General features: G+C 67.0%; 229 protein-coding genes and 2 pseudogenes (2 of these 231 cut by a window edge). 136 read left to right on the top strand and 95 right to left on the bottom strand.

All coding sequences use genetic code 11. The annotated features are described in order from the left end of the window. The 14 genes from rplB to QN239_RS26760 form a co-directional block, all read left to right on the top strand. A protein-coding gene (rplB, locus tag QN239_RS26825; protein ID WP_090359890.1) for a 50S ribosomal protein L2 crosses the window boundary here: on the top strand, window positions 1-674 show its 3' portion. The gene continues 166 nt to the left of window position 1, outside the view; only the last 674 of its 840 coding nucleotides appear in the window; the start codon falls outside the window, past its left edge; it ends in the stop codon at window positions 672-674. Between the two features lie 12 nt (window positions 675-686). Further along, entirely contained in the window at window positions 687-968 is a 282-nt protein-coding gene (rpsS, locus tag QN239_RS26820) for a 30S ribosomal protein S19 (protein WP_010908582.1), read from the top strand. Then, window positions 968-1,456: a 50S ribosomal protein L22 gene (rplV, locus tag QN239_RS26815; RefSeq protein ID WP_499014949.1), complete on the top strand. Its 489-nt coding sequence runs from the start codon at window positions 968-970 to the stop codon at window positions 1,454-1,456. Before rpsS ends, rplV begins: the two co-directional genes overlap by 1 nt. After that, window positions 1,456-2,286, top strand: coding sequence for a 30S ribosomal protein S3 (gene rpsC / locus QN239_RS26810; RefSeq protein WP_090359888.1), 831 nt, complete (start codon window positions 1,456-1,458; stop codon window positions 2,284-2,286). Before rplV ends, rpsC begins: the two co-directional genes overlap by 1 nt. Before the next feature lie 2 nt (window positions 2,287-2,288). Further along, window positions 2,289-2,705 carry a 50S ribosomal protein L16 gene (gene rplP, locus QN239_RS26805; RefSeq protein WP_090359885.1) on the top strand — a complete coding sequence of 139 codons (417 nt, stop codon included), beginning with the start codon at window positions 2,289-2,291 and terminating at the stop codon, window positions 2,703-2,705. Continuing rightward, window positions 2,705-2,938 (top strand): 50S ribosomal protein L29, encoded by a 234-nt coding sequence (gene rpmC, locus QN239_RS26800; RefSeq protein WP_090359883.1) that lies wholly within the window; start codon window positions 2,705-2,707, stop codon window positions 2,936-2,938. The genes rplP and rpmC overlap by 1 nt, the downstream gene beginning before the upstream one ends. 1 nt (window position 2,939) lies before the next feature. Next, window positions 2,940-3,248: a 30S ribosomal protein S17 gene (gene rpsQ, locus QN239_RS26795; RefSeq protein WP_090359880.1), complete on the top strand. Its 309-nt coding sequence runs from the start codon at window positions 2,940-2,942 to the stop codon at window positions 3,246-3,248. A 469-nt stretch (window positions 3,249-3,717) separates the two neighbouring features. Beyond that, window positions 3,718-5,661 carry a hypothetical protein gene (locus QN239_RS26790; protein WP_499014947.1) on the top strand — a complete coding sequence of 648 codons (1,944 nt, stop codon included), beginning with the start codon at window positions 3,718-3,720 and terminating at the stop codon, window positions 5,659-5,661. Window position 5,662: 1 nt separating this feature from the next. Then, window positions 5,663-7,183, top strand: coding sequence for a hypothetical protein (locus QN239_RS26785; RefSeq protein ID WP_499014945.1), 1,521 nt, complete (start codon window positions 5,663-5,665; stop codon window positions 7,181-7,183). A gap of 8 nt (window positions 7,184-7,191) precedes the next feature. Then, entirely contained in the window at window positions 7,192-8,661 is a 1,470-nt protein-coding gene (locus QN239_RS26780; protein WP_499016980.1) for a glycosyltransferase, read from the top strand. 50 nt (window positions 8,662-8,711) lie between these two features. Beyond that, window positions 8,712-10,343 (top strand): ArnT family glycosyltransferase, encoded by a 1,632-nt coding sequence (locus tag QN239_RS26775; protein ID WP_499016979.1) that lies wholly within the window; start codon window positions 8,712-8,714, stop codon window positions 10,341-10,343. Between the two features lie 135 nt (window positions 10,344-10,478). Continuing rightward, on the top strand, window positions 10,479-12,830 hold the full coding sequence (locus QN239_RS26770; RefSeq protein ID WP_499014943.1) for an arylsulfatase: 2,352 nt from the start codon (window positions 10,479-10,481) through the stop codon (window positions 12,828-12,830). Between the two features lie 116 nt (window positions 12,831-12,946). Then, on the top strand, window positions 12,947-13,657 hold the full coding sequence (locus tag QN239_RS26765) for a hypothetical protein (protein ID WP_499014940.1): 711 nt from the start codon (window positions 12,947-12,949) through the stop codon (window positions 13,655-13,657). Further along, complete coding sequence (locus QN239_RS26760) at window positions 13,654-14,508, top strand: formylglycine-generating enzyme family protein (protein WP_090359867.1); 855 nt, start codon at window positions 13,654-13,656, stop codon at window positions 14,506-14,508. Before QN239_RS26765 ends, QN239_RS26760 begins: the two co-directional genes overlap by 4 nt. A gap of 39 nt (window positions 14,509-14,547) precedes the next feature. Here QN239_RS26760 and QN239_RS26755 read toward each other — a convergent pair whose 3' ends face one another. Then, complete coding sequence (locus QN239_RS26755; RefSeq protein ID WP_499014937.1) at window positions 14,548-16,122, bottom strand: hypothetical protein; 1,575 nt, start codon at window positions 16,120-16,122, stop codon at window positions 14,548-14,550. Between the two features lie 369 nt (window positions 16,123-16,491). On the opposite strand from QN239_RS26755, the gene QN239_RS26750 reads away from it, so the two are divergent. Beyond that, the gene (locus QN239_RS26750; protein WP_499014934.1) at window positions 16,492-17,886 is read left to right on the top strand and encodes an MFS transporter; all 1,395 of its coding nucleotides are present in this window, start codon (window positions 16,492-16,494) and stop codon (window positions 17,884-17,886) included. Between the two features lie 11 nt (window positions 17,887-17,897). Here the strand turns inward: QN239_RS26750 and QN239_RS26745 are convergent, their stop codons facing one another. Then, window positions 17,898-19,568 (bottom strand): PucR family transcriptional regulator, encoded by a 1,671-nt coding sequence (locus QN239_RS26745; RefSeq protein ID WP_499014933.1) that lies wholly within the window; start codon window positions 19,566-19,568, stop codon window positions 17,898-17,900. 220 nt (window positions 19,569-19,788) lie between these two features. On the opposite strand from QN239_RS26745, the gene QN239_RS26740 reads away from it, so the two are divergent. The 18 genes from QN239_RS26740 to rplO all read left to right on the top strand — a co-directional run bounded on the left by QN239_RS26740 (window position 19,789) and on the right by rplO (window position 31,091). Continuing rightward, on the top strand, window positions 19,789-20,241 hold the full coding sequence (locus tag QN239_RS26740) for a GlcG/HbpS family heme-binding protein (protein WP_090359859.1): 453 nt from the start codon (window positions 19,789-19,791) through the stop codon (window positions 20,239-20,241). Between the two features lie 193 nt (window positions 20,242-20,434). After that, window positions 20,435-21,154, top strand: coding sequence for an iron-containing redox enzyme family protein (locus QN239_RS26735; protein WP_090360518.1), 720 nt, complete (start codon window positions 20,435-20,437; stop codon window positions 21,152-21,154). A 64-nt stretch (window positions 21,155-21,218) separates the two neighbouring features. Further along, window positions 21,219-21,569 carry a Rieske (2Fe-2S) protein gene (locus tag QN239_RS26730; RefSeq protein ID WP_090359856.1) on the top strand — a complete coding sequence of 117 codons (351 nt, stop codon included), beginning with the start codon at window positions 21,219-21,221 and terminating at the stop codon, window positions 21,567-21,569. After that, complete coding sequence (locus tag QN239_RS26725) at window positions 21,566-22,810, top strand: NAD(P)/FAD-dependent oxidoreductase (RefSeq protein ID WP_499014932.1); 1,245 nt, start codon at window positions 21,566-21,568, stop codon at window positions 22,808-22,810. Before QN239_RS26730 ends, QN239_RS26725 begins: the two co-directional genes overlap by 4 nt. Continuing rightward, window positions 22,807-24,252 carry an aldehyde dehydrogenase family protein gene (locus QN239_RS26720; protein WP_499014931.1) on the top strand — a complete coding sequence of 482 codons (1,446 nt, stop codon included), beginning with the start codon at window positions 22,807-22,809 and terminating at the stop codon, window positions 24,250-24,252. Before QN239_RS26725 ends, QN239_RS26720 begins: the two co-directional genes overlap by 4 nt. Before the next feature lie 53 nt (window positions 24,253-24,305). Further along, window positions 24,306-24,662 (top strand): Rieske (2Fe-2S) protein, encoded by a 357-nt coding sequence (locus QN239_RS26715; protein ID WP_499014930.1) that lies wholly within the window; start codon window positions 24,306-24,308, stop codon window positions 24,660-24,662. Then, the gene (locus tag QN239_RS26710) at window positions 24,662-26,266 is read left to right on the top strand and encodes a gamma-glutamyltransferase family protein (RefSeq protein ID WP_499014928.1); all 1,605 of its coding nucleotides are present in this window, start codon (window positions 24,662-24,664) and stop codon (window positions 26,264-26,266) included. The genes QN239_RS26715 and QN239_RS26710 overlap by 1 nt, the downstream gene beginning before the upstream one ends. Next, a complete protein-coding gene (locus QN239_RS26705) occupies window positions 26,256-26,681 on the top strand; it encodes a RidA family protein (RefSeq protein ID WP_499014926.1) in 426 nt (141 codons plus the stop codon). Before QN239_RS26710 ends, QN239_RS26705 begins: the two co-directional genes overlap by 11 nt. A 176-nt stretch (window positions 26,682-26,857) precedes the next feature. Next, window positions 26,858-27,226 (top strand): 50S ribosomal protein L14, encoded by a 369-nt coding sequence (gene rplN, locus QN239_RS26700; protein WP_018601827.1) that lies wholly within the window; start codon window positions 26,858-26,860, stop codon window positions 27,224-27,226. Beyond that, a complete protein-coding gene (gene rplX, locus QN239_RS26695; protein ID WP_090359845.1) occupies window positions 27,227-27,544 on the top strand; it encodes a 50S ribosomal protein L24 in 318 nt (105 codons plus the stop codon). Between the two features lies 1 nt (window position 27,545). Beyond that, window positions 27,546-28,118 (top strand): 50S ribosomal protein L5, encoded by a 573-nt coding sequence (rplE, locus tag QN239_RS26690; RefSeq protein WP_090359843.1) that lies wholly within the window; start codon window positions 27,546-27,548, stop codon window positions 28,116-28,118. A gap of 3 nt (window positions 28,119-28,121) precedes the next feature. Beyond that, a complete protein-coding gene (locus QN239_RS26685; RefSeq protein ID WP_083736047.1) occupies window positions 28,122-28,307 on the top strand; it encodes a type Z 30S ribosomal protein S14 in 186 nt (61 codons plus the stop codon). A gap of 101 nt (window positions 28,308-28,408) precedes the next feature. Continuing rightward, window positions 28,409-28,807, top strand: a complete 399-nt coding sequence (gene rpsH, locus QN239_RS26680; protein ID WP_090359841.1) for a 30S ribosomal protein S8 — start codon at window positions 28,409-28,411, stop codon at window positions 28,805-28,807. Between the two features lie 11 nt (window positions 28,808-28,818). Continuing rightward, entirely contained in the window at window positions 28,819-29,358 is a 540-nt protein-coding gene (gene rplF, locus QN239_RS26675; protein ID WP_090359839.1) for a 50S ribosomal protein L6, read from the top strand. 3 nt (window positions 29,359-29,361) lie between these two features. Continuing rightward, window positions 29,362-29,769 carry a 50S ribosomal protein L18 gene (gene rplR, locus QN239_RS26670; protein WP_090359836.1) on the top strand — a complete coding sequence of 136 codons (408 nt, stop codon included), beginning with the start codon at window positions 29,362-29,364 and terminating at the stop codon, window positions 29,767-29,769. A 25-nt stretch (window positions 29,770-29,794) separates the two neighbouring features. After that, window positions 29,795-30,460 (top strand): 30S ribosomal protein S5, encoded by a 666-nt coding sequence (gene rpsE, locus QN239_RS26665; protein ID WP_499014922.1) that lies wholly within the window; start codon window positions 29,795-29,797, stop codon window positions 30,458-30,460. A gap of 2 nt (window positions 30,461-30,462) precedes the next feature. Next, a complete protein-coding gene (gene rpmD / locus QN239_RS26660) occupies window positions 30,463-30,642 on the top strand; it encodes a 50S ribosomal protein L30 (protein ID WP_499014920.1) in 180 nt (59 codons plus the stop codon). Window positions 30,643-30,647: 5 nt separating this feature from the next. Then, window positions 30,648-31,091, top strand: coding sequence for a 50S ribosomal protein L15 (rplO, locus tag QN239_RS26655; protein WP_499014918.1), 444 nt, complete (start codon window positions 30,648-30,650; stop codon window positions 31,089-31,091). A gap of 55 nt (window positions 31,092-31,146) precedes the next feature. On the opposite strand, the gene QN239_RS26650 is transcribed toward rplO, so the two are convergent. Beyond that, complete coding sequence (locus QN239_RS26650; RefSeq protein ID WP_499014916.1) at window positions 31,147-31,761, bottom strand: TetR/AcrR family transcriptional regulator; 615 nt, start codon at window positions 31,759-31,761, stop codon at window positions 31,147-31,149. Window positions 31,762-31,888: 127 nt separating this feature from the next. Continuing rightward, window positions 31,889-32,818 (bottom strand): LLM class flavin-dependent oxidoreductase, encoded by a 930-nt coding sequence (locus QN239_RS26645; protein ID WP_499014915.1) that lies wholly within the window; start codon window positions 32,816-32,818, stop codon window positions 31,889-31,891. A gap of 63 nt (window positions 32,819-32,881) precedes the next feature. Between QN239_RS26645 and sppA the strand changes: the two genes are divergently transcribed. Then, window positions 32,882-34,642, top strand: coding sequence for a signal peptide peptidase SppA (sppA, locus tag QN239_RS26640; RefSeq protein WP_499014913.1), 1,761 nt, complete (start codon window positions 32,882-32,884; stop codon window positions 34,640-34,642). Here sppA and QN239_RS26635 read toward each other — a convergent pair. The 7 genes from QN239_RS26635 to QN239_RS26605 all read right to left on the bottom strand — a co-directional run bounded on the left by QN239_RS26635 (window position 34,630) and on the right by QN239_RS26605 (window position 41,439). Then, complete coding sequence (locus tag QN239_RS26635; protein WP_499014911.1) at window positions 34,630-35,559, bottom strand: class I SAM-dependent methyltransferase; 930 nt, start codon at window positions 35,557-35,559, stop codon at window positions 34,630-34,632. The genes sppA and QN239_RS26635 overlap by 13 nt on opposite strands. Window positions 35,560-35,569: 10 nt before the next feature. Next, window positions 35,570-36,475, bottom strand: coding sequence for a class I SAM-dependent methyltransferase (locus tag QN239_RS26630; RefSeq protein WP_499014909.1), 906 nt, complete (start codon window positions 36,473-36,475; stop codon window positions 35,570-35,572). After that, window positions 36,475-37,389, bottom strand: a complete 915-nt coding sequence (locus QN239_RS26625; RefSeq protein ID WP_499014908.1) for a class I SAM-dependent methyltransferase — start codon at window positions 37,387-37,389, stop codon at window positions 36,475-36,477. The genes QN239_RS26630 and QN239_RS26625 overlap by 1 nt, the downstream gene beginning before the upstream one ends. A 145-nt stretch (window positions 37,390-37,534) precedes the next feature. Then, window positions 37,535-38,917 (bottom strand): hypothetical protein, encoded by a 1,383-nt coding sequence (locus tag QN239_RS26620; RefSeq protein ID WP_499014907.1) that lies wholly within the window; start codon window positions 38,915-38,917, stop codon window positions 37,535-37,537. 441 nt (window positions 38,918-39,358) lie between these two features. After that, window positions 39,359-39,985: a hypothetical protein gene (locus QN239_RS26615; protein ID WP_499014906.1), complete on the bottom strand. Its 627-nt coding sequence runs from the start codon at window positions 39,983-39,985 to the stop codon at window positions 39,359-39,361. A gap of 70 nt (window positions 39,986-40,055) precedes the next feature. Beyond that, on the bottom strand, window positions 40,056-40,718 hold the full coding sequence (locus QN239_RS26610; protein ID WP_499014904.1) for an MspA family porin: 663 nt from the start codon (window positions 40,716-40,718) through the stop codon (window positions 40,056-40,058). A 28-nt stretch (window positions 40,719-40,746) separates the two neighbouring features. Next, window positions 40,747-41,439, bottom strand: a complete 693-nt coding sequence (locus tag QN239_RS26605; protein WP_499014903.1) for an MspA family porin — start codon at window positions 41,437-41,439, stop codon at window positions 40,747-40,749. Window positions 41,440-41,838: 399 nt separating this feature from the next. Here QN239_RS26605 and QN239_RS26600 point away from each other — a divergent pair, with 399 nt between their 5' ends. The 12 genes from QN239_RS26600 (at window position 41,839) to QN239_RS26545 (ending at window position 52,376) form a co-directional block, all read left to right on the top strand. Further along, window positions 41,839-42,342, top strand: coding sequence for an Rv2240c family protein (locus QN239_RS26600; protein WP_499014902.1), 504 nt, complete (start codon window positions 41,839-41,841; stop codon window positions 42,340-42,342). A gap of 4 nt (window positions 42,343-42,346) precedes the next feature. After that, a complete protein-coding gene (locus tag QN239_RS26595; RefSeq protein ID WP_499014901.1) occupies window positions 42,347-43,030 on the top strand; it encodes a sensor domain-containing protein in 684 nt (227 codons plus the stop codon). A gap of 190 nt (window positions 43,031-43,220) precedes the next feature. Then, the gene (gene secY, locus QN239_RS26590) at window positions 43,221-44,546 is read left to right on the top strand and encodes a preprotein translocase subunit SecY (RefSeq protein ID WP_090359813.1); all 1,326 of its coding nucleotides are present in this window, start codon (window positions 43,221-43,223) and stop codon (window positions 44,544-44,546) included. Continuing rightward, window positions 44,543-45,088 (top strand): adenylate kinase, encoded by a 546-nt coding sequence (locus QN239_RS26585; RefSeq protein ID WP_090359810.1) that lies wholly within the window; start codon window positions 44,543-44,545, stop codon window positions 45,086-45,088. Before secY ends, QN239_RS26585 begins: the two co-directional genes overlap by 4 nt. Before the next feature lie 11 nt (window positions 45,089-45,099). Then, window positions 45,100-45,900 carry a type I methionyl aminopeptidase gene (gene map, locus QN239_RS26580; RefSeq protein WP_499014898.1) on the top strand — a complete coding sequence of 267 codons (801 nt, stop codon included), beginning with the start codon at window positions 45,100-45,102 and terminating at the stop codon, window positions 45,898-45,900. A gap of 198 nt (window positions 45,901-46,098) precedes the next feature. Beyond that, window positions 46,099-46,629 carry a sigma-70 family RNA polymerase sigma factor gene (locus QN239_RS26575; protein WP_090359805.1) on the top strand — a complete coding sequence of 177 codons (531 nt, stop codon included), beginning with the start codon at window positions 46,099-46,101 and terminating at the stop codon, window positions 46,627-46,629. Further along, on the top strand, window positions 46,626-47,354 hold the full coding sequence (locus QN239_RS26570) for an anti-sigma factor family protein (protein WP_499014896.1): 729 nt from the start codon (window positions 46,626-46,628) through the stop codon (window positions 47,352-47,354). Before QN239_RS26575 ends, QN239_RS26570 begins: the two co-directional genes overlap by 4 nt. A gap of 70 nt (window positions 47,355-47,424) precedes the next feature. Further along, window positions 47,425-49,101, top strand: a complete 1,677-nt coding sequence (locus QN239_RS26565) for a thiamine pyrophosphate-binding protein (RefSeq protein WP_499014895.1) — start codon at window positions 47,425-47,427, stop codon at window positions 49,099-49,101. Window positions 49,102-49,105: 4 nt separating this feature from the next. Next, window positions 49,106-49,753, top strand: coding sequence for an SRPBCC family protein (locus QN239_RS26560; RefSeq protein ID WP_187099245.1), 648 nt, complete (start codon window positions 49,106-49,108; stop codon window positions 49,751-49,753). A 10-nt stretch (window positions 49,754-49,763) separates the two neighbouring features. Further along, on the top strand, window positions 49,764-50,783 hold the full coding sequence (locus QN239_RS26555; protein WP_499014894.1) for a 3-oxoacyl-ACP synthase III family protein: 1,020 nt from the start codon (window positions 49,764-49,766) through the stop codon (window positions 50,781-50,783). Beyond that, on the top strand, window positions 50,780-51,898 hold the full coding sequence (locus tag QN239_RS26550) for a pyridoxal phosphate-dependent aminotransferase (protein WP_499014893.1): 1,119 nt from the start codon (window positions 50,780-50,782) through the stop codon (window positions 51,896-51,898). The genes QN239_RS26555 and QN239_RS26550 overlap by 4 nt, the downstream gene beginning before the upstream one ends. Next, the gene (locus QN239_RS26545) at window positions 51,873-52,376 is read left to right on the top strand and encodes a MarR family transcriptional regulator (protein WP_167156923.1); all 504 of its coding nucleotides are present in this window, start codon (window positions 51,873-51,875) and stop codon (window positions 52,374-52,376) included. Before QN239_RS26550 ends, QN239_RS26545 begins: the two co-directional genes overlap by 26 nt. Before the next feature lie 5 nt (window positions 52,377-52,381). Here QN239_RS26545 and QN239_RS26540 read toward each other — a convergent pair whose 3' ends face one another. After that, window positions 52,382-53,608, bottom strand: coding sequence for a GAF domain-containing sensor histidine kinase (locus tag QN239_RS26540; protein WP_499014891.1), 1,227 nt, complete (start codon window positions 53,606-53,608; stop codon window positions 52,382-52,384). Continuing rightward, window positions 53,605-54,291 carry a response regulator gene (locus QN239_RS26535; RefSeq protein ID WP_499014889.1) on the bottom strand — a complete coding sequence of 229 codons (687 nt, stop codon included), beginning with the start codon at window positions 54,289-54,291 and terminating at the stop codon, window positions 53,605-53,607. Before QN239_RS26535 ends, QN239_RS26540 begins: the two co-directional genes overlap by 4 nt. A gap of 83 nt (window positions 54,292-54,374) precedes the next feature. Here QN239_RS26535 and QN239_RS26530 point away from each other — a divergent pair, with 83 nt between their 5' ends. Continuing rightward, window positions 54,375-55,142 (top strand): HAD family hydrolase, encoded by a 768-nt coding sequence (locus QN239_RS26530; protein ID WP_499014887.1) that lies wholly within the window; start codon window positions 54,375-54,377, stop codon window positions 55,140-55,142. Between the two features lie 55 nt (window positions 55,143-55,197). On the opposite strand, the gene mmsB is transcribed toward QN239_RS26530, so the two are convergent. The 3 genes from mmsB to QN239_RS26515 are packed head-to-tail and all read right to left on the bottom strand — an operon-like array spanning window position 55,198 to window position 58,763. Then, the gene (gene mmsB / locus QN239_RS26525) at window positions 55,198-56,070 is read right to left on the bottom strand and encodes a 3-hydroxyisobutyrate dehydrogenase (RefSeq protein WP_499014886.1); all 873 of its coding nucleotides are present in this window, start codon (window positions 56,068-56,070) and stop codon (window positions 55,198-55,200) included. 11 nt (window positions 56,071-56,081) lie between these two features. Next, window positions 56,082-57,236 (bottom strand): acyl-CoA dehydrogenase family protein, encoded by a 1,155-nt coding sequence (locus QN239_RS26520; protein WP_499014885.1) that lies wholly within the window; start codon window positions 57,234-57,236, stop codon window positions 56,082-56,084. 6 nt (window positions 57,237-57,242) lie between these two features. Then, window positions 57,243-58,763: a CoA-acylating methylmalonate-semialdehyde dehydrogenase gene (locus QN239_RS26515; protein WP_499014883.1), complete on the bottom strand. Its 1,521-nt coding sequence runs from the start codon at window positions 58,761-58,763 to the stop codon at window positions 57,243-57,245. A gap of 191 nt (window positions 58,764-58,954) precedes the next feature. Between QN239_RS26515 and QN239_RS26510 the strand changes: the two genes are divergently transcribed. Further along, a complete protein-coding gene (locus QN239_RS26510) occupies window positions 58,955-59,431 on the top strand; it encodes an OsmC family protein (protein WP_499014881.1) in 477 nt (158 codons plus the stop codon). A gap of 382 nt (window positions 59,432-59,813) precedes the next feature. Further along, entirely contained in the window at window positions 59,814-61,550 is a 1,737-nt protein-coding gene (locus QN239_RS26505; RefSeq protein ID WP_499014879.1) for a cellulase family glycosylhydrolase, read from the top strand. A gap of 57 nt (window positions 61,551-61,607) precedes the next feature. Here QN239_RS26505 and QN239_RS26500 read toward each other — a convergent pair whose 3' ends face one another. The 4 genes from QN239_RS26500 to QN239_RS26485 are packed head-to-tail and all read right to left on the bottom strand — an operon-like array spanning window position 61,608 to window position 66,604. After that, a complete protein-coding gene (locus QN239_RS26500; protein ID WP_499014877.1) occupies window positions 61,608-62,453 on the bottom strand; it encodes an LLM class F420-dependent oxidoreductase in 846 nt (281 codons plus the stop codon). Window positions 62,454-62,467: 14 nt separating this feature from the next. Next, window positions 62,468-63,346: an LLM class F420-dependent oxidoreductase gene (locus tag QN239_RS26495; protein WP_499014876.1), complete on the bottom strand. Its 879-nt coding sequence runs from the start codon at window positions 63,344-63,346 to the stop codon at window positions 62,468-62,470. Between the two features lie 59 nt (window positions 63,347-63,405). Beyond that, the gene (locus QN239_RS26490) at window positions 63,406-64,872 is read right to left on the bottom strand and encodes an ATP-binding protein (protein ID WP_090360470.1); all 1,467 of its coding nucleotides are present in this window, start codon (window positions 64,870-64,872) and stop codon (window positions 63,406-63,408) included. Window positions 64,873-64,912: 40 nt separating this feature from the next. After that, the gene (locus tag QN239_RS26485; RefSeq protein WP_499014875.1) at window positions 64,913-66,604 is read right to left on the bottom strand and encodes an NAD(P)/FAD-dependent oxidoreductase; all 1,692 of its coding nucleotides are present in this window, start codon (window positions 66,602-66,604) and stop codon (window positions 64,913-64,915) included. 275 nt (window positions 66,605-66,879) lie between these two features. On the opposite strand from QN239_RS26485, the gene infA reads away from it, so the two are divergent. The 8 genes from infA (at window position 66,880) to truA (ending at window position 71,701) form a co-directional block, all read left to right on the top strand. Then, window positions 66,880-67,101, top strand: a complete 222-nt coding sequence (gene infA / locus QN239_RS26480; RefSeq protein WP_003418601.1) for a translation initiation factor IF-1 — start codon at window positions 66,880-66,882, stop codon at window positions 67,099-67,101. A gap of 81 nt (window positions 67,102-67,182) precedes the next feature. Then, on the top strand, window positions 67,183-67,296 hold the full coding sequence (rpmJ, locus tag QN239_RS26475) for a 50S ribosomal protein L36 (RefSeq protein ID WP_003879483.1): 114 nt from the start codon (window positions 67,183-67,185) through the stop codon (window positions 67,294-67,296). 173 nt (window positions 67,297-67,469) lie between these two features. Beyond that, a complete protein-coding gene (gene rpsM, locus QN239_RS26470) occupies window positions 67,470-67,844 on the top strand; it encodes a 30S ribosomal protein S13 (RefSeq protein WP_090359768.1) in 375 nt (124 codons plus the stop codon). A 6-nt stretch (window positions 67,845-67,850) separates the two neighbouring features. Beyond that, window positions 67,851-68,264, top strand: coding sequence for a 30S ribosomal protein S11 (rpsK, locus tag QN239_RS26465; RefSeq protein WP_078020665.1), 414 nt, complete (start codon window positions 67,851-67,853; stop codon window positions 68,262-68,264). 17 nt (window positions 68,265-68,281) lie between these two features. Next, window positions 68,282-68,887 (top strand): 30S ribosomal protein S4, encoded by a 606-nt coding sequence (rpsD, locus tag QN239_RS26460; protein WP_167156946.1) that lies wholly within the window; start codon window positions 68,282-68,284, stop codon window positions 68,885-68,887. Window positions 68,888-68,993: 106 nt separating this feature from the next. After that, window positions 68,994-70,046, top strand: coding sequence for a DNA-directed RNA polymerase subunit alpha (locus tag QN239_RS26455; RefSeq protein ID WP_090359763.1), 1,053 nt, complete (start codon window positions 68,994-68,996; stop codon window positions 70,044-70,046). 88 nt (window positions 70,047-70,134) lie between these two features. After that, a complete protein-coding gene (gene rplQ, locus QN239_RS26450; RefSeq protein WP_499014872.1) occupies window positions 70,135-70,707 on the top strand; it encodes a 50S ribosomal protein L17 in 573 nt (190 codons plus the stop codon). Beyond that, complete coding sequence (truA, locus tag QN239_RS26445) at window positions 70,694-71,701, top strand: tRNA pseudouridine(38-40) synthase TruA (RefSeq protein ID WP_499014870.1); 1,008 nt, start codon at window positions 70,694-70,696, stop codon at window positions 71,699-71,701. The genes rplQ and truA overlap by 14 nt, the downstream gene beginning before the upstream one ends. Window positions 71,702-71,710: 9 nt before the next feature. Here the strand turns inward: truA and QN239_RS26440 are convergent, their stop codons facing one another. From QN239_RS26440 to QN239_RS26415, 6 genes are all read right to left on the bottom strand, one after another. Next, the gene (locus QN239_RS26440; RefSeq protein WP_499014868.1) at window positions 71,711-72,379 is read right to left on the bottom strand and encodes a cutinase family protein; all 669 of its coding nucleotides are present in this window, start codon (window positions 72,377-72,379) and stop codon (window positions 71,711-71,713) included. Between the two features lie 101 nt (window positions 72,380-72,480). Further along, complete coding sequence (locus QN239_RS26435; protein WP_499016978.1) at window positions 72,481-73,137, bottom strand: cutinase family protein; 657 nt, start codon at window positions 73,135-73,137, stop codon at window positions 72,481-72,483. A 104-nt stretch (window positions 73,138-73,241) separates the two neighbouring features. Beyond that, the gene (locus QN239_RS26430; RefSeq protein ID WP_090359754.1) at window positions 73,242-73,499 is read right to left on the bottom strand and encodes a hypothetical protein; all 258 of its coding nucleotides are present in this window, start codon (window positions 73,497-73,499) and stop codon (window positions 73,242-73,244) included. A 119-nt stretch (window positions 73,500-73,618) separates the two neighbouring features. Further along, window positions 73,619-74,281, bottom strand: a complete 663-nt coding sequence (locus tag QN239_RS26425) for a cutinase family protein (protein ID WP_499014866.1) — start codon at window positions 74,279-74,281, stop codon at window positions 73,619-73,621. A gap of 24 nt (window positions 74,282-74,305) precedes the next feature. Beyond that, window positions 74,306-74,983 carry a cutinase family protein gene (locus QN239_RS26420; RefSeq protein WP_499016977.1) on the bottom strand — a complete coding sequence of 226 codons (678 nt, stop codon included), beginning with the start codon at window positions 74,981-74,983 and terminating at the stop codon, window positions 74,306-74,308. A gap of 15 nt (window positions 74,984-74,998) precedes the next feature. Further along, entirely contained in the window at window positions 74,999-76,012 is a 1,014-nt protein-coding gene (locus tag QN239_RS26415) for an EamA family transporter (RefSeq protein ID WP_499014865.1), read from the bottom strand. 74 nt (window positions 76,013-76,086) lie between these two features. Here QN239_RS26415 and QN239_RS26410 point away from each other — a divergent pair, with 74 nt between their 5' ends. Then, a complete protein-coding gene (locus QN239_RS26410; RefSeq protein ID WP_499014863.1) occupies window positions 76,087-76,644 on the top strand; it encodes a CGNR zinc finger domain-containing protein in 558 nt (185 codons plus the stop codon). Here QN239_RS26410 and QN239_RS26405 read toward each other — a convergent pair. From QN239_RS26405 to QN239_RS26365, 9 genes are all read right to left on the bottom strand, one after another. Further along, on the bottom strand, window positions 76,611-77,390 hold the full coding sequence (locus QN239_RS26405) for a hypothetical protein (RefSeq protein ID WP_499014861.1): 780 nt from the start codon (window positions 77,388-77,390) through the stop codon (window positions 76,611-76,613). The genes QN239_RS26410 and QN239_RS26405 overlap by 34 nt on opposite strands. Further along, window positions 77,387-79,630 (bottom strand): FAD-dependent oxidoreductase, encoded by a 2,244-nt coding sequence (locus QN239_RS26400; protein ID WP_499014859.1) that lies wholly within the window; start codon window positions 79,628-79,630, stop codon window positions 77,387-77,389. Before QN239_RS26400 ends, QN239_RS26405 begins: the two co-directional genes overlap by 4 nt. Continuing rightward, on the bottom strand, window positions 79,630-80,031 hold the full coding sequence (locus QN239_RS26395) for an SCP-2 sterol transfer family protein (protein WP_499014858.1): 402 nt from the start codon (window positions 80,029-80,031) through the stop codon (window positions 79,630-79,632). Before QN239_RS26395 ends, QN239_RS26400 begins: the two co-directional genes overlap by 1 nt. Beyond that, complete coding sequence (locus tag QN239_RS26390) at window positions 80,024-81,046, bottom strand: hypothetical protein (protein WP_499014856.1); 1,023 nt, start codon at window positions 81,044-81,046, stop codon at window positions 80,024-80,026. Before QN239_RS26390 ends, QN239_RS26395 begins: the two co-directional genes overlap by 8 nt. Next, a complete protein-coding gene (locus QN239_RS26385; RefSeq protein WP_499014855.1) occupies window positions 81,043-81,309 on the bottom strand; it encodes a hypothetical protein in 267 nt (88 codons plus the stop codon). Before QN239_RS26385 ends, QN239_RS26390 begins: the two co-directional genes overlap by 4 nt. Then, window positions 81,306-81,764: a hypothetical protein gene (locus tag QN239_RS26380; RefSeq protein ID WP_499014853.1), complete on the bottom strand. Its 459-nt coding sequence runs from the start codon at window positions 81,762-81,764 to the stop codon at window positions 81,306-81,308. Before QN239_RS26380 ends, QN239_RS26385 begins: the two co-directional genes overlap by 4 nt. Next, the gene (locus QN239_RS26375) at window positions 81,761-82,918 is read right to left on the bottom strand and encodes a polyprenyl synthetase family protein (protein ID WP_499014851.1); all 1,158 of its coding nucleotides are present in this window, start codon (window positions 82,916-82,918) and stop codon (window positions 81,761-81,763) included. Before QN239_RS26375 ends, QN239_RS26380 begins: the two co-directional genes overlap by 4 nt. Before the next feature lie 11 nt (window positions 82,919-82,929). Then, complete coding sequence (locus QN239_RS26370) at window positions 82,930-83,709, bottom strand: hypothetical protein (RefSeq protein ID WP_499014850.1); 780 nt, start codon at window positions 83,707-83,709, stop codon at window positions 82,930-82,932. Window positions 83,710-83,778: 69 nt separating this feature from the next. Further along, window positions 83,779-88,077, bottom strand: coding sequence for an AAA family ATPase (locus QN239_RS26365; RefSeq protein ID WP_499016975.1), 4,299 nt, complete (start codon window positions 88,075-88,077; stop codon window positions 83,779-83,781). Between the two features lie 297 nt (window positions 88,078-88,374). Between QN239_RS26365 and eccB the strand changes: the two genes are divergently transcribed. Next, on the top strand, window positions 88,375-89,760 hold the full coding sequence (gene eccB, locus QN239_RS26360; RefSeq protein WP_499014848.1) for a type VII secretion protein EccB: 1,386 nt from the start codon (window positions 88,375-88,377) through the stop codon (window positions 89,758-89,760). Here the strand turns inward: eccB and mycP are convergent. Both mycP and eccD read right to left on the bottom strand, forming a co-directional pair. Then, on the bottom strand, window positions 89,689-91,047 hold the full coding sequence (mycP, locus tag QN239_RS26355) for a type VII secretion-associated serine protease mycosin (RefSeq protein ID WP_499016974.1): 1,359 nt from the start codon (window positions 91,045-91,047) through the stop codon (window positions 89,689-89,691). The genes eccB and mycP overlap by 72 nt on opposite strands. Further along, entirely contained in the window at window positions 91,044-92,363 is a 1,320-nt protein-coding gene (gene eccD / locus QN239_RS26350; protein ID WP_499014846.1) for a type VII secretion integral membrane protein EccD, read from the bottom strand. The genes mycP and eccD overlap by 4 nt, the downstream gene beginning before the upstream one ends. A gap of 97 nt (window positions 92,364-92,460) precedes the next feature. On the opposite strand from eccD, the gene eccCb reads away from it, so the two are divergent. The 8 genes from eccCb (at window position 92,461) to glpK (ending at window position 103,096) form a co-directional block, all read left to right on the top strand. After that, a complete protein-coding gene (gene eccCb, locus QN239_RS26345; protein ID WP_499014844.1) occupies window positions 92,461-96,069 on the top strand; it encodes a type VII secretion protein EccCb in 3,609 nt (1,202 codons plus the stop codon). After that, the gene (locus tag QN239_RS26340) at window positions 96,051-97,193 is read left to right on the top strand and encodes a type VII secretion-associated protein (RefSeq protein WP_499014842.1); all 1,143 of its coding nucleotides are present in this window, start codon (window positions 96,051-96,053) and stop codon (window positions 97,191-97,193) included. Before eccCb ends, QN239_RS26340 begins: the two co-directional genes overlap by 19 nt. 75 nt (window positions 97,194-97,268) lie before the next feature. Then, window positions 97,269-97,577, top strand: coding sequence for a WXG100 family type VII secretion target (locus QN239_RS26335; RefSeq protein ID WP_499014841.1), 309 nt, complete (start codon window positions 97,269-97,271; stop codon window positions 97,575-97,577). A gap of 9 nt (window positions 97,578-97,586) precedes the next feature. Then, complete coding sequence (locus QN239_RS26330) at window positions 97,587-97,883, top strand: WXG100 family type VII secretion target (protein WP_499014839.1); 297 nt, start codon at window positions 97,587-97,589, stop codon at window positions 97,881-97,883. A gap of 316 nt (window positions 97,884-98,199) precedes the next feature. Next, the gene (locus QN239_RS26325) at window positions 98,200-99,441 is read left to right on the top strand and encodes a helix-turn-helix domain-containing protein (protein WP_170847331.1); all 1,242 of its coding nucleotides are present in this window, start codon (window positions 98,200-98,202) and stop codon (window positions 99,439-99,441) included. 100 nt (window positions 99,442-99,541) lie between these two features. Then, a complete protein-coding gene (gene adh / locus QN239_RS26320) occupies window positions 99,542-101,065 on the top strand; it encodes an aldehyde dehydrogenase (RefSeq protein ID WP_499016973.1) in 1,524 nt (507 codons plus the stop codon). Window positions 101,066-101,086: 21 nt separating this feature from the next. Further along, window positions 101,087-101,527: a DUF779 domain-containing protein gene (locus tag QN239_RS26315; protein ID WP_499014837.1), complete on the top strand. Its 441-nt coding sequence runs from the start codon at window positions 101,087-101,089 to the stop codon at window positions 101,525-101,527. A 51-nt stretch (window positions 101,528-101,578) separates the two neighbouring features. Next, on the top strand, window positions 101,579-103,096 hold the full coding sequence (glpK, locus tag QN239_RS26310) for a glycerol kinase GlpK (protein ID WP_187098354.1): 1,518 nt from the start codon (window positions 101,579-101,581) through the stop codon (window positions 103,094-103,096). A gap of 45 nt (window positions 103,097-103,141) precedes the next feature. Here glpK and QN239_RS26305 read toward each other — a convergent pair whose 3' ends face one another. Beyond that, the gene (locus tag QN239_RS26305; protein ID WP_167156994.1) at window positions 103,142-103,540 is read right to left on the bottom strand and encodes a GlcG/HbpS family heme-binding protein; all 399 of its coding nucleotides are present in this window, start codon (window positions 103,538-103,540) and stop codon (window positions 103,142-103,144) included. Window positions 103,541-103,819: 279 nt separating this feature from the next. Between QN239_RS26305 and QN239_RS26300 the strand changes: the two genes are divergently transcribed. Beyond that, window positions 103,820-104,533 carry an MIP/aquaporin family protein gene (locus QN239_RS26300; RefSeq protein WP_499014835.1) on the top strand — a complete coding sequence of 238 codons (714 nt, stop codon included), beginning with the start codon at window positions 103,820-103,822 and terminating at the stop codon, window positions 104,531-104,533. Here QN239_RS26300 and QN239_RS26295 read toward each other — a convergent pair. From QN239_RS26295 to QN239_RS26280, 4 genes are all read right to left on the bottom strand, one after another. Beyond that, window positions 104,519-105,004, bottom strand: a complete 486-nt coding sequence (locus QN239_RS26295; protein ID WP_499014833.1) for a phosphoglycerate mutase family protein — start codon at window positions 105,002-105,004, stop codon at window positions 104,519-104,521. The two genes, QN239_RS26300 and QN239_RS26295, sit on opposite strands and share 15 nt — an antisense overlap. Further along, window positions 105,001-106,155, bottom strand: coding sequence for a uroporphyrinogen-III C-methyltransferase (cobA, locus tag QN239_RS26290; protein ID WP_499014832.1), 1,155 nt, complete (start codon window positions 106,153-106,155; stop codon window positions 105,001-105,003). Before cobA ends, QN239_RS26295 begins: the two co-directional genes overlap by 4 nt. Continuing rightward, a complete protein-coding gene (locus QN239_RS26285) occupies window positions 106,148-106,747 on the bottom strand; it encodes a LuxR C-terminal-related transcriptional regulator (protein WP_499014830.1) in 600 nt (199 codons plus the stop codon). Before QN239_RS26285 ends, cobA begins: the two co-directional genes overlap by 8 nt. Window positions 106,748-106,954: 207 nt before the next feature. Further along, on the bottom strand, window positions 106,955-107,713 hold the full coding sequence (locus QN239_RS26280) for a (2Fe-2S)-binding protein (protein ID WP_499014829.1): 759 nt from the start codon (window positions 107,711-107,713) through the stop codon (window positions 106,955-106,957). Between the two features lie 273 nt (window positions 107,714-107,986). Between QN239_RS26280 and QN239_RS26275 the strand changes: the two genes are divergently transcribed. From QN239_RS26275 to QN239_RS26215, 13 genes are all read left to right on the top strand, one after another. Then, the gene (locus tag QN239_RS26275; protein ID WP_090363103.1) at window positions 107,987-108,415 is read left to right on the top strand and encodes a diol dehydratase small subunit; all 429 of its coding nucleotides are present in this window, start codon (window positions 107,987-107,989) and stop codon (window positions 108,413-108,415) included. Between the two features lie 10 nt (window positions 108,416-108,425). After that, the gene (locus QN239_RS26270; RefSeq protein WP_499014826.1) at window positions 108,426-110,144 is read left to right on the top strand and encodes a propanediol/glycerol family dehydratase large subunit; all 1,719 of its coding nucleotides are present in this window, start codon (window positions 108,426-108,428) and stop codon (window positions 110,142-110,144) included. A 2-nt stretch (window positions 110,145-110,146) separates the two neighbouring features. Continuing rightward, the gene (locus tag QN239_RS26265) at window positions 110,147-110,731 is read left to right on the top strand and encodes a propanediol/glycerol family dehydratase medium subunit (RefSeq protein ID WP_328587182.1); all 585 of its coding nucleotides are present in this window, start codon (window positions 110,147-110,149) and stop codon (window positions 110,729-110,731) included. Window positions 110,732-110,780: 49 nt separating this feature from the next. Further along, entirely contained in the window at window positions 110,781-112,628 is a 1,848-nt protein-coding gene (locus QN239_RS26260) for a diol dehydratase reactivase subunit alpha (protein WP_499014824.1), read from the top strand. Further along, window positions 112,621-112,980: a glycerol dehydratase reactivase beta/small subunit family protein gene (locus QN239_RS26255; RefSeq protein WP_499014822.1), complete on the top strand. Its 360-nt coding sequence runs from the start codon at window positions 112,621-112,623 to the stop codon at window positions 112,978-112,980. The genes QN239_RS26260 and QN239_RS26255 overlap by 8 nt, the downstream gene beginning before the upstream one ends. Beyond that, window positions 112,977-113,420, top strand: coding sequence for a hypothetical protein (locus tag QN239_RS26250; protein ID WP_499014820.1), 444 nt, complete (start codon window positions 112,977-112,979; stop codon window positions 113,418-113,420). The genes QN239_RS26255 and QN239_RS26250 overlap by 4 nt, the downstream gene beginning before the upstream one ends. 32 nt (window positions 113,421-113,452) lie before the next feature. Beyond that, window positions 113,453-115,336, top strand: a complete 1,884-nt coding sequence (locus QN239_RS26245; RefSeq protein ID WP_499014818.1) for a propionyl-CoA synthetase — start codon at window positions 113,453-113,455, stop codon at window positions 115,334-115,336. Between the two features lie 187 nt (window positions 115,337-115,523). After that, window positions 115,524-115,967, top strand: a complete 444-nt coding sequence (gene rplM, locus QN239_RS26240) for a 50S ribosomal protein L13 (protein ID WP_090363113.1) — start codon at window positions 115,524-115,526, stop codon at window positions 115,965-115,967. Continuing rightward, window positions 115,964-116,494: a 30S ribosomal protein S9 gene (gene rpsI / locus QN239_RS26235; protein WP_167157017.1), complete on the top strand. Its 531-nt coding sequence runs from the start codon at window positions 115,964-115,966 to the stop codon at window positions 116,492-116,494. The genes rplM and rpsI overlap by 4 nt, the downstream gene beginning before the upstream one ends. A gap of 101 nt (window positions 116,495-116,595) precedes the next feature. After that, on the top strand, window positions 116,596-117,930 hold the full coding sequence (glmM, locus tag QN239_RS26230; protein WP_090363116.1) for a phosphoglucosamine mutase: 1,335 nt from the start codon (window positions 116,596-116,598) through the stop codon (window positions 117,928-117,930). Window positions 117,931-117,982: 52 nt separating this feature from the next. Next, window positions 117,983-118,288 (top strand): type VII secretion target, encoded by a 306-nt coding sequence (locus tag QN239_RS26225; RefSeq protein WP_090363117.1) that lies wholly within the window; start codon window positions 117,983-117,985, stop codon window positions 118,286-118,288. After that, entirely contained in the window at window positions 118,285-119,523 is a 1,239-nt protein-coding gene (locus QN239_RS26220) for a hypothetical protein (protein ID WP_499014814.1), read from the top strand. Before QN239_RS26225 ends, QN239_RS26220 begins: the two co-directional genes overlap by 4 nt. Before the next feature lie 139 nt (window positions 119,524-119,662). Then, window positions 119,663-120,298: a TetR/AcrR family transcriptional regulator gene (locus QN239_RS26215; RefSeq protein ID WP_499014813.1), complete on the top strand. Its 636-nt coding sequence runs from the start codon at window positions 119,663-119,665 to the stop codon at window positions 120,296-120,298. 87 nt (window positions 120,299-120,385) lie between these two features. Here the strand turns inward: QN239_RS26215 and QN239_RS26210 are convergent, their stop codons facing one another. From QN239_RS26210 to QN239_RS26200, 3 genes are all read right to left on the bottom strand, one after another. After that, window positions 120,386-121,735, bottom strand: a complete 1,350-nt coding sequence (locus QN239_RS26210) for a DEAD/DEAH box helicase (RefSeq protein WP_499014811.1) — start codon at window positions 121,733-121,735, stop codon at window positions 120,386-120,388. 218 nt (window positions 121,736-121,953) lie between these two features. Next, the gene (locus tag QN239_RS26205) at window positions 121,954-122,994 is read right to left on the bottom strand and encodes an LLM class F420-dependent oxidoreductase (RefSeq protein WP_499014809.1); all 1,041 of its coding nucleotides are present in this window, start codon (window positions 122,992-122,994) and stop codon (window positions 121,954-121,956) included. 50 nt (window positions 122,995-123,044) lie between these two features. Next, a complete protein-coding gene (locus QN239_RS26200) occupies window positions 123,045-123,887 on the bottom strand; it encodes a dienelactone hydrolase family protein (protein ID WP_499014807.1) in 843 nt (280 codons plus the stop codon). A gap of 101 nt (window positions 123,888-123,988) precedes the next feature. On the opposite strand from QN239_RS26200, the gene glmS reads away from it, so the two are divergent. Together glmS and QN239_RS26190 are read left to right on the top strand one after the other, a co-directional pair. Beyond that, on the top strand, window positions 123,989-125,857 hold the full coding sequence (glmS, locus tag QN239_RS26195; protein ID WP_499014805.1) for a glutamine--fructose-6-phosphate transaminase (isomerizing): 1,869 nt from the start codon (window positions 123,989-123,991) through the stop codon (window positions 125,855-125,857). Between the two features lie 13 nt (window positions 125,858-125,870). Then, window positions 125,871-126,770: an alpha/beta fold hydrolase gene (locus QN239_RS26190; RefSeq protein WP_499014804.1), complete on the top strand. Its 900-nt coding sequence runs from the start codon at window positions 125,871-125,873 to the stop codon at window positions 126,768-126,770. 18 nt (window positions 126,771-126,788) lie between these two features. Here QN239_RS26190 and QN239_RS26185 read toward each other — a convergent pair whose 3' ends face one another. Both QN239_RS26185 and QN239_RS26180 read right to left on the bottom strand, forming a co-directional pair. Further along, entirely contained in the window at window positions 126,789-127,547 is a 759-nt protein-coding gene (locus tag QN239_RS26185; RefSeq protein WP_499014802.1) for a DeoR/GlpR family DNA-binding transcription regulator, read from the bottom strand. A 61-nt stretch (window positions 127,548-127,608) separates the two neighbouring features. After that, window positions 127,609-129,591 (bottom strand): PTS mannitol transporter subunit IICBA, encoded by a 1,983-nt coding sequence (locus QN239_RS26180; RefSeq protein ID WP_499014800.1) that lies wholly within the window; start codon window positions 129,589-129,591, stop codon window positions 127,609-127,611. A 191-nt stretch (window positions 129,592-129,782) separates the two neighbouring features. On the opposite strand from QN239_RS26180, the gene QN239_RS26175 reads away from it, so the two are divergent. Further along, complete coding sequence (locus QN239_RS26175) at window positions 129,783-130,871, top strand: zinc-dependent dehydrogenase (RefSeq protein ID WP_499014798.1); 1,089 nt, start codon at window positions 129,783-129,785, stop codon at window positions 130,869-130,871. 44 nt (window positions 130,872-130,915) lie between these two features. Here QN239_RS26175 and QN239_RS26170 read toward each other — a convergent pair whose 3' ends face one another. Then, entirely contained in the window at window positions 130,916-131,290 is a 375-nt protein-coding gene (locus tag QN239_RS26170) for a hypothetical protein (protein ID WP_499014796.1), read from the bottom strand. Between the two features lie 158 nt (window positions 131,291-131,448). Between QN239_RS26170 and QN239_RS26165 the strand changes: the two genes are divergently transcribed. The 9 genes from QN239_RS26165 (at window position 131,449) to QN239_RS26125 (ending at window position 139,635) form a co-directional block, all read left to right on the top strand. Next, window positions 131,449-132,858: an NAD(P)H-hydrate dehydratase gene (locus QN239_RS26165; RefSeq protein WP_499014794.1), complete on the top strand. Its 1,410-nt coding sequence runs from the start codon at window positions 131,449-131,451 to the stop codon at window positions 132,856-132,858. 12 nt (window positions 132,859-132,870) lie between these two features. Next, complete coding sequence (gad, locus tag QN239_RS26160; RefSeq protein ID WP_499014793.1) at window positions 132,871-134,265, top strand: glutamate decarboxylase; 1,395 nt, start codon at window positions 132,871-132,873, stop codon at window positions 134,263-134,265. 94 nt (window positions 134,266-134,359) lie between these two features. Next, complete coding sequence (gene alr, locus QN239_RS26155; RefSeq protein ID WP_499014790.1) at window positions 134,360-135,505, top strand: alanine racemase; 1,146 nt, start codon at window positions 134,360-134,362, stop codon at window positions 135,503-135,505. Window positions 135,506-135,510: 5 nt separating this feature from the next. Then, window positions 135,511-136,629 (top strand): alpha/beta fold hydrolase, encoded by a 1,119-nt coding sequence (locus QN239_RS26150; RefSeq protein WP_499014788.1) that lies wholly within the window; start codon window positions 135,511-135,513, stop codon window positions 136,627-136,629. Further along, entirely contained in the window at window positions 136,622-137,086 is a 465-nt protein-coding gene (gene tsaE / locus QN239_RS26145) for a tRNA (adenosine(37)-N6)-threonylcarbamoyltransferase complex ATPase subunit type 1 TsaE (protein ID WP_499014787.1), read from the top strand. The genes QN239_RS26150 and tsaE overlap by 8 nt, the downstream gene beginning before the upstream one ends. Continuing rightward, the gene (gene tsaB / locus QN239_RS26140) at window positions 137,083-137,715 is read left to right on the top strand and encodes a tRNA (adenosine(37)-N6)-threonylcarbamoyltransferase complex dimerization subunit type 1 TsaB (protein ID WP_499014786.1); all 633 of its coding nucleotides are present in this window, start codon (window positions 137,083-137,085) and stop codon (window positions 137,713-137,715) included. The genes tsaE and tsaB overlap by 4 nt, the downstream gene beginning before the upstream one ends. Next, window positions 137,712-138,161 (top strand): ribosomal protein S18-alanine N-acetyltransferase, encoded by a 450-nt coding sequence (gene rimI, locus QN239_RS26135; RefSeq protein WP_499014784.1) that lies wholly within the window; start codon window positions 137,712-137,714, stop codon window positions 138,159-138,161. The genes tsaB and rimI overlap by 4 nt, the downstream gene beginning before the upstream one ends. Further along, on the top strand, window positions 138,158-139,177 hold the full coding sequence (tsaD, locus tag QN239_RS26130; protein ID WP_167157113.1) for a tRNA (adenosine(37)-N6)-threonylcarbamoyltransferase complex transferase subunit TsaD: 1,020 nt from the start codon (window positions 138,158-138,160) through the stop codon (window positions 139,175-139,177). Before rimI ends, tsaD begins: the two co-directional genes overlap by 4 nt. Continuing rightward, a complete protein-coding gene (locus QN239_RS26125; protein ID WP_499014782.1) occupies window positions 139,174-139,635 on the top strand; it encodes a nuclear transport factor 2 family protein in 462 nt (153 codons plus the stop codon). Before tsaD ends, QN239_RS26125 begins: the two co-directional genes overlap by 4 nt. 123 nt (window positions 139,636-139,758) lie before the next feature. On the opposite strand, the gene QN239_RS26120 is transcribed toward QN239_RS26125, so the two are convergent. From QN239_RS26120 to QN239_RS26105, 4 genes are all read right to left on the bottom strand, one after another. Next, window positions 139,759-140,304, bottom strand: a complete 546-nt coding sequence (locus QN239_RS26120; protein WP_499014780.1) for a hypothetical protein — start codon at window positions 140,302-140,304, stop codon at window positions 139,759-139,761. Window positions 140,305-140,354: 50 nt separating this feature from the next. Further along, window positions 140,355-141,755: an NAD(+)--arginine ADP-ribosyltransferase gene (locus tag QN239_RS26115; protein WP_499014778.1), complete on the bottom strand. Its 1,401-nt coding sequence runs from the start codon at window positions 141,753-141,755 to the stop codon at window positions 140,355-140,357. 249 nt (window positions 141,756-142,004) lie between these two features. Then, a complete protein-coding gene (locus QN239_RS26110) occupies window positions 142,005-142,295 on the bottom strand; it encodes a WXG100 family type VII secretion target (RefSeq protein WP_499014776.1) in 291 nt (96 codons plus the stop codon). Window position 142,296: 1 nt separating this feature from the next. Next, window positions 142,297-142,611, bottom strand: a complete 315-nt coding sequence (locus QN239_RS26105) for a WXG100 family type VII secretion target (RefSeq protein WP_499014775.1) — start codon at window positions 142,609-142,611, stop codon at window positions 142,297-142,299. Between the two features lie 221 nt (window positions 142,612-142,832). Between QN239_RS26105 and groES the strand changes: the two genes are divergently transcribed. The 3 genes from groES to QN239_RS26090 all read left to right on the top strand — a co-directional run bounded on the left by groES (window position 142,833) and on the right by QN239_RS26090 (window position 145,478). Beyond that, entirely contained in the window at window positions 142,833-143,135 is a 303-nt protein-coding gene (gene groES / locus QN239_RS26100) for a co-chaperone GroES (RefSeq protein WP_036421278.1), read from the top strand. Window positions 143,136-143,216: 81 nt separating this feature from the next. Then, a complete protein-coding gene (groL, locus tag QN239_RS26095) occupies window positions 143,217-144,836 on the top strand; it encodes a chaperonin GroEL (RefSeq protein WP_499014773.1) in 1,620 nt (539 codons plus the stop codon). A 180-nt stretch (window positions 144,837-145,016) separates the two neighbouring features. After that, complete coding sequence (locus QN239_RS26090) at window positions 145,017-145,478, top strand: cupin domain-containing protein (protein ID WP_499016972.1); 462 nt, start codon at window positions 145,017-145,019, stop codon at window positions 145,476-145,478. A 13-nt stretch (window positions 145,479-145,491) separates the two neighbouring features. Here QN239_RS26090 and QN239_RS26085 read toward each other — a convergent pair whose 3' ends face one another. The 4 genes from QN239_RS26085 to QN239_RS26070 form a co-directional block, all read right to left on the bottom strand. Continuing rightward, complete coding sequence (locus QN239_RS26085; RefSeq protein WP_499014772.1) at window positions 145,492-146,001, bottom strand: hypothetical protein; 510 nt, start codon at window positions 145,999-146,001, stop codon at window positions 145,492-145,494. 72 nt (window positions 146,002-146,073) lie between these two features. After that, window positions 146,074-147,378 (bottom strand): carboxylesterase family protein, encoded by a 1,305-nt coding sequence (locus tag QN239_RS26080; protein WP_499014771.1) that lies wholly within the window; start codon window positions 147,376-147,378, stop codon window positions 146,074-146,076. A 59-nt stretch (window positions 147,379-147,437) separates the two neighbouring features. Then, window positions 147,438-147,608, bottom strand: a complete 171-nt coding sequence (locus QN239_RS26075; RefSeq protein WP_167157136.1) for a hypothetical protein — start codon at window positions 147,606-147,608, stop codon at window positions 147,438-147,440. Between the two features lie 110 nt (window positions 147,609-147,718). Next, entirely contained in the window at window positions 147,719-147,928 is a 210-nt protein-coding gene (locus QN239_RS26070; protein ID WP_139170178.1) for a hypothetical protein, read from the bottom strand. 180 nt (window positions 147,929-148,108) lie between these two features. Here QN239_RS26070 and QN239_RS26065 point away from each other — a divergent pair, with 180 nt between their 5' ends. After that, window positions 148,109-148,831, top strand: a complete 723-nt coding sequence (locus QN239_RS26065) for a cutinase family protein (RefSeq protein ID WP_499014770.1) — start codon at window positions 148,109-148,111, stop codon at window positions 148,829-148,831. A 72-nt stretch (window positions 148,832-148,903) separates the two neighbouring features. On the opposite strand, the gene QN239_RS26060 is transcribed toward QN239_RS26065, so the two are convergent. Next, window positions 148,904-150,208 carry a S1C family serine protease gene (locus QN239_RS26060; protein WP_499014768.1) on the bottom strand — a complete coding sequence of 435 codons (1,305 nt, stop codon included), beginning with the start codon at window positions 150,206-150,208 and terminating at the stop codon, window positions 148,904-148,906. Window positions 150,209-150,409: 201 nt separating this feature from the next. On the opposite strand from QN239_RS26060, the gene QN239_RS26055 reads away from it, so the two are divergent. Further along, window positions 150,410-150,808 carry a VOC family protein gene (locus QN239_RS26055; RefSeq protein WP_090363158.1) on the top strand — a complete coding sequence of 133 codons (399 nt, stop codon included), beginning with the start codon at window positions 150,410-150,412 and terminating at the stop codon, window positions 150,806-150,808. Between the two features lie 5 nt (window positions 150,809-150,813). Here the strand turns inward: QN239_RS26055 and QN239_RS26050 are convergent, their stop codons facing one another. Both QN239_RS26050 and QN239_RS26045 read right to left on the bottom strand, forming a co-directional pair. Continuing rightward, window positions 150,814-151,257, bottom strand: a complete 444-nt coding sequence (locus QN239_RS26050) for an OsmC family protein (protein ID WP_167157142.1) — start codon at window positions 151,255-151,257, stop codon at window positions 150,814-150,816. Window positions 151,258-151,400: 143 nt separating this feature from the next. Then, a complete protein-coding gene (locus QN239_RS26045; protein ID WP_090363162.1) occupies window positions 151,401-151,691 on the bottom strand; it encodes a WhiB family transcriptional regulator in 291 nt (96 codons plus the stop codon). 400 nt (window positions 151,692-152,091) lie between these two features. Between QN239_RS26045 and QN239_RS26040 the strand changes: the two genes are divergently transcribed. The 3 genes from QN239_RS26040 to QN239_RS26030 all read left to right on the top strand — a co-directional run bounded on the left by QN239_RS26040 (window position 152,092) and on the right by QN239_RS26030 (window position 154,826). Then, window positions 152,092-152,883, top strand: coding sequence for a tetratricopeptide repeat protein (locus QN239_RS26040; RefSeq protein WP_499014765.1), 792 nt, complete (start codon window positions 152,092-152,094; stop codon window positions 152,881-152,883). A gap of 91 nt (window positions 152,884-152,974) precedes the next feature. Then, window positions 152,975-153,553, top strand: a complete 579-nt coding sequence (locus QN239_RS26035) for a sigma-70 family RNA polymerase sigma factor (protein ID WP_167157146.1) — start codon at window positions 152,975-152,977, stop codon at window positions 153,551-153,553. Beyond that, window positions 153,546-154,826, top strand: a complete 1,281-nt coding sequence (locus QN239_RS26030) for an anti-sigma-D factor RsdA (RefSeq protein WP_499014763.1) — start codon at window positions 153,546-153,548, stop codon at window positions 154,824-154,826. The genes QN239_RS26035 and QN239_RS26030 overlap by 8 nt, the downstream gene beginning before the upstream one ends. A 27-nt stretch (window positions 154,827-154,853) precedes the next feature. Here the strand turns inward: QN239_RS26030 and QN239_RS26025 are convergent, their stop codons facing one another. Next, window positions 154,854-155,258 (bottom strand): DUF5319 domain-containing protein, encoded by a 405-nt coding sequence (locus QN239_RS26025; RefSeq protein WP_090363168.1) that lies wholly within the window; start codon window positions 155,256-155,258, stop codon window positions 154,854-154,856. Between the two features lie 168 nt (window positions 155,259-155,426). On the opposite strand from QN239_RS26025, the gene guaB reads away from it, so the two are divergent. From guaB to QN239_RS26010, 3 genes are all read left to right on the top strand, one after another. Continuing rightward, complete coding sequence (gene guaB / locus QN239_RS26020) at window positions 155,427-156,971, top strand: IMP dehydrogenase (protein ID WP_090363169.1); 1,545 nt, start codon at window positions 155,427-155,429, stop codon at window positions 156,969-156,971. A gap of 20 nt (window positions 156,972-156,991) precedes the next feature. Further along, complete coding sequence (locus tag QN239_RS26015; protein ID WP_499014760.1) at window positions 156,992-158,128, top strand: GuaB3 family IMP dehydrogenase-related protein; 1,137 nt, start codon at window positions 156,992-156,994, stop codon at window positions 158,126-158,128. An 82-nt stretch (window positions 158,129-158,210) separates the two neighbouring features. After that, window positions 158,211-159,947, top strand: coding sequence for a GMC oxidoreductase (locus QN239_RS26010; protein ID WP_267290468.1), 1,737 nt, complete (start codon window positions 158,211-158,213; stop codon window positions 159,945-159,947). On the opposite strand, the gene QN239_RS26005 is transcribed toward QN239_RS26010, so the two are convergent. Continuing rightward, on the bottom strand, window positions 159,931-160,569 hold the full coding sequence (locus tag QN239_RS26005) for a TetR/AcrR family transcriptional regulator (protein WP_167157152.1): 639 nt from the start codon (window positions 160,567-160,569) through the stop codon (window positions 159,931-159,933). The two genes, QN239_RS26010 and QN239_RS26005, sit on opposite strands and share 17 nt — an antisense overlap. A gap of 58 nt (window positions 160,570-160,627) precedes the next feature. On the opposite strand from QN239_RS26005, the gene QN239_RS26000 reads away from it, so the two are divergent. Both QN239_RS26000 and QN239_RS25995 read left to right on the top strand, forming a co-directional pair. Then, entirely contained in the window at window positions 160,628-161,329 is a 702-nt protein-coding gene (locus QN239_RS26000) for a P-loop NTPase family protein (RefSeq protein ID WP_499014758.1), read from the top strand. Between the two features lie 101 nt (window positions 161,330-161,430). After that, the gene (locus tag QN239_RS25995; protein ID WP_499016970.1) at window positions 161,431-163,386 is read left to right on the top strand and encodes a YhgE/Pip family protein; all 1,956 of its coding nucleotides are present in this window, start codon (window positions 161,431-161,433) and stop codon (window positions 163,384-163,386) included. On the opposite strand, the gene QN239_RS25990 is transcribed toward QN239_RS25995, so the two are convergent. The 3 genes from QN239_RS25990 to QN239_RS25980 all read right to left on the bottom strand — a co-directional run bounded on the left by QN239_RS25990 (window position 163,376) and on the right by QN239_RS25980 (window position 167,449). Then, entirely contained in the window at window positions 163,376-165,745 is a 2,370-nt protein-coding gene (locus QN239_RS25990) for a glycoside hydrolase family 65 protein (RefSeq protein WP_499014757.1), read from the bottom strand. The two genes, QN239_RS25995 and QN239_RS25990, sit on opposite strands and share 11 nt — an antisense overlap. Next, on the bottom strand, window positions 165,742-166,488 hold the full coding sequence (locus QN239_RS25985) for a beta-phosphoglucomutase family hydrolase (RefSeq protein WP_499014755.1): 747 nt from the start codon (window positions 166,486-166,488) through the stop codon (window positions 165,742-165,744). The genes QN239_RS25990 and QN239_RS25985 overlap by 4 nt, the downstream gene beginning before the upstream one ends. A gap of 85 nt (window positions 166,489-166,573) precedes the next feature. After that, complete coding sequence (locus tag QN239_RS25980) at window positions 166,574-167,449, bottom strand: TauD/TfdA dioxygenase family protein (RefSeq protein WP_499014753.1); 876 nt, start codon at window positions 167,447-167,449, stop codon at window positions 166,574-166,576. A gap of 69 nt (window positions 167,450-167,518) precedes the next feature. Here QN239_RS25980 and QN239_RS25975 point away from each other — a divergent pair, with 69 nt between their 5' ends. After that, window positions 167,519-168,067, top strand: coding sequence for a TetR/AcrR family transcriptional regulator (locus QN239_RS25975; protein WP_499014751.1), 549 nt, complete (start codon window positions 167,519-167,521; stop codon window positions 168,065-168,067). On the opposite strand, the gene QN239_RS25970 is transcribed toward QN239_RS25975, so the two are convergent. Next, the gene (locus tag QN239_RS25970) at window positions 168,068-169,522 is read right to left on the bottom strand and encodes a catalase (RefSeq protein WP_499014749.1); all 1,455 of its coding nucleotides are present in this window, start codon (window positions 169,520-169,522) and stop codon (window positions 168,068-168,070) included. Between the two features lie 141 nt (window positions 169,523-169,663). Between QN239_RS25970 and guaA the strand changes: the two genes are divergently transcribed. The 6 genes from guaA (at window position 169,664) to QN239_RS25940 (ending at window position 176,115) form a co-directional block, all read left to right on the top strand. Continuing rightward, window positions 169,664-171,250, top strand: coding sequence for a glutamine-hydrolyzing GMP synthase (guaA, locus tag QN239_RS25965; RefSeq protein ID WP_499014748.1), 1,587 nt, complete (start codon window positions 169,664-169,666; stop codon window positions 171,248-171,250). A gap of 17 nt (window positions 171,251-171,267) precedes the next feature. After that, window positions 171,268-171,936: a TetR/AcrR family transcriptional regulator gene (locus tag QN239_RS25960; protein ID WP_499014746.1), complete on the top strand. Its 669-nt coding sequence runs from the start codon at window positions 171,268-171,270 to the stop codon at window positions 171,934-171,936. 135 nt (window positions 171,937-172,071) lie between these two features. Then, window positions 172,072-172,917 (top strand): ABC transporter substrate-binding protein, encoded by an 846-nt coding sequence (locus QN239_RS25955; protein ID WP_499014744.1) that lies wholly within the window; start codon window positions 172,072-172,074, stop codon window positions 172,915-172,917. A 10-nt stretch (window positions 172,918-172,927) separates the two neighbouring features. Continuing rightward, window positions 172,928-173,719 (top strand): amino acid ABC transporter permease, encoded by a 792-nt coding sequence (locus QN239_RS25950; RefSeq protein ID WP_499014742.1) that lies wholly within the window; start codon window positions 172,928-172,930, stop codon window positions 173,717-173,719. Window positions 173,720-173,722: 3 nt separating this feature from the next. Continuing rightward, a complete protein-coding gene (locus QN239_RS25945) occupies window positions 173,723-174,520 on the top strand; it encodes an amino acid ABC transporter ATP-binding protein (protein WP_499014740.1) in 798 nt (265 codons plus the stop codon). Window positions 174,521-174,534: 14 nt separating this feature from the next. Beyond that, window positions 174,535-176,115, top strand: coding sequence for a gamma-glutamyltransferase family protein (locus QN239_RS25940; RefSeq protein ID WP_499014739.1), 1,581 nt, complete (start codon window positions 174,535-174,537; stop codon window positions 176,113-176,115). A 13-nt stretch (window positions 176,116-176,128) separates the two neighbouring features. Here QN239_RS25940 and QN239_RS25935 read toward each other — a convergent pair whose 3' ends face one another. The 5 genes from QN239_RS25935 to QN239_RS25915 form a co-directional block, all read right to left on the bottom strand. Beyond that, window positions 176,129-177,043 carry a MerR family transcriptional regulator gene (locus QN239_RS25935; protein ID WP_499014737.1) on the bottom strand — a complete coding sequence of 305 codons (915 nt, stop codon included), beginning with the start codon at window positions 177,041-177,043 and terminating at the stop codon, window positions 176,129-176,131. An 80-nt stretch (window positions 177,044-177,123) separates the two neighbouring features. Next, window positions 177,124-178,128: an alpha/beta hydrolase gene (locus QN239_RS25930; protein ID WP_499014735.1), complete on the bottom strand. Its 1,005-nt coding sequence runs from the start codon at window positions 178,126-178,128 to the stop codon at window positions 177,124-177,126. A gap of 105 nt (window positions 178,129-178,233) precedes the next feature. Then, the gene (locus tag QN239_RS25925) at window positions 178,234-180,183 is read right to left on the bottom strand and encodes a zinc ribbon domain-containing protein (RefSeq protein ID WP_499014733.1); all 1,950 of its coding nucleotides are present in this window, start codon (window positions 180,181-180,183) and stop codon (window positions 178,234-178,236) included. Beyond that, on the bottom strand, window positions 180,183-181,793 hold the full coding sequence (locus QN239_RS25920) for a S53 family peptidase (RefSeq protein ID WP_499014732.1): 1,611 nt from the start codon (window positions 181,791-181,793) through the stop codon (window positions 180,183-180,185). Before QN239_RS25920 ends, QN239_RS25925 begins: the two co-directional genes overlap by 1 nt. Window positions 181,794-181,860: 67 nt before the next feature. Next, window positions 181,861-182,121 (bottom strand): hypothetical protein, encoded by a 261-nt coding sequence (locus tag QN239_RS25915; protein ID WP_187098427.1) that lies wholly within the window; start codon window positions 182,119-182,121, stop codon window positions 181,861-181,863. 336 nt (window positions 182,122-182,457) lie between these two features. On the opposite strand from QN239_RS25915, the gene imuA' reads away from it, so the two are divergent. After that, entirely contained in the window at window positions 182,458-183,159 is a 702-nt protein-coding gene (gene imuA' / locus QN239_RS25910) for a DnaE2-dependent mutagenesis accessory factor ImuA' (protein WP_499014730.1), read from the top strand. Beyond that, window positions 183,152-184,735 (top strand): DNA polymerase Y family protein, encoded by a 1,584-nt coding sequence (locus QN239_RS25905; protein ID WP_499014729.1) that lies wholly within the window; start codon window positions 183,152-183,154, stop codon window positions 184,733-184,735. The genes imuA' and QN239_RS25905 overlap by 8 nt, the downstream gene beginning before the upstream one ends. Window positions 184,736-184,759: 24 nt before the next feature. On the opposite strand, the gene QN239_RS25900 is transcribed toward QN239_RS25905, so the two are convergent. Together QN239_RS25900 and QN239_RS25895 are read right to left on the bottom strand one after the other, a co-directional pair. Further along, on the bottom strand, window positions 184,760-185,809 hold the full coding sequence (locus QN239_RS25900; protein WP_499014727.1) for a nucleoside hydrolase: 1,050 nt from the start codon (window positions 185,807-185,809) through the stop codon (window positions 184,760-184,762). Window positions 185,810-185,833: 24 nt separating this feature from the next. Continuing rightward, window positions 185,834-187,846, bottom strand: a complete 2,013-nt coding sequence (locus QN239_RS25895; RefSeq protein ID WP_499014726.1) for an SDR family oxidoreductase — start codon at window positions 187,844-187,846, stop codon at window positions 185,834-185,836. Between the two features lie 653 nt (window positions 187,847-188,499). Between QN239_RS25895 and QN239_RS25890 the strand changes: the two genes are divergently transcribed. The 5 genes from QN239_RS25890 (at window position 188,500) to QN239_RS25870 (ending at window position 193,204) form a co-directional block, all read left to right on the top strand. Then, complete coding sequence (locus QN239_RS25890; protein WP_499014724.1) at window positions 188,500-189,198, top strand: hypothetical protein; 699 nt, start codon at window positions 188,500-188,502, stop codon at window positions 189,196-189,198. 212 nt (window positions 189,199-189,410) lie between these two features. After that, on the top strand, window positions 189,411-190,088 hold the full coding sequence (locus tag QN239_RS25885) for a Crp/Fnr family transcriptional regulator (protein WP_499014722.1): 678 nt from the start codon (window positions 189,411-189,413) through the stop codon (window positions 190,086-190,088). Between the two features lie 3 nt (window positions 190,089-190,091). Continuing rightward, complete coding sequence (whiA, locus tag QN239_RS25880) at window positions 190,092-191,075, top strand: DNA-binding protein WhiA (RefSeq protein WP_499014720.1); 984 nt, start codon at window positions 190,092-190,094, stop codon at window positions 191,073-191,075. Between the two features lie 345 nt (window positions 191,076-191,420). Next, window positions 191,421-192,293, top strand: a complete 873-nt coding sequence (locus tag QN239_RS25875; RefSeq protein WP_499014718.1) for a MaoC family dehydratase — start codon at window positions 191,421-191,423, stop codon at window positions 192,291-192,293. Next, a complete protein-coding gene (locus QN239_RS25870) occupies window positions 192,290-193,204 on the top strand; it encodes a universal stress protein (RefSeq protein ID WP_499014716.1) in 915 nt (304 codons plus the stop codon). The genes QN239_RS25875 and QN239_RS25870 overlap by 4 nt, the downstream gene beginning before the upstream one ends. A 2-nt stretch (window positions 193,205-193,206) precedes the next feature. Here the strand turns inward: QN239_RS25870 and QN239_RS25865 are convergent. After that, window positions 193,207-193,443, bottom strand: a pseudogene (locus QN239_RS25865) (hypothetical protein); the annotation flags it as partial. A gap of 126 nt (window positions 193,444-193,569) precedes the next feature. Between QN239_RS25865 and QN239_RS25860 the strand changes: the two are divergent. Both QN239_RS25860 and QN239_RS25855 read left to right on the top strand, forming a co-directional pair. Next, a pseudogene (locus QN239_RS25860) lies at window positions 193,570-193,851 on the top strand (transposase); the annotation flags it as partial. A gap of 87 nt (window positions 193,852-193,938) precedes the next feature. After that, window positions 193,939-195,183: a transposase gene (locus QN239_RS25855; RefSeq protein ID WP_499016568.1), complete on the top strand. Its 1,245-nt coding sequence runs from the start codon at window positions 193,939-193,941 to the stop codon at window positions 195,181-195,183. Between the two features lie 44 nt (window positions 195,184-195,227). On the opposite strand, the gene QN239_RS25850 is transcribed toward QN239_RS25855, so the two are convergent. Next, complete coding sequence (locus QN239_RS25850) at window positions 195,228-196,253, bottom strand: HNH endonuclease signature motif containing protein (RefSeq protein ID WP_499014714.1); 1,026 nt, start codon at window positions 196,251-196,253, stop codon at window positions 195,228-195,230. Between the two features lie 102 nt (window positions 196,254-196,355). Here QN239_RS25850 and QN239_RS25845 point away from each other — a divergent pair, with 102 nt between their 5' ends. Further along, window positions 196,356-199,667 carry an error-prone DNA polymerase gene (locus QN239_RS25845; protein WP_499014713.1) on the top strand — a complete coding sequence of 1,104 codons (3,312 nt, stop codon included), beginning with the start codon at window positions 196,356-196,358 and terminating at the stop codon, window positions 199,665-199,667. Window positions 199,668-199,822: 155 nt separating this feature from the next. Continuing rightward, window positions 199,823-200,044, top strand: a complete 222-nt coding sequence (locus tag QN239_RS25840) for a hypothetical protein (protein WP_499014711.1) — start codon at window positions 199,823-199,825, stop codon at window positions 200,042-200,044. Between the two features lie 48 nt (window positions 200,045-200,092). Here QN239_RS25840 and QN239_RS25835 read toward each other — a convergent pair whose 3' ends face one another. Then, window positions 200,093-200,506: a TIGR03667 family PPOX class F420-dependent oxidoreductase gene (locus QN239_RS25835; protein WP_499014709.1), complete on the bottom strand. Its 414-nt coding sequence runs from the start codon at window positions 200,504-200,506 to the stop codon at window positions 200,093-200,095. Between the two features lie 23 nt (window positions 200,507-200,529). On the opposite strand from QN239_RS25835, the gene QN239_RS25830 reads away from it, so the two are divergent. After that, window positions 200,530-201,171: a nitroreductase family protein gene (locus QN239_RS25830; RefSeq protein ID WP_499014708.1), complete on the top strand. Its 642-nt coding sequence runs from the start codon at window positions 200,530-200,532 to the stop codon at window positions 201,169-201,171. 3 nt (window positions 201,172-201,174) lie between these two features. On the opposite strand, the gene QN239_RS25825 is transcribed toward QN239_RS25830, so the two are convergent. Beyond that, on the bottom strand, window positions 201,175-201,639 hold the full coding sequence (locus tag QN239_RS25825) for a tRNA (cytidine(34)-2'-O)-methyltransferase (RefSeq protein ID WP_499014706.1): 465 nt from the start codon (window positions 201,637-201,639) through the stop codon (window positions 201,175-201,177). Between the two features lie 19 nt (window positions 201,640-201,658). Between QN239_RS25825 and QN239_RS25820 the strand changes: the two genes are divergently transcribed. After that, the gene (locus QN239_RS25820) at window positions 201,659-203,188 is read left to right on the top strand and encodes a recombinase family protein (protein ID WP_499014704.1); all 1,530 of its coding nucleotides are present in this window, start codon (window positions 201,659-201,661) and stop codon (window positions 203,186-203,188) included. Here QN239_RS25820 and QN239_RS25815 read toward each other — a convergent pair. From QN239_RS25815 to QN239_RS25800, 4 genes are all read right to left on the bottom strand, one after another. Beyond that, window positions 203,172-203,705 carry a hypothetical protein gene (locus QN239_RS25815; protein ID WP_499014702.1) on the bottom strand — a complete coding sequence of 178 codons (534 nt, stop codon included), beginning with the start codon at window positions 203,703-203,705 and terminating at the stop codon, window positions 203,172-203,174. The genes QN239_RS25820 and QN239_RS25815 overlap by 17 nt on opposite strands. 61 nt (window positions 203,706-203,766) lie before the next feature. Next, entirely contained in the window at window positions 203,767-203,988 is a 222-nt protein-coding gene (locus QN239_RS25810; RefSeq protein WP_499014700.1) for a hypothetical protein, read from the bottom strand. A 113-nt stretch (window positions 203,989-204,101) separates the two neighbouring features. Continuing rightward, on the bottom strand, window positions 204,102-204,473 hold the full coding sequence (locus tag QN239_RS25805; protein ID WP_499014699.1) for a Gp19/Gp15/Gp42 family protein: 372 nt from the start codon (window positions 204,471-204,473) through the stop codon (window positions 204,102-204,104). A 337-nt stretch (window positions 204,474-204,810) separates the two neighbouring features. After that, complete coding sequence (locus QN239_RS25800) at window positions 204,811-205,104, bottom strand: hypothetical protein (RefSeq protein ID WP_499014697.1); 294 nt, start codon at window positions 205,102-205,104, stop codon at window positions 204,811-204,813. Window positions 205,105-205,272: 168 nt separating this feature from the next. Between QN239_RS25800 and QN239_RS25795 the strand changes: the two genes are divergently transcribed. After that, window positions 205,273-205,542 carry a hypothetical protein gene (locus tag QN239_RS25795; RefSeq protein WP_499014695.1) on the top strand — a complete coding sequence of 90 codons (270 nt, stop codon included), beginning with the start codon at window positions 205,273-205,275 and terminating at the stop codon, window positions 205,540-205,542. A 44-nt stretch (window positions 205,543-205,586) separates the two neighbouring features. Here QN239_RS25795 and QN239_RS25790 read toward each other — a convergent pair whose 3' ends face one another. The 10 genes from QN239_RS25790 to QN239_RS25745 all read right to left on the bottom strand — a co-directional run bounded on the left by QN239_RS25790 (window position 205,587) and on the right by QN239_RS25745 (window position 212,809). Beyond that, window positions 205,587-205,949: a hypothetical protein gene (locus QN239_RS25790; protein ID WP_499014694.1), complete on the bottom strand. Its 363-nt coding sequence runs from the start codon at window positions 205,947-205,949 to the stop codon at window positions 205,587-205,589. After that, on the bottom strand, window positions 205,946-206,227 hold the full coding sequence (locus QN239_RS25785; protein WP_499014692.1) for a hypothetical protein: 282 nt from the start codon (window positions 206,225-206,227) through the stop codon (window positions 205,946-205,948). Before QN239_RS25785 ends, QN239_RS25790 begins: the two co-directional genes overlap by 4 nt. Window positions 206,228-206,338: 111 nt before the next feature. Continuing rightward, complete coding sequence (locus QN239_RS25780) at window positions 206,339-207,160, bottom strand: phage major capsid protein (RefSeq protein ID WP_499014691.1); 822 nt, start codon at window positions 207,158-207,160, stop codon at window positions 206,339-206,341. Between the two features lie 129 nt (window positions 207,161-207,289). Continuing rightward, window positions 207,290-207,793, bottom strand: a complete 504-nt coding sequence (locus QN239_RS25775; RefSeq protein WP_499014689.1) for a hypothetical protein — start codon at window positions 207,791-207,793, stop codon at window positions 207,290-207,292. A gap of 2 nt (window positions 207,794-207,795) precedes the next feature. Beyond that, the gene (locus tag QN239_RS25770; RefSeq protein WP_499014687.1) at window positions 207,796-208,008 is read right to left on the bottom strand and encodes a hypothetical protein; all 213 of its coding nucleotides are present in this window, start codon (window positions 208,006-208,008) and stop codon (window positions 207,796-207,798) included. Window positions 208,009-208,075: 67 nt separating this feature from the next. Continuing rightward, the gene (locus QN239_RS25765; protein ID WP_499014686.1) at window positions 208,076-209,956 is read right to left on the bottom strand and encodes a phage tail protein; all 1,881 of its coding nucleotides are present in this window, start codon (window positions 209,954-209,956) and stop codon (window positions 208,076-208,078) included. Then, the gene (locus QN239_RS25760) at window positions 209,862-210,278 is read right to left on the bottom strand and encodes a hypothetical protein (protein WP_499014685.1); all 417 of its coding nucleotides are present in this window, start codon (window positions 210,276-210,278) and stop codon (window positions 209,862-209,864) included. Before QN239_RS25760 ends, QN239_RS25765 begins: the two co-directional genes overlap by 95 nt. Window positions 210,279-210,584: 306 nt before the next feature. Next, the gene (locus QN239_RS25755; protein ID WP_499016969.1) at window positions 210,585-211,307 is read right to left on the bottom strand and encodes a helix-turn-helix domain-containing protein; all 723 of its coding nucleotides are present in this window, start codon (window positions 211,305-211,307) and stop codon (window positions 210,585-210,587) included. Between the two features lie 1,092 nt (window positions 211,308-212,399). Continuing rightward, window positions 212,400-212,558: a hypothetical protein gene (locus QN239_RS25750; protein ID WP_499014683.1), complete on the bottom strand. Its 159-nt coding sequence runs from the start codon at window positions 212,556-212,558 to the stop codon at window positions 212,400-212,402. Between the two features lie 20 nt (window positions 212,559-212,578). Beyond that, window positions 212,579-212,809, bottom strand: a complete 231-nt coding sequence (locus QN239_RS25745; protein ID WP_499014682.1) for a hypothetical protein — start codon at window positions 212,807-212,809, stop codon at window positions 212,579-212,581. 277 nt (window positions 212,810-213,086) lie between these two features. Here QN239_RS25745 and QN239_RS25740 point away from each other — a divergent pair, with 277 nt between their 5' ends. From QN239_RS25740 to QN239_RS25720, 5 genes are read left to right on the top strand one after another with little or no spacing between them, the layout of a single operon-like run. Then, window positions 213,087-215,696, top strand: coding sequence for a HAMP domain-containing sensor histidine kinase (locus QN239_RS25740; protein ID WP_499014680.1), 2,610 nt, complete (start codon window positions 213,087-213,089; stop codon window positions 215,694-215,696). After that, complete coding sequence (locus tag QN239_RS25735; protein WP_499014678.1) at window positions 215,693-216,094, top strand: roadblock/LC7 domain-containing protein; 402 nt, start codon at window positions 215,693-215,695, stop codon at window positions 216,092-216,094. The genes QN239_RS25740 and QN239_RS25735 overlap by 4 nt, the downstream gene beginning before the upstream one ends. 9 nt (window positions 216,095-216,103) lie before the next feature. Then, entirely contained in the window at window positions 216,104-216,472 is a 369-nt protein-coding gene (locus tag QN239_RS25730) for a DUF742 domain-containing protein (protein ID WP_187098500.1), read from the top strand. After that, window positions 216,453-217,055 carry a GTP-binding protein gene (locus tag QN239_RS25725; protein WP_499014676.1) on the top strand — a complete coding sequence of 201 codons (603 nt, stop codon included), beginning with the start codon at window positions 216,453-216,455 and terminating at the stop codon, window positions 217,053-217,055. The genes QN239_RS25730 and QN239_RS25725 overlap by 20 nt, the downstream gene beginning before the upstream one ends. Continuing rightward, window positions 217,052-217,615: a pentapeptide repeat-containing protein gene (locus QN239_RS25720; protein WP_499014675.1), complete on the top strand. Its 564-nt coding sequence runs from the start codon at window positions 217,052-217,054 to the stop codon at window positions 217,613-217,615. The genes QN239_RS25725 and QN239_RS25720 overlap by 4 nt, the downstream gene beginning before the upstream one ends. Window positions 217,616-217,679: 64 nt before the next feature. Here QN239_RS25720 and QN239_RS25715 read toward each other — a convergent pair whose 3' ends face one another. Together QN239_RS25715 and QN239_RS25710 are read right to left on the bottom strand one after the other, a co-directional pair. Further along, entirely contained in the window at window positions 217,680-220,322 is a 2,643-nt protein-coding gene (locus tag QN239_RS25715) for an FHA domain-containing protein (protein WP_499014673.1), read from the bottom strand. A gap of 76 nt (window positions 220,323-220,398) precedes the next feature. Continuing rightward, window positions 220,399-221,622, bottom strand: coding sequence for an NADH:flavin oxidoreductase (locus QN239_RS25710; RefSeq protein ID WP_499014671.1), 1,224 nt, complete (start codon window positions 221,620-221,622; stop codon window positions 220,399-220,401). Between the two features lie 38 nt (window positions 221,623-221,660). Between QN239_RS25710 and QN239_RS25705 the strand changes: the two genes are divergently transcribed. From QN239_RS25705 to QN239_RS25690, 4 genes are read left to right on the top strand one after another with little or no spacing between them, the layout of a single operon-like run. Then, entirely contained in the window at window positions 221,661-222,509 is an 849-nt protein-coding gene (locus QN239_RS25705) for a bifunctional methylenetetrahydrofolate dehydrogenase/methenyltetrahydrofolate cyclohydrolase (RefSeq protein WP_499014669.1), read from the top strand. Further along, on the top strand, window positions 222,506-222,799 hold the full coding sequence (locus tag QN239_RS25700) for a DUF3017 domain-containing protein (protein WP_187098505.1): 294 nt from the start codon (window positions 222,506-222,508) through the stop codon (window positions 222,797-222,799). Before QN239_RS25705 ends, QN239_RS25700 begins: the two co-directional genes overlap by 4 nt. 57 nt (window positions 222,800-222,856) lie before the next feature. Then, a complete protein-coding gene (locus QN239_RS25695; protein WP_499014667.1) occupies window positions 222,857-223,477 on the top strand; it encodes a TetR/AcrR family transcriptional regulator in 621 nt (206 codons plus the stop codon). After that, complete coding sequence (locus tag QN239_RS25690; RefSeq protein ID WP_499014665.1) at window positions 223,470-225,014, top strand: FAD-dependent monooxygenase; 1,545 nt, start codon at window positions 223,470-223,472, stop codon at window positions 225,012-225,014. The genes QN239_RS25695 and QN239_RS25690 overlap by 8 nt, the downstream gene beginning before the upstream one ends. Here QN239_RS25690 and QN239_RS25685 read toward each other — a convergent pair. The 3 genes in view from QN239_RS25685 to QN239_RS25675 are tightly spaced (each overlapping or abutting the next) and all read right to left on the bottom strand, a layout consistent with a single transcriptional unit that may run on beyond the window. Then, window positions 224,978-225,709, bottom strand: coding sequence for a class I SAM-dependent methyltransferase (locus QN239_RS25685; protein ID WP_187098508.1), 732 nt, complete (start codon window positions 225,707-225,709; stop codon window positions 224,978-224,980). The genes QN239_RS25690 and QN239_RS25685 overlap by 37 nt on opposite strands. Next, window positions 225,706-226,830, bottom strand: a complete 1,125-nt coding sequence (metX, locus tag QN239_RS25680) for a homoserine O-acetyltransferase MetX (RefSeq protein ID WP_499014663.1) — start codon at window positions 226,828-226,830, stop codon at window positions 225,706-225,708. Before metX ends, QN239_RS25685 begins: the two co-directional genes overlap by 4 nt. Beyond that, window positions 226,827-227,125, bottom strand: partial view of a bifunctional o-acetylhomoserine/o-acetylserine sulfhydrylase gene (locus QN239_RS25675; RefSeq protein WP_499014662.1) — the 3' portion only. The gene runs 1,054 nt beyond the window's last position; the window shows 299 of its 1,353 coding nt (coding positions 1,055-1,353); its start codon lies off the right edge, out of view; it ends in the stop codon at window positions 226,827-226,829. The genes metX and QN239_RS25675 overlap by 4 nt, the downstream gene beginning before the upstream one ends.

Raw genomic sequence — 227,125 nt, 5'->3', positions numbered from 1 at the left:
GCGGCCACAAGCGCGCCTACCGCGTCATCGACTTCCGTCGCCATGACAAGGACGGCGTCAACGCCAAGGTCGCTCACATCGAGTACGACCCGAACCGCACCGCGAACATCGCGCTGCTCCACTTCCTCGACGGCGAGAAGCGCTACATCATCGCGCCGCAGGGTCTGAAGCAGGGCGATGTCATCGAGCAGGGCCCCAACGCCGATATCAAGCCGGGTAACAACCTGCCGCTGCGCAACATCCCGGCCGGTACCGTCATCCACGCTGTGGAGCTGCGGCCCGGCGGCGGTGCCAAGCTGGCCCGCTCGGCCGGCGTCAGCATCCAGCTGCTGGGCAAGGAAGGCACCTACGCGTCGCTGCGTATGCCGTCCGGTGAAATCCGTCGCGTCGACGTGCGCTGCCGCGCCACCGTCGGCGAGGTGGGCAACGCCGAGCAGGCCAACATCAACTGGGGCAAGGCCGGCCGCATGCGGTGGAAGGGCAAGCGCCCGACTGTCCGTGGTGTCGTGATGAACCCGGTCGACCACCCGCATGGTGGTGGTGAGGGTAAGACGTCCGGTGGTCGTCACCCGGTGAGCCCCTGGGGCAAGCCCGAGGGCCGCACCCGCAAGCCCAACAAGGCGAGCGACAAACTCATCGTCCGACGCCGGCGCACCGGCAAGAATAAGCGCTAGGAGTAGCCAGCGATGCCACGCAGCCTGAAGAAGGGCCCGTTCGTCGACGACCATCTGCTCAAGAAGGTCGACGTCCAGAACGAGAAGAACACCAAGCAGGTCATCAAGACCTGGTCGCGCCGGTCCACCATCATCCCGGACTTCATCGGTCACACCTTCGCCGTCCACGACGGTCGCAAGCACGTGCCGGTGTTCGTCACCGAGGCGATGGTCGGGCACAAGCTGGGCGAGTTCGCGCCCACCCGTACGTTCAAGGGTCACATCAAGGATGACCGGAAGGCGAAGCGCCGGTAATGAGTACTCCGTTGAAAACAGGCACGGATTATCCGTCCGCGACGGCGGTGGCACGTTTCGTGCACATGTCGCCGACCAAGGCACGCCGGGTCATCGACCTGGTTCGCGGCAAGTCCGTGGCCGAGGCGCTCGACATCCTGCGCTGGGCTCCCCAGGAGGCCAGCGAGACGGTCGCCAAGGTGATCGCCAGTGCGGCCGCCAATGCGCAGAACAACAATGGGCTGGACCCGGCGACCCTGGTGGTCGCCACCATTCACGCCGACGGTGGCCCGACCGCCAAGCGCATCCGTCCGCGCGCCCAGGGGCGTGCGTTCCGGATCCGTAAGCGCACCAGCCACATCACCGTGATCGTGGAGAGCCGTCCGCCGCGGAACGGCAGCGAGAAGGGTTCTGCCGGTTCCACAGCGCGCAGCCGTCGTGCCCAGGGCAGCAAGGCCGCTTCGACCAAAACCAAGGCTTCCGCAGAAGCGAAGGAGGGCTCGGAGTAGTGGGCCAGAAGATCAATCCGCACGGCTTCCGCCTCGGTATCACCACCGATTGGAAGTCCCGGTGGTACGCCGACAAGCAGTACTCGGATTACGTGAAGGAAGACGTCGCGATCCGTCGTCTGCTGGCCACCGGCCTCGAGCGCGCCGGCATCGCCGACGTGGAGATCGAGCGCACCCGGGACCGGGTTCGCGTTGACATCCACACCGCGCGTCCGGGCATCGTGATCGGCCGCCGCGGCACGGAGGCCGACCGCATCCGCACCGACCTGGAGAAGCTCACCAAGAAGCAGGTGCAGCTGAACATCCTCGAGGTGAAGAACCCCGAGTCGGTGGCACAGCTGGTGGCCCAGGGTGTCGCCGAGCAGCTGAGCAACCGTGTGGCGTTCCGCCGCGCGATGCGCAAGGCGATCCAGTCGGCGATGCGGCAGCCCAACGTCAAGGGCATCCGGGTGCAGTGCTCGGGCCGCCTCGGCGGTGCTGAGATGAGCCGCTCGGAGTTCTACCGCGAAGGTCGCGTCCCGCTGCACACGCTGCGCGCGGATATCGACTACGGCCTCTACGAGGCGAAGACCACCTTCGGCCGCATCGGTGTGAAGGTCTGGATCTACAAGGGTGACATCGTCGGTGGCAAGCGCGAGCTGACCGCCGCCGCGCCCGCCGCAGACCGTCCGCGCCGGGATCGTCCGTCGGGTACTCGTCCGCGCCGCAGCGGTGCATCGGGTACCACGGCGACGAGCACCGACGCCGGACGCGCCGCGAGCGGTGACGACACAGCCGCGCCGACCGCTGACGCTGCTGTCGAGGCAACCGCCGAGAGCACGGAGAACTAATCATGTTGATTCCCCGCAGGGTCAAGCACCGCAAGCAGCACCACCCGGAGCAGCGTGGCATCGCCAGCGGCGGCACCTCGGTCAGCTTCGGCGACTATGGCATCCAGGCACTGGAGCACGCCTACATCACCAACCGGCAGATCGAGTCCGCTCGTATCGCCATCAACCGGCACATCAAGCGTGGCGGCAAGGTGTGGATCAACATCTTCCCGGACCGCCCGCTGACCAAGAAGCCCGCCGAAACCCGCATGGGTTCGGGTAAGGGTTCGCCGGAGTGGTGGGTGGCCAACGTCAAGCCCGGCCGCGTGCTGTTCGAGATCAGCTTCCCGGACGAGAAGATCGCCAAGGAAGCGCTCACCCGCGCAATCCACAAGCTGCCGATCAAGGCACGCATCGTGACACGAGAGGAGCAGTTCTGATGGCAGTGGGAATTTCGCCCGGCGAACTGCGTGAGCTGACCGACGAAGAGCTCACCACTCGTGTGCGCGAGTCGAAGGAAGAGCTGTTCAACCTGCGCTTCCAGATGGCGACCGGACAGCTCGCCAACAACCGGCGGCTGCGTGTCGTCCGCCAGGAGATCGCACGGGTCTACACCGTGCTGCGTGAACGTGAATTGGGTCTGGCCTCCGGACCCGTTGGTGAGGATTCGTAAAATGGCAGAGAAGACTGCGAAAGAAGCAGGCCCCAACCACACGCCGGCCACCGAGACGACGCGTGGCCGTCGTAAGACGGCCATCGGTTACGTGGTCAGCGACAAGATGCAGAAGACCATCGTGGTCGAGCTGGAATCTCGCAAGAGCCACCCGCTCTACGGCAAGATCATCCGGACCACCACGAAGGTCAAGGCGCACGACGAGAACGGCGTAGCCGGTGTCGGCGACCGCGTCTCGCTGATGGAGACCCGACCGTTGTCGGCCACCAAGCGGTGGCGGCTGGTCGAGGTGCTCGAGCGCGCCAAGTAAGACCGCATGAGTGAAAACCCCCGCCTGATGGCGGGGGTTTTTGCGTAGGTGGGGGCGGGTACTTTCGCGGTTTCTGCGCCAGGGTCGTGATCGCCGACGGGTGAGCGCCCTGGTGCGGAAAGCGGCGTCACTCGTGACGACTCGACTGACTGCCCGTGCCCGACACGCTGATCCTGTTGCCGCGGTTGCCGATCGACGGGGATGTCGCCGGCAGTCGGTGACGCTGTGGAATGGGACGTTGCTGTCTCGATCGTTATGGGGCGAAAACCACTCGGCCTACCGGTGAGAGTGCTTGCTGGGCAATCTTTCTGCCAAATCGGATGAATTGGTTTGGTTATTTCTTTGATCATCTCGTCAATTCGCCGATGTGGCTTTTGGCGTGTGGCTTTCCCGCGATGGCGGAAATCGGCGGATAACAATTTCGCCACTCGTCTACTACCTGCAGGCGTAACGAATATGGTTTGCCCTGATGGTCGAGAGATTGCGGTCGGTAATCGCGGTACTGATTGTCGTCGTGGCGACGCTGATGGTGCCGGGTGTGCAGGTGGCACACGCAGCTCCGGATCAGCCGTGGTTGGCAGATTCGCCCACGCTCGCCCTGGCCACTCTGGGTCTTGATCCCGATCTGTTGCTGTACGGCCAAGTGGGCACCGCGACCCTGACGGTCCCGGTTCCGGCCGGGATGGTGCCGTCGACGTTGAACCTCACGGCGCAGTTGCCGGTGAACGTGCGCAGCGCGACGATCACGGTCAGCCAGGACAACCGGGTGATCGCTCAGGCCGATATACCGGCGCAGCGTGGGCCCGTCGTCATCCCCCTGGCCGGGGTGCAGGTGGTCGACAACGCGATATCGCTGCTGGTGCGCAGCTACCTGCTGCCGCTCGACGGGTACTGCCTCGATCCCACCAATCCGTTACGACTGACCGACGTCTCGCTGAGTTACGCCGGGCGGGAGCAGGTTCCGGACGTGGTGGCGGACTTCCTGCCGCCGATCCTGCGGAAACTGGTGATCTATACCGGCCGGCGGCCGTCCCAAACCGAAGCGAACGCCGTCGTGCAATTGGCCACCGCGATCACCGCGCACTACGGAAAGCAGAACCCGACGGTGGAAGTGGCGCCGCTGCCTGCGCCGGCCGCGCAGCCACCCGGTTCGGCAAGCCCGCTCGAGCGCCACATCGTGGTCGCCGAGGGACCCGATGCAGGCGTGTCGCTGTATCCCGGTGGTGGGATGCCCGCCTTGCTCGTCACAGGCCCAGCCGCCGTGCTCACGAATCAGGCAAGACTGCTCACCAGTGGCCTCGCCAAGTACACGGTGGCATCGAAAGCGGTTGTCGGGCCCCTGGATTCCGCTCCACAGTTGCCAGGCAACGAGACCACGATCCGTAAGCTGGGCCAACCGGGCGTGAACGCCGTCGCCCTCAACCCGCAGGTCGGGATCGCGCTGGATCAGACCCGATTGGGGCGGGCGGCCCACAACATCAGAGTGCATCTGCAGGGCTCCTACACACCGCTTCCGAACAGCATCGGTGGGCAATTGGTCGCCACCATCGGCGGAGAGACGGTCGCCAGGTGGCCTGCCGACGCCAGTGGCACGATCGATCGTTGGGTGGATGTCCCCGATCGGCTACTACGGCGGTATACGACACTGGCCGTGCAGGTGAGTATTTCCGGCAACACCGGCCGGTGTGGAGAGTTCCAGCCCATCACGCTGACCATCGACGGGGAGAGCGCGGTGCGCAGCGAGGCGGCGCAGCCGCCCGTGCCGGTCGGATTCCAGTCACTACCGCAGGCTTTGATGCCGCGGGTGTTGATCGGGATCGGCGGCGACCGGTTCGCCGACACCGTACGGGCGGTGCGGATCATGACCGGCTTGCAGCGGCTGAGTGCACTGCCGATCAACACCTCGGTGGTACCCCTGGCAGAGGCCGTCACATCCACGAATCCCGCTGTCCTGATCTCCCCACAGGGGTGGACCGATCCTGCGGTCACGTTGCCCGTCTCGGTGCCGGATGCCGTACCGATGACCGCGAACGTCTACGACGACGACGGCAAGGCGACGACGCTGACACTGGAGCCTGCGCTCAAATTCGCCTCGCTGCAAGTGGTTTACGACGGTCGCCGTACGGTGCTGGTGGCGACGTCGAACGGGGCGCCCGCGCAACTGGACGAGCTGTTGACGTGGTTGGGGGCCGACGAACGCCGGTGGTCCATCGTCGACGGCATCGCCCTGGTCTCGACCGCCGGTCGCCCTCCCGTCACGGTGACTGCCCCACAGCCGACGGCTGAGCCCGCGTCGACCAACACGTCCTCCGGGGTCATCTGGTGGTGGATGGGTGGGGTGGGGCTGGTCCTCGGGTCGGCGTTGACGGTCTGGTTGCGGATCCGGGAGCGGCGCCGCATCAAGGACGGCTGAGATGACCGCAGCCGGCGACACCTCCGAACGGCCCAGATGGACCCCCCGGAATCGGTCGGTGGAGAACCTGCATCCGGTGACGCGGATGATCCTGCGGTGGGGGTTCATCGCGATCCTGACGGTCGTGGCATTCCACCGCACCATCGCGAGTGCGTGGGCGACAACCGCCGGCGGTGGTTTCGGCGGATACGTGTGGATCGTCCCGATCGCGGCGGCGCTGGCGGCCGTCGGGATTGCGCGGCGACACCGCACCGAGCTGCCCATCCACGATCGTCAGACGGACATCATCGTCGCGACGATGGGTCTGGTGATGGCGCTGCTGGTACACGGCGTCCTGCTACAGCGCTACGGCCTGTACTTCCATCTCCTACGGCTGGATCTGGTGGCGATGTGGCTGTTCGTCGTCAGCGCGAGTGTGGCGATGTTCGGTTTGCGGCCTGTCATCCGATTCGGCTGGGCGTGGCTGGTGCTGTTCATGGTGTTCCCGCTCCCGTACTACCTGACCGTGATCCTGTTGGGCGGCAATCGGGTTGCCGCCGGCGTGGGGACGATGATGATCGCCGCGACGGCCACCGCGACGGCTGTCGGGCGACGCGTCAGTCGTGCGATGGTGGGCTCCAATCTGGCTTGGCTGGTCGGTCTGCTGATGCTGGGTTTCATGGCGGTTTTCCTGCCCAATGCAAGTCTGAGGCAGTATCAGTACGTTCCCGCGCTCACGTCCATCTGTGTGGTGGGCTCGTTGATGTTCCTGGCCGCTCGGCGTGGAGAACCGAAGCGGGTACTCGACCGCAAACTGGAACCTCTTGCCGCCCGCCAGATCTGGTCGGCGGTGCCGTTGGTACTCGTCATCGCGGTCCTGCTGTCCCTTGTCCGATTGCCAGAGATCGGTCTCGCCCCTCCGGCTCGGGTCGACAAGATGGATTTCTCGGCGCCGATGAAGGCGCCGCCGGGCTGGCGGATCTTGGAGAGCCAGCGCTATACCTGGGTCGCCCGGTACTACGGCCGCGGCGCGGTGCTCACCAGACAGAAGATGGTCGCGGATCGAGGCAACCCGCACTACGACAAGTTCTCCCGGCCGCGCACCGTGATGGTCGACAGCATCACCACGCTCCGGCCGTTCTCGTTGAATGTCTATCCCACCCGAATGATGTACCGGATCAACGGTATCCGGCTCAGCGGCATTCGCCCGGTAGATCTCGGGTACGGCACCGGGGCCGACCTGTTCTCGGTGGTCGACGACAAGATCCTGGTGAGTTGGGACGGCCTGCAGTGGACATGGACCAACGGGACCGTGGGCCGCCGGGTGCTCGCCATCGCGGTGGACAACCACGAGGACTGGGCACCGTTCCCGCAGCCGACCGGCGGTCTGGTCCCGACGCTGAACTCGATGTTCACGGTGTTGTTCCGCGGGAATTCCGCCACCGCCGACGACGATCCGAACGTCAAGGACGACGATCTGCTCACCGAATTCGGGCACGCGCTGGTGCGCGCCGAATTGGAACCGCTGGGGGTGGATCCGTGACGCTGCAGATGCCGTTCCCGGTCGATATCGGGTTGACCGAGGAGCATCGACGGTTCGCGCTGGACCGGGCGATCAACGGTCTACGCGACGAACATCCGATGCAGTCGGCCTCGCGTGCGGTGTGGGGTTGGCAGAAACCGACGCTACTCACCGCCGTCGGCGTGACGCTGATATTCGCCATCGTGCTTCCGATGCAGACCGCGGTGGCGCTGATCGGGCTGTGCACCTTCGGATATGTACTCACCATGACCGACCGGATTCTGATCTTCCGAGAGGGTCTGGCGTCGAAGCCGATCACCATCACCGATGAGCAAGCCCGTGCCATCCCCGACGAAGACCTTCCGCGTTACACGATTCTGGTGCCTGCCTATAACGAGCCCGAGGTCGTCGGCGATCTGATCGGTGCGATGTCTGCGATTGAGTACCCGGAGCACAAGCTGCAGGTGCTGCTGCTCCTTGAGGAGGACGACGATGTCACCATCACCGCCGCCCGGGCATGCGGTGAATCCGAGGTCATCACGATCCTGCTGGTCCCGCCGGCGGATCCGCGGACCAAGCCCAAAGCGTGCAATTACGGGCTGTGTTTCGCGACCGGCAGCATCGTGACGATCTATGACGCCGAGGACCTGCCGGAACCGCTGCAACTGCGCCGCGTCGTCGCGGCATTTGCTTCGTTGCCGGATGATATCGCCTGTGTCCAAGCGAAATTGGAGTATCATAACGGCCACCAGAACATCCTCACGGGATGGTTCACGGCCGAATACGGACTGTGGTTCGGCTATCTGCTACCCGGGATGATGCGGAGCACATCGCCGATTCCCCTCGGGGGAACCTCCAATCATCTGCGCCGTGAAGTCCTCGACGAGATCGGTGCGTGGGACCCGTTCAATGTCACCGAGGACGCGGACCTCGGTCTGCGTATCGACGCGTCGGGCTATCACACCGCGGTGATCGATTCGGCAACGCAGGAAGAGGCGAACTCGGATCCGATCAACTGGATCAGACAGCGATCCCGTTGGTACAAGGGTTATCTGCAAACCTGGCTCGTGCACATCCGTAATCCACTACAGCTCTATCGGGTGCTTGGGCCGCGCAGCTTTCTGCGGTTCAACCTGGTGCTGGCCGGAACCCCGATCATCGCCGTGCTCAATCTGGTCTTCTGGCTCATCACCGTGCTGTGGTTCTTGGGCCAGCCGGAAGTCGTGGGTGCGGTGTTCCCGCCGCTCGTCTACTTCCCGGCCCTGATCGCGTTGGTGTTCGGTAACGCAGCGACGATCTACATGAACCTCATCGCGTTGCGTGAAGACGATCGCTCGGACCTGCTGCTGGCGGCGCTGACGGTGCCCGCGTTCTGGCTGATGATGAGCATCGCCGCGGCCAAGGGCGTGTACCAGATCATCCGCAATCCGTCCTACTGGGAGAAGACGTTCCACGGCCTCTCGGCCAAACCGAGTGACGGTGGGGACACGACGACGTGACTGCACGGGTGCTCTCTGACCGGAAGTGTAAGTGGCTGGCCTACCTGACGATGTTGGTGGCGTACCTGGCCGTCGGGTATTGGCTGCAGGTGCACAACGGGTTCATCCTCGGAGACGCGCTGTCACGCGTGCAGGCCTCGGAAAGCGTGCTCTACAGTCGTGATCCGCATCTGGCCGCGATCGGGTTCATCTTCACACCTCTCACCGCGATGCTCGAGGTCCCGGTCATGTTGCTGTCGCCGTTCTTCCCGGATCTGACGGCGCGAGGGTTTGCGGGCAGCGTCATGTCCGCGGTGTTCATGGCCGGCGCGGTGGTACAGATCTTCGCCACCGGCAGCGACCGCGGCCTGCCGCGGGCCTATACCCTCACGATCACCGCGCTGTTCGCCCTCAATCCGATGATCATGTTCTACGGATCCAACGGGATGAGCGAGGCGCCCTTCCTCTTCTTTCTGACCTGGGCGGTCCGCCGTCTCATCCTCTGGATGACCGATGACGATGTGCATCATCTGGTGGCAGCGGGCGGTATCGCGTTGGGCTTGGCCTATCTGACTCGTTACGACGCGGTGGGCACCGTGGCGGCCGCCGGCGTGCTCGTGGGGGCGACGACATACCTGCGCGCACGGGAGGCACCGCGCATCCGGCGCGCTCTGCTCGACCTGTTGCTGGTCAGCCTGCCGGGCGCCGCGGCCTTCGTCGGCTGGGCCGCGACCAGTTGGCTGATCACCGGTGACGCCTTCGGTCAGTTCAGCTCCCAATACGGAAACTCGGCGATCTTGAAACAGTCCGGCGGGGCCGCTGCCACCAGTTTCACCGGAGGTCTGGCGTTCGCCGCGGTGTGCATCACCCTGCTGGCACCGACCTTGTTGCCGATCGCACTGTGGGCGGGCGTGGCGCGCAGGCGCGGCCCGCATCGCGGAGTGCTGGCGGTGCCCGTACTGATGTACGGGGCGGTGCTCGCATTCCAGACCTACGCCTTCGCCACGGGGGCGACGTTCCCGTTCATGCGTTTCTACATTGCCGCAATCCCGTTGGCGTCGACGCTGGCGCTGCTCGCGGTGCCGGAGGGCGGACTTGCCGAACCCACACGGCGTGGGCGGCACGCGCCGCCAACCGACACGGCCGCACCGCATAGGTCGAGGGTCGGTTATGTGGCAGTGGCGATGCTGGCCGCGGTGGCGGTGCCGGTCGCCGGCCGGGGGATGATGTCCCCGCACTATGCACCGCAGGAATACGCGCTGGGCACGGTGCTGAGCCCGGACCCCAACTCGGTCAGTCCGCAGAAGGCCGTCGAACGGCGCATCGTCGCGACGTTCTCGACGGAGCGTGAGATCGCGAAGTACCTGGACAGTCTGGATCTGCCGGACAGTTCGGTGATCACCGACACCGTGTACGGGTTCGCGGTCGTCGTGGCCTCCGAGAATCCGCGGATTTTCGTCGTGCCCTCTGACCCGGACTTCGTCGAGTTGCTCAACGACCCGTCCACACACGAGATCAAGTACCTGCTGTCGGTTCCGCCCAGCGGGCGAGGGGCCTCCGATGCCCTGAATCAGCGCTACCCGACGCTGTACGACACCGGATCCGATGTCGCCACGTTGGAACTGGAGATTCCCAACGACGGCGACAGCCAACCGGATTGGCGGCTGTACCGGGTGCGCGATCCGGTGAATCCGATGGCCTGACGGAGGCCGGAACGGCGTGTTCGACGCCTCCGATTGATGGCGGCGTCAATTTTCTCAGGTGCGCCCCACTCCACGGGTGTAGTCTCCGGGCGACCGTCGAGCGAACGGCGGATCCGACGACTGCAAGAGGCTGCCATGGCATCGGAGTTCAAAGGGAAGATTGCTGTCGACATCCGGGATTCGGAGCCGGACTGGAGCCCGTATGCGGCGCCGACGGCACCCGAGGGTGCGCCCAACGTGCTGTATCTGGTGTGGGACGACACCGGCATCGCCACCTGGGATTGCTTCGGCGGGCTGGTGGAAATGCCCGCCATGCGCCGGATCGCGGAGAAGGGGGTCCGGCTGTCGCAGTTCCACACCACGGCCCTGTGCTCGCCGACCCGAGCCTCCCTGCTGACCGGGCGTAACGCCACCACGGTCGGGATGGCCACCGTCGAGGAGTTCACCGACGGTTTTCCCAACTGCAACGGCCGCATCCCGCTGGACACCGCGCTGTTGTCCGAGGTGCTCGCCGAACGCGGTTACAACACCTACGCCGTCGGGAAATGGCACCTGACGCCCTTGGAGGAGTCCAACCTCGCCGCCACCAAACGACACTGGCCACTGGGCCGCGGTTTCGAACGGTTCTACGGCTTCATGGGTGGCGAGACCGACCAGTGGTACCCCGACCTCGTCTACGACAACCACCCGGTAGCGCCGCCGGCGACTCCCGAGGACGGCTATCACCTGTCGAAGGATTTGGCGGACAAGGCAATCGAGTTCATCCGCGATTCCAAGGTGATCGCGCCGGACAAACCGTGGTTCTCCTATCTGTGCCCGGGCGCCGGGCATGCACCCCATCACGTCTTCGCCGAGTGGGCGGACCGGTACGCCGGCAAGTTCGACATGGGCTACGAGCTCTACCGCGAACTGGTGCTGGAGAACCAGAAGGAACTCGGCATCGTCCCGCCGGACACCGAGCTGTCCCCGATCAATCCCTACCTGGACGTCAAGGGCGCAGGCGGTGAGCCGTGGCCGCTGCAGGACACCGTGCGGCCGTGGGAGACGCTCAACGACCAGGAGAAGCGACTGTTCGCCCGGATGGCAGAGGTGTTCGCCGGATTCCTGTCCTACACCGACGCCCAGATCGGCCGGGTCCTGGACTACCTCGAGGAGTCCGGGCAACTCGACAACACGATCATCGTCGTCATCTCCGACAACGGGGCCAGCGGTGAGGGCGGCCCCAACGGTTCGGTCAACGAGAACAAGTTCTTCAACGGCTATATCGACACCGTCGAAGAGAGCATGCGCTTCTACGACCAGCTCGGTGGTCCGGACACCTACAACCACTATCCGATCGGCTGGGCGATGGCGTTCAACACGCCCTACAAGCTGTTCAAGCGCTATGCGTCGCATGAAGGCGGTATCGCGGACACCGCGATCATCAGCTGGCCCAAGGGAATCAAGGCCCACGGTGAGTTTCGGGACAACTACGTCAACGTCTGCGACATCACCCCGACGGTCTACGAACTGCTCGGCATCAGCCCGCCGGGCGAGGTGCGCGGTATCGCACAGAAGCCGCTGGACGGGGTGAGTTTCAAAGCCGCTCTTGATGATCCGACGGCGAGCACCGGCAAACAGACGCAGTTCTACACGATGCTGGGTACGCGCGGGATCTGGCATGACGGGTGGTTCGCCAACGCGGTGCACGCGGCGTCACCGGCCGGCTGGGGTCACTTCGACGAAGACCGTTGGGAGTTGTTCCACATCGAGTCCGATCGCAGCCAATGCCATGACCTCGCCGGTGCGAACCCGGAGAAGTTGGAGGAGCTCAAGGCGCTGTGGTTCGCGGAGGCCGCCAAGTACAACGGGCTCCCGCTGGGTGATCTGAACATCTTGGAGACGCTCGCCAGATGGCGCCCCTCCCTGGCCGTCGATCGCACCAACTTCACCTACTACCCGGACATCGCCGAGGTCGGTGCCGGCGCCGCCGCCGAATTACGCGGACAGTCCTTCTCGGTGCTGGCCGAGGTGACCGTGGATGCCGCTGACGCTGAGGGCGTGTTGTTCAAACACGGTGCCGGACACGGCGGGCATGTGCTGTTCATCCAGGACGGACGACTGCACTACGTCTACAACTTCATGGGCGAGGAGGAGCAGTGGGTCTCGGCCTCGGCGCCGGTACCGCTGGGCAGTCACGTCTTCGGGGTGCGTTATGAGCGCACCGGCACCGTCGAAGGAAGCCACACACCGCTGGGGGACGTCTCGCTGTTCGTCGACGACACCGTGGTGGCGACCGGTGCCGGCATCCGCAGCCACCCCGGTAGTTTCGGCCTCTCGGGCGGCGGTATCGCGGTCGGCCGCAACAGCGGACAGACCGTGTCCAGCGCCTACACGGCGCCGTTCGCCTTCACCGGCGGGACCATCGCCAAGGTGGTGGTGGACATCTCGGGTACGCCATACCGCGACGTGGAACGGGAACTGGCCCGCGCCTTTTCGAAGGACTGAGAACGCCGGCCGGAAGGTTCCGTGGGCGGAGCCTTCCGGCCCGTGGTGGTCGGCATCCCGGATGCGCCGTACCGTGAGGGGAACAAGGAACCGGCTCAAGTGCACGCGAAAGGCTGATGACACATCTCGAAGCAATGACCCGCTCCGCGACGGCGGTGCTGGCGTGTCTGGTGCTCGCCGCCACCGCCGGGTGCGTGCGCACCAGTGCGGGCAACCCGGTCGCCGCGGACACCGGCCGGCCGGGTACCTCGATGACGACGGCAGTGCCGACTTCGCCGACCGGTGCTCCGGATTCGTCGGGCTTCGGCGTCGTCCCCACCAGTCGCGCGCCGATCCCGGCGGACGCGGTGCCGTGCGCTCCCGAGCAGAAGCCGCGGGTCGGCTTCGTCGCCAAGGTGGCCGACCCGGCCGCGCCGGTGATCACGGTGCCGGTTCCCGACGGCTGGTCGATGCAAGGCGGCAGTGGCGATATCGGTGGCTATCTCAAGGGACCGCAGGGGATGGACTCGACGATCTCCATCGCGGCCACGGCGCTGGAGCCGGCGAAAGCCTTCGACGAGTATGCGGACCGGCTGATGGGGGAGGCCGCGGTCAGTTCGATCAGCGTGCTGCCCGCCGAGCTGTGTCAGTACAGCGGTCAGAAGATGCTCGGCGCATGGTCGGACACGCCGCAGAATGCGGTCGAGTTCGTCGACCGGGTGGTGCACATCTGGACCAACGCCGGCAACTATCTGGTGTCGGTGCACACCACAGCTCCGACCGGGACAACCGGATTCGACGCGGCCGCCGAACTGCTCGCCGGAGATTTCGAGATCCTGCTGCCATGACGCCGACCGAAGTCGTGGCCCTGCCCGGCGGGCGGTTCCGGATGGGTGCCGCCGGTTTCTACCCGGAGGAACAGCCGGTCCGGCAGGTCCAGGTCGCACCTTTCGCGATCGAAAGGCACCCCGTGACCACCGCGCAGTACGCCGCATTCGTCGATGCCACCGGCTACCGGACCGTTGCTGAGCGACCGATGGATCCGGCGCTCTATCCCGGCGCGGATCCGGCTGACCTGGTACCCGGGGCCATGGTCTTCCGGCAGACGCCCGGGCCGGTGAATCTGGGGGACTGGCGGCAGTGGTGGGACTGGGCACCCGGGGCGAATTGGCGCCACCCGTTCGGACCGGACCATGCCGAAGCCGCCGCCGATCACCCCGTCGTTCAGGTCGCGTACGCCGACGCGCTGGCCTATGCGGCCTGGGTGGGCCGCCGGTTACCGACCGAGGCCGAGTGGGAGTACGCGGCGCGGGCCGGATCGGAGTCGACCTACGCGTGGGGTGATGACGCGAAGCCGGGCGGAGAGCTGATGGCGAACACCTGGCAGGGCGCCTTCCCGTACCGCAACGACGGCGCGGCCGGCTGGAGGGGCACCTCCCCGGTCGGCACGTTCGCCCCCAACGCCTTCGGGCTGGTCGACATGATCGGCAACGTGTGGGAGTGGACGACCACCGAATTCACCGGGCGGGTCGCCAACGCGTGCTGCCTACCCGCCGACGATCCCGGAGTGAGTCAGGCGCTCAAGGGCGGATCGCATCTGTGCGCGCCGGAGTACTGCCACCGCTATCGCCCTGCGGCCAGGTCGCCGCAGTCCAGGGACACGGCGACAACGCATATCGGGTTCCGCTGCGCGGCGTAGCCGGGGGTCATCCCGCGCCGCCCGACTGGGGCAGCGCCCTCAGAACGCGAGAATCGCGAAGACCGTGCAGAGCACCAAACCGGTGATCACCGGCAGGAAGCACTTCCGCGCCAGGGTGAGGACGGGGACCCGCGCGAAGCCGGCTACCGCCACCAGCGAGGACCATGCGACCAGCGTGCCGCCGCCGGACCAGATATTGCCCATCTGGCCGATTGCTGCCAACGTCGAGGGGTCCATCCCGGCGGCCGTGCCCAACGCACCCGACAGCGAGCCCGTGAGTGGGAGTCCGCTGAACCCGGAACCCTCCAGGCCCGCGATGACACCGACGAACAACACCGTGAACGCGATGAGGAACGCATTCGGCGCGACATGGGACAGGGCGGCGTTGATGAGATCGAACAGTAGCGCCGGTCCCGTTGTGCCCTTGGGCATTCCGAGGATCTGAGCGGAGAAGTCACCGTTGCCGATGAAGAAGAATCCGGCGATCGGCAACACGATGCCCATGGCTTTGAATGCGAACACCAGGCCGTCGACGATGTGGGTCGAGGAACTCTCCAGGAATGCCCTTTTGTTGTTGGTCAGGCAGGCGGCAAACAGCAGCATCGCCGCAATGCCGCCGACGATGCCCGCAGCCTCACCGCCCTGCAGGGGCGGTACCAGGCTGGTGAACTTGCCCAGCAACAGATAGACGATCAGCGTCAGGTAAGCCAGTGGCACAATCGTCGCGAACGCCTTGGCCGACAATGATCTCGACGTTGTTGCCGGGTCGGACTTGGCGGGCGCGAGCACGGTCGTCGCGGTCGCGGCGTGCACTTCGGTGCTACTGCTGCCGCCGGCCGGAACCGGTGCGTCACCACCGAGGCCCGAGCTGTGAGTGCCGACCGATCCCGTATCGCCGGTGCTGTCCGCACTGATCGGGACGCCGAGCTTGTCGGCCTTGTTCTCCCAATCCACCAACAGATCCGGGGACGGCTTCTGCCAGGTCCTGCGCTGGGTGAGGTAGGTGATGGCCAACGCGACGAGACCGACGATCAGCGACAGCACCATGGCCTTGTCGGCGACACTGTCGGTATCTACACCCGCTGCGGTCGCCGAGATTCCCGGGGCGACCTTGATGATGTAGTCCGACGACAGCGCCATGCCCTGGCCTGCGATGGCGATCACCATGCCGACCGACAGTGGACTCATACCGGCGCGTATCGCCACCGGGATGAGCACGGCACCCACCAGTGGTACCGCAGGAGTCGGCCAGAAGAACAGTGAGATGACGTAGGTGACTATGGCCAGGACGACGAAACTGCTTGTGCCCGCACGCATCACCCGCCGGAATGGGGCCACCATCAGCCGGTCGGCGCCCATCTCGCGCAGCGCGCCGAGCATCGCCGTCACGAAGGCGATGATCAGGAAGATATTGAACAGCTCGTGGGCGGCCACCAGGCTGGCATTGAAGATCGACGCGAGTCCGGTCACGATGCTGCCCGAAAACACCCAGGCAGTAAGCAGAGTCGCGACGACCGCCGGCACCACGATGTTCTTCCGCAGCGCCATCGTGATGAGAATGACCACGATTCCGGCCAGATAGATCCAGTGGGCTGCGCTGAGGTGTGTATCCATCGGGGGTCTTTTCACTCACAACTGCTCGTGGGCTGTGCAGTCTGATGGGGGAATGCTCGACTCGTTGCGTGAACGGGTCAACGCACAGAGTGCACAACGCTGTGCGTGCGCCCCTGTGCAACGTGTTCCGACATTGTCATCCTGATGTCGCGGTGTTTCGCCAACGTTAAAAGTCCGCGCTGGGGTGCGGACCGTCACGATGAGGGGCCCAGCACGGCCTGTGCACGATGCCCAACTCGGAGCGGCTTCTCTGTGCGCCTTGGCGTATACGGGCGCCACCTCTGCCGCGGCGTGAGTGAGACAGTGGCTTCGGGGTGCTCATGCACCTCGCCCAGCCACACCACACAGATCGGCCACGGAAGCCCTGCCATGACTGACACAGACAGCCGCGTGCCCGCGGGCACGGCGGTCCCCGACGAGGCCGGCACGCCGTTGGCCCTCGCCGCGCTGCTCTCCGGGACGTTGGTCGGCACGGTGAGTAACAACGTGGTGAACGTGCCCATGCCGGCCATCCTCGCCGAATTCGACGCACCGCTGGGCAGCGGCGTATTCGTGGTGGTCGGCTTCCTGATGACGTTCACCGCGACGATGCCGCTGGTCGGCTGGATCGGCGACCGGTTCGGCAGGCGGCGGGTCTACTGCGCCTCGATGGTCGCCACCGCGGTGTGCGCCCTCGGCGCCGCGACCGCTCCGTCGCTGGAACTGCTGATCCTGTGGCGCTGTGTGGGCGGTGCGGCGGCCTCCGCCCTCGGGCCGGCGGTGCTCGGTCTGCTGACCTGGCTGTTCGCCGGGGAGCGGCGGGGCAGAGCGGTGGGGCTGTGGGCCTCGGTGAACGGCATCGGCCAGGCCATCGGACCCACCATGGGCGGCTTCGTCGCTGACGGCTGGGGGTGGAGATGGGTGTTCGTGCCGCTCGTGCCGGTCGCGCTGGCCGGTCTGATCGGCACCCTGCTCCACATCCCGCGTCATCCCGGCACCACGATGCGTTTCGACACCATCGGCGCGACTTCACTGACCCTCGGGTCGGGGCTGCTGATCCTCGGCGTCGCGCTCGTCCCGCAGCAAGGTCTTTCGGCGGTCGTTGCCCTCGCGGTGATGGTGGCCGTAGCGGTCCTGATCTTTTTCGTCCGGCATTGCCTGCGGGTGCCGGAGCCGTTCGTCGATGTCCGGCTCGTGGCTGAGGCCCGGTTCGTGCGCAGCACCCTGGGCGCGTTCGCGTTCATGTTCAGCCTCGGAGCCACGCTGCTCGCGGTGCCCCTCTACCTCGTCGGCAGCGGCCGGACCGGGTCGCTGGCCGGCGCGGTGCTGCTGGCGATCCCGGCTTCGATGGTGATCCTGGGCCCGCTGGTCGGGCGCTACCTGGACCGGGTCGGGGCCCGCCGGGTCTTACGCACCGGGTTGGCGCTGCTGATCCTCGGCCAGGCCCTGCTCTGTGCGGCCGTCGGCACGCATCTGGTCGAAAAACGTTGGGGGTTGGCCGGCTTCGTGGGGGTTCTGGTCCTGATCGGCATCGGAACGGCATTCGTGCAGACGCCGGCGGCCACCGGCGCCACCCGCTCTCCTGCCGGGGCGCAGGGCACCGGACTCGGATTGTTCAACCTGGTGCGCTTCGGTGGCTCGGCGATGGGCGCGGCGTGGGTGGCGATCGCCCTGGGCCTGGGCGCCACCATCGGTTTCATGCTCGCGTTCGCGATGGTCTCCGTTGTTGCCGCGCTCGGACTGCTGGGCTCGTTCGTCGGGCCCGATCCGATGCCCGAGCGATAGCGCCGCCTCGGTCAGTGGAAGCTGGCCTCCCGGTCGACAGCGGCGTGCACCTCGCTGAGCAGGTCCAGCCGGATCGCCAGCCAGACGGTGAACTGGTTGTCGGGCAACCGGATATCGAGACCGATCGCCCGCGACACCCGATCCAACTTGGTGAGCATGGTGTTGCGGTGCACATTGAGCACCCGGGCGGTGGCGTTGACGTTCCCGCCGTGTGCCAGGTAGCCGGTCAGGAACTCGCGCAGATCGGGAGTGGCCCGCAGGGGGCCCAGGATGTCGTTGACCAGTGCCTTGCTCTGTTCGGTCTCGGCGATCTCGGCGAGCACCGTGAAACTCCGCAGATCCTGATAGGACACCGCGCCGGTGAGCCCCAGCCTGCGTGCGATACCCAGCGCGATGCGGGCTTCGCGGTAGGTGGCCGAGACGGCTTGTGCACCACCGGCCGGTCTGCTGTAGGACACGGCGACCGCAGCGCCGCGGCGGTTCTCCAGTTCGGCTGCCATCGCCTCGGCGTAGTGAACCATCTCGCGGTGTCGCGCGGCGTCATCGCCGCCACGGAGTGAGCGCACCACCACCAGGACGTCACCCAGCACGGTGACATAGGAGCGGACGGCGGGATCGGGTGCCACGTTGGCGGCATACCGGGCCAGCCGGACCATGCTCGCCGCGGGATTGTCCACCCCATGGGGAATCGCGCCCGGCGCGACGAAAACGCCGAACTGCGAATCGATGTCGATGTCGTGGTACTCCGCCCGTGCGCGCATATCGTGCTCGCTGGAGAAGTGGCCGTGGACCAGGGCCTGGACGAAATCACCGCGGGCGCGTTCCTCGGCCTCATCGACGCTGTGCTGTCGCAACATCTCCGAACCGATGATCGCGGTCGCCTGCTCGGTGACGACGATGTGCCGTGCCAGATCGTGGGCACCCGGTGCGGAATTCGGGACCAGGACGAGGACCCAGCCTTCGAAGGCCTTGCCGAGCCGGATGGCCGTGGAGATGGCGGTCCAGGTGTTGCCGTGCGGGTCCGCGAGGTGCTCGACACGGGTGTCGTGATGACCCGAGAGCCGGGCGGCGGCCGGCAGGTCGACCGTCAACCTCGGCACGATGACCTCGGTGAGAACCCCCGCCGCCTCGGCGGCCAAGCCGTTGTGGGCCACGATCTGGCCACGGGCGTCCAGTGCGACCGCGGGGTTACGGGCGAGGTTGGACACCTCGCGGATCAATATCTGCAGCCCGGCCCCACGGTGAAAAAGTCCCGCCAAGGAGGTGTGCACGTGTGTGGCGTACCGCATCACGTGCACTTCCCGGCTCAGCGCCCGCTCCGCCAACAGCCGGTTCAGGGCGGTGAACCCGACCGGAAAAGCCATCTCGATCACCACCAGCCCGGCAGGCAGGGCCGCCGGGAAATCGGCGGGGACCGCACCGTCGACCAGCAGGGTGGTGGCGCCGCGGGCGGCGAGCGCGGCCAGGGCGCCGGCGGTGCCGAGCAGCGCTTCCGGACGCGCGTAGACCGCGACGCCGTCGAGTGGCTCGTGGCCGGACAACACCTCGGAAAGCGGCAGAACCCAATGCAACTCGCTACCGAGGTGATCGTGCCCGGCCATCACCCGGGCACCCGACATGAGCGATTCATCGAGCAGTCCGGCGACCGTCATCCGGTCACCGTGCGGGTGCTCTGCTGGCATGTCCTCACCTGCTCTGTGCGGCGCGTTCGTCGTCGCGGTGGCGGATCGAACCACCACGATCACACTGTCGACTGCCCACAGACTATGTGCAGTTTGACCATGATGCGGCCGACAAAGCGGACATTGTGACCAAGGCGGGCGCCCGCTTGCGCCGGTAGACATGCACCAGGCGAACAGCCCGAATCGGTCATCACCGACAAACTTCAGGAGGTCAGCAGATATGCACCAGATCTACCGGATCACTCTCGACGACGCCCTGCCCCTGCTCGCCGCCGGCCGGGCCAAGGCAGAAGAGATCGGGGTCAAGCAGACGCTGTGCATCTGCGATGACGGCGGCAATGTCCTTGCCCTGCATCGCCTTCCAGGGGCCCGGTTGACCGGGGTGGACATCTCCATCGCCAAGGCGTTCACCGCGGCGGGCCACGAGCGGGCCACTCACCTGTTCAACGAGGCGCCCGACGGCCCGGCACTGCCGGGTAACGAGGCCTTCGGTATCAGCCACATGCTGCCGGGTAAGTTCGCGGTCTTCGTGGGCGGATTTCCGCTCGTCTTCAACGGCCAGATCATCGGTGGCGTCGGGATCAGCGGTGGTAACGGCGCACAGGACAAGGCGGTCGGCGCGGCGATCCTGGCCGAGTTCGAGGCGCTGACCGCGGCCGTCGTCAGCCGTTGAGGGTGTGCACGATGACTCGTGACGTCGCTCCTGCGGGGTGAAGTTGTCCATGTCGCAACGCCGGTCTGCTGGCTAACGTCGTTGGTGCAGAGCCGACTTCGCACTGTCGCATCGTCTCGCAGCCACATCCATTGCGAAACATCCTTTTCTGCCGATGATTTCGCGAAATCAACTGATCGAAGGGATCGATTCCATGACCGAACTACTGGGCCGTGAGGAGTTCCGCGCAGAACTCGAGAACGCCATCAAGGGTCGCGAGGCCAAGAACGCATCGTTCTCCAAGGCGTGGGCCGAGGGTCGGCTGGAGCGCCACCATTTCGCCCGCTGGGCCGAGAACCACTTCCACTACGTCGGACCGTTCGCCGATTACCTGGCCAACATCTACGCCAACACCCCCGACGAGTTCACCGGCGCCAAAGACTTCACGTTGCAGAACATGTACGAAGAGGAACTCGCCGACATCCGGCACACCGACCTGCTGATCAAGTTCGGCGAGGCGTGCGGCACCACCAAGGAACGCATCGAGGACCCCAACAACATGAACGCCATCACCCGTGGCCTGCAGTCCTGGTGCTACGCGGTGTCGCAGCGTGAGCACTTCGTGGTGGCGACGGCTGCGCTGGTGGTGGGGCTGGAATCTCAGGTGCCCAGCATCTACACCAAGCAGATCGTGCCGCTGCGAGAGGTCTACAAGTTCACCGAGGACGAGATCGAGTTCTTCGATCTGCACATCACCTCCGACGTGGTGCACGGCGAACGCGGCTACCAGATCGTGCTGGACCACGCCGACACCCCGCAGCTGCAGCAGCGTTGCCTGCAGATGGTGCGGTGGGGAGCCGAGATGCGGTTCTCCTACACCAAGGGTCTGTATGACACCTACGTCGCACCCGAGCTGGAGCCGGTCGCGGTCTGAGTGATTTCGGCGCGCCCACGTCCGCTGCGCGAGCGTGGGCGCGCCGAAATCGGACAGGAGAATCATGGAATGGACCGCGGTCGCCACCGCGCGCGAACTGGGCAGACGCCGCAAGCTGCGGGTCGAGGTCGGTGGTATCGCCGTCGCCCTGTTCCAGACTGAGGGCAAGGTGTATGCCTTCGCCGATCTCTGTGTGCACCAGGATCGTTCGCTGTTCAAGGGCACACTGCTGCACGGCAAGGTGATCTGCCCGGGCCATCAGTGGCAGTTCGACCTGGAGACCGGCTACGAAGCCGACCAGGACCTCTGTCAGCCCACCTACCCGGTGCGCGTCGATGACGATGGCACCGTCTACGTCAACCTCGCGCCGGAAAGCCGCGTGCCGGCCCGAACCGAAGAGGAGGCGCGGATATGACACCGCGCACCATCGTCACCGTCGGCGCCGGACAAGCAGCCGCCGTCGCCGCCCGCAACCTGCGCAGGCAGGGGTTCGACGGCCGCATCATGCTCATCGGTGACGAACCACACGCGCCCTATCAGCGCCCGCCGCTGTCCAAGGAGTTCCTGGCAGGCACCGACACCGAGGCCGCCCTCTGGATTCTGCGCCCCAGCTGGATCGCCGACAACGACGTGGAGATCGTCACCGGAACGAGTGTGCTGCGGGTGGAGCCGGCGTCACGGACCGTTGCGGTGGACAGCGGGGCCGATATCGAAGCCGACGCAGTGCTTTTCGCCACCGGAGGAACTCCGAGAACGCTGACCGTGCCCGGCCCGCGGCCCGATCTCGTGAACTACCTGCGCACGCTCGACGACGCCCTGCGGCTGGCCCCGGTGCTGGTGCCGGGGCGGCGGCTGGCCATCATCGGCGCGGGCTTCATCGGCCTGGAGATCGCGGCCACTGCGGCCGCCGCGGGTGTGTCGGTCACCGTGTTCGAATCGGTACCGGTGCCGCTGGCCCGCATCCTCGGATCCGCCATGGGCGAGGCCGTCTGCCGGCTGCACCGCGACCACGGCGTGGACCTGCGCACCGGGGTGCGGTTGGCCGGCATCCGGACCACCGCCGACGGTGTGCTCATCGACATCACCGGTGCGGCAGAACCTTTCGAGGCCGACGCCGTCGTGATCGGTATCGGCATCACGCCGAACACGACCGCCGCCGAGGCGTCCGGGCTGGGTGTCGACGACGGTATCGTGGTGGACGCGTCGGGCCGCACCAGCATCCCGGGCGTCTTCGCGGCCGGCGACGTGGCACGCCGGTACTCCGAGCGGGCGGGCCGCCACGTTCGCCTGGAGCATTTCGACAATGCCAGCAGGCAGGGTGTCGCGGTGTCGAACGCGATGCTCGGCCGCGACATGCCCTCGGATGACGCGCCGTGGTTCTGGTCGGACCAGCACGGGCACAACCTCCAATTCATCGGTGCGGCAACCGGAGATCCGGTGATCCGCGGTGATATCGGTGCACGGGACTTCACCGGCTTCTACCTCGAAGGCGCCACCGTGCGGGGCGCCTTCGCCGTCGACCGTGGAGAGGACATCATGGCCGCGCGGGAGCTGCTGGGCCGCGAGGTCGAGGTGGCTGCCCTGCGCGACGAGAGCACCGATCTGTGGGACCTCGCCTACGCAGACGTCGACGAAGAATCGCAGGTACAGCAATGACCTCAGGACTCAACTTCATCGGCGGCGCCTGGGTGCCCGCTCAGTCCGGAAACACCTTCACCCGGACCAATCCGGCCGACCCGACCGATCTCATCGGAACCTTCCCCGCCTCGGGGCCCGCCGATGTCGCCAACGCCGTCGATGGGTTGGCGAAGGCCGCGCCGGAGTGGGCCGCCAGTGCACCCGAGCGACGCGCGGCGATCCTGGAATCGGCTGCGGCAGAGCTGGAGAGGCGCGGCCCTGAACTGATCGCCGAGCTGGTCCGGGAGGAGGGCAAGACCCTCGCCGAAGCGACTATGGAAGTCGGCCGCACACCGGCGAATCTGCGGTTCTACGCCGCCGAGGCGACCCGCAGCGGGGGAGTGACGCTGCCCGCGGCCGGTGGCACCCTGGTGTACACGCTGCGCGAACCGGTCGGGGTCGTCGGTGCGATCACACCCTGGAACTTCCCGCTGAACATTCCCTCCCGCAAGCTCGGACCGGCCCTGGCGGTCGGAAACCCGGTGCTGTTCAAGCCTTCCGAGCTCACTCCACTCATGGGTCAGCGTCTCGTCGAGGCACTGCTGGCCGGCGGGCTGCCGCCCTCGGTGATCGCGCTCGTCCAGGGCGACGGGGTGGCCGGGGCCGCGGTGGCCGCTGACGAACGCATCGCGGCGGTCACGTTCACCGGTTCCACGGAAGTCGGCCGCGCCATCCACGGCCGGGTCGGACCGCACCGGCGGGTTCAGCTGGAGATGGGTGGCAAGAATCCGGTGCTCGTCGCCGACGATGCCGACCTGGACCGCGCGGCGGCGCTGATCGTCAAGGGCGCCTTCGGGTTGTCCGGTCAGGCCTGCACCGGCACCAGCCGGGTGATCGCCACCGATGCGGTACACGACGAACTGGTCGAGCGCGTCGTCCGGCGCACCAACGCCCTGGTGGTCGGCCCGGGCGCGGTTGACGGTGTGGACATGGGCGCACTGGCGAGCGCGCAACAACTCGACAAGTTCGCGCACTATGTGGCGGTCGGGGTGGCCGAAGGTGCACGGCTGCGGTGCGGGGGCACCACCGTGGATGTGGCGGCCAGTCCAGGTGGCCATTTCGTGCGGCCCGCCGTGTTCACCGATACCGAGCCCACGATGCGCATCGTCACCGAAGAGGTGTTCGGCCCGCTGTTGGCCTTCCAGCGGGCGGGGTCACTGAACGAGGCGATCGAGCTGGCCAACGCTACCGAGTTCGGGCTGTCGGCGGCGATCGTCACCTCGGACCTGCTCACCGCGCAGCGGTTCGTGCGTGAGTCGCGGACCGGTCTGGTCAAGATCAACCAGCCGACCACCGGGATGGCGATGAACGCACCGTTCGGCGGCTACAAGGCCTCGTCCACCGCGACGTTCAAGGAACAGGCCGGGGCTTCGATGATGGAGTTCTATCTCGCCGAGAAGACCGTCTACCTCAACACCTGACGCGCAGTGACCTGAGACCACAGCCTGAGACCACAGAAAGACGGAGAACAACAATGGATTTCGTTCGGGTAGCACGATCCGGGCAGGTGCCCGAGGGAATCGTGCGGCGGTTCTATTCCGGCGATCACGAGTTCGCGGTGGCACGGCTCAAGGGCAAGGCATACGCCACCTCGAACTACTGCACACACCTGGACTGCCTGCTGTCCTCCGGCAAACTGCGCGATGACGGTATTGGCTGCTCCTGTCACGGCAGCGCCTTCGATCTGGAGACCGGTGAACCGATCAGCCCGCCGGCCACCGAACCCATCAAGACCTTTCCGTGCGAGGAACGGGACGGTGAGATCTTCGTCGGCGTGGAGCCGGGCGAGATGCCTGCCGGCCCGACCCGCCGGGCCCGCCGGGGCGCCTGATGAGCGCGGCGCGACGCCCGCCGACGCTGTCGGCGGCCGGCATGGTCAGCAGCAGCCACCCGGCCGCCAGTCTGGCCGGTGCCCGGGTGCTGGCCGACGGTGGTAACGCCATCGACGCCACGCTGGCGATGGCCGGACTGACCTGGCTGACCCTGCCCGGCCAGTGCGGTATCGGCGGCGACGCCTTCGCCGTGGTGCGGGAACCCGACGGGCGGGTGTGGACCGTCAACGGATCCGGCTTCGGCCCCGATGGCGGAACCGCGGATTTCTATGCGGCGCTCGGTCTCAGCGCGATACCCATGGATGGCCCGCTGGCCGTCGCCGTGCCCGGCGCACTCGCCGCGCTGCGGGCACTCCACGGCGGCGGCGCCACGCGGTCGCTGCCGGAACTGTGGGAACCCGCCGCCCGCATCGCCGAGAACGGGCTGCCCTGCTCGGAGCGCACCGCCGGCGATGTCCGCTCGGCTGCCCAGGCGGTTGCGGCAGACCCCGGACTCTCGGATATCTATGCGCCGCAAGGTGTTCCGGTGGCCGTCGGCCGCCGCCTCCCGCAGCCGGCACTGGCGGCAACCATCCGAACGCTGGCACACAACCCCGGCAGCTTCTACACCGGCGAGTTCGCGGAGCGGGCCGTGGCCGCGCTCCACGCCGGTGGTGCGCCGTTCAGCGGCGACGAATGGGCCGTGGGGGCGCGGGTGACTCCCGAGCCGGCGCTTACCGGACGCTACGCCGGTGCGTTGCTGCACCAGACCCCATTGCCGACACCCGGGTGGATGGTGGTGCAGCAGGCAGCACTGTGCGACGGGGTGCTCGGTGCGACGGAGTGGCTGTCCGCGGCCGCGATCGACCGGCTGGCCCGCGCCGCCCGACTGTCCTTCGCCGACCGATTTGCGTTGTGCGGCAGCGATAACCATCGCGACGGGGTCGACTACATCCGCACGGCAGAACGTCTGGACGCGCAACGCCGCGATCTCGACGGCCGCACCGAAGTGCGTGGCCGTATCGAGGTCGCGGCGGGGGACACCACCTCGACGGTGGCGGTCGATGCCGACGGGCGCGCGGTGAGCTTCATCCACTCGCTGGCGTTCACCTTCGGCGCGAAGTTCACCGTGCCCGGCACCGGCGTGGTGCTCAATAACCGGCTGGGCCGGGGCGCCTACCTTATACCAGGACATCCCAACGAGGTGAAACCGCGCCGAAAACCGCTGCACACGCTCAACGCGTGGATCGTCACCGACGATGCGGGCGCCCTCAAACATGTCGGCAACACCCCGGGCGGCGACGGCCAGGTGCAATGGAACATGCAGTTGATCTCCCATGTGCTGGACCACGGGCGCAATCCCGCGGAGGCGGTGGCCGCCCCACGGTTCACGGTGTTTCCCGGCTCGGACGCCGACATCATCGGCGCCCCTGAGGAGCTGCGTCTGGAACCCGGCGTGCCGGCCGGGGTGCGCGACCAATTGAGCGCGCTGGGACATCGCGTGGTCGTCCAGCCGCGGTGGGGAGCGGGCGGCAGCGCGCAACTGATCTCGGTGGACGACCGTGGTGTGCTCAGCGGAGCCGCCGATCCCCGCCAGGAAGGCGTGGCACTCGGTGTCGACTGAGCGCGTGGCGCCGCTGCCACAGGGCGACTATGTACCCGCGGTCCTGCACGACCGGGTCATCCACACCGCGGGTATGACGCCACGACGGGACGGTGCGCTGCTCTACACCGGCATCGTCGGTGACACCGTCTCTCCCGAGGATGCGCGTGCCGCGGCCGGGCACGCAGCGGGCAATGCACTGGCCGCCGTACGCTCGGTGCTGCCCGAGCGCGCCGGGATACGTTGTCTGAAGATGACCGTCTTCATCGCCTGCGCGCCGACATTCACCCAGCTCAGCGCGGTTGCTGACGGCGCGTCAGCCGTGCTGGCCGCGGAACTGGGTGCCGGTGCACTGCCGGCGCGCAGCGCTGTCGGCGTCGCGTCTCTGCCGTCCGGAGCGCCCGTCGAGGTGGAACTGACCGCTGCCGTGGTGTGACGGCGCAGCCCCGGCTGAGCTGGGATTTGGCGCTGAGCAGCGCGTCCCCTAGACTCTAGGGGTTGCCGCGGGCAGACCTCGGTCATATTCCTATGACCCTGCGTGCCCTGCGGAAACAAGACCGCGCATGACCAGGTCGGTATCTGGCGTGCACACAACCCAGGTCAGGAGATCGAGTGATTCAGCAGGAATCGCGGCTGAAGGTCGCCGACAACACGGGTGCCAAGGAGATCTTGTGCATCCGCGTGCTCGGTGGCTCGTCGCGGCGCTATGCCGGTATCGGCGACATCATCGTGGCGACCGTCAAGGACGCCATCCCCGGCGGCAACGTCAAACGTGGTGACGTCGTCAAGGCCGTCGTGGTGCGCACCGTCAAGGAGCGTCGCCGCGCCGACGGCAGCTACATCAAGTTCGACGAGAACGCCGCCGTCATCATCAAGAACGACAACGACCCCCGTGGCACCCGCATCTTCGGGCCGGTCGGTCGTGAGCTGCGTGAGAAGAAGTTCATGAAGATCGTTTCGCTTGCCCCGGAGGTGTTGTAAATGAAGGTGCACAAGGGCGACACCGTGCTCGTCATCTCCGGTAAGGACAAGGGCGCCAAGGGCAAGGTCCTCGAGGCCTACCCGACCCGCGACAAGGTTCTCGTCGAGGGTGTCAACCGGATCAAGAAGCACACCGCTCAGTCGCAGAACGAGCGTGGCGCGTCCTCGGGCGGCATCGTCACGCAGGAGGCGGCAATCCACGTCTCCAACGTGATGGTCGTCGACTCCGACGGCAACCCGACCCGGATCGGCTACCGCGTCGACGAGGAGTCCGGCAAGAAGATCCGCGTCTCCAAGCGCAATGGCAAGGACATCTGACATGACCACCGTAGAAAACACCGCCAAGGTGCAGCCGCGGCTGAAGCAGCGCTACCGCGAGGAAATCAAGGACGCGCTCAACAAAGAGTTCAACTACGCCAACGTGATGCAGATCCCGGGCGTGGTGAAGGTCGTCGTGAACATGGGTGTCGGTGACGCCGCCCGCGACGCCAAGCTGATCAACGGCGCGGTCAACGACCTCGCCCTGATCACCGGCCAGAAGCCGGAGATCCGCAAGGCCCGCAAGTCGATCGCACAGTTCAAGCTGCGCGAGGGTATGCCCATCGGCGCCCGCGTCACGCTGCGCGGCGACCGGATGTGGGAGTTCCTCGACCGTCTCGTGTCGATCGCGCTGCCCCGTATCCGCGACTTCCGCGGCCTGAGCCCCAAGCAGTTCGACGGCAACGGCAACTACACCTTCGGGCTCGCCGAGCAGTCGGTGTTCCACGAGATCGACGTGGACTCCATCGACCGCCCCCGTGGCATGGACATCACCGTGGTCACCACGGCGACCAACGACGATGAAGGACGAGTGCTGCTGCGGGCCCTCGGCTTCCCGTTCAAGGAGAACTGAGCAATGGCAAAGAAGGCTCTGGTCAACAAGGCCAACAAGAAGCCGAAGTTCGCGGTGCGTGGCTACACCCGGTGCAACCGCTGCGGCCGTCCGCACGCGGTGTACCGCAAGTTCGGCCTGTGCCGAATCTGCTTGCGCGAGATGGCACATGCGGGCGAACTGCCCGGTGTGCAGAAGTCCAGCTGGTAACCAGCATTCATTCGATTTCAAAACACGGAAGGCCCCATGAAGATTGACACAGTGTCGATCGACTACGTGGGAACCGCCGCGAGGAAGGTGAACCGGCTGTCATGACGATGACCGATCCCATCGCAGACTTCTTGACGCGTCTGCGTAACGCCAATTCGGCGTACCACGACGAGGTGACGCTGCCTCACTCGAAGATCAAGGCCAATATCGCCGAGATCCTCAAGAGTGAGGGCTACATCTCAGATTTCCGCACCGAGGATGCCCGCGTCGGCAAGGCCCTGGTCGTGCAGCTCAAGTACGGCCCCAGCCGTGAGCGCAGCATCGCCGGCCTGCGTCGGGTGAGCAAGCCCGGCCTGCGGGTCTACGCGAAGTCCACCAATCTGCCTCGGGTGCTCGGCGGCCTGGGCGTGGCGATCATCTCCACGTCCTCGGGTCTGCTCACCGATCGCCAGGCATCTCGACAAGGCGTGGGCGGCGAAGTCCTCGCTTACGTCTGGTAGGGGAAGAGAACATGTCGCGTATTGGAAAACAGCCGGTTCCGGTTCCCGCCGGAGTCGACGTGGCCATCGAGGGCCAGAACGTGTCGGTCAAGGGGCCCAAGGGCACCCTGACCCTCGACATCGCGGAGCCGATCGTGGTGTCCCGCAATGACGATGGTGCCATCGTCGTGACCCGCCCCAACGACGAGCGGCGCAACCGCTCGCTGCACGGGCTGTCGCGCACGCTGGTCGCCAACCTGGTCACCGGTGTGACCGAGGGCTACACCACCAAGTTGGAGATCTTCGGCGTGGGTTACCGCGTCGCGCTCAAGGGCGCCAACCTGGAGTTCGCGCTCGGCTACAGCCACCCGGTGCTCATCGAGGCGCCGGAAGGCATCACCTTTGCGGTGGAGACGCCCACCAAATTCTCGGTCTCCGGCATCGACAAGCAGAAGGTCGGCCAGATCTCCGCTGTCATCCGTCGCCTGCGCCGTCCCGACCCGTACAAGGGCAAGGGCGTGCGTTACGAGGGTGAGCAGATCCGCCGCAAGGTCGGAAAGACAGGTAAGTAACCCATGGCTACCACGAAGACTGAAGCCGCCACCCGTAAGCCGGTGGGGCAGAACATCTCCGAGACCCGGCGCAACGCGCGCCTGCGCCGCCACGCCCGGCTGCGCAAGAAGGTCGAAGGCACCGCTACCACGCCGCGGCTCATGGTGAACCGCTCGGCGCGGCACATCCACGTGCAGCTCATCGATGACCTGACCGGCACCACGCTGGCCGCCGCGTCGTCGATCGAGGCCGACGTGCGTGCCGTCGAAGGTGACAAGAAGGCCGTCAGCACGCGCGTCGGTCAGCTGATCGCCGAGCGCGCCAAGGCCGCCGGTATCGAGGCCGTCGTGTTCGACCGCGGTGGGTACACCTACGCCGGTCGCATCGCGGCGCTTGCCGATGCCGCGCGCGAAGGCGGGCTGAAATTCTGATGACTGTTAACGAGAGGACTGCATGATGGCCGAGCAGGCTGGCGCCGGTTCGGCGCAGGACAATCGCGGCGGCCGCGGAGATCGCGGCGGCCGAGGCCGTGACGATCGCGGCGGCCGTGGCCGCGGTGATGACCGCGGCGAGAAGAGCAACTACATCGAGCGCGTCGTCACCATCAACCGCGTCTCCAAGGTGGTCAAGGGTGGTCGGCGCTTCAGCTTCACCGCGCTGGTCATCGTCGGTGACGGCAACGGCATGGTCGGCGTCGGCTACGGCAAGGCCAAGGAAGTTCCGGCCGCCATCGCCAAGGGTGTCGAGGAAGCGCGTAAGAACTTCTTCCGCGTGCCGCTGATCGGTGCGACCATCGTCCACCCGGTTCAGGGTGAGGCCGCGGCCGGTGTCGTGATGCTGCGACCGGCCAGCCCGGGTACCGGTGTCATCGCCGGCGGTGCTTGCCGCGCGGTGCTCGAATGTGCCGGTGTGCACGACGTTCTGGCCAAGTCGCTGGGTAGCGACAACGCGATCAACGTGGTGCATGCCACCGTGGCGGCGCTGAAGATGATTCAGCGCCCCGAAGAGGTGGCGGCCCGTCGTGGGCTGTCCATCGAAGATGTGGCGCCGGCCGGCATGCTGCGGGCCCGTCGCGAGAGCGAGGCGCTGGCCGCTGCGGCAGCGCGTGAAGGATCGGCATAACCATGGCTGAAGTCAAGATCACCCAGGTGCGCGGGACCATCGGCGCACGCTGGAAGCAGCGCGAAAGCCTGCGGACCCTGGGACTGCGGAAGATCCGTCAGTCGGTGGTTCGTGAGGACAACGCGCAGACCCGCGGTCTGATCAAGGCCGTCCATCACCTCGTTTCGGTCGAGGAGGTCTAGGAATCATGAGCGTCATCAAACTGCACGACCTGAAGCCGGCGCCGGGCGAGAAGACCGCCAAGACGCGCGTCGGCCGTGGTGAAGGTTCCAAGGGTAAGACCGCGGGCCGCGGCACCAAGGGCACCAAGGCTCGCAAGAACGTCCCCTCGACGTTCGAGGGCGGCCAGATGCCGATCCACATGCGTCTGCCGAAGCTGAAGGGTTTCCGTAACCGGTTCCGTACCGAGTACGGCGTGGTCAACATCGGCGATCTGGGCAAGGCGTTCCCGGACGGCGGCACCGTCGGTGTCGACGAGCTGGTGGCCAAGGGCCTGGTGCGTAAGAACGTACTGGTGAAGGTCCTCGGCGACGGCAAGCTGTCGGCCAAGGTCGATGTCACCGCGCACAAGTTCAGTGGCAGCGCCCGCGAGGCGATCACTGCTGCCGGCGGCTCGGCGACCGAGCTGTAGTAGTTCTCTTCACAAACGGCCCCCGCCTCCGGCGGGGGCCGTTTGCATGGGCACGCTAATCCTCGGGGCGCATCTGGCCCCTGCGCATCATGTCGTTGACGGCGACACCCCACCTCTCCAGCTGGGCGGGTGAGGTGAACGGGGCCGGTAGGTGCCGCTCGATGTGCGGCCGCAGCAGCACCGTGCCGAAGAACAACAGCACCGGATTGAGCGCCGCCCAGGTGTGGTCCAGATCGTCGCGGGCGAGGCCCTCCTCAGCCCGCCGCTCCCACCGGGTCAGGCCCTGTTCGATCAAGGTGTCGAAGATCGCGGAACCGACCGGCGTGACCTCCACGAGTGACCGGGCCAGATAGTCGACGACGGTCGGGTGCTGTACCAACAGTGCGGTGACCTTCTGACCGAAGGCCTCGAGCGTGGTGGGTCCCGGCCCGGAGGCGAGCGTTGTCTGGATCACTTCGACGACGTACCGGTCGACCGCGTCGACCAGCCCGGCCTTGGTCCCGAAATGGTGCTGGACCAGTCCGATGGACACCCCTGCCGCGCACGCGACCTCGCGCAACGAGGTGGCCCCGACACCGCGCGCGGCGAAGTTGACGAGCGCGGCGTTGCGGATCTTGTCGGCATTCGAAGCGGCCGGATCGCGGGTGGAATCCGGCGGCCAGCGAGTCACCGACCCACCGTATAGCCCGACGTGGCAAGTACGAATGTATCGTGCAACAATACGTTCGTATTGGCCTGCCTGGGGGCGAGGGGTCGGGCAGGCCAATACCCCCGGTCGTCTGCGGGCACCTCGTCCTTCATTCAGGCAGCTGCGGGATTACTTCGGCCGCAAGGCGTTCCATCTGCTCACGATCCTCGGCGACTGTCGCGCCCAGGGGGTTCAGCAGGATGGTCTGTGCTCCCGCGGCGGCCACCTCGGCCAGTCCACGCACCACGTCGGAGGGTGTGCCTACCACCGCGACGCCTTCGAGCCCCGCGCCACGGCCGTAGATCCGGTCCAACCCGGCCACGGCCCGATCCCACGCGCGGGATCTGTCGTCGTCGACGATCAGGTAGACCCGCTTGCCGATGGTGAACCGGGCCGCGTCCCTGGCTTGTTCGTCGAGTTCGCGGCGCAGCGTGTGCACTGCGGTCGCGAAGGCGGCGGTGGTGGACGATCCGGCCCCCAGAAACGCGTCTCCGTGCCGGACCGCCCTGGCGAGCGCGGCAGGTGCGTTACCGCCGAACCAGATCGGCGGATGGGGGCGCTGCACCGGCTTGGGCACGATCTGTAGGTCGGCGACATCGCGGAACCGCCCGTGGAAGGTCAGCCGGGGCTCGTCCGACCATGCCGCCTTCATCAACTCCAGTCCTTCGGTGAAGCTGGAGATGAACGACGACCCGTCGACGCCGAACGCCGAGAACTGACGTCCACCGCCGCCTGGCGCGACTCCCAGATCGAGCCGGCCGTGGCTGAGCCGGTCGACGGCGGTCACCGCCGATGCCAGCTGCAGCGGGTCGTGTAGGGACGTGACCAAGACCGCCACCCCGAGCCGCAACCGTGTCGTGCACGCCGCCGCGTAGGAGAGCAGTTCCAGAGGGGCGATCAGCGGGGCGGGGCCGACCGTCTGCTCGAGCGTCCAGCCGCCGTCGAACCCGAGTTCCTCGGCCCGGGCCAGATACTCCTTGACGCCGGTGGTGTCGAACGCGGTGTCCACGAACTGGGGCAGGGAGATGGAGAACCTCACGGCCACACGGTACGGCCGATCGAGTGCCGCTGCCCGTCTCCCGACGATCGGTACGCTCGGGTGATGTTCGGATTTCTCCCAGGCACTACAGAACTGCGCGCCATCGTCCGCAAGGTGGACACGGCCCGGCACAACGGCGTGCCCGACGGGTGTGTGCTGGAACTGGACCTGCAGGCGGTGCCGCCGGAGACCACCGGATTCGATCCGATGGCGCTGATCTCGGCCGGCGGAAAGCCGATCACCCTGCGTCAGGCCGTCGCCGCCATCGACCGTGCCGCGAAGGACGATCGGGTGGCCGGTCTGATCGCCCGGGTGCAGATCCCCGCGGCAGCGCCGGGCCCGGTGCAGGAACTGCGCGAGGCCATCGTCTCCTTCGGCGAGCTGAAGCCGACACTCGCTTGGGCCGAAACGTATCCCGGCACGTTGTCCTACTACCTGGCCTCGGCGTTCCGCGAGGTGTGGATGCAGCCGTCGGGCACGGTCGGGCTGGTCGGTTTCGCGACCAACGCGATGTTCCTGCGCGATGCCCTGGACAAGGTGGGGATCGAGGCCCAGTTCGTGGCCCGTGGCGAATACAAGTCGGCGGCAAACCTTTTCACGCAGGACGGCTACACCGACGCGCATCGGGAAGCGGACAGCGCGATGATCGAGAGCCTGCACGCGCAGGTGCGCACCGCGGTCGCGGCATCGCGGCACCTCGACGGCGCCGCGGTGGATGCGCTGGCCGACAAGGCCCCGCTGCTGCGCGATGACGCGGTGACCGGCGGGCTGATCGACCGCATCGGTTTCCGCGACGAGGCCTACGCGCGGATCGCCGAACTCAGCGGCGGCGCAACGGTTGCCGACGGTGAGGACGCGCCCCCTCGGCTGTTCCTGTCTCGATACGCGCGGGCCACCGCCGCCAAACCGATACCGAACATCCCCGGTCTGAACAGCAAACCGACCATCGCGGTGGTCACGCTGCACGGACCCATCGTCAGTGGGCGCGGCGGACCGCAGGTGCTGCCGATCGGCAACTCCAGCGCGGGCGGGGACACCATCGCCGCCGCCCTGCGCGAGGCCGTCGCCGATGACGACGTATCGGCGATCGTCTTGCGGGTGGACAGCCCCGGTGGCTCGGTGACGGGTTCGGAAACCATTTGGCGGGAGGTGGTCCGAGCCAGGGCCGCCGGCAAGCCCGTGGTGGCGTCCATGGGTGCCGTCGCCGCTTCCGGCGGCTACTACGTGTCGATGGCCGCCGACGAGATCATTGCCAATGCCGGCACGATCACCGGTTCGATCGGTGTGGTCACCGGCAAGTTGGTGGCCCGTGAGCTCAAGGACCGTCTCGGGGTGGGTACCGATTCGGTGCGCACCAACGCCAATGCCGACGCCTGGTCGGTCAATGCGCCGTTCACCGCGGAACAGCACGCCCACGTGGAAGCCGAGGCCGACCTCTTCTACACCGACTTCGTGCAGCGGGTCGCCGATGGCCGCAAGCTGTCGGTCGAGGATGTCGACGCGGTGGCCCGAGGCCGGGTGTGGACCGGGGCGGACGCGAAGGAGCGTGGTCTGGTCGACGAACTCGGCGGTCTGCGCACCGCGATCACCCGGGCCAAGGTGCTCGCCGGCGTAGCTCCCGACGCCGCCGCCCGCTTGGTGAGCTACCCGGGCTCGTCGCTGCTGGACATGTTGCGGCCCAAGGCGTCATCGCAGCCCGTGGCCGCCTCCCTGCCGCAGGCACTCGGCGCGCTGCTGGGCCGTTCGGTCGTCGGGGCGCTGGATCAGGCGCACAGCGCCGTCAGCGGTGTGACGGCGCTGTGGCTGGGGGACTACCGCTTCTGAGTGCCGCTGATGTAGACGATCTCGGCCATCGGGTTGTCCGCAACCACCTCGGGTAGCGGCAACCCGTAGCGCGCAAAGAGTTCGGCCCGTGGCACACCGGTCATCTCCCAGCCCCTGGCGCCCAGATAGTCGGCGGCAGAGTGCCTTTCGCCGGGATAGACCAGCGACGGCATATCCAGGTCCAGTCCGAGAGCCTTCAGGCTCGCGGCCTCGTCACGCACCGCCTCCGGGTCGAAGTCGCGCAGTCCCGGCACGAACTCGGTGGCCACGGTGCTTCCGGGGGCGCTGAGTTGGTCGATGACGTCGAGCAGGCGGTCCTGGGCCTCCGGAGGTAGGTAGATCAGCAGTCCCTCGGCCAGCCAGGCGGACGGGGCGGCGGCATCGAAGCCGGCGTTGCGCAGCGCGGTGGACCAATCCTCGCGCAGGTCGATCGACACCGTGCGGCGCTCGGTGGTCGGTACGGCGCCGATGCCGGCCAGTGTGCTGGTCTTGAACTCGATCACGTCTGGCTGGTCGATCTCGTAGACGACCGTCCCGGCGGGCCAGGCCAAGCGGTAGGCGCGCGAGTCGAGTCCGGATGCCAGGATGACGACCTGCCGGATGCCCGTCTCCGTGGCGGCCATCAGATACTCGTCGAAGAACTTTGTCCGGACGGCCATCTCGTCGATATTGGCGCGAGCGCGCTTGGCGGCCTCCGGCGAGATGTCCGTGAGATCGAGCTCGCCGTCGATCATCTTCGTGAAGAAGTCGATGCCGACCGCGCGCACCAGCGGCGCTGCGTAGGGATCGTCGATCAAGCCGTGCGGTTCGGTGCTGGCGATGGCGCGGCCGGCGGCCACCAGGGTGGCGGTGGCTCCGACGCTGGAGGCGACATCCCAGGAGTCGCCGTCGGAGCGCGCAGTGCTGTTGGTTGCCATGAAAATTCCTTCAGTCCCGAATGGCGGTGATGGATACCGAGTGCTGCAGCGGGTTGGCCAGTTCGGGGAACTGCCGGCCGTAGTCGGCGAACACGTCTCGGCGGCTGCGGCTGTGCACCTGCCAGCCCCGGGCGGACAGATAGTCCACGACGTCGTTGCGCTCACCCTTGTAGAACAGCTCGGACAGATCGATGTCGAATCCTTGCGCGCCCCACTGCCCGACCATCTCCTTGGCGCGTTCGCCGAGCGACTGGCCGAAGTCGCCGCCGTGATACTCGGTGGCGAGCCGGCTACCCGACACAGACAAGGCGGTGATCTCGTCGAAGAGCCGGTCCTGCGCGTCGGGCGGCAGGTACATCAGCAGGCCCTCGGCACTCCAGGCGGACGGTGCAGCCGGATCGAATCCGGCTGCCGTCAACGCCGAAGGCCAATCCTCGCGCAGGTCGATCGCGACGGTCCTGCGCTGCGCTGACGGCCTCGCGCCGAGGGCATCCATGGACTGCGTCTTGAAGGCGATGACGTCTGGCTGGTCGATCTCGTAGACCACGGTGCCCGCAGGCCAGTGCAGGCGGTACGGCCGGGTGTCCAGGCCGGAGGCCAGGATGACTGCCTGGCGTACGCCGGCGTCCCCGGCAGCGATGAAGAAGTCGTCGAAGAACCGGGTCCGTACGGCCATGGTGTCGGTGATGAGCCGGATACCGCCGGCGGCGGCCTCATCGTCGGGGATCTCGATATCGCCGTTGACCAGCCGGGTGAAGAAATCCACACCGACCGCGCGCACCAGGTCCGCGGCATACGGGTCGTCGATGATCGCGTCGGGCTCGGCGGTGGCCAGCGCGCGGGCCGCGGCCACCATGGTGGCGGTCGCGCCCACGCTGGAGGCCAGGTCCCAGCTGTCCGTCTCGGACCGCGCCATCACTTCACCGCGGTGATGTAGATGGGCGACCCGAACTGCGCGTCCTCGTCGAGCGTGGGCAGGCCGTAGCGGGCCAGCAGCTCGTTGGTGGGCACGCCGGAGGTCTGCCACCCCAGGTCGTCGAGGTGGGTGCCGGCGTCGGTGCGGTCGCCCAGATAGACCAGCTCGCTGAAGTCCAGGTCGAACCCGTGCTCGGCCCATTTGTCGGTGACCGACTGCATGCGCTCCTTGAGCACCTCGGGGTCGACGTCGCCGGTGCCCGGAACCGCCTCGGCGGCCAGCCGGCTGCCAGGGGCACTGTTCTCGGTGATCAGATCGAGCAACCGGTCCTGCGCCTCCGAGGGCAGGTAACCGAACAGGCCCTCGGCGATCCAGGCGGTCGGTGCTGCCGGGTCGAATCCCGCGGCCCGCAGCGCGGACACCCAGTCGTCGCGCAGGTCGACGGCCACCGTCCGGCGATCCGCGGTGGGCTGCGCACCCAACTCGGTCAGTGTCTGCGTCTTGAACTCGATGACCTCGGGCTGGTCGATCTCGAACACCACCGTGCCTGCCGGCCAGTCCAGCCGGTAGGCACGGGCGTCCAGGCCGGCGGCCAGGATTACGGCTTGGCGCACACCCGTGTTCCCGGCGGCGGTGAAGAAGTCGTCGAAGAATCGGGTCCGTGCGGCCATACCGTTGGCGAACCGCGCGATGTTCATCCGGGGGTCGTCGCCCAGGTCCGATTCACCGAGTTCACCGTCGACGAGTTTGGTGAAGAAGTCGACGCCGACCGCCCGTACCAGTGGGGCCGCGAACTGATCGTCGATCACCGGATTCGGGGCGGCCGAGGCCATTGCCCGGGCGGCCGCCACCATGGTCGCGGTGGCGCCGACGCTGGATGCCAGATCCCAGGTATCGCCGTCTACGCGTGCCATCACAAGGCCCCTCTCGCCGTTTTACTTAGCTGATGTAATGAACGATTCCGACTGTACGCCTTGAATCTGTCTGCTTCCTTGGACACGAGCGAGGCCCCCGACAGTGCTGCCGGGGGCCTCGTCGATACGTGCGTGATGCGTCTAGTTACGCCGCAGCGCTGGAGCCGCCTGCCGACGAAGCGGACGCCGAAGAGGACGAACCTTCCGAGCTCGCACCCTCGGGCTTGCGGTGCCGGCCGACGCCGGTGGACGTCTTGGTCGTACCGGTGGACGCCGAGGCGGTGGAGTTGGTGCCGTCGTCCTGGCGAGCGTGCTTGCCGTAGGTCGAGCCCTTCTTGCCCGTGCCCTGCTTGCCGGTGGTGGAACCCTTGCCGTCGGTGGCGTCCTTGGCCCCGGCCGTGTCGCCGGTCTTGTCGCCGGTCGTATCGGTGGACGTCCCGGACGCCGAGCCGGCGGTGGTGGTACCGGTGCCGGTGGTGTCCTTGGTCTCCGTCGAGGTCTTCTCGTCGGTGGGGGTCTTCACCTCGGTCGTGGTGTCCTTGACCTCGGTCGGATCCTTGACCTCGGTGGTGGTGTCCTTGGTCTCGGTCGGATCCTTGGTCTCGGTGGTGTCCTTGACCTCGGTCGTGTCCGTGGCGTCGGTGCCGTCCTTGGTCTCCGTGCCGGACTTAGACGTTTCCTCGGCGGTCTTGCCCGTGCTGCCCGCAGTGGAAGGAGCTGCGGTCAGGGCCAGCGTCTGGACGCGCGAACTCGTGACGGTCGTCGCGGCGGCCACGGTCGCCGTGGCGCCGACCGCACCCCTGATGACGCCCAGGTCGTAGGCGATGAGCTTGCCCGGCAGGGCGAAGACGTTCTTGATGGCCGTCACCTCGTCGGTGAAGGCCTTCGCCAGATCGGTCGGGATCGCGGCCCAGTCGCCGGTGTAGAGGTGACCCATCGCCGAGTTGAGGCCCTTGATGAACACCAGCAGCTGACCCACGGTGTTCACGGCCGTGTTGAAGTTCTGCAGCGGCAGCGAAAGAAGTGTGGCGATGCCGGTAACGGTGGTCCCCGCACTCGCAGTGGCGACAGCGGTGCCGGACTTCGCCGCGGTGGCGGCAGTTGCGGTGGCGCCGAACGCACCGCCGATGACGGAGAGGTCGTAGGCGATCAGCTTGGCGGGCAGCGCGATGACGTTCTGGATCGCCTTCTGCTCATCGGTCCACGCCTGCAGGAGGTCTGCCGGGACGGAACCCCAAGCGCCCGTGTAAAGGTGGCCCATCGCCAGGTTGAGGCCCTTGACGAACACCAGCAGCTGACCGACCGTGTTGATCGTCGTGTTCAAGTTGTTCAGCGGCAGGCCGGCCACGGCGAGCAACTGGTCGATCGACGCCGTCAGCTCATAGGGCTGTTCGAGCGTGGAAACGGTGCGGTGCTGAACGGCGGGCGCAGTGGCGGCCGCTGCGGCGTGCGGCGGAGCGGTAACCAACGATGCGGTGATGCAGAGTGAGCACACACCGGCCGTCAGTGAAGCGGACTTACGGTTCACAGCGGAAACTCCCTGGGTCTGGGTGAGTTTGACAGGCAGAAATTACCTTAGGAATTGCTAATCCACTACCCAGCAATGTCTTTAAATCACCTGGTATTGAAACCGCAGGTCTTCTACCTGCGACTGAGGACAATCTCCCAGCGTGAGTTCTCCTAGAATTCACCGAAATCTCGCTGAGGAAGGCGTATTTCGCGCCACGCGCGAGATCTTCCCCGCGTATCGAGCATGCCCGTTTCGGTGGAGTGGAGCCTGGGGTGCGAGCCGAGGGTTGCGATCGCGCGAGCTTTGCCAAGGGTGAATTTGTCTGTAAATCAGTACATTTCGACACGGATGCCGTGGCTCTCCGCTGTAGAGGATTCTCGTGTCGACGACAAGAAGCCGCATCCCACAGGTTAAACCCGTTGGGATACGGCCTCTTTCGTGACTATGTGTGTGTTGTGGTCAGCCTTGCGGTGCTGGAGCGGGGGCTGGGGGAGCGCCGTCCGCGGGTGCCGGCGGGTCTGGCAGGTACTGGCCGAGGCCGGGCGGAATGTTGGTCCCGGGCGGAGGTGCGGTGCCCGGCAACGGTTCTCCGAGCTGCTGCTGCGGAAGCTGGCCGAGCAATCCGCCCCGCAGCCTGCCGTCGCGGTAGAGGTCGATGTACCGGCCCAGCCACTCCCGGCGGCTCACATCGGCATGCTCTTCGCCGGGTGCAACGTCGAACTGTTCACATTTGCCGGGAGCCGACGGGACATCGCACTGCGGCAACCCATAGGCGTTGTTGAACGGGTTGAGGTTGGGTACTGCGCCTGGACCTGCGCCGGGAGCTGCCGGCGCAGGGAGTTGGCCGAGAACGGTGTTGCGGTCCAGCCCGGATATATCCTGCGGAGCCCCGAGTGCGCCCGGTGCGGCCTGAGAGCCGTTCTGTGCCAGGACATTCCATCCCGCCGGCCCGAGCGGTGCACCTATCACCGGCACATTCGGTGCGGGCGGAAGCGGCGCGGGGTCGCCGGGAACAGGCAGCGGATCTGGTGGCAGCGGGTCCGCAACGGCGGTCGCCGGGAAGGCGACCGCCGCTGCCAGAGCCACTAAACCAGCTGCCGCCGCCACCGTAGAACGGTTGCGGGAGTAGCGATCTGGTGTGGGAGTCATGCCGACGTCAGACAGACTTGGTCACGCCGTAGTAGGCGACGACGTCATCGGTGTCCTCGGTCGAGCTGGTCAGCGTGGCGTAGGAACGCAGGAACGACTGACCGACGCAACCGTCGACCTTGATATGGGTGTCCTTCAGGGTGACCCGGACCGGTGCCGCCTTGTATTCCTTCTTGTCGACGGCGACGTTGGAGACGGTGCCGGGCTTCGCGTGGATCTCGATGGTGCCCGAGATCGGGAATGACACACCGGTCGGGATCAGCCCACCGGCCAGCGACGAACCGGAGGTGCTGACACCCACCGAGCCGATGAGACGGACCTGGCCCAGCTCGATACCGCAACCGATCTGGTAGCCGGCCTCGAGGGTTCCGCCCTTGAGGGTGGTCTTGCCCTTGCCCGTGACGGTACCGGTGAAGGTTCCGCCGACCAGGTACTCGCGCGAGGAGACGGCGGTGGTCAGCGGCGCGACCGGCAGTTGGGTCTCGTCCTTGGCCACCACGGTGAGCACCCAGCCGTCCGGGGTGGTGACGATGCCGGGTTCTGCAGAGGCGACCACACCGTTGTCCGGCGGCGGTCCGGCGTCATCGACCGGCGGATCGGCCAGGGCGATCGGCGCCGTCGCAAGCGGCAGCGCCATGCAAGCGGCAACTGTGGCAATACGCTTCAACATTTTTTCTTCCGTTCCGGTGCGCATGTGGTCAGACGGCCTTGGTGACGCCGAGGTAGGTGACGACGTCGTCGGTGTTGTCGGTCGAGCTGGTCAGCGTCGCGTACGAGCGGATGAACGACTGGCCCGCGCACTGGTCGGTCTTGATCCGGACGCCGGTGATGGTCACGCGAGTCGTGGTGCCCTTGAACTTCTTCTTGTCGATCGCGACCGTCGTCACGGTGCCGGGCTTCAGGTAGACCTTGCCCTGCAGCGATACACCGAAACCGCCACTGACGTCATTGGTGAACGGAATCTTGATGCCGGGGGTGAAGCTGGCGCCGGGGTTGATCTCCATTTCATCGGAGACGATGCCGCAACCGATCTGCTCGCCGGCCTCAAGCGACCCGCCGGTCAGCTTGGTCTTGCCACCACCGGTGATCTTGCCGGTGAAGGTGCCGGCGACCAGGTATTCGCGCGAGGAGACGGCGGTGGTCAGCGGAGCCACCGGCAGCTGGGTCTCGTTGCTGCCGACCACCTCGAGGTGCCAACCGTCCGGGGTGTTCAGGACGCCCGGTGCCGCAGAGGGAACATCACCTTCGGGCGGAAGGGGATTGGTGGGATCGAGCGGGGTGATGGCTGAATCGGGGTTGGCGGGGGGCGGTGGCGGGTCGGCCTGTGCGAGAGGCGCAGTCGCAACCGGCACCAGCACGCAGGCAGCCAGAGCGGCAAGATGTTTGTACATGGTGGTGATATCGCCCTCTCATATTCGGAATACCGAAGGTCGAACGGTTATGTAACGGATACGTCGCGTCGGAGCCTCTAATGGCGGGGTTTCCGGACGGTGAACGGAGGGGAAATTGTTCACGCCCTGTTCCCGTCTAGTGCGCGTCTTCGAGCTGGGCTTCTTTCCGGAATCACATTCGGGCCCAATGAATTCCACAGGGGGATGCAAACGAATGGACGGCAGCCGGAAACCAGCCGTTGGTGGTTCGTTCATTGTTTGGACACCTGATGAATGGACCGTGATGCGCATTGCAGTCTCGGCGCCAATCTCCAACCGGACCGCGCGAGACCGACATTGTTTGGAGGAAGCGCCTTGAAGTCACCTCGGCTGAACGAGAAGGCCCGGAAAGCCGGAGTCGTGTCGCTTATCGCACTCGGTATGGGTTTCGCGAGCGCCGCGCCGGCGTACGCCGATGACCTCGACGCCGATCCGGCGCCGGCACCGGTGCAGGCCGCGCAGGTACAGGTCGGTGCCATCACATCGGAGGGGGCCAACCCGGCCGCGGTCGCCGCGTGCGCACAGTTCGCTCAGGTGCTCGACGGTTCCGCGCAGTACTACGGAGACTTCGCCGACTCCCTGGAAGGCTCCGGCTACAGCGATCCGGCGGTGGCGAGCAGCAACTCGACCGGGCGGACCGCGTTGCGCGAGGCCGCCGGAATCTCGATGGACGCGGCGAACACCCCGGGCCTGCCACCGGATATCTCCGACCCGATGCGCACGTGGTCGCTCGGCGCCACCAAGCTGCTGGTCAAGATGGGACTGCGCATTCCCGGTGACAGCTTGAACGGCACCGCCACCGAGATGAACAATCAGGCGACCCGCGTACAGGAAGCCTGCGCTGCGGCCGGGACGCACGCCTGACCCGGTGAGGATCATTGCTATCGGGGCGCTCGCGCTCAGCCTCGCGTTGGCGGGCTGCTCGGACGAGGCAGCCTCGGACGCCGCGAAACCGCCCAAATCGGTGCCGGACTCGGCGCTACCCGGACTGCTGCTCAGCGCCAAGGACATCGACACCGCCATGGGCGTCACCGGCATGACGCCGCAGAACCCGGTGGATGTGATGGGTGACCATCGCAACCTGTTGTCGAACCTGAACTGCCTCGGGGTGTGGCAGGTGAACGAAGCCCCCATTTACGACCCGAGCCACTACAAGACGCTGCGCCAGCAAATGCTCCGGACACCCAATACGGATCAGTGGGACAGCCTGGTGGTGCAGTCGGCGGTGACCTATCGGACTGCCGATGCCGCACGGGCATTTTTCGACGATTCGGCGGACCGGTGGTCCAAGTGCACCAATCACACCATCAACATCAGGGTCAACGGACAGGCGCTGCCGAAGTGGGTGAGCGGTGAACTCGCCAAGACTGACACCCTGTTGTCGTTGCCATATACCCGCGGCGCCGACAGCCAGACCAGGTCGTGTCAGCGGGCGCTGGCCCTGGCGGCCAACGTGATCCTCGACATCCAGGCCTGCAAGCCTGCGCAGCAGGAGCCGATCAGTGCGGCGGTCGATATCGCCGACAAGATCGAAGCGAAGATGCCCCGATGATGGGGTATGCCGGGAGCCGGTTTCCCCGGCGGGGCGCCGGCGTGCGACTGTTACTCTCGTAGACTGTTTGACGCGCGACTGTGCAGGCTGGGAGCAGCTGATCGGGGCACCGCGCACGACTTGACCAAACGCTGGACCAACCAGCCCCATTGGCACGCCGCGACAAGTGCTCGGCTGCGCAGGAGGAAGAGTGCTTTCGGCTTTCATATCGTCACTGCGGACGGCCGACCTCAGGCGCAAGATTCTCTTCACGCTTGCGATCGTCATCCTGTACCGCGTTGGCGCGTCCATCCCGTCGCCAGGTGTCAACTACCCGAACGTGCAGAAGTGCATCGAGCAGGTCAGCGGCGGCGACTCGGCGCAGATCTACTCCCTGATCAACCTGTTCTCCGGTGGTGCGTTGCTGCAGCTGACGGTGTTCGCCGTCGGCGTGATGCCCTACATCACGGCCAGCATCATCGTGCAGCTGCTGACGGTGGTGATCCCGCGCTTCGAACAGCTGCGCAAAGAAGGCCAGGCGGGCCAAGCCAAGATGACGCAGTACACGCGTTATCTGGCGGTCGCCCTGGCGATCCTGCAGGGCACCAGCATCGTCGCGCTGGCCGCCAACGGTGGCCTGTTGCAGGGCTGCAACCTCGACATCATCGATGACACGTCGATCTTCGGCTTGATCGTCATCGTGCTGGTGCTCACGGCCGGTGCCTCCCTCGTCATGTGGATGGGTGAGCTGGTCACCGAGCGCGGTATCGGCAACGGCATGTCGCTGCTGATCTTCGCCGGTATCGCCGCCCGTATCCCGTCCGAGGGCAAGACCATCCTGGACAGCCGCGGCGGGATCGTCTTCGCCGCGGTCTGCGTGGCCGCGCTGGCGATCATCGTCGGCGTCGTGTTCGTCGAGCAGGGACAGCGCCGTATCCCGGTGCAGTACGCCAAGCGCATGGTCGGCCGCCGCATGTACGGCGGGACCTCGACCTATCTGCCATTGAAGGTCAACCAGGCCGGCGTCATCCCGGTGATCTTCGCGTCCTCGCTGATCTACATCCCGCACCTGATCACCCAGCTGATCCAGAGCGGCCGGTCGGGCCCCAGCAATGGCTGGTGGGATCAGTTCGTCGCCAACTACCTGACCAACCCGGCGGACCCGGTCTATATCGCGATCTACTTCGGCCTGATCATCTTCTTCACCTACTTCTACGTCTCCATCACGTTCAACCCCGACGAGCGGGCGGACGAGATGAAGAAGTTCGGTGGCTTCATCCCAGGCATTCGGCCGGGCAAGCCGACTGCGGACTACCTGCGCTACGTGCTGAGCCGTATTACTCTTCCGGGATCGATCTACCTCGGTGTGATCGCCGTGCTGCCCAACCTGTTCCTGGAGATCGGTAACTCCGGATCAGTGCAGAACCTGCCGTTTGGCGGTACGGCCGTGCTGATCATGATCGGTGTCGGCCTCGACACGGTCAAACAGATCGAGAGCCAGCTCATGCAGCGCAACTACGAAGGGTTCCTGAAGTGAGAATCGTTTTGCTCGGCCCGCCGGGCGCCGGAAAAGGCACACAGGCAGAGAAGCTGGCAGAGAAGCTCGGAATCCCGCAGATTTCCACCGGCGACCTGTTTCGCTACAACATCAGCAACGGCACCCCGCTGGGGCTGGAAGCGAAGAAGTACCTGGACGCGGGCGACCTGGTCCCCGCCACACTGACCAACGCGCTGGTCGATGACCGTATCGACGCCGAGGACGCGGCCGACGGTTTCATCCTCGACGGTTTCCCGCGCTCGGTGGAACAGGCCGAGGCGCTCAAGGACATGCTGGCCAAGCGCGGGCTGACGCTCGACGCGGTGGTGGAGTTCCGGGTGCCCGAGGACGAGCTGGTCGAGCGGCTCAAGGGCCGTGGCCGCGCCGATGACACCGAAGACGTCATCCGCAACCGCTTCAAGGTGTACCGCGACGAGACGGCACCGCTGCTGGACTACTACGCCGGTGAACTGAAGACGGTCGACGCCGTGGGTTCCCTGGACGAGGTGTTCGCGCGGGCGCTGCACGCGCTCGGCCGCTGAAGTAGGCGCTCATGATCTCGGTGCCGGGACGGCGTAAGACCATTCCCCAGCGCAGTGCGGGCGAACTGGACGCCATGGCGGCCGCCGGCGCCTTGGTGGCGGCGGCTCTGCAGGCGGTGCAGCGGGCCGCTGCACCAGGGGTGTCCACCGGCGAACTGGACCGCATCGCCGAATCGGTGATCCGTGATGGCGGCGGAGTGCCGTCCTTCCTGGGCTATCACGGGTATCCGGCGACCGTCTGCGCGTCGGTGAACGACCGCGTCGTGCACGGTATCCCGTCCGACGACGAGGTGCTGGCCGACGGTGACCTGGTGTCCATCGACTGCGGGGCGATCCTGGATAAGTGGCACGGCGACTCCGCGGTCACGTTCGGGGTCGGCACGTTGATCGAGGCCGACGAACTGTTGTCGGAAGCCACCAGGCTGTCGATGGAAGCCGGGATCGCCGCCATGGTGCCCGGCAACCGGCTCACCGACGTCTCACACGCCATCGAGACCGGAACCCACGCCGCAGAGGCGCGCCATGACCGCAAATACGGCATCGTCGCCGGCTACGGCGGCCACGGGATCGGTCGAGAGATGCACATGGACCCCTTCCTGCCCAATGAGGGCGCACCCGGGCGTGGCCCCTACCTCGCCGTCGGCTCGGTGCTGGCGATCGAGCCGATGCTCACGCTCGGGACCGTCAAGACCAAGATCCTCGATGACGAATGGACCGTCGTCACCACCGATGGTTCCCGCGCCGCGCACTGGGAGCACACCGTCGCGGTCACCGACGACGGGCCACGGATCCTCACCCTGCTGCCCGCCTGATCCCGTGCTCGCTTCGCTCCCGCCCGCCGGATCGATTCCCCGGGTCGCTTCGCTCCCGCCCGCCGGATCGATTCCCCGGGTCGCTTCGCTCCCGCCCGCCGGATCGATTCCCCGGGTCGCTTCGCTCCCGCCCGCCGGGGCAAACATTTCCGGTTGAACCGGATGACTGCCGGCGTCGTGTAAGGGGCGGAGGTTGGAGTGGACGATCCGGAGGCCGCGATGATGCGGGTGCTGTATGACGAGCACGCCGGCGCGTTGTGGCGGTATGCCCTGCGATTGACGGGCGATGCCGCCCGCGCCGAAGACGTGGTGCAAGAGACGCTGCTGCGCGCGTGGCGGCATCCCGAAGTGACGACGGACCCGGACCGACCGGTACGTCCCTGGTTGTATACGGTCGCGCGTAATCTCGTCATCGACGACCGGAGAAGCGCCCGTTTCCGCAATGAAACCGACACCCCCGATATGGAAACGGTCGCCGACAACCATTCGAGAGCCGCTGCCGGCCCCGACGAAGTGGATTCTGCGCTGGACCGCCTACTGATCAGCACCGCGCTGAGCGAACTGTCCGAGGACCATCGCGCGGTCATCAAGCGTGCGTACTACCAGGGTATGAGCACCGCCCAGATCGCTGCCGATCTGCAGATCGCCGAGGGCACCGTGAAATCGCGGCTGCACTACGCGGTCCGGGCACTACGCCTCAATCTGCAGGAAATGGGGGTGACGCGATGACCGGGAACGACTCGATCTCCGACGGAGATCAGTACACCACCTGGGACGCCTCCTACGTGCTGGGCGCGCTGTCCCCGGCCGAACGCCGCGAGTACGAGGCGCACCTGCCGACCTGCGCGCAGTGCCGCGCCGCGGTGGCCGAACTGACCGGGATGCCGGCCTTGCTGGCCATGGTCGACCTCGCCGATGTCGAGGCGATGGACGATGCTGACTCGGTGCGGGAGCCGGAGCCGCCGTTACGCCCCGAATTGCGCGAGCAGGTGGTCGAACAGGTGCGCTGGCGCAGGCGGCGTTCGCGGTGGCTGACCACGGCTGCGGTGGGCCTAGCGGCCGCACTGCTGGCGGTGGGCGTCGTGGTGGCCGTTCGTCCCGACGTGTTCGGCATCCAGCAGGAGACCCAGCAGGCGGCGCCGTCGTTGGAGATGAACAAGGTCAACCCCACGACCATCGCCGCGAGCATCTCGATGTCCGAGTACAGCTGGGGCACGCGGATCGATATGGCGTGCAGCTACGGCGACTGGGGTCAACGGGACAACAAGCCCCAGAACCTGGGAATGGTGGTGGTGGGCAAGGACGGCAGTCGCGATCAGATCGCGACCTGGCTCGGATTGTCCGGTGCGACCGCCCTGCCCAGCGGAAACACTCCGCGGCCCATGAAGGAAATCGCTGCTGTGCAACTGGTTTCGGCAGACGACGGAAAGGTCCTGCTCGAAAAGAACCTGTGAATCGGTCCCGCGGGTGAACCCGATCCCGACCGGAACCGTGTCACCTGCAGAACGAGAAAGCAGGTGAGCAGTGTCCAACGGACAGAGCAGCAGGCGCCGGGTGGTCGACCATATCGTCGACCGCCTCGCGGCACATGGGGTGCGGCATATCTTCGGCGTCGACGGCGCGAATATCGAGGACCTCTACGACGCGGCCCATTTCCGTGCCGACCTCACCGCGGTGCTGGCCAAGCACGAGTTCTCGGCCGCCACCATGGCCGACGGATACCGGCGCTCAGGTGCGCCGCTCGGGGTGGTGGCCGCCACGTCAGGGGGAGGTTCCCTCAATCTTATTGCTGCACTGGGGGAGTCGTTGACCAGCAGGGTGCCGGTGCTGGCCCTGGTGGGACAGCCGCCGACGGCGATGGACGGGCACGGATCGTTCCAGGACACCAGCGGGCTTGGTGGATCGCTGAACGCCGAGGCCCTGTTCTCGGCAGTGTCGGTGTACTGCCGTCGAGTGGTGAATCCGGCCGAGATCGAGGCTGCGTTGAGCGAGGCGCTGGCCGCCTCCCGTCGCGGCCCGGCCGTGTTGCTGCTGCCGAAAGATGTGCAGCAAAGCAACTTTGACGGCGTTTTCGGCACCGCCCCGCCGCTTGATGTCCCGATCGGGGACCCGGACCCGATCGCGGAGCAACTCCGGCGGGTGCGTGGCCCGGTGACAATCATCGCCGGTGACCAGGTGGCCCGTGACGATGCCCGCGACGAACTCGAGCGGCTTCGAGCCATCCTTCGGGCCCGGGTGGCCACCGTGCCGGATGCCAAGGATGTGAGCGGCGCTCCTGGGCTGGGATCATCGTCGGCCCTAGGGGTCACGGGTGTGATGGGTCACCCCGGGGTGGCCGAAGCGTTGACCGCCAGTGCCGTCTGCCTGCTGGTGGGCACACGGCTGCCGGCCACCGCGCGGGCAGGACTGGATGCCGCACTGACAACACTGCCGGTGTTGTCGCTGGGGTCGGAGCCGCCCTACCTGCCGAGTCTGCACGTGCACACCGACGACCTGCGCCGGTCGCTGACGATGCTCAACGCCGCCCTATCCGGATCCGGTCGAGCCACCGCAGTTACTGTGCCGGAGAGGATCCCGCACACCGAGCTCACCCCACCCGTCCACGAGGGCAACGGAATTCGGTATCGGGCCGCGATGGCCGCATTGGACGCGGCGCTGCCGGACGGCACCGACATCGTCGTCGACGCCGGGAACACCGGCGCGTCGGCCATCCACTACCTGCCGGTACGCCGCGGCGGACGGTTCGTGGTGGCGCTCGGGATGGGCGGGATGGGCTACAGCTTCGGCGCCGGTATCGGAATGTGCTTCGCCAGGGGCCACCGGACGGTCATCATCGCCGGCGACGGTTCGTTCTTCATGCACGGTATGGAACTGCACACCGCCATCCAGTATCGGCTGCCGGTCACCGTCGTCCTGTTCAACAACAACGCCCACGCCATGTGCGTGACCCGCGAGCAGCTGTTCTACCGGGACCTCTACAGCTACAACAGATTTACGCCCAGCAAGCTCGGCGCCGGCCTGGCGGCGATGTTCCCGGGCCTGCCCGCCGTCGACGTCGCCGAGATCGGCGCGTTGCCCCACGCCCTGCAGACCGCCCTCGACGAGGAGGGACCGTCGGTCGTCAGCATCGAATGTTCTGCCGATGAAATTCCACCGTTCGCACCGTTTCTGGAGACCAAGGAGGCCCACGTTCATGTCTAAGCCCATAGCGTTGCCCGCACTTGCCGATATCGCCGCCCCGATCGAGGGAGTCGTCCGCATCGAGACGTCACCTCGTGAACAGGCCACACCGATCATCATGGAGATGATGCGGTCGGTGTATCCGCACGACCAGGTATTCGGTGAGTTCTGCACCGTCAACAGCTATATCGATTGTCCGCCAAGGGAACTCTACGAGTATCTGGCCGACACCCGGAGCCTGGAGGAGTGGACCTACAGTCTGCGCGGATTCACCCCCACCGAAGAGCCGGACCTCTGGCTGGCCTATGACCGGCTGGGCTCGGAGACCGAGATCTACACCCGCACCGTCGCCAATCCCGATGCGATGACCGTCGACTACCACTGTGCCTGGGACCAGGGCCATCACCTGTGGATGATCTACCTGATGCGTGTGGTGGACGCGCAGGTCGTGCTCAACAAGCCGGGCTCGGTGGTGCTGTGGACCAACTGCCACCACCCGTTCTACGACGAGAATCCCTACCCCGAGGCGGCACCCCCGGAACGGCCGGTGTGGGTGGGCGACTTCTGGGACATGTTCGGCGCCGGCCACGAACTGGAGCTGCGCAATCTGAAGGCCATCGCCGAGTATCGGCACCACAACGGCCTGCCCATCACCCCGGACTGGATGAAGTGAGGTGTCTTCGATGACCGGAACCGCTGCCGTCAGCCTGCTGGACGTCTCGACCTATCTGCCCGGTGAACCCATCGGGGCCGAGTATTACGCGAAGTTCGCCGATTCCGATGATCTGCGCGACAACCTGATGTTCCGGGCACCGCGATACCGGCACCACGTGGCCCCGGACGAGACTGCCACCGACATGATCGAGCGGGCCGCCGCCGGTCTGATCGAGCGGCACGGCGCCGATGTGCTGTCCGACGTCGATGTGCTCATCACACACACCCAGCTGCCCGATATGCCGTTCTACGGTGGCGGTGGGGCCATTGCACACCGTCTGGGGATGAAGCCGGGTTGGGTGGTCGACCTGCACAACGGCGGCTGCGCGGCGTTCGTGCTGGGGCTCAAGATGGCGCGCAGCCTGCTGGCCTCGGGTGAGGGGCGCACCGCGCTGATCGCCGTGGCGCAGAACGCCGCGGGCCAGATCTTCGAGCAGGAGACGGTGCGGCGCAAGGCCCAGGCATCGGTACCGGGTGACGGCGCGGCCGTCGGCCTGGTGACGCTGTCGGACTCCTCGCCGATCCTGGACGTGGAATGCCGCACCTACGGTGAGTTCGCCGGGGATATGACCATCGCCGTCGACCCGCCGCGCAAATGGTGGGCCGCCGGTCCGGGTGAGGGCTGCATCGGCTTCACCGAGTCGAAGATCACGAAGGTGCTGGCCCGCGGCAACCGCCAGGTGCCCGAGGTGTCCTATGCGGTGTGCGACCGAATCGGGCTGGCGCCCAGGGATATCGACCTGCTGGTCACCAATCAGCCCAACCGTGCGTTCCTGCGCAACTGGCGTGACGCACTGGAACTGCCCAAGGAGCGTCACGTCGACACCTTCGAGGACTGCGGAAACCTGTTCGCCGCGGGGATCCCGATCAACTTCGACCGCGCGATCACCGACGGCCGAGTCAAGGCCGGTGACACGGTGCTGATGGCGGCCTTCGCGCACGCCGGGGATTTCGCCGGTGCGGCCGCGGTGCGCTGGGGCGGACGATGAGCATCCCGGCCGGTGCGCTCACCGACGTGGTCGAAACCCTCCCCGATGCGCGGGACCCGTTGGCGTTGTCGCTGAACGAGAATCCTTTCCCGCCACTGCCTTCGGTGCATTCGGCGTTGGTGGCCTGCATCGGTTCGGCCAACCGTTACCCGGAGTTCCTGCCGCAGCGGCTGCGCACCTTGATCGCCGATCATCTCGGGGTCGACGACGGGCAGGTGGTGATCGGGACCGGTGCCACCGGCGTGATCATGCAGGTTCTGCAGGCCTTCACCGCGCCCGGCGACGCGGTGGTGATGGCGACTCCGACGTTCGACGGCTATCCGATCTTCGCGCAGATCGCCCGTCTGCGGTCGATCACCGTGCCGTTGGACCCGCATGGTCACCACGATCTGGACGCGATGGCCGCCGCGGCCCGTTCCGCTCGGGTGGTGGTGGTATGCCGTCCGCACAACCCGACCGGCACGGTCGAGTCCGCCGCGCAGATCCATCGCTTCCTGGACCGGGTGCCGGCCGACACCGTCGTCGTGCTGGACGAAGCTTATGTCGAGTTCCTCGGGGCGGGCGAACGGCTGGATACCCGCGGGCTGGTGCAGCAGTACCCGAATGTCGTTGTGGTACGCACCTTCTCGAAGGCCTACGGGTTGGCTGGGTTGCGAATCGGCTATGGGTTCTGCAGCCCGGATCTGGCCCGGCGGCTGTGGACCATGCAGCTGCCGTTCGGGGTGGGACTGACGGGGCTGGTCGCGGTGGCGGCGTGCTACGACGCGGAAGACGAGATGCGGCAGCGTATCCGGATTATCACCGCCCAGCGCCGGCTGTTGAGCGCCCGGTTGCGGGCGGTCGGGATCTACAGCACCGATGCGCACGCCAACTTCGTCTATCTGCCCGCACCCGGGGGAGACCGGGCGGTCTGGCGGCAGGTGTTCGACGGGGCCGGCCCGCGCGTGCGGCACTACGGTGACGGGGGTGTCCGCATCACCATCGGTGTGCGCCAGTCGACCCGGGCGGTGTTGTCGGCGGTCGCCGCATATCGCGACCGCACACGGGGCGAATCCGCGCTCACGGGCACGGATGCGGTAAGAACAGGGGATGCCCCCACAACCTGGCAGACCTGACCCGATCGCCCAGGCCCGTGCCAACTGGGAACGCGCGGGCTGGGGCGATGTGGCCGACGGGATGGTGGCGATCACCTCGGTGATGCGGGCGCACCAGATCATGCTGGCCCGGGTGGAGACCGCGCTGCGGCCCTACGATCTGAGTTTCTCCCGGTTCGAGCTGCTGCGGTTGCTGGCCTTCAGCAGCAGCGGCGCGCTACCCATCACCAAGGCGTCGGACCGGTTGCAGCTGCACGTCACCAGCGTCACCCACGCCATCCGGCGGCTGGAGGCCGACGGTCTGGTGGAACGGATACCCCATCCGACGGACGGCCGCACCACGCTGGTGCGGGTGACCGATCTGGGCCGGTCGACGGTCGAGGACGCCACCGAGACGCTGAACAAGGAAGTCTTCGCCGATATCGGGATGTCGGCAGCGGACTCTCGGGCGCTCACCACGGCCATCGAGACCCTGCGCCGGCACGCCGGCGACTTCTGACGGCGCTAGACCGAAGGGAGCGGGATCGTGGCCGTCACCGCGGTCCCGGCGCCGGGGCGGGACCGGATGTGCAGCCGCCCGCCGACGATCTCGGCGCGCTCGGCCATCGACAGCAGGCCGTAGCCGCCCATCTCATCGCTGCCGAGCGGGTTCTCGAAGGTGTCGAAACCTATTCCGTCGTCCATGATTTCGAGGCGGGCAGTGTCCTCGTACACCCCGAAGGTGAGCCGGGCGGCTCTCGCCTGGGCGTGTTTGACGACGTTTTGCAGGCATTCCTGGGCGATCCGGTACAGCGCCACCTCGATGTGGTCGGGCAGCCTTTCATCGGCCAGATCCAGCTCCAGGCGCAGCTGCGGGATGGACCGGGCCAGACTGGCCAGCCCGCCGGCCAGCCCGAGATCGTCGAGCACCGGGGGACGAAGTCCGCTGATCGCCGCGCGCGCCTCTTGCAGGGTCAGGTCGACCAGCTCACGGGCTCGGCCGAGTTGAACCCCTGCCTCCGAGGGGTTTTCGGCGACCGTCCGGGTCGCTGAGTCCAGCCAGTACGACAGGGTGATCAACCGTTGCGAGATCCCGTCGTGGATATCTCCGGCCAGCCGTCTGCGCTCGATCTCCTGAGCCTGGATCACCTGCTCGACGAAGTTCTCGTGGGCACGTTCACGGACCACCAGTTGCCGGTGCAGACGCGCCTGGTGCATGGCGCCTGCGATCAGCTTGCCGATCACCAGCAATAGCTCGACATCGCGGGCGCCGAATTCCCGGCGCGCCACGGTGTGCACATTGAGCACCCCGACCAGGCCGCCAGGATCTGTCTCCATGGGCACCGACACCATCGAGGTGAAGTCGGATCCACGCAGCGACTCGAACGGCAGGTAGCGCGGATCGGCTTCCTTGTCGGCGATGATCACCACCGGCTCACGATGGCTGGCCACCCACCCCGAGACGCCGTGCCCGAGCGGCAGCCGGATCTTGCCGACCTCACTGTCGAACGGTGGGGTGGCCCCCGTCAGGGTCAGTGAGCGTTCGGTGTCGTCGAGCACATGCACGAAACAGACGTCGGTGCCGGTGGCGGCGGTGATCATCCGGGCCGCGGCAGCGGCCAGCGGCTCCACACCGGGGCCGCTGGAGGCGGCCTGGATGAGTTCGCGCAGCAACGTCAGCTCGCCGTCGGTGGTGAGCACGGTCCGGCGGGCAAGATCGGAGCTGCCCGGGGCATCCTCGTCGGCACTCATCGGTAGATCCCCTCCCGCAGTGCGGTGGCGACGGCGCCGGTGCGATCGGTCACTCCGAGCTTGCGGTAGATGGAACTGAGATGGCTCTTCACCGTTTCGTCGCCGATCACCAGTTTGGTGGCGATCCCGCGGTTGGACAGCCCGTTGACCACATAGGACAGGATCTCGCTCTCCCGCTGGGTGAGGCCCTGCCGCGCCCCGGGCCAGAACTCGTCGCGTTGTAAGCGGGCTGCGGTGTCGGCGGCGCGGGCGGCCATTCCCGGATCCAGCGCGGTCTGCCCGCGGTGCACGAACTCCAGCTGGCGCACCAGTTCGTCGCTGCCGATGCTCTTGAGCAGATAGCCCGATGCCCCCACCCGCAGCGCCTGGAAGAGGTACTGCTCGTCGTCGTAGACCGACAACATGACCACCTTGCGGTTCGGGTTGCGTTCGCGCAGTTCGCGGCACAGGTCCAGGCCGCTGGAGCCCTGCATCCGGACATCGCAGAGCACGATGTCGGGGTCGAGTCCATCGATGACGGTCACCGCGCGGTCGGTGCCGACGGCCTGGCCCACCACCTGCACCCGCTCGCCGAACGCGGCCAGCATCGCCTTGAGCCCTTCGATGACCATCTCGTGGTCGTCGACCAGGACCAGCCGCAGCGGGCTGCGCGATCCGCCTTCGGCTTCTCGCTCGGGTCCCATGGCGACCATTCTGCGCAAGTTGGCCTCCCGAATCCCCCCTTTGGGGGAGGCCGCCGGAGTGTGACCTGGGCCACGCTGTGTACATGCGGGGTGACATCGGGGTGCGGAGCTACTGGTGGGAGGCCGGCCGTCCGGCCGGCGCCGTGGTGGAACCGCTGCAGGCGGTCATCTTCGACGTGGACGGCGCCTTGGCCGATATCGAGCGGGACGGCCAGCGGCGGGCATTCAACGCGGCATTCGCGGCGCACGGTTTCGATATCAGCTGGACGGTCGCCGAGTACGGCAGGCTGGTGTGTATCGGTGACGAACGCCGCCGCATCGCCTCGGCCCTGCGCAGGCGGGGCTACGGGCGGATCAGCGCGGAGATCGCGACCCACATCCAGCACACCAAGAACGACCTGTTCGCCGAGTGGGTGCTCGACGGTGACGTCATCCCGCGACCGGGCCTGGACGACCTGGTGAACAGCTTGTACGCCGCGGGTATCGCGATCGCGGTGATCAGCACCGGGTCACCGCACTGGGTGGAGCCGCTGGTACGTCAGCTGATCGGCGAGGGGATCGCCGGGGCCATCGTCACCCCCGATGACCTAGCCCGCCCCACCCGCGAACCGGACCTGCACGGGCACGCGTTGTGGGAACTCGGGCTGGGGCCGGAGTGCGCGCTGGCGGTGACGGGGTCGGCACACGGCTTGTGCGCCGCCACCGCGGCCAAGCTGGCCACGGTGGTCGTGCCGACGGCCTACACCGGCGGCCAGGACTTCACCGGCGCCGCCGCGGTGCGCCTCGACTACGACGGTTGGTCGGCAGACGGATGTGCGCGGTTGCACCGCCATTGGTGGATGGCGCGCTGAGCTTGTTCGAGGGGTCGGGCTCACGCGCTCCCGGGTGCGCGAAGCGACGGCGGATTCAGCCTCGGATCATCTCGATGACGGCGCTGAAATCCTTGTCCGGGTGCTCGGCGGCGAACTTGGCGTAGATCTCGGCGGCATGCGTACCCAGCGGTGCGGCCGAACCCGTCGAGGTGACTGCAGCCATCGCCAACCCCAGGTCCTTGTTCATCAGGGCGGTGGCGAACCCGGGCTTGAAGTCATTGTTCGCCGGCGACGTCGGAACCGGTCCGGGGACCGGGCAATTCACCTGTACCGCCCAGCAGTTGCCGGTGGCGCCGGTGATGACGTCGAACAGTGACTGTTTGTCCAATCCCAGTTTCTCGGCCAGGACGAACGCTTCGCCGATGGCGATCTGCTGCACCGCGAGCACCATGTTGTTGCACACCTTCGCGGCTTGACCGGCACCGGAGTCGCCGCAGTGGATGATCTTGGCGGCCATCGGTTCCAGGACGGGCCGGCCGCGCTGCACGGCGTCGCTCTCGCCGCCGACCATGAAGGCCAGCGTGCCGGCCACCGCGCCCTTGACCCCGCCGGACACCGGCGCGTCGAGTTGGGGGAACCCGTGTTCACCGGCGAGCTTGTGCACCTCTCGGGCGTCGTCGACGGAGATGGTGGAACTGTCGATGAACAGCGCCCCGGCCGCGGCCGCCGGCAACACCTCGGCATAGGCACTCTTGACCAGTGCACCGTTGGGCAGCATGGTGATCACCACGTCGGCACCGTCGACAGCCTCGGCTCCGCTGCCGAAGACGCTGACGCCGTTACCTTTTGCGGTCTCGACGGCGGCGGGAACGGGGTCGAACCCGCGCACCGTATGCCCTGCGGTCACCAGGTTGGCGGCCATCGGCCCGCCCATGTTCCCCAGTCCGAGGAACGCGATCGTACTCATTGCGGGTCCTTTCATGCACTCGCACGCGACGAGACGGATCTCCCGATCACCACGCGCATGATTTCGTTCGTCCCCTCAAGGATGCGGTGCACCCGCAGATCGCGGACGATTTTCTCCAGGCCGTACTCATGCAGATATCCGTAGCCGCCGTGCAGTTGCAGGGCCTGATCGGCCACCTCGAAGCACGCGTCGGTGACATACCGCTTCGCCATCGCGCACAGCATCACCTTGTCGGGGTGGCCGCTGTCCAGGGCGCAGGCCGCACGCCACAACATGTTCCGTGAGGTCTCCAGTGCGGTCGCCATATCAGCGAGGGTGAACCGGACGGTGGGTTCGTCGAGCAGGGTGCCGCCGAAGGCCTGACGGTCGGCCAGGTAGGCGACGGCCTTGTCGTGCGCGGACTGCGCTCCGCCGAGTGAACATGCCGCGATGTTGATACGACCACCGTTGAGCCCGTTCATCGCGATACCGAAGCCGGTGCCTTCGGAGCCACCCAGCAGCGCGTCGGCGGGCACCCGCACACCCTCGAACACCACCTGCGCGGTCGGCTGGGCGTTCCAGCCCATCTTGACCTCTTGGGCGCCGAAACTGAGCCCTGGCGAATCCTTTTCGATCAGGAAGGCCGATATCCCCTTCGGTCCGTCGGCGCCGGTGCGTGCCATCACCACGTACACATCCGAGCTGCCGGCGCCGGAGATGAACTGTTTCACGCCGTCGAGCACGTAATCGGACCCGTCCCGCATCGCTTTGGTGCGGAGCGCCGCTGCGTCGGATCCGGCGCCTGGCTCGGTCAGGCAGTAGCTGGCGATGGACTGCATGGAGGAAAGGCGTGGCACCCACGTCTTGCGCTGCTCGTCGGTGCCGTAGGTGTCGATCATCCATGCGCACATGTTGTGGATCGACATGAATGCGGCAATGCTCGGGTCGGCGGCGGCGAGCTGCTCGAAGATGCGCACCGCATCGATGCGACGCAGCCCGGTGCCGCCGGCGTCCTCGGCGCAGTAGATGCCGCCCATACCCAGTTCGCCTGCCTCCCTGAACACATCGGTGGGGAAGTGGTGTGTCTGGTCCCATTCCAATGCGTAAGGCGCGATGCGCTTCTCGGCGAACGCGGCCGCCGTCTCGGCGATCACGCGTTCGTCGTCGTCCAAGTCGTGCAGGTCCATCGCCGGCTACTTCATGGTGGGGATGACGAACTCGGCCCCATCCTTGATACCCGAGGGCCAGCGCTCGGTGACGGTCTTGACCTTGGTGTAGAACTGGATCGACGCCGGGCCGTGCTGATTGAGATCGCCGAAGCCCGAACGCTTCCAGCCGCCGAAGGTGTGGTACGCCACCGGCACCGGGATCGGCACGTTCACGCCCACCATGCCGACCTGAACCCGGGACACGAAGTCGCGGGCGGCATCGCCGTCGCGGGTGAAGATGGCCACGCCGTTGCCGTACTCGTGCTTGGTGGGTAGTTCCAGTGCGGCCTCGTAATCCTCGGCGCGCACGATGCACAGCACGGGGCCGAAGATCTCATCGGTGTAGATCGACATGTCGGTGGTGACGTGGTCGAACAGGGTCGGGCCGATGAAGAAGCCTTTCGACAGGTCCTGATCATCGAAGGTGAGTTCGTCGGTGGCACGCTCACGGCCGTCTATCACCAGTTCGGCACCGGCCTCCACGCCTTGGCCGATGTAGTCACGGACGCGCTCCAGTGCCGCGCCGGTGACCAGCGGCCCGTAATCGGCCTTGGGGTCCAGGCTGTGTCCGACGCGCAGCTGATTGACGCGCTCAACGAGTCTGGCGCGCAGGCGGTTTGCGGTCTCTTCGCCGACCGGCACCGCGACGCTGATCGCCATGCACCGCTCACCGGCGCTGCCGTAGCCCGCGCCGATCAACGCGTCCACGGCCTGGTCCAGGTCGGCGTCGGGCATCACGATCATGTGGTTCTTGGCGCCGCCGAAGCACTGCGAGCGCTTCCCGTGCGCCGCCGCGGTGGAGTAGATGTACTGCGCGATATCGGAGCTGCCGACAAAACCGACGGCCTGGATGTCCGGGTGGGTGAGGATGGCGTCGACCGCCTCCTTGTCACCCTGCACGACCTGGAACACGCCCGGGGGCAGACCCGCGTCGATGAACAGTTCGGCCAGTCGCAGCGGCACCGAGGGGTCACGCTCGGATGGCTTGAGGATGAAGGCATTCCCACACGCCAGCGCGGGCCCTGCCTTCCACAGCGGGATCATCGCCGGGAAGTTGAACGGGGTGATGCCGGCGACGACGCCGAGCGGCTGGCGGATCGAGTACACGTCGATACCGGTACCGGCGCCTTCGGTGAACTCACCCTTGAGCAGGTGCGGGATGCCGATGGCGAACTCGATCACCTCGATACCGCGCTGGATGTCACCGAGCGAGTCGGCCACGGTCTTACCGTGCTCGACGGACAGCAGGCGGGCCAGTTCGTCGGCGTGCTGGTTGACCAGGTCGACGAACTTCATGAACACCCGGGCGCGGCGCTGCGGGTTGAACCCGGCCCAGACCTTCTGGGCCTGCACCGCGGTGGCGACGGCGGTCTCGACATCGGCCACCGAGGCCAGCAACACCTGGGCTTGGACCTCGCCGGTGCTCGGGTTGAGCACATCGGCGGTGCGGGTGGATGCGAGGTTGCTGCGCTCGCCGTTGATGAAGTGCTGAATCTGTGTGGTCATGGCGTCCGTCCCGAAAGGTTGTGCCCAGAAAGTTGGTGCCCAGAAAGTCGTACTCAGAAGGACCCGGGCCGCGACCCGAGATACTTGCATATCCTAGTAATGGCACGGCCTGGTTGGCAAGGGTGCGGTCGAGCCTGATCGCCGACGGAAAATGCCTCGAGTGTGGGAGCGGTGCCGGAGATAATCGGCGGATGGCCGGCACACACGAGTACGAACTGGACGTGACGTGGACCGGTAACACCGGTACGGGCACCAGCGGATATCGCGATTACGCGCGCTCGCATGAGCTCAGTGCCCCGGGAAAGCCGACGATCCCCGGTACCGCCGACCCTGCCTTCCTGGGGACGGCGGATCGGTGGAACCCCGAGGAAATGCTGGTGGCCAGCCTGTCGCAGTGCCACATGCTGTGGGTGCTGGCGTTGTGCGCACAACAGCGGATCGTGGTCACCGGCTACACCGATCACCCGTCGGGCACGATGGTCGAGACGCCGGACGGCGGCGGGCATTTCGCCGAGGTGATCCTGCGCCCGCAGGTGGAGATCGCCGGCGCATCGGATGCCGAGGCGCTCCCCGGGGTGCACGAACGCGCGCATCACCTGTGCTTCATCGCGAACTCGGTCAACTTCGACGTCCGTTGCGAGCCTGGGCATTCGGTGCGGCCCCGCTGAGGCTCGCCGGGCTGCTCCCAGCGGGGGCGAATTCGGGGCAATTTTCGAGCGGTCGGCAGTGCGAGAGCGTGAACACCTGTACTTTTGCTATCCCTGCACAGGTGGTCATCTGTGTTTGCCGGGCAGCAATTATCTGATGCTGAAATATCGGTGATCCCGCAGTTTGGCGCGGTCGAATAGCCATCCTTTATATATTTCCCGCCACTCCAGACAGCTAATTATTATCAAGATCGTCGATTTGCCGACTTATGGTTCTGAACTGCTTTCATGACGATGCCGATAATTTTTCGAGTTACTGCTTTGGGCAAATGCGATGAATGGCGGACGGTGCATGAGGGTATGGCTGTAGTGAGGCAGATCACCATGGCGAAAGGGATTTATCGTGAGGCGCAACATTTGCAGAACCAGTAATTTCGTGGTCGGCTCGATCGCGATCATCAGCGCCTCGGCGGTGATCGCGTACACGGGTCCGGGCACCATGCCGAGGGGTGTTGTGCTCGCGGCCGAGATCGACGCCTCGTCGGACACGCTGGGTATCGCGGATTCCCAATTAGTTTGGGAGACAACGGCTCAACAGGCTCAGGCGCTCGACGCGATGCAGGCCCTCGGGGTCGACACCGTTCGTGTCGGCGTCTTCTGGGGTGGCATCGAGCAGGCCCCCGGGGTGTACAACTGGAGCGCGCTCGACGGTCTGATCAACGCGGCGGCCGAACGGAATATGGGTGTGCTCGCCGCGGTCACCACCACGCCGCCCTGGGCGGCGACACCGGGGTCGGCGCCGTACTACACGCCGCCGGCCAACCCGCAGACATTCGGTAACTTCACCGGGGTGTTGGCCGGCCGATACGCCGGCAAGATCTCGGCCTACGAGGTGTGGAATGAACCGAACGCGGCGTTCTTCTACAGTCCCAAGCCGGATCCGGCCAGTTACACCGAGTTGTTGAAGGCGGCCTATCCAAAGATCAAGGCCGCTGACCCGAATGCCACCGTGATCGGTGGTGTGGTCGGATCCGGGGTGACCATCGGCGACACGACGATGAACCCGGTGGACTTCGTCGAGGGTATGTACGCGGCCGGAGCTGAGGGCAGCTTCGACGCGCTGTCGTTTCACCCCTACCAGTACACGACGAAGTTCTCCGAAGGCGCGGACCTGGCCAATTCGCCGATCAACCAGCTCACCGACATCAGGAACCTGATGGTGGCCAATGGCGATGCAAGCAAGCAGATCTGGTCTTCCGAGTATGGACTGCCGACCAACGTGGTCGGTGAGCAGCAGCAGGCCGACTACATCCAGGACATGGTGACCGACTGGCGCACACTGCCCTATGCGGGGCCCGCGTTCATCTACACCCTGCGCGACACCAACACCGGAAGTACCAACGACGAAGACAACTTCGGGGTGTATCGGACGGACTGGACACCGAAAGCGGCTGTGGCCGTGATCAAATCGCTGACCGGTAGTGCGGCCGCGGATCCCGGGGTCGCTCTGACAGCCCTGACATCGCCGCTCGATTCGTCTCGGATGGTGACGCTCACGGATCGGGCGGCCACGCCGGCCCAACAGCTCGCCGCGGTCGACCCCGCAGTGGCAGCGCAACTGCAGACCCTGACCGCGCAGTTGGCGGATGCGAGCACGGAAGCGGCGGATCCGGCTGTGGCAAAACAACTCTCGACGCTCAACCGGCAATTGGTGAGTGTTGAATCCGTGGCGCCGGCGGATACGGCCACCACCGACAACACGTCGGCTGGTGAGCAGCGGCTGGCCGCGGTGGCCGAGCAGAACCCGGTCGTGGCCAGAGTGCTGGCCGCGGTGGCGAATCGGGACGAGGTTGCTCAGACCGCAGGCCGTGAGAATGACGCCGGGCCGGCGCCTTCGGCCACGGCCGATTCGGATGATTCGACGACCGGAGCGGCCGCCGCCCCGAAGCCCGCACCCCGGGACACCCCGCGCGCATCCACGCGGGACGACTCCCGAGGGGCGCCCGCCCGCAGCCGCAGCGACGACCCCTCGGATCGGCATAGCCGTCGTCCGGGTGCGCACCGCGACCGCGCCGACGCCGGCAAAGGGTCCGGTGGCCATCAGCGGCGCGGCGCCGAGGCCGGCAGCGGTGGCCGCTAGATCACAGTGACACAGTGGGGCCCGTCACCTGTCGGTTACGGGCCCCACTGTGTCCCACTACTTTCCGAGCCCGAGTGGCCCGGCCAGCGCGGTGAGCGTGGGGAGTAGCTTGTCCCATCCGCCGAGCACCTGGATGGCGACGTGGTCGGCGCCGGCGTCGATATGCTCGTTCAGCCGGGCGGCGATCGCGTCGGCCGTCCCGTGCGCTACCACCGCATCGATCAACGTGTCGCTGCCCGGCTTGGCGATGTCCTCTTCGCTGAAGCCCAGCCGGCGCCAGTTGTTCAGGTAGTTACTCAGATTCAGGTAGAAGTCGACAGTGTCGCGGCCGATCTTTCGGGCGGCCTCGGTTGCCTGCGCCGAACCGTCGGTCAGCACCACCTTGTGTTCCGGAGCGAGAAAGACGCCATCGCCCAGCACCTTCCGTGCCTCGGCGGTGTGCTCGGGCGTCGTCAGATACGGGTGCGCCCCCGCGCTGCGTTCCCTGGCCAGCCGCAGCACCTTGGGGCCGAGAGCGGCTACCACGCGACGGTCGGCCGGCACCTCGGCGACGTCGAGCGCATCGAGGTATTCGACCAGCACGTCGTAGGGCTTGCGATATTCCTGGGTGTGCTCGGGATGCCCGATTCCGATGCCGAGCAGGAAACGGCCCGGGTAGGTCTTCTCCAGCCGGTGATAGGTCGCGGCGGCCTGCTCAGCGGGCGAGGTCCACACGTTGATGATGCCGGTGGCCAGCTGCAACGTATCCGTGGCGTCCAGAATCTCCTCGGCGAAGGGCAGATCGCCGGCGGGGGACCCGCCGATCCACACCGCGCCATAACCGAGTTGCTCGATGGCGGCAGCCTGTTCGGGGGAGACCTTGCCGAACGTCCACACTCCGTAACGGCCCACGTTGATCGTCATGGCTATCCCTTCGATTACCGCAGGCCCAGTGGCCCGGCGAGTTCGGTCAATGCGGCCACCAACTTGTCCGGTGTGGTCAGGACCTGGACCGGGACATGGTCGGCGCCGGCATCGAGGTGCTCACGCAGGCGCGCGGCGACCGCGTCGACGGTTCCATGGGCGACCACCGCGTCCACGAGGCGATCGCTGCCCGGCTTGGCCACGTCGGAATCGCTGAACCCCAACCGCTTCCAGCTGTTGAGGTAGTTGTCCAGATTGAGGTAGATCTCCAGGGCCTTGCGGCCGACGGCGCGGGCCTGCTCCGCGTCGGTGGTCAGCACCGCCTTGTGCTCGGGGGCGATGAACGCTTCGGTGCCCAGCAGTGCGCGCGCTTGCGCGGTGTGCTCCGGGGTGGTCAGGTACGGGTGCGCGCCCGCGGACCGCTGCGCGGAGAGCTGCAGGACTTTCGGGCCGAGCGCGGCCACCACGCGGCGGTCTTTGGGGACTCCGTGTTCGTCGAGCTTGTCCAGGTAGTCGTTGAGGGCGTCGAGAGGCTTCTTGTACTCGGTGATCGCCTCGCGGTGACCGACGCCGATGCCGAGCAGGAAGCGTCCGGGGTAGGCCTCGTCGATGCGATGGAACGACTGTGCCGTCGGGCCCGCCTCGGCCGTCCAGATGTTCACGATGCCGGTGGCCACCTGAAGGTTGGTGGTGCTCGCCAGCAGCGGCTCGACCCAGTCCAACTCCGCGGGCGGCGATCCGCCGGCCCAGATGGCGCCGTATCCGAGTGCTTCGATCTCTTGCAGTTGGGCTGGGGAGAACTGCTGCCACTGGGTGTAGTGACCGAAGACGCCGAATGAGCCGAGGTCTGGTTTCGGGGAGCGCTCGTGCGAAGAGGGTGTGGTCTGCGTCATGGATCAAGTCAACCCGTCGGGCTTGCGACGATATTCCGATTCGATCCGCATGACGGAAACTATTCGGCGGGATCGGCCTCGGCGGGTCGGGGCGCCACCAGCGGCAGGCACACGATGAACCGGGTGTTGCCCGGTTCGGATACCACCCGCATATCGCCGGCGTGCTTCTCCACGACGATCCGCCAGGCGAGATCCAGGCCCAGCCCGGTGCCCTCGCCGAACGGTTTGGTGGTGAAGAACGGGGTGAAGATGCGGCCGATGATGTCCTCGGGAATGCCGGGGCCGTCGTCGCAGATCTCGACGCGGATCATCTGATCGCTTTCCCGGGCGGTGCGCAGCGTCAGCGTGCCGTGCCCGTCCATGGCCTGCAAGGCGTTGTCGATGATGTTGGTCCAGACCTGGTTGAGGTCGCCCGGGTAGCACTGCAATTCGGGTAGCGACTTGTCCAGGTCCTTGACCAGGGTGATCGGTTTGCCCTGATGGCCGATCTTGTCGCCGAACATCATGATGGTGCTGCGCAGCAGCTCATGCACATCGGCACGCTGGTAGGAGCCCCGGTCCATCTGCGAGTACTGCTTGGCGCCGGCGAGCAGCGCCGAGATGCGCCGGCTGGCCTCGGCGATCTCGTTCATCCGCAGTTCGGTGTCGATGGTGTACTTCAACCACCCCAGGGCGCCTTGCAGCGAGGCGGTGACATCCGCGTCCTCACAGAACGCCGAGATCCGCTCCAGCCAGTCGATGTCCAGGCCCGCCTCGACGAAGGTGGGGGCGTAGTCCCAGGCGCCGACGATATCGCGGTCTTCCAGCCATTCACCGATCTGATCCTCGCGATCGGAGGTTTCCAGCGCGGTGAGCTCCAGGCCCTTGTTCTTGGCGACCTGCTCGGCGACCTCGTCCTGGATGGTCACCAGCATCCGCAGCGCTTCGGGGGAGAACTTGCCGTCGGCCAGCATGGCCAGCTTGTGCCGCATCTTGCCGACACCTTCGCGCAGATCGGCCACCGCGCGGGCGGTCGCGGCGGCCGGGTTGTTCAGCTGATGGGTCAGGCCGGCGGTGATGGTGCCCAATGCCAGTAGCTTCTCGCGCTGGCCGATGATCTGGCTCTGCCGGCGGCCGCCGACGAGGTGGCCCTCGAGCAGATGCACGGCCATCGGGAACTGGGCCCGCATGAAGGCCGCGAACGCGTTCGCGTCCAGCACGAATACCCGGGACGGCTCGACCAGACGGACCGAAGCCTGATAGACGTGCTCCTCGCCGGGTATGTAGGCCGACCAGGCGCCGAAGTACACACCGCGCTGCGAGGTGCGGTTGGTCTGGATGTCGACACCGCCGGAGCGTTTCGACATGATCAGCTCACCGTCGATCAGCACATAGAAACAGCTGGCCTGTTCGCCTTCGGTGACGATCGGGCCCGCCGGGAAGGTCTCGATGGTGCCGGCTTGGCACAACGTGTCCAACTGTTCGTCGGACAGGTGCTCGAACAGGAACAGTGTCCGCAGTTCGTCGCGCACACAGGTTTCACCCATGGTCATCTGCTCCTCTATGCCACGCCGGGGGTGCCGGCCATCACGCTTCTGCCAGGTAGCGGTGCACGAGCATCACCGCCATCGACCCTTCGCCGACGGCGGCCGCCACCCGCTTGGCGGATTCGGCACGTACATCTCCTGCAACAAACACACCGGGCACACTTGTTTCCAAATGGTGTGGCGGACGATCCAAGGTCCAGCCGACGACGTCGCGGAGATCAGGTCCGGTCAAGATGAAACCGTGGTCGTCACGGGCCACGACGCCGTCGAGCCACTCGGTGCGCGGCGTCGCGCCGATGAAGCAGCACAGCCGGGTCGAGGGCACCTCGTCCCGTTCGCCGGTACGCCGGTCCTCCAGCGTCAGCCCCACCAGATGGTCGTCCCGGCTGGTGGTGCCGACCACCTCGGTGCAGGTCCGGACGCTGATGTTGGGGGTCTGCTCGATCTGCTGGATCAGGTAGTAGGACATCGACGCTTCCAGCGACGGCCCACGCACCAGCAGCGTCACCGAGTTGGCCTGCTTGGACATGAACATCGCGGCCTGGCCGGCCGAGTTGGCACCGCCGACGATGTACACGTCCTCACCGGCGCACTCCGAGGCATCCGACACCGAGGCGCCGTAGTAGACGCCCTTGCCGATGAGATTGGCGTCGTCGGAGGCCGAACAGCCGGTCACCGAGAGTTCGCGGTACTCCACGCCGGTGGCGAGGATGACGGCGCGAGCGCCGATGGTGCTGTGGTCCTCGAACGAGATCGTGCGGGCGGTGCCGACCTCGCCGGCCTGCAGCTTGACCGCCTTGCGGGTGGTGATCACCTCGGCGCCGAACCGTTCGGCCTGGCGGCGCGCCGTCGTGGTGAGCTCGATTCCGGAGACACCGTTCTCGAATCCGAGGTAGTTCTCAATGCGGGAACTACGACCGGCCTGGCCGCCGGTGGTCGCTCGTTCGATGAGCACGGTGTTGAGCCCCTCGGAGGCGCCGTAGACCGCGGCCGCCAGGCCGGCGGGTCCGCCGCCGATGACCGCGAGGTCGTACATCTCCAGTGACGGATTGGTGGACAAGCCCAACAGGTCGGCCAGTTCGGAGTCGGTCGGCTCGACGAGCGGGGTGCCTTCCTCGGTGATGACCACCGGAAGCTGCCTGCCGTCCAGGCCGGCGGCGTCGAGAAGCTGTTTGCCCTTGGGCTCCTCGGCCGTGAAGGCTTTGAACGGGTACGCGTTGCGGGCCAGGAACTGACGCACCTCCCAGGACCGCGGATTCCACTGGTGGCCGATCACCTTGGTGTACGGGATGGCGCGGTCGCCGACCGCGTGCCAGGCCTCCAGGAGCCCGTCGATCACCGGGTACAGCTTCTCCTCGGGTGGATCCCACGGCTTGAGCAGGTAATGGTCCAGGTCGACGACGTTGATGGCGTCGATCGCGGCGGTGGTGTCGGCGTAGGCGGTCAGCAGGACCCGCCGGGCCATCGGGTAGAGGTCCATCGCGGATTCGAGGAACTCGATACCGCTCATCTGCGGCATCCGGTAGTCGGCGACGAACACCGCGACGGCGTCGCCGCGTAGCTTGAGTTCGTGCAGCGTTTCCAGGGCGTCCGGGCCGGATTCGGCACGGACGATGCGGTACCGCTCGCCGTAGTGGCGGCGCAGATCGCGGGCCACGGCACGGGACACGGCAGGGTCGTCGTCGACGCTGAGAATTACGGGTTTGCGGGGCTGGGGCGCGGGTCCAGTCATATCGTTCTCAATTATGCGCCCGCCGTCCAGTAATTTTGGCGCTGACCTCCGCACATGACCGCCGGCGGGGTGCGCGGGCAGCGATTTGGGTGCATGCCCCAGCAGAGGGTATTGTGGACCAACGGTGCGGCTTCCGCGCCGACTCTTCTCGTGCCCTGTCTTTGGAACTCTACCGTTCTACCGATCGAGCTCACGTTTTGTAGTCGGAACGATGGGTGCACCGACTGCAACAGCGGGCGCACGATACGAAACTAAAGCAAGGATCGCTAGACAGTATGGCCAAGAAAGACGGTGCCATCGAGGTCGAGGGTCGCGTGGTCGAACCCCTGCCCAATGCGATGTTCCGCATTGAGTTGGAGAACGGACACAAGGTCCTGGCCCACATCAGCGGCAAGATGCGGCAGCACTACATCCGCATCCTGCCCGAGGATCGCGTCGTGGTGGAGCTCTCTCCATACGACCTGTCCCGGGGCCGCATTGTGTACCGGTACAAGTAACTCGCCCTCGAAACGCAACTACCAGTAGACGTGTGACGCGTCAGCGCGCGTCACCGCACAACCAAGAAGGATCGCGAAGCCGTGAAGGTGAACCCGAGCGTCAAGCCGATCTGCGACAAGTGCAGGGTGATCCGCCGGCATGGGCGGGTCATGGTGATCTGCTCTGATCCGCGGCACAAGCAGCGGCAGGGCTAGTCAACAGCCTGTCGAGCAGTTCCACCCACAACTGAATGCAGACCTCCCAGTACCACTGAGTGGCTGGCATCTGAAGAGATGGGCCACTCATACACGTCCGGCACGGAGGCCGGACCCCGTGAGGGGAACGGACTGGGAACAGACCTCCGCAACCTAGAAGGAAACACTGCCTGATGGCACGTCTCATGGGCGTTGACCTCCCGCGCGACAAGCGCATGGAGATCGCGCTGACCTATATCTACGGCATCGGCCGTACCCGCTCCCAGGAGATCCTGGACGCCACCGGTATCGACCGGAACCAGCGCAGCAAGGACCTGACCGACGATCAGGTCAGCACGCTCCGCGAATTCATCGAAGCCAACCTGAAGGTGGAGGGTGACCTGCGCCGCGAGGTTCAGGCAGACATCCGCCGCAAGATCGAGATCGGCTGCTACCAGGGCCTGCGCCACCGTCGCGGCCTGCCGGTGCGTGGTCAGCGGACCAAGACCAATGCGCGTACCCGCAAGGGTCCCAAGCGCACCATCGCCGGCAAGAAGAAGGCCAGGTAATCCGAGATGGCACAAGCCAAGAAGGGCGCGCCCAAGAAGGGTGCCGCCAAGACCCGCCGCCGGGAAAAGAAGAACATCCCGCACGGCGCCGCGCACATCAAGAGCACGTTCAACAACACGATCGTGTCGATCACCGATCCGCAGGGCAACGTCATCGCCTGGGCATCCTCGGGCCACGTCGGCTTCAAGGGTTCGCGCAAGTCGACGCCGTTCGCCGCGCAGCTGGCCGCCGAGAACGCCGCCCGCAAGGCGCAGGAGCACGGCGTGAAGAAGGTCGACGTGTTCGTGAAGGGCCCGGGTTCGGGCCGCGAAACCGCGATCCGTTCTCTGCAGGCCGCAGGCCTGGAGGTCGGCGCGATCTCTGACGTCACACCGCAGCCGCACAACGGCTGCCGTCCGCCCAAGCGGCGCCGGGTCTAGGGAAGAGGATTTAGACAATGGCTCGTTATACCGGCCCCGCGACCCGCAAGTCGCGTCGCCTCGGCGTCGACCTCGTCGGCGGCGATCAGTCGTTCGAGAAGCGCCCCTACCCGCCCGGCCAGCACGGCCGCGCGCGGATCAAGGAGAGCGAATACCGCACCCAGCTGCAGGAGAAGCAGAAGGCTCGCTTCACCTACGGCGTCATGGAGAAGCAGTTCCGCAAGTACTACGAAGAGGCCAACCGCAAGTCTGGCAAGACCGGCGAGAACCTGCTGCAGATCCTGGAAAGCCGTCTGGACAACGTCATCTACCGGGCCGGGCTCGCCCGCACCCGCCGGATGGCTCGCCAGCTGGTCAGCCACGGCCACTTCACCGTCAACGGTGTGAAGGTCAACATCCCGAGCTACCGGGTGTCGCAGTACGACATCATCGACATTCGCGACAAGTCGCTGAACACCCTGCCGTTCGAGCTCTCGCGGGCCACCGCCGGCGAGCGTCCGATCCCGGGTTGGCTGCAGGTCGTCGGCGAACGGCAGCGCGTGCTGGTGCACCAGCTGCCCGAGCGGGCGCAGATCCAGGTGCCGCTCACCGAACAGCTCATCGTCGAGTTCTACTCGAAGTAATCGGCTTTCGCGGCCGTAGGCCGCAAGAGCATCTGCCGTCCAACCGGCGGCGGATACCCCATAACGGCATCAAATAGCGGGTGCCGAGAAGGAGATAGAGAACACCATGCTGATTTCTCAGCGACCCACACTGTCCGAGGACGTGCTGGCCGAAAACCGGTCCCGGTTCACCATCGAACCCCTGGAGCCCGGCTTCGGTTACACCCTCGGGAACTCGCTGCGGCGCACGCTGCTGTCGTCCATTCCGGGCGCGGCGGTCACCAGCATCCGCATCGACGGTGTGCTGCACGAGTTCACCACCGTTCCCGGGGTGAAGGAAGACGTCACCGACATCATCCTGAACCTCAAGGGCCTGGTCGTCTCCTCTGAGGAGGACGAGCCGGTCACCATGTACCTGCGTAAGCAGGGCCCCGGTGCGGTCACCGCCGGCGATATCGTGCCGCCGGCCGGTGTGACGGTGCACAACCCCGAAATGCACATCGCCACCCTCAACGAGAAGGGCAAGCTCGAGGTCGAGCTCGTCGTCGAGCGGGGACGTGGCTACGTGCCGGCCGTGCAGAACAAGGCTTCCGGTGCCGAGATCGGCCGGATCCCGGTGGATTCGATCTACTCACCTGTGCTCAAGGTGACCTACAAGGTCGAGGCCACCCGTGTCGAGCAGCGCACCGACTTCGACAAGCTCATCCTCGACGTCGAGACCAAGAACTCGATCACCCCGCGGGACGCGCTGGCCTCGGCCGGTAAGACCCTGGTCGAGCTGTTCGGTCTGGCTCGTGAGCTGAACGTCGAGGCCGAGGGCATCGAGATCGGCCCGTCGCCGGCCGAGGCCGATCACATCGCCAGCTTCGCGCTGCCGATCGACGACCTCGACCTGACGGTGCGCTCGTACAACTGCCTCAAGCGTGAGGGTGTGCACACCGTCGGCGAGCTGGTGTCTCGTACCGAGAGCGATCTGCTCGACATCCGTAACTTCGGCCAGAAGTCCATCGACGAGGTCAAGATCAAGCTGCATCAGCTGGGTCTCTCGCTCAAGGACAGCCCGGCCACCTTCGATCCGTCCGAGGTCGCCGGCTACGACGTCGCCACCGGCACCTGGACCGGTGACGCCGGCTACGACCTGGATACCGACCAGGACTTCGCCGAAACCGAACAACTCTAACCGGGCACATTCCCACCCAGCTTCACCCGCCCAATCCGTCCCGGTCCTACCTGATACGGGGGCCGGCCCCATTTAGGAGATAGTCGCCATGCCCAAGCCCACCAAGGGTGCTCGTCTCGGCGGGTCGTCCTCGCACCAGGCGGCGATCCTGGCCAACCTGGCCACGTCGCTGTTCGAGCACGGCCGCATCAAGACCACCGAGCCGAAGGCACGGGCATTGCGTCCGTACGCCGAGAAGCTGATCACCCACGCCAAGAAGGGCTCGCTGCACAACCGGCGTGAGGTGCTCAAGAAGATCCGCGACAAGGATGTGGTGCACACCCTGTTCGCCGAGATCGGACCCTTCTTCGCGGACCGCGAGGGCGGCTACACCCGCATCATCAAGGTCGAGAACCGTAAGGGCGACAACGCGCCCATGGCGGTCATCGAACTGGTGCGGGAGAAGACGGTGACCTCTGAGGCCAACCGTGCTCGTCGTGCCGACGCCGCGCAGAAGGCGGCGGCCGCCGAGGCCCCCGTGGCCGAGGAGACCCCGGTGGTCGAGGCTGAGGTCGCCGATGAGGCGATCGCCGATGCCCAGACCGCTGAGGCTGCCGACGACGTCGTCGAGGACGCGGCACCGGCTGAGGACACCGCCGGCTCCGAGGATGAAGCCAAGTAACGAAGTGCCGAACGAGCCCGCCATCGAATTCGATGGCGGGCTTGTTCGTTCTCCCGTCGCTTCGCTCGCCCAGGATCGTTCTCCCGTCGCTTCGCTCGCCCAGGTGCGGCTGCGTCTCCAGATCGCTTACGACGGAACGGACTTCTCCGGCTGGGCCACTCAGGCCGGGCACCGCACCGTCGCCGGTGTGCTCGAGGACGCGTTGGCGACGGTGTTCCGCACTCCGCTGGTGTTGTACGCCGCGGGCCGCACCGACAGTGGAGTGCACGCCACCGGTCAGGTGGCGCATGTGGACGTCCCCGCTGAAGCGCTCGGTCACGCCTATCCACGTACCCCGCGGCCGCAGGACCCCGAGTTCCAGCCGCTGGTGCGCCGGCTGTGCCGGTTCCTGCCCGAGGATGTGCGGGTACTCGACATCGTCCGGGCTCCAACGGGATTCGACGCCCGGTTCTCCGCGTTGCGACGGCATTACGAATACCGGCTCAGCACCGCCGTATTCGGCGTGATCCCGCAACAGGCCCGGTTCATCACCCCGTGGCCGCGCAAGCTCGATGTCCCGGCCATGGCCGAGGCGTCCCGCGTGCTGGTGGGTTTGCACGATTTCGCCGCATTCTGCCGGCACCGCGACGGTGCCACCACCATTCGCGACCTCCAGCGATTCGACTGGCGTGCCGAGGGCGACGCCGTCACCGCGTACGTCACCGCGGATGCGTTCTGCTGGTCGATGGTTCGGTCGTTGGTGGGGGCACTGCTCGCCGTCGGGGAGGGCCGCCGGGATGCCGCCTGGTGCGCGGGCCTGTTGGACGCTTCGGCACGTTCCAGCGCGTTCGCCGTGGCTCCTGCGCGCGGATTGTCACTTGTCGGCGTCGACTACCCACCCGACGATCAGCTGGAGGCGCGCATCCTCATCACCCGGGATCTGCGAACCCGGCCCGGGGCCGCCGAGACGACGGGATGCGCGGCGGAACAGCCGATTAGCCGCCAAGAACCGTAGTCGCGGTGCTTATCTCAGCTTCTTGGCGACGAAATCGGCTGCCTGGTTCACCATGCCGGCTTTGATATAGCCGGGCGCGAGGTGCTCGGGCCAATAGGCCTGCCAGTTCTCCATATCCGTCGGATTGCAGATCGGGTCGTTGCCATGGCACAGCTCGATGGTCCGGCTCTGGAAAGCGGGATTGAACTGTGTGATCGGTGCGACCCATTGGATCCCATTGCCGAACAACGCAACCGCGGCGATATGCGGATCCGCTGTCGCCGGTAGTGGCAGTTTGAATCCGAGCACCGGAAACGGCATGGCCAGCACCACATCGGTGGCCGCGGCGCCGAGTGAGTAGCCGCCCAGCACAATCGGTGTCTTCGGGCAGTTGGCCATGGTCGCCTGAATCCGCCGGCTCATATCGTTGGCGCCCAGATCGATCTGAGTGTCGGCCGGATAGTTCACCGAGTACAGCGAGATGTTCTTCTTGGTCTTCTGCCGCAGCGCGGTCGCCAGTGCGGTGCCGATCTGCCCCGCACCGGGCGGTTCCATCCGGCCGCGGGCGAAGATCAGTTCAGCGTCCGGACAGCCGGCGGCGGACGCGGACGGGAGAACGCCGACAGGTGCCGTCACTGTCAGCACCCCACCGACCGCGGCCAGAATTGCGGCATACCACCGAAGTCGACCTCTCGACATCAAGATCACCGGCTCGAGTCTAGCCACGCGAATTGACGTAGGCGTTTATCGAATCTTGATGTTCCCGAAATGGATTGGAGCCGTGACCTGTCGGAGATGAATTACTGCACCCGCGCCGCGGTGAAATCGGCAGCCTGATCCACCAGGCCCGAACCGATGTAACCGTCCTGCAAATGGTTGGGCCAGTCGCGCTGCATTTCGCCGAGCGTCTGCGGGAATCCGTCACTGCAGATCGGATCGGTGCCGTTGCACGCGTCAAATGTCCTGTCCCGGTATACCGGAGCGATATTGCCCGCGCCCGCTCGGTGACTGAAATTCCCGAAGAGTACGACCGCCGCGATATGGCTGTCGGCGCCGGGCGGCAGCGGGTTCTTGAAACCGAATCCATTCTCGGTGGCCGACAGTGCCACCGTCGCCGATACGGCACCCAGCGAGTAGCCGCCGACGACCAGGCGAGTGTCGGGGCAGGCATCTGCCATGTACTGGATACGCCGGCTGGTGTCGTTGGCGCCTGCGGCGATCTGGGTGTCGGCCGGGTAGTTCACGCCGTACACGGCGATGTCTTTGGGCACTCGGGCCCGTAAGGCGTCGATGAACGCCTGTCCGAGCCGGCCGGGGCCGGGCGCCTCGTTGCGACCCCGCGCGAAGATGACCTCCACCGGCGGGCATACATCTGCGTTTGCGGTGGCCAGTGTCGTCGACGGTGCTGTTGCGGAAATCATCATCAGCCCGCCGACGGCACTCGCCGCCGCCACCATGGCGGCGGCGCAGCGCCGTACAGACTTCAGTAAGGTGTGCACCCAGCAAATACTAGCTGCACTCCGGTAATGGCTGGTCCTGCCCGTGTTCAAGTGCTGACAGGTCAGCCGGGCAGACCCTGCTCCTCGGTGGGCAGCGGGGCCGGTCCCTTGATCGCGGGCTCAGCCTTGGCGATGGCCGGCGCGTTTGCCGGCGCGGTCGGGGTCACGGTGGTACCCAACTGCATCTCGCCGTCGGCAACGGCCACGTTCGACTGTTGCAGCAGCGCTCCGGTGGCCAGTGCGCCGAGGCACGCCAGGCCACCCACCGCGGCGGCAACCCGGACCCGGACATCACTCAGGGAAATCTTGTGCGCGTTCATGATCGAACGAACCCCCATCAATCTTGTCAGTAATAACGATCACTTCAACAAGATCAACAGCCCGTGCACTCGGCTGATTCCCGTCGTGCTGAGCCAAATAGTGTGATGTCGGCGGGTGTTTAGAGTAGGCCGGCGACGAAGCCCGCAGCCTGGTTGGTGGGGCCGCCGGTATAGGCGCGGTGCGCCTCGACGTCCTCGCCGGGTCCGCAGATCGGGTCGCCGCCGTTGCACAGGTCGATCGACCGCGCGCCCCAGACCGGGCTGGACGTCATCGGCAGGCCAATCTTGGCCGAGGGGTTGCCGAACACGGCGATGGCTGCCACATGATCCGGTGCGTTGGGCGGCAGGGGAGCGTTGAACCCGACCGCGGGGAACGGCACGGCACTGATGACGTCGATCACCGCGGCGCCCTGGGAATAGCCACCCAGCACCAGTCGGGTGTTGGGGCAGTTTTCCATCATCCACTGGACGTGGCCGCTGGCGTCGTTTGCGCCGTTGGCGGCTGCCAGGAAGTCGTAGCTGGCCGGGTAACCCACCGCGTACGTCCCCACCGAACGCCCGCCGACCTTGCTGCGCAGGGAGCCGACGAACGCGTTGCCGATCCGGCCCAGACCGGGATCTTCGTTCGTGCCGCGAGCGAACACCACCTCGATATCGGGACACCCGTCGGCGTGTGCCGAAGCCAGGCTGCCCACCGATGCGGGGGAGATGATCGCCGCGGCGGCGGTCACCAGTGCGGCGGATGTGGCCAGTCCGATGCGGCGAACAAGATCAAAAGTCACGCCACATTCTAACGCCGAGCACAGCTAAACAAGCGCGGCGACGAAACCTGCAGCCTGGGGGATGAATTCCGAGCTCTCGTAGCGGGTGTGCGCGAACGGGTTTCGACCGCGCGAGCAGATCGGATCACCGTCGGCGCACAGGTCGATGGCCCGGCCGCCGTAGGGCGACGGCGCGGTGTTGGCCGGATGGCTGAACTTCGCGCCCGGGTTCCCGAACACCGCGACGGCGGCGACCTTGCCCGCCAGGCTGCCCGGCAGCGGCGGTGCCGATCCGAACTCGCCGATCTTGTCGCCCACGGGTGGGACGCCGATCAGCATGTCGACGATCGCCGCACCCTGCGAATAACCGCCCAGCACGACCTTCGTCGACGGGCACTGTGCCGCCAGGGCGTTGATCCTGGCCGTCGCGTCATACGCGCCATCGGCAGCGGCCAGAAAATCGTAAGTCGCGGGATAGTTGATCCCGTAGGTGCTCAGGGTGCGGCCACCGAGCTGGGGTGTGAGGGCATCGGCGAGGGCTTGGCCGACGCGACCGATTCCCGGATCCTCGCTCGTCCCGCGGCCGAAGATGAGCTCGACATCCGAGCACGGCTCCGCAGTCGCCAGCGGTGCCGGTCCGGCCAGGAAAGCGAGGGCCGACACGATGGCGGAACCGACGGCTGCGGTCCGGGCTGACATCCTGAGCAACTTCACGGACAGCATCTTCACACTTGCAGGCTAGTTGCTGCCAATCGCCGGTTCCGTGTGTGGCTGGGCCGGCGGGAGGTCGGGCCAGCCCGCCTCCAGCACGGCGTCGGCCCGGTCGCCGACGCGGGCCAGGGTCAGTCCGAGCAGTACCACTGCACCCCCGAGCGCCTGGGTGGCCGTGATGGCCTCGCCGAGGAATGCCCACGCGATCAGGACCGCGAAGAGCACTTCGGCCAGGCCGACGAGGGATGCGAAGCGGGGGCGCAACCGGGCCACCCCGAAAATGCCCAGCGTGTAGGCGATCGCAGTCGGGATGAGCGCCAGTGCGATCACCGGGATGTACCAGGGCAGCGTGAGCCCGGCGACGACGGTGTGATGGGTGCTGAATGTCAGCGGCATCACACCGGAGGCGCCGATCGCGGCCACGGTGACGGCGCCGACCACCAAGCCGCCGGCGGCCAGGGTGATGGGATGCAGCCCGTCACCGTCGGCGGTGGCGGCATCGGACATCATGAAATAGCAGGCGGCGCACACCGCGGCGGCCAGGCCCCAGCTGACGCCGACCGAGTTGATACGCGCTCCGGCAAACACATCGAGCACCAACATGATCCCGGCGATGGCCAGCGCCACACCGGCGAGCGTCAGCCTGCCGGGTGCCCGTTTGGTGGTCGCCCACAGCCAGCCGACGACGAGGATCGGCGCGGTGTACTCGAGCAGCAGCGCCACGCCGACGGACAGATGGGCGACGGCGTTGTAGTAGCACAGTTGTGCACCAGCGATGGGGATCAGGCCGTAGGCGATGACGGTCTTGCGGTGCGCGAGTGCGTCGTGGATCCAGTCCGGCTTGATGAAGCCGGCGAATGCGGCCATGGCGAGCGCGCCGCCAGCCAGTCGCGCGGTGACCGCGGCGGTGGGAGACCAGCCGGCTTCCATCAGCGCCTTGGCCAGGGGGCCGGACATCCCGAAGGTGAAGGCGGATGCCACGGCGAACAACATGCCGAGCCGGAAATGGCCGGTATCGGCACGCGTGTCCGTCGCGCTCATCGGAAACCCCCGAGCTGTAATGAGTAAAATGCGGATTGGTCATGACGCTAGCGTGGATGGGAGTCATGCGTCAAATGATTTTTACTCATGACACAGAGCTCACACTGCGGGCTGCCTGTGTGCTGGTCAACAGCAATCGGGTCGACGGCGAGCAACTCGGTGACACCGCCGCGCTGGACGCTTACCTGGACGGATTCGGCTGGACCGGTCGCCGGGACCGGGACGGTGCGGAGCTCGATTCCGTGCACCGACTGCGTGAGCGCGTCGGACGGATCTGGACCGTCGTCGATGACGAGGAGCGCGTGGTCGGTCAGGTGAACGCGTTGCTCGCGGACACCGAGGCCTCACCCTGGCTGACCCGGCATGAGGAGATGCCCGAATGGCATCTGCACCTGGCGTCCATCCATGACCCGCTGTGGCAGCGGATGGGTGCCGAGATGGCGATGGCACTGGCCGACCTCATCCGAGGTGGCGAACTGCGCCGGCTCAAGATCTGCGCGGCGCCCGACTGCGAGGCGGTGCTGTTCGACGTGTCACGCAACCGGTCCCGGATGTTCTGCGATACCGGCAATTGCGGGAACCGGCAGCACGTGGCGGCTTATCGGTCCAGGGAACGCAACAAGGACGGCTGAACCGGCCGCCTCAGGGGTGCCATCGCTGAGCCGTGGACCGACGGAGCGACCAACTCGACGTCCGGCGGGATCTTGGCTCCGTCACCCCGCTGAGATCCGCCGGACATCGAAGCCGAGTCATTCGGCCGTGGTGTCGTCGTCGAGGCGTCTGTCGACGTGGCCCCTGCCGGCGGCCGGCCGTGGTTCCACCACGTGGTGGTGGCAGCGGGATTGCCGGCATCTGCAGTGGCGGCGCTGCGGTAGAGGGATCGTGGCGGAACCGGACCGTGGGCACCGTATCCGCCCGAACCGGACTCACTCGCGTACGCCGAACCCGTCCGAAGGGGTGGGCTCGCGATGTCCGCCGCAGACAGCATGCTGCCCCCGCCGTTCGGCGGCGGCACCGGCTCCATATCGGGACGGGGTCTGGTGTACTGCTCATCTGCCGCACTCGGTAAGACATCTGCGGACACCGTGGCCGGCGCGGCCGACTGTTCCAGATACTGCCGCCACGCCTGCAGGACGGCCAACAGCTGCTGGGTGTAATCCGTTGCCGGAGTGGGCAGGTGGGACGGCGGGCCGGCAAACGCCGGCGGCATCGGCGGCAAGGCCGGGGGCAGCGGCGTCGCCGGGGGTGCGGCCACCGGCCACTGCGGGGTGGGCGGTATGCCGAAGCCCGTCGTCGCCGCACCCGCCATCTGCTCCAGGTACTGCCGCCAAGCCTGCAGATAGGCAAGAAGATTCGGATCGAACTGTGGTGCCGTCATGTGTGGGCCTCCGTAATCTGGACAGGCGGTAGCTGGCTTCCCTCGTACGGTGTCGTCGGCATGTCCAACGGATGGGGCAACGACTCCGCGGCGAAATCGGAATCGAGAGCCCGCAGCGGGCGCGCGTCGGCCGGCTCACGGTTCTCGATGTCGAAGACGTAGCAGTAGTCACCCGCGGGGGTGGGCATCCGGATGGGACTCGACAAACCCTGGTCCAGAAACCCGAAGGGGAACCGCCACTCGAGCGTGGTGTTCTCCCGCAGGTCGGTGCCGTCCGATCCCACCCATACGTAGTGATCGAGGATCGCGTTGACGGCGTGCCGTCCCGACTCGCAGGCCGCCTCCATCGACGTCATCCTGGTGAACGTCTTGGTCCAGGTACCCGCGAACACCACAGAATTGTGATGCACCTGGAAGCCGCCATGGCGGGCCTGCCACACATTGCGCACGTGCAGGTCTTCGAGCCACCGAGCCTGGGTGGGCCGGTAGGTCCACGACGTCCCATGCGGATTCCACGGGTCGCCGCCGGGACGATTGGGCCAGTCTCCGATGATCGGCACCAGGTACGGCGTCTCGTTGCGGACGATGAGCCCGGTGTCCGCGGCGGTGATCAGCCCTCGGTCCAGCGTGTACCACGCCGGCCACGGCATGATCTCCTCCGGGGAACAGCCGGCGTCGCTGGTCAGAGCGGCCACTATCTGGCGCCACACCTCGGCTGCGAGTTCGTCGGGCGTGCAGTCGCGGGCCGCCTTGCCCCGGCCGGCCGCGTCCACCAGATGCCTTGACGGCGTGTTGAAATCGCCGATGTCGACCGAAAGCACCGACACGTAGCCGTCATCGGCCAGGTTGGGTCGCTTCTCCCACATGCCGTGCTGGTTGATCGACGACAGCGCCCATTCGGTACCCGAGTAGTACATGTGTCCCCGGAGCAATTGGAACTCGGTGTCGAAGTAGTACTGCACGCCCGACAGTGTCTGGAATCGATCCCAGGGCACCCGGCCCATCATGTCCATCGCGTAGGGATCGCGCCGAGCCCCTGAGCGGGTGGCGTCGGGCTGCAACGGACCGTCCGGCGGCGGGGCAGAGGTCGTGAACCCGTCGAGGTCGGCCACCGTGCCCCCGGTGCCGGCCGCGCGCAGCGCCATCGTGATCCTCTCGGCGGAAGGGGCGTCGACCGCGACGACGGTGTAGTCCGGGGCGACGCGGGTTCCGTCGGCGAACGTGACCCGGACCCGGGGGCGCAGATGCGGCGGTTGCCGCGTATCCACCACCGGTGGATCGATACATTCGGCCGAGGCGCGCACGAAGCGCACGCCGATCTGGGTCAGATGGCGATACCAATGGTCGAACCACGATTCGGTGGTCGGCCCGTTGAGCACTCCGTCTGCCTTGTTGTCCCTCCTGTCCATCTGCAGCTGTAGCTGCAGGTAGGTCGTGAGGTTGGTGCGGGCGTCACCCCAGCGTGAATCGAATGCGGCCAGCACTCTGGGCATCTCGAGCAGGAGGGCGTCGAAACGCGGGGTGTAGGAGAATCGTCGGGTGCCGTCGGGCTGCCGGCCGACGAAGTAGTCGTAAGCAGAGAGGTTCTCCAGTTCGGTCGCGCGGCGCAACGGGCTGGTGACCAGATAGCGCAACAGTCTGCCGACGAAGGTCTGCACATCGTTCGCGGTGAAGCCAAACTCGGTGAGTTGTCCGGTGGTACTGATGAATTCGGCGAGGCTGCGGGGTGCTTCGCGCGGGAACACCAACGACGGTTTGCCGTTCACCGTCGTGCCCTGGGTCACCACCCGCCGGACGTTGTCCCACACGGTGCGCGACGTCGTCGTCCAGCGCTGAACGCCGGTCGCCGATGCCGTGCGCTGATAGATCGGGATGCGGTTGAAGAGGTCCCATGTGTGCAGGTAATAGGCCGGGAAGAAACGGAATCCGTGCTCCCCGGCGACGGCCCGACCGGGAACCGTCGGTTGGCCCCGCCTTCCGGGAAAGGGCCGAAGTTCGGCATGAGTTCCGTTGTGGAATCGCGCCTTCGCGTACTGCGACGCCGCCAGGCCACCGATCTTGACAGCCGGATGGCCGTTTCCCGGTTCGGCACGCTCGTCGATTCGTGGCTCGTAGACGGTGACGTCGAAACCACGCTCGGCCAGTTCATGTGCCGCGCTGAGGCCCGCGATGCCCGCACCCAGGACCGCCACGGTCGGGCGTCGCGGGCAGGCGGCCGGAGGGATGATCGGCGTGTTCATCACGCGTCTGTTCGGAGTGCGGACAGTAGCGCCGGTTGCGAGGGAGCGCGCACCGCGGCGTGGACGTAGGCGCGCATGGTGTCGTGTGCGCGCAGGATGTCCTCGAGGGAGCCGCAGACCTGCAGCACTCCGCTTTCCACGGCGTGGTCGAGGCTGATCGCGGCGTCGAGAATGTCGAGGATCCCGGTCCGGGAGGTGACGACGCGCGCGCCCGCGTTCTCGACGTGCCCGGTGGACACCTCAAGGCGGCGTCCGCCGCGCAGCGCGAAGCGCTCACCGTCCACGTCGAGGTCGACCACCAGCGGGCCGAGCGTGCGAAGGACCAGGCGATAGCTGTCAGGCACCTCATCGGCAAGATGGGCGACCGACATCCGTAGCAGCGACGAAACCTTCTCAGCCATAGAGGAACTCGAATACACCGGTGCCGGAGAAGTCGATGGTCTCGCCGTTGATCGTGCCTGTCATCCGGGCGGTCCCGCTGGACTCGCACAGGACGGACGTCCCGTCCAGCGACAGTTCACTGGGCTGGGCCAGCCGCGCGTAGGACCGCGGGAGGAATTCGGCACGCACCGAGTCGGCGCAGCGGGCCGCGGTGACCTCGATTCTCGCGGGCACTCCGGGGACTTCACCGTCCAGCAGCAATCGCATCGGTGGCGGCAGGGTGCAGTCGGCGGGCCGGCCGAGGAGCCCGGATGTCCGCACCTGCACCGACGCGTGCCGGAAGATGGCTGCCGGTTCATCTCGGTGCCACACGTACAAGGCCTGGGACAGGTATCGCAGCCGCCGTTTGTCGGTCATGCGCAGATAGACCAATGACCACGGGTCACCGGAGTCGTGCGGAAGAACCGTGCCCCACTCCCAGCCGAAGTCATCTCCCCACCAGAACCGGCCCCAGTTGTGGTCGTGGTAGGACACGTCGTTGTCGAACCGGTGCTCGTGGCCGCCGATGTTCAGTCGGCCGGTGGCGTGCAGTCGTGGCACGAACAGCCAGTTCATCCGGCCCGACCCGATTGGTTGGTTGTTCACGACGAACGGCCGGCTCACCGAGGCGAACTGCAGTTCACCGCGAATGCCGTGGGCCGGAAGGTCGACCGTCACCAGGTAACCGTCGGGTTGCACCTGCATGCGATTGCCACCGATGGTCAGATCGCCGAGACACGCGGAGATGTCCACTTCCGATGCGTCGAATCGCGCCACCTCGCCACGCCATTCGGAATCGTGCACGATGACGATGACCCGGGGTGCCAGCCGGAATTGTCCGTCCGGGGCCGTCTCGCTGTTCAGGCTGAAGTTGATGAGAAGACGGAGACCTCGGGCGTGCACCACGAAGTGGTGCCACTCTTTGAATCCTTCCGGCTCGGCGGTACCGAGCATCGGTGTCCGCATGAAGTCGCTCGCCGCCAGTGATGCTGTCATCGCAACCACCGCCCGGCGCTCGGAAGAGAGGTTGCTCCGCTCACCGGCGGTACGTCGGGTTCTGACCCGGCCAGCCCCTCGATGGCAGTGCCGATACTGGCCAGCCCGAGTAACAGGTGTACGAAGTCATCGTCGGGGTACGGACCGGTGCAGCCCGGTGCGGCCAACGACCGCACCAGCTGCCCCAGTCCGGCCAAGCCCACCAAGTAGCCGATGAAGCTGCTCTGCTCGGCAAGGGCCGGCTGCGGGTCCGTGATCGTCATGCGAAACCCTCCGGGCGCAGCCGGGCCAGTATTGAGTCGTTCAGTCCGTGGCCGACGAGAGCGTCGGCCAGCAACTCCGACCATGCGATCGGGGCCGCGTCGGGTTCGGCGGGGCCGTCGAGCACGTTGAGGCTCAACGTTTCCCAGATGCGGCGGAGATTCTCGACGGCAGGTGATCCCGCCAGCGCATCACGCAACTGGGCCCCGGCGGGTGTCTGCGCGTAGCGCGCGCCTTCCGCGATCAGCATGTCGTGCACGCCGCGGGCGGCCACGGGATTGCCGAGGACCGCGCGGCGGGCCCCGAGCAGCAGGTCGAATGCAGCGCGTTCGGTGCCGTCGGCATCATCGGCGGGGGCGGGAAGCAACTGTGGCGCATTGCGCTCGACGAGATCAAGGGTGGCTTCCCTGATGCGTTCCAGCTCGGCCAGCATGCCGATCAGCATCTCGGGGTTCATCGTGTTCGCCCGTGCACGTAGTCGACCAGGCTGGTGAGCATGTCTCGGTGCTGGCTCGGGGGCAGCCAATCGAGATCCGCGAGGACGGTGGCAGCTTCCCGGGCATGTCGGGCGGCGATATCTCGGGCATGGTTGAGCGACCCCATGCGCTGCATCAAGTCGAACAGCCAGCGGATGTCGTCGAGCTTCTTCGATGACGAATGGTGCTGGCCCTGAAGGAAAGTGATGATCTCGGTGTGTCCGCTGTGGGACAGGTCGCCGCGTGCGGTGAGCCGTTCCAGCAGGTCGGTGAGGCCGAGTTCACCGTCTGCGCCGGGTCGGCGTCTGCCCAGGATCTCGACGGCGTGGTCGCGTTCCTCCGGTGTCGCGCATCGAAGGGCGTGCAGCAGCATCAGTGTTCGCTTGCCCTCCCACAGGTCGCCGCCGATCTCTTTGCCGTAGTCCTCCGGATCGGCCCGCAGATTCAGCAGGTCGTCGGTGATCTGGAAGGCCGCCCCGATGTGTCGACCGAGGGCCTCCAGCGGGGGGAGTTGGCTGAGGTCGGCGCCGGCGGCGAGTGCGCCGGCCTGTAGCGGAGTGATGAACGAGTACCAACTTGTCTTGAGCTCGACCATTTTCAGGTAGTCCGCGTCGTCGAGTTGCCAGGCGTTGGATTTGACCCACTCGAGTTCGATCGCCTGGCCGTCGACGGTCTGCCGGGTCATGTGAGCGACGGCGCGCAGGATGCGCAGTGCCGGCCCGAGTCCCACGCGTTCGACGTTGTCCAGCAACGGCTGCAGGGTGAGTGAGAGCATCGCGTCGCCGACGTTGACGGCGATCGGGATGCCGTGGTCGATGTGCAGGGTGGGTTTGCCACGGCGCCACCAGGATTCATCCTCGATATCGTCGTGGATGAGGAAGGCGTTGTGGTAGAGCTCCAACGTGGCGGCGGTGGGTAGCACGGCGTCGAGGTGTCCGCCCAGACCCAGGCAGATCGCGATGCTCAGTGCGGGTCGCAGCGCTTTCCCACCGCGCAGCGGGTAGTCCAGGATCAGCTCGTGCAGGCTGCCGGACCCCTGCCGACCCGATCCGTAGAGCCGGTCGATCTCGCCGTCGCAGATCTCCTTGCAGTGGGCGAGGTACTGCTCCAATTTAGCTGCAGGCAGTGTGTTCATCGAGAATTTCTCTACGGAACGAAGACGACGAGTCCCTGTACATCCTTGACTCTCGTGGCGAATCGAACCCGAACCGCGAGTTTGATTGTGTTGTTCGGGGTATCGCCGATCACCTCCAAACTGGGAGGTACGCTGACCGCGATGTCTACCGGCTCCTCGCCGGGAAATGCCTCCGCCGCAGCCTGATGCCCGAGCCGTTGTCGACGCCCGATCATGTAGCCGAGTGCATCGGTGGCTGGATCTTCCAGAACGTCGACGCGTTGAAGCGAATTGCAGTTGGCCACGTCCAGCAGTTGGGAGAGGACTGAGACTCCGTTCAAGAACTGACTCAGCTTCTTGACGCCGACCGTGTTCGTGATGAGGCACGTTGGTGCTCGATATCCGGCGGTCTCAACCTTTGCGCGTGCATCGATGAGCGCATCAAGAAGGTCGGGCGCGGTCGCTGCGCCCACACTCTGCGTAGGCCGTGCCGTCGCAGGGGGAGGCTTGCGTAATGCAGGTACGACCGCTGCGTCAACTTTCGCCGCGAGCAGCACAGTTTTGGCAATCACGTTCGACAGTAGTGAGTCCGGCGTAGGTGCGATCACTTCAGCAAGCGTCACTTCAAATGGGGTGCTTGCCGATTGAATCGGCACAAACCCTGGCGTCGCGGTGTTGTCCAGTCGAACCTCGGTCTGCGCGGGGTCCCCGGTGACCCACTGGGGAAAGGTCTGCCACGCGACGCACGCGTCCTCGAATGTCTTCTTCACAACCTCGTTGGCAAGGGCCAATCGCTCAGAACTCAGGTACATGCCGACCCCCTCAGGTTCGGCTCAAATCATCGCAGACCCACACGTCCCTCGTACGCGAGTCGGTGTCCGTCAATCGGCGTACTTTTGGTGCAGCGCGACCTCTTGACCTGGGGACAGTTCTCCGCGCAGGACCGCATCGCAGTGCGCGATGTGCAGGGTGGCGACGGGGTCGTCGGGCAACAACTGCCGGCACCGCTCGAAGGCTGCCCGTGCGGCCACCACGTCGCCGTCGTCGAACAGGGTGAAGGCCTCGTCGAACGCCGGCTGCGCCGAGATCTTGGCAAAGCGAAGGACTTCCGGATCCTCGTTGTAGACCTCGTAGAGGGTCACCGGCTGGCGGCGATTCACCACCATCACCCGCTCCATCCTGCGGATCAAGAACTGGGCCGGGTCGGCGAGCTGCGCATAGGTGGCGTCGGAGATGAGGATGGCCGAGTCGTAGCGCTTGTTGGTGCCCTCGATACGCGCCGCCAGGTTGACCGCATCGCCGACAGTGCTCAGCACCATGCGGTTGACGCCGCCCACCAAGCCCAGCCCCACGACCCCGGAGTTGATCCCGATCCCCACCCGCAGCTCTTCGGAGCCGTGCGCCAGGCGCTCGACGTTGTGCTCGCGCAGTGAGCGCAGCATGCCGAGCCCCGCCCGGACCGCATTGTCGGGTGCACCCTCGAACACGGCGAGGACCTCGTCGCCACGCATGTCCTGGATCATGCCGTTACAGGCCACGATCGGCAGTTCCACAGCGCGCAGGAAGCCGGTGGCCAGGTTGTTGGCCTCCAATACGTCCATGTCTTCCAGCAGTGTGGTGTATCCCCTGATATCGGTGACGAGCACCGTCATCTGCCGTTCGACGCGGTAGCCGCTGCGTACCCGGCGGACATCGTCGATATCGAGCATGCGCAACAGCTCGTTGGGGACGAACTTGGACTGAACGTCCATGAGGGACAGGCGATGTTCGTCGGCCGCGCGCAGTTGAGCTTCGAGCTGAAAGTTCCACAGTGGTGCCGCCGCCTGCGCGCAGAGGAAGGTCATCGCCTCTTCATCCTGGGCTGAGAAACGCTGCCCCGGGACGGTCCGCTCGGCATAGAGCACCCCGATGATCCTGTCCTGCAACCGGATCGGAGCGGCGAAGACCGACGTATCCGAGACCAGGGTCACCGGAGCGCCGGTTTCCACCACGCGCGCCACCACGGAACTGTCGTAGGGCACCGCTGTCCAAGGCCCTTCGATGGTGGTGGTGACACCGGCCTGGTGGACCGCGCGGACGGTCAGCTGGTCCGGTTGACCGGTGAGACACAGCACCCGTTCCGCGCCGGTCATGTCCGCGGCGGCGCCGAGGGCCAGCTTGGCCAGGCTGTCCGGGGTTCTCGCGGCCGCGAGCGTGCGCACCAGGTGGTGCGCGCCCACGGGATCGATTCCGCCCGACCCGGGTTGCACGAGTTCACGGCTGAGCAGCCAGGGGTGCTGGCGAGCCAGCCGGTCGGTGCGCAACACGAACCCCAATGCCAGCCATCGTTGGTAGGCGGTCCGCAGCATGTGCTCGTGGAGCCGGGTCCGGCCGGTGTCGGCATACAGGGTGGCCGCCTCCTCGTGCGCGAGCGCGGCGATCAGCGGCAGCTGATGTTCTTCGGCGAGTTCGATCGCCTTGTCCAGGAACTGCTCTGCCTCGAGGTAGCGTCGACGGGCCCGTGCCCATGACCCTTCGACGAGCGCGCACGGCGCGGCGTAGTTGGCGGGCGCCCCGGCCGCCCATTTCCGGTGCAGCGATAGCGAGTCGCGCACGGCCTTCTTCGTGGCACGGTCGTTCGGTGCGGCATGAATGTGGCTCAGGGCGCTCACCATGTGGACGAGCTGAAGTCCGGTGGTGCCCGTGGTCCCGGCCAGATGCTGCATCACCTCATCGGTCACGCTGACCGCACCGGCGTAATCGCCACTCCAGAAATGGAGGCCCTGGGTGACGTCGGCCGCGACACTCAACGTCACCTCGTCACCTTCGCGGCGCGCCGCGGGCACGATTTCGCGTTCGTCATAGCCGCTCTCGCCGGCGACGAGCATGGGATCCTCGCTGCGTCCCAGCAGGTTGAGGCAGAGTTGATGGAGGGCTTGGCTCAGGGTGCTGGGTACGGGTTGGGAACGGATCTGTGGGATGAGAGACCGGGCCAGCGCGTCGATCTCGGAGAGTGGACTGCCCGCCCAGAACGACTGGGAGAGCAGCACGGTGATCAGGAAGCCGGCGTATTCCTGATCACCCTGGTTGAGGGCCGCCGTGATTGCCTCGCGGATCTGCACCAGACCGTCGCGCACCGGGTGGCGCCAGTGCCGGACGAAGTTCAGATAGAGGAACAGCGTCTCCGGCCGCGCCTCCCGGAAGCCGGCCCGTTCGGTCAGCGCAAGAGCGACCTCACCGAAGCGCTGGGCACCGGCGCGGTCGCCCGAGATCACGAGCAGCACCCCGTAGCTCACCAGTACCAGTGGAGACGACGGTGTGTGACCGTGCGCCAGGCTGAGGGTGAGTTGTTTGCGGATGATCAACGGGAACAGATTGGGGCGCGCGATGTAGGACATGCTGCGCATCTCGGCGAGGATGCGCTGCGCTTCGATGACCCGTCGGTCTTCGCACGCCGGTAGTTCGAGCAATTGCTCGGTACCCCACCGGCGCGCCGTGAGTTTCATCCGGCCCAGCGCATTGAGGATCCGGGGCGTGCCGGCGTCGGGCGGCAGCGGCTCGCCGAGCTCCTCGAGCGCGCGCAGCCCGATGGCCAACGCGTCCTGGAGCCGGTTCTGCGCTATGCGGCCCTTGAGGCGCAGGTAGGCAAGCCGGGCCCGATCGGCGGGATCACGCAGCACCTCTTCCGCCTCGTCCAGTAACGCGTGCAATGCCGGCACGTCACCGATGAGTAAGGCCGCCTCAGCCGCGTCGAGCTGCAGTTCCAGGGTCAGGTCGAAATCCGACGACCAGCGTTGCTCACCCAGGAGGCTGAGTGCATTGCGGCAATAGTCCAGGCACAGCGGGAAGGAGGCTTGGGCCCGGGCCTTTCGTGCGGCGCGATGCAGCACCTCGACGAAGTGCAGACGCTCCGCGGTCTCGACGGTCGCGCCGCCGCCCAGGCTGACGTGGCGTGCCGCTTCGAAAAGCCGGTCGTCGCCGAGTGCCACCAACCGCCGGCCGATGCGCAGATGGACGTGCCGCTGCGTCTCGGCGGAGAGACCCTCACGCGCCGACTCGGTCACCCTGTCGTGGCTGAAACGGTAGCGAGCCTGGTGGCTGATGGAGTTGGCGATCCGTCGTCCGTGGTTGTCCAGCGCTTCGATCAACCGCAGTTCGAGCGCCGACCAGAGGGCGTGGGCCACCACATCCGCGGGTGCACCCGCGGCCGCGGTGGCGTCGTCGAGGTCGAACTCGCTACCGATGCAGGTCAGCGACCTCAGCACCGCACGGTCGGCCGGACGGAGCTGGTCGAGGTAGCGGCCGAGGAATTCCGCCGCCGACGCCGAGATCTCGATGGAACTCAGGACGCGAAGATCCCATCTGGGCTGACCGTCCGGGCCGGCGGGAATGAGCGCTCCGGCTTGCTGCGCGCGGTACAGCAGTTGGCGGACCTGAAGCGGGTTGCCATCGGTCCGGTGATGAAACTCGGCGGCGACGTCACCGAGCTCGACGCTGTGGCCACTCACTCCGGCGAGCAACTCTTCGACGTCGAGCCGGGAGAGCGGTTCGAGGTCGATACGCTGGATCGTCGGTGTCGTCAGACCCGCGCCGGCCGGGTCGAACTCGCCGGCGCGATGGGCGCCGACCACCAGCACGTTGCGCAACGACACTGTCAGCAGCTCGGACAGGAACATGAGCGAATCACGGTCCGCCCAATGCAGGTCGTCGATCGCGAGGACGACCGGCCGGAACGCGGCGGTTTCGGAGAGCAATTGGACGACGGCTCGGTGCAGCCGTCGACGGGCGTCGGCCGCATGCACCACCGTGACGTCCTCAGCCGGCGCATCGAGGTGGGCCAATTCGGGAACGAGTTCCTCGAGCACCACCGCGAGTGGCTGAGTCCCACTGGTCAGAGCGGATCGCCAGTGCTGGCGTTCCGCGGCGGGGGTGGATTCCATGGTGCGCACGAGTGCACTGAGGGCCTGGCCCAGGGCGGCATACGGGGCGGGCGCCCCATCGCGGCACCGTCCGTAGGCGAAGACGCAGCTGCGCTCGGATATCTCGGCGCCGAAGGCCTGGACCAGGGTCGACTTACCGACTCCGGGAACACCGCTGATCAGGATGCATGCGCCGTCGGCTCGCCCGGCGGATTCGACGGCGGTGAGCAGGTCGATCATCTCCTGCCGCCGGTCGACCAACCGTCCGTCGAAATCAAGCACCGGGGTTGTCACCGCCGAACCGGTTCCATTCTCGTGCCGGCTCCTCCCCAGCGCTGTCGACGGTGTTCGCCTGCGCGGTCGCGATGCGACAGCTTAGCGTTTTCCTGCGGTTCGAGAGTTGATCATGACGAGGGTTCGTGCGGCCGGGGTTCGCGCTGACGCGTCCCCGCCGTGCGGGAGGTTTGCTGAACGGTCCGGCAACCGGTTGCTTCGTCACGCCCACATTTCTTTGATAACGCAACGAAACTGGCGTGCTACCCGTCGCCGGAATGCCCTTAGGCTCGAAACCGGGGACACATGGACCGGAACGCGACCACCAAACTACAGGCCAGCGGGCACCGCTTTCTTTTGCGGCGAATGGAATACGCACTGGCGTGCCGCGACACCCGCATGCTCGGCGACCCGATCCGGGCGCACTCGCTGGCTCTTGCCGCCGGTGCGGTGCTGACCGTCGTGGTCATGGGCGTGTGCGTCGCGTTGGCAGTGATCAGACCGCGCGGCACCATCGGCGATGCGCCGATCGTCATGGCTCGCGAGTCGGGGACGATCTATGTGCGGGTGGGCGACACGCTCCATCCGGCAATGAATCTGGCGTCGGCCCGGTTGATCGCCCGCACGCCCGCGACGCCGGCACTTGTCAGCGCCGCGAGTATCTCGGTGGCCAAACGCGGTCCCCTGATGGGTATCCCGGGGGCACCGACGGCGTTGCCCACCGTGCCTTCGGCGGCAGTGGCGTGGACGGTGTGCGACGGCGGCGAAGCGACCACGGTGTTCGTCGGCGCGGCCCACGGCGCCGAGAGCGCGCCGCCGCTGCTCGTCCGCCCGGCCGGTGAGGGCGCGGCCACCGTCTACCTGCTCTTCGACGGCCGGCGAGCCCTCGTCGACTTGCGGGACCGGCCCGTGACGAGGGCCTTGCGTCTCGACCATGTTGAGCCACTGACCATCTCGCGAGCGATGCTGAATCTGGTGCCCGAGGTCGCCGCCATCGGTGTACCCGTCATCGAGGGGCTCGGCGAACCCGGTCCGTCGCGCCTGCCCGGCAGCCGGGTGGGTTCGGTACTTCAGGTGCGCCGCACCGACGCCGCACCCGACCATTACGTCGTACTCACATCCGGGATACAGCGGATCGGACCGGTGGCGGCCGATCTCATCCGATTCGCCGTCGTACAAGGCGAACCGGTTCGAGACGTTCCCGCGGATCGGATCGCCGAGATCCCCGTGGTCGAGGCATTGCCGCTGCGGTATCTCCCGCGCAGCGGCGCGACGCCGGCCGGACGTGACCTCGCGGGGCAGGTGTGCGTGCGCTGGGTGCCCTCGGGCACGGGTGCCGCGCCGGATGTCACCGCGACGGTCGACAAGTCCCCGCCGACGCAATTTCCGACGATCGCCTTGGCCCAAGCCGACGGGGACGGCCCGCACATCGATGCCGTCGCGATCCCGGATGGCGCGTACGTGCACGCGACGGGCGCAGCGGGGGCGGGCGCGGCGACCGGACCGCTGTTCCTCATCGACCAGGCGGGTGTGGCGTACGGACTCGAGAGCCCGGAGACCGCGCAGAGTCTGGGATTGCCCGGCACACCTGACAGCGGGCCGTGGCCGATCCTCGCCGCGCTACCGCGGGGACCAGCGCTCAGCAGTGCCGCTTCGTCCGTCCAACGTGACGGGATCACGCCGCCGGCGTAGACGCGCCGACGAGATCAACACCGCGGCGGCGGTCATACACAGTGCTGCGCCCACGAGCGCCCGCCGGCCGGTACCCGACGAAGGGCGCTCGACCGCCGGTGGTACTGCGCGCACGGCGGGGGAGGCGCCCGAGATATCGGGTACGACACCGTCGAGTGCGCCCACCACATCGACGATTCCCTGCCCGACAAACGGATTCCATCCGGATCCCGGGGTGAGCGCGGTGTCCTCGATCCGCTTCATCACCTGGCGTGCGGTCAGGTTCGGCATAGCCGACCGCAGCAGCGCCACAATCCCCGCGACGATCGGTGCGGCATAGCTGGTTCCGGAAATAGTCTGCGGTGCAGCGTCATCGGGAGCCTGGTCCACCAGGCCTTCGCCGGACGGGCTCAGTGACACCACCGCTTCGGCGGGCACGGCCACATCCACCCAGGGGCCGCCCAGCGTGAACTCCGACGGCATACCGTCGGTGCGTGCCGACCCGACGGTCAGCACGTACTCGTCGTACCAGCACGGGCTCGCCACGACCTCCACGCGCTCCCAGTCCGGGACGCTCCCGGATGTCGGATTCTGCTTCGGACAGCTGCCATGTCCGCCCACGTTGCCCGCGGCCGCCACCACCACCGCGTTCTTCACCTCCACTGCGTAGGCCAGGGCGGCCCCGAGTGCCCGATCGTCGAGGGCCTCACCAGCCGCGACGCAGGCCACGGTGGAGATGTTGATGACCGTCGCACCGAGGTCCGCCGCCAGACGTACCGATGCCGCCAGGGTGTCGACGTCGCCGACGCCCTCAGCTCCGCCGACTTCACGGAATCGGCTGCTGGACTGCCGGATACCGAGAATCGTCGCTTCAGGCGCGACCCCACTGAATCCGGACTCCTCGTCGGGTGCCGAACCGATGAGGCCGGCGACGATGGTTCCGTGCCCGTCGCAGTCCTGCGTCCCGTCACCGGTGGAGACGAAGTCGCCGCCGGGTATCAGGCGGGGCAGGAGCCGATGGCGCGCGACCCCGGTGTCGATCACGGCCACCGTCTGACCGGTTCCCCGGGTCACTGCCCACGCCGCTCGCAGATCGGGCCGGACCGGGACTCGACGGGACCCGGCGGCCCCGCTGGTCGTGGAACATGCCTTGAATTGCTCTGTTCGGTAGGGGGCTGCTGCCGGGCCCGGGGCAGGCAGCAACGTACCGTCCACCGTCGGCGGACCGACCGCGTGCGCCGGCGGGGCCGAGCTCAGCGATGAGATGACAAGCGCAGCCGCGGCAATCGGCCGGGTCACCCGCGTCACCACGGCAGATCCATATGCCGCGCGATACCGAAGACTCCGGCGGCCCATCCGGCCAACGGGACAGCGGCAACCAACAGGGCGTGTTCCAGCACATCGACGCCGCGGACCCACACCGGGCCGAAGGTGTGGCGCTGCGCGTACAACCCGCCGGTCACCCCTACCGTCGTCACCGCGATCCAACCGGCCTGAGCCGGAACCGTCATCAGCAGTATCGCGGAAGCCGCTGTGGCACTGATCAATCCACCTGTGACCAGAGCGATCCGGCACGAGCTGTCGGCGTACAGTCGCGACCGCAGAAACAGCGCGCCGGCCACCACGGCGACCAGTAACGGCCCCGCCGACGGTTCCGTGCCGGCCCGGGCGCAGCCCACCGCCATCAGGACAGAACCCGTCGCGGCTGCGGCGGCGCCACCTGACACGATGCCGGCCAGCACCTCGCCGGCGTACCCGGCGCGTCGATCGGTGATGCGCGAATCGCCATGATCGGGGATCACCGGCGCCAAACCCGTCAGCGCGATCGTCAACCGGGCCGCGGTACCCACGCCGGCCAGCGCGGTGACCACCAGGATGGCGGCAATGACGATGACCCCGACCGGGGTGATCACGGCGAGGGCGGTCGCCACCGCGAGCAGGAACGCGTACGTGGCGTACGCGGTGAGAAGCGCGGTACCGCAGGCACTCAGCCGTCCGAGTACGACCGAGGTCAACGCGGCGGCGGCGGATCCCAACAGCACTCCGGGGGCATGCAGCGCCGCTCCGGTGGCGAGATGGCCTGCGGCTGCGCTGAACACGACCGCGACCGTGCACGCTGCGGTGCGTGCACCGGGAGCGCGACGGGCGACCACGGCGGACAGGCCGGCGATGAACGCGGCGACGGCCGCCGCCGCTGCCGGATGGCCGTTCCCCGTCAGCGTGTACATCAGGGTGGTGACGGCGATCGTGACGCACCACGCCCACGCCTCGGGTGCCCGAGCCTCGTGTCGAGGCGCCCCGGCCGAGATCACGGTGCGGAAATCGCCGCGTGCGGAGGGCAGGAACGCCGGCGCGGAGACACCTGACATGGTCAGGATGTCGCCGTCCTGAATACCGCACTCCTGCAAGGTCATCGACTCATCGAGCGGCCCCTCGGGCACCCGGTGGAGCCGCCAGGTGCGGGCGTTCTCCGTGCGCACACCGGAACCGGCCACGAGATCGACGACCTCGGGCAACAATGCCGCCAGCGGTACAGATCTCGGCAGGACCAGATCGGTCATCTCGCCCGACCATGCGACCGCCACCCGGCACAGCGAATCCTCCACCGCAGTGAACCCCCTCACGCTGCTTCCACGGTAGCCACCCGGAGATCGGTGGTGACGCACCAAAATCGGGTGGAACCGACCGGCGCCCTGATGCGTCGAACCCGGTGTGGAACTTGTGAAGCCTCCGCCGCCGGCTTCGGGACCGGTGGAGCTGCGGCGCCCACCGGACCTGCCTGCCGTCCCTCCGGCCAACCCGTTGGCGCGCCTGCTTCCGCTGGTGATGCTGGTGGCCGTCGGCGGTATGGTCGCGGTGTACCTGACCTCGGGGCAGTCGGCTGCCCGCAATCCGATCTTCCTGCTCTTTCCCGTCATGATGCTGGCGTCGGCGATGGGTACCTTGGCGCACACCTTCCGCGGCCGTACCGGAGAGATCGATGCGGGGCGCCGCGGCTATCTTCGGTATCTCGACGCAGTGGTCGACGACGCCACGGAGACGGCACGCCGGCAACATCAGGTGTTGCACTGGACCCACCCGGATCCGGCCGCGTTGTGGACGATGGCCGGTGGGGCGCGCATGTGGGAACGCCGCCCCGGCGGCCCGGACTTCGGGGTGATCAGGGTGGGGCTCGGCGCAGTGGCGCTGTCGACACCCTTGATAGCTCCGCCGGCCGGCACGGACGAGGAGACCGACCCGGTGACCGTCGGTGCGCTGAAGGACGTCCTGGACCGTTGCGCGTTGCTCGACGACGTGCCGGTCACGCTGCGGCTGGCGGATTGTCCCCGGGTGCCGATCGGCATGGACCGCGCTTCGGCGCGGAACCTGCTGCGCGCCATGGTCTGTCAACTGGCCATGCTGCACAGTCCACGCGATGTCAGGATCGCGGCCGTGGTACCGGTCGGCGACGGGCACTGGGACTGGCTGAAATGGCTGCCGCACCACCGCGACCACGAGGTGGTCGATGCTGCGGGTCCACGCCGGCTCACTTTCCCCGATCTCGATGCAGCGCGGGAAGCTTGCCGGGCGCTGCGTGCCGTCCAGGTGGTGATCGTGGTGGACGGCGTGGACGTACCGGCAACAGAGGTCGGTGCCGGTGTCACGGTGATCGACATCTCCGACGTCGGGGCCGCGGGCCTTCCGCCCGGATGCCGCGCGGATGGAATCAGTCTGGCCGAGGCGCTGATCTGCGCCCGCCGCCTGGCGCCGCATATGCCCGACCGATCGGCCGGGGCGGTGACGGGTTGGCCCGAACTGATCGGCATCGGGGCGTCCGGAGCCCTCGATCCGGACGTGGCGTGGCGTCCACGCACGGACGGGCTGCGGCTCCGGGTGCCGATCGGGTTCACCGAAGACACCGACAGTGCCCCAGGTCGTCCCGTCGTCCTGGACATCAAGGAGGCCGCGCACGGCGGCATGGGGCCACATGGACTGTGTATCGGTGCGACGGGCTCCGGGAAGTCAGAGTTCCTGCGGACCTTGATCCTCGGGCTGATCGCGACGCACCCACCCGAGGAACTGAATCTCGCGCTGATCGATTTCAAAGGTGGTGCGACGTTCCTCGGGCTGGACCGCGCCGCGCACGTCGCGGCCGTCATCACCAACCTCGCCGACGAAGCACACCTGGTGGACCGCATGCGGGATGCGCTGACCGGTGAGATGAACCGCAGACAGGAACTACTTCGGGCGGCAGGAAACCTGGCCGGTGTGCACGACTACCGGCAGGCGCGGGCGGCCGGCGCTGACCTGCCCGCACTACCGGTGTTGTTCATCATCGTCGACGAGTTCTCCGAACTGCTCAGCCGACAACCGGATTTCGCCGAGCTCTTCGTGGCGATCGGACGGGTCGGCCGCTCTCTGGGGATGCATCTGCTGCTGGCGAGTCAGCGCTTCGACGAGGGCAGGATGCGCGGGCTCGACACCCACCTGTCCTATCGCGTGTGCCTGAAGACGTTCTCCACCGGCGAGTCCCGGGCCGTACTGGGAATTCCGGACGCCTACCATCTACCGGCCGCGCCCGGCTCCGCTTATCTGAGGACGCCGTCAGGGGAGACGGTCCGCTTCCGCACCGCGTTCGTCTCGGGGCCGGTGGGCGGGCCGGCACCGAACGTCTCGGGTGCGCCATGCCTGTTCACCGCCGCACCCGCCGGGAGAGACATGCACAACGAGGTATCGGCGGCGCCCACGATGCTCGATGCCGTACTGGACCGACTGACCGGCCGCGGCGTCCCCGCACACCGGGTCTGGCTCCCGCCGCTGGACGAACCGCCGGCCCTCGGCGATCTCCTCGCCGCGCACGGGTCCGGCCGGCTTCGGGTACCGATCGGTCTGGTGGACAACGCTTTCGGGCAACGTCACGAGCCCCTGATGGTGGACTTCGCGGGCGCTGCCGGGCACGCCGCGGTGATCGGTGCCACCCGGTCGGGAAAATCCACCGCGCTGTGCTCCCTCATCCTGGCGCTGGCGGCGACCCATGATCCGGGCGAGGTGCGCTGCTACCTGCTGGATTTCGGTGGCGGCGCGCTGTCCTCGCTGGACGCGTTGCCCCACACGGGTGTGTGCGCCGGACTCGGGGATGCCGAGCTGGCCCGCCGGGCCGTCGCGCATGTCCACGACGTGCTGCGGAGACGGGAAGCGGGGGTGCGCGATGAGCACGGTGACATCTTCCTGATCGTCGACGGGTGGGCGGCCATGCGGCAGGAATGCGACGGCTTGGAGGAAGCGATCACGGCGCTGGCGGTGCAGGGTCTCGCGCATCGGATCCACGTCGTCGTCGCCGCGTCCCGCTGGGCGGACCTGCGGCCCGCGCTCAAGGATCACCTGGGTACCCGCATCGAACTCCGACTCGGCGATCCCGCCGAGTCGGAGATGGACCGCAAGCGGGCACGGCTGCTCGCCCACCGCGGGCCCGGCACCGGTCTCAACCGCGACGGGCTGTCCCTGTTGATCGCATGCCCGACCCTGTTCGGCCTGGATACGCCTGCGGCGGTGCAGGCCTTGCGTACCCGGCACGCCGCGCACGCGATCTCCCGGATCGAGGTGCTGCCTGCCATGGTCCGCTGGTCCGGCGGCTCGACACCCGAAGGGGCTGCTTCGACCACGGTTGCCGTCGGCCTAGGGGAGAGCCGGATGCAGCCGGTGACGATCGACTTCCGCAAGCACGGTCACCTCATCGTGCTCGGTGAGAGCGAATGCGGCAAGACGGCGGCGTTGCGCACCCTGTGCCGTGCGCTGACGCGTTCCAATGGTGCCGACGCCGTCCGGTTGCTCATCGTGGACTACCGGCGCAGCCTGCTCGGCGTGGTGGAATCGGAACATCTGGCCGGGTACGCGATATCGGCCGAGGCCGTAGCGGCCCAACTGCCGCCCATGCTGGAGCAGCTGCGCTCCCGGCTACCGGGACTCGACGTATCGCAACAACAGTTGCGTGACCGCTCATGGTGGTCCGGGCCGGAAATGTACGTCGTGATCGACGATTACGACATGGTCGCGGCGGACGGCGGAAACCCGCTGAGCCCGCTGCTGGAATATCTACCCCATGCCAAGGACGTAGGCCTGCACATCATCGTTGCGCGGCGCTCCGGCGGAGCCGCCCGGGCCATGTTCGACCCGTTTCTGGCCCGGCTGCGCGAATTGGGTAGCGCCGGCCTGATGATGAGTGCGGGGCCCGAGGAGGGGGCATTGCTCGGCTCGGTGCGCCCGGTGCCGCTGCCACCGGGCCGGGCCACCCTCATCCTCCGGGGATCTGCGGCCGAACGGGTTCAGCTCGCGTGGACCGAGCCGCAGTGACGGCGGTCGCGGTGCTCTTCGGCCCGGCGACGGTGCGCGGCCCGTGCCCCGTGAGCGGCGAATTGGTCAGGGCGGGAATGGATTTCCTCGACGACCGCGACACGATCATCGACGATCTGCCGGTATCGGTGGATTCGGTGCTGAGGGAGATCATCGGCACCGCGGTGGGGGGCGACCGCCGGGTCGCCGACGGACTGGTGCTCGTCTGCCCCGGGTGGTGGCCGCCGGCGCGGCTGGACCGTATCCGCGCGGCGGCCACTGGGGCCTGCGCCGACGCCGTCGTGGTGACCCGGGCGCAAGTACATCGGCGCCGACATCCTGGCGCCGACATCATCGTGGAGATCACAGACGAGTTCGTCCTCGCTGCGACAGCGGACACCACGTTGCTCGTCGTCCCGAGGCGCACCGGGGTGGCCGCAGCAGTGGCGGCCGGCCTCGACGAGCCCGCCTCGGTGCTCATCGATGTGCCGGGCGGCATCGCGGGCGCGCGGGCGGTCGCCACCGAGACGGCCGCCGGCCTGCAGCGGGGCGGCGACGTCGCCATCGTCGGCGACCATCAGTTGCTCCAGACTGCCGGCGACATGTGCGCGTCGCCCGCCGACCCGCCGCGCCACCGGTTGCCATGGGTGGTCGTCGTGTGTCTGCTGGCCGCGGCGACCGCCGTGGCGGTGGCACTGCATCGCTCACCACGCGAACCATCGGACCGCACAACGGTGTTGATCACGGAAGGCCGGGTCGCCGCAAGGGTTCCCGCAGACTGGGTGGTCGAACGGATCACCGCCGGAACCGGGTCGCGTCGCGTCCAGGTCACCGAATCCGGCGGCGAGCGTGCGCTGCTCATCGTGCAGTCACCGGCCGAAGTCGATATGGCTACGACGGCAACGACTCTCGCCACCGCACTGCGCAGGGAAGACCCCACGGTGTTCACCGATTTCGAGGCCACCGGACAGCGCGCCGGCCGGCCCGTGATCAGTTACACCGAGGCCAGGGCAGACAGGAAGATCGAATGGTCCGTCTTCCTCGAGGGCGGAGTGCGGATCGCCGTCGGATGCCAGAGCACCACCGCCCGGGATGCGCGGGAGATCTGTGACCAGACCATCGCATCCGCCCACAGCGTGCGGTGAGCAAGATCCGGATCAATGGAACCGAAACGCCGCCCGCTGCGTCGAACCTCAGTAGTACCCGACGAGAGGACTCAGATGGCTTCGCTGAACACCGATTTCGATCTCATGCACGTGGTGGCAGGACAGATCGACACGCGTAACGAGGAGATCCGGGCCATGCTCGGATCGTTCATCGGGCGGATGAGTTCCGTCCCGCCGTCGGTGTGGGGCGGTGCCGCGGCGGTGCGTTTCCGCGAGGTCGTCGAGCGGTGGAACGCCGAATCGACGGCATTACACAACGCCTTGGCGCGGATCTCCGAAACCATCCGGCTCAACGAGCGCACCCTGCGCGAGGCCGGCGACAACCATTCCCAGCAGATCGCCGCCATTACCACCCACCTGTAAGGAGTCACGATGGATGCCACGCTGTCCTACAACTTCGACGAGATCGAGTACACGGTCCGCCAGGAGATTCACACCACCTCGGCGCGGCTGAGTGTGGCGCTGGAAGAGTTGCGGGCACAGATCACGCCACTGCAGCAGACCTGGACCCGCCACGCCGCCGAGGCCTACCGGATTGAACAGATGCGCTGGGACCAGTCGGCATCGGCCTTGCAGGACATCCTGTTCCGGCTGGGAAACGCGGTCCGCGACGGCGCTGACGAGATCGCCGCAACCGACCGGCAAGCCGCCAATGCCTGGGGTTACTGACTCCTCGGCGTTGCCATGAAACCTGCGCGGTCCCGCCGGGGGGGAGGACCGGCGGGACCGCGCAGTCACACCAGCTCGGTGCGTGCAGAAGTGACAAACGCACTCAAATGTCCTGTCGGACATGCCACTCACGAGTGGCCGGATGCGCAAGTTCTGTTCGGCGGTCTGTTCGGCTCCTCGTCGGGATCCTCCCCGGGGCCGGAGATAAGGGCTATGGTGTGGGATGCGGCCGAGGCAGTGAGGCGTCGGGCCGTGATCGGGAGCGTGATCATCTGTGAGGACGACCAAGGGGCCGAGTGCTCGGGAGCTTCGTGCTGTGCACGAACTTTTCGTCGCAGGCGAGGTCGACGTCGCTGAGCTGGAACCGACGACGGTGCGGCCGGTGGTCGCCAAGAGCTGGCAGCGCAGCCTCGCCAAGGGCGTGGATCCAGACTTCGATCGGGCCCGGCCCGCCGCGGTGGGCTCCGGCATCGCAAAACTGCGTGATTCCCACCCGCTGGCACCCGCACTCCCGGTGATCCGTCGGCTACTCGTCGACGATGCCGTGGATGCGGGCGTTGTCGTGGCCGTCACCTCGGCCGACGGCACCCTGCTGTGGGTCGAGGGCGACCCGAGAGCGCGCCGCAGAGCCGAGCAGATGAACTTCGTGCCCGGTGCGGATTGGAGTGAGCGCAGCGCAGGCACCAATGCGCCCGGCACCGCGCTGGCATTGGACCGCGAGCTGCAGATCAGGGGTTCGGAGCACTTCTCCCGCGTCGTGCAGCCGTGGAGCTGTACCGCCACCCCCCTGCACGACCCGGACACGGGGGCACTGCTCGGCGCCATCGACCTCACCGGGGGCGCCCAGGCCGCGTCGGCCCAAACGTTGGCGCTGGTCAGGGCCACCGCGTTGGCTGTGGAGAATCATCTGGCCCTGCTGCGGCTGACCGGGAGCGTCCCGGAACCGGCGACGCGCAAGCCGCACCTGGTCGTGTTGGGCGCAGACCGCCCGCGTTGGGTGACCACCGACGTCTACGGTCACCTCCGCGCAACGATGCTGACCGGGCGACACGCCGACATCCTGGTGCTGCTCAGCAGGCACCCCGAGGGATTGTCCGCAGACCACCTGGCCGTCCTTCTCGACGACAAGGACCTGGACGTGGTGACGGTGCGGGCCGAGATGTCGCGGCTGCGCAAGGTCATCGGCGCCGAGTACCTGGAGTCCCGTCCGTATCGCCTGCTGGTCCCGATCACCACCGATATCGGTGAGGTCTTCGACGCCCTTGACCTCGGCGATGTCGAGTCCGCGCTGGCCGCCTACCACGGTCCGTTGCTGCCTCAGTCGGTGTCACCGTCGATCGCGCGGCTACGCATGCAGCTGTCGGCGAGTATGCGCGGTGCGGTGCTCGCCGAGTGTTCGCGCGGCGATATGTCCCCGCTGCGGCGCTGGCTGGACCTTCCGGAGGGCCGCGACGATCGGGAGGGTTGGGAGGCGCTGCGCAACAGTGCCTCGATCGGTCCCGTGGGACGCGCGCAGGCCGGCGGACACCTCGCCGGGCTCGACTTCGAACTGGGCTGAACCGCCCGTATCCGGCACCCCGTGCAACGGTGGTGCAACCCTGCCATTCGTACATTTAGTGACGACCGACACACTTCGCTGTCCTCTGCAGGAGATCTCCATGACTGTTTATGCGCGCCCGGGTACTGAAGGCGCTTTGATGTCTTTTGAGTCCCGTTATGGCAATTTCATTGGTGGGCAGTGGGTGGCTCCGGTGGCCGGCCGGTATTTCGAGAATCCGACGCCGGTGACGGGGCAGGTGTTTTGTGAGATCCCGCGTTCGGATGAGGCTGATGTGGAGTTGGCGTTGGATGCCGCGCATGCGGCGGCCCCGGCCTGGGGTAAGACCAGTCCGGCGGAGCGGGCGTTGGTGTTGAACCGGATCGCGGATCGGATTGAGGAGAATCTGGAGTCGATCGCGGTGGCGGAGTCGTGGGATAACGGCAAGCCGGTCCGGGAGACGCTGAACGCTGATATTCCGTTGGCGGTGGATCATTTCCGGTATTTCGCCGGCGTGCTGCGCGCCCAGGAGGGGTCGTTGTCGCAGATCGACGAGGACACCGTGGCGTATCACTTCCATGAGCCGTTGGGTGTGGTGGGGCAGATCATTCCGTGGAATTTCCCGATTTTGATGGCGGTGTGGAAGTTGGCGCCGGCGTTGGCGGCGGGTAATGCGGTGGTGTTGAAGCCGGCTGAGCAGACTCCGGCGTCGATTTTGTATTTGTTCTCGATCATCGGGGATTTGTTGCCCGCCGGTGTGGTGAACATCGTGAACGGGTTCGGGGTGGAGGCGGGTAAGCCGCTGGCGTCGTCGAATCGGATCGCGAAGATCGCGTTCACCGGCGAGACGACCACGGGTCGGTTGATCATGCAGTACGCGTCCCAGAATCTGATCCCGGTGACTTTGGAGCTGGGTGGGAAGTCGCCGAATATTTTCTTCAGTGATGTGCTGGCGAGCAACGATGCCTATCAGGATAAGGCGTTGGAGGGGTTCACGATGTTCGCCCTGAATCAGGGTGAGGTGTGTACGTGTCCGTCGCGGTCGTTGATTCAGGCTGATATCTATGACGAGTTTTTGGCGTTGGCGGCGATCCGGACGAAGGCGGTGCGCCAGGGGGATCCGTTGGATACCGAGACGATGATCGGTGCGCAGGCCTCCAATGATCAGTTGGAGAAGATTCTGTCGTATATCGAGATCGGTAAGGGTGAGGGGGCGCAGGTGCTTACCGGTGGTGAGCGTGCCGAGCTCGGTGGGGATCTGGGTGGTGGTTTTTATGTGGCGCCGACGATTTTCACCGGTCATAACAAGATGCGGATTTTCCAGGAGGAGATTTTCGGGCCGGTGGTGGCGGTGACGTCGTTCACTGATTATGCGGATGCGATCGCGCAGGCCAATGACACCTTGTATGGGTTGGGTGCGGGGGTGTGGAGTCGTAGCGGTAATACCGCGTATCGGGCGGGGCGTGATATCAAGGCCGGTCGGGTGTGGACGAATTGTTATCACCAGTACCCGGCGCATGCGGCGTTCGGTGGGTACAAGCAGTCCGGTATCGGCCGGGAGAACCACAAGATGATGCTCGATCATTACCAGCAGACCAAGAACCTGCTGGTCAGCTACAGCGAAAACGCCGCCGGCTTCTTCTGATCCACGCCGGAGGATGCTGCCATGTCTCAAGCAACCAGGGTGCTGATCACCCGGGGTGCCGCCGACCTCGTGTTACGTCTGCAGAACCGGTACGGCGCCTTGATGTTTCACCAGTCCGGCGGCGCCTCTGACGGATCGTCTCCGATGTGCTACCCGGTGGGCGAGTACGCGATCGGGGACAGCGATGTGCTGCTCGGTGTGCTCGACGTGGTCTCCGAGCGCCAACCCTATGGTGTTCCGGTCTGGCTTTCCGGTCCGCAGTACACGGTGTGGGAACACAGCCAGTTGGTGATCGACGTGGTGCCCGGCCGTGCCGCGGGGTTCAGTCTGGAAGCATCAGTCGGCCTGCGCTTCCTGTCTCGGGCGCGCGTCGTGCCGGAGCGAAACGCCGCGGTGCTGCCGCGCTCCGTGCGAGGATGCATCGTGACTTCCGGCGCCGCCGAGCAGGGGGTGCGACGGTAGCGAATCCCGAAGATGTTCGAGTTCAATCACCTTCGAAGATGAGGAGCAGTGTTGCCCGATTTCGTCGCAGCCATAGATCAGGGCACCACCAGTACCCGCGCCATGATCTTCGATCACGCCGGTGCCGAGGTGGGGCGGCATCAACTCGAACACGAACAGATCCTGCCGCAGGCCGGCTGGGTGGAACACAACCCGGTGGAGATCTGGGAGCGCACCGCGTCGGTGCTCACCTCGGTGCTCAACAACACCAATCTGCAGCCCAATGACATTGCAGCGCTGGGTATCACCAACCAGCGAGAGACCACGCTGGTGTGGAACAAGAAGACCGGCAGGCCGTACTACAACGCCATCGTCTGGCAGGACACCCGCACCGATCGCATCGCCTCGGCACTGGACCGCGACGGACGTGGTGATGTCATCCGCCGCAAAGCAGGTCTGCCCCCGGCCACGTACTTCTCCGGCGGCAAGATCCAGTGGATTCTGGAGAACGTCGACGGCGTACGCGAGGCCGCCGAAAAGGGCGATGCCCTCTTCGGCAACAGCGACAGCTGGGTGGTGTGGAATCTGACGGGGGGTCCGCGCGGCGGAGTGCATGTCACCGACGTCACCAACGCCAGCCGCACCATGCTGATGAACCTGGAGACCCTCGACTGGGACGACGAACTGCTGTCGTTCTTCGGCATTCCGCGGCAGATGCTGCCCCAGATCAGGCCGTCTTCGTCGCCGGACCCGTATGGGACGACACTGACCGCGGGCCCGATGGGCGGCGAGGTGCCGGTGACGGGCATTCTGGGCGACCAGCAGGCCGCGATGGTCGGCCAGGTCTGCCTGGCGGCCGGTGAGGCCAAGAACACCTACGGCACAGGCAATTTCCTGTTGCTGAACACCGGTGAGAAGATCGTCCGTTCGGACAATGGGCTGCTCACCACCGTGTGCTATCAGTTCGGTGACGCGAAACCCGTTTACGCCCTTGAGGGTTCGATCGCCGTGACCGGTTCGGCCGTGCAATGGCTGCGTGATCAGCTGGGCATCATCAGCGGAGCCGCCCAAAGTGAGGCGCTGGCCCGCCAGGTCGAAGACAACGGCGGGGTGTATTTCGTGCCGGCGTTCTCCGGGCTGTTCGCACCGTACTGGCGCTCCGATGCCCGCGGCGCGATCGTCGGGCTGTCGCGGTTCAACACCAACGCGCACGTGGCGCGGGCGACGCTGGAGGCGATCTGCTATCAGAGCCGCGACGTCGTCGATGCGATGGAAGCCGACTCGGGCGTGCACCTGGAGGTGCTCAAGGTGGACGGCGGGATCACCGCCAATGAGTTGTGCATGCAGATCCAGGCCGATGTGCTGGGGGTCGATGTGGTCAAACCCGTTGTGGCAGAGACCACCGCGTTGGGTGCCGCGTACGCCGCGGGCCTGGCGGTCGGGTTCTGGAGTGATCCGAACGACCTGCGGGCCAACTGGCAGGAGGACAAGCGGTGGTCGCCGTCCTGGTCGGAGGATCAGCGGGCGGGCGGGTACGCGGGCTGGCAGAAAGCCGTGCAACGCACCCTGGACTGGGTGGACGTCTCCTAGCCGGGCGACGGCCCCGGTGCACCGCGCCGGGGCCGTCGGTCGGCTCTACAGTGCCGCGACCCCGGCCTCGGCCACCTTGACATCCTGCTCGACACTTCCCGCGCTGACGCCGATCGCACCGACCACCACACCGTCGACCGTCAGCGGAATCCCGCCGCCGAAGATGACCAGGCCGCCACATGTCTGTTCCAGGCCATAGAGTTCGGCGCCGGGTTGGGCGATCGCGGTGAGCGCACTAGTGGGAGCATTCATCAGTATCGACGTGCGCGCCTTACGGATCGAGATGTCGATACTCGCCTTGATGGCACCGTCCATCCTGGCGAATGCCACCAGATGGCCGCCGTCGTCGACGACCGCGATGTTCATCGGCTGCGCGATATCCCGAGCCTTCGCAATCGCCGCGTCGACGACTCTGGTGGCGCTTGACAGACTGATGGCGCTCATTGATGAACCTTTCGAATCGGTTTTCCCGCAATAATTTTGACGTTCACGGGGGTGCAGTCACCCGTCGTCGATCATAATGGCCGCAACCGCAATGAGCAGGTGTTTCAACCTCTTCCGGCGTCGCGGCGTCAGATCCTAGCCAAAAACTCACCCGTGGGTCAGGCTGTGCCCCACCCCCGGCCAGTATGCGGGCGGGAACCGGCAGAAAGCACCACCGCGCCCGGCGACTGCACAAAGACTGTGCCACAGAATCTTTGGTGGCCAAGAGAGGGTGAGTCAGTGTCGAATATCGACATCTTCGTCTGGGAGTTCCTGGGCACCGCGGTGCTGTGTCTGCTCGGGAATGGCTCGGTGGCCGCGGTGGTCCTGAAGAACTCGTTCTCCCACGGCGGTGGCGGCGACTGGGTGATCATCGTGATTGGCTGGGGATTCGCGGTGTTCGCCGGCGCCAGTATCGCCAGTCCGTCCGGAGCGCATATCAACCCCGCGGTGACGCTGGCTGTGGCGATCTCCGGTGGTATTCCGTGGTCGTCGGTCCCGGTCTACTGGGCCGGCCAACTACTGGGTGGCTTCCTCGGCGCCTGGTTGTGCTGGGCCGCGTTCAAGTTGCAGTTCGACAAGAACGACGACAACTCCGGCACGCGGGGCATCTTCTGCACCTCGCCGGCCGTGCGGGCGATTCCGTGGAATATCGTCACCGAGGTCATCGCGACATTCGTGCTGATCTTGTGGATCCTGACCAACCCGCAGATCAACTCGACACTCGGTTACGCCGCAGTGTCTTTCGTGATCATCACCATCGGCTTCGGTCTGGGTGGCCCCACGGGCTACGCCATCAACCCGGCCCGTGACCTCGGCCCGCGCCTCGCGTACGCCCTGATGCCGATCAAGGGCAAGGCCGATGCGGGCTGGAACTACGCCTGGGTACCGGTGGTGGCCCCGCTGATCGGTGCAGCCCTGGCGGCCGGCGTGGCTGCGCTACTGCCGGCCTAGCAGCGCGTCCGGGCGCAGTGCGAGGACCAGGCCATTGGGGACATCCGATCCGGATTCCCAGCCGCCTGTGACGCCGAGCATGTCCCGGATCAAGTAGACGATATCGCCGTGGGTGATGATCGCGACACGGTCGCCGGAGACGGCGATATCAGACAGCGCAGACAGCACCCGCTCGGTGGGATCCTCCAGCCGTCCCGGGGCGGCCCATCCACGTTCCCGAAACCGGACGTCGGCGGATACCGGCACCCCCAGCACGCCGGCGATGGCCCGTGCGGTCTGGGCCGCGCGCACCGCGTCAGAGGTAACGATGCGGTCGATATCCTTGTCCCGCAGGGTGTTACCGGCGGCGAATGCCTGGCTCAGGCCACGTTCGGTCAACGATGGGTGCGCGATCTGGCGCTGAATCCGGCCCTCGGCGTTCCAGGTCGACTCACCGTGGCGTACCACCCAGAGCGACGGTCCGGGCGTCAACTGCTCAGTTGCGCGGCGACCGGTCGCGCCGCTCTCCCCGCGACGAAGCCGGCCACCGCACCGATGACGGTGGTGGCCGGTGGCCGTACCCCGGCGGCGTGCGCGGCGGCGGCGATGGTGCCCAGATCGCCGCGCAACTCGCGCTGACCGGCGAGGGTGCCATCGGCGATCACCGCGGCCGGGGTGGTGTCGGGCATACCGGCCTCGATGAGTGCCCGGGTGATCGCATTCAGGTTGCCGACCGCCATCATCAGCACGATCGTCGTATTGGTGCGGGCCAGCGCGGCGTAGTCGACCGTGCAGTCCGGATGGTCGGGAGGAACATGGCCGGAGACCACGGTGAAGCCCTGGGTGAGCCCGCGGTGGGTGACCGGGATCAGCGCCGCGGCCGGCGCGGCGATCGCCGAACTCACGCCGGGTATCACCTCCACGGTGACCCCGGCCCGTACACACTCGTCGGCTTCCTCGCCGCCGCGGCCGAAGACGAATCCGTCGCCGCCCTTGAGCCGGACCACGGTGCGCCCGGCCAGGGCGTGCTCGATGAGCATCGCGTTGATCTCGTACTGCTCGGTCCGTCGGCCGCCGGGGATCTTCGAGGCATCGATGATTTGAGCGCGGGGCGCGATCTCATGGAGTGCCCCCACGGGTGCCAGTCGGTCGGTGACGATGACATCGGCAGCGGCCAGCGCGGCTCGGCCGGCGACGGTGAGCAGTCCGGGATCGCCGGGGCCGCCACCGACGATGATCACCCGGCCACGGGAGACCGTGGCGGGGGAGTCGCGCCGGGAAGCCGACTGGTCCGAGCCGATGCAGAACACGCCTTGCTGGCGGGCCAGCTCGGCGATGGTGTGATCGGTGCCCGGGATACCCGTGTAGGTGAACAACAGCTCGGCCATATCGATATCGGCCGGATGAAAATCTCTATCCCGCAACGTGATCAGACCCCGATCGGCGAGGTCGAACAGATAGGCCGGCGGTCGCGGGGACACCACGGTGACCACCGCGCCGGCCGCCACCAGGGCGCCGACGACGCTGAGTGCGCGATCTTCGGTACCCACGACCGTCACCTCACGGTGACGGACGGGCAGCCGCAGCGCGATCTCGCCGTCGAGTCCGTCGGGGGCCAGGTCCGTGGCGAGGGCGTCAGACATGGTGTCCGCGCAGCACCGTCGCCACCAGCGCGGCACGGTTGTGCACCCCGAATTTGTCCATGACGTTGTGCAGATGGAACTTGACAGTGGCCTCCGAGATGAAAAGGGTTCCGGCGATCGCGCGGTTGTCCAGTCCGTTGGTGAGCAGTCCGAGTACCTCGCCTTCGCGCCGGGTCAGCAAACGGGCATAGCCAGGCTCCGTCTGGGCCCGCAGTTCGTCGATCAGGGTATCTGCGCTGCGCGCATCGAGGGCGTGGTGACCGTCGATCACCCGGAGGAACGCTGCGCGCAGCTCGTCCGAAGGGGAACGCCGATCGACCAGGCCGTCGGCGCCGGCGCGGATCAGCGGCAGCGCCAGCTCACGCGGGTCGTCCCCGTCGATCACGGCCAGCACCCTCGGTGCCGGGTCGAGCTCGGCGAGCAGAGCGGGCAGATCCGGGCCGGCCTCGGCACCGATGACCAAGAGTTCGGGCGCCAGCTCGCGCAGCCGGTCCACCAACCCCGCGCCGCGTTGCAGATCGCCGACCAACCGGACCGCGCCCAGTTGCGCCGCGATATGCATCAGTCCGTGTCGCAGTAGCTCGTCGTCCATCACGAGCACGGTGCGCAACACCACCGGAATATCGAAAGATGCTGATATGTCCGTTGTTTCAGCCGATTGGTCGCTCTCGGTACTGCGCCCGACCGGGGGGAGCGGTGCGTAGCGCGTCTGAGACCAGCCCATGATTGACTCCATCCTGCCGCTGAGCGGCGAATGCTAACGCCGGGTGCGTTGCACCGGGGTTGCAAAGAGACGAAGTCAGCTCCGGGAGCCCGGGTGTGACGCGGTGGGCGCCGCGAGCACACAGTCCCCGCACAGACCGGACTGCGGCACCTGGTAGTACAGGCAGCAGCTGCGCCGGACGAAATGGCCGTCGCTGAAACTGCCGGTGCCGGTCAGTGCGGCGGTGTCCAGCAGTGCGCGCACCAGCGCACGTCCCCGCATCACGCGGTCCGGCCGCGACAGCCCCAACACCGTCACGGCGCCGTTGGCGGCCGAGGTGATGTTGCCCGAGGTGATGTGCGCCGACAGGGACGTCAGCACACTCAACGTGGCGCCGAGGGCGGTCAGCGCGGACACCGCGGATGCGGCGATGAGCTGGGCCGCGGCCGGGAGATCCGGGGTCGAGGTCCACACCGCGCCGGCGACGGCGAACCGCGGTGTGTGCGTGCCCGAAGGTTGCCAGCGCACCGACCGCTCGTCGAGGATCGGGACCACGTCGAAGCAGACCGCCGATCCGATGACCGGAGACAGCAGCCGGGCGGCCACTCCTAGCTGGAACGATGACGCGGCAACGCGGAGCGGGATCTGTCCGCTCGGACGGCCTGTCGACGCGGCGATCGCGAGACGGGTGCGCTGCACATGGTCACTCAGCGTCGTATCGGTGAAAAGCTCTGGCAGCGGCAACCATTCGTCCCCGTTGTGGACGGGCAGCGCGAAGTACTCGCCGAGTTCCGCCAGTTCGGCGAGATACCCGGCGCCGTGGTCGCGACCTGTCGGTGCCGGACTGGCGTTCATGGTGCGGCCACGCTAGCCCGCAGTGGGGCGCCACCGCCAGGTGCGTCGGAAAAGCCCGCCCGCCGCGGTAGTGCGGCACCTCACCGAATGGCCGGGCCGGACCGCCGCAGGGCCCGGAACTGGACAAATGCCGGTGATCTTCGCTGCAACCTCGGTGCAACGTGACACAAGACACAATGGGCGGGTCGAGGCCGGTCCGTGTCACGAATATGGACCTGGAAATACGGATGAAGGTGGCCCATTCGTGGGTCATCCCTCAGTTGGGAGCAGCACATGACGGAACCGACCCTGGACCCCGCGACGGACTATCCGCTGAGTGTCCACCGGCGCGATCTGTTGTTCACCCCCAACGGCAAATCGATCGAGGACATCACGATCGATGCCGTCGTCGCCGGTGACATCCAGGCGACCGATCTGCGCATCACCCCCGACACCTTGCGTCTGCAGGCCCAGATCTCCGAACGGGTGGGGCGGCCGCAGCTCGGGGCGAACCTGCGACGCGCGGCCGAGATGACCGCGATCTCCGATGAGCGGGTGCTGCAGATCTACAACGCGCTGCGGCCCAACGCGTCGTCCAAATCCGAGCTCGACTCGATCGCCGACGAGCTGACCACGCAGTACAACGCGACCCACCTCGCCGACCTGGTGCGTGAGGCCGCCGACGTGTACGAGCGCCGCGACCTGCTGGCCAAGAGCGAATAGGAGACAACCGATGACTGCAGTAGTACCGAACCCGGTCGCCGAGACCGCCACTGTGCGGCAGTCGCTGCGCACCCAGGCCCTGGAGGCGCGACCGGTCAACCTCGACGGATTCGTCGAGGAATGGCCAGAGGTCGGCATGGTCGCGATGGACAGTCCCTTCGACCCGCAGCCGAGCGTGCGGGTGGAGAACGGCCTGATCGTCGAGATGGATGGCACCGCACGCGCCGACTTCGATTCGATCGACCAGTTCATCGCCGACAAGGCGATCGATGTCGAGACCACCGAGCAGTCGATGGCCATTCCGGCCGCCGAGATCGCCGGCATGCTCGTCGATCCGGGTGTCACCCGCGACGAGGTCCTCGCGGTGACCAAGGGGCTCACCCCGGCCAAGCTGCTCGCGGTGGCCAAGAACCTCAACATCGTCGAGATCATGATGGGCATGCAGAAGATGCGGGCCCGCCGCACGCCGGCCAACCAGGCGCACTGCACCAGCGCCAGGGACAACCCGTTGCAGGTCGCGTGCGAGGCGGCCGAGGCCACCCTGCGGGGATTCGCGGAAGTGGAGACCACGTTGGGTGTGGTCCGCTACGCGCCGTTGGTGGCCATGGCCCAGGCCATCGGCAGCCAGGCCGGTGCGGAGGGACCGCAGACCCAGTGTGCGCTGGAGGAGGCCACCGAACTCGATCTCGGGATGCGCGGTATCACCGGATACGCCGAGACCATCTCGGTGTACGGCACCGAGCCGGTCTTCGTCGACGGTGACGACACTCCCTGGTCAAAGGCGTTCCTGGCGGCCGCCTACGCGTCGCGCGGTATCAAGATGCGGTTCACCTCCGGTACCGGATCCGAGGTGCAGATGGGTAATGCGCAGGGAAAGTCCATGCTGTACCTGGAGATCCGCTGCATCCTGGTGACCAAGGGCGCCGGCGTGCAGGGCCTGCAGAACGGCTCGATCTCCTGTATCGGCGTGCCCGGGGCGGTGCCCGGCGGCATCCGCGCGGTGGCAGCCGAGAACCTCATCGCCTCCGCGGTGGATCTGGAGTGCGCGTCCGGTAACGATCAGTCGTTCTCGCATTCCCCGATGCGTCGCACCGCCCGGCTGATGCCGCAGATGATGCCGGGCACCGACTTCGTGTGCTCGGGCTACTCCGCGGTGCCCAACTACGACAACATGTTCGCGGGGTCCAATGTCGACAGCGACGATTTCGACGACTTCAACACCATTCAGCGTGACCTGCAGATCGACGGCGGCCTGCGACATGTGAAGGAGTCCGAGATCCTGGCGGCGCGCACCCGCGCGGCCGAGGCGCTGCAGGCGGTGTTCCGCTACCTCGACCTGCCGCCGATCACGGACAACGAGATCGAAACGGCCGTGTACGCCAACGGAAGTCAGGACCTGATCCCGCGCGATGTGCTGGAGGACCTCAAGGGTGCCCAGCAGGTGATGGACCGCAACATCACCGGTCTGGATCTGGTGAAGGCGCTGGAGGCGAGTGGTTTCTCCGATATCGCCGAACGGATGTTGTCCAGCCTGCGTCAGCGGGTGTCCGGTGACCTGCTGCAGACCTCAGCCATCCTCACCAAGGACGGCCCGCTGTCGGCGATCAACGATGCCAACGACTACGCGGGACCCGGCACCGGGTACCGCCCGTCGGGTGCCCGGTGGGAAGAGATGAAACGACTGCGCCACGTCACGAGCGCATCGAACCCGGAAGTAGAGGTGGAATAGCCGTGTCGGCCAATGATATTCAGCGGGACCTGACCTTCACCGAGATCGGCCCGGCCGCGCGCGGCACGCGGCCCGACGAGGTGGTCATCGCGATCTCGCCGGGCTTCGGTGAACTGTTCAGCAAGACCATCGTCGACATCCCGCTGTCCGAGGTGATCCGCCAAGTGCTGGCCGGCATCGAGGAGCAGGAGGTCAGCGCACGGGTCATCCGGGTCCGCAATTCGTCCGACCTGGCGGCCATGTCCCACACCGCGGCCCGGTTGTCCGGATCGGGTATCGGAATCGGTATCCTCTCGCGCGGCACCTCGATGATCCACCAGCGCGACCTGCCGCGACTGTCCAGCCTCGAACTGTTCCCGCAGTGCCCGCTGCTGACACTGCAGACCTACCGGCAGATCGGGTCCAACGCGGCGCAGTACGCCAAAGGGGAGTCGCCGGAACCGGTTCCGACGCTCAACGATCAGATGGCCCGGCCCCGCTGGCAGGCCAAGGCCGCGCTGCTGCACCTGAAAGAGACCGAACTGGTTCGCAAGGATGCGAAGGCCATCGAGGTCATGCCGGAGTTCTCCGCGGCTGCGGTGGGTTGATACGGGTTCGGGCTTGGCGAACGACAGAGCTACCCGCACGGTCGTCGGGGTGGACATCGGAAACTCCACCACGGAGGCCAGTCTGGCCACGATCGACGCCGACGGCACACCGGCGTTCATCGGGGTCGCGCTGACCCGGACCACCGGCATCAAAGGCACCGTCAAGAACGTCGAAGGTGTCGCCAAAGCGGTGATCTGGTCCTTGCAGGGCGCCGGTCTTACGCTCGCCGACCTCGACCTGGTGCTGCTCAACGAGGCGACGCCGGTGATCAGCGGACTGGCGATGGAGACCATCACCGAGACCATCATCACCGAATCGACGATGATCGGTCATGACCCGCGCACCCCGGGCGGACGCGGACTGGGTGTCGGCACCATCGTCGAGTTCGCGGCGCTGGCCGACATCACGACCGGTGAACCGATCATCCCGGTGGTACCCGGCAACGTCGACTTCGACCTCGTCGCGGCCACCATCAATGCGGCGGCCCACCGTGGGGTCGAGATCACCGGGGCCATCCTGTGCAATGACGACGCGGTGCTGGTGTCTAATCGGTTGGAGACCAAGATCCCGATCATCGACGAGGTGTCGCGCATCGAGGCCGTCCCGCGTGGCATGATCGCCGCCGTCGAGGTGGCCGCACCGGGTCAATCCATCAGAACATTGTCGAATGCCTATGGCCTGGCCACGATTTTCGGCCTCGATCCGGATCAGACCAGGGTGGTCTCGCCCGTGGCGCGGGCTCTCACCGGCAACCGGTCGGCGGTCGTGGTGCGCACGCCCTCGGGCGATGTCGCCGATCGGACCATCCCGGCCGGCGCGCTGAGCCTGATCGGCGCGAAGAAGACCGCCACCATCGACGTGTCGCGCGGCGCAACGGAATTGATGGCCGCCGTCGAACGGGTCAGCCCACTTGTCGACGTCACCGGCGAAGCCGGGACGAATTCGGGCGGAATGATCGCCAATGTCCGGCAGAGCATGGCCGACCTGTCCCACCACGCCCTGGCCGACGTGCGGATTCAGGACCTGCTGGCCATCGACACCGCTGTGCCGCAAGAGGTTCGCGGCGGTGTCGCGGGTGAGGTGGCGCTGGAGAACGCGGTCGCGCTGGCGGCCATGGTGCGCACCAAGGAAAGCGGGATGAAGGCCGTCGCCGACGCGGTTGCGGCACATCTGCGCGGGGCAGGCGCCACGAATGTCGACGTCGTCGTCGGCGGTGTCGAAGCCGAGATGGCGGTTCTCGGCGCGCTCACCACGCCGGGCACCGACAAGCCGCTGGTGGTGCTCGACCTCGGCGGCGGTTCCACCGATGCCGCGGTGATCCAGGCCGACGGCGGCACCGACGCCACCCACCTGGCCGGTGCGGGTGACCTGGTCACCAAACTCATCGATGCCGAACTGGGCCTGGACAACCTGGAACTGGCCGAGGAGATCAAACGCTGCCCACTGGGCAAGGCGGAGAGCTTCTTTCACATCCGGTTGGAGAACGGCACCGTCCAGTTCTTCGAAAAGCCACTTCCGGCCACAGCATTCGCCCGGGTGGTGGCACTCGGCGATACCGGGATGAGCCCCATTCCCACCCGGCACTCCCTGGATCGCATCCGCACCGTACGCAGGACCGCGAAAGAGCGGGTCTTCGTGGTGAATGCCCTGCGGGCGCTGCGCAGCATCGCCCCCGGTGGAGATCTACGGCAAATCGGCTTCGTGGTGCTGCTCGGTGGTTGCGCCCTGGACTTCGAGATCCCGCAGCAGATCGCCGATGCCGTCGCCCCGTACGGAATCGTCTGCGGCACCGGTAATGTCCGCGGCACGGAAGGTCCGCGCAACGCCGTGGCCTCCGGACTGGTCGCGTCGTACGCGGCGACGGCATCCCGGCTGGGGGTCGGCGCCCATGCTTAAGGGTGGTCAGCCGGAGCCGCCGGTGATCGTCGTGATGAGCTGCGGCGCCGACGCTGTCGTGAACGAGGTGCTCGCGGGCATCGAGGAGGAGGGTGTGCCCGCCATCGTCGAACACCGTCGTGACGACCAGGACGCGCACGCGCTGGCCCGGCTGGCCGCCCAGGTGTCCACGTTGGAGGTGGGTGTCGGGATCGACGCGCACGGCCGGATCAGCGTGGCACACCAGAAGGTGACCGGGGCGACGCCCGGGCTGTTCAGCGGTGCCGCCGCGCCGGCCGAGGTGGCCCGTGCGTTGGGCCACAACGCAGCCCGCATCGTCGTCGGCGTACCTCTGCGTGCGGTGGCCCCATGACCCTCGGCGAAGACGGCTTGATCCACGCCGACGCCATCCGAGTGCTCAATGAGCTGAACGAGACGACGAAGGCGCAGCAGGCGTTTCTCAAGAGCTGCGGCGACGCCGCCTGGATCGGCGACGACGAGCGCCGGGCCATCCGGTGGTTGCTGACCGCACTCGTCGAGCACCGCCGCCGGCTGCGCACCGCCGCCCGGATGTGGCGCGCCATGGGCCACGACGAACCGGCCGGCCGCGCCCTGGTCGCGGTCACCGTGGACCTGCTCGATGAGAACCGTTCCTTCACCCCCTTCGTCGCGCAGTGGCGCGAAGCCGTGGTGGGACGGGTATCGCTGGAGCGGAATGACTTCTGGCGCAGCATGATCGAGCTGGCCAAATCGAATCTGACCGAAGCGCGCGACGGCGCTACGCTCTGCCTGGCCGGCCGTCGTCGAGCGTGAGACCCAGAGAAACAGTGGAGGTATGCCCCGTCATGGGCGATTACAGGGAGCTCTACCAAGCCAGCATCAAGGACCCCGCAGGGTTCTGGGCGCAGGCCGCCGACGCGGTGACGTGGACCCGCCGGCCCGAAAGGGTGCTCGACGACACCAATCCGCCGTTCTATCGGTGGTTTCCGGACGGTGAGCTGAACACGTGTGTCAATGCCCTGGACCGCCATGTCGCCGACGGGCGTGCCGAGCAGCCGGCGCTGATCTACGACTCACCGGTCTCGGGCAGCGCCCGCACGTTCAGCTACCGTGAGCTGCTCGACGAGGTGGCGCGCTTCGCCGGTGTGCTCAGCGGCCTCGGCGTGAGCAAGGGCGACCGGGTGGTCGTCTATATGCCGATGATCCCGGAAGCGGTCATCGCCATGCTGGCCTGCGCCCGTATCGGGGCGGTGCACTCCGTGGTGTTCGGCGGGTTCGCCGCGCACGAACTGGCGGCGCGCATCGACGATGCCCGTCCCGTGGTGATCGTCTCCGCATCGTGCGGAATCGAACCGTCCCGCACCGTCGCCTACAAACCGATGCTGGATGCCGCGCTGGCGGCGTCGGCGCATCCGCCCGCGCACTGCGTCATCGTGCAGCGCGAGCAGTCACCCTGTGAGCTGGTGGCCGGCCGCGACGTGGACTGGCACGAGGCGATGTTCACCGCCACACCGCACGATGCGGTGCCGGTCGCGGCGACCGATCCGCTCTACGTGCTCTATACCTCGGGCACCACCGGAAAGCCCAAGGGCGTGGTCCGCGACAACGGCGGCCATGCGGTCGCCCTGATGTGGAGCATGCGCCACATCTACGACATGGCGCCCGGCGAAGTGTTCTGGGCGGCCTCCGACGTGGGCTGGGTCGTCGGGCACTCCTACATCGTGTACGCGCCGCTGCTGCTGGGGGCCACCACGGTGCTCTACGAGGGCAAGCCGGTGGGTACTCCCGACCCCGGTGCGTTCTGGCGGGTGATCGACGAGCACCGGGTGAAGGTGTTGTTCACCGCACCGACGGCGATCCGGGCCATCCGCAAGGAAGATCCCGACGGCGCCCATCTGACCCGTTACGACCTGTCCTCGCTGAAGCATCTGTTCCTGGCCGGTGAACGGCTGGACCCCGACACCTATCACTGGGCGGTGCGCAAGCTCGGCATTCCGGTGGTGGACCACTGGTGGCAGACCGAGACCGGATGGGCCATCGCCGCCAACCCGGTCGGGGTCGAGACGTTGGCGTTCAAAGCCGGGTCGCCGACCGTGCCGATGCCCGGTTACGACGTGCATATCCTCACCGCGGACGGGGTGCCGTGCGGCCCGGGCGAGGAGGGCGCCGTGTGCATCCGCACGCCGCTGCCGCCGGGAACCCTGCCCACCCTGTGGGGTGACGACGCTCGCTACGAGGCCTCCTATCTGTGTGAGCATCCCGGTTACTACCTCACCGGCGACGGCGGTTACCTCGACGAGGACGGCTACCTGTTCGTGATGGGCCGGATCGACGATGTGATCAACGTGGCCGGGCACCGGTTCTCCACGGGCGCTATCGAGGCTGTGCTGGCCGCCCATCCGTCGGTGGCCGAATGTGCTGTCATCGGGGTTGCCGACGAGATCAAGGGCCAGGTACCCCGCGGGCTGGTGGTGCTCAAGGCCAACGCTGCGGCGGAAGTGTCGGCCGGCGACCTGGTGGCGGAGCTGATCGCGTCGGTCCGCAACGAGATCGGCGCCGTCGCCAGCTTCAAACTGGTCGACATCGTGCCCGCACTGCCGAAGACGAGGTCGGGCAAGATCCTGCGCAAGGCGATGCGCGGTATCGCGCACGGCAAGGACGAGCCGCTGCCCTCGACCATCGAGGATCCTTCGGTACTGCACGCGCTGCGCCCGATTCTGGCGCCCTGAGCCGGCCCTTTCCGCGCACACGCTCACGTTGGGCGTTTTGACCTGCGGTGACAGCTCCCGGTAAGCTGCTCCGTTGGTGTGCGCCGCCCCCGCAAGGGGAGGTGGTTCCCAGGTCAACGTCGGTCGCTGGGATACCGACGGGCGTGCACCGGACCGGCAACCAACCCGAGAAGAGAAGGTGGCAACTGTGCCTACTTACACGCCGAAGGCGGGTGACACCACGCGTCAGTGGCATGTCATCGACGCCCAAGACGTGGTGCTCGGCCGGCTCGCCGTGGAAGCAGCCAAGCTGCTCCGTGGCAAGCACAAGCCGACATTCACGCCCAATGTCGATGGTGGCGATTTCGTCATCATCATCAACGCCGAGAAGGTCGCCGTCAGCGGCGACAAGCTCAACAACAAGTTCGCTTACCGCCACTCGGGTTACCCCGGCGGCCTGCGTAAGCGCACCATCGGTGAGCTGCTGGAGAAGCACCCGACCCGCGTCGTCGAGAACGCGATCGTCGGCATGCTCCCGCACAACAAGCTCAGCCGTCAGATTCAGAAGAAGCTGAAGGTGTACGCCGGCCCGGATCATCCGCATGCCGCGCAGCAGCCGGTTCCGTTCGAGATCAAGCAGGTGGCCCAATGAGTGAACTGACTGGGACCGAGTCCGAGGTGACCGAGGTGACCGAAGAGGTCTTCGAAGAGTCCCCCGAGACCGGTGAAACCACCGAGGTCTTCGAGGAGGCTGTCATCGAAGAGGCCGCTCCGCGTGAGCCGGTCTACCTCGACCGCCCGATCCAGACCGTCGGCCGCCGTAAGGAGGCCGTGGTCCGCGTGCGTCTGGTGCCCGGCACCGGCAAGTTCCACCTGGACGGCCGCACGCTGGAGGCCTACTTCCCGAACAAGGTGCACCAGCAGCTGATCAAGGCTCCGCTGGTGACCGTCGATCGGGTGGACAGCTTCGACGTGTACGCCCACCTCGATGGTGGCGGCCCGTCCGGGCAGGCCGGCGCGCTGCGCCTGGCCATCGCCCGTGCGCTGATCCTGGTCCAGCCCGAGGATCGCCCGGCCCTGAAGAAGGCCGGCTTCCTCACCCGGGACCCGCGTGCCATCGAGCGCAAGAAGTACGGCCTCAAGAAGGCCCGTAAGGCGCCGCAGTACAGCAAGCGCTGATCGTTTCTGCTCGTGGGCGGGCGTGTCGCACTATGGACACGCCCGCCTTCGGCATTTCATGGAGAGTGTGCGGGGCCGCACCGGAGGAGGACCAAACGAAGATGCGTCGACTTTTCGGCACCGACGGTGTGCGTGGCGTCGCCAATCGTGAGCTGACCGCGGAGCTGGCGCTCGCGCTGGGTTCGGCGACGGCCCGGCTCGGCAACGTCACCGGCACCCGGCGCCGGGTCGCGGTGGTGGGACGGGATCCGCGGGCCAGCGGGGAGATGCTGGAAGCCGCCGTCATCGCCGGCTTGACCGCCGAGGGAGTCGACGCCCTGCGGGTCGGAGTCCTACCGACCCCCGCCGTCGCGTATCTCACCAACGCCTACGACGCCGACTTCGGCGTGATGATCTCGGCCTCCCACAATGCGATGCCCGACAACGGCATCAAGATCTTCGGCCCCGGTGGGCACAAGCTCGACGACGCCACCGAGGACCGCATCGAGGAACTGGTCAACGCCGGGCCCGGCAGTCGTCCGCTGGGCGCCGGGATCGGACGGGTGATCGACGCCGGTGACGCATTGCAGCGCTACCTGGCGCATGTGCACCAAGCCGTCACCACCCCGCTCGACGGCCTGACCGTCGTCGTCGACTGCGCCAACGGTGCGGCGTTCGAGGCCGCCCCCCGGGCATACCGCGCCGCGGGTGCCAACGTGATCGCCCTGCACGCCGAGCCCAACGGCCTCAACATCAACGACCAGTGTGGGTCCACCCATATGCAGACGTTGCAGCAGGCGGTGCTCACCCACCGCGCCGATCTGGGCCTGGCCCACGACGGTGACGCGGACCGCTGTCTGGCCGTCGACGCCCACGGTCAGATCATCGACGGCGACGCCATCATGGTGCTGCTCGCACTGGCCATGCGCGACGCCGGCGAGCTGGCCTCCCACACGCTGGTCACCACCGTGATGAGCAACCTGGGTTTGCACCTGGCGATGCGCGCCGCCGGTATCGAGGTGCGGACCACCGCGGTCGGCGACCGCTACGTGCTCGAGGAACTGCGCGACGGTGAGTTCTCCCTGGGCGGTGAGCAGTCCGGGCATATCGTGCTGCCGGCGTTCGGTACCACCGGCGACGGAATCGTCACCGGCCTGCGGCTGATGTCGCGGATGGCGCAAACCCGGAGTTCGCTGGCCGAGCTTTGTCAGCCCATGCAGACGCTGCCCCAGGTGCTCATCAACGTGCAGGTGGCCGACAAGGCCACGGTGGCCCAGGCCCCCTCGGTCCAGACCGCGGTGGCCCAGGCCGAGGCCGAACTCGGAGACAGCGGGCGAATCCTGTTGCGCCCCTCCGGGACCGAGCAGGTGGTTCGTGTGATGGTGGAGGCCGCGGACGAGGACACCGCCCGCCAACTGGCGGTTCGGGTGGCCGAATCGGTGAGTGGCCACAAATAGTTTCTCTGCTCCGCAGGGAACCGATCGGGTGCCCGCCGCGTCCTAACCAAGCATGGGACACCTCACTGCCACCCGCGTCGACACCGGCTCCGTCCTGGATGCCGCGCACCGCTATGACACCGCCGCCGAATTGCTCGATACCGTGCTGCACACGCAGCTGGCTCGGCTGAACTTCGACGGGACGCGAGCCGGACGGTCCTACACCGACTCCGGTGACGCCGTCCGCGACGCCGTGCAGCGGACCTGCGCGAGATTGGCTGACTGGTCCCGCTCCGCGCGTGAGATCGCGACGCTGCTAAGGGCTTCGGTCCAGAGCTACGCCGACGCCGACGGGCGTGCGGCCCACCGGCTGGGATGACCGGCTACGACGTCGACGGCGCCCTGGCCCGGGGAGGGCCGGCCGTCGAGGTGCTCTCCGACTACGTCGCGGCCTGCCGCGCACTCGGCTGCACCGTCACCGATCCGGCCCAGCTGCACGATGCGTACACCGCCGAGGACGGTATGGACCTGGGCACACTGGATGCCGATTGCGCGGCGATCACTGCGGCGCTGGGCACCGTTGAGGAGGCCGCCCGGCTGCAGGAGTCGGCGCGGGCGGCGCTGGCCGCGGCTTGGCAGGGGTCGGGCGCGGATATCGCTGCACAGGTCATCGCGGCACATGCGCAGTCCTCGGAGCAGACGGTGAGCGCCCTGCACCGGGTCGCCGATACGCTCACCGAATTGCGGGACGACCTCTGGCACTTGGTGACCGGTAAGGTCGCCGCCGTCCAGGACATCGAAGACCGTGCCGAACGCGCGCAGTGGTGGCCGGCCGCGCGGGCCGTCACCACGGGTGCCGGGGCCCAGGACAGTGCCAGCGAGATCGTCGACGGCAAGGTCAATCCGTTCGTGACCGTCGCGATCGGCTCTGACTGGGCTGAGGTGATGGAGTCGACGAAGCGATCGGTGCGTGACGCGTACGACACGGCCGCGGCCGGTCTTTCGGCCGATCAACCGGCAGGGTTCGGCGCCTTGGGATCTGCTGCCGGGGTGACACCCGCGGCGGCCGCGCCTCCGGTGGACGCGTTGGCACCCTCACCGGCGTCGGCACCCTCACCGGCGTCGGCACCGGCACCGGCACCGGCACCGGCGGGCGATCCGTTCTCCGGCGGGTTGCCGTTGGGCGGGCTGGGTTCTGGAATGTCTTCGGTGGGAGGAGGTTTCACGGGCACGGGGCAGCAGCTCGCCGATCTCCTCGGGGGACTGTTCGGCACAGGCGCGGACTCGATACCTGATGAACCGCTGGATATCGGCGAGCGGGACACCGATGAGCCGGAGCCGGAGCCGGACGATGATCGTGAGGAGGACGAGGACGACCCGGAGGACGGCGCAGACGAGGAGAACGAGGGTGAGGGGGAGGGCGAGCCCATTCCGGAGACCGCCGAGACGACGGAAGTCCTTGGACCCGAACCCGATCCACCCGCTGCCACGCCCGTACCCCAGCCGGTGCCGGCGGCACCGGTGGCCGCACCGATGGCAGCTGAACCCCCTCCGGAGCCGCCGCGCACCCCGTGCGAGATCGCGGCCGACGAGTTGCCGCAGGCGGGGGAGTGAACAGGCCCCTCGCCGGCGCCCTGCGAGTGGCATGCTGCACCGTCGGCAGGTGTCGGCTCCGCGGGTGGCAGCGTACTGCGACGCTTCGGCTCTAAACTCACGGCAAGGAAAGTGACTGTCCCATGGTGAGGGGAGATCCGTGGCGGAGGTCGCGAACGGCGAACAGTCGAAGCGTCCCAGGGGAAGACCTCGACTGGCGATCGATCGTGACGCGGTCGCCGACGCGGTGGCGGCTCTGTTCGCCGAGGGCGGGTACGAGGCGGTGACGATCGTCGATACCGCCGACAAGCTGGGTGTTTCTCGTGCCACGCTGTACCGGGCGGTGCCGACCAAAGAGGACCTGCTCGGCATCCTGTTCGAACGCTGCACCGGGGAACTGACTGAGCGCACGAAGGCCGCCATCGCCGGCTCGTCCGACCCCGGTGAACAACTGATGGCGATGATCAGGCTGCAGGCCGATGCCGCGGTGAGTATGCGCAGCTACCTGCCGGTGTTCTTCGGAGGAGCGGGACTGCCGCCCGAGGTGTACACCCGGTGGCGTTCGTGGAGCCGCCATTTCGAGAAGATGTGGGTCGGTGTGGTCAGCGCGAACATGGAACGCGGATACCTCGACGAAGGGGATCCCACGGTCACCGCGCGGCTGATCCTGGGCATGATCATCTGGGTGTCTCGCTGGTACCGCCCTCGCGAGCAGATCACGTCCGAGGAGATCGCGGACACCGCGATCCACCTCGTCCGCCTGGGGGTCGCGCCACCTCGTGACCGCCGACCGTGAGCGCAGCTGATACGACTACGCACCTTCAGCACTCGAGGCTGAAGGTGCGTAGTCGGTTCGACGGGGTGGCCGCCGGAAGCGTCTTGCCTAGCGGTGCTGCCCGGCGCTGCCGTGGCGTGCTCGACCCCCGGTGCCACTGTGCCCACCGGAGCGGCCGGCGCCGGCGCCCGTGGCCCGGTTGGGCCGACGGCGTTGGCCGGACGACCGACCGGGCTGCTGCGGTGACCGCGTCGCGGCAGGCTCAGGGGTGGACAGCGCGATCGGACCGGTGAAAGTCCGCTCGCCCGGGGCGATCTCTTGAAGCACCGGATGCGAGGCACCGCTGAACTTGGTGACGGTCGGCTTGATGCCCGCCTTGCGGGTCAGCACGCGGACATCGGAAACCTGATCGTCGACCATCAACGTCACGACGGTGCCGTCGTTGCCGGCGCGGGCGGTGCGTCCGGACCGGTGCAGGTAGGCCTTGTGTTCGACCGGCGGATCGGCGTGCACCACGAGGCTGACATCGTCGACGTGGATACCGCGGGCGGCGATATCGGTGGCCACGAGGACCGTGGCCGACCCATCGGAGAACGCGGCCAGATTCCGGGTGCGGGCGTTCTGAGAAAGGTTGCCGTGCAGTTCCACTGCCGGGACACCACGCGAATTGAGTTTCCGCGCAAGACCTTTGGCGCCGTACTTGGTGCGGGCGAACACGATGGTGCGGCCCGGCGACGCGGCCAGGTCGGCGAGCACGTCGAACCGTGCGGCCCCGTCCACGTGCAGCACGTGGTGGGCCATGGCGGCGACCGGCGACTGCTCGGAATCGACGCTGTGCACCACGGGATCGTGCAGGTAGCGGTCCACCAGCACATCGATGCCGTTGTCGAGTGTGGCCGAGAACAGCAGCCGCTGACCGTCGCGCGGGGTGCGGTCCAGCAGGCGCTTGACCGGGGGCAGGAAGCCGAGGTCGGCCATATGGTCGGCCTCGTCGAGAACGGTGATCTGCACGCCGGACAGGTCGGCGTGACCGGACTTGACGTGGTCTTCCAGTCGGCCGGGGCAGGCGATGACGATATCGATGCCGTTGCGCAGTTTGTCGATCTGGGGGTTGGCGCTGACGCCGCCGAAAATGGTGGCCGACCGCAGGCCGGTGGCTTGCGCCAGGGGCGCAAGGGCCGCGTCGATCTGGCTGACCAGTTCGCGAGTGGGGGCCAGGATCAGCGCGCGGAAGCTCTTGGCGCGCCGCGGGGCCGGGTTGGCCGCGAGGCGGCTCACCAGGGGCAGCAGGAACGCGTAGGTCTTACCTGATCCGGTGCGGCCGCGGCCGAGCACATCGCGACCGGCCAGGGAATCCGGCAGGGTCGCAGACTGGATGGGGAAGGGGCTGGTGATGCCGTTGGCGGCAAGGGTGGTGACAACGGCCTCGGGCAAGCCGAGGTCGGCAAACGTGGACACGAATGAACTCCAGAAAAGTCGAGTGTGGTCGTCCTGCCCGGCGCGGGGTGGTTCCCGCGGCGCTCGGTGTGACGATCGAGCAGGGCCCGAAGAGAGGCCCTGGCGAGGCGGCAAAAGGCAGAACAGACGATGCCGCTGGACCAAAGCGTACCCAACGATGGCGCATCCGGCCCAATTGTGAGGCGCGCGTCACGTGGGACGGCGCGGCGCCGACCCGCTCAGTCGGTCAGTGCGACGAGATCCTCGGCGAACGCGACGGCCTCGGCGGCGTCGTCGGTCAGTGGATGTACCAGGATGGTCGTCACGCCGGCCTCGGCATAAGCGGCCAGCCGTTCCCTGACGAATCCCTTTGGCCCGACCAGGGATACGTGGCGCACCAGATCGTCGGGCACGGCGGCGATCGCCTCGGCCTTCTTGCCTGCCAGGTAGAGGTCCTGGATACGGTCGGCGACCTCGCCGTAACCGTAGCGGGTGGCCAGATTGTGATAGAAGTTCTTCCCGCGCGCGCCCATACCTCCGATGTACAGGGCCAGTTGCGGTTTTGCCCATGCCAGGCGGTCCTCGACGTCATCGCCGATGGCAAGGCTGGCGCTGACCATCACATCGAGCGGGCCCAGTGCCGGATCGCGTTTGGCGGCACCGGCGCGCAGCGCCTCGCCCCAGACCTCGTCGGCCTTCTCCGGGTAGTAGAAGACGGGCTGCCAGCCTTCGGCGATCTCGGCGGTGAGCGCCACGTTCTGCGGTCCGAGTGCCGCGATGGTGATCGGAATACGTTCCCGTACAGGGTGATTGATCAGCTTCAGGGGCTTGCCCAGTCCTGTGCCGCGGCCGGCGGGCAACGGAAGTTGGTAGTACTTGCCGTCGTAGCTGACCTTCTCGCGCCGCCACACCTGCCTGCAGATCTCGACCACCTCGCGGGTGCGCCCCAGCGGTGCATCGAACGGCACGCCGTGGAAGCCCTCGACGACCTGCGGCCCGGACGTGCCGATGCCGAGGCGAAAGCGTCCCTCGGAGACGTAGTCGACCCCGGCCGCCGTCATCGCCAGCAGGGACGGGGTGCGCGTGTAGATCGGGACCACGCCGGTGCCCAGCTCGATTGTCGAGGTCTTGGCGGCCAGGTAGCCCAGCTGGCTGATCGCGTCGTAGGAGTAGGCCTCGGCGACCAGCGCGATGTCGATGCCGACCTGCTCCAGTGCCACGACCTGTTCGGCCGCCTCCTTGAAGCCGCCGGCGTAGCCCAGAAAGATCCCTGTCCGCATGCCAGAGTTATATCACCAACCGGTTGGTTGGGAGTTGGACGGTTCGGCTGTCAGCCCTTGAGAAGGGCGACGACCTTGTCCTCCAGCGTCGGCGGGACGGCTTCCGGGTCGATCGGTGTGGTCTTGGGCAGCGTGACCTCCGGGTCGGCGAACTCCCGGTAGGTCTTGTCGCCGCCCAGCACGAACAGCAGGTAGCCCGTCAACAGCGCCCGCACCGCCTTCTGCGTGCCCCGATCGGCACCGGGCAGGCCGACCAGCCTGCTCAGGCGCCGACCCTCCACGAGCCCGCCGGGTTCGGCCTTGGACACCGTGCGCGTCGTCGCGGTGCGCCACGCACCGGCCAACGCGTCGGCATTGGAACGGATGGCGGTGCCGTCGGACGGCGCCCGCAGGATCAGCCCGGGCAGCGTCAGCCCGGTGGCCGGCTGCTCGGCCGGCGGGCTGGATGCGGCCGGGAACAGGGCGGCTGCGGCCTTGAGCCTGCCCTGCATACCGGCCGCGGCGAACACCGCCGCGGATCCGCCGAAACCGTGCCCGGCCACGGCCAGCTTGTCCGGATGGACGCTGATCTTGCCCGGTCCCAGGCGCACCCCGGCGATGATGTCCAGCGCGGTGCCCAAGTCGAACGCGGCGTTGAGCACGGACGGGGCCAAGGACTTCTCGGTATCGGGTGCCGCCGCCACGATGCCCCAGGACGCGAGATGCTCCAGGGTTCCCGCATACCGGTCGGCGCCGGTCAGCCAGTCGTGCCCGAACGCCAGGCCGGGCAGGCCCAGCCCCGATTCAGGGGTGTAGACCACGCCCGGCAGACCGGCAAAGGCCAGGTCGCCGCGGAGTACACGATGCGGGCCGCGCCGGGTCAGCGCAGCGAATAGTTTCTTCGTCCTGGCCACCCGTTGACCCTAACCGAACCACCCGCGGCGGTGTCTCGTGTGAGCGAGCCGCCGCGAACGCAGCGACAGTGAGTCCGTCCGCTGCACTACCCTGGGTAACCATGTGTGGAATCGTCGGTTACGTCGGACGGCGCCCTGCCTGCGGGATCGTGGTCGACGCGTTGCGGCGGATGGAATACCGGGGCTATGACTCCTCGGGTGTCGCCCTGCTCGACGGCGACGGCGGTCTGGTGGTGCGGCGCCGAGCCGGCCGGCTGGCCAATCTGGAGGAAGCCGTCGCCGAGACGGATGCGGCGCTGCTCGCCGGTACGACGGGGATGGGGCACACCCGGTGGGCCACCCATGGCCGGCCCACCGACCGCAATGCGCATCCGCACCGGGATGCCGACGGCAAATTCGCCGTCGTGCACAACGGCATCATCGAGAACTTCGCGGCGCTGCGCACCGAGCTGGAAGCCGTCGGCGTCGAGTTCGCCAGCGACACCGACTCCGAGGTGACCGTGCATCTGGTCGCCCACGCCTACCGCGAGGGCCCCACCGCCGGGGACTTCGTGGGCTCGGTGCTGTCGGTGCTGCGACGGCTCGAAGGGCATTTCACGCTGGTGTTCGCCAGCGCCGAAGAACCCGGCACCATCGTCGCGGCCCGCCGGTCCACCCCGCTGGTGGTCGGGGTCGGGGACGGCGAGATGTTCGTCGGTTCCGATGTCGCCGCGTTCATCGAGCACACCCGCGACGCCGTCGAACTGGGGCAGGACCAGGCGGTCGTGATCACCGCCGACGGGTATCGGGTCACCGACTTCGCCGGCGAGGACCAGACCGCGAATGCTCGCACGTTTCATATCGACTGGGACCTGAGCGCCGCCGAGAAGGGCGGCTACGACTACTTCATGCTCAAGGAGATCGCCGAGCAGCCCGCCGCGGTCGCCGACACCCTGCTCGGTCATTTCGTCGACGGCCGTATCGTGCTCGACGAGCAGCGCCTGTCCGATCAGGAACTGCGCGAGGTCGACAAGGTCTTCATCGTCGCCTGCGGTACTGCCTACCACTCCGGCCTGCTGGCCAAGTACGCCATCGAACACTGGACCCGGCTGCCGGTCGAGGTCGAGCTCGCCAGCGAATTCCGGTACCGTGACCCGGTTCTGGACCGCAGCACGCTGGTGATCGCCATCTCGCAGTCGGGTGAGACGGCCGACACCCTCGAAGCGGTGCGGCACGCCAAGGAGCAGAAGGCCAAAGTGCTGGCCATCTGCAACACCAACGGCAGCCAGATCCCGCGCGAGGCCGACGCGGTGCTCTACACGCGTGCCGGTCCGGAGATCGGCGTGGCGTCCACCAAGACGTTCCTGGCGCAGGTGGCCGCGAATTATCTTGTCGGACTTGCCCTTGCGCAAGCACGGGGGACCAAGTACCCCGACGAGGTGGCCCGCGAGTACCACGATCTGGAGGCGATGGCCGATCAGGTCGCCCGAGTGTTGACCTGCATGGAACCGGTGCGCGAGCTTGCCCGCCGGTTCGCGCGGTCCTCGGCGGTGCTGTTCCTCGGCCGGCACGTCGGTTACCCGGTGGCGCTGGAAGGTGCGCTCAAGCTCAAGGAGCTGGCGTACATGCACGCCGAAGGTTTTGCCGCTGGTGAACTCAAGCACGGACCCATCGCGCTGATCGAGGACGACCTGCCGGTGATCGTGGTGATGCCGTCGCCGAAGAACTCGGCCACCCTGCACGCCAAGCTGCTCAGCAATATCCGCGAGATCCAGGCCCGGGGCGCGGTGACCATCGTCATCGCCGAGGAGGGCGATGACACCGTGGCGCCGTATGCCGACCACCTGATCGAAATCCCGGCAGTGTCAACGCTTTACCAGCCGCTGCTGTCGACGATTCCGATGCAGGTGTTCGCGGCGGGGGTGGCGCAGGCGCGCGGCTACGACGTGGACAAGCCGCGCAACCTGGCCAAGTCGGTGACGGTCGAGTAGTAGCGGGCTGACGGTGGGTGAGGTCGGCCGCTGGCGCAGCGCCGCCGCCCGCGCCCACTTTCGCACCGTGTACGAGGCGGGCATGGCCGCGCTGCCGGTGGTGGGTGAGTCCGTCGACGTGCCGACCACGTTCGGTACGGTTCGGGCATACCGATTCGGCTGCACCGCGGTCGCAGGCGTGCCCGCCGAACGCCCGGTGGTGTTATTGCCCGGCCGGAATGCCTCGACCCCGATGTGGGCCCCCAACCTGCCCGGTCTGCTGGCTCGCCGGACCGTCTACTGCGTGGACCTGCTCGGCGAGCCGGGTCTGTCGCTCCAACAGCTGCCGCTGACCGGCGCTGCCGATCAAGCGTGGTGGATGGGTGAGTTGCTCACCGGACTGGGCCTGGATTCCGTGCACCTGATGGGGGTCTCGTTCGGGGGTTGGAGTGCGGTCAACTACGCGCTGCGCCATCCCGCACGGGTGGCTTCGCTGGCCCTACTCGATCCGGTGATGACGTTCGCGCCCATCCCGATTCGCACGATGGTGGCCTTCATCCCGATGGGGCTGCCGCATATGCCGGAGTGGCTGCGCCGTCGCGTCCTGCGCTGGATCACCGGCGGCGCCGACGTCTCCGACGGCAGCCCGGTGGCGGCGTTGATCGACGCCGGGACCGCCGACTTCGAGCTCCATCAGCCGGCGCCCACCTTGTTCACCGATGCCCAGCTGCGTGCGCTGGACATGCCGGTGCTGGCATTGATCGCCGGCCGCAGCGTCATCCACGAAGGACAACGGGCGGCCGACACCGCGCGGTCAGTGCTGCGGCACGGTCAGGTCGAACTCTGGGCGTCGGCGTCCCACGCCATCAGCGGAGAGTTCCCGGACGAGATCGCCGCGCGGGCACATCGCTTCTGGGACGGTGTCGACGGCTGAGGCCGACGGCTGCGGGTGTCAGGTGCGAATGACGCTGGGCCCCAAGGCTTCATACCGGTGCGCCTCGGCCGTCGGCAGTTCTGATCCGGTGACGATGGATTCGAAATCCGACACCTGGGCGAACCGGCAGAAGCTGGTCTCCCCGAACTTCGTGTGGGCGGCCACGAGAATCCTGCGCCCCGCGACGTGCACGGCCGTCTGCTTGACCGCGGCCACGGCCGGGTCCGGTGTGGTGAGGCCGTGTTCCACGGTGATCCCGTTGGTGCCGAGATACGCCACGTCGATCACCAGTGTGCGCAGCCGTTCCACGGCCCAATGATCCACCGTCGCAAGAGTTCTGCCCCGCATCCGGCCGCCCAGCAGGAGTACCGTGACCGTGTCGCTGTGCGCGAGCGCCTCGGCGGCCAGCAGCGAGGAGGTCACCACGGTGAGCTCCCGGTCGGCGATCTTCTCGGCGATCAGGCGAGGGGTGAATCCCTCGTCCAGATAGACGGTTTCGGAGCCGTGCAGGAGTTCGACGGCCGCCGCGGCGATCCGGTGCTTCTGGGCGAGGTCGACCTGGCTGCGATATTCGACGGTGGATTCGAACGCGACGGTCTCCAGTGGCACCGCGCCGCCGTGCACCCGTTTGAGCAGCCGGCGCCCGGCGAGGACCTTGAGGTCGCGGCGGATGGTCTCGGACGCGACGTGGAGTTCCTCGGCCAGAGGCAGCACCTCCACCCGGCCCCGGGTACGGGCGAATTCGACGATGCGGCTCTGACGGGTCTCTGAATCCACGGCTGACATTCTGATCGGCGGTTCGAAAGCCCTGGCCCGCGGGCCAGGGCTTTCGAAGAACTTACTTGCTCGCGCTCAGAACGGCGCGGATCTCCTCGGCCGTGCCGGCCTCCCGCAGCCGAGCCACCTCGTCCTTGTCCAGGAACACGTGCGCGATCCGGGTCAGTAGCGCCATGTGATCGTTACCCGCCCCGGCGATCCCGACCACGAACTCGGCCGGCTTGCCGTTCCAGTCGATCGGGTCGGCGTAGCGCACGAACGAGATGCCGGTCTTGCGGATGGCGCCCCTGGCGTCGTTGGTGCCGTGCGGGATGGCCAGTCCGTTGCCCATATAGGTCGACACCGACTTCTCCCGTTCGTGCATCGCGTCCACATAGGACGGGTCCACCGCCCCGGCGGCCACCAGCAGCTGCCCCGCTTCGGTGATGGCTTCCTCGGCGTTGGACGCCGCGCCGTTCAGCACGATCGAATCGAGCCGGAACACGTCGTCCGTGGCATCAGCGGGCTCCGTCTGCTGCGCGCCGGGCCAGGCAGGGGCGTCACCGTTGGTCTGCTCCAGCAGTTCGACGACCTCGTCGTAGCGTGGGCTGCTCATGAAGTCGTCCACCGAGATGTGCACGGCCGAGCCGGTCTTGAGTTTCGCGCGGTCGGTCAGGTCGCGATGCGTGACGACCACGTCGTAGGTGTCGGTCAGGTTGGCGATGGACTGATTGGTCACCTTGACATCGCCGAAGCCGGCCGACTGAACCTTCTTGCGCAACACCGAGGCGCCCATCGCCGAGGACCCCATCCCGGCATCGCAGGCGAACACGATGGCCGTGATCTTTCCGTTGATACCGCCGGTCAGTGCGGCGGCCACACTGGAGCGCTTGCCCTTCAACGCTTCCATCTCTGCGGTAGCCGCGGCCAGATCGGGTTCGTCGGTGGCCCGGTCGGTCTTGAGCAGCAGAGCGGCGACGACGAAGGACACGGTCGCGGCCCCCAGCACCGACAACGTGACACCCAGGAAGCTGCCGCTGGCGGTCTGGGCGTAGACGGCGATGATCGAGCCGGGTGCCGCCGGGGCGCGCAGCCCGGACCCGAACAGCACGTTGATGAAGACGCCGGTCATGCCGCCGAGGATGGTGGCAGCGATCAGCTTGGGCTTCATCAGGACGTACGGGAAGTAGATCTCGTGGATGCCGCCGAAGAACTGGATGATCGCCGCGCCGGGTGCCGACGCGCGAGCGGCACCTTTGCCGAATGCCATGAAGGCCAACAGAAGACCCAGGCCCGGACCGGGGTTGGCTTCCAGCAGGAACAGGACCGACTTGCCGGTCGCCAGGGCCTGTGTGGTGCCCAGCGGGGTGAGCACGCCGTGGTTGATCGCGTTGTTGAGGAACAGCACCTTGGCCGGTTCGATGAGGATCGAGGTGAGCGGCAGTAAGTCGTGGCTGACCAGGAAGTCGACGACGTTTCCGGCCCCGCGGGTGAACGCCGAGACGACCGGCCCGATACCGAAGAATCCGAAGATCGCCAGGGCCATGCCGAGGATGCCGGCGGAGAAGTTGTCGATGAGCATCTCGAAGCCGGGGCGGATCTTGCCGTCCCACAACGCGTCCAGCTTCTTCATGGCCCAGCCGCCGAGTGGACCCATGATCATGGCGCCCATGAACATCGGGACGTCCGCGCCGGTGATCACACCCATGGTGGCGATCGCCCCCACCACGGCGCCGCGGTTGCCGTGCACCATCCGGCCACCGGTGAAGCCGATCAGCACCGGCAGCAGGTAGGTGATCATCGGGCCGACGATGCCGGCGCCGTCGAAGCTGCCCCAGCCGCCGATCTGGGCGACCCAGCCGTCCGGATTGCGCAGCGCCGGGAAGATGCCCTGCAGCCATCCGGCCTTGATGAACAACGCGGTGATCAGGCCCCAGGCGATGAATGCGCCGATATTGGGCATGACCATGTTCGACAGCGCGGTGCCCAGTTTCTGCACCCGCACGCGCGCGCCGGTGCGCGGCGTCCCGTCCGCAGGGGTGCTGGGGGCTTCGACCAGGGACATCTTGCGACCTCCGTCTTGTTCCAGTGTGCTGCCGGCAGTGGGTGACGCCGGTCACATGAGACCAAGTTAACCGCACAAGTGGGCATGAATGCAAGCATTCAGGCGTAAATGGGCACAAAAGAATGTGGAGTTATGACCGTTTTGCGGTTAGAGTCGGCTCAGCATGTAACGCCGGACACAGGAGGCCAGCCATGAAAGCTCTGCGCTACTACGCGCCCGAGGACGTCCGCCTCGAAGACGTTCCCGAGCCGCAGTGCGGGCCGGACGAGGTCAAGATCCGGGTGCGTAACTGTTCGACCTGCGGCACCGACGTGAAGATCTTCCACAACGGACACCAGAACCTGACCCCGCCGCGCACCCTCGGGCACGAGGTCGCCGGCGAAATTGTCGAGGTGGGTGCCAACGTAAACACGGCGAACGCGACCGATTGGCAGGTGGGCGACCGGGTACAGGTGATCGCGGCCGTGCCGTGCGGTGAATGCCACGAATGCCGCAAGGGCTGGATGGCGGTATGCCAGAACCAGACCTCGATCGGCTACCAGTACGACGGTGGTTTCGCCGAGTACATGATCGTGCCCCGGCAGGTGCTCAAAGTCGATGGGCTGAACCGCATTCCGGACAATGTGGGATACGACGAGGCATCGGCGGCCGAGCCGTTCGCCTGTGCCATCAACGCCCAGGACCTACTCGGTATCGAGGAGGGCGACACTGTCGTGGTCTTCGGTGCCGGCCCGATCGGCTGTATGCACATCCGCATCGCCCGCGGTGTGCACGGTGCCGGCCCGATCTACCTCGTCGATGTGAACGAGCACCGGCTGAAGATCTCGGCCGATGCGGTGCATCCCGACGAGACCATCAACGCTGCCGAGGTCGACGTGGTGGCCCGGGTCATGGAGCTCACCGGCGGTCGGGGCGCCGACGTCATCATCACCGCCACCGCGGCCAATATCACCCAGGAGCAGGCGATCGCCATGGCTGCGCGCAACGGCCGGATCTCCTTCTTCGGCGGGCTACCCAAGACCAACCCGACCATCACCTGCGACTCCAACGTCGTGCACTACCGCCAGCTGCACATCCACGGTGCCAACGGATCTGCGCCCGAGCACAACAAGCGTGCCCTGCAGTACATCTCGACCGGGCAGGTACCCGTGAAGGATCTCATCACCCGGCACATCCCGATCGACAACGTGCTCGAAGCCTTCGACATCGTCAAGAAGGGCGAGGCGATCAAGGTCACCGTGGAGCCGAGCGCGGTCGCCGTCGGTACCGGGGTGCATTGAGTCCCTGGCTCAGGCCTGATCAGCCGCCCACGGCTCAGGCCTGATCAGCCGCCCACGGCTGCGATATACCCGGCCATGCCCAGCCCGCACGCCACCCCACACAGCACCAGTGTCCCGGTCGCCCATGGCCAGGCCTTGGCGCGGCGGACCATCTGCACGATGCTGATCACGGTGCCGGCGATGGCGATCAGCACGGCGACGCCGAAACCCGTCATCACCGCGGTGACCCCGGCGTCGATATGGCAGGTCGCCGGCGGGCAGTAGTCGGTGAAGGCCAACATGAACACCGCCAGGAACGCGGCGACACCGCCGCCGGCATAGGTCAGCACCAGCAAGGTGATGGAGATGGCGAGATCGACACCGGAGCGGGGTGGTGGCACCGGTGGGGGCGGTGGAAACGGCGGATAGCCGTAGCTCATGAGCGGTCACTCTAGCCGTGCTGACCGCGGGCTGGAGGTCACCGAAGGCGGGTCCGGAAACTGCGCCCTCGTTCCGGTTTCGGTCCGGAGGCGTCAATTGTCGGGTCGGACCAATCCGCGGCACGTAACCTGGTGCGGCGACGTGAGAACGGGAGCCGATGCGCCACTACTACACCGCGGATGCCATTCGGGCCGCCGAGGCGCCATTGCTGGCATCCCTGCCCGACGGGGTCCTGATGCGCCGCGCCGCCTACGGGCTCGCGACGGTCATCGCGGGGGAGCTGCGGTCCCGCTTCGGCGCGGTGGCGGGCCGGCAGGTGTGTGCGGTCGTCGGTTCGGGCGACAACGGCGGCGACGCGCTCTGGTCGGCGACGTTCCTGCGTCGCCGAGGAGTGACGGCGACGGCGGTGCTGCTCAATCCGGATCACACCCACGCCACGGCGCTGGCGGCGTTCCGTCAGGCGGGCGGCCGAGTCGTCGACGGCATTCCGGCGACAACGGATCTGGTGATCGACGGCGTCGTCGGGATCTCCGGACGCGGGCCGCTGCGCCCCGAGGCGGCAACGGTGTTCGCCTCCAGTGCCGCACCGGTGGTCGCTGTCGACATCCCGAGCGGGATCGACGTGCACACCGGCGTCGCCGACGGGCCGCATGTCCGCGCGGCGCTGACCGTCACGTTCGGAGGCCTCAAACCCGTGCACGCGCTGGGGGATTGTGGGCGCGTGGAACTCGTCGACATCGGACTGGAGCTGCCGCCCAGTGGGGTGCGCGGTTTCGAGGCGGCCGATGTCGCCGCCCGGTGGCCGCTGCCCGGCCCGCACGATGACAAGTACAGCCAGGGCGTCACCGGGGTACTCGCCGGCTCGGCCACCTACCCGGGTGCGGCGATCCTGTGCACCGGCGCGGCAGTGGCCGCGACCTCCGGAATGGTCCGCTACGCCGGCAGCGCCGCTGCCGATGTCGTGACCCGCTGGCCCGAAGTGGTGGTCGCCCCCCGACCCGACGCCGCCGGACGGGTCCAGGCCTGGTCCGTCGGACCCGGGCTGGGCACCGACGAATCTGCCGCCGCGACATTACGGTTCGCGTTGGCCACCGATCTGCCGGTCCTCGTCGATGCCGATGCGTTGACGCTGTTGGCCGCCCAGCCAGAGTTGGTGCACACCCGCACCGCGCCTACGGTTCTCACGCCGCACGCCGGCGAGTACCAGCGACTGGCCGGGCATCCGGTCGGCCCGGACCGGGTCGGTGCGGCACAAGAGCTGGCCGCCCGGCTCGGGGCCACGGTGCTCCTCAAAGGCAACGTCACCGTCATCACCGACGGGGACACCACCTACCTCAACCCGGCCGGTCAATCCTGGGCCGCCACCGCGGGATCCGGCGATGTGCTCTCCGGTGTGGTCGGCGCGCTGCTCGCCTCCGGGCTGCCGCCGATCGAGGCCGCCGCCATGGCGGCGTTCGTGCACGCCCGCGCCGCGTGCCTGGCCGCCGCCGATCCGGGACCGCGTCCGGTGCCGATCTCGGCTGAGGGAATTCTGGCTCACCTTCGTCCATCCGTCGCGAAACTCTAGAAGGGACAACACATGCCACTGCGGCACCAGCCCGGACCGTCGATCACACCCGCCTACACGGGTCGGCTGTCCACCGACCCCGTGCCGGCGCTGCGAATGCCCGACGACTCGATGGACTCCCAGGCGGCCTACCGCTTCATCCACGATGAGCTGATGCTCGACGGCAGTTCCCGGCTGAATCTCGCCACCTTCGTCACCACGTGGATGGAACCCGAGGCCGACAAGCTGATGGCCGAGACCTTCGACAAGAACATGATCGACAAGGACGAATATCCGGCCACCGCGGCCATCGAGGCGCGCTGTGTGTCCATGGTGGCCGATCTGTTCCACGCCGAGGACCTGCGCGACGACGATCCGTCCACCGCGATCGGGGTGTCGACCATCGGTTCCAGCGAGGCCGTCATGCTGGCCGGACTGGCCCTCAAATGGCGCTGGCGGGACAAGGTCGCAGCCGGCAAGGAGGGAGCCTGGAAGGGCCGCACTCCCAACCTCGTCCTGGGCTCCAACGTCCAGGTGGTCTGGGAGAAGTTCTGCCGGTACTTCGATGTCGAACCCCGCTACCTGCCGATGGCCGAGGACCGCTACGTCATCACCCCCGAGCAGGTCGTCGCGGCCGTCGACGAGGACACTATCGGCGTCGTCGGCATCCTGGGCACCACCTTCACCGGTGAACTGGAGCCGATCGCCGAGATCTGCGCGGCGCTGGACAAGCTTGCCGCGGACGGCGGCCCAGACGTGCCGGTCCACGTCGATGCCGCCAGCGGCGGATTCGTGGTCCCGTTCCTGCACCCGGACCTGCAATGGGATTTCCGGTTGCCGCGGGTGGTGTCGATCAATGTCAGCGGGCACAAGTACGGGCTGACCTATCCCGGCATCGGCTTCGTGGTGTGGCGCAGCGCCGAGCACCTGCCCGAGGACCTGGTGTTCCGGGTCAACTACCTCGGTGGCGACATGCCCACCTTCACGCTGAACTTCTCCCGCCCGGGAAATCAGGTCGTCGGCCAGTACTACAACTTCCTGCGGTTGGGCCGGGCCGGATATACCCAGGTCATGCAATGCCTGTCGCAGACCGCGCGGTGGCTCGGTGACCAGCTGCGCAACAGCGAACACTTCGAGGTGATCACCGACGGCTCGGCCATCCCGGTGATCAGCTTCCGGCTCAAGGGGGACCCGGGCTACACCGAGTTCGACGTGTCGCATGCACTGCGTGCCTATGGCTGGCAGGTGCCGGCCTACACGATGCCCGAGGGTGCCGAAGACGTGACGGTGCTGCGGGTGGTGGTCAGGGAGGGATTCTCCGCCGACCTGGCCCGGGCGCTGAAGGAGGACACCGTCACCGTGCTGAAGAGCCTGGACGAGCTGAAACCGGGTGGGCATTTCGACCTCGTGCAGCCGTTCACGCACTGAGTGACGCCGGCCCGCGGTACGCCGGCATGTGATGGAGGTCTCGAGCCTTCCGCGCAAACAAGCCTACGTTCGCGGGCATGAGAAAATGGTGCTGATGCAGACAACTGATGTTCTCGGCGCGCAGGCCCTCATCGATCTCGATGCGGTGGCCCACAACGTGGGTGTGCTTCGCGATCACGCCGGGTCCGCCACCGTGATGGCCGTGGTGAAAGCCGACGGCTACAGCCATGGCGCCACGCCGGTGGCTCGTGCCGCACTGGCCGCGGGAGCCGGGGAACTCGGGGTTGCGGCCGTCGACGAGGCGCTCGCCCTGCGCCGGGACGGCATCACCGCGCCGATCCTGGCCTGGCTGCACGCACCCGGCACCGATTTCGGGCCCGCGGTGGCCGAGAACGTGCAGATCGCGGTGTCCTCGACGGCTCAGATCGACGATCTTGTCGAGGCGGCGCGGCGGACCGGCGTCACGGCTGCGGTCACGCTCAAGGTCGACACCGGCATGACCCGCAATGGGGTCGCCGCCGCGGACCTGCCCGAGGCGCTGGCGGCGCTGCGCCGTGGCGCGGCCGAGGGCGCGCTGCGGTTGCGCGGGATCATGAGCCATCTGGCCAACGGTGACGACCCGGCGCACCCGGCGGCCACCGACCGGCAGGTCCGCCGATTCGACGAGATGCGTGCCGCGGCCCGCGCGGCCGGGGTGGATTTCGAGATCGCGCACCTGTGCAGCTCACCCGCAGCGATGACGCGCCACGACCTGGCCTACGACATGATCCGGCCGGGTATCGCGCTCTACGGGCAGAGCCCCATCCCCGAACTCGGGGATATGGGTCTGCGGCCCGCCATGACACTGAAATGCCCTGTCGCCCTGCTCCGTTCCGTTCAGGCCGGGGAGGGTGTGTCCTATGGGCACACCTGGGTGGCACCACACGACACCACCTTGGCGCTGCTGCCGATCGGGTACGCCGATGGCGTGTACCGGCCGCTGAGCGGACGTCTGGAAGTGCTCATCAATGGTCGGCGCCGACCGAACGTGGGCCGGATCTGTATGGACCAGTTCGTGGTCGACCTCGGCCCCGGGCGCCACGATGTGACAGTCGGCGACGAGGCGATCCTGTTCGGCCCCGGGGACAGCGGTGAACCCACCGCCCAGGACTGGGCCGACCTGCTGGGCACCATCAACTACGAGGTGGTCACCAGCCCGCGTGGCCGCGTCACTCGCGTCTACAAGGGCGAGGCGGGCTGACACCGGTGACCGACGACGAGACTCGGCCGCACCACGGCCGGGGCAAGACACCCTGGCTGGCCGGGCTCGCGGGACTGGTCGCGGTGGGAGCCGGCGCCGGGGTATCCGTGGCCAGATCGGTCGCACACCGTATCGCTGATGAGGACCCTTATCGGGACGAGGATTTCGAACTGCTCGGTGCCGATCGCAGCGTCATCGTCACCACACCCGACGGGGTGCCGCTGGCGGTGCGCGAGGTCGGGCCGCCCGATGCGCGCCTGACGGTGGTGTTCTCGCACGGGTTCTGTCTGCGCATGGGCGCGTTCCATTTTCAGCGGGCCCGCCTGGCCGAACAATGGGGCGACCAGGTGCGGATGGTGTTCTACGACCAGCGCGGCCATGGGATGTCCGGGGACGCCCCGCCGGACACCTTCACTGTTCCCCAGCTGGGCCAGGATCTGGAAGCGGTGCTGGCGGTGACGGTTCCACGCGGTCCCGTCGTCCTGGTCGGGCACTCGATGGGTGGGATGACGGTCCTCTCGCACGCCCGCCAGTTCCCGAAGAGCTACCCGAGCCGGATCGTGGGTGCGGCGATGATCGCCTCTGCCGCGGAGGGTGTTTCGCGATCACCGCTCGGGGAGATCCTGCGGAACCCGGCCTTGGAAGCGGCCCGGTTCGCCGTCCGGTACGCGCCGAACGCGGTTAACCACGGCCGCGGTGCCACCCGGTCGATCATCGGCCCGGTACTGCGCGCCGCCTCCTACGGCGACGAGAAGGTCAGTCGCAGTGTGGTGGCGTTCTCGGAGAAGATGATGCATGAGACCCCGGTGACGACGATGGTGGGATTCCTGCACGCACTCGAAGTCCACGACGAGACGGCCGGGCTGAAGACGTTGGCGAAGGTGCCGACGCTCATCGCCTGTGGTGACCATGATCTGCTCACCCCGATGGAGTACTCGCGGGAGATGGCGGTGGCCCTTCCGAAATCGGAACTGGTGATCGTCGAAGGTGCCGGGCACCTGGTGCAGTTGGAACAGCCCGAAGTGATCGATGACGCATTGGTGCGACTTGTCGAACGGGCCACCCCGTCCAAGCTGGTCGCACTGACTCGGCGCTTGAAAGAACGAGCCCGCCATCATGGTTGAGCGGGAAAGCGGAACCGCGGTACTCGCAACCGAAGCCGACACCATCGCACTGGGGGTGCGCCTGGGCGCCCAACTGCGTGCCGGGGACGTGGTGGTGCTCGCCGGACCGTTGGGTGCGGGAAAGACGGTGCTGGCCCGGGGAATCGCCCGGGCCATGGACGTCGACGGCCCGGTGACGTCGCCGACCTATGTGCTGGCGCGGGTGCATCCGGCGCACCGCCCCGGGGCGCCGGCTCTGATACACGTGGACATCTACCGGCTGCTGGACCAGACCGATGACATTCTCGGTGAACTGGATTCACTGGATCTGGACACCGATCTCGAAGGCGCCGTCGTGGTGGTGGAATGGGGTGAAGGATTGGCCGAGCGGCTGTCGGACAACCATCTGGACATCCGGCTGGAGCGCGACGCCGAGACCGATACCCGCACCGCGACATGGCATTGGAGCAGGGCATGACGTTGGTACTGGCCATCGACACCGCCACCCCGGCGGTGACGGCCGGGATCGTCGCGGTGGGCGACACCATCGCCACGTTGGCCGAGCGCATCACCGTCGACGCCCGCGCCCACGCCGAATGCCTCACCCCGAATGTGCTTGCGGCCCTGGCCGACAGCGGAAGATCCATGAGCGATCTCGATGCGGTGGTGGTCGGTTGCGGACCGGGCCCGTTCACCGGGCTGCGGGTGGGCATGGCCACGGCCGCGGCATACGGTCATGCGCTCGATATCCCGGTGTTCGGCGTGTGCAGCCTGGATGCCATCGGCAGGGCGACGCAGGGGGACGTCCTGGTGGTGACCGACGCCCGCCGCCGCGAGGTGTATTGGGCGCGTTACCGAGACGGCGTGCGGATCGGTGAGCCGGCGGTCAGTGCCGCCGCCGACGTGGCCATCGACGGTGTTCAGGCGGTCGCGGGTTCACCCACCCACGCCGCGGCATTCGGTCTGCCGGTGATCGGCCCGGAGGTTCCCTCGTCGAGGGAACTGGCTGCGGCCGTTGCTGATTGGTCCGCCGATCCGGGAGCCCTGGTGCCGCTGTACCTGCGCCGCCCGGATGCCAAGTCGCTGGCCGAACGGGGCCTGGCGTGACGGTCATCGATGCGCTGACCGCGCTCGATGCCCACCGATGCGCCGAGTTGGAGGCGCAACTGTTCGCCGGAGACGATCCTTGGCCGCCATCGGCGTTCCTGCAGGCGTTGGAGGCCAAACACACCCACTATGTGGCGGCGCGGGACGGTGAACGGTTGGTGGGCTATGCGGGAATCGCCCGGCTGGGCCGGATCCCGCCGTTCGAGTATGAGGTGCACACCATCGGTGTCGACCCGGACCACCAGGGCCGCGGTATCGGCCGGCTGCTGCTGGCGGATCTGCTGGAGTTCGCCGGTCGGGGCGTGGTGTTCTTGGAGGTCCGCACCGACAACGATGCGGCGATCGCTCTCTACGAAAGCGTCGGTTTCGTCGCAGTCGGGCTGCGTAAGCGGTATTACAAAGTCAGTGGCGCGGATGCCTACACGATGAAGCGGGAACCGAAATGATCATCTTGGCCATCGAGAGCTCTTGTGACGAAACCGGAGTCGGCATCGCGCGGTGGCAGGACGGCACCGTCGCCCTGCTTGCCGACGAGGTCGCGTCCAGCGTCGACGAGCACTCCCGCTTCGGTGGCGTGGTACCCGAGATCGCATCCCGCGCGCATCTGGAGTCACTCGGGCCGACCATGCGACGCGCCCTGCAGACCGCCGGGATCAGTCGCCCCGACGCGGTCGCGGCCACCATCGGCCCCGGCCTGGCCGGCGCGCTCCTGGTCGGGGTTGCCGCGGCGAAGGCCTACGCGGCGGCCTGGGGGGTGCCGTTCTACGCGGTGAACCATCTGGGTGGGCACCTGGCCGCCGACGTCTACGACCACGGCCCCTTGCCGGAGTGCGTCGGTCTGCTCGTGTCGGGAGGTCACACAGAGCTGTTGCATGTGCGTTCCCTCGGGGAGCCCATCGTCGAGTTGGGCAGCACCGTCGACGACGCGGCGGGGGAGGCCTACGACAAGGTGGCCAGGCTGCTGGGGCTGGGGTACCCCGGTGGGCGACCACTGGACGAACTGGCCCGGACCGGTGATCCCGCGGCGATCGTGTTCCCGCGTGGGATGACCGGCCCGCGCGACGACCCGTACACCTTCAGCTTCTCCGGCCTGAAGACCGCGGTGGCACGTCATCTCGAACGAAACAAGGACTATTCGGCTGCCGATGTGGCCGCCGGGTTCCAGGAGTCGGTCGCCGATGTGCTGACGGCCAAGGCGGTGCGGGCCGCCACCGACCTGGGTGTGTCGACGCTACTGATCGCCGGCGGTGTCGCCGCGAACTCGCGAGTACGCGAACTGGCCGAGGAGCGTTGCGCGGCAGCCGGACTGACGTTGCGGGTGCCACGGCCGCGGCTGTGCACCGACAACGGTGCGATGATCGCGTCGTTCGCCGCGCACCTGATCGACGCGGGGGCGCCGCCATCGCCGCTGAGCGTGGCCAGCGATCCCGGGTTGCCGGTGGTGAAGGGGCAGGTGGCGTGAGTTCGTCCGAGGATATCGCCCGGCTGCTCTACACCTACGCCGAGCTGATCGATGCCGGGGATTTCGCCGGCGTCGGGCAGCTGCTGGGCCGGGCGTCGTTCGGCGGACCGGCCACCGGGTCGGTGTCCGGGGCCGACAACATCGCCGGACTGTTCGCACTGACCACCCGGCGTTACCCCGAGCACGGAAATCGCCCGCGCACCCGCCACCTCGTGTTGAACCCGATCATCGACGTCGACGGGGAGGTGGCCACGGCACGGTCCACTTTCGTGGTGGTGCAGCACGTTCCAGACGGTCCGGTGACGGTGCCGCTGCAGCCGATCGTGGTGGGGCGCTACGCCGATGCATTCGCCCGGGATGACTCCGGCTGGTATTTCACCGAGCGCATCGTGGACGTCGAGATGGTCGGTGATGTCTCGGCTCATCTGAACGTCGACCCGGCGCAGTACGGGCGATAGTCGTCTTCGGCTCAATTCGATTCGCCCTGGTGTTTCGACTGAGGTGTCGGCGAATTCGGGTTGTTCGCGTAGGTTTGAGCTGCCTTCTCCCACAACCGTTCTACGTGTCGCCTGCCGAGCGTGTCATTCGCCCACTCGTGGCTTCTCCTGAGATTTCGGGGGCGTAGCGCTCTGGTCGGTGACTGGAGCTCGGCCCTTCGATGTCGTCTCGTCGCCGCTGGCTGCTTGGGATTTCAGATGCTCTTCGACTGCGGTATCGGCGAATTCGGGCTGTTCGCGTAGGTGCCATCCGGTCGGCACGCTGTGGGTGTCGTAGTAGTGCTGGAAGAGTTCGATGGCTTCGGCGGCGGTGAGAACCTCTGCCGGGCGGACGAGGTATTCGTTGTCGCCGTTGTGAATGATCTCGGTTTCGGCATTCTCGGCTTCGGCTTCGGGGTGGCCGATGGTGTAGAGGCGGTGTACGCCGGTGGAGTCGCGCTGCTTGATCTCGACGGTCAGCCGGTCGGGAGCGACGCCGGTGGTCTGGATCCACTCGGAGGGATGGACGTCCTCGTCGTAGGCGGCGTCCGCGGGCAGCGGATAGATGGAAGTGGACGTGTACCGCCCGTCGCCGAGACGTTTGATGATCGCGGCGATCTGGCCGGGGATCTCCTCGGTGAAGTCGCTCATCCATCCCGACGATCGATTCGTTTTCTGGATGTGCGTTGGTCTTTCGAGCTTCACTCGCCTGGCACCGTCTCTACTCGGACCCTGGTGATCTTCACGGTTTCCACTATCCCTTGCTCATTGGTGATGGTGACATAAGCTGGATTGGTCTCCGACACTTGCGCGTCGAAGGCGCGCTGACCGGGTGACAACGAGGCGCCCCCTGACTTGACCTCAATGCCTTCGTACGTACCGTCTGGTAGTCGGCCCAATCCATCGTAGAACCGCCCTCCGCTGGCTCCGCCCTCGACCGTTGCTTTGCGCTGCTCGGTCGTCACCCAACGCCCGGGATTGCGATCTTCGTAGTTCTCGATCCCCTCGGCCTCCCGCTGCCGGGCATACCCACCACCCTCACGCCCGGTGATGTGTCCATACGGATCCCGGCCGTCGCCACGGTCGACGCCCTCGCCCGGGCGACCGATGTGCGCCGGCATGACGATCACACCGTTTTCGGCGACGTGCTGGGACAGGTCGATCGCGCCGCCTCCGGCGAGGGTGGCGCCGCCGGCCATCAGTCCGGCGCCGGCGAGGTTGAGAGGCACACCACCGATCGCCCCGACTCCGGTGGCGTCCAGCAGCACGCCCGGAACTTCGAGTCCTGCACCGAGGCCCATCATGGCGGCTCCGCCGACCATCGCTGCGGCATCCAACGGATTGTGCAGTGCCGCATTGCCGAAGCTGGCTGCGCCGTTGACGACCTCGGCGAGCACGTTGTAGGCGGCCTCGCCGAACTGCTCGAGCTCCATTTTCAGGTACTGACCCATCGCCGCGATCACCGCTTCGGCTGCAGAGACGATGGGTGCGAGCAATTGGGCCAAAGCGGACACTTCGGCCTTGAAATTGTCGATCACGACGCGGATATCGTCGGCGATCTTCTTGATCTCGTCGTTGTCGTCGCCGGTGATGATGTCCCAGACTTCACGAATTCCGGTGAGCGGATTGACGATCCGCGAGAGCAGGTCGAGGATCGCGGCGTGGACCTTGTCGATCTGGCCCGCATAGTCGACGAGATTCGAGGATACCGTCACGCATTGGTTGAACAATGCCGTCGAATTCGTGCTGGACGTGTTGACCGCTTGACCGATCTTCTCCCCTTCGGGGACATGCTGCCCGGCAACGACTCCGAACGCACCGATCATCTCTGCTTCCGTTGCCAGAAAGGCAGAGCCGGCGGCCGACCAGGCTTCGGCAGCGGCACGCAGACGTCCCGAGTCGCCGTTCGGCCAGATCATTCCCAGAAACGGCTCGACCAATGACCAACCTGGCGGGGCGTTGTCGAAATTGCCTTGGGCAGAGGGTGCCAGCGGTGCGCTGGTAGGTGGCGTCGGCATCGCGGCAGGAAGCGGTGGGCCGCCGTTTCCGTGGGTATTCGACGCCACTTCGGCCAGCGAGTAGTTGACCGCGCTGGTGCGCACCGCATCTCCGGTACGCGCCATACCGTTGGTGAGGTCGATCATGGCTTCGAGCATCGACTTCGCGGAGCTGTCGTAGGCGCGGGCGTGGATGATGCCCGCGGGATCGTTCCCGCACATCCCTGCGCACCCGCCCAGGGCGGCGCTGAGCGCTTTGACGGCGTTCCCGAGGTCTCCGGCCTGCGTGGTCATGGTGCGGCCGGCAGAGTCCAGCGCTTTCGGGTCAACGACGATCGGCGGAGCCATGGCCGATCACGACCACATGGTCAGGTTGGCCTGAGCTGCTCCGGTGTAGTTCTGGTGCGCCTTCTTCCCGGCTCGGCGCAACTCCTGCAAGGCCTCGCGCATCTGCTGCGCGCCCTCGGCCCAGCGGCGGTGGGCATCGGCTTGTGCCGCTGCTGCGCTCCCGTGCCAGGAGGTTCGCAGCGATGACACCTGGCTGTCGACGTCGGCGACCATCGCCTCGATCCGCTGCTCGAAGGCAGCTATGCGGGTCACCAGCGCCATCAGCTCGTCGGTGTTGACTCCGAATTCGTCGGACATGTCAGACCTCGCCTTCTGGCGACAACGCCGCGGCCGACGTCTCGTCCTGGCGCTGGTAGCCGCCGGCTGCAGTCCTCAACAGATCCGCCATTTCTGCGAGCCCGGCGTGCACCTCCATGGCGCCGTCATGCCAACGCCAGAAGGATTGCGCGAAGGATCCGCTGGACAAGCCCGTCCAGCCGCTCCCCACGAATCCGGAAACCTCGTCGTCCAGGGTTCGAAGCCCCTGGATCAGTTCGTCAGCGGTCGCCGAAACGTCTCCCGAAACCCGTCGCAATTCCTCAGGTGTGACCCCGAGAACTCCATCCCCACCCATCTGAACAACGCTATCGGCGCGAACCTGGATGCTTGCTGGGAGTTTTCGGCAGACCCAATCCTTGAGCGCTAGCACTCTCGTGTATAGAGTGCTAGATGGCAGCGGCCAACCCCAGCGCCGGCACCCGCGACGACGGAGCGAGGGCACGGACGTCTGCCGAACACCTGAAAAACGCAGGGCCCGGGATATCCGGACCCACACCCAACTAAGTGGAGGGCTCCATCGTGGCAGTCAACATCAAGCCACTCGAGGACAAGATCCTCGTTCAGGCCAACGAGGCCGAGACCACGACCGCTTCGGGCCTGGTCATCCCCGACACCGCCAAGGAAAAGCCGCAGGAAGGCACCGTCGTCGCAGTTGGCCCCGGCCGCTGGGATGAGGATGGCGAGAAGCGGATCCCCCTGGACGTTGCCGAAGGCGACACCGTCATCTACAGCAAGTACGGCGGCACCGAGATCAAGTACGGCGGCGAGGAGTACCTGATCCTCTCGGCCCGCGACGTGCTGGCCGTCGTCAACAAGTAAGCACTTCGTGTACCGCCCCGGAAGTCCCCGCGTTTGTGCGGGTGACGTCCGGGGCGGTCCGCATTGCCCCTAAGGACATTTATGAGCAAGCAGATTGAATTCAATGAAACTGCGCGTCGGGCCCTGGAAGCCGGTGTCGACAAGCTCGCCGACGCTGTCCGGGTGACCCTCGGGCCGCGTGGCCGCCACGTGGTGCTGGCCAAGGCGTTCGGCGGACCCGTCGTGACCAACGATGGTGTCACCATCGCCCGCGAGATCGACCTGGAAGACCCGTTCGAGAACCTCGGGGCACAGCTGGTCAAGTCGGTGGCCACCAAGACCAACGATGTCGCCGGCGACGGCACCACCACCGCCACCGTGTTGGCCCAGGCCATCGTGAAGGCCGGGCTGCGCAACGTGGCAGCCGGTGCCAACCCGATCGCCCTGGGCGCGGGTATCGCCAAGGCCGCCGATGCCGTATCGGAGGCCCTGCTGGCCGCCGCCACGCCGGTGTCGGACAAGAAGTCCATCGTCCAGGTCGCCACCGTGTCCTCGCGTGACGAGGAAGTCGGTGAGCTGGTCGGCGAGGCCATCACCAAGGTCGGTCACGACGGTGTCGTGACGGTCGAAGAGTCCTCCACGCTGAACACCGAGCTCGAGGTCACCGAGGGTGTCGGCTTCGACAAGGGCTTCATCTCGGCGTACTTCGTCACCGACTTCGACTCCCAGGAAGCGGTACTCGAGGACGCGCTGGTGCTGCTGCACCGCGACAAGATCAGCTCGCTGCCCGACCTGCTGCCACTGCTGGAGAAGGTGGCTCAGGCCGGTAAGCCGCTGTTGATCGTCGCAGAGGACGTCGAGGGCGAGGCACTGTCGACCCTGGTCGTCAACGCCATCCGCAAGACCCTCAAGGCCGTCGCGGTCAAGGCGCCGTTCTTCGGTGACCGCCGCAAGGCGTTCCTCGACGATCTCGCCGTCGTCACCGGCGGGCAGGTCGTGAACCCCGACGTGGGTCTGCTGCTGCGCGAGGCCGGCCTCGACGTGCTTGGAACGGCGCGGCGTGTGGTGGTCACCAAGGACAGCACCGTGATCGTCGACGGTGGAGGCACCAAGGACGCCATCGCGGCCCGAGTTGCGCAGCTGCGCAGCGAGATCGAGAACACCGACTCGGACTGGGACCGCGAAAAGCTGCAGGAGCGTCTGGCCAAGCTGTCCGGCGGCGTCGCCGTCATCAAGGTCGGCGCGGCCACCGAGACCGACCTGAAGAAGCGCAAGGAAGCCGTCGAAGACGCCGTCTCCGCGGCCAAGGCGGCCGTCGAGGAGGGCATCGTCACCGGTGGTGGTGCTGCGCTGGTGCAGGCTGGCGCCGCGCTGGACGCCCTGCGCAGCTCGCTGAGCGGCGACGAGCTGCTCGGTGTCGAGGTGTTCGCCAAGGCGCTGTCGGCCCCGCTGTTCTGGATCGCCACCAACGCCGGCCTCGACGGTGCCGTCGTCGTCGGCAAGGTGGCCGAGCTGCCCAACGGCCAGGGCTTCAACGCCGCCACGCTGACCTACGGCGATCTGTTCGCCGACGGCATCGTGGACCCGGTGAAGGTGACCCGCTCGGCGGTGCTCAACGCCGCGTCGGTCGGGCGCATGATCCTGACCACCGAGACGGCTATCGTCGAGAAGCCGGCCGAGGAAGAGGATCACGGGCACGGCCACCACGGCCACGCTCACTAGTACGTAGCTCCGCGAAACACCCCCGATCCGCTTGGGCCGGGGGTGTTTTGCGTCCGCTCGGCCTAGTGCGCGCAGGTGTGGCACCGGATAAACCTCGCGGGGCCGGGTGCGGACGGGCATACTCTCGACCATCGGACACGGATGTCACCGCCTATGCCGAAGGAGGGGTGACGCGTGAGCATGGCGTACCTGGCACAGCCGAGCCAGCAACAGCAGTTGGAATGGCTCGACGGCGGCACCCTGGCGATCTTGCTCGACGGTAAGGCCACGAACGGCCAATTGATGGTCGGACGCTTCGATGTCAGTGAGGGTGAAGCGCCCCCGTATCACAAGCACACCCGCGAGGACGAGGTCTTCATGCTGATCAAGGGGACCGCGCTGCTGTGGTACGACGACGAGGAGATGGAACTCTCCGAAGGCGGGATCGTCTTTCTGCCCAAGAACATTCCACACGCGTACCGCATCACGTCCAAGAAGGCCGATCTGCTGATGATCAACACTCCCGCGGGAATCGAAGGGATGTTCCGCTACGCCGGCCGCGACAGGGCAACACCGCGCCCGGACGATTTCGAGATCTCTCCCGCTCGAATGGCTGAGGGCGCGGACAAGTTCGGTCAGATCATTCTCGGGCCGCCGCGCTGACTCACGGGCGCGCTCACCGGGCCGTCGGCTGAATCGACACCAGCCGGTAGGCGCCGGACTGTGCGTCGTCGGCCGCGAACCGAACCACCAGGCTGCCGGGCGGAAACCGGGTGGCCAGGTCATTGAGCGTCCTGGGCAGGAACACTCTGGCCTTGGCGTTGCCGTACCAATTGGGGTTGGCGGGGTCGACGTCGAGGTCGGCCACCTGGTCGATCGCGGTGTCCCAGCTCTGCACCGCCTCCGGTGCCGCAGTCCCGAATCCTGTCGACTTCAGATACGCATCCCCTTGTCCTGCAAAGGTTATCGGTGTTTCGCTGCCGACCGGCGTGCCGGTGATCGTCCCGTTGACGACATCGGCCGTCACCGACGTCAGGCGGGCGGTGCAGATATCGTCGACGACGCTGGCGGAACCACAAGAATCGGGCAGCGGCGGGGCGGCGTGTGCCAGGACGGGGCTGACGAAGGCCACCATCGCCAGGGCGCCGCTCGCGGCCGTTCCACGAATGCGCGGTATCGAGATCACAGAACTGTCATCGTCGTGTTCGTGAGAAGAGTTACCTGACCGGTCGCGCGGGTGAGGCGTTTGGGGCGATCGTCATCCGATGCGCAGCGGTGCCGGGCCCAACGCGGCCAGACCCTCGTGGGCGAACCCACTCCACTGGGCGCGTGTCCGGCGGGCCAGCTCCTCGTCGATGGGTTGCGCCCCGAGCATCGGAGCATCCGACCAGGCTCCGCGGGATCCCAGCAACAGCGGCAACTCGATACAGTGACACGCTCCCAGCGGTGCCCGCCGGGGTGTCCAGTCGAAGCGGAATGTCGAGGACCGTCCACCCGCGCGGTTCCACTTCTCGGCGAGTTGAGCTGCCGGGCGCCCGAAGATGCGCCGAGTCATGATGCGTCCGAATGCCGCGGCGAGGTAGGGGCCGGCCGGCCCCGCCTGCTGGAGGCGGTTGCCCCGCGGATCCATCGAGACGAACGGCCGTGCGTCGGCACGGGTGTAGCCCACCAGGATCTCGATACGTGCCGCGGCGTCGGCGATCCGCGCGTCGACGTCGGCGGCGGACGGCAGCGGCGCAAACCCGAGGATCGGCGCGAACGGCATCAGTCCCAGCCTGCCGAACTGCTGGGCGGTCCGCGCGGCGGCCAGTTGAGCGTCCAGCAGCTGCGCGACGTCGGCTTGCAGGGCGGGTACCCCGGACAGCGACGCGGTCGCCGCGGCGAGCATCGCCTCCGCCATCGCCGGCCGGCCGGATGGCAGCCCCAGCGGCGCGCTCTGCAGGATGGCCCGCGTGAACAATCCGGAGGCGTCCGGGCACAACATCAGCGACATCACCGAATCGCCGCCGGCTGACTGCCCGAACACCGTCACCCGTGCCGGGTCACCGCCGAACGCCGCGATATTGTCCCGGACCCAGCGCAGCGCGCAGATCTGGTCGCGTAGCCCCAGATTCTGGGTGTCCTGGTCGTGCAGGTTCAGATAGCCGAAGACGCCCAGCCGGTAACTGACGTTCACCACGACGACCCGGCCCTCGGCGGCGAGCGCGTCGGGGTCGTACTTGTCGGATTCACCGCTGCCGGACACGTAGGCCCCACCGTGGAACCACACCATCACCGGCAGCCGGTCGGCGTCGGCCGGTGCGGTCACGCTGAGCACCTGACACTGTTCGCTGATCGCCAGCCCCTCGCCGACCGCCCCCGTGACGAACTGCAACCTCGAAGGGAACTGGGGGCACGCCGGACCGCGCTGGGTCGCGTCGACCGTACCGCTCCCGAATGCCGTCAACTCCGGTACCGCGAACCGCTCGGCGCGCGCGTAGCGGATACCGCGGGCCGTGATCAGGTGGTTCTCTTCGTTCACCAGCAGCGAAGTGCCGCCGCCATCGAGCCGTTGGGTCGCCACGCGATGACGATACGAAAGCACCCCCGGTCCGATGGGCCGGGGGTGCTTGGTCGGCGGGGTCAGAACGCTTGGTCGACGAAGCCGTTGGTGGTGTTCACCTCGTCGTGGTTGTCGACGCTGTAGTGCGGACCGACCGGCGTCCCGATGGCGGCCTGGGCGGGTGCGGCCAGACCCAGGACTGCTGCGGTCATGCTGGTGGCGATCAGGGTGGCGAATCCGAATTTCTTCATCTGGATCATCTTCTTCTGTGGTCGTTGTTGCTCTGATGGTTGAAACAGGATGTCCGGCAGTGTCATTCCGCCCGGCAGGAACTGATCGATGGATGGCAGAAACGGCGTTCCTAGGGCTGCTGCCAGAACAGGAAGGCGTACGGATCCGGCTGTGAGACCGGTTCGGTGAAGTTGGCGCTGTAGTCGCCCGATCCGGCGCAGGTGATGCTGACCCGGTTGCATGCCGGGTCCGGGGCGGCCGCGGCCGCAGGTGCCAGGCCGATGCCCGCAGCAGCGGCGATGACGGCGATACCGGATGCCCGAAACACATTCATCTTCATGACATTTCCCTTGCTGGACTCGATGGTCACACCATCGTCTGCCTGCACGCCCGTGGTGGGCATCCCGATTGGCCCCCGTCTCGGCTACCGGCTAGCCGGTATTCCCAGCTGGTTGCCAGCTGCGATGTGTCGGAGGTCATGCACACGCGACGCTGATACCACCAACAGGGAGGTCACATCATGAAGCTCACCACCGGATCCACACTCCTGGCCGCGGGCCTGTCGCTTGCCGCGGTACTGGGGCCGCAGGCAACCGCCGCGGCGGCCCCGGCCTGTCCGGATGTGGAGGTGGTGTTCGCGCGTGGGACGTTCGAGGCGCCGGGCGTCGGTGCCACCGGCCAGGCCTTCGTCGACGCGCTGAACTCCCGGCTGCCCGGCGAGGCGGTGGCCGTCGATGCGGTGAACTATCCGGCCTCACTGGACTTCGAGCAGGCGGCGCAGGGCGTGGCCGATGCCGGCAACACGCTCGAATCCTTGGCGGCCGGCTGCCCGAACACGAAGATCGTCCTCGGTGGTTACTCGCAAGGCGCGGCGGTGGCCGGCTATACGACGGCGGACAGTGTGCCTGCCGGATTCGTTCTGCCCGCGGGCATTTCCGGCCCCATGCCGGCCTCGGTGGCCTCGCATGTCGCCGCGGTCGTGCTGTTCGGAACGCCGTCACCGCTGTTTCTCGGGCTGGCGGACCATGATGCTCCACCGATCGCGATCGGCGACCGGTATCAAGCCAAGACGTTGGAGTTGTGTGCACCCGGCGATCCCGTGTGCTCGCCGGGGATCAGCCTGGACCGGGCTGCGCACAGCGCCTACAAGGACAACGGAATGGCCCTCCAGGCCGCGGATTTCGTTGTCCGCCAACTCGGTCAGCCGGCACCGTCGGTGCCGTCGGCCCAGCAGGCCACGTAGACGAAACGGCCGCCGCAACGAGGGGGAGGGGGCATTGCGGCGGCCGTGGTCTGGGGTGGGCTCTGGGGTGGGCTAGGCCTTCCCGAGGGTGACCTGGGTGGTCTGGGAAGCACCAGACTGATCCAGGTAGGTCAGAGACACGTTGTCGCCCGGTGCTTTTGAACGTACCGCCGCGACGAGCGCCTCGGGCCCATCGATGACCTGATCGTTGACCTTGGTGATCACCGCGCCGTCCGGGATCCCGGCAGATGCGGCCGGGCCGCCGTCGGCGACATTGGCGATCGCGGCGCCGCTGCTCGCCGTCGGATCGGTGCTGAGCTGCACCCCGAGCGACCCGTGGCTGGCGGTGCCGGTGGACACCAGCTCGTCGGCAATGCGCTTGGCCTGGTCGGACGGGATGGCGAAGCCCAGCCCGATCGAACCGCTCTCGCCGCCACCGCCGCCCGGGCCGCCCTGGCCCGCGCCCAGGGTGGCGATCGCGGAGTTCAGCCCGATCAGCTCACCCTTCATGTTCACCAGCGCACCGCCGGAGTTACCCGGGTTGATCGCCGCATCCGTCTGGATGGCGTCCAGGACGGACGCCTGGCCGCCGGAGCCGTCGCCGGCCGCCACCGGGCGGTTGAGCGCGCTGACGATGCCGGTGGTGACGGTGCCCTGCAGGCCCAGCGGTGATCCGATCGCCACCACCTGCTCGCCGACCTTGACGTCTTTGGACGATCCGATGGCGATCGGGGTGAGCCCCGAAACGCCCTCGGCACGCACCACCGCGAGATCACCGGTCGGGTCGGTGCCGACAACGCTGAAGGGGACCGAGCGACCGTCGGAGAAGGTCACGGTCCGCGTGGCTTCGCCCCCGTTCATCGATGCGGGCTGAGCGCCGTCGGCACTGTCTGCGCCCGCGGCCGCCACGTGATTGTTGGTGAGGATCAATCCGTCGGAGGTCAGCACGACGCCGGAGCCCTCGGCCTCACCCTGGCCCATCTGGATCCGCAGTTTCACGACGCTGGGCATCACTTTGGCCGCGACCTGCTCGACGGATCCGGCAGGCGCCGCGGCGGCCGGCTGGGACGCCGCCGCGTGCGGTGCCGGCGACGCGACCGCGGGCGGGGGAGTGAGGCTGTCGGGATGGGCCACCCACGCAGCGGTCGCACCGATTCCACCACCGGCCACCGCGACCGCCAAGGCGCCGACGGCGAGCAGTCCGGCCTTGGAACGCTTGCGGCCCGCAGGAGCGATATTGCGCACAGGGGCAGCCTGGTAGAACGGCGGCACGGGTTGCTGGGTGGCATATCGCCAGTCGTAGGCGCGTGGGATCGGTTGGGTCAGAGGAGCATTCGGGTCGTGTGGCTGAAACGGTTGCTGCTCAGGGCTTGTCATTGTGGAGTGTGCGTCACTTTCTTGAATGATGAAATAGCACAGTTGCTTAACCACAATCATCCGGCGGTGGCTGAGACTGGACTGAGAGTTGGCTCTGTCCCGTCCGAGATTTCGGCCGCATTTTGGTAACCAGTGCCGTCGCATACCTCACCCCAGGCCGGCACTTGACCTCAAGTGCAGTTGAGATCGGACACTCGATCCGTGACTGTCGAATTCGCCCAGATCCGTGTCGCCCGCCCCACCGATCGGCTCGCGGAGGTCGAGCGGTTCTACGCCGAGTACCTGGGCCTGCCTGTCCTCTATCGGTTCGACGACCACGACGGGTACTCCGGAGTCATGCTGGGTCTGCCCGGGTCTGAGTATCACCTGGAGTTCACCACGCACGTCGCCGGAAGCCCGTGTCCGGCGCCCACGGCGGACAACCTCCTGGTGCTGTACTTTCACGGCGACGCGCAGATGTACGCCATGGTCGAACGTCTCGCCGCGGCCGGATGTGCCCCCGTGGAACCGGAGAATCCATACTGGAACAAGGTGGGCGCGTTGACGTTCGAGGACCCCGACCGGTGGCGGGTGGTGCTGGTTCCGCGCCGGGTGATCTGAGAAGACTAGTGCGCGGTCGTGGTGATCCGAACCTCGCCGGTCAACGTCTGATGGACGGGGCAGCGTTCGGCGATGTCCATCAGCTTCTGACGTTGACCGTCGTCGAGGTCCCCGATCAGTTCGATCTCGCGATCGATCTGAGCGATCCACCCGATGGTGGTTTCACAGTCGGCGCAGTCCTTGGCGTGAATCCGGGAATGGCGAAGGGCCACGCGTACCTGCTCGAGGGGCCAACCCTTGCGGTCGGCATACATCCGCACCGTCATGGAGGTGCAGGCACCGAGGCCGGCCAGCAGCAGATCATAGGGAGTCGGTCCCGCATCGTCGCCGACCGGACGTGGCTCGTCGGCGGTCAACCGGTGCTGTCCGGCGATGATCTCCTGCGTGTAGGTGCCGGTGCCCGTCTCCGTGACGATCACGGTGCCCTCGGCGGGCGGGTTGGTGGACATCGGGCCTCCTGGAGGGTGTGGGCTCGCGGATCCTCAAGAAGTACCACCGCCGACCGTGGGCGGTGTCCGGTATCGGGAACCGGCCTGGCACACAGAAAGGCCCCGCCGGGGCATCGGGGCGGGGCTCTTCCGTCAGTCGAGTGTCAGGCGGTGCGGCGGATCCCGCGCTTGAGGAGGAGTTCGCGTTCGGACTCGCTCAGCCCGCCCCAAATACCGTACGGCTCACCTACAGCAAGGGCGTGTGAACGGCATTGCGTGATCACCGGGCAGCTGCGGCACATCTCCTTGGCCCGCATTTCGCGCTGGGCACGGGCCCGGCCGCGCTCGCCGTCCGGATGGAAAAACATCGAAGAGTCGACACCTCGGCAAAGTCCTGCCATTTGCCAGTCCCAAATGTCGGCATTGGGTCCGGGTAGTTGCTGCGGCTGTGGCATTTGGAAAACCCCTCTCGTCGCACCTAATTCGCGAAACGCGTAGGTGCGTGAGTCGCGGAACCGATCCGAGCACTTGTCGCCGATGACTACTCGTGCACACAACGTAGAAGGGCTACCGAAAAATCGTCAATAGCCAGGTCGTGTGCGTAACCGCATAGCAGCAGCGTGAGAATTTACATCACGTTCATCATTGCGACCCGCACGCAACGAGAAGAGTGTTCAACAAACGCTGCGAAGTTGACGCTTGTGTGCATTTCCGCTGTTCGTCGTAATTGCAATTACCTAGCAGCCGTTAGGTGGTTGATCTATTGGAAACATGGAGACCACCAACTGTTAACCAAGGTTGGCTTCGTCACGTGACTCCGGTGCTTCCCGAGCGCGTTGATAACGTCGCAATCCGATGACCACCACGACAACGTCCCTGGCCGAGGCCGCTTTCGGTCCGCATCCGGAGCTCTGGCCGCTGCCCGCGGCGACCTCACAGCGGGATCGCTGGCTGCGCGCCGTCGCGGCGGGCGGTCAAGGGCGCTACGCCAGCGCACTGACCGACCTCGGCGAGATCTGCCGCGCCGCGCACCCAGGACCGCTGCTGTCGCTGGCCCACAGCACCAGGGCCTCGTTTCTCCGACAGCTGGGTGGGCACGACAGCGCGCGTGGCTGGGACGGCCGAGCCTGGGCGGCCGCGGGCACGGATCCCGAGGCCGGTGCCGATGCTCTGGTGGGTCTGGCCGCCGACGCACTCGGGGTGGGGCGGCTCGCGCTCTCGGCGCGGTTGCTGGCCCGTGCGGAGCGGCTGGTGGACGGATCCGGCCCCGCCCGGCTGCCGGTGCGGCTGCAGTGGGTGTCGGCGGAACTCAACATGGCCGGCGGCGACGGCGCGGCCGCCGTCGTCCATGCCGAACGTGCGGTGGAGCTGGCCGCATCGGTCGGTTCGCCGCGGCACACCGTCAAGTCGGCCGTGGTGCTGGCGGCCGCTCTGTGCTGCGCCGGACGCCTCGAGCAGGCGCGTTCGGTCGCCGACCAAGCACTCGGTGACACCGAGCGGTTCGGGCTCGTACCCCTGCGCTGGGCGCTGGGATGCCTGCTCGCGGATATCGGCAGTGCCGTCCATCCGCCCGCGCACGTCGTCGCTGTTCGCGACGCTGCCGCCGATACAGTGCGACGCAGAGGCGGCGTGTGGTCGCGTCGCTGAAGCGGTTCGGCCCGCCCGGATCGTTAGTGTTTATCTGACGCGCATCCTGCCTGGATGTGTCCCTTACGTAACGCTGGAGATATCGCCCACGATGACAATTTCGGGAGAACGTCTCGATGATGTCGTCGCTCATGCGGTGGCCGGCGATCGGGATGCACTCCGGGTGGTGCTGGAGACCATCCGCCCGATCATCGTCCGGTATTGCCGGGCGCGGATCGGGTCAGCAGAACGAAGTGGTCTATCGGCTGACGATATTGCGCAGGAGGTGTGCTTGGCCGCCATCACGGCGCTGCCGCGCTACCAGGATCAGGGGAGACCCTTCCTGGCATTCGTGTATGGCATCGCTGCGCACAAGATCGCCGACGCCCACCGGGCGTCTGCGCGTAACCGCTCTGAGCCCACCGATGTGGTGCCTGAGCGGCTCTCGGGGGAAGCCGGGCCCGAACAGCGGGCACTTGACTCCGAGGCGTCCGCGCGGATGGACCGGTTGCTCGCGACCCTGCCGGACAAGCAGCGCGAGATCATCATCCTTCGCGTCGTGGTCGGGATGAGCGCCGAGGAGGTCGCCGAAGCCGTCGGCAGCACGCCCGGCGCCGTCCGCGTCGCGCAGCATCGCGCCCTGGCCAAGCTCAAGTCCGAGATCAGCACGGGCGGGGGCGACTATGCCTGATTTTGGTCGCTGGACCGCCAACGGGGGCGATCCGTCCCTCAACGACATCAACCGCGCCGACAAGTTCCTCGACGCGCTGGCCTCGGAACAGCCGGTGTTCTCCACCGACCACGCCGATGCCGAGCTCGCCTTCCTGCTCACCGGATGGCGTGACGAGGTCCGACAGGTCCCCATGGACCACGTGGTCCCGCCGCACGAGGCCGAGTCTGCGCTGCACCACGCGCTCGACTTCTCGACGCGGCGCCGTAACCGGCGCTCGCTGGCCGTGATCGGTTCCGCTGCAGCCGCCGTGCTGTGCCTCGGTGGCTTCGCCTCGGTGGTGTACAGCGCCAACCCCGGCGACGGTCTGTACGGCTTGCACAGCATGCTGTTCGGCGATCAGCGCCAGACCCGCGACGACGCGGTGGTGCTGGCGGCTCAGACCGAGATGGAGCAGGTCCAGCAGCTGATCAACACCGGCCAGTGGGACCAGGCCCAGGACAGACTGGCGGCCCTGTCGACCAAGGTGCAGAGCGTGGAGACGGTCGAGCGCAAATCCGAACTCATCCAGCAGTGGAATGCGTTGACCTACAAGGTCGTCGAGCAGAATCCGGCCGCCACGCTGCCGCCGGCGGGTGAGCCGCTGCCGGTGCTGCCGTCCTCACCTCTGACGCTGCTGCCGGTCCCGGTGATCGAAAGCCGTACGGATACCTCCACGGCCACCACGACGCCGCCGGAGGCGACCAGTGTGACCTCGACCACCGGATCCGAGGTTCTGTTGACGACGACCACACCGTCGTCGGACACCACGACCACGTCCCCCGGCACGGAGACCACGACCACCACATCGGAGCCGGCGACGTCCTCGACGTCCTCGACGTCTACGACATCGGTGACACCGTCCACGGCGACCACCACCTCGGCGGCCCCGAGCACGACCACCACCACGGTCGCCACGAGCACGACCACGACGGCGCCGCCGAGCACGGCGACCACCACGTCGGTCGTCCCGAGCACGACCGCCACCACGACGACGCAGGCCACGGTGTCGCGCACCGCGACCACGACGACCACGGTGGCACCGAATGCGGCGGCCTCGCCGTCGGCCACCTCCGCGGCCCCGCCGGTACAGCAGGAGGAGCCCAGCGCTCCGCCCGCCCGTTCCCAGGCGCCCCAGTCGCATGCGGAGGAACCCGTGCAGACGACGAAGGCGCCCGCCGCGGAGTCGACGTCAGCGCCGCAGCGGGCACCCGAGGTGGCGGTGACGACGACCACCGTGCCCAGCGGTCACTGACACCGGGCCGGGTTGTCGATCAGGAAGTCAGCGGTACCCGTCGGATTCCGACGTGGCCTCGTTGAGTGACGCGTCCGCGTAGCCGCGGCAGTAGTCCCATGTCACGTAGGCATCGGGCTCTGGATCGTAGGCCGGCTCGTGCGGGCGCACGGTACCGTCCACGAGCAGCTGCAGCAGGTTGGCGCGCAACATGTCCCAGTCGTGATAGTGGTCCTGCTGGCATTCGTCGCAGCACACCACCAGACCGCGGATTCCCTTGTGGGCCAGCAGGGCCTCGTACACCGCAAGATCGGCGAGGTCGGCCTCGACGGCGCTGCGTTCCTGCGGATCCAGTGGCAGACCGGGCTCGATCGCGTCGAGCGCCGCCGAGGGATCGCACGGGTCATCTGCGAAGGGATCCGGCGGCAGCCCCGGCGGGAGGTCATCACGCACGGTTCTAGCGTACGCAGCCCCGCCACATCCGCGCCAGCCGTCCGCCCGGGTGTCGCCCGAACGGGCCGGTGTGGCGGTGTGGTCACGAGCATCGAGGTCAGTGCCGATAAGATGGTCTTTTAGATCCACGCCTGTGTTTGGCCGTGTTGGTTCCTGGAGGCTCCACCTATGTCGATTGCTGAAAGCAGCAGCATCCCTTTGGCCGTACCGGTGCCGACCGGCGGCGATGATCCGACGAAGATCGCGATGCTCGGGCTGACGTTCGACGACGTCCTGCTGCTGCCGGCCGCATCGGACGTGGTCCCCGCGAATGTGGACACCTCGAGCCAGTTGACCAAGCGGATCCGGTTGCGGGTGCCGTTGGTGAGCTCGGCGATGGACACCGTCACCGAGTCTCGGATGGCCATCGCGATGGCCCGCGCCGGCGGTATGGGCGTGCTGCATCGCAACCTTTCGGTGGCCGAACAGGCCGGTCAGGTCGAGACGGTGAAGCGCTCGGAGGCCGGGATGGTCACCGACCCGGTGACCTGCTCGCCGGAGAACACGCTGGCCGAGGTCGACGCGATGTGCGCCCGGTTCCGGATCTCCGGGCTGCCGGTGGTCGACGCGCAGGGCTCCCTGGTCGGGATCATCACCAACCGCGATATGCGTTTCGAAGTGGACCAGTCCAAGCCGGTCGCCGAGGTGATGACCAAGGCGCCGCTGATCACCGCGCAGGCGGGGGTGTCCGCGGAGGCGGCACTGGGCCTGTTGCGCCGATACAAGATCGAGAAACTGCCCATCGTCGACGGGCACGGCAAGTTGACCGGCCTGATCACCGTCAAGGACTTCGTCAAGACCGAGCAGTTCCCGCTGGCCACCAAGGACAGCGACGGCCGGCTGCTGGTCGGTGCCGCCGTCGGCATCGGCGATGACGCCTGGACCAGGGCGATGACACTGGCCGACGCCGGTGTCGACGTGCTCATCGTGGACACCGCGCACGCCCACAACCGCCTGGTGCTCGACATGGTGCACCGCCTGAAGTCCGTCGTCGGGGACAAGGTCGACGTGGTCGGCGGCAATGTGGCCACCCGCGCCGCGGCCGCCGCGCTCGTCGAAGCCGGTGCCGACGCCGTCAAGGTCGGGGTCGGGCCCGGCTCGATCTGCACCACCCGGGTGGTGGCCGGGGTGGGCGCCCCGCAGATCACCGCGATCCTGGAGGCCGTCGCGGCCTGCTCACCCAAGGGTGTGCCGGTGATCGCCGACGGTGGTCTGCAGTACTCCGGGGACATCGCCAAGGCGCTGGCCGCAGGTGCCTCCACCGCGATGCTCGGCTCGCTGCTGGCGGGCACCGCCGAATCCCCGGGCGACCTCATCTTCGTCAACGGCAAGCAGTTCAAGAGCTACCGCGGCATGGGATCGCTGGGCGCCATGCAGGGCCGCGGCACGCAGAAGTCGTTCTCCAAGGACCGCTACTTCCAGGACGATGTGCTCTCCGAGGACAAGCTCGTCCCCGAGGGCATCGAAGGCCGGGTACCGTTCCGCGGTCCGCTCTCGACCGTCATCCACCAGCTCACCGGTGGATTGCGGGCCGCCATGGGATACACCGGATCGGACACGATCGAGCACCTGCAGCAGGCGCAGTTCGTCCAGATCACCGCGGCGGGGCTCAAGGAAAGCCATCCGCACGACATCACCATGACTGTCGAAGCGCCGAACTACTACGCCCGTTAGGGCCTGGGAGCAAAACCCCTATGCGTGACATGGTTGAAATCGGCATGGGCAGAACCGCCCGCCGGACCTACGAACTCGACGACATCAACATCGTCCCGTCGCGGCGTACCCGCTCCAGCAAGGACGTGTCCACGGCCTGGCAGCTGGACGCCTACCGGTTCGAGATCCCGGTGGTGGCGCATCCGACCGACGCGCTGGTCTCGGTGGAGTTCGCCATCGAGATGGGCCGACTCGGCGGTCTGGGGGTGCTCAACGGGGAGGGCCTGATCGGCCGGCACGCCGATGTCGAGGACAAGATCGCCCAGGTCACTGAAGTTGCTGCTGTTGCATCCGATGAAACGGCGGCCATCCGGTTGCTGCAGCAGCTGCACGCCGCCCCGCTGGATCCCGAACTACTGGGTGCGGCCGTGGCCCGTATCCGCGAGGCCGGGGTGACCACCGCGGTGCGGGTCAGCCCGCAGAACGCACAGGCTCTCACGCCGGCTCTGGTGGCCGCGGGAATCGACCTGCTGGTCATCCAGGGCACGATCATCTCCGCCGAGCGGGTGGCCCAAGATGGCGAGCCCCTCAATCTGAAGACGTTCATCTCCGAACTGGACATCCCGGTGGTCGCCGGCGGTGTGCTGGACCACCGCACCGCGCTGCACCTGATGCGCACCGGTGCGGCCGGCGTCATCGTCGGCTACGGCTCCACCCGGGGCGTGACCACCAGCGACGAGGTGCTGGGTATCAGCGTCCCGATGGCCACCGCGATCGCCGACGCGGCCGCCGCGCGCCGCGAATACCTGGACGAGACCGGCGGGCGCTACGTGCACGTGCTGGCGGACGGGGATATCCACACCTCCGGTGATCTGGCCAAGGCGATCGCCTGCGGTGCGGACGCCGTGGTGCTGGGGACCCCGCTGGCCACCGCCGCCGAGGCGTTGGGCGGCGGCTGGTTCTGGCCGTCCGCGGCCGCGCATCCGTCGTTGCCGCGCGGTGCGCTGCTGCAGGTGACCCTCGGCGACCGGCCTTCGCTCAAGCAGGTGCTCGACGGACCGTCGGACGACCCGTTCGGTTCGCTGAATCTGGTCGGCGGGCTGGCGCGGTCGATGGCCAAGGCCGGGTACTGCGACCTGAAGGAATTTCAGAAGGTCGGCCTGACCGTGGGGGCGTGAGCAGCCTGATCGACCCGGCTTTTCTTTACAAGTTAGGCGTTCCTGTCTAGAAGTTACCTGTCGGTAGCGTCATACTGGTCACATGCAGCCGGACTATGACGTCTTGATCATCGGCTCGGGTTTCGGGGGCAGCGTGAGCGCCCTTCGACTGACCGAGAAGGGTTACCGGGTGGGGGTCCTGGAGGCCGGCCCGCGATACTCCGACGCCGACTTCGCCAAAACCTCCTGGGATCTGCGCCGCTTCCTGTGGGCGCCCCAGCTGGGCATGTACGGCATCCAGCGCATCCATCTGCTGCGTAACTGCATGATCCTGGCCGGCGCCGGGGTGGGCGGCGGCTCGCTCAACTACGCCAACACCCTGTACGTGCCACCGGAGCCGTTCTTCGCCGACAAGCAGTGGGCGGGGATCACCGACTGGCGCTCCGAGCTGATGCCGCACTACGAGCAGGCGCAGCGCATGCTCGGTGTGGTCACCAACCCGACCTTCACCGACGCCGACCGGTTGATGAAAGAGGTCGCCGACGACATGGGTGTCGGGGACACCTTCGTCGCCACCCCGGTGGGGGTGTTCTTCGGACCCGACGGGGAGAAGGCGCCGGGCAAGACCGTCCCGGACCCGTACTTCGGCGGCGCGGGACCGGCCCGCACCGGCTGCATCGAATGCGGAGAATGCATGACCGGATGCCGCCACGGCGCCAAGAACACCCTGGTGAAGAACTACCTGGGCCTGGCGGAAGCCGCAGGAGCGCAGGTGCACCCGATGACGACGGTGACCAGCTTCGGTCAGCGGCCCGATGGGCTGTGGGAGGTCAGCACCGCGCGGACCGGCAGCAAGCTGCGCCGCAAGCGCAAGACGTTCACCGCCACCAACCTGATTGTCGCGGCCGGCACGTACAACACGCAGAAGCTGCTGTTCAAGATGCGTGACACCGGCAAGCTGCCCAAGCTGTCGCAGCGTCTGGGCGTGCTGACCCGCACCAACTCCGAGTCCATCGTGGGTGCCCAGACCCTCACGGTGGACCCGCGCCGTGACCTGACCCACGGCGTCGCCATCACCTCGTCGATCCACCCGACCGCCGACACCCACGTCGAGCCGGTCCGCTACGGCAAGGGCTCCAATGCCATGGGCCTGCTGCAGACGCTGATGACCGACGGCGCGGGGCCGCAGGGCACCGACACCCCGCGGTGGCGGCAGTTCCTGCAGCTGGCCGGCGACGATCCGCGCGGCATGATCCGGCTGCTCAACCCGCAACACTGGAGTGAGCGCACCGTCATCGCGCTGGTGATGCAGCACCTGGACAACTCGATCACCACGTTCACCAAACGCGGACCGCTGGGCAAGCGGCTGATGTCGTCCAAGCAGGGCCACGGTGAGCCCAACCCGACCTGGATCCCGGCCGGCAACGAGGTGACCCGCCGGATCGCGGAGAAGATCGACGGTGTGGCCGGCGGCACGTGGGGCGAGCTGTTCAACATTCCGCTCACCGCGCACTTCCTGGGTGGGGCGGCGATCGGTGACAGTGCCGAGACCGGTGTCATCGACCCGTATCACCGGGTGTACAACTATCCGACGCTCTACGTCACCGACGGCGCCTCGATCTCAGCCAATCTCGGTGTGAATCCGTCGCTTTCGATCACCGCGCAGGCCGAGCGCGCGGCCTCGATGTGGCCGAACAAGGGTGAGCAGGACCAGCGTCCCGCGCAGGGGGAGCCCTATCAGCGCCTGGCTCCGGTCGCGCCGGTCCGTCCGGTGGTCCCCGCCGACGCGCCGGGTGCCCTGCGCCGGTTGCCGATTCACCCCGTCAGCTCTGCGGGCTGACGGGTTCACCGGGTACCGATTCGAGCAATCGGGTGATGAGGCGCTCGATCATGTCGGCGCGGATGACCCCGGGTTGCAGCATCTCTTCCAGCGCGACACCCGCGGTGACGGTGACGACGAGTTGGGCCAGGTCGGCCAGCCGCTGACTGGGTAGCCCGGTCTGGGCGCCCTCGACGACCTGCATGGCCTGCTCGACGGCGGCGCGTCTGCGTGCGATGAGCCGGTCGCGTAGTGCGGGGTCGCGTACGGCGCGCAGCCAGTACTCGAAAAGCACCAGCTGATACTGGCTCTCGTCGTGGATCGACCCGAGCATGGATCGGCTGAGTGCCTCGGCTGTCGCCTTGATGTCGCCACGGCCGGCACCGAACGCCGTCGCGATCAAGGCGCTGCGCGTCTCGAACTGGCGGTCGAGCAAGGCGAGGAACAGCTCATCCTTGGATTCGAAGTTGGAGTACACCGCACCCTTGGTGAAGCCGGCCGCCTGGCCGATCGCGTCGATGGTGGTGCCTGCGAAACCCTCCGCGGCGAACACCTCCAGCGCCGCGTCGAGTATCCGATCGCGCACCTCATCGCGCGTGGGGCGGGTCCGAGCGGGTTTGACAGAGGACATGGACGACAGCATACTCGACAGTATCGAATCGATACCAGATGGTATCGAAATTGTTCGGAGAGGTTGAGAGATGGCAGACGCGCAGGACGCCCCGGCCGCCGACGAATCCGTCGACGCCGCTCCGGCGCTGATCACGGCCGTCGGGCTCGGCGTCGACGGTGAACACGGACCGTTGTTCTCGGATATCGATCTCGAGCTGAGCAGTGGTTTCCACGCCATCCAGATGCCCGGCGGCTGGGGTCAGACCGCGCTCCTGCTGACCCTGGCCGGCCGCCTGAAACCCACCCACGGCACCGTCACCGTCTGCGGCGACACCCGGCCGCGCGAGATCCGCAGACACTGCTCGATCGCGGCGTTCGACGATATCGACGAGTTGGAGGACTCGGTGACCGTGGCGACCGTGCTCGCCGAGCAGCGCCGCTGGCTGGCGCCGTGGTACCGGCAGGTGCCGATCGAGGCCGGCGAGACCGCCCTGCGCGAGGTGTTCGGTGAGATCCCGGCGCCGTCGGCCACGACCTTCATCAGTGAACTGTCCGATCTGGACCTGTTCCTGCTTCGGGTCACCCTGGCCCGGTTCTCGGATCGGCCGATCCTGGTGGTCGGCGATCTCGAACAGGTTCGGGACAACGCCCGCCGCGCGCTGGCCGTCCAGCGGCTCGGCGCCCTCGCCGAAACGCAGACCGTCGTGGTGGGCGTGACCAATCCGCTGGGCGCAGATGCACCCGACCACGACCTCCACGATCACCGCAGCCTGACCGGAAAGGACTCCTGATGCTGAAAGGTCTTCGCGCAAGCGGCTCATCGGTGTTGAATGGTCTTCGCGCAAGCGGCTCATCGGTATTGAATGGTCTTCGCGCAAGCGGCTCATCCCCGCTGGCAGGACTCGCCTTCGGCTCCGAGATCAAACGCTTTGCCCGCAGTCGGCTGACCCGGGTGGCGATCGTGGTGCTGATGCTGCTGCCCCTGGTGTACGGCGCGCTGTACCTGTGGGCCTACTGGGATCCCTTCGGCCATGTCAACAAAATGCCTGTTGCGCTGGTCAATTCGGACCGCGGCGCGGTGGTGTCCGGGCAGCAGGTTAACGTCGGAGACGAGATCGCCAAGAGCTTGACTGCCGACGGCAGCATGGACTGGAATGTCGTGAGCGATGACGAGGCGCGCACCGGGGTCGAACACGGCAAGTACTACTTCATGCTCGAATTGCCCTCGGACTTCAGCGAAGCCATCGCCTCACCGCTGACCGGGCAGCCGAAACAGGCCAACCTGATCGCGGTCTACAACGACGCCAACAACTACATCTCGTCGAGTATCGGGCGCACCGCCACCGACCAGGTGCTCAATGCGGTGTCCACCAGGATCTCCGGGCAGGCCGTCAATCAGGTGCTGTCCGTGGTGGTCTCGTCGGGGGCCGGCATCAAACAGGCGGCCGACGGGGCCCACCAGCTCGCCGACGGCGCGGTCAAGGTCGACGACGGCGCCGCCGCACTGTCCGCGGGTCTGCACACCGCGCGGTCTGGCTCGGCGCAATTGGCCACCGGCGCCCAACAGCTCTCCGACGGCATCACCAAGGCCACCGACCCGCTGGTCGCGGTGACCCGGGCCCTCGCGCAGATCGGTGGCGACACCGACAAGCTGCAACAGGGCACGGCCGCCCTGCGCCAGGCCAACGACCAGATCGGTGCCATCGCCATCGCTCAGGACACCGCGGCCGACTCGCTCACCGCGGTGATCAACCAGCTCTCCACCAGCGCAGATCCGTTGGCCAACAGTGCCGCCGGAACGCTGCGCGGCGTGCAGGACCAGTTGCAGGCGCACCAGTTCACCCCGCAGATCCGTCAGCAGCTGACCGACGCGGAGAACGCCGCGATATCCATGACCTCGTCGATGCGCACCCCGGGCAGCCCGCTGGGCACCGGCCTGGATCAGGTGGGGGCCAAGGGTCAGGAGCTCACCGACAAACTCAACGAACTGCGTGGCGGTGCCCAGAAACTCGCCTCCGGCAGCGCCGAATTGTCAAGCGGAATAGTCAAACTCGACAACGGCGCCCAGCAGTTGAAGACGGGCACCGGCCAGCTGCGCGCCGGATCGGCAGAGCTTGCGACCAAGCTCGCCGACGGTGCCAAGCAAGTCCCGGACTGGAGCGCGCAGCAGAAGGAGTCGATCGCCGACACCATCGGTGGTCCGGTGCATCTGGAAACCGCGCACGAGAACGCCGCGCCCAACTTCGGCACGGGTATGGCCCCGTTCTTCATCACCCTGGCGCTGTTCTTCGGTGCCCTGGTGCTCTGGATGGTGCTGCGGCCGTTGCAGACCCGGCCGATCGCCGCGGAGGTCCTGGCCATCCGGGTGGTGTTGGCCAGCTATCTGCCGGCGGTGGCGATCGGGCTGTGCCAGGCGGTGATCCTGTACTGCGTGGTGCGGTTCGCGCTGGGTATGCACGCGGCCCATCCCGTGGCGATGCTGGCCTTCATGGTGCTGATCTCGTGCGCGTTCGTCGCGGCCACCCAAGCGATCAACGCCCTCGTCGGACCGGCGGTGGGGCGCGTGCTGATCATGGCGCTGCTGATGCTCCAGCTGGTCAGCGCCGGCGGCATGTACCCGGTGGAGACCACCTCCCGGCCGTTCCAGGTCTTCCACAACTACGACCCGATGACCTACGGGGTCAACGGATTACGCCAGTTGATCCTCGGCGGTATCGATCACCGGCTGTGGCAGGCCGTGATCGCGCTGCTGATCATCTGGGCCGGGGCGTTGGTGATCTCCTCGCTGTCGGCCCGGCGCAACCGGATGTGGAACATGACGCGGCTGATGCCCGCGATCAAGATGTGACATCAGAACCGAGCCGGCGCCGGATCGGTTCCCTGCCGGGTGGCTGCGACGGCGCGGGCAGCAGGGGTTTGCGCACGTACACGGCGACAGTGGTGGGCTCCTGAGTGCTGACGGTGAGTTCGGCCCCGGCGTGCCGGATCGTCAGGTGCGAGTGCGGGCCGTCGCGCAGGCTGTAGATCACCTCTGCGTGAGTGGCATCGACGGTCAGGCGAAATTCGCGCCAGCGCAACCGGAATCGCAATCGGTCGATCCCGTCGGGCAGGTGCGGGTCCAGCGCCAGCACGCCTTCGTCGTCACGCAGGCCACCGAACCCGGCCACCAGCGCGATCCAGGCGCCGGCCAGCGAGGCCATGTGCAGACCATCGCGGGTGTTGTGGTGCAGATCGCGCAGGTCGATCAGGGCCGCCTCATAGGCATAGTCGTGGGCCAGTTCCAGATGGCCCACCTCGGCACACAGCACCGCCTGGGTGCACGCCGACAGGGAGGAATCCCTGGTGGTGCGACGCTCGTAATAGTCGACATTGTGGGCCTTCTGCTCGGCGGTGAAGGCGTGACTCTGCCAATGCATGGCCAGGACCAGGTCCGCCTGTTTGAGCACCTGGGCCGGGTACAACCGGACGTAGTGTTCGTGTAGCAGCAGGGGATAGTTCGTGTTCTCGGTGAAATCCCACTCGGCCAGGCTGGTGAAACCCTCGGACTGGGAGTGCACCCCGAGTTCGCGGTCGAACGGGATGTGCACTGCCGCGGCGGCATCCCGCCACGCCGCGGTCTCCTCGGTGGTGACCCCGATGGCCGCGGCGCCGTCGGGATGGCGCCGGCATGCGTCGGCCGCCACCCGCAGATTCAGGGCGGCCATCAGATTGGTGAACACATTGTCGCTTGCCAGCGCCGTGTATTCGTCCGGACCGGTGACCCCGTCGAGGTGCCATACCCCGTGCCGATCGTGGTGGCCCAGCGAGATCCACAGTCGCGCCGTCTCCACCAGCACCGACAGCCCGCATTCGCGTTCCAGGCTGTCGTCGCCGGTCACCAGTCGGTAGCGCTCGTAGGCCATCGCGATATCGGCGTTGATATGCCAGGCGGCCGTGGCCGCCGGCCAGTAGGCCGAGCACTCCTCACCGCGTATCGTGCGCCAGGGGAAACTGGCGCCCGAGAGCCCGAGCTGCTCGGCACGGTCCTTGGCGAGATCCAAAGTCGCTGCGCGCCAGCGCAGGGCATCGGCGGCGGCATGCGGTTTGGTGTAGGTCAGAACCGGCAGCACGAACCCCTCGGTGTCCCAGAAAGCGTGGCCGTCATAACCCGTTCCGGTCAGCCCCTTACCGCCGATGGCCCGGCGCTCGGCGCGGGCGCTGGCTTGAAGCACGTGGAACAACCCGAACCGGACGGCCTGCTGGCTGTCCGGATCACCCCACACCTCGACATCGGCGGCATCCCAGAACTCGTCGAGGTAGGTGCGTTGGGCATCCAACAGACCCTGCCAACCGCTGTAGCGGGCGCCGGCCAATGCCCCGGCGACCTGGTCGCGTAGCGCCGGGCGCGACCGCAGGCTGGACCATCCGTAGGCGAGATACTTGACGATGCGCAGTTTCTGACCCGGCCGCAGACCGCAGATCACCGTCGTACGCGCCACATCGGCACGCGCCTCGGTGGTCACCTCGACGCGCCCGGGCACCTCGACCTCGTGGTCCATCGCAGCCGCCATCATCAGGCCGCTGTTGCGGGTTTGGTGCACCAGAAGGCCGCTGTGTTCGGTGTGCTCGTGCGAGACCGCCTCCAGCGGGTGATCGAGTCCCGCGGCCACCCGCGGATCCGCGGACATCTCGGGTTGGTCCTCGTTGGCCACCAACTCCGATTGCACTGTGACAAGGCTGAATTCGTCGACCGCCTCGACCACGTACTCGATCGCCGCGACGCTGCGCTGAGTCAGCGACACCAACCTGGTCGAGGTGATCTTCACCTGCTTGCCGGCCGGGGAGCGCCACTGGGCCACCCGGGTGAGGGTGCCGGCGCGCAGGTCGAGAACCCGTTCGTGGTCGATCAGTTCGCCGTACCTGAGATCGAACGGCTCGTCGTCGACCAGCAGGCGCAGCAGCTTTCCGTTGGTGATGTCGACGATCGTCTGGCCGGCTTCGGGATAGCCGAAGCCGGTTTCGGCGTAGGGCAGGGCCCGGGTTTCGTAGAACGAGTTCAGATAGGTTCCCGGTAGTCCGTGCGGCTCGCCCTCGTCGAGGTTGCCACGCAGCCCGATGTGCCCGTTGGACAGCGCGAAGATGGATTCGGACTGAGCCAGCAGGTCGAGGTCCAGCCGTGTCTCGCGGATACGCCAGGGTTCGATGGGGAAGGCGTCGTGGTCGATCATCGGCCGGCCTCCAGCAGATCGGCGAGGTCGGTGACGACGATATCGGCGCCGTGGGCGCGCAACTGGTCGGCCTGACCGACCCGGTCGACCCCGACGACGAGGCCGAAGTGTCCGGCTCGCCCGGACTCCACCCCGGACAGGGCGTCCTCGAACACCGCGGCGGCCGAGGGCGCGACGCCGAGCAATTCGGCCCCACGCAGGTACGAATCCGGTGCCGGTTTGCCGTCGAGGTGTTCCTCGCGCAGGGTGACGCCGTCGACGCGCTGCTGCACGTACCGGGCCAGCCCGGTCACCTCGAGGACCTCGCGGGTGTTGGCGCTGGACGACACCACCGCCACGCCCAGGCCGGCGGCGGCGACCGCTTTCAGATACCTCCGGGAGCCGTCGAACACCTCGACGCCCTCGGTGTGCAGAACCTTCTGGAACATCTGGTTCTTTCGATTGCCCAGACCGGCCACCGTCTCGGCGTCGGGACCGTCGTCGGGTGTGCCCGCGGGCAGGTCGATACCCCGGCTGTTCAGGAAGGTGCGCACACCGTCCTCGCGGGGCTTACCGTCGACGTAGCTCAGGTAGTCCTGGTCGATGTCGAACGGAACGAACGACTGACCGGTGCGGTCGGCATGCTCGCGCAGGTACTCATCGAACATCGCCTTCCATGCCGCTTTGTGCACGCTGGCGGTGTCGGTGAGGACACCGTCGAGGTCGAACAGGCACGCGTGCACGTTCTTGGGCAGGCCGAGCATGACAGCCCTCGCTTTCCGGTGGCGGACGGGTACCACTCCACCATGCCCGTTTCCGGCTGTGGGCATGCTCGGCGATGTGGTGACGTCAGCCGGCCTGTTGGTGCACGGTGTCACCGACGGCGCGGCTGCGCTGTCCGTACACGTCGACGGGCACGTCGCCGGCCAGGGTGACCCTGTGCATGACGCGGCGCTGGTCGTCGTAGTCGTCGACGGCGCGATGCTGGGTGGCCCGGTTGTCCCACATGGCGACGTCACCCGGTACCCAGGTCCAGCGAATGGTGTTCTCGGGCATGGTGATCCGACGCTGGAGCAATTCCAGTAGGGCATGTGACTCGTGGCTGTCCAGGCCGAGCAGGCCGCGGACGAAATCCCCGGCGACCAGGGTCCGTTCGCCCGTCTCGGGGTGCACCCGCACCACCGGGTGCTCGGCGCGCAGATCCGGCTTCTCGAACGCCTCCCGCAGGGCGCGCTGGGTGTCGGTGATCTCGCCCTGCGCCGCGGCGTAGTCGTACCGGTTGCTGTGCAGTGCCCACAGATTCTCGACGAGGTGCTTGAGCGGTGCCGGCAGGTGGTCGTAGGCGGCGGCGGTCGACGCCCACAGCGTCGAACCGCCGTAGCGGGGCAGGGTCACCGCGCGCAGCACGGAGATGGCGGGATAGTCCGGCATGAAGGTGACATCGGTGTGCCAGCGGGTGGCCTTGGCGTACTCGGAATCGATGGGCGCGATGACCCCGCCGTGCCGCGTGAAGGCGTGGTGCCCGACGGGGCTGCCCAGCAGTCGGGCGAAGGCCTGTTGGCGGTTGTCGTCGAGGTGGTGCTGGTCGCGGAAGAACACCACCTTGTGCCGGAGGAGGGCGGCGCGGATCTCGGCGACCGTGCCGGCGTCGAGATCGCCGGTCAGCTCCACGCCGTCGATGCGGGCGCCGATACGGCTGCCGAGTTGGGTCACGGTGATGGTCATGTCGATCCTTTGCGCTGGCCGAGGCGGTGTAGTCAGGTGACTACACGCGATATGGGCTAGTGTAGTCAAGTGACTACAAACGCGCCACCAGCGGGCCGCGACGAAGTGGTCGCGGCTGTCCTGGACGCCGCGGCCGAACTGTTCGCCGACTGCGGGCCGTCCGCCACCTCCATTCGCGATATCGCCACCCGCTCCCGGGTCAACCACGGCCTGGTGTACCGCCACTTCGGCACCAAGGAACGACTGGTCGGCGCGGTGCTGGACCATCTGGGCGCCGCCCTGCGCGTCCTGGTCGCCGCCGACGCCCCGGCCGAGGACATCGAACGTGCCACCGACCGGCACACCCGCGTCATGGCCAGGGCTCTGCTCGACGGTTATCCGGTGGGCCGGTTGCAGACGCACTTCCCCAACATTGCGCTGCTGCTGGACCAGGTGCTGCCGGAGTTCGCAGACGAGCAAGCCGGCCGGCTGGCCGTGGCCAATGCCGTTGCCCTGCAACTGGGCTGGCGCCTGTTCGAACCGTTCCTGCGATCGGCCACGGGTCTGTCCGAGGCGCCCGACGCGGCCATGCACACCTCGGCCGCCGCGGCCGCCGCGCGGATCCTCACCCCGGGCTGATCAGCTGCCCTTGCCGACGGCGGCCGCCACCCGATCGCCGAGATCCTTGTCGACATTGCGCCAGTACTCGAACGCGCGCTCCAGCACCGGATCGGACACACCCTTGGACAGGTGGCCGGAGATGTTGGACACCAACCGATCCCGAGCGGCGTCATCGAGCACATCGCGCACCAGAGTGCCCGCCTGACCCCAGTCGTCATCCTCGACATGCAAGGAGTACGCGGCGCGAACCATGTCGCCGTCGGCGTGCCAGAGCGGCTCGCCGGTCCGCGCCGGGTCGGCCTGGGGGCCGCCGTAGGAATTGGGTGCGTACACCGGGTCGGTCACGTTCTTGACGCGCATGGCGCCGCCCTTGGAGTAGCTGTGCACCTCGGTTCTCGGCGTGTTGACCGGGATCTGCTTGTAGTTCACCCCGAGCCGGGCGCGGTGCGCGTCGGCGTAGGCGAAGTCGCGGGCCAACAGCATCTTGTCGGGGCTCAAACCGGTACCCGGCACCGCGTTGTTGGGTTCGAACGCCGACTGCTCCATCTCGGTGTGGTAGTCGCTGACATTGCGGTTCAGGGTCAGCCTGCCGACATCGATCAGCGGATAGTCCGCATGCGGCCACACCTTGGTCAGATCGAACGGGTTGAACCGGTAGTCCTTCGCGTCCTCGAACGGCATGATCTGCATCTTCAGCGTCCAGCTCGGAAACTCGCCGCGCTCGATCGCGTCGTACAGATCGCGCTGGTGGGCGTCACCGTCGACGCCGGCCAGCTCGTCACCTTCGTCCTGGGTCAGGAACTCGACGCCCTGGTCGGACTTGAAGTGATACTTCACCCAGAAGATCTCGCCGGCCGCATTGATCCAGCTGTAGGTGTGGCTGGAGTAGCCGTTCATGTGCCGCCAGTCCTTCGGGATGCCGCGGTCGCCCATCAGCCAGGTCACCTGATGCGCCGATTCCGGGGACAGCGTCCAGAAATCCCATTGCATATCGTGGTCGCGCAGGTTGTTGGCGGCGCGGCGCTTCTGCGACCGGATGAAATGCTGGAATTTCAAGGGGTCCCGGATGAAGAAGACCGGGGTGTTGTTGCCGACCATGTCGAAGTTGCCGTCGGCGGTGTAGAACTTGGTCGCGAATCCACGCGGGTCCCGCCAGGTGTCCGGGCTGCCACGTTCACCCGCCACGGTCGAGAACCTGGTCAGCGTCTCGGTCTTGGTGCCCGGCTGGAACACCGCCGCTTTGGTGTAGGCGCTGACGTCGTGGGTGACCTCGAAATGGCCGAAGGCGCCGCCGCCTTTGGCGTGCGGCTGGCGTTCCGGGATCCGCTCTCGGTTGAAGGTCGCCATCTGCTCGATCAGGTAGTGATCCTGCAGCAGGATCGGGCCGTTCGGGCCGATGGTCAGCGAATGCTCGTCGCTGTAGACGGGGATGCCGGCGTCCGTGGTCGTCGGAGTGGGCTGGTTTCCGGTCACCGTGGCTCCTTTCGTGCGGCGTCTCGTGGGTGGTGTCTCCGGGGTGTCGGGGACGACGCCGCTGGGTGGGTACCCTGCGGCGTGCGTGACAAACCCGAGCCGAGAGGGCGGTGCTGCGCAGCCCCTCACTAGACTGAGCAGGTGGAATCAGCTTCGGAAGACGCTCTTCGCGCGAGCGCGTCATCGCAGACCCGCCCTGTCCTGGTCATCGACTTCGGGGCTCAGTACGCCCAGTTGATCGCGCGGCGCGTGCGCGAAGCCAGAGTGTTCTCCGAGGTCATCCCGCATACCGCGACGGTCGAGGAGATCAAGGCCCGCGACCCGCAAGCCATCGTGCTCTCCGGCGGTCCGGCCAGTGTCTACGCCGAAGGGGCGCCGAAACTGGATCCCGCACTGTTCGACCTCGATGTCCCGGTCTTCGGTATCTGCTACGGCTTCCAGGCCATGGCCCAGGCGCTCGGTGGCACCGTCGCGCACACCGGCACCAGCGAGTATGGCCGCACCGAGCTGAAAGTCTCCGGCGGGCAATTGCATTCGGAGCTGCCCGCCACCCAGCCGGTGTGGATGAGCCATGGTGACGCGGTGACCGACGCTCCAGACGGCTTCGACGTGGTCGCCACCAGTGCCGGCGCGCCGGTGGCCGCCTTCGAGCACCGGGCTCGGCGGCTGGCGGGTGTGCAGTACCACCCCGAGGTGTTGCATTCGCCGCACGGCCAGCACGTGCTGAGCCGGTTCCTGCACGATTTCGCCGGGATCGGCGCGACCTGGACACCGGCCAATATCGCCGACCAGCTCATCGAGCAGGTCCGCGAACAGATCGGCGACGGCCGGGCGATCTGCGGTTTGTCCGGCGGCGTGGATTCCGCGGTCGCCGCGGCGCTGGTGCAACGCGCCATCGGGGACCGGCTCACCTGTGTGTTCGTCGACCACGGCCTGTTGCGGGCGGGGGAGCGGGCCCAGGTGCAGCGGGACTTCGTCGCCGCCACCGGGGCCAACCTGGTGACCGTCGATGTCGCCGACCGTTTCCTGGAGGCGCTGACCGGGGTCACCAATCCCGAAGGCAAGCGCAAGATCATCGGCCGTGAGTTCATCCGCGCCTTCGAAGGTGCGGTGCGCGATTCGCTCAGTGAATTCGATATCGACTTCCTGGTGCAGGGCACGCTCTACCCGGACGTGGTGGAGTCCGGCGGCGGCACCGGCACGGCGAACATCAAGAGCCACCACAACGTCGGCGGCCTGCCCGACGACCTGAAGTTCACGCTCGTCGAGCCGCTGCGGCTGCTGTTCAAGGACGAGGTCCGGGCGGTCGGACGAGAGCTCGGACTTCCCGAGGAAATCGTTGCGCGCCAACCCTTCCCGGGACCCGGGCTGGGTATCCGCATCGTCGGCGAGGTGACCGCCTCGCGGCTGGACACCCTGCGCCGCGCCGATTCGATCGCTCGTGAGGAACTGACCACCGCCGGCCTGGACCACCAGATCTGGCAGTGCCCGGTGGTGCTGCTCGGCGATGTCCGCTCGGTGGGTGTGCAGGGCGACGGCCGCACCTACGGACACCCGATCGTGCTGCGACCGGTGTCCAGTGAGGACGCCATGACCGCGGACTGGACCCGGGTGCCCTATGACGTGCTGGAGCGGATCTCGACCCGCATCACCAACGAGGTGTCCGAGGTGAACCGGGTGGTGCTGGACATCACCAGCAAGCCGCCGGGCACCATCGAGTGGGAGTAGCCGGCCCGGTGAAGTACATGGCGGACTGGCAGCCGACGCCGGTGGACTGGACCTCGACACGAGGCAGGATCCTGCTCGCCGCCTCGGAATTGTTCGCCCAGCGCGGCTATTTCGGTACCTCGACGCGGGATATCGCCGAAGCGGTCGCGATTCGCCAACCGTCGTTGTTTCACCATTTCAGCGCCAAGCACGAGATCTTCCGGACCCTGATCGACATGGACCTCGGCCCGTCCATCGGCCGTGTGCGCAGCCGTCTGGCCGAACAGACGACGTGGGGGGAGAAGCTGCATCTGACCGTCGCCAGTGACGTCCGCGAAATGCTGGTGCAGCCCTTCGACGCGCGCGGCCTGTACCAGGACGCGGTGCTGGCGATGCCGGAGTTCGTGCAGGAGAAGCGCGGTATCGAGATATTCCACGATCTGGTCGAGGAACTCATCCGTTCGGGCACACGCGACGGGGAATTCGTCGAATGCGATGCCGGCTTCGTGCTGCGCGCGGCCAACGGAGTGCTGTTCGAGACCCTTCGCGAACAGGGCGGACCGAGGGGCCGGATGCGGGTGCAGCGACCACTGCAAGCTGCGGACTTCGTGCTGCGCGCGCTGCTGGTCGAGCCTGCCGATCTGGACCGGATCCGCGCCGTGACGCAGCGCCGGCTGAGTGAGGCCGCGGTCCCGGCCGGCGGCTGACCTGCGCCCTCGTCTCGACGGTTGTTGTTAATTCCTCATGAAGTGATCCGATTCGGCGCCTCTATCGACCGATAGTCCCCTATCGTTCGATAGAGAGGGCCGCGAGCAGTCGGCCTGATGGATCCGGGAGGAATCGTGAGGAAGACCGCACTCGGTGCCGTCACGGCAGGTATCGCGCTGTTCGTACTGGGCTGTTCGTCGCCCACCCCCTCGACGCCGGTCGCCTCCGGCCCGGCCAAGGTGGCGCCGCCGGCCGTGTTGGAGGCGGGCACGCTGAAGATCTGTGCCCCCAACGACGGCACGCCGCCCAACGTCTACCACGACGAGACCGGCGCTCTGGTGGGCAGCGAGGTCGACCTCGGCAAGGCGATCGCCCAGAATCTGGGCCTGCAACCGCAATTCGTCCAATCCGCTTTTGCCGCAGTCATTCCTACCCTGCAGGCCAAGCAATGCGACGTGATCATGGCGCAGCTCTACATCAAGCCCGAGCGCGAGAAGGTCGTCGATTTCGTACCGTATGTCTACTCGGGAACCGGTATCGCCGTGGCCAAACAGCGCCCCGCGGCGATCACCGGAATGGACGACAGCTTGTGCGGTAAGAAAGTGATGGTCGCGGTCGGCACCACGGCCGAGGCGTTGTCCCAGGAACAGTCCGACAAATGCACCGCAGCCGGGCAACAGGCCATCGACATCAACCGCAACAACCACGCCGACGTCTCGATACAGCAGGTTCAGAACGGTCAGGTCGACGCCTACCTCGACACCGCCGAGACGCTCGGGTACTACGCGACCAAGACCGGCGCGCAGATCCAGCTGGCGGGCCGGCCGTTCGGCACCATCAAGATCGGTGCCGCCACCCTGAAGGGGAACACCGTCCTGCAGGACGCGATCCGGCAGGCGTTGCAATCGCTGGAGAACGACGGTTCCTACGACAAGATCCTCGCCCAGTGGGGCCAGACGGATCTGTCGATCCAGAAGTGACCCGATCGGGATGAACTTCGACTGGCCGTTCTTCTGGAAGAGTCTGCTCACACCCAGTGCTCCGTTCCTCGACGGATTGGTTCTGACCGTGGTGATCTCGGTCGTCGCGATGGTGCTGGCGACGGTGACGGGGCTCGTCGTGGCATTGATGCGGCGGTCCGGTCTGGCGCCGCTGCGCTGGGCGGCCGGTGTGTACATCTGGTCCATCCGGGGCACACCCCTGCTGGTGCAGCTGGTGCTGATCTACACCGGTCTGGCGGCCGTGGGTCTCTATCAATTCCGTGATGTGACGATCCTGGGGTTGTCGGTCAAGGCCGCCGTGCAGGCTGCGGTGATCGGCCTGATGGTCAACGAGAGCGCCTATATCGCCGAGATCATCAGGGCCGGTCTGGATTCTGTGCCGAAGGGGCAGTTCGAGGCCGCCGCGTCACTCGGGATGAAACCGGTCAAGCTGATGCGTTGGGTCATCGTCCCGCAGGCGCTGCGGGTCATGGTGCCCCCGCTGGGCAACTCGTTCAACGGGCTGATGAAGACGACCTCGGTGCTCAGCGTGATCGGGGTCAGTGAGATGTTCCTGGTCACCCAGGCCATCAGTTCCGCCACGTTCCACACCTTCGAGATCTTCATCGTCGCCGCGATCTACTATCTGGCCCTCACCACGGTCTGGACGTTCATCCAGGCCGGCATCGAGAACCGGTTGGCCCGCCAGCTCGGTATCGAACAGCGGGTGCCGATCAGTCGACGGCTCCTGGGCGCCCGCCGGACCTCGGACGCATCGCCGCAGCCGGCCGGGGTGAGCTGAAAAATGTTGAAAGAGAGCATGATGAGCGACAGCGATGCGATTGCCGAAACAGTCGTCTCGGTGCGTGGGGTGTCCTGCACCCTGGGTGGTCGAAAGGTCCTCGATGACGTGTCCCTGGATGTCCGGCGTGGACAGGTCGTCGTCCTGATCGGACCCTCGGGTGCCGGCAAGACGACACTGCTGCGCTCGCTGAACCATCTCGAGAAGGTCGACAGTGGTGAGATCCTGATCGCCGGGATGCCGATCGGACATCGAGATCTGACCAGCATGCGCAAGGTCGGCACCGCCGAGCTCGCCAAACGGCGCCGCGAGATCGGTTTCGTGTTCCAGCATTTCAACCTGTTCCCGCACATGACCGCGCTGGAGAACGTGTGGAGCGGTCCCGTCCGAGTGCTCGGTACGCCGAAAGGCAAGGCACAACAGGATGCGCTGGCCCTCCTGGAACGCGTCGGATTGGCCGACAAGGCGTCGTCGCGGCCGAGCCAGCTCTCCGGCGGCCAGCAGCAGCGGGTGGCCATCGCCCGTGCACTTGCCATGCGGCCCAAGGTGATGTTGTTCGACGAGCCGACCAGCGCACTGGATGTCGAGATGGTCGGCGAGGTGCTCGCCGTGATGCGTGAGCTGGCCGCCGAACATATGACGATGGTGGTCGTGACGCACGAGATGCGTTTCGCCCGTGAGGTGGCCGACCGGATCATCGTGATGGATGCCGGCCGCATCATCGAGGACGCGCCGCCGGACGAGGTGTTCGGCAGCCCGCGCCATGCGCGTACCAAGGCATTCCTGTCCACCATTCACTAGGAGCTCGACACATCGTGTCCACTTTCACCGGTGCGCTGGCGACACCGCACGCCCTGGCCACCGACGCGGGTATGGCCGCCTTCGCCGAAGGGGGCAGCGCGATCGACGCCGCGATCAGTGCTGCCGCCGTTCTCACCGTCGTCTATCCGCACAATGTCGCGCTGGGCGGTGACCTCATCGCGTTGGTGCGCACCCCGGACGCGATGGTGCGGTGTGTCAATGCCTCCGGCTGGTCGGGCCGGCGCAGCACCGCCGCCGGGATGAGATCCCGGCACGGCGCGGCCCTGCCCTTGCGCGGCGCCGATTCGGTGACGGTCCCCGGCGCGGTCCGGGGGTGGGAGGTGTTGCGTGGACTGGGCGCGCGGCTGCCATGGTCGCAGAACCTGGAACGTGCCCAGCGGGTCGCCGAACGTGGTGTGCCGGTGGCGTCATCGCTGGCCCGCCATATCGCGGACCCGGAGAACGCCGATCTTGCCGAGGTGCAGGACTACTGCCGGGTGTTCCGGCCCGGCGGTCGGGCGTTGACCACCGAGGACGTCCTGGTTCAGCCGGAGCTGGCCGCCACCCTGGCCGCGCTGCGCCACGACGGCCCCGACGCCTTTTATACCGGCGCTCTGGCCGACAGTATGGTCGGATACCTGCGCCGCTGCGGATCATGTTTGACGGCAGGGGATTTCGCTGACTACGTACCGGATGTCGTCGAACCCCTATCTGCTCGCTTCGGCGACCTGACGGTCTTCACCAGCCCGCCGAACACCCATGGGTTCCTGATGCTGCGAGCGTTGCGTGCCATCGAGGAACTTCGGCTGCGCCACCCGCTGACCGCGGATATCGGCACCCTGATGCGGATCTTTCTGCACGGCAACCAGTTACGTTCGACCTATTTGGCCGACCCACGTCATAGCGGTGTCGACAGCGGCGCGTTGGTCAACGATGCACTGGGTGAGCTCGGCGTGACCGAGCCGGTACCGGGGCCGGTGCTGGTGCCTCACGGTGACACGGTCGGTATCGCGGTCGCCGACAGCGACGGCTATGCGGTGTCCCTGATCCAGAGCGTCTATCACGCCTTCGGGTCCGGTCTCATCGATCCGGCCACCGGTGTGCTGTTCCACAATCGCGGCACGAGTTTCTCGCTGGCCGCTGAATCGCCGAATGTGCTCGCACCGCGCAAACGGCCCGCACACACGTTGATGCCGGCCATGACGACGCACGACGGGACGGTGCGCCACGTGTTGGCGACCATGGGTGGTCAGGGCCAGCCCCAGATTCTGACCCAGGTGCTGTTGCGGGCCGTCGAGGGGGCGTCCGCCGCGGTCGCGGTGTCCGATCCCCGGGCGATCGTCGGCAGCCAGGCCGACGGTGACACCCCCGACACCGTGACCGTGGAGGCCGAGCTGTGCGACCAGGGGCGGGACGCGCTGCGCAGGTCGGGTCTGGCGGTGCGGGAGGTGCCCCAGCACACCGAGTCGATGGGACAGAGCAATGTCGTGTTCGTCGCGGGCGATGACATGGCCGCGGCTTCCGACCCGCGTTCGGACGGGGCCGGGATGGTGGCGCACTTCCCGCGCCGGCCGGGACGGTGGGCCGCACCGTGACGTGCCGGCGGTATTACGTCGGCTCGTCCGCGCCGGGATCCTTCCCGAGGTACTCGGTGAGCATCTGAGCGACGACGTTCTCGATCGTCGACTCGATCGAGACGGCCAGCGTCGCCGTCACCGCGGCCACCGCCTGGGTGCGGAACCGGACCAGCATCGTGATCAGCTCGGCGACTTCGGTATCGGCGGGCAGAGGTTCGCCCGGCTTGATCCGGTGGGCGAGATGATCCACCCCGGCCTGCACCAGGATCGAGCTGATCTCGTCCACGTGGGGCAGCACCCGTTCGTGGACGTCGATCAGGGTGTCGATACCGATCCCGTACCGACGGATATCGTTGAACGCCTCGATCAACTTGGGCCGCAGGATGATTGCGTCTTCGCCCGCCAGCTTGATCAGGCCGTTGTCACACAGCCGGTCGAAGGCCGCGTCGTCGTCGATGAGCTCCCTGGCCTGCGACACCGGCATCCGCTCGGATTTCTCCGTTGCCCAGCTGCCCGCGATGGCGTTCTCCAAGCCGAGCACATCACCGATGTCCTTGCCCTGCTCCCATGCGTTGAGCATCTCGTGGACATGGGCGATGGTGTACCCGCGGTCGAGCATGGAGGTGATCAGCCGCAGCCGGGTCAGATGCGTGTCGTTGAACAGGACGATGCGGCCGACCCGCAGCGGTGGATGCAGCAGCCCGCGGTCCCGATACACCCTGATGTTGCGGGTGGTGCTGCCGGCCAGTCGTGCCAACTCCTCGATGCGGTACTCACCGGACGCCGCCACCCCGTGCGGTTGGACTGCCGCGTCGAACAATTGCGACACCGCGGTCTCCACCACATCGCGTGAGCTCCGGCGGATCTGCTGCGGTGCCCGGCGCAGACCACCCAGGATGGCCGCGATGGCGCCGGCCTGGGGCCGGGGCGGCTGGGGTGGCGGCATCTACGCCGGCCCGCTGAGCGCGGCGTGCGCGGCGTGCGCGGTGAGCGCGGGTGCAGCCGGCGGGGCGGCCACGACGATGGTCATCCGGCGACTTCGGCGATGGTGTTGCGGTGCAATGCCTCCGCCAGAAATGCGGTCGCGCTGTGCATGGCCGGGCGGGCCTCGGGGCTGAGCTTGGGCAGGGCCTGGAAGACATGCACCTGGTCGGGCCAGACCTGGAGTTCGCAGTCGGCGCCGGCGGCCCGCAGGTCCTCGTGCAATCTGCGGGCGTCGCCGAGCAGCATCTCCGCCCCGCCGGCCTGGATCAGCGTCGGTGGTAGCCGGCGTCCGTTCCTGACGTCCAGCGTCAATCCCGGGTGGGCCATATCGGCTGCGCCGCAGTACAAGCCGACCAGCCGGGCGGCGTCACGCGGACTGATCGCCGGGTCACGGCGCAGCGCATCGCGGGTGCGGGCCAGGCCGAAGGTCATATCGAAGAGCGGGGAGAACAACGCGAGCGCCGCGGGATGCGGGACGCCCGGCTGCAGCAGCAGGTCGACGGCCAGGTGTCCGCCGGCGGAATCGCCGGCCATCACGATGCGATCCGGCGCGATCCCGAGTTCGGTGTGCAGCCAGTCCCAGCCGGCACGCACATCGGTTGCGGCGGTGGGGAATCGGTACTTCGGTGCCAGCCGGTAGTCGACGCAGAACACCGGCTGCCCGGTCAGCCGGGACAACCACGCCGTCAGTCTGCGGTGGGTGCGGGGTGAGCACAGCACGTATCCACTGCCGTGCAGGTAGTAGATCGCACTGTCGTGGTTCCCCGGGACGCCTCGGCCGTACACCCATTCGCCGACCACCCGGCGGCCATCGGCCAGGCGCACATCGACGGGTTCGACCCTGGTGCCGGACAGCGAGGGGCCGAAGGTGTCCATCACCCCGGCGATGACCTGCCGGGCCGCCCACACGCCCCAGAATTGTTCGGCCGGAAGGAGTCCACTCAGCGGGCGGAGGGTGAAGCCGCCGACGGTGGCCGCTGCCCGTGACTGCAGCGATCCGCGGGCGGGAAGCTCCGTGGTGCCGCGGCGGGTGGGGTGGGTGGGCATCCGGACCTCCCTTGGTCGAAGCGTCCGTCGAGTACACCAACGATTGATGACATTTGTCAATGTCAGTATTGGCGGACGAGTGGTGCTCCGCGGGTCACCGGAGAATCAGCGGGGCGGGTCTCCGCGCCAGCTGAAGCTGTTGACGTATTTGCCCATGTCCAGGGCGATCTCCAGGCCGACCGCCGACGGTTTGCCGGAACCGAAATCCGGGCCGAAAGCGTGATAGGGCCCGACCGCTCCGGCGACCAGTGCGACGTCGTTCTTCACCGAGACCAGCACGACGACCCGCATCCGGGTGTAGTTGCTCATCGCACCTTGGGGCCAGCAGTCGGCTACCAGCCCGTAGCCGGGCTGGTAGCCGACCATCGCGTTGGGAATCTCGTAGGCGATCTTGGTGTCCGGGAAGGTCTGTTTCAGCAGCGTGTTCGCGATATCGCGGGGGGACCGGCCGCGGGCCGGCTCGCTGAACAGGCGCAGGGTGCCGCCGTCGCTGACCTGGAAGACGGCCGTCACGCTGTTATCGGTCTTGGTGACCGTGTAGGCCGACTCGGGGGAGGGGTAGGACACCGAGAAGGATCCGTCCGCCGCGGTGAAACGTGGGTTGACGTTCACCGGCTGCCCCATCGGTGGGCGGCCGCAGTCCGGTGGGCACACGTACCGTGCGGACGGGGTGGCCAGCAGTCCGGACAGTCCGACGAGCCCACCGGCGATCACCAGGATGGTGGTGCTGAGCACCAATGCGATCCAGCGGAACGTGGTCTTGGACGGCGGTGGGGCGGTGAAGGACCCGGAATGAAGCGAGTAGCCGGGTGTCAGGCCGACGACGATCTCGCCTGTCGGTGCCTCTTCCGCGAGCCGGATCGGGCGTTCCTCACGCCGGGAGTTCCGGGAGGATCGCGACGACGCGTGCATCGCCGCGCCGCAGTTCGCGCAGAACGGGGCATCCGGCACGACGTGATTGCACTCGTTGCACAGCAGCGGTTCGTCGGCCCGCATCTCGTCTTGGGCCTCGTGCAGCAGTGCCAGGTGCAGGCCGATACGCAGGGCCAGCAGGGCGAGCAGCGATAACGTCAAATGCACGGCCAATTGCAGCCATTGGGGCACCCGGGCGACGTCGATCAGGCCGAACCCCGCGTAGACGGCGATGACGACCACGGCGGTCGAGATCAGGGTGAAGCGCACGAACCCGCGGTTCTTGCCGACCTTGGAGGGGGGCCGGCTGAACCACAGGGCTGCGCCGACCAGCCCACCGACGGCTGCCGCGGTGAGGGGGACGGCGATCCCGCGGATACCCGCCTCGACCAGCAGGCCGTCCAGCGGCCGGGCGCGCGCGACCATGCCGGTGGTGAACTGCGGGGCCAGCCGGGTCAAGGTGGCCGCGCCGCTGAAGGTCAGCGCACCCAGGGCGCCGATTGCGTAGCCGTCCAGCGCTTCTCGCGTACCGGGCCGGGACAGGCGTACCACCACCGCCGGGACGAGCATGATGATCATGGCGCCGACAGGGATGCCGATACCGTCGCGCATGATGCGGCCCCCGGCGATGCCCGCACCCAGCGGTACGCCGTAGGCGCGCGCCACCGCGGCTCCGGTCAGCAGCACCCAGACCACGCCGAGCCCGATCCCGAGCACCGCGGTGAGTGCCAGGGTGCTGCGCGGAATGTCCTTGGCGAGATCGGATTCGCGAATGTACATCGCGAACAACAACGGCAGGCCGAGGGAGGCCACCGTGATGAGTGCGGCGGGCAACCGGAACACCGTCGCGATGATCAGTGCCGCGACCAGCAGCGCCAGCCCCAGCAGGAATGCCTTGCGTGACCGCGGGGACAGGTGCGGGAACAGTGAGCTGGTGATGGACGGTGTCAGCAGATGCTGGCCGGGTGCGGCACTGAAGGTCCGGGCCCGCAGCCAATGCGGGCCGTCACCGGCCTGATGTTCGGAGAGCGGTACCCCGCACAGCCCGCAGTACTTGCCCGCGGGGACGTCGACCCGGCAGATGGGGCATTCCACCATGCCGGGAGCCGGCGAGGTGTCCGGACCGTCGGAGGTGGTGGTCATCAGGCCTGGATCCTCTGTGCGATGAGCAGATTGCGGACCAGGTTGTCGATATCGGGCGTACCCAATCCGGTGACCAGGTCATAACCGGGGCCGGCAACGTCAACGGCGTTGGCACCCAGGGTGATATCCCGGAACGCCGGCAGCGGCGCACCGGTGGCGATGCGGTACAGCAGGGGGTTGATCTCACCGATCAGGTTGCCGCCGTTGGCGAGCAGATACTGGTCCATCACGGCGGTCAGGCCGGCCCAGATGGGGGCGGACTGAGAGGTGCCGCCACCGATCACCACGTTGCCGTCGAGCACGATCTTCACGCCGGTGAACGGGTCCGCCACCGCCGAGATGTCCGGGGTCATCCGCTTGCCGGTGTTGCGGGCGGGAGGCACCTGCGTGGCCGCGGCACGCTGCCAGGGCGGCAGGTCGAACAGGGCGGACAGCCCGCCGCCGGTGCCCTGGGACAACGGGACGTCGAACCAGGTCTGCTCGGCCAGCCAGGTGCCACGGTCGTCGGTGGACAGGGTGGTGCCTCCGACGCTGGTCATCTCGGGAATCGAGGACACCGAGTCCAGCCCGATATCGTTGGGTCCCGGCACCGAATCCCAGTCGGTGCCGCCCTTGCACTCCAGGCCGGCGAGGTCGCCGCTGGCGTTGTAGGCGGTCGTGCCGTGCGACTGCGCGGTGCGCAGCGCCGATCGGACCGGGGCGAGGTCCGCGGCGGTGAGCAGCTTGTCGCAACCCCAGCCGATCGAGAGGCTCCAGATCGCGCCGGGATAGGCACGGTCGGTGTCCTCGAACAGCGTGCCGATCTTCTGATAGGCGCCATCGCCTTGGACGGTCGGGCGGGCGTTCACGACGACCTTGTGTGCATCGGGGGCCACGGCATGTGCCAGTTCGAGGTCCATCGTCGTCTCGCCGTGCGCCACCGGGAGCGGATCGCCGAGCGTCTCCGGGGTGAACCGGGGCAGGCCGGACATGGCGGAGAAGCTGTCGAGGTCCTTCTGGTCGTAACCGCTGAACGCGAAGATGACGATGGTGGTGCCCTTGCCGGTGAAGCCGGCGGTGGCCAGTTTGTCCGCGTTGTAGGTGGTGAGCAGGGCGCTCGGGGTCAGTCCACGATCCGGGACGTCCAGCGCGATCTCCGGACGGGACACGTGGTGCGGCGTGTAGCCGAGGATGCGTCCGAGTTCGGCGACCTCGTCGCGCAGCGCTTCGGGCACCACCGGCTGTTGCGGTGAAGCGTAGAACTGCTGCCCCTGCCGGCCGCGGTAGTCGTGCACGGTGACATCGAAGGCGCGCGCTATGGCATCCGGGGTGCCCTCGACGATGGCCCAGTTGTCACTGGGGCGCCACGAGACCGAGAGTCCATTATCATGCGTCCAGTCGATGAGCTCGCTGGGGCGCTGCTGATCGGTGAGTGCGGCCGTCAGCTGGATCTGTTGCGGCCGGGCCGGACCGAGGTCGGTCGAGGCGGCCAACAGCGACGCATAGGGACCGTCGATGACGTTGGGCCCGGAGAAGTGACGGTTGATCGGAAGATCAGAGGCGAAGACCAGCACACCGGCGAGCACCAGCGCCGGTAGCCAGTGGGCGATGCCCGTGTGGTGGCGGTTCACGTTCCGAGGTGCCGGGCCCGCATGTCAGCAGACCCGGCTCGCTCGTGCCTACGTTGGTTGTCGCCGGTCAGTTGTCGCCGGGGATGGCGGTCGGAGCCGGCGGCGCCTTGACGGTGGGCGTGAACTTGTTGCCACCGCTGGGGCTGATCGACTTCTCGGTCGGCTCGACCGAAGGCGCGGTGGTGCTGGTCGTCGTCGTCGTCGTGGTCGTCGACGTCTCGGGAGTCTTCTTCTCCTCGTTCCCGCACGCAGCGGTGAAGCCGATCATGGCCAGGATGGCGACGCCCCCGACTGCTGCTGAGACGCGACGGGTCAGATGTGAGTTCATGTTGCGGTCCTTACCTCTCCCCCGAGTGGTGTATGAGCCGGCCTTCGGGAAATCGATATCGATTCCGCACGGTTCATAAACAGCCTACCTGGTGATTCGCTGTGTTCCCGCACACCAGTCCCATTCCGAAGCGGGGTTCTGGTGCCCAGACTTTAGCGCAGCGTTCACCGTGCCGCACAGGCATTCAACAGGCCTTCCTGCGCTGGTCGACGGTGTGGTGTGACGTTTGGGCAGGCCGGGGGACTGCGCTTGACGACGGTTCCGGTGCGGTGTTTACTCGAGCCATCGAACATGTGTTCGAATACGATCGAATCTGGTGGTGCGGGAGGTGCTGCTGTGACAGCGGCTTCAAGCCTTGAATCGCGCCTGGTAAACCGCGCTGATCAGGTCGAACATCTGCGCCGCAGGATGGCGGAAGTCTCCGCCAAGATAGGTGCCCGGAGTCAGGGAAGGGTGCACACGGGCGATCCGGCCCCCGCCTCGGAAAGTTTGCTGGAGGTTTCGGAAACCCTTGCCGAGAGGGTCCCCGCCGCGTTGCCGCGAGGCGTGGTGGCGGTGCTCACCGGCGCCCGTTCGCTACCGCTGAGCATGGTGGCCGCGGTGACGGCTGCCGGTGGGCACGCCGCGATCGTCGGCCAGCCACGGGCGGGCCTGCTGGCCGCGGTCGAGATGGGGGCGGACCTGAGCCGGGTCGCGGTCATCCCGGACCCCGGTGCTGATCCGGTCGAGGTGGCCGCGGTTCTGCTGGACGGCCTGGATCTGGTGGTGCTCGATCTGGGCGGCCGCTCTGTCCCGGGTGCCCGGGCTCGTGCGGTGACGGCGAGGGCCCGGCAGAAGGGGTGCACGCTGTTGGTCACCGGAGGCGATTGGTCTGGCGCTCAAGTCCGGCTGGATGCCACCGTCAGCGGTTATGAGGTGGTCGGCGCGGGTGAGGCCGGGCCGGTGCCCGGGTGCGGACGGATCGGCCGGGTGCGATTGGTCACCCGTGCCCGCGGCCGGATCCCCGGCTTGCCGCGCGTGGCTGCCGTGGGTGGCTAGCGTGTCCCGGGTCCTCGCGCTCTGGTGCATGGATTGGCCTGCGGTGGCGGCGGCTTCGGCGGCCGGCCTGACCGCAACGGATCCGGTCGCGGTGACGCTCGCCAACCGGGTCATCGCCTGTTCGGCCTCGGCGCGGGCCGTCGGGGTGCGGCGTGGCCTGCGGCGCCGGGAGGCCCAGGCCCGATGCCCGCAGCTGTATGTCAGCACTGCGGACCCGGCGCGCGACGCCCGGCATTTCGAGGAGGTGACGGCGGCGGTCGACGAGGTGGTGCCGCGGGCGGAGGTGCTGCGGCCGGGCCTGCTGGTGATGCCGGTGCGCGGTGCCGCCCGCTATTTCGGGTCCGAGCATGCCGCGGCGGAACGGTTGGTCGACGCGGTGGCTGCGGCCGGGGCCGAATGCCAGACCGGGATCGCAGACCAGTTGGCCACCGCGGTGTTCGCGGCACGGGCGGGCCGGATCATCGAGCCGGGGGAGGATGCCCGGTTCCTGTCCGGGCTGTCCATCCGGGAACTGGCCACCGAGCCGAGTCTGGCCTCGGCTGGACGTGGCGAGCTCACGGATCTGCTCTGGCGCATGGGTATTCGCAATATCGGTCAGTTCGCCGAGTTGTCGCGCACCGATGTCGCGTCCCGGTTCGGCGCCGACGCGATCGTCGCCCATAGGTTCGCCCGCGGTGAGCAGTCCCGCGGCCCGTCGGGACGTGAGCCGGAACGCGATCTCGATGCGGTGCGGCACTGCGACCCACCGATCGATCGGGTGGACGCGGCGGCCTTCGCCGGTCGATCCCTGGCCGGTGAGTTGCATCGCAGTCTTGAGTCGGCGGGCGTGGGCTGCACCAGGCTGGCCATCCAGGCAGTCACCGCCAACGGGGAAGAGCTGAACCGGGTTTGGCGGTGTGCCGAACCGTTGACCGAGGACGCCACCGCGGACCGGGTGCGCTGGCAGTTGGACGGCTGGCTGACGAAACGGAGTCTGGGGCAGGCTGGGCCCACCGGCCCGATCACCACGTTGCGGCTGCATCCGGTGGAGGTGGTGTCGGCGGGCGCACTCCAACTTCCATTGTGGGGGTCTTCCGGCGACGACGACCGACTGCGGGCCCGGCGCGCACTGGTGCGGGTGCAGGGCCTGCTCGGGCCGGAGGCGGTACAGGTACCGGTGCTCAGCGGGGGCCGCGGACCGGCCGAGCGCATCACCTTCACCGCATTGGGGGACGAACCGGTGCCTGCGGCGGATCCGCACCAGCCATGGCCGGGGCAGCTACCCGAGCCCGCGCCGGCTGTCCTGCTCGACGATCCGGTGGAACTGCTTGACGCAGAGGGTAACCCGGTGCGGGTGACCAACCGTGGGCTGTTCTCCGCCGATCCGGTGCACCTGAGATCACCCGAGTCGGCCGCGGTATTGCAGTGGTGGGCCGGGCCCTGGCCGGTGGACGAGCGGTGGTGGGATCCAGGGTCGCCGCGGGCCGGCCGGACCGCGCGGGCGCAGGTGCTACTCGGCAGCAGGGCCGAACCCGGTCCGGCCATGCTGCTGTGTTACCGGCAGCGCCGCTGGTATGTGGAGGGGATCTATGAATAGTTCTCCGGCACCGCAGATCCCGGTCTAGCCGAGCCTCTGCGCGAACGGTCCGACCCGATCGATGAACCGGTCGAAGAACGCCGCCGGGTCGACCTCGATCCCGACATGGGCGTTGAGGTCGCGACCCCACCGTCCGTTCCAGTCCGCCACCGTCATGGCGCGGGTCAGGGTACCGGTCAACTCGACATCCACGGTGGCCTGCCGGTACCGCACCAGGTCGGGATCCAGGGCCACGGCGGCGGCCAGCGGATCGTGCAGATGAGCCAGATAACCCTCCCCCTGGTCGAAGTGGAACTCGAAATAGAACCGCATCGCATCCTCGAGTACCCGGATCAGCGGGTTGCTCGCGGCCGACCGGGTACCGCGATCGTCGAGGACGCTCATCTGAGCCGACGGGGACCCCGCCGCCACCGCGAGCCGGCTCAGGATCGACGGAGTCATGATCGCGTTCTCAGTGAGGTTGAGCCCCAGGATGATCGGCAGATGGGTGGGCTTGTGCAGACCCCATGCCGCACCCCAAACGGCGAACACCTCGGCCGCGGACTCTGGATCGACACTGATGTTCCATTCCGCGACGGCCGTGGTGTTACCGCGGTAGTCGAACGCACCGCCCATGATCACCAGGCGGCGCAACAGCTTCGGCAGGGCCGGCTCTTTGCGCAGCGCCAGCGCGAGATTGGTGAGTGGTCCGGTGACCAGTCCGATGAGCTCACCGGGGTACGCGTGCGCGGCGCCGACCCAGGCGTCGGCGGTGGTATAGGGCGCGAGCACCTGCCGGCTCGCCGGCAGCCGGGCGTAGCCCAGGCCCGCGGGGCCGTGAGTGTCCTCGGCGGTGCGCAACGGAATGCTCAGCGGGCCGTCGGCGCCCTTGGACACCTCGATACCGGTCATTCCGCACAGTTCAAGCAGGCCCAGATTGTTCTCACATACCTGCTCGACCGGCACATTGCCCGCTGTCGACCCGATGCCCACGACCTCGGCGTCCGCGCTGGCGAACAGGTACGCCAACGCCATCGCGTCATCGACTCCCGTATCCACGTCGGCGAACACCGGCTGCCTCACTGCGCCCGTCACGTCGCTCACCTTATGGCCCGTCGGTTACCAGTGCACCCCTGGAATCAGCCGGACGGCCCGCTTCACCGGCCGGGGCACCCGGGCGGTACGCGCGGCGCGGACCGCCCGCTTGGGGCGGCGCGGCACCGGGGGCGGCGAGTCGAGGGCGGGTTGCGGTGCGGCCTCACCCCGCGCCGCCGCGGAATCCGGGTAGCCCAGGTAGATCTGATGGAGCACTCGCCGCGACAACCGGGGAGTGAAATAGGTGCCCAGGTCGGCCAGGGTGCCGACCGGGGTGTCGATCCGGGCCGGCTTCTCCACCAGGCCGCGGACCACCATCGCGGCGGCGTGCTCGGCGGTGATCGGCGGTATCGGATTGAGCCGGCGCGACGGCGCGATCATCGGCGTGCTCACCAGCGGCATATGGATATTGGTGAACGTGATGTGGTCCGACAACGTCTCGGTGCCGACCACTTCGGAGAAGGCGTCCAGGGCCGCCTTGCTCGGCAGGTACGCGCTGTACTTGGGGCTGTTGGCCTGCACTCCCGCGCTGGACACGTTGACCACATGGCCGAAACGTCTTTCGCGCCAATGGGGTAGCAGTGCCAGCACCATGCGGACCGCACCGAAGTAGTTGACCGCCATCACTCGTTCGTAGTCGTGCAGGCGATCGGTGGAGGCCGACACCGACCGGCGGATGGACCGGCCCGCGTTGTTCACCAGATAGTCGACGTGCCCGAACCTGCCCAGGATGTCCTTGACGGTGTGCTCCACCGACGACGAATCCGTGACATCACAGGTGAAGGCGTGGGCCTGACCGCCCGCGGCACGGATCTCGGCGACCAGATCGTCGAGCGCGCCGGCGCTGCGCGCCAAGGCGAACACCGTCGCCCCGCGCTGGGCCACGGCGACGGCCGAGGCGCGCCCGATACCGCTGGAGGCCCCGGTGATGATGACGTGCCGACCGACCAACGGACCGTCCGGGTCATCGCGGCGGGCCCGGTCCGGGTCCAAGTGTTCGGCCCAGTACCGCCACAGCTTCGGGGCGTAGGAGGCGAACTCGGGCACCTCGATCCCGGTGCCGCGCAACGCCTCTACGGTCCGGTCCGCGGTGAAGGTGGGCGCCAGGTCGACGACGTCGAGGATCTCGGCGGGGATGCCCAGCTGGGTGGCCGCCATGTCGCGCAGCACCTTGGCCCGCCCGGTGGCCTTGAGCACCGGTGTCACCGTCGCCGTCGGCAGGGATCCGCGCAGCGGCGGCAGACCTGCTACCTTGGCCACACCGCGGTAGATCCCGCGCAGGCCAATGGTTTTCGGTGCGGTCAAGTGGAAGGTCTGCCCGTCGCGCCCGGGGCTGTGCAGTAGCGAAACGATCGCTGAGACCACGTAGTCGACCGGCACGATGTTGGTGCGGCCGGTGTCGGGCAGCACCATCGGGGTGAAGCGGGGGAGCACGGCCAGCTTCGCGAGAATCCCGAAGAAGTAGTACGGCCCGTCGACCTTGTCCATCTCGCCGGTGCGGGAGTCGCCGACGACCACCGCGGGCCGGTAGATCCGGTGCCGCAGCCCGCTGCCGCGGACCAGTTGTTCGGCCTCGAACTTGGTCTGGTGGTACGGCGTCGGAAGGTTCTGGGCGACGTCGAAATCGTCCTCGGTATAGACGCCCGGATAGCTGCCGGCCACCGCGATCGACGACACGTGGTGCAGGGTGGCGTCCAGGCGGCGGGTCAGCTCGATGACGGCGTTGGTGCCGTCGACGTTGGCGGCACGCTGCGCCGCCTCGGGAGCGGTGATGTCGTAGATCGCCGCGCAATGCACCACGTGATCGATATCCCCGAGTTCGGCGATCGCATCCTCGCTGAGGCCGAGACCGGCTTCTGCCAGGTCTCCTACCAGCGGTTTCGCCCGGGGTCCCCAGGTCTGGGCGAGCTGCTCGAACCGGCCGAGCGATTCCCGTCGCACCAGCACCCACACCTGCGCGTCGTCGCGGTCATGCACGAGCTGGGACACGATGCGGCGGCCGATAAATCCAGTACCGCCGGTAACGACATAATTCATGCGGTCATGGTCGTCTTCGGGGCGCCGGACGTCAACTGTCGATGCTCGGGCATACACGCCATCGCCATCGCACTCGCCCGAATTGACGACTACCTGGGTGGCAGGGTTGGGTCTCCGCCTCACCTATGACGGAGACTCCAGCCTTGGCGTCCTCAGCGCCAGCCGTCCACCGCTGACCGGCGGCGAATGAGTCACTCATCTCATCCCGGCGATGTGAGTTGCGCCTAAGTCCTTCACCAACTCATCGGTGGATCGCGCGTCTGGGTCGGTCGATGAGGGTGTGCAGCAAACGCGGCTTTCTCGGTTTCGCTGCCTCCTGGTGGGTGAGTGTGCCGGCAGCGACTTTGTCGATCGGGGTGTTCTAGTCGGGCTTCAGCTATTTCAGCTCTGGTGAATGGCCGCGTTGGGCGACAATGCCGTTGCGTGAGATCGCTGTGGCGTTCAGCTAGCTCGGTGCCAGCTGTCGGCTAGCTGTGGAACAGTCGACTTAGTCACCGCCGGGCTGGGTTATGGCGAAACCCGGCAAAGATCTGTTAACGTCGAGTTGACGCGTCAGTCGGCATATGCGATGGTCGGTACAGAGTGTGCGTCAGGGTGAAACACCGGGGGGTGTTCAGCCGCGGGATGGCTGAACACGGGTTGGGGGTCTATCCATGATGACGAATACCGTGCTCTGTGATGCGCAGGTGACACCCGACGGTGCTGTCGTGGTGATCGAGGATGTCGGCGCTCGTGGCGTGCCGGGGATCTATGCGCACGAGGCGATGGGCTGTGTCGTGACTCCGCCGCGGCCTGTGCATGCAATCTGGGTGCGCACGATGAGCATGTTCGACGGTGAGCTTCTCGGTCACCAGGTTCGGGTGCGGGTCCTGGTCGGCACCGACACCCGAGGGCTTGGAAGGCCGGTGTACCAAGGCGAGTTAACCGTTGCCAGTGGGGTTTTGGCGATCGGTGAGGCCCGCAACCCGGATCGCCAGCTGTTGTTCGGAATTCCCACCACACTGCGGGTCACGGTGCTGGTGGAGACCGCCGATGAGGTGATCCACTTCAGCGATCCGCCGGCGGACTACCCGGTCTCGGGTCCCACCGATGTCACTGTCCTCATCGAGGACAACCCCGGCTTCACCCACGCGGTGAGCAACACCGTCCTGCGCCGGCGGTGGTGGCTTCGATGGCCGGCGATTCGCCGCAAGCTTCACCGCAGCTCCCGGCCACCGGTGCCCCTTCGACGAAAGGACCGCTGTGCGCATTCAGGTTTCACCGCCGTGTGCGGTGCCGATGTTCCAGGGTGCATGGGCCGGGCTGTGCCGGGCACCGAAATCCCGAAAGGCCCTGCTACGGCGGCGAGATGAGTGCCGTTGTCTGGCGCATTGTCGTTGTTCTCGCGTGGGTGGCAGCGCTGATAGCGTTTGCCGCCGCCGTGTTACGAGCTCACGGGGGCGAGGATGCCTACAGTGTGCGGTCGGAGCACTCATTCGTGATATCGAAAAGCATTGTTGCACCGCTACTTTTAGCATCCGTAGTGCACATGGATTGGGGATGAGGACGCTGCACGGGGGTATCAGTGGATAGCGTGGTGCGCCGTGCAGCCATTTTTCACGGGGTGGGTACCGAAGCGGTCGACGCACTCGCTGGTCAGCTCATGCCGATCGACTTCGATCCGAGCACAGTGATCTTCGCCAAGGGCGACAGCGGGGACCGGCTGTACATCATTGCCTCGGGCAAAGTGAAGATCAGCGACGCCACCACCAGCGATCGAGAAAGCATCCTCGCGGTCATGGGGCCCTCGGACATGTTCGGTGAACTCGCCTTGTTCGATCCTGGTCCACGCACCTCCACGGCCACCGCGATCACTGACGTCCGCACTGTGTCGATGGACCGGGCGGTCCTGCGCAGCTGGATTAGTGGTCGGCCGGAAATCTCCGAGCAACTGCTGCGTGTCCTGGCCCGGCGACTACGCCGAACCAACGACGCCATCATGGACCAGATCTTCACCGACGTCGCAGGTCGCGTCGCCAAACAGCTTCTGCATCTGGCGCGGCAGTTCGGCACACAACAGGGCTCGGCGCTGCGGGTCCATCACGGCCTGCGGCAAAGCGAACTAGCTCAGCTGGTCGGCGCGTCCAGGGAAACGGTCAACAAAACCTTGGCCGACTTCGCGGCCCGGGGCTGGATTCTGCTCGACTCCAGCGGCGTGACCATCCTCGACACCGGGCGGCTCGTTGCACGAGCCGCGAAATAGTCCATGCCGTCAACGCAACCGGTGAACCTGGTCAAAGACGAGCTCAGTTCCGTGGCGGTAGGACCAGCGCACGCCCGCAAGGCTGAGGCCGCGGCGATGCTACGGCTGGCCGGTGGGCTCGCCATCATTGGCAACAAGGTCGTCGTCGACGCCGAACTCGATCACCTCCCGAGTGCCCAACGCCTGGTCAACGCTGTCCATAGCCTGTGCGGCGCGACACCGGCGCTGCACGCCATGCGAAACAGCACACGCAGCAGCGGCCACTACCTGCTGCGCGTCACCCACGCCGAGAACCTCGCCCGGCAGACCGGGCTGATCGACCACCGCGGCCGACCCATCAGCGGGATGCCACCGTGGATCATCCGTGGTACCCGCGACGAGGTCGAAGCGGCTTGGCGTGGAGCGATTCTCGCTACCGGTCGCCTGTCATTGACCGGGCATCGCCAAGGGCTCACCGTGTCCAGCCCGGGCCCGGAAGCGGCGCTGGCACTGGTCGGCTTGGCGCGCCGGCTCGGGGTCACTGCGCAGCGACGTGAAGACCGCGGGCGCGACTGTATCGTCGTGCGCGGCGACGACGCCGTGACCACGCTGCTGGCGCAAATCGGAGCACCACAGACAAGCGCCCAATGGTCGAATCGGCGCCACCGTCGACTCGCATCCCAGACCGAAACCGGACGAAGCCCCACCTTTGAGTCGGCGAACACCAGGCGCGCGGCCGCGGCGGCAGCCGAGTCCACAGCACGTGTGCAGCGAGCGATGCACATCCTGGGTGACACCGCACCTGAACATCTCAAAGAGGTCGCGGCGCTACGCCTGGCCAATCCCGACCTGACGTTGACCGAATTGGGCGGCCGTGCAGATCCACCGATGACCAAAGACACTGTTGCAGGCCGAATTCGACGACTACTGAACCTGGCCGATCGCACTGCCACACGAGCCGGGATCCCCGACACCGGTGCATCGACCTTCGGCATCCTGCCGGGGTGAAGCGTGCGTTCGGCGCTGAAACGGCAGTCACGGAACTATATGACCGTTCGACGTCTGCCGGTGGGCCACCACACCGCACTCAGAGGCCAACAACCCGTCAACCGCGTACCTGACCTGTCAGATCAGTACAGCTGGTGCTCGGTGCGCCATCGAGCCGGCCCGATGTGGGCTATGGGATATGACACGAATCTGAGACAGATTCCATATGAATCTCGTGAGATACCCCCCGAATCGTTGCAGCTCAGCGCATCGCCGTATGACAGCGGATTTGAGAATCTACAGTCAACTAGCGTTCCGACACGAGCTCGTCACACCGCCTCGCCTGACGAAAAGGGAGACCCCGCCATGCCGATCGATCCGAGCGCCGTCGGCGCCACAACCGATCCCCAGGACTTCACCTGGACCGACCGCGACACCCTGCTCTACGCACTCGGCGTGGGCGCCGGTGTCGACGATCTGGCCTTCACCACCGAGAACAGCCACGACATCGAACAGCAGGTGCTGCCCACCTTCGCGATCATCGCGTGCTCACCGTTCGCGGCGGCGCTCAAGATCGGCAGCTTCAACTTCGGCATGCTGCTGCACGGGTCCCAGGAAATCCGGCTGCACAAGCCGCTGCCCCCGGCCGGCCGACTGCGGGTGCACTCCGAGGTCGCCGACATCCAGGACAAGGGTGAGGGCAAGAACGCCGTGGTGATGCTCAAGGGCTATGGCGCCGACCCGGAGACCGGTGAGGTCGTGGTGGAAACCCTGACCACGGTGGTGATCCGCGGCGAAGGCGGATTCGGCGGGCAGCCCGGCCGGCGACCGACCGCCCCCGAGTTCCCCGACCGGGCACCCGATGCGACGGTGGCCCTGACCACCCGCGAGGACCAGGCGCTGCTGTACCGGCTCTCCGGCGATCGCAACCCGCTGCACAGCGACCCCTGGTTCGCCCAGACCCTGGCCGGCTTTCCCAAGCCGATCCTGCACGGCCTGTGCACCTACGGGGTGGCCAGCCGCGCCCTGGTCGCCGAACTCGGTGGCGGTGACGCGACGAAGGTCCACGCCGTGGCCGCCCGCTTCAGTTCGCCGGTCTTCCCCGGTGAGACACTGACCACCTCGATCTGGCGTACCGAGGACGGGCGGGCGGTGTTCCGTACCGAGGCCGCCGCGCCGGACGGATCCGGTGCACGGGTGGTCCTGGACGACGGGGTCGCCGAGTACTCGAGCCGATGAGACTGGTTGTCGGATATCTGGCTACCTCCGGTGGCGCCGATGCACTGGCACTCGGAGTCCGGTTCGCGCGGACTCTGGGTGCCGAGATCGAGTTGTGCGTCGTGTTGCCGCCGGACCGGATGGTGCCCGCACTGGTGAATGCCGGTGGCTACGAACAGGTGCTGTCCCGGCAGGCGCAGGACTGGCTCGCCGAGGCGATGGCCGGTGTGCCTGCCGATGTCGTGGTGAACCCGCACGTGAGCTTCAGCGATTCGTTCGCCGACGGGCTGATCCATGAGGCGCTGCGACTGGATGCCGTGGCCATCGTGGTGGGTGGCGCCGGCGGCGGCCTGGCCGGAAGGTTGTCACTGGGCTCGGTGGTCAACGAACTGCTGCATTCGGCACCCGTTCCGGTGGCCGTGGCGCCCAGGGGAATTCGACTCTCCGGCGTCGAACGGGTCCGTGAGGTCACCTGCGCACTCGGCGAGCGCACCGGTGCCGACGTGCTGCTGGACACGGCGGTGGCGGCCAGCCGGGCCGCGGGCACGCCGCTGCGACTGGTTTCCTTGGTGGCGCTGGACCCCATGCTGGGTGGGCTGCGCAGCGACCCGGACGCGGTGCGTGAACACGCCCTGACACATGGACGCCAGGTGCTGGACGCCGCCAAAGAATCTCTGCCGAAGGATTTTCCGGTGACGGCGACGGTGACCGATGGTTCGACCGTGGAAGACGCAGTGAACAAGCTGCCCTGGCGGGACGGCGATCTCATCATGGTCGGGTCCAGCCGACTGGCCGCGCCGCGCAAGCTCTTCCTCGGATCGACCGCGGCCAAGATATTGCGCGTCGTCGAAGTCCCGATCGTCGTGGTTCCCCGAACCCCGTACCGGGACGGGGACGGTATGAGTACGGAGATCGTCGGCCGGGCGCCATAACGCTAGTTGGTACTCGGTGGCGGCTGGGGTTCGAAGGGTGGGTACCACCACCATTGGGCGCGTTCCCCGGTCGGTCCGGGGTAGGGCGGGACCGCGGGTGCCGCTGTGGTGGGTGGGCGGGCCAAGGCTCCGCGGTTGAGTTTTCGGCCGTCGGTGTCGGTGACGACCAGCCGCTCTGCCGGGCCGGTGAGGGTGAGGCCGCCGCGGTGATGCAGCCGGTGGTGGAACGGGCAGAGCAGAGGGTGTCGCACGAATTGGTGGTGTGAGGTGCTTTTGTTCGTGTCATTTCGGGTGAAAGTTACTGCTGCGTGCGATGATTCGAGGTGTCTGTCAATGTGCGTGCCGGCGATGTCGATCAGTTGTTGATGATGCCGCCCTCGGTGCGGGAGTGGCTTCCTGAGGATCATCTGGCGTTTTTCGTCCTCGACGTCGTCGCTGAGCTGGATCTGAGCGCGTTTTATGCGGCGTATCGCGTCGATGGTAGGGGCGGGTCGGTGTATGACCCGGCGATGATGCTGTCGGTCCTGTTGTATGCCTATTGCACCGGGGAACGGTCTTCGCGTCGGATTGAGCGCCGACTGGTCGAGGATGTCGCTGTGCGGGTTGTCGCGGCCAATCAGCGGCCTGATCACGCCACGTTGGCGCGGTTCCGCCGGCGCCACCAGGACGCTATAGCGGCTCTGTTCGGGCAGGTCCTGGGCCTGTGCGTGAACGCTGGTCTCGTCGATGCCGGCGTGGTGGCGATCGACGGGACGAAGATCGCTGCCAATGCCTCGTTCTTGGCCAATCGTGATCAGGACGCTCTCACCGCCGAACTTGGCGGATCTGTGGCGCAGGACGCTGCCGTGGCGGCTGGTCGTGTGGCCGAACAAATCTTGGCCGAAGCCGAGCAGGTCGATGCCGCCGAAGACGAGCGCGGCGATAATGACCAGCTCAGGCGGATGCCGGCGGGATGGGCTGGCGGTCGGGATCGACGTTCGCGGATCCGGGCTGCTCTTGAGGAACTCCAATCGCAGAAGGCGCGGGATTTCGAGGCTCGGATGGCTGATCGTTCGCGCAAGGAAGCCGAGCTGGGCCGCTCGCTGACCGGGCCCAAACCCAGCGCTGAAGCGGCGCGGCGATCGCGCCCGCGGCGGGCGAACACGACTGATCCGGATTCGCGGATCATCCCGCACGCCTCCAGAGGCGTGCTGCAGGGCTATAACGCGCAAGCAGCTGCGACGACGGGACACATTGTGGTGGCCGCCGAGATCAGCAACACCACCAACGATCAGCCTCACTTCGTGCCGATGGCCACTGCGGCGATCGATAATCTCATCAAGGCCGGGCACCGCGATGGTGCGGGCACCATCGTGGCCGATGCGGGTTACTGGACCAGTGCCAACGGCACCACCGACGTCGGTGCCGACGTGCTGATCGCGACGCGAAAGCCCTCGTGGCGCAAGGCCGACAAACCCGGCGATGACAAGTTGGCGGTGCTGGCAAGGGTCAATCGCGGTGAGCTGTCTCAACGTCAGGCCGGTGCGATTCTCGGCGTCTCCTACACCTGGTTGCGGGACATGACCAAGCGCTACTTCGGCCGTGATGGACAGCGCATCACGCGCAGCGCCGAACCCGAACCCGCGCAGTGGATTCCGGTCATCGAACGCGTCGCAGCCGGCGAGATCTCGATGCGCGCCGCCCGTGACCAACTCGACGTCTCGGTCACGCGTGTCAAATCGATGCTCGCACATGTCCGAGGCGAAGGCATCGACCCAACGATTGCTCGAAACATGATGAACGACAAGCTATCCCATCCTGATAACGCCGCGCTTTACCGCAGGCGCGGCGTCAGCATCGAACCCGTCTTCGGCAACATAAAAGCCAACCTCGGATTCCGCAGGTTCTCCCTCCGCGGACACGCCGGAGTGCACAGTGAGTGGCGCCTGATCTGCACGGTCCACAACATGCTCAAACTTCAGCGCGCAATCCCCGCCTGAGTACAAACCGCACAGCGGACCCGCAGCCGCACGCCACCACCGACTCACACCACCAATTCGTGCGACACCCTCAGCAAGACCAGGTTGGACAGTTCGGTCAGGCCGCCGTCCTCCCAGTGGGTGAGGTGGTGGGCGTGCAGTCCGCGGGTGGCGGCGCAGCCCGGCACCACACAGCAGCGGTCGCGGTGCTCCAGTGCCCGGCGCAGTCGGCGGCTGATGGTGCGGGTGGACCGGCCGGACCCGATCGGCTGGCCGTGACGTTCGAACCACACCTCGCAGATGGCATCGCAGAGCAGGTAGCGCCGCTCATCCTCGGACAGGACGGGGCCCAGGTGCAGTGCGGCTGCTGATTTCTCGACGTCGAGGTGCACCACCACGGTGGTGTGCTGCCCGTGTGGGCGCCGGGCCACGTCGGAATCCCAGCCGGCCTCAACGAGGCTCATCAACGCATCCACCCGCGTCGGGAGCGGGCTGCTGTCCTCGGTATCAGCAGGGTCGGCGGGGTGTTCGGCAATCAGCGCATCGTGATGGGACTGCAGCGCGGCATCGAATTTCGCGGCTTCCAGGCGCGGTAGCCGGATCCGATAGGTGGTGTACCGCTCATCGGTGGAGGTTGTGGTGACCTCGGGTCCTGATTCGGGCGGTGTCTCCGGATTGGGTCGCGGTTCCATCGTGATTGCGGTGCGCAACTGGCTGACGGTGGCCACCGCAGCGAGTTCGGCGTAATGCGCATCGGAGCCGGCGGCGGCGCGTTCGGCGATCACCCCGACCTGATCCAGCGACAGCCGCCCTTCGCGCAGGGCTTCGGTGCAGCGCGGGAACTCCTGCAGCCGCCGTGCGATCGCCACGACGGTCTCGGCGTTACGCGGGGCGACCCCGGTCTTCCAGGCCACCAACGCGGACATGGAGCGCGCGCCGGTCAGGCCGGCGAGCTCCTCGCGCTCAAGCTCGGCGACGATCTGTACCAGGCGCCCGTCGATGGCATTGCGTTGTCCGCACAACTCGGCGATCTCGTCGAACAACACCTCCAGTCGCTGTCCGGCGGCCAAAGATGTTGCAGTGCTGGACATGACACCATTCTCGCATCGAGGTACGACAAGTTCTGACCTCCGCGATGGACCCGGCCCGGATCAGACTGGTAATCGAACAAATGTTCGATTACCCTGGGTCGGGTGGGCTGGCACAACGGACCGCCGACCTGGTCGGAGATGGAGCGGGTACTCTCTGGCCGGTTTCCTCGGCCTGCCGAGGGTGGCGGGCCCCGCCGGATAGAGGCCCCGCCGGGTGACGGCGGGGACAGCCCCGGCTGGTCGCGCAAGCGCGGTGCCTACCGTCCTGCGGATGTCGAACGGGCCCGGTCCAAGATCCCGTACGCCGAACTGCACACGCATTCGGCATACAGCTTCCTGGACGGGGCCAGCACGCCGGAGGAACTCGTCGAGGAAGCGGCCCGGCTTGATCTGCGGGCCATCGCGCTGACCGACCACGACGGCCTCTACGGGGTGGTGCGGTTCGCCGAGGCCGCTCGCGAGCTCAACGTGGCCACGGTGTTCGGGGCTGAACTGTCGCTGGGCATAGGGCCGGGTGCCGGCAGGAATGAAGCTCCCGATCCGCCCGGGCCGCACCTGCTGGTGCTGGCAAGGGGGCCGGAGGGATACCGGCGACTGTCCCGCCAGCTGGCCGCCGCGCATCTGACCGGCGGGGAGAAGGGTAAGCCGCGCTATGACTTCGACGCGCTCACCGAGGCCGCGGGTGGGCACTGGCACATCCTCACGGGCTGCCGCAAAGGGCATGTCCGCCAAGCGTTGTCCGACGGGGGCCCGGACGCGGCCGCGCGCGCATTGGCCGACCTGGTGGACCGGTTCGGACGCGATCGGGTCAGCATCGAGCTGAGTCACCACGGTCATCCGCGCGATCATGAGCGCAATGCCGCGCTGGCCGCATTGGCGCCGCGGTTCGGGGTGGGCGTGGTGGCCACCACCGGTGCGCATTTCGCCGAGCCGTCCCGTGGCCGGCTGGCCATGGCGATGGCAGCCATCCGGTCACGCCACTCGCTGGACTCCGCGGCCGGCTGGCTGGCCCCGCTGGGTGGGGCACATCTGCGCTCGGGAGAGGAGATGGCGCGGCTGTTCGGCCCCGATATCGTCTCGGCGGCAGCGGATCTCGGAGAGCAGTGCACCTTCGAGCTGAGACTCATCGCACCCCGGCTGCCCCCGTTCGCGGTGCCGGACGGGCACACCGAGAACAGCTGGCTGCGCCACCTCGTCGACGCCGGTGCCGCTGAACGCTACGGGTCGCCTGAGCAGGCGCCCAAGGCCTACGCGCAGATTGAGCGCGAACTGAAGATCATCGAACAGTTGAACTTCCCGGGCTATTTCCTTGTGGTGCACGACATCACCCGGTTCTGCCGGGAGAACGACATCCTGTGTCAGGGTCGGGGGTCGGCGGCCAATTCGGCCGTCTGCTACGCCCTCAAGGTCACCAACGTCGATCCCGTCAAGAACGAGTTGTTGTTCGAGCGGTTCTTGTCCCCGGCCCGGGACGGCCCGCCCGATATCGATATCGACATCGAATCGGACCTGCGCGAGAACGCCATCCAGTACGTCTATCAGAAGTACGGGCGGGACTACGCCGCGCAGGTCGCCAATGTCATCACCTACCGGGGGCGCAGTGCGATCCGGGATATGGCGCGTGCCCTGGGTTTCTCGCAAGGGCAGCAGGATGCGTGGAGCAAGCAGATCAGCCGGTGGAACGGGCTGGCCGACTCACCCGATGTCGAGGACATCCCCGAGCAGGTCGTCGACCTGGCCGCCCAGATCTCCAACCTGCCCCGGCATATGGGCATCCACTCCGGCGGCATGGTGATCTGTGATCGTCCGATCGCCGACGTGTGTCCGGTGGAATGGGCCAGGATGGAAAACCGCAGCGTGCTGCAGTGGGATAAAGATGACTGCGCGGCAATAGGTTTGGTGAAGTTCGACATGCTCGGGCTCGGTATGCTCTCGGCCCTGCACTACGCCATCGACCTGGCGGCCGAACACAAGGGGCTCAAGGTCGACCTGGCGCAGCTGGATCTCTCCGAGCCCGCGGTGTACGAGATGTTGCAGCGCGCCGATTCGGTCGGGGTGTTCCAGGTGGAGTCACGGGCCCAGATGGCGACCCTGCCGCGGCTGAAGCCCCGCGAGTTCTACGACCTGGTGGTCGAGGTGGCGCTGATCCGTCCCGGCCCGATCCAGGGCGGGTCGGTGCATCCCTACATCCGGCGGCGCAACGAACTGGAGGAGGTCACCTACGACCACCCGTCGATGGAGCCGGCGCTGAAAAAGACGCTGGGGGTGCCGCTCTTCCAGGAGCAGCTCATGCAGTTGGCGGTCGACTGCGCCGGGTTCAGTGCCGCTGAGGCCGACGAGCTGCGCCGCGCCATGGGCTCCAAACGCTCCACCGAGCGGATGCGCCGACTCCGCAGCCGGTTCTACGACGGGATGCGGGACAAGCACGGCATCACCGGGGATATCGCCGACCGCATCTACGACAAGCTGGAGGCCTTCGCCAATTTCGGTTTCCCGGAAAGTCATTCGCTGAGTTTCGCGTCGCTGGTGTTCTATTCGTCCTGGTTCAAACTGCATCATCCCGCGGTGTTCTGCGCGGCCCTGCTGCGAGCCCAGCCGATGGGGTTCTACTCACCCCAATCGCTGGTGGCCGACGCCCGCAGGCACGGTGTCGCCGTGCACGGTGCGTGCGTCAATGCCAGCCGTCCGCATGCCACCTGCGAGAACGAGGGATCGGACGTGCGGCTCGGGCTCGGCGCCGTCCGGCATATCGGCGACGGGCTGGCGCAGCGCATCGTCGAGGAACGCGAGGCGCACGGACCGTTCGCCTCGCTGCTGGATCTGACTGCACGGGTGCAGTTGTCGGTCCCACAGACCGAGGCGCTGGCCACCGCCGGGGCACTGGACTGTTTCGGGATCTCCCGCCGCGAGGCGTTGTGGTCGGCGGGAGCGGCCGCGACGCAACGCCCGGACCGGCTCCCTGGGGTGGGTGCCTCATCGCGTATCCCGTCGCTGCCCGGGATGACGGAGCTGGAACTCACCGCGGCCGATGTATGGGCGACCGGGGTGTCCCCGCAGCGCTATCCCACCCAGTTCCTGCGGGGGAACTTCGACGAGCTCGGGGTGGTCCCCGCGGGCAGGCTGCTGGAGGTGCCCGACGGGACCCGCATCCTGGTGGCGGGTGCGGTGACGCACCGGCAGCGGCCGGCCACGGCGGCGGGGGTCACGTTCATGAACCTGGAGGACGAGACCGGCATGGTCAACGTGCTGTGCTCGCCTGGAGTGTGGTCGCGGCATCGCAAGCTGGCGCAGACCGCGTCGGCGCTGATCATCCGGGGCATCGTGCAGAACGCGAGCGGGGCGGTCACCGTGGTGGCCGACCGGATGGCGCCGGTGGATCTGCGGGTGGGGTCGCGGTCCCGCGATTTCCGCTGACCGGTGGCTTCCCCCGATCGGGGGACACGCAGTTCACCCGGTGCATCCACCGGTCACCCGACAGATCCCGGGCGTGAACCGGGGCATTCTTGTCTCAACGGCGAAACAAGCCGACAAGACAAACCAAAGCCTCACTCACGCAAAGGATTACGAACATGATCAAGACCCTCGGACTCAGCATCGTCACCGCCGGCATCTTGGGCGCCGGCGCCCTCGGCCTGGCCGGCACCGCCGCCGCGGCCACCACGACCACCACCCCGAGCGGGCCGGGCTACTCCTACAGCCCCGACACCTACGCCCACCCGGCCCCGACCGCCATGCCCGGCTGGCACAACAACCACGGCCCGGCCCGTATCGCGCACCTGCAGAACCGCTGATCAACCACCGAAAGCCTCTTCCCGGACGGGGGAGAGGCTTTCGGTGTGTCAGCCCTCGGTCGGGGTGATCCACACCTGGTCGATGCCGATCTTGATGCGGGTGCTGTACCCGGACATCGCCTCGGTCAGCCCGAACTGTGCGGCGGCCGCCTCGTACTTGGCCCAGTACGGCGCGTCCTCGCGACCGTCGACCCCGTCGGCATCGATCCGGGCGGCGCCACCGATCACGACGATCCCGCCGCCGTGGCCGTCGGAGTCGAGGTTCAGGCTGACCTGCGGGTGGTTGCGGATGTGACGGACCTTGGCCGCACTCGGCGTGGTGTAGACGACGATGTCGGTTCCATCGAAGTAGAACCACACCAGTTTGGGCACCGGCTGGCCGGATTTGGCGACGGTGGTGAGCCAGCCGTAGTCGTCGGTTCTCAGCCGGTCTGCGATATCCGCTGTCAATTCAGTGGTCATGGACGCGAATGTAGTCTCGCGGTATGACACTCAACCTGTCCGCGGACGAAGTCCTCACCACCACGCGTTCGGTGCGCAAGCGTCTCGATTTCGACAAGCCGGTATCCCGCGAGGTGCTGCTCGAATGCCTGGACGTGGCGTTACAAGCACCGACAGGTTCCAATGCCCAAGGCTGGCAATGGGTTTTCATCGAGGACGAGGCAAAGAAGAAGGCCATCGCCGACATCTACCGCACCAACGCCACCCCGTACCTGGCCTCGCCCAAGGATTCCTTCGGTGACGCCCGCGATGAGCAGATCGACGCGGTGCGGTCCTCGGCGAGCTACCTGAACGAGAACATGGAGAAGGCCCCGGTGCTGTTGATCCCGGTCCTGGAGGGCCGGCCCGACGGTGCGCCCGCCGGGCTGAGCGCCTCGTTCTGGGGGTCACTGCTGCCCGCGGTGTGGAGTTTCATGCTCGCGCTGCGCGCCCGCGGACTGGGTTCGGCGTGGACGACACTGCACCTGCTCGGTGACGGCGAGAGGCAAGCCGCCGAACTGCTCGGTATCCCGTTCGAGAAGTACTCGCAGGCCGGCCTGTTCCCGATCGCCTATACCAAGGGCACCGATTTCAAGAAGGCCAAGCGGCTGCCGGCGGAGCAGTTCGCGCACTGGGACACCTGGTAACGGTCATACCGCGCCGTCGAACCCGTGCTGGCGCCACGCCTCGTACGCCGCCACCGCGGCCGCGTTCGACAGATTCAGTGAGCGCCGGCCGTCCAGCATGGGGATACGCACCCGGGCGGTGATATGCGGATCGGCGAGCGTCTGGGCGTCCAGGCCGGTCGGCTCCGGGCCGAACATCAACACATCGCCGGGCTGATAGGACACCTCGGCGAAGGACGTGTCGGCGTGCGCGGTGAAGGCGTACACCGAGGCCGGCATCAGCGCTGCCCACGCCGAGGCCAGGTCGGCATGCACCGTGACCGACGCCAGGTCGTGGTAGTCCAACCCGGCCCGGCGCAGTTTCGGCTCGGACAGATCGAAGCCGAGCGGCTCGACAAGGTGCAGTTCGCAGCCCGTCGCCGCCACCATCCGGATCGCGTTTCCGGTGTTCGGCGCGATCCGGGGTGACACGAACATCACTCTGTACAAAACACTGTATCCTTCCCTCATGTCAAGCAACACGCCAGGTCGGCGCGTCCTCGGGCGCCTCCGGCTGTCGGTGGCGAAAGACGAGTCAACCAGCATCCCGCGCCAGCGGGAGGTGATCGAGCAGTGGGCGACGATGAACGGTCACACCATCGTCGGGTGGGCCGAAGACGTGGACGTCAGCGGCTCAATCGACCCGTTTGAGGCGCCAGCGTTGGGAGAGTGGCTGGACCACCGCGCACCCGAGTGGGACACCCTCTGTGTGTGGAAGCTGGACCGGCTGAGTCGGAACGCCATCCACCTCAACAAGCTGTTCGGGTGGTGTCTGGACCACGACAAGACGGTGGTGTCGTGTTCGGAGTCGATCGACCTTTCGACACCCGTTGGGCGGCTCATCGCCAACGTGATCGCCTTCCTTGCGGAGGGGGAGCTAGAGGCGATCCGGGAGCGGAGTCGCTCGTCCCGAGCCAAGCTACGCGAGCTTGCGCGCTGGCCCGGTGGGAAACCGCCGTACGGGTATCTGACCGTCGACCGGGAAGACGGACCGGGTAAGCGGCTGGTGATCGATCCCGCCGCCTACGCGATCGTGCGGAGGATCGTAGACACCGCACTAGAGGGCGGCTCTCTGACCCGCCTCGCGGCCGAACTGACGGCCGAGGGTATCCGGACACCCGCGCAGTATTACGCGGCGCTGCGCCGCAACCAGCCAGGGATCAAGGTCACCCCCGAGGATGCCCCGGGGAAGTGGCACGTCTCGCCGCTACGGAACATGCTGAGGAACAAAGCCCTCCGTGGTCATGTGCACCACGACGGGCAGACCGTCAGGGACAGTGACGGCCAACCCCTGCTGATGGCTGAGCCGCTCGTCACCGACGACGAGTGGGAGCTCGTGCAAGCTCACTTGGACCGCATCCAAGAATCCCGCCGCAACGCGAAGCGTGCTGACGTGTCTCCGTTGGCAGGTGTGGTGGTCTGCTACTTCTGCGGTTCGCCGTTGCATCACACCGCCCATAGCCCCAAGCGGGGCAGGGACTCATACGCCTACTACAAGTGCCCGAGCAAGTGCACGGCATCGATTCCGGTGGACGAGCTGCTGGAGCTGATGGAGGAGAAATTTCTCGATAAGTACGCGAATCAGCCCCTGAAAGAGCGTGTTTGGGTGCCGGGAGACAGTCGTGAGACGGAACTACGGGAGAACCTCGCGGCGCTCGATGAGCTGACCGCGATGGTGGGGAGATTGTCATCAGCTACCGCGAAGGGCAAGCTGGCGCAGCAGATCGCCGCGGTAGATGCTCGGATAGCCGAGCTGGAATCCGCGCCCGCCCGCGAGGCCCGATGGGAGTACCGGGCGACGGGAGGCACGTACGGGGAAGAGTGGCAACGTTCGACCACCGACGAGCGTCGAGAGATGCTCGTGCGTGCTGGCATGAAGGTGCGCGTGGGTATCTCGCTGGAGGGTCGCCGTTCGAAGTGGAACAGCGGGGCGTGGCAGTTCATCATCGATCAGGACCCCGCTCGTCCGGCTGAAGAGTCCTTCAGCGCAGAGGCGTGAGGGAGCAACTAACAGACCCGCCGCTCACCATGAGCAAGGCGAACCCCTGTTGCCACCCCTCTGTCCGGCGCTTGCCGCGGGTGTCGGCCAGCGTGCCGACCTCCACACCCGTGACGGTTCTGGGGCTGTCGCCGCCGTAGCCGGTGGTGTACGAGCCCATCCCCAACCGGTGGGTATGTCCCATCACGACCGACTTGTTGAACCGCTTGGCGGCGTTCAGCGCGGTGTTACCCGCGATGCGGGAGCCTGGACAGGTGGCTTGACCGGGGATGCTCACCCAACCCGGCGCGATGTCGTACACCTCAGGTAGCTGTACGACACCGGGTATTTTCTCGCCTATATGGACCCCGATGGGCCCGTCGTGCACCTCTCGGAGGGCATCCAGCAGTTTCGTCGCCCCTTCGAAGCAGACGACTTTGTCCGGCCGTAGCTCCGCAACGGACGCCATCAGCCCGGCCAGCGCCCTGGGGGCGATCTTCGGGTCTAGTGCCCCGGTGATTACGATTCGCTCAGTCACCGGGTGAACCTATAAAACCCTTGTACAGCAGGCAATTTCGTGCAATGTCAAACGGCGCTCTCTACCTCCGCACCATCACGTACTCGACGTGAGCCGTCCGTTTGCTGCCGTTGAACACCCGGGGCTCTCCGTCCAAGACGTATCGATCGCCCTGCCAGTCGATCTGGGACTTATTGCCCAGCGGTCCGCCGTGCCACCCCGCGAGGCGGACCCGGTACTTGGACACGGTGCCGTCGCCACCTACGAGGGCGGCGTCGTCAGCGGACGAGATGAACTGAACCACCGCTTTGCACACCACACCAACCGCGGACGGTCGGCCTATGCGGTTCCCGTCGCGGTCGGTAGCCAACTCCTCCGGGAATACGGTTATCGTCTCAGTGCCCTTGTGTAGCAAGCTCATCGGGCACCGAAGCTCGGAGCGAGGACCGACATTCGAGAGGCCCGGACACCGAGGGTCTCCCAGTCCTCGGTGGTGACCTCCAGTCGACCGCTGGCAGCGCTGCGGTCGAACGTGTAGGCGTAATTCCCGTCGCTCTCGCTGTAGTACCCCTCGGGGTTGCGAGCGAGGCGGAGGACGCTGTCAGCTTCGACCTGGATCACGTCGTCGGCGTCCAGGTCGTTCGCGGCCACCCTGGCGTCAAGATCGGGGATACGGCGGCGGATGCGCCTCTCTACGTCCGCGAGGCGGACATCGACAAGGGCGGTCTCTTCGGGCGTCAGTTCCCGGCCCAAGCGGGCCTGAACGTCGGCGGGTGTTGCGTAGGTCATCGGTCCCTCGCTGCGGTGTAAGGCACGCGGCGGCGTGCGGGTTCGTTCTTCCATGTGTCGGCCAGGTGCTCGGTTTGTTCGCAGTTGGTCGATTCGTCGTCATCGGACGGCGGCGCCGGGGGAGGCGACGACCAAGACGACGCATACACGTGGTGGTCATCTGCTTTGGACGCCATCATCCGGGCGCGCATCGCTTCGGCGAAGCTAACGCCGACGAGCGGCTCACCATGGCCGACGCATTCTCGACCGACCAGCGAGCACGGGCATGGCCCGCGCTTCGGTTTCGACTTGCTCAGTCGGTAGGTGGGCCTCATCCCGCTACCTCGGCCACTGACCACTAGTCCTCCTCCCGAACCGCGAAGTTCAACCGGCCTATCAGCTGGGCAAGTAACCCCCGCTGCACCCGCAACTCCGCGATGAGCGGGTTAACCACGGGCTGTTTCGTGGAGCCTTGAACGATCAGCGGTTGGCCTCTCCGGCCCTTCTCAAGATCGTCGATGATGTCTGCTGTGCGGCAGGCATCCTCCAGAATCCGCCGCTTATCCGGGTCATCTTCGAGCTTGCCGAACGAGGCAGTGATGGATTGCCAGAGCTTCTGGCCTTGGTAGTTCAGGCCGTGAGGCATCGCCACTTTACACTCCTAGATGGGCACATTTTCAGCCCGCTTTTATGCCCTGATCAGGGCGTTTAGTCCAAAAATTCAAGTTCCAAAGCCCACAGGGTGGGGCACCCGCATTACTAACCGATAGGGAGACTCCGGGGCAGGGGTATCCCCCGTGGGGGGTCTACGATCGCGGGCATGGCCGAGGGCGACAACGACAACATCACCGAGCGCTACGAGAGCGTCGGTGTGCCGCAGGACTTCCTTCAACACCCCGGCTGGCGTCAACAGGAGTTTGTCCGGGAGACGCTAACCAAAGCAGCGAAAGCGAACGGGGACAGGCTGGTTGAGGTCTCGATCCCCGCAACAGGGAGCTGGACGCTCTACCCGGTCAAGGGAGACCCCTCTGGATACATGATCCAGGTGGCGTTCAAGACAGCGCCAGCCGATAGGCCAGCTGAGGAGTAGGACCCCCCTCCCGGCTTTCGAACGGGAGGGAGGTGCCAAAGACCCTAGCTCAGTGGAGGGCTGACGTACACAGATCCGAGGTCATCGTGAACGGTCCGCATGGGTAGCAGCGTGTCCAGCTCGCTCAGCGGGACGTCTCGGTATTCCGGTGACACGTACAGCATGTAGCGGCTATCAACCATCCTGCCCTGGTTGAATAATGACTCGACGAGGTCGTATGACAAGTCCTCGTTGCCCAGCGAGCGCGCGGTGTGCAACACCAAACCCGCCCGGCGGGCGTAATACTTGAGGCCCCATACGCGTCTGTCTTTGCCTGCTGGGACACCGGGTTTGATCCACGCGTCGATACGCTGTTGGTCACCCACAACGAGCATGTCTTTCGCGAGCAGCTGGAATAGTTCGATCACAGCTTGCCCCGCTGGATCTCGGCCCAACGTTCACGCGGGAACCCGTCCAGCATCGCCAGCCGGTACGTGTCACCGGACACTCGGCGCAGCTCGGTCAGTGCGTCGGAGTAGGCCACAGCCGCGGCCCATAGTTCGGAAGCGCTGCCCGGGATCTCTCGGCATACCACTTCGGCCTTTTGCAACTCGTGGTGAGCCACCGTGCACTGTGTTGAGCAGGTGTCGTATACACCCCGTGCCTTGCGGTAGCAGCCCTCGCGGGCACATGTCTTTTCGTTCAAGTCTGTTCTTTCCCTTCCCTATTGGGGGTAGACAGCAGAGAGCCGCCCCTGTCCGTTCGCAAGGGCGGCACTCTCTGTTGTGTTATTCAGTTGTGGCGGAGCCGTTTACGATCAGGTGGCGTCGTAGAGCCGCACGATCGACTCCGGGTGCAGGAACCCGAAACCCACGCGGGCGATGCCCCGCACGTCGATGGCGTCCTGACGCGGAACGTCGAACCGCTCCATCTCGGTGCCCTGGCGGAGCACGACCTTGGTACGGGTGGAGTCGATACCCCAGGCGAACGTAGCTGCATCAACCTTGGGGTCGGTCAACACCGGGACACCGGCGATGACCGCGCCGTCAGTAGTGAACTGCAACAGACGCTCGTTCGATCCGGTGCCCTTCTTGAGCTTGCTCAGGGTCTCAGCAACAGTCGGGTTCATCACCCATCGGTCGATGTTCGCGCCGACACCCTGGGCCTTGAAGATGGCCGAAATGAACGGGTCCTCGTTGGTGATAGAAGCTCCCGTGTCAACCGTCGAGTAGGCGACAGACAACAGGCCGTTGTTGGCCTTCGGGGTGGTGTTCGCCAGGAACGCCGCATCGATCGAGTTGGCGATCTGGTTAGCGATACCAGCAGCCGCTTGGTCAGCGATCTGCGGATCAGTATCCTTCGCGATTTCGTTGGACAGCGTGACGATGCCGCCGACCTTAGACGGGATGACGACGACCTCACCTGTGGAGCCATCGGTCGGGGTGATCAGTTCCAGCTCGTCCAGCCACGACACAGCCGGGTCGGACACCCACAGCGGGAACTGGACCTTAACCTTGTCGGTACTGAATAGCGTGGCTGCCTTGAACGCAGTGGACTTGGCCTGGATCGCCTTGTTCAGGACCTTGCCGAAGTCTGCCGGGGTCCAGGTGTCAGCGGTGTTTGAATGCTGCATTGCCATGTGATGGTTCTCCTTGGGATGTGTTGTTAGACATGAAAAAAGGACCGACCTCGGGTCAGTCCTCGGGTTTGCCTCTCAGAGGCATGGTGTTAGCGGCCGGGTGGATCGCAGATCAAACCGGCGCTCAGGTCATCCGGTAATGCGCCTGCCTACGCGTGTGCCGCCTGTTCCATGGAACAGATCGACAAACGCGGGCTCTGCCGGAACCGTTGACGGTTCGCTCCACGCCCCTTGCGAGGGGTCGTACGCCCGAGCGTGTTTGCTCATTCCCGGACGCTCCGCGATGATCGCGCCAACATCAGCCGCAACCTTGTAGGGGTCTACGTTGCCGTTCTCGTCCAGGTAATCTACAACGTCGTTGCCGGACAACGTGAAAACGTCCGCAGGATGCGAGAGCCTTTCGGCCGCAAGCCGTTCGATCTCGTTCCGCTGGAGCTGGGATAGGCGGGTCTCCGCGGCGGCTACAGCCTCCCGAGCCTCGTCCCGCTCACGCAGATACCGGGCGTTAGCCTCTGCGAGAGACTTATTCACGTCGGGGGTCACCGGAGTGCCAGGGTCGGTGTGTTCGTCGATCTCCGTGGACGCTGGGCCGGTAATTCCGTTGGCTACGTCGAGCGGGGTGGGTGCGGTCATCCTCAGTTCCTCTTTCCGGTGCGGCCACGCCCAAGCCAGAGGGCGCGCCGTAGTTCCATATCGGGGGTGTCCTCGGGCAGGCCGAGGGTCGCGGCGATCTTCGGTCGCTTGACGGGGTCGTTAACCCACGGGGTGCCGCCCTTGGCGATCACCGCGGCCTCGTAAGGCTGGCCGAACCTCTCCCACCACGAATCGAAGTCCTTGCAATGCGTCATTTTTCATCCCTTCCCTACATTGGCGAGCCCCCGGCCCGGTTGCCGGGGGTCTCGGTGCTCTAACCGCTTAGCGGCGATGCTGGAGCGATTCCTTGTTTTGCTGCGCGCGCATTCCGGCAATCGCGTCGTCCATGTTGGCCACGGTGAAGTTGAATATCGTCTTTGCGCCCGAATCCAGTGCCGCACCGGCGATCTGGGGGATCGCACCGTTGCCGCTGATACCGAGATCCGACATCAGTTGCTGCCCTTGGGCCTTGGCGAAGTCGAGCGGCATGTTGAAGCCCTTCTCCGCCATGCCGTCGAACACGCTGGCCTGGTTCTGGACCTCACCCGTGTACTGCTGCGCGACCTTCAGCTCCTGCTCTTGGACAGCCAGCTTCTTCTTCCGGAGATCCAAAGCGTCGATCTGAGCCTGGATTTCAGCCCGAGCCGCCTTGTCGGCGGTCTGTGCCTTCTCGACGGCCAGGCGCTTCTTCTGGAGTTCCAAGTCCTGCTGCTGAAGATCCAGCTGGGCCTTCATCTCTTTGGTCTCATCCGACATCTTCTGGACGGGGACGGCTCCCGAGATGGCTGACGACGTAGTCGACTTCAGATCCGATGCCGCAGAAGCGAACGACGACATCGCGGACATCGCCGCACCGAAGTTGAAGTTGATCGTCAGGCCGTTCGTGTCTTGGAACACGTCCTTGATGGCCTGCATCAGCGCCTTCGCGGTCTCGACCATGTCGGACTTCTGCGAGTCCATGCCGTTGATGAAGCCCTGGCCGGTGTTCATGCCGTACTCGGCCATCAGCCGAGACGGGGAGTGGATACCGAGGAAGGACGTCACCGCCCCTGCGACCGAGCTGGCCAGTTCCTTGGCCTTGTTCACGGCTGCGGAGATCATCCCGCCGATGCCGTTGATCAGTCCCTGGACGAGGTTCTTGCCCGCGTCGATGCCCGCATGTGCGAGCGTCGAAAGTGCGGTAACAACGCCCGTCGCCATGTCTTGGGCCTTGGTCACGATGTCTGCGACTCCGGACGCGAACGCTGCGCGCCATTCGTCAAGCTTGCTGATCGCGCCAGCGATAGCGGTCACGACGGTCACAGCGACCTGTGACAACGACGTGAGTCCGCCGACAATCGCCGGAATCAACGGCGTGATCCGTTCGATAGCTGACGCCAGTAGCGGGCCAACCGTCTGAGCTAGCTGACTGAAATTGGCCACCAACTCGGGGATCTTCGGGGCAAGGGCATCGACCGCCGTCTTGATCGCACCTCCGAGCGCGGTCGCAATCTGAGTCAGAACCGGACCCAACGCTTGCAGGTTCCCGGTCAGCCCTTCGCCGAGGGCGGACATCAGCGACGTGAAAGCCGGTGTCAGTGCGGTGATTACGGGGCCAAGCTGGCTGCCCAGCGTCCCCACCAGGCCGCCGATGGTCGCGCTGAACGATGTCAGCGCGGGCATGGCCGCGATGAACGCGTCACCGAGACCGTTGATCATCGTCGACAGCGGACCGCCGAGCTGGCCCATGGCGGTCACGCCGGACTCCATCAGCCGGTTGAACAGTCCCAACACCGAGGTCAGAACCTGCGAGAGACCGCCCATAGCGCTCTCGAATGATCCGTTCGACGTGATCCGGTTGACCATGTCGTTGAACCCGGTGGCGAATGTCTGCAACGGGGTAAGCAGCTGCCCGAACGCCGACGCGCCCGAGGACGCGAGTGTGAGGAACGACTGCGTGAACGTGCCGATTGTCGGGGCCAGCTGTGTCAGGAACGTGCCTGTCTGGCCCAAGATCTGTTGCAGCTGAGCTAGTCCGGTTCCCGACGTCGCTACATCCGCGACCCTCTGGAAGATGTCCGAGATGCCGTTAGCGACGGACTTCATGCCCGTATCCAGCACCGGGAACACCGACTTGAGCTGATCGAAGATCGGGGTAAACCGCTGCTCGAATACACCGGACACCGACGCTTTGAGTGCGTCGAACTGCGGGTTTGAGCGTCTCGGCGGACTTCTTGATCCCGTCGAGGCCGAGCGCGATAGCGCCCGCGGTTGCCCCGAAACCGGCTGCCAACGAGGGCAGACCGGCCAACAGGCCCGCAATCAACGCCGTGGCCGGAGCCAGAGCAGCGGCGATAGCGGCTGCAAGTGCCGGGCCGCGACTGGCCAACGCGCCGAGCGAAGACCCTGCGCTTGAGGCTGAATCGCTGATACCGGCCATCGCCTTGGTGAGCGAGCCGGAAAGCCGACCGATCTGGTTGCGATCGATCCCGACGTTGATGTCCACGCCGCGGGCTGCCTGCCCACGCATGTTGGCTATGAGGGCGCGGAATTCGGTCCGGGCCTGTGACGCGTCCAGGCCAGCGTCCACCGCAATCTCTGCGGACAGCTGGCGCTCGACCTCGCCGAGCTTCTGTCGGAGCCGCTCGCGGAACTTGGTTGTGTTGGGGACGACCCGGATTGAGATCCGGCCGACTTCCTTGCCACCTGATCCATCTGCCAAAGGGGGTCACCTCCTTTCAGAGGGCATGAAAAAAGGCCCCAGCGTCGCCGCTGGAGCCCGAAGGGGTAGTGGTTGGTATCTCTGTGTGGGTCAGCCCGCCAAACGGAGCTGTTGGCGGTCCGGGTCGTCTCTGTCGTGGACGACAGACCCGGCCGCGATGAGTCGGAGAACTAGTGCGGTGTTCTCGTGGGCGGGTAGGCCCGTGATGCCTTGCACCCGTTGCGGGTGAATCGGCCCGGACGCCAGCGCGTCGAGTAGAAGACGCTCATGGTCGACCGGCGGCGGGATTGCCCAAGGGCCCGGCTCCCCTCGTGGGTGAGGGGAGTAACTCCCCTCGTGAGTGAGGGGGGTCGAAACCTGTGCTGTTGCAGTGGGTGGAAGATCATTCCCACCTGACCCCCAAGGGTCAGAGTGGTTATTTATAGAACCACCCTTGATGGGTGGTTCCTGGATAGTTACCTGAGTAGTTAGGCGGGCACTGGTGAGGGGAGTACCCCCCTCGTGAGTGAGGGGGGTTGTCCTCGTGGCTGTGGGGAGTTGGTCTGTGACTCCCCTCGTAAGTGAGGGGAGTGTGCCCTGTGTGCTTGTCGGACTCCCCTCGGCAGGGAGGGGAGTCGGAACGGCGAGTCGGTAGAGAGTCGAACTCTTGAAGGAGCTCCCTTTTTCGACCACCACGAGCCAACCGGCGTCAACGTTCTTCTGAACGTGCCTCCGCACCGTCTCCACCGCCGAGCCCGTCACGCGGGCCAGTGTTGACTGCGACGGGTAGCAAGTCAGGTCGTTGAAGTCCGCGTAGGAGTACAACGCGGCCATCGTGGCTTTGGTGTGCCTAAGCCCTCTGTCCTCGTTTCGGAAGTAGAGCCGCGACCACTCGAATGCGTTCACTCGCCCGCCGCGGCGCGCAGAGCCTCCAGCTCGGAGCGGAGCTGTTCGACCTCTGCCCCAAGACGCTCAGCCTCCCGCCGCGCGGCGTTGCGCTGTGTGCGGCTGCGCTTGCACTCTGTGCGAAGTCCAGCGATGTAGTCGATTGTCTCCGGGGGGAGACCGTTAAGTGTGAATGCCATTGCATGCCTTTCCCATCGTGGGTTGACCCGCCATCTAGGCGGGGTGCTCCATCATTTGACGGAAGTCTTTATGCGAGTGGCTAACTCGCTGGTCGCTGCCAGATTCAAAGCAGTGGCCTCGTTGATCAGCTGCCGCAGAAGCGCGGCCTGATCTCTGATCTTCTGTTGGTGCCTGCGGTTGTTCTCCCGCTGGCACGCGGCGCAACCGCCGTTCGGTCGGCGGTCCTGGGAAGACCGGATGACGTGTCGCCCGCTACGGCAACGTGTTTCGGTCATGTTCATCTCGTTTCGATACACGGATCGGTAAGTGGTCAAAAAGAAGGCCCCCGGTGGGCGAACACCGGGGGCGATCTCAGAGAGGAAAGAGCGAAACGCTCTCTACCCGCTGTGGCTGTTCCAAGGCCAGCGGGAAGCTACAGCCGCCACCACAGCTGAACGGGACGGTGACGGCAGAGGCGGACTTGCGTCCGCATTGCCCGGGCGCACTCCGAGGGAAGGGACGTTCTCAGCGGGTGCCGCACGGCGGGCAAGTTCGGGGAGAGGCGGTAACCCTCTCCCACCAGTAGTAGGTTAGGGATTTCAGGTTTACCCGAAGCGCATCCCGCGGTCGGGCGTGTCGCCGCAGGTCAGAGCGCTACGGTGTGACGTAGTTCACAAATATGAGCTCCAGAGGGGACCTCGCCCCTCTCCCCCCAGTAGTAGGTGAGACTTTTCGAGCTTGGGCGCGGGCTAGCGCTATTTGTGACGTACTTCACAGCCCGAGAGGCTCTACCCTCTCCCACCAGTAGTACATGAGGGTTTTCGGGTTTCCCCTCGCCTGCCAGCCTGTATGTGATGCGGTTCACTCCGTGGGCGAGGTGAACGTGGTCGTTTGAGTCGCGGGGTCGGTGCGCTCGCTGGCCGGATCTGCCTGCCAAACTCGGGGAGGGCCGACGAGCTTGTCGTCGTCGCCCTTCTGGTCGATGAGCCTGTCGATAGCGTCTTTCAGTGGGTCGGTCATGCCGTCGACCGTATCGCGGGTCATGCCGCGAACAGCCTTAGCTCGCCCTGGCCGATCATGTAGTCGTCCAGGATCAGTTCCCGGCGCAACTCCGCGCCCCCGTCGATGAGTGCCTGGGCCGGTTCGTACAGCGGGTCGCCGTCATCGAGCCAGGTGCTCGCGTAGACCGCGCGCCACGTGCGGCCCGTGGCGGGATCATCGAATCGGGCGACGAAAAGCCAATTAGGGCGGGCGTATTCCTCCGTCATCATGACGTTGTCACCTAAGAGTGTGAGGACCAGATTCACGGGCATAGCTCTGCCTCCCGGGTAGTGTTTTGCGAAAGATGCTGTGCGATGAGTAGAACAGCACGCGGAACATCCGACGATGATGTCATCCGCGCTATCACACAACCGAGCAACATCTCGGTCACGAACTGTGCGCGTTACCTGTGAACTGTAGAAAGCGCTGCATACGGCTGTCATACTCGAAAAATTGCGACAGGCGTGCCACGCCGGCCCCTGTGCGGGCAAACGCAGCAGGAAGCCGATGAGCGACGAATTCACCCACGCCACAGCGCAAGACGCGGCGCCTCCGGTACGTAGGCCGTCGCGCTGGGCGCTGAGCAACTGGCCCGTCGGCTGGAAAGTGCTTGCCATCGCCCTGGTTCCGCTCGTGCTCGCCGGCGTTCTCGGCGGCCTGCGGATCTACTCCGGATTCAGTACCGCCGCCGAGTTGCGGCGCGCCGCCGACCGCGCCGAACTGGTTCCCGCCATCACCGACTACATGGCCGCGTTGGATTCTGCGCTGCTGGCCAACTCCACGGGAGCCGACGCCCAGCAGGCACTGAGTGCGTTCGACTCGCGTCGTAAGGCCCTGGCGGACAAGCTCACCGGCACCGACGCGGTGCCCGACGTCGTCAAAGGCGTCGATGCGATTCTGCAGGGTGGTCGACAACTGCTCGACGGGGTGAGCTCCAACAGCATCGGCCTGCGCGACCGGATCACCACCTACGCCCCCATCCTGTTGACCGCGGAGGATGCGATCAACGGCTCGGTGCGGGTGGAGGACGAGGAGATCCGTGCCGAAACGCTGGGCTTGTCCCGGGCCGTCGGGGCGCGCGGACAGATGATGATGCAGCAGCTGCTGGTCAATGGTGGTGCTGAGCTGCCCGAGCCGGAACTGCGCACCTCGATGATCACCCTGGCCGGTACCGAACCGTCGACACTGTTCGGGATGAGCCAGGTGCTCGGTGTCGGGTCGGCGGAAGCGCAGAAGCTGCAGGAGCAGATGGTCCGCCGGATGGGCATGATGTCCGACCCGGCGGCGGTACTGGCGAACAACCCCGACCTCGCCCAGTCGATCCAGGTCACCAACGAGATCGCCGGCAAGATCATCGCCGACACCTCGGCGTCGGTGACCGCCGCGGTGGAGAGCCAGGCCGCCAAGCAGCGCACCACCGCCATCCGGGACGCAATCGTCGTCGTCGGCGCCATCCTGGTAGCCCTGGCGGTGGTGGCCCTGGCCGCGCGTTCGTTGGTCCGGCCCTTGCGCCGGCTGCGGGACGGCGCGCTCAAGGTTGCGCACAAGGACCTGGCCCGCGAGTTGGAGCAGGTGCGCTCCGGTGGCGATCCCGGTCCGATCCGCCCGCTGCCCGTGCACACCACCGAGGAGATCGGCCAGGTCGCGCACGCGGTCGACGAGTTGCACGAACAGGCCGTCCTGCTGGCGGGCGAGCAGGCCCGCCTGCAGCTTCAGGTCAGCGACATGTTCGAGACGCTGTCGCGGCGAAGCCGGTCGCTGGTGGATCAGCAGCTCGCCCTGATCGACGAACTCGAACGCGATGAGGCCGACCCGCAACGGTTGCAGAGCCTGTTCCGGCTGGATCATCTCGCCGCACGGATGCGCCGCAACGGCGCGAACCTGCTGGTGCTGTCGGGCACCAAGGTGTCCCGCGAGCAGTCCGGTCCGGTGCCGCTGGCAGCGGTGGTGCACGCCGCGGCTTCCGAGGTCGAGGACTACACCAGGGTGGTCACCGGATCCGTACCCGACAGCGAGATCAGTGGCGCGGTGGCCGCGGACCTGGTGCACGTCCTGGCCGAGTTGATGGACAACGCGCTGCGGTACTCGCCGCCCAGCACCACGGTGCGGGTGTCGGCCGTCCACACCGGCGACGGTGCGCTCGTCATCGAGGTCGGCGACGAGGGGCTGGGGATGACCGAGGCCGATCTCCGTGTCGCCAACATCCGGCTGCAGTCCGGGGGCGAGATCAACCCGTACACCGCGCGGCATATGGGGCACTTCGTCATCGGGCGCCTTGCGGTGACCCACGGGTTGGTGGTGCGGTTGCGCAGCACCGAGGCCGGGAATCCGGCATCGGGTACCACCGCCGGTGTGTATGTGCCGCAAGCCCTGCTTGTCGGCGATTTCGCCACCGCCCCGTTCGCCGATTTCGTCCCGGCGCCGGTGACCTCGGTGGCGCCGCCGGTGTTCGACCGGCCCATCGCCGAACCCGAACCCGAACCCGAACCCACCGGAGAAGAGCAGAGTTTCCTTCTCCCGCAACGTCATCCAGGGGCCAGCGGGATCGCGTCCGGCTCCCCGGACGCCGAGTCGGAGGTCCGGCCGGTCGACCAGCCCGCTGACACCTCGGCGTTCTTCGCCGCCCGGGCACAGGTACGCGACGACCCGCCCGCGGTACCGTCGCACGGTGAATCCGGCAGCGGCTCCGAGGATGCCATCTATCAGAAGATGTTGTCGGAATGGCTGGTCGATCCGACCGATCTGGGGACGAGCGCCGACCTGGACTGGAAGTCGGTGTGGGACAACGGCTGGTCCGCCGCAGCGGCCGCCGAGGACGCACCGGTCACCGAGCACACCCCCGACGGTCTCCCGGTGCGCCGGCCCGGTGCCCGCTTGGTGCCCGGGACGGGTCAGGCGGCCGACACCGGGACCCCGGTAGCATCTGACTCTGCCGACCACGAGTTCGACACCGGACCGCTGCCGGACCCGGCCGCCGTACGGGCCAGTCTGAGCAGCCACTTCGGAGGTGTGCACGCGGGCCGCACCCATGCTCGCGACGGTCAATATCCCGTCGCTTCGCTCGCCCCCGGTGAACATCCCGTCGCTTCGCTCGCCCCCACGGAGGAACCCGAATGACGACGACCCGTGAGTCTCTCGACTGGCTGGTCTCCAAGTTCGCCCACGAGGTGTCCGGGGTGACGCACGCCGTACTGGTATCTGCCGACGGCCTGCTGATGGCGGCCAGCGAGCACATGCCGATCGAGCGCGCCGACCAGCTGGCTGCGGTGGCATCCGGGCTGGCCAGCCTGTCGACGGGGGCTGCGCAGCTGTTCGAGGGTGGCCACGTCATGCAGTCGATCGTGGAGATGGAGAACGGTTACCTGCTGCTGATGCGGGTCGGCGACGGGTCCAACCTCGCGACGCTGGCCGCCCGGTCCGGCGATATCGGGCAGATCGGCTACGAGATGGCCATCCTCGTCGAACGCGTCGGCACCGTCGTCCAATCGGCCCGGCGAGCCGGCCGGCCTTCGTAAGCCACGCTCGTGGACGAGTGGGAATCGGACGTCGGCGAACCCAACCTGGTGCGGCCGTACACGCTGACCGCCGGGCGCACCGAGTCTGCCGTCCACCTGCCGTGGGAGGCGCCGATCCGTACCCTGGATTTCGGCCCGGCGCCGCGTTGGCCCGGCAATGATGTCCGCGCGCGGATACTGGAACTCGGCAGGGATGGTCCGTCCGTCGCGGAGATCGCCGCTCGTCTATCGTTGCCGCTCGGTGTGGCGCGTGTCCTGATCGGAGATCTCGTCACGCAGGGGTATCTGAGAGTGCACGCGACTCTCGGTGACTCGGCATCGGCCGATGAACGACGCGAACTGATCGGAAGGACTCTGCGTGGCCTACGGGCTCTTTGAAGGAGGCACCGCACATCCTCCACCGTCGTCGCGCAAGCGCTCCTCCTCCACCAAGATCGTCATCTCCGGCGGTTTCGGCGCGGGTAAGACGACGTTCGTCGGCGCGGTCTCGGAGATCATGCCGCTGCGCACCGAGGCGCTGGTGACCAACGCGTCGGCCGGTGTCGACGGCCTGGAGGCCACCCCGAACAAGAGCACCACCACGGTGGCCATGGACTTCGGCCGCATCACCCTGGCCGAGGATCTGGTGCTGTACCTGTTCGGCACGCCGGGCCAGCGGCGATTCTGGTTCATGTGGGACGACCTGGTGCGCGGGGCCATCGGTGCGGTGATCCTGGTCGACGTGCGCCGGCTGCAGGACAGTTTCGCCGCGGTGGATTTCTTCGAGGCGCGCAAGCTGCCGTTCATCATCGCGGTGAACGAGTTCGACGGGGGAGCGCGGCATCCTGCGGCGGCGATCCGTCAGGCTCTCGCGCTGTCGGACACCATCCCGATCGTCACGGTCGACGCCCGCGACCGGAACTCGGCGCGGGACGCCCTGATCGCTGTCACCGAATACGCCCTGGCCGCACTGCCGTCATGACCGAACCCGAACAGGTCTGGGTGGACCGCGAGTTCACCGGACACGACTTTCGCGGGGAAGACCTCAGCCGGATCCGCACCGAACGCACGGTGTTCGACGAATGCGATTTCAGCGGAGTGGACCTCACCGAATCGGTGCATACCGGGTCGGCGTTCCGCAACTGCAACTTCCGCAGGGGCACGCTGTGGCACAGCACCTTCACCAACTGCAGCCTGCTGGGGTCGGTGTTCACCGATGCCCGGCTGCGGCCGGTGGTCATGGCGGAGGTCGACCTGACGCTGGCCGTTCTCGGTGGTTGCGATCTGCGCGGGATCGACCTGTCCGGATCACGGCTGCGGGAGGCCAGCCTGGTGGGTGCGGACCTGCGTAAGGCGGTGCTGCGCCAGGCCGATCTGTCCGGCGTGCGGGTCCAGGACGCCAAGTTCGAGCAGGCGGATCTGCGTGGCGCCCGGCTGGATCCGACCTTCTGGACCACCGCGAAGGTGCGCGGCGCCCGGATCGACATCGCGCAGGGGCTGGCCTATGCCGCGGCGCACGGCCTCGACATCCACGGCGAGTAAACCGGGCGATCTGTGCACGTTCAGCGGCGCTGCCCGCCGGTAAACGTGCACAAATCGCAAGGAATCAGCCCGCTTTGAGGCGGATCTTCCACCGCACGAAGCTGACGTAGAACAGCGACAGGCCGGCCAGCATCCCCATGTTGAACAGCCAGGTCCCGGTGGTGTGCTTCCAGTGCGAATCGTCGGGTGACAGCGGGGCGGGCACGAGTTGGGTCAGGTCGATCGTCGATGCCGTTGCCGCAAACCCCCAGCGGGCCGGGGTGATCCAGGACATCTGGTCCAGCACGATGCGGCCCGTCACCGGGATCATGCCGCCGGAGAACACCAGCTGGGACATGATCGCGATCACCAGCAGCGGCATGATCTGTTCGTTGGACTTGGCCAGCGCCGACAACGCCAGACCGACCATCGCCGCGCACACGGTGGTGGCGGCGACGTCGACGTAGAGCTCGAGGCTGCGCGGCAGCAGCAGACCGGTCGCGACGGCACCCTCGCCCCAGCCCTTGCCGAGGATGGCGATGGTGACCGCGATGGCGGACTGCACCAGCGCGAAGACGGTGAAGATGGCCACCTTGGCCAACAGGTAGGCGGTCGTCGACAACCCGACGGCCTGCTCGCGCAGGAAGATCGCGCGCTCGCCGATCAGGGCGCGGATGGTCAGCGCGGTACCCATGAAGATGGCGCCCACGTTCAACAGCACCAGGATCTGCCCCGGCTCGTTGGGTGCCTCACCACCCTTGATCGCGGGCACCGGAAGGCCGAACCCGACGTCGCCGGGCACCGTCAGCGCCAGCGTGCCCATGATGAACGGCAGGAGCGCCAGGAAGATGAAGTAACCGCGGTCTGAGATGGTCAACCGGAACTGCCGGCGCGCGATCGTCGAGAACTGGCGCACCAGGCTGGTCTTGGCGGGCTTGCCCAGATCGCCGGGTTGCTCGGACGGCGGCGCCGGGGGTGTCGGTGCGCTGCGCTCCAGATAGCGGCGGTACGCCTCGGCCGGGTCACCGGCCACGTGGGAGAAGATGTCGGCCCAGTTCGTGGTGCCCAGTTGCGGGCCGATCTGGCTCGGCGGGCCGGCGAACGCCGTCTTGCCGCCGGGAGCCAGCAGCAGCACCTGGTCACACACATCCAGATAGGTCAGCGAGTGCGTCACCACCAGCACCACACGGCCGGCATCGGCGAGCTGGCGCAGCATCGACATCACCTGGCGGTCCAGCGCCGGGTCCAGACCGGACGTCGGCTCGTCGAGGATGAGCAGCGACGGACCGGTCAGCAGCTCCAGCGCCACCGAGGCGCGCTTGCGCTGACCGCCCGACAGCTTGTCGACGCGGGTCTCCAGATGTTTGGTCATCTCGAGTTCTTCGAGGACCTGCATGACGACCTGCTCGCGGTCTTCTTTGGTGGTGTCCGGCGGCAGCCGCAGTTCGGCGGCGTACATCAGGGCCTGCTTGACGGTCAGCTGACCGTGCACCACGTCGTCCTGGGGGACCATCCCGATCCGGGAACGCAGCGAGGCGTACTCGGCGTGGATGTCGTGGCCCTCGAAGGTGACGGTGCCGCTGGTCGGGTGGGTGTACCCGGCGACCTGCTTGGCGAACGTCGACTTACCGGCGCCGGACGGTCCGATCACGGCGGTCAGGGTGCCGGGTCGGGCGTCCAGGGAGATGTTGTCCAGCAGGGTCTTGTTGCCCTCGATGGTCCAGGTGAGGCCCCGGACCTCCAGGCCGCCGGTCCGGGTGTCTGCCTCGGTCTCGGTGCGCCGAGCCAGGGTGCCGCCGGCGAAGACCAGGTCGACGTTACCGATGGTGACGACGTCGCCGTCGCGCAGCGTCGCCTCGTCGACCCGCTGGCCGTTGACGAAGGTGCCGTTGATGCTGCGGTTGTCGCGGATCTCGGTGCCGCCCGGCACGGGCACCAAGGTGGCGTGATGCCGCGAGGCGAGCACGTCGGGGATGACGATGTCGTTGTCGGTCGCCCGACCGATCTTGATCCCGCCCGGCGGCACCTCGGGGGCGCGGCCCGGGCGCAGGATCTTGAGCATCGTCGTGCCGATGTTGTCGCCGCCGCCACTGCGCGGCACCGCGGTCGGCCCGATGGTGGTCGGCGGCGGGTAGTTGTCGGCGGCGGGCGCAGGCGGCTGGTAGGTCGGGTGCGCCGCGCTCTGCTGGGCGGGGTACGGCGCGCTCGGCTGCGGGCCGGACGGGTAGTGCGGGCCGGTGGGGTAGTGCGGGTGGGCCGGCACTCCGGGAGCCGACGGGTACTGCGGCTGCGGCCGGGACACGGGCGGTCCCGCTGTGGGCCAGGGACTGGACGACGGTGGCTGTGTCGGCCACGCCGTGCTCTGTCGCTGGGTGACCGGTATGGAGGCGGTCTGCGGTGGCGTACCGGCCGATCCCTGGTGGCGCCCCACCTCGAAGGTCAGCAGCGGACCATCGGGGTTACCGATGTTGAGGCGCTGGCCGTCGGTGATGTCGATGGTGGGCACCCGCTGGCCGTTGACGTACATCCCGTTGAGCGAGCCGTTGTCGATGGCGATCCAGCGGCCCTGGTCGAAGCGCAGCACCAGGTGTGCACGGGAGATCAGCGGGTGGGCGATCCGGACGTCTGCGCGCAGGTCACGACCGACGACGACATCGTTGCCGGCGGAGAAGGTCCGTGCGGACCCGTCGTAGCGAACGGACAGGGCGGGCGCGGCGGGTCGGCTCATCGTCTGCAACTCTATCGGTAGCGGCGTCGTCGTATGGGTCGGCGCACATGCCGATTCGGTATCGGCGGCGCCGAGATCAGTGCACCAGGGCGTCGGGGGCGCCGGTCACCACGCAGTGGGTGTGGCTGTAGATGGTCGGCATGCACAGGTTGCAGTGTGTGCACGTCGAGCGGACAGAGCTGGGGTCTTCGGCGTCTTTGATCCGATTGATCAGGTCGGGCTCGGCGAGCAGCGCGCGTCCCATCGCGACGAAGTCGAATCCCTCGGCCATCGCCAGGTCCATGGTGTCGCGGTTGGTGATACCGCCGAGCAGGATCAGTGGCAGCTTCAATTCGGCGCGGAACAGCTTGGCCTCGCGCAGCAGGTAGGCCTCGCGGTACGGGTACTGGCGGAGGAACTTGTTACCGGTCATCCGCATGCCCCAACTGATGGGTGGCTTGAACGCGGCGGCGAACTCCTTGATCGGGGCATCACCCCGGAACAGGTACATCGGGTTGACCAGGGAACTGCCCGCGGTCAGCTCGATCGCATCCAGGCCGCCGTCTTCTTCGAGCCACTTCGCCGTCTGCAGGGATTCGTCGGTGTTGATGCCGCCGCGCACCCCGTCGCTCATGTTCAGCTTCGCGGTGACCGCGATCCGGTCGGCCCCGTATTTGTCGACGGCCTCGCGCACTGCGCGTACCAGCCCGCGCGCCACCTTGGCGCGGTTCTCCAGGGAGCCGCCGAACTCGTCGCTGCGGCGGTTGAGCAGCGGGCTCAGGAACGAACTGGCCAGGTAGTTGTGCCCGAGGTGGACCTCGACCGCGTCGAAGCCGGATTCGATGGCCAGTCGCGCGGCGTTGGCGTGCGCGGCCATCACCTCGCGGATGTCGTCCTTGGTGGCCTTCTTGGCGAAGCGCATCGACAGCGGGTTGAAGAATCGCATGGGCGCCAGGGCCTGCGCCTTGTTGGTGCGGGAGTTGGCCACCGGGCCGGCGTGGCCGATCTGTGCGCTGATCGCCGCGCCCTCGGCGTGGATGGCGTCGGTGAGGCGGCGCAGTCCCGGCACCGCCTCGGGACGCATCCACAGCTGCCAGCCGTCGGTGCGGCCGCCCGGGGAGACCGCGCAGTACGCCACCGTCGTCATCCCCACACCACCGGCGGCGGGTAGCCGGTGGTAGTTGATCAAATCGTCGGTGACCAGGGCATCTGGCGTGGCGGCTTCGAAGGTGGCGGCCTTGATGATGCGGTTACGCAGGGTCACCGGACCGAGCCGGGCTGCGCCGAACACATCGGTGGACACATTCTGCGGACTGTTCATAGACGGAGCCTGCCACGGCGCCTGACAGAATGGCACCCGTGGGTGCGATTACGTTGGACGGCAAGGCCACGCGCGACGAAATCTTCGTCGATCTCAAAGAGCGCGTCGCGAAGTTGACTGCTTCGGGGCGGACGCCCGGGCTGGGCACGATCCTGGTCGGCGACGACCCGGGCTCGCAGGCTTATGTGCGCGGCAAGCATGCCGACTGCGCCAAGGTCGGCATCAATTCGATCCGCCGGGACCTGCCGGCCGATATCAGTCAGGCCGAACTCGACGCCACCATCGACGAGCTCAACGCCAACCCGGAGTGCACCGGCTACATCGTGCAGTTGCCGCTGCCGCGGGGCCAATTGGACGAGAACGCGGCACTGGAACGGGTGGACCCGGACAAGGATGCCGACGGGCTGCATCCGACCAACCTGGGCCGGCTGGTGCTGGGGAAGGAAGCACCACTGCCCTGCACCCCGCGCGGCATCGTGCACCTGCTGCGGCGGTTCGACGTCCCGATCGCCGGCGCGCATGTCGTGGTGATCGGCCGTGGCGTGACGGTGGGCCGTCCGCTCGGCCTGCTGCTGACCCGCCGGTCCGAGAACGCCACGGTGACGTTGTGCCACACCGGAACTCGTGACCTGGCCGCGCTGACCCGCCAGGCCGACATCATCGTGGCCGCGGTCGGCGTGCCGTACATGGTGACCGCCGACATGGTGAAACCCGGTGCAGCGGTGGTCGACGTCGGGGTGAGCCGGGTGGAGGGCAAGCTGACCGGCGACGTCGCTCCGGACGTGTGGGAGGTGGCGGGCCACGTGTCGCCCAACCCCGGTGGCGTGGGCCCGCTGACCCGGGCCTTCCTGCTGACCAATGTGGTCGAGCGCGCCGAACGATCATGACGCTCAAGGAATTCGCCCGCAAGGTTTTCGGCGGGCAGTGGCCCATCCTGGCTGTCGGGCTGATTTTCGTGCTGGCCTTCGTGCTGGTGGTCGCCGGGTACTGGCGCCGGGGCGCGTTGGTGATCGCGATCGGGGTCGGGGTGGCCGCCGCGCTGCGCCTGGCCCTGACCGAGGATCGGGCCGGGCTGCTGGTGGTGCGGTCCAGGGTGATCGATGTCGCCACGACGGCCACCGTGAGTGCGGTCATGCTGTACATCGCCTGGACCATCGACCCGCTGGGCACCAGCTAGAAACCTGCCCATCAGGCAATCTTGCACGTTAGGCAAAAATTCCCTAACGTGGTCGTCATGACGGGGCTGCGAGAACGCAAGAAGGCCGACACCCGCAGGGCGCTCAGCGATGCCGCCCTCGAACTGACGTTTCGGCACGGCCTGGAGAACGTCACGCGCGAGGACATCGCCCGGGTGGCAGGGGTGTCACTGCGGACCTTCAACAACTACTTCACCGGCAAATACGAGGCCCTGGCCTACCGTCAGACCGAACGGGTCCGGCGCAGCATCGCCGAGCTGCGAAAGCGCCCGGCCGGCGAGCCGCTGTGGACGGCGATCACCGAGTCGATCCTCATCCCGATCGACGAGGACTTCGCCGCGGCGGGCCCCGAAAACGGAGTGCCCACCCGAGCCGAACTCGTCGAGGTCCGGAAACTGTTGATGAGTCCGGAGATTCGCGGCGTCGTGGGCAGGGCGCTCATCGAGGAGTGGATCACGGTGATCGCCGAGCGCACCGGCACCGATCCGGACCACGACATGTATCCGCGGTTGGTGGCCGGCGTGGTGCATGCGGTCGGCGACGCCGCAGCCGACGCCTACGCCAAAGCCGATCCGCCGGTGGCCTTCCCGGAGTTGCTCCGGCAGGGGTTCGCCGCCGTCGCGGGCGGTCTGACACACCCGGAAGGAAACCATGACTGAGCAGGTGGTGATCGCCGGTGCCGGCCCGAACGGGCTGATGCTGGCCTGCGAACTCGCGCTGGCCGGCATCCAGCCGGTGGTGCTGGACATGCTGCCGGGGCCGAGCGCTGAGCCGAAGGCCAACGGCCTTGTCGGACAGGTGATCCGGCAACTCGACATGCGCGGGCTCTTTCACCTGTTCGGTGGCGACGACGGACCGCCGAAGCCTGCCTACGGCTGGATGTTCGCCGGGATCTCGTTGGGGTTTCTGGGGTTGGCGGACAATCCGATGTACGCGCTGCTGTTGCCGCAGCCCCGATTGGTGCGCCTGCTGGAACGACGGGCCCGCGATCTCGGGGTGGACATCCGGTGGGGTCATGAGGTGGTGGATTTCCGGACCGACGAGCACGCCGTACACGTGGCGGTGCGCGCGGGCGACCGGACCGACGAACTGGTCGCCGAGTATCTGGTGGGTGCCGATGGTGGCCGCAGCATGGTGCGCAAGAATCTCGGCATCGGCTTTGTCGGGCACACCTCGGACATCGTCAGCCGGATCGCTCATGTGTATCTTCCCGACGAGCTCTTGGTCCCCGGCCGCGGGTACGAACTGCCCGGTTTCGGTCTGCTGCCCTTCGGTAACAGCAGATTCGAGAACGGCTCGATCGTGGTCTTCCCGCTGGAGCCGGACCGGCCGATGATCGGCACCATCGAGTACGGCTGGACGGTCGGAAGCCAGGAAGGGCCGATCTCGCTGGACGAGTTGCGGGACAGCCTGCGGCGGATCCTCGGCGTGGACGTCCCGGTCCAGCCCCCGAGAAAGCCGGGCGCACATGCACTTCGGCGCCTCGACGGGATCAACTCCCGCCAGGCGCAGCGTTACCGCGTCGGGCGGGTGCTGCTGCTCGGCGATGCCGCGCACGTGCACTCGCCGATGGGTGGCCCCGGCCTGAACCTGGGCCTGCAGGATGCCGTCAACCTCGGGTGGAAGCTGGCCGATGTCATTGCCGGAAGGGCCGCTGACGGCCTGCTCGACACGTACCAGAGCGAGCGCCACCCGGTGGGGGAGCGGGTCATGATGCACTCGATGGCGCAACTGGCGCTCGCGGCACCCGGACCCGAAGTCGGCGCGCTACGCACGCTTTTCGGTGAACTGGCCGCCAAACCGGAGGTGGCCGGGCACCTCGCGCACCTGCTGGCCGGCTCCGATGTGCGCTACGACATCGGCCAGAGTGAGATCGGGGACCACCCGTTGGCCGGCCGACTGGTGCCCGATCTGACCCTCGACGACGGCCGCCGTGTCGCCGATCTGCTGCATGAGGCCCGGCCGGTCGTACTGGACCTGTCCGGTGGGGCGCTCGATGTGGCGGGATTCCCGGACCGGGTGAATGTGGTGACCGGAGCCTGCCGGCACGCTCCCGCGGCGCTGCTCATCCGGCCCGACGGTTACGTCGCCTGGGCTGCCGACAGCGTCAACGCGCCGGCCGTCTCGGGTCTGCGCGCCGCGCTCGCCCGCTGGTGTGGTCAGCCCAGCGTCGCCCGGATGCCCACCGTCACGTAGGGCAGCGCCAGGCCGGACGTATTGACCAGCGCGGGATGGGTTTTCAGCAGCTCGCGGACCTGGTCCAGGGTCCGGGTACGCACCTCGGCCGGTGAGGTGATGCAGTAACTACGCGAGGCCACCAGGTCGATCAGGGCCTGCGGGGTCAGGTAGCTCGTCCACTCGAACTGCGCGCGCTCGATCACCGCGAACGGCTCGGGCAGACTCACCTTCTGCTCCAGGGCGTGATCCTCGTGGCCGATGATCCGACCCAGATCCTTCACCCAGCCCATCCGTTCGTCGCGGGTGTTCCACACCAGGCCCAGCCGCCCGCCGGGACGAAGCACCCGGGCGATCTCACGCACCGCACGATCGGCATCGAACCAGTGCCAGGCCTGGGCCACCAGCACCGAATCCACACTGTCATCGGGCAGCGGGATCTCCTCGGCCGTCCCCAGCAGGGCGGGAGTGTCCGGCAACGACGCGCTGAGCACCTCCAGCATCTCCTGGATCGGGTCGACGGCGATTACGTCGAGCCCCCGCTCGGCGAGCCGGACGGTCAGCTTGCCGGTACCGGCGCCGAGGTCGAGCACCGTGTGTGCGCCCGGCGGCAGCAACCAGTCGATGGCCTCCGGCGGATATGACGGCCGGCCGCGTTCGTACGCCGCGGCTTCCTCCCCGAACGACAGTGACCGGCTGCGCGTGGAATCGGTCATTGCGCCGCGAGCTTCAGTGTCTGCCGGATGAGGGCACCCACCGAGTCCGTCTCGACCAGGAATCCGTCATGGCCGTAGATCGAATCGACGACGTTGAGCCCGGCACAGCCGGGCAGCAGGTCGGCCAGTTCCTGTTGCAGGCGAATGGGATACAGCCGATCGGAGGTGATCCCGCCGACGATCACCGGCACCTGACAGGACTCCAGCGCCGCGGGCACCCCGCCGCGACCGCGGCCGACGTCGTGGCTGGACAGCGCATCCGACAGCGCCACATAGGTGCCCGCATCGAACCGCGCCACCAGCTTCTCGCCCTGGTATTCCAGATAGCTCTGGATCGCGAAGCGGGCGTCATCGTCACCTTGGAGGTCGCCCTGCGTATCGTTGCCGAATCGCGAATCCAGTTCGGCCTCACCGCGATACGTCAGATGAGCGAACCGCCGCGCGATCTCCAGTCCGGCGGTGGGGGCCCGTCCGGTGCCGTGGTAGTCACCGCCCTGCCAGTCGGGATCGGCCTTGATGGCCGCGACCTGGCTGCTCTGCGTGCCGATCTGGTCGGCGGTGGCGCGCGCCCCGACGGCCAGCACCAGTGCAGTGCGGACCGTGTCGGGGTGACCGATGATCCACTCCAGCGCACGGGCTCCGCCCATCGAGCCGCCGATCACCGCCGCCACCCGGGTGATACCCAGTGCGGCCAGTGCGGCCAGATCGGCGTTCACCTGATCGCGGATCGTGATGGCGGGGAAGCGCGAACCCCACGGCTTGCCGTCACGGGCCAGCGAGCTGGGGCCGGTGGACCCGCGGCAGCCACCGAGCACGTTGGTCGAGATCGCACACCACCGGTCGGTGTCGATCGGGGCGCCCGAGCCGGCCACCCCGTCCCACCAACCCGGCGTGGGGTGGCCCGGGCCCGCCGGACCGGTGACATGCGAGTCTCCGGTGAGCGCATGCAGCACCATCACGACGTTGTCGCGCTCGGGGGACAGTTCGCCCCAGCGTTGCACCGCGATGGTCACGTCATTGAGCACCGCGCCGTTCTCCAGCGTCAGCGAACCGATATCGACGAGACCGGTTTCGCCTTCGGCCGGCAGGGACACGACGGGGCGGGTGTCTGACACGGTCACACTGCCGCCGCCGTCTGCGCGCCGGCCTTCCGGGCCGCGGCGAAACCCCGTTCCAGATCGGCCAGGATGTCGTCGATGCCCTCGATACCGACCGCCAGCCGCACCAGGCCGGGGGTGACCCCGGTGGTCAGCTGCTCCTGCGGGGTCAGCTGCTGGTGCGTGGTCGACGCGGGGTGGATGACCAGTGAACGCACATCGCCGATATTGGCGACGTGGCTGTGCAGCGTCAACGCGTCGACGAAGGCCTTTCCTTTTTCAACGCCCGCCGGACCCTCGCCGGCCAGCTCGAATGCCA

It is taken from the genome of Mycolicibacterium sp. Y3, assembly GCF_051188035.1.
GTDB classification, from domain to species: domain Bacteria; phylum Actinomycetota; class Actinomycetes; order Mycobacteriales; family Mycobacteriaceae; genus Mycobacterium; species Mycobacterium fluoranthenivorans.
This window is presented reverse-complemented; position numbering and strand designations above follow the sequence as displayed.

Bases quoted from the DNA above. Each gene is read 5' to 3' on its own strand.
- groL (WP_499014773.1), top strand. From the start codon at position 143,217: ATGAGCAAGCAGATTGAATTCAATGAAACTGCGCGTCGGGCCCTGGAA.
- QN239_RS26040 (WP_499014765.1), top strand. From the start codon at position 152,092: ATGACCACCACGACAACGTCCCTGGCCGAGGCCGCTTTCGGTCCGCAT.
- QN239_RS26410 (WP_499014863.1), top strand. From the start codon at position 76,087: ATGATTTTTACTCATGACACAGAGCTCACACTGCGGGCTGCCTGTGTG.
- QN239_RS25690 (WP_499014665.1), top strand. From the start codon at position 223,470: ATGACTGAGCAGGTGGTGATCGCCGGTGCCGGCCCGAACGGGCTGATG.
- rpsM (WP_090359768.1), top strand. From the start codon at position 67,470: ATGGCACGTCTCATGGGCGTTGACCTCCCGCGCGACAAGCGCATGGAG.
- QN239_RS25830 (WP_499014708.1), top strand. From the start codon at position 200,530: ATGACACTCAACCTGTCCGCGGACGAAGTCCTCACCACCACGCGTTCG.
- mmsB (WP_499014886.1), bottom strand. From the start codon at position 56,070: ATGAGTACGATCGCGTTCCTCGGACTGGGGAACATGGGCGGGCCGATG.
- QN239_RS26395 (WP_499014858.1), bottom strand. From the start codon at position 80,031: ATGGCTGAGAAGGTTTCGTCGCTGCTACGGATGTCGGTCGCCCATCTT.
- QN239_RS26225 (WP_090363117.1), top strand. From the start codon at position 117,983: ATGGGACACCTCACTGCCACCCGCGTCGACACCGGCTCCGTCCTGGAT.
- QN239_RS26790 (WP_499014947.1), top strand. From the start codon at position 3,718: ATGGTCGAGAGATTGCGGTCGGTAATCGCGGTACTGATTGTCGTCGTG.
- whiA (WP_499014720.1), top strand. From the start codon at position 190,092: ATGCCGTCAACGCAACCGGTGAACCTGGTCAAAGACGAGCTCAGTTCC.
- QN239_RS25710 (WP_499014671.1), bottom strand. From the start codon at position 221,622: ATGAACAGTCCGCAGAATGTGTCCACCGATGTGTTCGGCGCAGCCCGG.
- QN239_RS26770 (WP_499014943.1), top strand. From the start codon at position 10,479: ATGGCATCGGAGTTCAAAGGGAAGATTGCTGTCGACATCCGGGATTCG.
- QN239_RS25795 (WP_499014695.1), top strand. From the start codon at position 205,273: ATGGCCGAGGGCGACAACGACAACATCACCGAGCGCTACGAGAGCGTC.
- QN239_RS26005 (WP_167157152.1), bottom strand. From the start codon at position 160,569: ATGCTGTCGTCCATGTCCTCTGTCAAACCCGCTCGGACCCGCCCCACG.
- QN239_RS26110 (WP_499014776.1), bottom strand. From the start codon at position 142,295: ATGTCCGACGAATTCGGAGTCAACACCGACGAGCTGATGGCGCTGGTG.
- QN239_RS25850 (WP_499014714.1), bottom strand. From the start codon at position 196,253: ATGTCCAGCACTGCAACATCTTTGGCCGCCGGACAGCGACTGGAGGTG.
- QN239_RS26065 (WP_499014770.1), top strand. From the start codon at position 148,109: ATGAAGCTCACCACCGGATCCACACTCCTGGCCGCGGGCCTGTCGCTT.
- QN239_RS26280 (WP_499014829.1), bottom strand. From the start codon at position 107,713: ATGAACGCCAGTCCGGCACCGACAGGTCGCGACCACGGCGCCGGGTAT.
- QN239_RS26510 (WP_499014881.1), top strand. From the start codon at position 58,955: ATGGCCGGCACACACGAGTACGAACTGGACGTGACGTGGACCGGTAAC.
- QN239_RS26030 (WP_499014763.1), top strand. From the start codon at position 153,546: ATGCCTGATTTTGGTCGCTGGACCGCCAACGGGGGCGATCCGTCCCTC.
- QN239_RS26630 (WP_499014909.1), bottom strand. From the start codon at position 36,475: ATGGCGCGGTCCGAGACGGACAGCTGGGACCTGGCCTCCAGCGTGGGC.
- QN239_RS26550 (WP_499014893.1), top strand. From the start codon at position 50,780: ATGAGCATCCCGGCCGGTGCGCTCACCGACGTGGTCGAAACCCTCCCC.
- QN239_RS25700 (WP_187098505.1), top strand. From the start codon at position 222,506: ATGACGCTCAAGGAATTCGCCCGCAAGGTTTTCGGCGGGCAGTGGCCC.
- QN239_RS26000 (WP_499014758.1), top strand. From the start codon at position 160,628: ATGGCAGACGCGCAGGACGCCCCGGCCGCCGACGAATCCGTCGACGCC.
- QN239_RS25935 (WP_499014737.1), bottom strand. From the start codon at position 177,043: ATGCCGCCACCCCAGCCGCCCCGGCCCCAGGCCGGCGCCATCGCGGCC.
- guaB (WP_090363169.1), top strand. From the start codon at position 155,427: ATGTCGATTGCTGAAAGCAGCAGCATCCCTTTGGCCGTACCGGTGCCG.
- QN239_RS26405 (WP_499014861.1), bottom strand. From the start codon at position 77,390: ATGACGGCACCACAGTTCGATCCGAATCTTCTTGCCTATCTGCAGGCT.
- QN239_RS26570 (WP_499014896.1), top strand. From the start codon at position 46,626: ATGACCGGGAACGACTCGATCTCCGACGGAGATCAGTACACCACCTGG.
- QN239_RS26270 (WP_499014826.1), top strand. From the start codon at position 108,426: ATGACTGCAGTAGTACCGAACCCGGTCGCCGAGACCGCCACTGTGCGG.
- QN239_RS26400 (WP_499014859.1), bottom strand. From the start codon at position 79,630: ATGAACACGCCGATCATCCCTCCGGCCGCCTGCCCGCGACGCCCGACC.
- alr (WP_499014790.1), top strand. From the start codon at position 134,360: ATGCAGACAACTGATGTTCTCGGCGCGCAGGCCCTCATCGATCTCGAT.
- QN239_RS25770 (WP_499014687.1), bottom strand. From the start codon at position 208,008: ATGACGCATTGCAAGGACTTCGATTCGTGGTGGGAGAGGTTCGGCCAG.
- QN239_RS26545 (WP_167156923.1), top strand. From the start codon at position 51,873: ATGCCCCCACAACCTGGCAGACCTGACCCGATCGCCCAGGCCCGTGCC.
- QN239_RS26440 (WP_499014868.1), bottom strand. From the start codon at position 72,379: ATGTCGAGAGGTCGACTTCGGTGGTATGCCGCAATTCTGGCCGCGGTC.
- QN239_RS25875 (WP_499014718.1), top strand. From the start codon at position 191,421: ATGCCGATCGATCCGAGCGCCGTCGGCGCCACAACCGATCCCCAGGAC.
- QN239_RS26015 (WP_499014760.1), top strand. From the start codon at position 156,992: ATGCGTGACATGGTTGAAATCGGCATGGGCAGAACCGCCCGCCGGACC.
- QN239_RS26075 (WP_167157136.1), bottom strand. From the start codon at position 147,608: ATGAAGAAATTCGGATTCGCCACCCTGATCGCCACCAGCATGACCGCA.
- QN239_RS26765 (WP_499014940.1), top strand. From the start codon at position 12,947: ATGACACATCTCGAAGCAATGACCCGCTCCGCGACGGCGGTGCTGGCG.
- QN239_RS26330 (WP_499014839.1), top strand. From the start codon at position 97,587: ATGGATGCCACGCTGTCCTACAACTTCGACGAGATCGAGTACACGGTC.
- QN239_RS26420 (WP_499016977.1), bottom strand. From the start codon at position 74,983: ATGCTGTCCGTGAAGTTGCTCAGGATGTCAGCCCGGACCGCAGCCGTC.
- rpsI (WP_167157017.1), top strand. From the start codon at position 115,964: ATGAGTGAACTGACTGGGACCGAGTCCGAGGTGACCGAGGTGACCGAA.
- QN239_RS25890 (WP_499014724.1), top strand. From the start codon at position 188,500: ATGATGACGAATACCGTGCTCTGTGATGCGCAGGTGACACCCGACGGT.
- QN239_RS26485 (WP_499014875.1), bottom strand. From the start codon at position 66,604: ATGACTGGACCCGCGCCCCAGCCCCGCAAACCCGTAATTCTCAGCGTC.
- QN239_RS26220 (WP_499014814.1), top strand. From the start codon at position 118,285: ATGACCGGCTACGACGTCGACGGCGCCCTGGCCCGGGGAGGGCCGGCC.
- tsaE (WP_499014787.1), top strand. From the start codon at position 136,622: ATGGTTGAGCGGGAAAGCGGAACCGCGGTACTCGCAACCGAAGCCGAC.
- gad (WP_499014793.1), top strand. From the start codon at position 132,871: ATGCCACTGCGGCACCAGCCCGGACCGTCGATCACACCCGCCTACACG.
- QN239_RS25930 (WP_499014735.1), bottom strand. From the start codon at position 178,128: ATGCCCACCCACCCCACCCGCCGCGGCACCACGGAGCTTCCCGCCCGC.
- QN239_RS26245 (WP_499014818.1), top strand. From the start codon at position 113,453: ATGGGCGATTACAGGGAGCTCTACCAAGCCAGCATCAAGGACCCCGCA.
- QN239_RS25985 (WP_499014755.1), bottom strand. From the start codon at position 166,488: ATGCTCGGCCTGCCCAAGAACGTGCACGCGTGCCTGTTCGACCTCGAC.
- QN239_RS26720 (WP_499014931.1), top strand. From the start codon at position 22,807: ATGACCTCAGGACTCAACTTCATCGGCGGCGCCTGGGTGCCCGCTCAG.
- QN239_RS25960 (WP_499014746.1), top strand. From the start codon at position 171,268: ATGGCGGACTGGCAGCCGACGCCGGTGGACTGGACCTCGACACGAGGC.
- QN239_RS25755 (WP_499016969.1), bottom strand. From the start codon at position 211,307: ATGGCCGCGTTGTACTCCTACGCGGACTTCAACGACCTGACTTGCTAC.
- cobA (WP_499014832.1), bottom strand. From the start codon at position 106,155: ATGTCTGACGCCCTCGCCACGGACCTGGCCCCCGACGGACTCGACGGC.
- QN239_RS26335 (WP_499014841.1), top strand. From the start codon at position 97,269: ATGGCTTCGCTGAACACCGATTTCGATCTCATGCACGTGGTGGCAGGA.
- rpsS (WP_010908582.1), top strand. From the start codon at position 687: ATGCCACGCAGCCTGAAGAAGGGCCCGTTCGTCGACGACCATCTGCTC.
- QN239_RS25915 (WP_187098427.1), bottom strand. From the start codon at position 182,121: ATGAACTCACATCTGACCCGTCGCGTCTCAGCAGCAGTCGGGGGCGTC.
- truA (WP_499014870.1), top strand. From the start codon at position 70,694: ATGAAGCCAAGTAACGAAGTGCCGAACGAGCCCGCCATCGAATTCGAT.
- QN239_RS25715 (WP_499014673.1), bottom strand. From the start codon at position 220,322: ATGAGCCGACCCGCCGCGCCCGCCCTGTCCGTTCGCTACGACGGGTCC.
- QN239_RS25775 (WP_499014689.1), bottom strand. From the start codon at position 207,793: ATGACCGCACCCACCCCGCTCGACGTAGCCAACGGAATTACCGGCCCA.
- QN239_RS26045 (WP_090363162.1), bottom strand. From the start codon at position 151,691: ATGCCACAGCCGCAGCAACTACCCGGACCCAATGCCGACATTTGGGAC.
- QN239_RS26170 (WP_499014796.1), bottom strand. From the start codon at position 131,290: ATGAGCTACGGCTATCCGCCGTTTCCACCGCCCCCACCGGTGCCACCA.
- map (WP_499014898.1), top strand. From the start codon at position 45,100: ATGATCTCGGTGCCGGGACGGCGTAAGACCATTCCCCAGCGCAGTGCG.
- QN239_RS26455 (WP_090359763.1), top strand. From the start codon at position 68,994: ATGCTGATTTCTCAGCGACCCACACTGTCCGAGGACGTGCTGGCCGAA.
- tsaB (WP_499014786.1), top strand. From the start codon at position 137,083: ATGACGTTGGTACTGGCCATCGACACCGCCACCCCGGCGGTGACGGCC.
- rpsD (WP_167156946.1), top strand. From the start codon at position 68,282: ATGGCTCGTTATACCGGCCCCGCGACCCGCAAGTCGCGTCGCCTCGGC.
- glmM (WP_090363116.1), top strand. From the start codon at position 116,596: ATGCGTCGACTTTTCGGCACCGACGGTGTGCGTGGCGTCGCCAATCGT.
- rpmD (WP_499014920.1), top strand. From the start codon at position 30,463: ATGGCTGAAGTCAAGATCACCCAGGTGCGCGGGACCATCGGCGCACGC.
- QN239_RS26060 (WP_499014768.1), bottom strand. From the start codon at position 150,208: ATGACAAGCCCTGAGCAGCAACCGTTTCAGCCACACGACCCGAATGCT.
- QN239_RS26105 (WP_499014775.1), bottom strand. From the start codon at position 142,611: ATGGGTGGGGATGGAGTTCTCGGGGTCACACCTGAGGAATTGCGACGG.
- QN239_RS26750 (WP_499014934.1), top strand. From the start codon at position 16,492: ATGACTGACACAGACAGCCGCGTGCCCGCGGGCACGGCGGTCCCCGAC.
- rplX (WP_090359845.1), top strand. From the start codon at position 27,227: ATGAAGGTGCACAAGGGCGACACCGTGCTCGTCATCTCCGGTAAGGAC.
- QN239_RS26165 (WP_499014794.1), top strand. From the start codon at position 131,449: ATGCGCCACTACTACACCGCGGATGCCATTCGGGCCGCCGAGGCGCCA.
- QN239_RS26380 (WP_499014853.1), bottom strand. From the start codon at position 81,764: ATGAACCCCGAGATGCTGATCGGCATGCTGGCCGAGCTGGAACGCATC.
- QN239_RS26520 (WP_499014885.1), bottom strand. From the start codon at position 57,236: ATGGACCTGCACGACTTGGACGACGACGAACGCGTGATCGCCGAGACG.
- QN239_RS26785 (WP_499014945.1), top strand. From the start codon at position 5,663: ATGACCGCAGCCGGCGACACCTCCGAACGGCCCAGATGGACCCCCCGG.
- QN239_RS26010 (WP_267290468.1), top strand. From the start codon at position 158,211: ATGCAGCCGGACTATGACGTCTTGATCATCGGCTCGGGTTTCGGGGGC.
- rpsK (WP_078020665.1), top strand. From the start codon at position 67,851: ATGGCACAAGCCAAGAAGGGCGCGCCCAAGAAGGGTGCCGCCAAGACC.
- QN239_RS26120 (WP_499014780.1), bottom strand. From the start codon at position 140,304: ATGAGCGACTTCACCGAGGAGATCCCCGGCCAGATCGCCGCGATCATC.
- QN239_RS26315 (WP_499014837.1), top strand. From the start codon at position 101,087: ATGTCTCAAGCAACCAGGGTGCTGATCACCCGGGGTGCCGCCGACCTC.
- QN239_RS26755 (WP_499014937.1), bottom strand. From the start codon at position 16,122: ATGGATACACACCTCAGCGCAGCCCACTGGATCTATCTGGCCGGAATC.
- rplR (WP_090359836.1), top strand. From the start codon at position 29,362: ATGGCTACCACGAAGACTGAAGCCGCCACCCGTAAGCCGGTGGGGCAG.
- QN239_RS26535 (WP_499014889.1), bottom strand. From the start codon at position 54,291: ATGGGACCCGAGCGAGAAGCCGAAGGCGGATCGCGCAGCCCGCTGCGG.
- QN239_RS26175 (WP_499014798.1), top strand. From the start codon at position 129,783: ATGAAAGCTCTGCGCTACTACGCGCCCGAGGACGTCCGCCTCGAAGAC.
- QN239_RS26540 (WP_499014891.1), bottom strand. From the start codon at position 53,608: ATGAGTGCCGACGAGGATGCCCCGGGCAGCTCCGATCTTGCCCGCCGG.
- QN239_RS26180 (WP_499014800.1), bottom strand. From the start codon at position 129,591: ATGTCCCTGGTCGAAGCCCCCAGCACCCCTGCGGACGGGACGCCGCGC.
- QN239_RS26250 (WP_499014820.1), top strand. From the start codon at position 112,977: ATGACCCTCGGCGAAGACGGCTTGATCCACGCCGACGCCATCCGAGTG.
- QN239_RS26735 (WP_090360518.1), top strand. From the start codon at position 20,435: ATGACCGAACTACTGGGCCGTGAGGAGTTCCGCGCAGAACTCGAGAAC.
- rplQ (WP_499014872.1), top strand. From the start codon at position 70,135: ATGCCCAAGCCCACCAAGGGTGCTCGTCTCGGCGGGTCGTCCTCGCAC.
- QN239_RS26390 (WP_499014856.1), bottom strand. From the start codon at position 81,046: ATGACAGCATCACTGGCGGCGAGCGACTTCATGCGGACACCGATGCTC.
- rplO (WP_499014918.1), top strand. From the start codon at position 30,648: ATGAGCGTCATCAAACTGCACGACCTGAAGCCGGCGCCGGGCGAGAAG.
- rpsQ (WP_090359880.1), top strand. From the start codon at position 2,940: ATGGCAGAGAAGACTGCGAAAGAAGCAGGCCCCAACCACACGCCGGCC.
- rplP (WP_090359885.1), top strand. From the start codon at position 2,289: ATGTTGATTCCCCGCAGGGTCAAGCACCGCAAGCAGCACCACCCGGAG.
- QN239_RS26415 (WP_499014865.1), bottom strand. From the start codon at position 76,012: ATGAGCGCGACGGACACGCGTGCCGATACCGGCCATTTCCGGCTCGGC.
- QN239_RS25805 (WP_499014699.1), bottom strand. From the start codon at position 204,473: ATGACCTACGCAACACCCGCCGACGTTCAGGCCCGCTTGGGCCGGGAA.
- QN239_RS26255 (WP_499014822.1), top strand. From the start codon at position 112,621: ATGCTTAAGGGTGGTCAGCCGGAGCCGCCGGTGATCGTCGTGATGAGC.
- QN239_RS25685 (WP_187098508.1), bottom strand. From the start codon at position 225,709: ATGACCGATTCCACGCGCAGCCGGTCACTGTCGTTCGGGGAGGAAGCC.
- QN239_RS26555 (WP_499014894.1), top strand. From the start codon at position 49,764: ATGACCGGAACCGCTGCCGTCAGCCTGCTGGACGTCTCGACCTATCTG.
- QN239_RS26780 (WP_499016980.1), top strand. From the start codon at position 7,192: ATGCCGTTCCCGGTCGATATCGGGTTGACCGAGGAGCATCGACGGTTC.
- QN239_RS25740 (WP_499014680.1), top strand. From the start codon at position 213,087: ATGAGCGACGAATTCACCCACGCCACAGCGCAAGACGCGGCGCCTCCG.
- sppA (WP_499014913.1), top strand. From the start codon at position 32,882: ATGTTCGGATTTCTCCCAGGCACTACAGAACTGCGCGCCATCGTCCGC.
- QN239_RS26205 (WP_499014809.1), bottom strand. From the start codon at position 122,994: ATGCGGACAGGGATCTTTCTGGGCTACGCCGGCGGCTTCAAGGAGGCG.
- QN239_RS26710 (WP_499014928.1), top strand. From the start codon at position 24,662: ATGAGCGCGGCGCGACGCCCGCCGACGCTGTCGGCGGCCGGCATGGTC.
- QN239_RS25945 (WP_499014740.1), top strand. From the start codon at position 173,723: ATGTTGAAAGAGAGCATGATGAGCGACAGCGATGCGATTGCCGAAACA.
- QN239_RS26385 (WP_499014855.1), bottom strand. From the start codon at position 81,309: ATGACGATCACGGACCCGCAGCCGGCCCTTGCCGAGCAGAGCAGCTTC.
- QN239_RS25990 (WP_499014757.1), bottom strand. From the start codon at position 165,745: ATGATCGACCACGACGCCTTCCCCATCGAACCCTGGCGTATCCGCGAG.
- QN239_RS26090 (WP_499016972.1), top strand. From the start codon at position 145,017: ATGGCGTACCTGGCACAGCCGAGCCAGCAACAGCAGTTGGAATGGCTC.
- QN239_RS26725 (WP_499014932.1), top strand. From the start codon at position 21,566: ATGACACCGCGCACCATCGTCACCGTCGGCGCCGGACAAGCAGCCGCC.
- glmS (WP_499014805.1), top strand. From the start codon at position 123,989: ATGTGTGGAATCGTCGGTTACGTCGGACGGCGCCCTGCCTGCGGGATC.
- QN239_RS26285 (WP_499014830.1), bottom strand. From the start codon at position 106,747: ATGGACGACGAGCTACTGCGACACGGACTGATGCATATCGCGGCGCAA.
- QN239_RS26500 (WP_499014877.1), bottom strand. From the start codon at position 62,453: ATGACGATCAACGTGGGCCGTTACGGAGTGTGGACGTTCGGCAAGGTC.
- QN239_RS25750 (WP_499014683.1), bottom strand. From the start codon at position 212,558: ATGACCGACCCACTGAAAGACGCTATCGACAGGCTCATCGACCAGAAG.
- QN239_RS25695 (WP_499014667.1), top strand. From the start codon at position 222,857: ATGACGGGGCTGCGAGAACGCAAGAAGGCCGACACCCGCAGGGCGCTC.
- tsaD (WP_167157113.1), top strand. From the start codon at position 138,158: ATGATCATCTTGGCCATCGAGAGCTCTTGTGACGAAACCGGAGTCGGC.
- rpsH (WP_090359841.1), top strand. From the start codon at position 28,409: ATGACGATGACCGATCCCATCGCAGACTTCTTGACGCGTCTGCGTAAC.
- QN239_RS26745 (WP_499014933.1), bottom strand. From the start codon at position 19,568: ATGCCAGCAGAGCACCCGCACGGTGACCGGATGACGGTCGCCGGACTG.
- QN239_RS25980 (WP_499014753.1), bottom strand. From the start codon at position 167,449: ATGACCATCACCGTGACCCAACTCGGCAGCCGTATCGGCGCCCGCATC.
- QN239_RS26035 (WP_167157146.1), top strand. From the start codon at position 152,975: ATGACAATTTCGGGAGAACGTCTCGATGATGTCGTCGCTCATGCGGTG.
- QN239_RS25735 (WP_499014678.1), top strand. From the start codon at position 215,693: ATGACGACGACCCGTGAGTCTCTCGACTGGCTGGTCTCCAAGTTCGCC.
- QN239_RS26685 (WP_083736047.1), top strand. From the start codon at position 28,122: ATGGCAAAGAAGGCTCTGGTCAACAAGGCCAACAAGAAGCCGAAGTTC.
- QN239_RS25745 (WP_499014682.1), bottom strand. From the start codon at position 212,809: ATGATGACGGAGGAATACGCCCGCCCTAATTGGCTTTTCGTCGCCCGA.
- QN239_RS26610 (WP_499014904.1), bottom strand. From the start codon at position 40,718: ATGTTGAAGCGTATTGCCACAGTTGCCGCTTGCATGGCGCTGCCGCTT.
- QN239_RS26530 (WP_499014887.1), top strand. From the start codon at position 54,375: ATGCGGGGTGACATCGGGGTGCGGAGCTACTGGTGGGAGGCCGGCCGT.
- QN239_RS26435 (WP_499016978.1), bottom strand. From the start codon at position 73,137: ATGGTGGCGGCGGCGAGTGCCGTCGGCGGGCTGATGATGATTTCCGCA.
- QN239_RS26495 (WP_499014876.1), bottom strand. From the start codon at position 63,346: ATGACGCAGACCACACCCTCTTCGCACGAGCGCTCCCCGAAACCAGAC.
- QN239_RS25820 (WP_499014704.1), top strand. From the start codon at position 201,659: ATGTCAAGCAACACGCCAGGTCGGCGCGTCCTCGGGCGCCTCCGGCTG.
- QN239_RS26760 (WP_090359867.1), top strand. From the start codon at position 13,654: ATGACGCCGACCGAAGTCGTGGCCCTGCCCGGCGGGCGGTTCCGGATG.
- QN239_RS26740 (WP_090359859.1), top strand. From the start codon at position 19,789: ATGCACCAGATCTACCGGATCACTCTCGACGACGCCCTGCCCCTGCTC.
- QN239_RS26635 (WP_499014911.1), bottom strand. From the start codon at position 35,559: ATGGCAACCAACAGCACTGCGCGCTCCGACGGCGACTCCTGGGATGTC.
- QN239_RS25925 (WP_499014733.1), bottom strand. From the start codon at position 180,183: ATGACCACCACCTCCGACGGTCCGGACACCTCGCCGGCTCCCGGCATG.
- QN239_RS26275 (WP_090363103.1), top strand. From the start codon at position 107,987: ATGACGGAACCGACCCTGGACCCCGCGACGGACTATCCGCTGAGTGTC.
- QN239_RS25835 (WP_499014709.1), bottom strand. From the start codon at position 200,506: ATGACCACTGAATTGACAGCGGATATCGCAGACCGGCTGAGAACCGAC.
- infA (WP_003418601.1), top strand. From the start codon at position 66,880: ATGGCCAAGAAAGACGGTGCCATCGAGGTCGAGGGTCGCGTGGTCGAA.
- rpsE (WP_499014922.1), top strand. From the start codon at position 29,795: ATGGCCGAGCAGGCTGGCGCCGGTTCGGCGCAGGACAATCGCGGCGGC.
- QN239_RS26370 (WP_499014850.1), bottom strand. From the start codon at position 83,709: ATGTACCTGAGTTCTGAGCGATTGGCCCTTGCCAACGAGGTTGTGAAG.
- QN239_RS26305 (WP_167156994.1), bottom strand. From the start codon at position 103,540: ATGAGCGCCATCAGTCTGTCAAGCGCCACCAGAGTCGTCGACGCGGCG.
- QN239_RS26430 (WP_090359754.1), bottom strand. From the start codon at position 73,499: ATGAACGCGCACAAGATTTCCCTGAGTGATGTCCGGGTCCGGGTTGCC.
- QN239_RS25950 (WP_499014742.1), top strand. From the start codon at position 172,928: ATGAACTTCGACTGGCCGTTCTTCTGGAAGAGTCTGCTCACACCCAGT.
- rplE (WP_090359843.1), top strand. From the start codon at position 27,546: ATGACCACCGTAGAAAACACCGCCAAGGTGCAGCCGCGGCTGAAGCAG.
- QN239_RS26070 (WP_139170178.1), bottom strand. From the start codon at position 147,928: ATGAAGATGAATGTGTTTCGGGCATCCGGTATCGCCGTCATCGCCGCT.
- QN239_RS26490 (WP_090360470.1), bottom strand. From the start codon at position 64,872: ATGGGTGAAACCTGTGTGCGCGACGAACTGCGGACACTGTTCCTGTTC.
- QN239_RS26515 (WP_499014883.1), bottom strand. From the start codon at position 58,763: ATGACCACACAGATTCAGCACTTCATCAACGGCGAGCGCAGCAACCTC.
- rplV (WP_499014949.1), top strand. From the start codon at position 968: ATGAGTACTCCGTTGAAAACAGGCACGGATTATCCGTCCGCGACGGCG.
- QN239_RS26375 (WP_499014851.1), bottom strand. From the start codon at position 82,918: ATGAACACACTGCCTGCAGCTAAATTGGAGCAGTACCTCGCCCACTGC.
- QN239_RS25840 (WP_499014711.1), top strand. From the start codon at position 199,823: ATGATCAAGACCCTCGGACTCAGCATCGTCACCGCCGGCATCTTGGGC.
- QN239_RS26050 (WP_167157142.1), bottom strand. From the start codon at position 151,257: ATGTCCACCAACCCGCCCGCCGAGGGCACCGTGATCGTCACGGAGACG.
- QN239_RS25895 (WP_499014726.1), bottom strand. From the start codon at position 187,846: ATGAATTATGTCGTTACCGGCGGTACTGGATTTATCGGCCGCCGCATC.
- QN239_RS26605 (WP_499014903.1), bottom strand. From the start codon at position 41,439: ATGTACAAACATCTTGCCGCTCTGGCTGCCTGCGTGCTGGTGCCGGTT.
- adh (WP_499016973.1), top strand. From the start codon at position 99,542: ATGACTGTTTATGCGCGCCCGGGTACTGAAGGCGCTTTGATGTCTTTT.
- QN239_RS26775 (WP_499016979.1), top strand. From the start codon at position 8,712: ATGTTGGTGGCGTACCTGGCCGTCGGGTATTGGCTGCAGGTGCACAAC.
- QN239_RS26715 (WP_499014930.1), top strand. From the start codon at position 24,306: ATGGATTTCGTTCGGGTAGCACGATCCGGGCAGGTGCCCGAGGGAATC.
- rplF (WP_090359839.1), top strand. From the start codon at position 28,819: ATGTCGCGTATTGGAAAACAGCCGGTTCCGGTTCCCGCCGGAGTCGAC.
- QN239_RS26730 (WP_090359856.1), top strand. From the start codon at position 21,219: ATGGAATGGACCGCGGTCGCCACCGCGCGCGAACTGGGCAGACGCCGC.
- eccB (WP_499014848.1), top strand. From the start codon at position 88,375: ATGGACCGGAACGCGACCACCAAACTACAGGCCAGCGGGCACCGCTTT.
- QN239_RS25780 (WP_499014691.1), bottom strand. From the start codon at position 207,160: ATGGCAATGCAGCATTCAAACACCGCTGACACCTGGACCCCGGCAGAC.
- QN239_RS25870 (WP_499014716.1), top strand. From the start codon at position 192,290: ATGAGACTGGTTGTCGGATATCTGGCTACCTCCGGTGGCGCCGATGCA.
- QN239_RS26625 (WP_499014908.1), bottom strand. From the start codon at position 37,389: ATGGCACGCGTAGACGGCGATACCTGGGATCTGGCATCCAGCGTCGGC.
- QN239_RS25720 (WP_499014675.1), top strand. From the start codon at position 217,052: ATGACCGAACCCGAACAGGTCTGGGTGGACCGCGAGTTCACCGGACAC.
- rpmC (WP_090359883.1), top strand. From the start codon at position 2,705: ATGGCAGTGGGAATTTCGCCCGGCGAACTGCGTGAGCTGACCGACGAA.